We start from the raw sequence: 224724 nt of genomic DNA, 5'->3' as shown, positions 1-224724 counted from the left end.
CTCGAATCCAGCCATGCGCTGGCGCATGCGATCAAGCTCGCGCCGACGATGCGTCCCGACCAGCACCTGCTGGTCAACCTGTCCGGCCGCGGCGACAAGGACATCGGCACCGTCGCCGACCTGTCGGGCGCCGCGTACTTCGACCGGCCTTCGATGGCCGGCCACGCCGTGAAGGGAGGTGCGCAATGAGCCGCATCCAAGCCACCTTCGCCCGACTGGGTGCCGAAGGCCGCAAGGCGCTGATCCCCTACGTCACCGCCGGCGATCCGTACGCGGACGTGACCGTCGAACTGATGCTCGCGATGGCGAAGGCCGGCGCCGACGTGATCGAGCTGGGCGTGCCGTTCTCCGATCCGATGGCCGACGGCCCCGTGATCCAGAAGGCCAGCGAACGCGCGCTGGCCAAGGGCATCACGCTGACCCATGTGCTGGAGATCGTCCGCGAGTTCCGGCGCCAGGACGACGCGACGCCGGTCGTGCTGATGGGCTACGCCAACCCGGTCGAGCGCTTCGGCCTGGAGCGCTTCGTCGCCGAGGCCAAGGCCGCCGGCGTGGACGGGGTGCTGATCGTCGACTACCCGCCCGAGGAGTCCGAGGCCTTCGCCGCCGCGCTGAAGGCGCAGGGGCTGGATCCGATCTTCCTGCTGGCGCCCACCTCGACCGACGAGCGCGTCGCCCGCATCGGGCAGCTCGCCAGCGGTTACGTCTACTACGTCTCCCTCAAGGGCGTGACCGGCGCCGGCCACCTGGACACCGGCGCTGTCGCCGACGCAATGCCCCGGCTGCGCCGACACGTGAGCATCCCGCTGGGGGTCGGTTTCGGCATCCGGGACGGGGCCACGGCCGCCGCCGTGGCGCGCCATGCGGACGCGGTGGTGATCGGTTCGGCCCTCGTCCAGCTGATCGAGTCCCAGACAAGGGATAATGTCGCGATCCAGGCGGCGGCCTTCATCCGAGACATCCGCGCCGCACTGGACGCCTGAACGGGGTCGACCGCGTCGAGTTCCCGTCCGGTCGTCCGGCCTTAGCTATAGGAGCCCGCCATGAGTTGGCTTGAGAAACTGCTTCCCCCGAAGATCCAGCAGACCGACCCCGACCAGCGCCGCACGGTGCCGGAAGGCCTGTGGATCAAGTGCCCGTCCTGCGAAACGGTGCTGTACAAGACCGACCTCGAGCAGAACGTCAACGTCTGCCCGAAGTGCGGTCACCATCACCGCATCGGCGCCCGCGCCCGCCTGGACGCGTTCCTGGACGGCGAAGGCCGTTACGAGGTCGGCCAGGAAGTGCTGCCCGTGGACGCGCTGAAGTTCAAGGACAGCAAGAAGTATCCGGACCGGCTCAAGGAAGCGCTGGAATCCACCGGCGAGACCGACGCGCTGGTCGTCATGGGCGGCGCGGTGATGAGCATCCCGGTCGTGGCGGCGTGCTTCGAGTTCGACTTCATGGGCGGCTCGATGGGCTCCGTGGTCGGCGAGCGCTTCGCGCGCGGCGTCGAGACCGCGCTGGAGCAGAAGACCCCCTTCATCTGCTTCACCGCCACCGGCGGCGCGCGGATGCAGGAAGGCCTGCTCTCGCTGATGCAGATGGCCAAGTCCAACGCCGCGCTCACGCGCCTGGCCAAGGCGAAGCTGCCCTACATCAGCGTGCTGACCGACCCGACCATGGGCGGCGTCTCGGCGAGCTTCGCGTTCGTGGGTGACATCGTCATCGCCGAACCGAAGGCGCTGATCGGCTTCGCCGGCCCGCGTGTGATCGAGAACACCGTGCGCGAGAAGCTGCCCCCGGGCTTCCAGCGCGCCGAGTTCCTGATGGAGAAGGGCGCCATCGACATGATCGTGGACCGCCGCAAGCTGCGCGAGGTCATCGCCCGCAACCTGGCCATCCTGCAGCGGCAGAGCTCCGACGCGGTCGCCTGACGTCGCGACAGCGAACCGCCCCCGGGGCGGTGACGGTACTCAGCACGGCCAGACCTCTCCCGGTCTGGCCGTCTTCATTTGAGCCTTGGAATTCCTGATGTCCTCCTCGTCGTCTTCGTCCTCCTCGTCGGCCCCATCGGCCCCGATCGATCTGTCCGTTCCCGTGCTCGCCCCCGGCGGCGACGCGCAACAGGTGCTCGACGCCTGGCTGGCCCGCTGCGAGCGTCTGCATCCCAAGGAGATCGACATGACGCTGGCGCGCGTCGCCGAGATGCGCCAGCGCCTGAACCTGAACTTCGGCCCGGACACGCCGGTCGTGATGGTCGCCGGCACGAACGGCAAGGGCTCGACCTGCGCCATGCTCGAAAGCGTCGCGCTGCAGGCGGGTTACCGCGTGGGCCTCTACATCAAGCCGCACCTGGTGCACTTCCAGGAGCGCTGCCGCGTGGGCGGACGCCCGGTCGACGCCGCGGCGCTGCTGCCGCACTTCGAAGCGGTGGAGCAGGCGCGCGGCGACCTCGCGCTGACCTATTTCGAATTCACGACGCTGGCGATCCTGCACAAGCTGGCGTCGGAGCCGCTGGACCTGGTGATCCTGGAAGTCGGTCTCGGCGGACGCCTGGACGCGGTGAACGTGATGGACGCCGATTGCAGCGTCATCACCAGCATCGACCTGGATCACACCGAATACCTCGGCCCGGACCGCGAGTCCGTCGGCCGCGAGAAGGCGCACATCATGCGGCCGGGCAAGCCGGCGATCGTGTCCGATCCGATGCCGCCGGCCTCGGTCGCGGCGTATGCCGAGTCCATCGGTGCGGAAGTGCGCCAGCTGGGACGCGATTTCAGCTATTCGGGCGACCGCCAGCAGTGGCAGTGGGCCGGACGCGCGCGGCGCTACAGCGGCATGTCCTACCCGGCGCTGCGCGGCGTCAACCAGCTGCTGAACGCTTCCGGCGTACTGGCGGTGTTCGAGGCGCTGTACGAGCGGCTCCCGATCTCCGCGCAGGCCGTGCGCGCCGGGCTGGCGCTGGTCGAACTGCCGGGACGCTTCCAGGTCATCCCGGGCTCGCCGATGCTGGTGCTGGATGTCGCGCACAACCCGCATGCGGTGGCCGCGCTGGCGCAGAACCTCGACCAGATGGGCTTCTACCCGCGCACCCGGGCCGTGTTCGGCGCGATGGCGGACAAGGACCTCGCCAACATCCTGGCACGCATCTCGCCGCTGATCGACCACTGGCATTTCTGCGACCTGCCGATCGCGCGTGCGGCGACCGCCCAGGCGCTGCAGGCGCGTTTCGACGAGGCGCGCGCCGCCGGCACGCTGCAGACGCCGAAGGAGGTCGCCTCGTCCCTGCATGCGGACCCCGCGTCGGCCCTGGCCGCAGCGGCGGCCGAGGCCGACCCCGCTGATAGAATTTTGGTCTTCGGTTCGTTCTTCACCGTGGGCGGCGTGCTCAGGAACGGCATCCCGAGACTGGGCGGCGGCGTCCAGCCGGAAGCCGAGTCCTGAAGCGGGCGGCATTGAGCGCTTTGCAACGCTGCATTCGAATCGCTCGCAGTTGAAAGTCGGCGGCCTTGTCCGTATGTGCGGAGGGGCCGCTTTCCGCTCCGGGGCCCTGGGTCCCGAGGGCTCTCCCGCGGCGACGGCGCGGCATCAACCAGGTTCTCCGAGTACATGGGTTTTCTGTCCTTCCTGAAGCGCGGCGAAGCGAAAGACTCCGGCGACCGAGGCGGTGATCGCGCCGATCGCAGCGACCGGGGCCGGTCCGGCGACGGCGGCGGGCGAGGGCGTTCCCGCGGCGGCGCCGACGCCGTCGACGACGTCCAGCAACTGCGCCTGCGTGCGCGCCGGCGCCTGATCGGCGCGGCGGTGCTGGTGGGCGTCGCGGTGATCGTGTTCCCGCTGCTGTTCGAGACCCAGCCGCGCCCGATCCCGGTCGACCTGCCGATCGACATTCCGCGCAAGGACGGCGCGACGCCGTTGACCATTCCCGCGCCGACGGCGCAGACCTCGCGCGGACAGACCGCGGGGGGCGACGCCGGCCACGGCATCATCACCGAGTCCGCCGAGCAGGCGGCCGCCGATCGCGCGGTCCCGCCGCCGGAAGCACCCCGTGACCAGCCCCGTGACCCGGTCGCCGACCAGGTGGCCCAGGCCATGCCGCCCACGCGCATGGACACCAAGCCCGACGAGCGCGCCACGATCGCCGAGCCGGCCCGCCCCGCGCGCGTCGAGCCCAAGCCGGAACACAAGCCCGAAACCAGACCCGAGGCCAAGCCGGAGCGCAAGCCCGAGCCCAAGGTCGAAGCGAAGCCGGAACGCAAGCCCGAGTCGAGACCTGAAGCGAAGCCGGAAGCCAAGCCCGACACGCGTTCGGCCGACGCCGCTCGCGCGCAGGCGCTGCTGGACGGTCGTCCGTCGTCCGAGAAGAAGCCCGACGCTGCCGCGTCCGGTGCGCGTTTCATCGTGCAGGTCGGCGCCTATGCCGACGGCAAGGCCGCGCAGGACGTGCGGTCCAAGGTCGAGCGGATGGGCCTCAAGACCTACACCCAGGCGGTCGACACGGCGGACGGCAAGCGCATCCGCGTCCGGGTCGGTCCGTTCAACTCGCGGGACGAGGCGGACAAGGTCGCGGCCAAGGTCCGCGGCGGTGGCCTCTCGTCGGCCGTGCTGACGCTCTGACGGGCCGGCACGGAGTCCGCCACGATGCACGACCATGACCGCTGCCCCGCGCACGCCCCATCGCCGCGATGAACTGGGTCGACCTCGCGCTGCTGGGCTTGTTCGCCGTCTCGGTGCTGCTGGGCGCCTGGCGCGGCCTGGTCTTCGAGCTGATGACCATCGCCGGCTGGCTGGTCGCTTATGCGGCCTCGCCCTTCGTGGCGCCCTTCATCGAGGGCCTGCTGCCGGCGGAGAAGATCGGTCCGTCGCTGATCCATGCCGTCGGGCTGGTGCTGGCCTTCGTCCTGGTGCTGCTGATCTGGGGCCTGGGCGCCAAGCTGATCCGGGCGCTGATCCACGCGACGCCGCTGGGCGTGCTGGACCGGCTGGGCGGCGCGGCCTTCGGCGTGCTGCGCGCGGTGTTGCTGGCGCTGCTGGCGACCGTCATCGTCGACATGACGCCGGCCGTGCGGTCGCGGCCGTGGACCGAATCGCAGCTCGCGCCCTGGCTGCAGGCGACCCTCACGCAGGTGAAGCCGCTGTTGCCCGCGGCCCTGCAGGACTACATTCCGGCCTGAGCGTCATGAACGCCCGGGCCGTCGTTTCTCTCGTCGATTTCTCGTCGTTTTCCTCCCTGTTCCCGAAGCATTAAGGACCTCCCCATGTGCGGCATCGTCGGTGTGATTTCCAAGGCGCCGGTCAACCAGCTGATCTATGACGCGCTGCTGCTGCTGCAGCATCGCGGCCAGGACGCGGCCGGCATCGTCACGATGCAAGGTCAGAAGTGCTTCATGCACAAGGCGCGCGGCATGGTGCGCGACGTCTTCCGCACCCGCAACATGCGTGGGCTGCCCGGCAACGTCGGCCTCGGTCAGGTCCGTTATCCGACGGCCGGCAACGCCTATTCCGAGGAAGAGGCGCAGCCCTTCTACGTCAACGCCCCCTACGGCATCGTGCTGGTCCACAACGGCAACCTGACCAACGCGCATGCGCTGAAGGCCGAGCTGTTCGACGTCGACCGCCGCCACATCAACACCGAGAGCGACACCGAAGTCCTGATCAACGTGCTCGCGCACGAGCTGGAGATGGCCGGCCGCGACCTGCCGCTGACGCCGGCGCAGATCTTCAAGGCCGTGGGCACCGTGCACAAGCGCATCAAGGGCTCGTATGCCGTGATCGCGCTGATCGCCGGACACGGTCTGCTCGCGTTCCGCGATCCCTACGGCATCCGTCCGTTGTGCTTCGGCCAGGCGGCCGACGGCGAGGTGATGGTCGCCAGCGAGAGCGTGGCGCTGGAAGGCACCGCCCACACGCTGACGCGCGACCTGGCGCCGGGCGAGGCGCTGTTCATCGACACGCAAGGCACCATCCACACGCAGCAGTGCGCCGAGAATCCGACGCTGAACCCCTGCATGTTCGAGTTCGTCTACCTGGCGCGCCCGGACTCGGTGATGGACGGCATCTCGGTCTACCAGGCCCGCCTGAACATGGGCGAGACGCTGGCCCAGCGCCTGATCTCGACGATCCCGCCGAGTGAGATCGACGTCGTGATCCCCATCCCCGAATCCAGCCGCCCGTCGGCGATGCAGTTGGCGCACCGCATCGGCAAGCCGTACCGCGAGGGCTTCGTCAAGAACCGCTACGTCGGCCGGACCTTCATCATGCCGGGCCAGTCCACGCGCAAGAAGTCGGTGCGCCAGAAGCTCAACGCGATCGGGCTCGAGTTCAAGGGCCGCAACGTGCTGCTGGTCGACGACTCCATCGTGCGCGGCACGACCTCCAAGGAGATCGTCCAGATGGCCCGCGAGGCCGGTGCGAACAAGGTCTACCTGGCCTCGGCCGCGCCGCCGGTGCGCTTCCCCAACGTGTACGGCATCGACATGCCGACCAAGGAAGAGTTGATCGCCCACGGCCGCTCGATCGAGGAGATCCGCCAGTTCATCGGCGCCGACGCGCTGATCTACCAGGACGTCGATGCGATGAAGCGCGTGGTCGGCCAGTTGCGCCCGGGGCTGAACGGCTTCGAAGCCTCCTGCTTCGACGGCACCTACATCACCGGCGACGTGTCGGTCGAGGACTTCGCGACCATGCAGGCGCAGCGCAAGTCCCAGCCCGAGGAAGAGGACCTGCCGGCGCGCAGCCGCCTGGCGCTGCAAAGCGGCGGAGACCAGTGATGAGCCATGAGAAGAAGGGCGGCATCCCGCGCGTGGATCTGCCGGCCGACGTCCGTCTGGACACGCTCGCCGTCCGCGAAGGCCTGCCGCCGTCGCCCTGGGGCGAGAACTCGGAAGCGCTGTACCTGACCAGCTCCTTCGTGCATCCGGACGCGGCCACCGCGGCGCGCCGCTTCGCCAACGAGGAGGAGGCCTTCGTCTACAGCCGCTTCTCGAATCCGACGGTCATGATGATGGAGCGCCGGCTCGCCGCGCTCGAAGGCACCGAGGCCTGCATCGCGACCTCGTCCGGCATGTCGGCGATCATGCTGCTGGTCATGGGCCTGCTGAAGTCGGGCGACCACGTGGTGTGCTCGCGCTCGGTGTTCGGCTCGACCATCAAGCTGCTGCAGGGCGAGTTCGGCAAGTTCGGCATCCAGACGACCTTCGTGTCGCAGACCGATCTGGCCGAATGGAAGGGCGCGCTGCAGCCCAACACCAAGCTGCTGTTCGCGGAGACGCCGACCAATCCGCTGACCGAGGTCTGCGATGTCGCCGCGCTGGCGGAGATCGCGCACGCGCACGGCGCACTGCTGGCCGTCGACAACTGCTTCGCCTCGCCCGCGCTGCAGCAGCCGACGAAGATGGGCGCGGACTTCATCATCCACTCCGGCACCAAGTACCTCGACGGCCAGGGCCGTGTGATCGCTGGCGCGATCTGCGCTTCCGCGAAACACGTCGAGGAAGTGTTCACGCCGGTGATGCGCACGGTGGGCATGTCGCTGTCGCCCTTCAACGCCTGGGTCGTGCTCAAGGGGATGGAGACGTTGTCGGTGCGCATGAAGGCGCAGACCGCCAGCGCCGCCGTGCTGGCCGAATGGCTGGAGGCGCATCCCGGCATCGAGCGCGTCTACTACCCGGGTCTGAAGTCGCATCCGCAGCATGCGCTCGCGATGCGCCAGCAAGGCGGGCAGGGCGGGGCGGTGGTGTCCTTCATCGTGAAGAGCGAGTCGGACGACAACGGCCGCGCCGCCGCCTTCCACGTCATCGACCACACGAAGATCTGCTCGATCACCGCCAACCTCGGCGACACCAAGACCACCATCACGCATCCGGCCAGCACCTCGCACGGCCGGCTCACCGAGCCGCAGCGCCAGGCGGCCGGCATCACGCAGGGCCTGATCCGCGTCGCGGTCGGCCTGGACGACATCGAAGACATCAAGGCCGACCTGGCCCGCGGTTTGAATTCCCTATGACGACTCCCTCCACCCCGGTCCGCACCCGCATCGCCCCGTCGCCGACGGGCTTCCTGCACCTGGGCACGGCGCGCACGGCGCTGTTCTCGTGGGCCTACGCGCGCCATTTCGGCGGCCAGTTCGTGCTGCGCGTCGAGGACACCGACGTCGCGCGTTCCACGCAGGATTCGGTCGACCAGATCCTCGCCTCGATGAAGTGGCTGGGCCTCGAGTACGACGAAGGTCCGATCTACCAGATGCAGCGCCTGGACCGCTACCAGGCGGTCATCGACCAGATGATCGCCGCGGGCACCGCCTACCGCTGCTACTGCACGCCGGAGGAACTCGACGCGATGAAGGCCGGCCAGGAAGCGCGCGGCGAGAAGCGTCGGTATGACGGCACCTGGCGGCCGGAAGCGGGCAAGACGCTGCCCGCGATTCCCGCTGGCGTCGAGCCGGTGGTGCGCTTCAAGAATCCGCTGGACGGGGACGTCACCTGGAACGACGTCGTGAAGGGCTCGATCACGATCAACAACCGCGAGATCGACGACCTCATCATCCAGCGCACCGACGGCGTGCCGACCTACAACTTCGCGGTGGTCGTCGACGACTGGGACATGGCGATCACCCATGTGTTCCGCGGCGACGAGCACATCAACAACACGCCCTGGCAGATCAACATCTTCCATGCGCTGGGCGCTCCGCTTCCGGCGTATGGACACATCCCCGTTATCCTGGGCGACGACGGTCAGAAGCTGTCCAAGCGCCGCGGCGCGGTCAGCGTCACCGCGTACGAGGAAAACGGCTACCTGCCGGAGGCGATGCTGAACTACCTCTCGCGTCTGGGCTGGAGCCACGGCGATGATGAACTGTTCAGCATCGAACAGATGGTGTCCTGGTTCGACGGCGGCCACATCTCCAAGAGCCCGGCCCAGTGGGATCCGGCCAAGCTGGAATGGGTGAACGCGCATTACATCAAGCTGGCCGACGACACCCGCCTGGCCGCGCTGGTGGCGGCGCAATTCGCCAGACGCGGACTGTCGGCTCCGGCCCGGCTGGTCGAGATGTGCGCGCTGTTCAAGGACCGCTGCAGCACCACGGTGGCGCTGACGGACTGGCTGGCGATGTATGTGTCGCCGGTGACCGTCAGCGACGCGGATCGGGCGCAGCACCTGACCGACGCGGTGAAGCCGGCGGTGCTGGCGCTGGCGGACAAACTCGACGCGCTGGCGGTCTGGGACAAGCCCTCGATCAGCGCAGCGATCAAGGAAACGATCACCGCGCACGGCCTGAAGATGCCGCAACTGGCGATTCCCGTGCGGGTGCTGGCCTGCGGCCGGTCGCAGACGCCGTCGGTGGATGCGGTGCTGGAACTTTTCGACAAAGAAATTTTGTTGAACCGCTTGCGCTCCGTTTAAAACTCGATCTATACTCTCGTTCTCGCTTGAACAGCGCGTTGTTCGAAACGAACTTCGAAGCGGCAGACGATGAATCTAAACGGGGAGCGCGAGCTCCCCGATGAAATTCAGAAGCCGAAAAGAAGCCGGATCGAATTCCCCGAAGGGGGAGCCCGAATGGGGGTATAGCTCAGCTGGGAGAGCGCTTGCATGGCATGCAAGAGGTCAGCGGTTCGATCCCGCTTACCTCCACCAAACTTCGGTTTGCGTGGCGCGCGGTTCAAGGAAGAAGGTTTTGTCCCCTTCGTCTAGAGGCCTAGGACACCACCCTTTCACGGTGGCTACAGGGGTTCGAATCCCCTAGGGGACGCCAAGTTTCGAACTTGGTTGCTGACCAGAGATTGAATGAGAAATCGAAAAATTCTTCGGAAATCGATTTGATCGTTGTCAAAATCAGGTACAGTAACGAAATCGACGCAGCGATGACATCAAGCAATTGATGAAATCAAAGCAGGAAGAGTTTGATGCGACAGATCGAAAGATCTTGAGTATCTGGAGTGGTAGTTCAGTTGGTTAGAATACCGGCCTGTCACGCCGGGGGTCGCGGGTTCGAGCCCCGTCCACTCCGCCAACACAGTTGAGACTCGGGCGGCGTACCGTTTCGATGCGAAAGCATTCGGGGGTATAGCTCAGCTGGGAGAGCGCTTGCATGGCATGCAAGAGGTCAGCGGTTCGATCCCGCTTACCTCCACCAGAACACCTTCGGGTGTGACGGTTGCAAGGTACGCGCAGTCCGAGTCAAGACGGCAAGTCCAGTCCCCTTCGTCTAGAGGCCTAGGACACCACCCTTTCACGGTGGCTACAGGGGTTCGAATCCCCTAGGGGACGCCAAGTTTGACAAGGCTTGGCTGCATCGCGGTTCTGAATGGAATCGGTTGCGTGCAGCGAAACTTGTTCGCAAATGATAGAGATGCACTCAATAGCGTCTTATCTGGAGTGGTAGTTCAGTTGGTTAGAATACCGGCCTGTCACGCCGGGGGTCGCGGGTTCGAGCCCCGTCCACTCCGCCAACATTAAAACCCTGTCGATGCAAATCGGCAGGGTTTTTTCTTTGGTCATTCGATTCCGCGAACCATTTGCCGCGAGTCAACTGCGGCATATCGTTGCTTGCGATTGGTGATGGGTCAAAGATCCGGATACTCGCGTTTGCGCCGCGCCGTATAACTCCACCAATCCCGCGCAGGGCCGCCGTTCATGAAATCGACGGCGGCCATATAGGTATCCAGCACGCACGGGTCGTGCCGCTGACCGGTGAGTTTGCAGATCCGTTGATACAGCGCGAAAGCGTCCGCCCCCACGAGATCGGCCGGTTGACGAATCCCCATCAACTCGAAATCTCGCACCATCGCCGGACCGATGTTGGGAATCTGCCGAAGCGAGGTGCATTCAGCAGCCGAGGTCGCTTTGGTGTGCGCCTTTCGCGCGCTCATGAGGGGATCTCGGCGTTCAGTGGAAGCCGCCGGAGCGGATCAGGCCGACCGCCAGCCCTTCGATCGCAAACTGTTCATCGGGCGTGACCTCGATCGGCTCGAAATCGGGGTTCTCGGGCAGCAGCCGGATGCCGTCGGCATGGCGCTGGAAGCGCTTCACGGTGACCTCTTCCCCGATGCGCGCCACGACCACCTGGCCGTTGCGGGCCTCGCTGATCTTCTGCACGGCGAGCAGGTCGCCGTCCATGATGCCGATGTCCTTCATGCTCATGCCTTTGACGCGCAGCAGGAAGTCGGGCGCCTTTGAGAACATCGAGGGGTCGACGCTATAGTGCTGCTCGACGTGTTCCTCGGCCAGGATGGGCGCGCCGGCGGCGACACGGCCGACCAGCGGCAGGGTCAGCTGGGCGAGGCTCGCCAGCGGCAGCGCAAACTGGCTGTGCTCCCGGGCGCGGTTGACCTGGCGCAGCGCCGTCGACGGCAGCCGGATTCCGCGCGCCGTGCCACCCACCAGTTCGATGACGCCCTTGCGCGCCAGGGCCTGAAGGTGTTCCTCGGCTGCGTTGGCCGACTTGAAGCCGAGCTGCTGCGCGATCTCCGCGCGGGTGGGCGGCGATCCGGTGCTCTCGATGCTGTCGCGGACCAGATCGAAGATCTGCTGTTGCCGGGCAGTGAGTTTGGGCGGAGTGTCCACGAGCGAGCCTTTATTCGATTGAGGGGCGGATGTCGAAGACGCGGCGACCTGAGGTTCAGGAACCGCCTGAGAATTCATCCAGCATCTGGATTTTTATACAGGAGACGAGAAATTGCAAAGTGCGGCCCAGACCCTCGTGATCATCGGCACCGGCGGGACCATCGCCGGCGCCTCCGGCAGCGCGACGGACAACGTCGGCTACAAGGCCGGCTCGCTGTCGGTCGAGTCGCTGGTGGGGGCGGTGCCGGCGCTGGCGTCCAAGTCGCTGGAGGCTGAGCAGCTCGCCCAGCTCGACAGCAAGGACATGGATCACGCGACCTGGGCGCGGCTCGCGCGCCGGGTGCGGCAGCACCTGGGCCGTCCCGAGGTCCGCGGCATCGTGATCACGCACGGCACGGACACGCTGGAAGAGACCGCCTACCTGCTGCAGCGCGTGCTCGCGCCGGAGAAGCCGGTCGTCCTGACGGCGGCCATGCGGCCGGCGACGGCGATTCAAGCAGACGGGCCGCAGAACCTGCTCGATGCGGTGGCCGTGGCGGAGACCGTCGGCGTGCGCGGCGTCGTCGTGGTGGTCGCGGGTCAGGTCTTGTCGGGGCTGGAGCTGCGCAAGACGCACACCTACCGGCTCGACGCCTTCGAGACCGGACCCGACGCCGGTCCGCTGGGCGTGGTGGAGGAGGGCGTCGTGCGCCGCTTCCGCGACTGGCCGCAGGGCGAGGCGTTGGGCGCGAACGTGCTGCCTGAAGACGCGTCGCGGTGGCCGTGGGTCGAGGTGCTGGCCAGCCATGCGGGCGCCGATGCGCGTTCGCTCGACGCATGGCGCGCGGCCGGACTCCAAGGCCTGGTGTTGGCCTGCACGGGGAACGGCACGCTGAACCAGGCGCTGGAAGCGCCGGTGCAGGCGCTGAAGGATGCAGGCGTCCCGGTCTGGCGCACGACGCGCTGCGCGCAGGGGCGCATCGTCGGCGCGATCGACGAGCCTGCCGCGGCGCTGTCGCCCTGGGCCGCTCGCATCGAACTGATGCTCACGCTGCTGCGGTCCCGCTGAGCTCGACGCGCGTCGCGGCGCTTCACAACGACAAAGCGCCGGCAATGCCGGCGCTTTTTTCATCGCGGATCCGGAACGAGCCGGGCCCGGATGATCAGACGATCGTCAGCGTGACGTCGATGTTGCCGCGGGTGGCGTTCGAGTACGGGCAGACCTCGTGCGCCTCGGCGACCAGCTTCTCCAGCGCGGCGCGGTCCATGCCCGGCACCGAGATCTTCATCGAGACGGCGATGCCGAAGGCGCCCGGCTTGTTGGCGTGGGGGCCGATGCCGACTTCGCTGGTGATCGAGACTTCAGCCGGCAGGGCGACCTTGTTGCGGCCGGACACGGCCTTCATCGCGCCGATGAAGCAGGCCGAGTAGCCGGCGGCGAACAGCTGTTCCGGGTTGGTGCCGGCGCCGTCGTCGCCGCCCAGCGCCTTGGGCGTGGACAGCTGGACCTTCAGGCGGTCGTCCGACGATTGCGCGGTGCCTTGACGGCCGCCGGTGGCGGTGGCGGTGGCGGTGTAGAGGGCTTTTTCGATGGCCATGTGAGGCTCCTTGGTGGTGATGGGTGAAGGTGGGTGGGGGTGAACGGACAACTCGGGGTCAGGTCTCGCCCTCTTCGCCGGAAGTGACGGCGAGGGCCGGATCGCGTGCCAGGTGGGTCAGTACGTTGGCTCGCAATTCATGCAGGCGTCGGGTCAGCGATTCCAGTTCGGCGGGGCCGCAGGCGCTGGCGCAGGCCAGTTGTTCGGGGATGGCGATGGCCTGATCGCGCAGGGCGCGGCCGGCGGTCGTCAGATGGATTTCGACGCGACGCTCGTCGGCCAGCGCGCGGCGGCGTTCGATGAGTCCGTTCGCTTCCAGTCGCTTCAGCAGCGGCGTCAGCGTGCCGGAATCCAGGTTCAGGCGTTGCCCCAGGTCGGAGACGCTCGGGCCGTCGGTCTCCCACAGCACCAGCATCGCGAGGTACTGCGGATAGGTCAGGCCCAACGGAGCCAGCAGCGGCTTGTAGAGCTTGGTCATCGCCAGCGAGGTCGAATAGAGCGCGAAGCACAGCTGAACGTCCAGCTTCAACCAGTCCGTGCCAGTGGGCATCGGCAAGTCGCGGACCTCGGCCACGTCAGCGGCGGCGTCCTGCGGGTTGAAGGGTCTTGTCTTCGGCATGGGATGAACTATAGCGAGCAATTCAATTGCGCACAATTGAAATGGTCTTTGAGCGCGGTTGACGGGAACTATCGGCGGCAGTCGCCGGAACTTCCAGAAAGAAAAACGCCTCGGGGACCGTGGTCGCCGAGGCGTTCGTGAAGCGGGGTGGTGAGTCGGGCTCAGCCCGTCGCCTGGATCGCGTCGACCTGCTCGCTGAGTTCCAGCCAGCGCAGTTCCGCGGCTTCGACCTCGTCGCCGATGGCCTTCAGGCGCTTGCCGGCGTCCGCGATCTGGGCGGGCGTCTGGCCGGCCGCCGACAGTTGCGCTTCGAGCGTGGCGCGCTCGACGGTCCACGCCTTCATGCGGGCATCGATCTGCTCCATCTCCTTGCGCAGCGGGCGTGTCTGCTCGGACAGCTTCTGACGGGCCTGGCCGCTGAGCTTGCGATCTTCGCGCTTGGCGGGGGTGGGCGGCGCCACAGGCGCGGCGACCGCAGGCGCTGCGGCCACCACCGGTGCCGGGGTCGGCGTCGGGGCGGATGCCGCGCTGCTGGCGCGCGCGCTGCGCAGCGCCTGCTTGGCCTCTTCCTTGGCGAGCTTCGCCGCTTCCTTGGAGCGATCCAGCAACCAGCGCTGGTAGTCGTCCAGGTCGCCGTCGAAGGGGGCGAGCTTGCCGTCGGCCACCAGCCAGAACTCGTCGCAGACCTCGCGCAGCAGCGCGCGGTCGTGGCTGACCAGCATGACGGTGCCTTCGAACTCGTTGAGCGCCATCGACAGCGCCTCGCGCGTCTGCAGGTCCAGATGGTTGGTCGGCTCGTCCAGCAGCAGCAGGTTGGGGCGCTGCCAGACCAGCATCGCCAGCACCAGGCGGGCCTTCTCGCCGCCGGACAGGCTGCCCACTTCCTGGTTCACCATGTCGCCGACGAAGCGGAACTGGCCCAGGAAGTCGCGCAGCTCCTGCTCGCGGGCGTTCGGGCTGACCTCCTTGGCCAGCCGGATCATGTGCATCAGCGGGCCCTCGTCGGGCCGCAGCACGTCCATCTCCTGCTGCGCGAAGTAGCCGATCGACAGGCCCTTGCCTTCGGTGATCGTGCCGCCCATCGCGCGCTGCATGCGCGCCACCGTCTTCACGAAGGTCGACTTGCCCTGGCCGTTGGCGCCCAGGATGCCGAAGCGCTGGCCGGCCAGCACCGAGCGGTCGATGCCGCGCACGATGACCTTCTCGCCCTCGTCGGTGTCGTAGCCCACCGAGACCGTGTCGAACATCAGCATCGGATTGGGCAGGTTCAGCGGCTCGCGGAATTCGAAGCTGAAGTCCGACGCGGTCAGCACGGGCGCGAGGCGCTCCATGCGTTCCAGCGCCTTCACGCGGCTCTGCGCCTGCTTGGCCTTGCTGGCCTTGGCCTTGAAGCGGTCGATGAACTTCTGCAGATGCGCCATGCGCTCCTGCTGCTTGCTGAAGGCCTGCTGCTGCTGGAGCATGCGCTCGGCGCGCATCGATTCGAAGGCGGTGTAGTTGCCGCCGTAGCGGTGCAGCTTGGCTTCGTCCAGGTGCAGCGTGACCTTGGTGATCGCGTCCAGGAACTCGCGGTCATGGCTGATGATGATCATCGTGCCTTCATAGCGCTGCAGCCACGCTTCCAGCCAGACCAGGGCGTCCAGGTCCAAGTGGTTGGTCGGCTCGTCCAGCAGCATCAGGTCGGACGGGCACATCAGCGCGCGCGCCAGCTGCAGCCGCATGCGCCAGCCGCCGGAGAAGCTGTTGACCGGCGCGTCGACCTGCGCGCCCTTGAAGCCCAGGCCCATCATCAGCGCCTGCGCGCGGGCGGGGGCGTCGAGGCTGCCGGCGTCCATCAACTGGGCGTAGGCGTCGGCGATGGCGTGGCCGTCGTCGGCGGCTTCCGCCTCTTCCAGCGCCTTGCGCGCGGCCATCAGGCGCACGTCGCCTTCCAGCACGAACTCGGTGGCCGGCATGTCGGTCTCGGGCATGTGCTGCGCCACTTCGGCGAGCGCCCAGTGACGCGGGATCTCCACGTCGCCCTTGTCGCTGTGCAGGCGGTCGGTCAGCAGCGAGAACAGGCTGGACTTGCCGGCGCCGTTGCGGCCCACCAGGCCGACCTTCTCGCCGGGTTGCAGCACGACGCTCGCGTCATCGAGAACGACCTTGGTGCCGCGGCGCAGCACGATGTTGCGCAGCGTGATCATGGGGAAACTCCTTGTGTGTCTTCATGGCCGAAGCCCGCGGCGACCAGCGCCTCGCGGGTCAGCAGCAGGACCTGGTCCTCGCCCGCGGAGGTCTCGAGCCAGAAGGCTTCGAGTTGCGGGAAGGCGGCTTCGAAAAACTCGCGCTCGTTGCCGATCTCCAGGACCAGCACCGCCTGCGGCTTCATCTGCGCAGGGGCGTCGGACAGCAGCTCGCGGATGAAGTCCATGCCGTCGGCGCCGCCCGCCAGCGCCAGCTCGGGCTCGGCGCGGTACTCGTGCGGCAGCGCCGCCATCGACGTGCTGTTCACGTACGGCGGATTGCAGAGGATCAGGTCGTACGGACCTTGTGCCGGCGCGAGACCGTCGCCCTGCAGCAGCCGGATGCGGTCGCCGAGCTGGTGACGCTCGACGTTGATCGCTGCGACCGCGAGCGCCTCGGCGCTCAGGTCGATCGCATCGACCGCCACGTCCGGCCAGGCCATCGCGGCCAGCACGGCCAGGCTGCCGTTGCCGGTGCACAGGTCCAGCACGCGGGTGGTCTGGTCCGACAGCCAGGCGTCGATGGTCGCATCGGCCAGCAGTTCCGCGATGAAGCTGCGCGGCACGATGGCGCGCTCGTCGACGTAGAAGGGCACGCCCTGCAGCCACGCCTCGCGCGTCAGGTAGGCGGCGGGCTTGCGCGTGGCGATGCGCTCGGCGACCAGCGCTTCGACCTTGGCGTGTCCGGCGTCGTCGACGACGTCGGCCTCGTGGTCGTCCAGCGCGTCCAGCGGCAGGTCCAACGCCCACAGGCTCAGCCAGGCGGCTTCGTCGAAGGCGTTCGTCGTGCCGTGCCCAAACGAAACGCCCGCCTCACGGAGGCGGGCGGCCTGGGCCTCGATCAGTTCCAACAGCGTCACAGCAGCAGATTCTCCAGGGTGCGCCGGTAGATGCGCGTCAGCGGCGCGATCTGGTCCAGCGGCACGTATTCGTCGATCTTGTGGATGCTCGCATTGAGCGGTCCGAATTCCACCACCTGCGGACAGAGCTTGGCGATGAAGCGGCCGTCCGAGGTCCCCCCGGTCGTGGACAACTCGGCGGCGACGCCGGTCTCGGCCACGATGGCGGCGGTGATGGCCGCCGACAGCTCGCCCACCGGCGTCAGGAAAGGTTCGCCGGACAGCGACCAGTCCAGCGTGTATTCCAGGCCGTGGCGGTCCAGCAGCGCGTGCACCCGTTGACGCAGACCCTCCGGCGTCGACTCGGTCGAGAAACGGAAGTTGAAGTCCACCACCATCTCGCCGGGGATCACGTTGCCGGCGCCGGTGCCGGCGGCGATGTTGGAGATCTGGAAGGTCGTCGGCGGGAAGTACGCGTTGCCATTATCCCATCCGCTCGCGGCCAGTTCCGCCAGGGCCGGCGCGGCCTGGTGGACCGGGTTGCGGGCGAGGTGCGGATAGGCGACGTGGCCCTGCACGCCGATCACGCGCAGCTTGCCGGAGAGCGAGCCGCGGCGGCCGTTCTTCACCGTGTCGCCGAGGCGCTCGACCGAGGTCGGCTCGCCGACGATGCAGTAGTCCAGCCGCTCGCCGCGCTGGCGCAGGCGCTCGACGCAGACGACGGTGCCGTCGCGCGCCGGGCCTTCCTCGTCGCTGGTCAGCAGGAAGGCGACGCTGCCGCGGTGGTCGGGATGCATGGCCGCGAAGTCCTCGGCGGCGACGACCATGGCCGCCAGCGAGGTCTTCATGTCCGCCGCACCGCGTCCGTACAGGCGGTCGCCGCGCACGGTGGGGACGAAGGGATCGCTGGTCCACTTCGAGAGGTCGCCCGTGGGCACGACGTCGGTGTGACCGGCGAAGACCAGCAGCGGACCGTCCGCCGACTGGCCGCGCCGCACGGCCCACAGGTTGCTGACGTGGAAGTCGTCCGGCCCGCTGTCCATGCGCTCCAGCGTGAAGCCGGCCGCGGCCAGCCGTGCGCCGATCAGGTCCAGGCAGCCGGCGTCGGCCGGCGTCACCGAGGGGCGGGCGATCAACTGCTCGAGCAGCGCGAGCGTCGTGTCGTCCATCTCAGCTCGGCTGCACGTCCAGCGTGATGGAGGTGAAGTTGGCGGTGTCCTCGGCCGGCTCTTCCTTCTTCGGCGCGCCCGGGCCGCCGGGCTTGACGCCGGGGCCGTCGTTCTGCAGACGCCAGAGCAGGTTGGTCGGCGAGTCGGCGAAGGCCAGGCCTTCCTCGCGGGTGATCGTGCCGTCGGTGATGAGGCGGGCGAAGTGTTCCTCGAAACTCTGCGAGCCCTCGGCCATCGACTTTTCCATCGCTTCCTTCACGCCGGCGAAGTCGCCTTGCTCGATCAGCTCGGCGACCAGCTTGGTGTTCAGCAGGATCTCGGTGACCGGCACGCGGCCGCCCGCGGCGGCGCGCACCAGGCGCTGCGAGACCACCGCCTTCAGGCCGGCGCCCAGGTCGTTCAGCATCGCCGGACGCGATTCCGGCGTGTAGAAGGACATGATCCGGTTGAGCGCGTGGTAGCTGTTGTTGCCGTGCAGCGTGGCGACGACCAGGTGGCCCGACAGCGCATACGAGATCGCGGCCGTCATCGTCTCGCGATCGCGGATCTCGCCGATCAGGATGCAGTCCGGCGCCTGGCGCAGCGCGTTCTTCAGCGCGACCTGCAGCGAGGCGGTGTCGCGGCCGACCTCGCGCTGGTTGACCAGCGAGCGCTTGTTGGTGAACAGGTATTCCAGCGGATCCTCGATGGTGAGGATGTGGCCGGTCATTGTCTGGTTGCGGTGCTCCAGCATGGACGCGAGCGTGGTGCTCTTGCCGGTGCCGGTCGCGCCGACCATCAGGATCAGGCCGCGCTTCTCGGTGATCAGCTTGCCCAGGATGGGCGGCAGGCCCAGGCTGTCCAGCGTCGGGATGACGTGCGGGATGTGACGGAACACGGCCGCGATCGAACCGCGCTGGCGGAAGCCCGACAGCCGGAAGCTGCCGACCTTGGGGATGGAGACCGCCAGGTTCAGCTCGCCGTTGGCGTCCAGCTCGGCCAGGTGCTGCGGGTCGATGACCTCGGAGATCAGCGCACGCGGTTGCGCGGGCGTCAGCAGCTGGTCCGACAGCTGCAGCATCTGTCCGTTGATCCGGATCAGCACCGGCATGTTGGCCGACAGGTAGGTGTCGGATGCGCCTTTCTCGGCCATCAGGCGCAGGATGCGCTCCATGTTTCCCGTGCTCATGCGGTCTCCTCCGGACGGATGCTTGTCGTCAGCGTGGCGTGGTGAAGCTCGTGGCTTCAGGCCCGCAGCAGCTCGTTGATGGACGTCTTCGCGCGGGTGCCGGCGTCGACCTTCTTGACGATGATGGCGGCGTACAGGCTGTACTTGTCGTTCTTCGGCAGGCTGCCGCTGATGACGACCGAGCCGGCCGGGACGCGACCGTACGAGACGGTGTCGGTCTCGCGGTCGTAGATCGGGGTGCTCTGGCCGATGTAGACGCCCATCGAGATGACCGAGTTCTCCTCGACGATCACGCCCTCGACGATCTCCGAGCGGGCGCCGATGAAGCAGTTGTCCTCGATGATGGTCGGGTTGGCCTGCAGCGGTTCCAGCACGCCGCCGATGCCGACGCCGCCGGACAGGTGGACGTTCTTGCCGATCTGCGCGCAGGAGCCGACGGTGGCCCAGGTGTCGACCATGGTGCCTTCGTCGACGTAGGCGCCGATGTTCACGTAGGACGGCATCAGCACGACGTTCCTGGCCATGAAGCTGCCGCGACGCGCGACGGCCGGAGGCACGACGCGCACGCCGGCGGCGCGCAGCTGTTCATCGGACTGGCCGCCGAACTTGGTCGGGACCTTGTCGAAGAAGGTCATGTCGCCGGCGCCCATCTGGCGGTTGTCGTTCAGGCGGAAGGACAGCAGCACGGCCTTCTTGACCCACTGGTGCACGGTCCATTCCCCGACGGCCTTGCGTTCGGCCACGCGCAGCGTGCCGGCGTCCAGGCCGGCGATGACTTCGTCCACCGCCGCGCGCACTTCGGGGCTGTTGGCGGAGGTGAGGTTGGCGCGGCCTTCCCAGGCGAGGTCGATGATGGATTGCAGGTCTTGCGTCATGGTGCGGAGGGGTTCGGGAAAAGAGGGTGGATGCGAGGCGAATGCGGCGATGCGTGAAGCAGATCGTGGGTCGGACGGTGGGGCGGACCGGCGGGGCCGGATCAGGCGGACGTCTTGAGTTGCTTCACGAAGGAGACGATGCGGTGGGCGGCTTCCAGGCATTCGGCCTGTTCGGCCACCAGTGCCAGGCGGATGCGGCCGGCGCCGGGGTTGATCCCATGGGCGTCGCGGGCCAGCAGGCTGCCGGGCAGGACGCCGACATTGTATTGAGCGAGCAGCCCCTGGGCGAAGCCAATATCGTTACCGTCTGGCACGGCGGCCCATAGGTAGAAACCCGCGTCGGGCAGGGCGACGTCCAGGACCTCGGCCAGCAGCGGCGTGACGGCGGCGAACTTGGCGCGGTACTGCGCGCGGTTGGCGACGACGTGCTCTTCGTCGTTCCAGGCGGCGATGCTGGCGGCCTGGATCATGGGGTTCATCGCCGAGCCGTGGTAGGTCCGGTACAGCAGGAAACGCTTGATCCACGCGGCGTCGCCGGCGACGAAGCCCGAGCGCATGCCCGGCACGTTGGACCGTTTGGACAGGCTGGTGAACGCGATCAGGTTGCGGAAGTCCGGGCGGCCGAGCTGCACGGCGGCCTGCAGGCCCGACAGCGGCGCGGCGTCGGGACCGTCGCGGAAGTAGATCTCGGAATAGCACTCGTCCGAGGCGATCACGAAGCCGTGGCGGTCGCTGAGCTCGAACAGCGTCTGCCACTCGGACAGCGGCATGACCGCGCCGGTCGGATTGCCCGGCGAGCAGACGTACAGCAGCTGCGTGCGCGACCAGGTGGCCTCGTCGATCTGCGACCAGTCGGGGGCGAAGTTGCGCGCCGGATCGGAGTTGGCGAAGGCGGGCGTCGCGCCGGCGAGCAGCGCGGCACCCTCATAGATCTGATAGAACGGATTGGGACAGACGACGGTCGCGCCGGGGCGGGACGGATCGATCACGACCTGCGCGAGGGCGAACAGCGCCTCCCGCGAACCGTTCACCGGCAGGATCTGCGTGGCCGGATCGAGGCTCAGCGCATAACGCCGTTGCAGCCAGCCGGCGATGGACTCGCGCAGCGGCAGTTGACCCGCGGTGGCCGGATAGCCCGACAGCCCCTTGAGGTTGGCCATCAGCGCATCTTCAACCAGCTTGGGCGCCGGGTGCTTCGGCTCGCCGATGCCCAGCGAGATCGGGCGGAATTCGGGGTTGGGAACGATGCCCTTGGTCAGGGCGCTCAGCCGCTCGAACGGGTAGGGGTTCAGCAGCGCCAGTCGGGGATTCACCGGCGGGTTGGCCGGCGGTTGGACCGGCTGCGAAGCAGGGGTGGAGCTCATGCGCGGAATCATAGGGGGACCGGCCGCCGCCCCGGTACTTACGTCGACAACGGAGACTTGTCGCTCAGAGCGAGCCTCGACACCCTGGCGCGCCGCACCGGCAGGCCAGGCGGCCTTCGTGGTGCGTGAGGCCGTAGTCGACGGTGATTTCGTCGCCGGGTTCGAGGTCGCGCAGCGCGAAGAAGCTGATCTCGCCGTCCTCGACCTGGATGCGGGCGTTCGGCGAGCAGCTGTGGTTGGTGAACCGCATGGCATCCTGCGAGCGGCTCGCGTCGATCGCCCGAGCCGGCGACAGTTCCACCAGCATCAGTCGCTGGCTCTCCTGCGCGCGGCGTCGCGCCTCGGCGACGGTGATCGATTCGCCGGTCAGCAGCCCGAGCCGCGTGCCGGAGGGGACGGCCTCGGCCGCGAACACGCCGTAGCCGTCGATGCGGCTGCGCTTGAGCGCGACCGCGACGAACTGCGTGTCCGTGTCGTAGGCCAGGGCCATCCGTGACGCGTGCCGCTCAGCGCAACAGGCCGGTCTCGAAGCCGTGCGCGGGCAGGTCCACCGCGGGCAGCGGCTTCCAGCCCTTCTTGCGGTGCTCGGTCACGACGTTCGTGTAGATGCCGCCGCGCACGTACCACTTCGCGGTGATGCGGATGAAGCGCGGGTTGGTGACCTTCACGATGTCCTCGAGGATGGTGTTGGTCACCTTCTCGTGAAACGCGCCCTCGTCGCGGTAGCTCCAGAAGTACATCTTCAGGCTCTTGAGCTCGACGCAGTACTGGTCCGCGATCATGTCGATCGTGAAGTGCGCGAAGTCCGGCTGGCCGGTCAGCGGGCAGTGGCAGGTGAACTCGGGGATCTGGAACTGGATGACGTAGTCGCGTTCCGGCGCCGGGTTGGGGAAGACGTGGATCTCCTTGCTCGGACGGCTGGGCGGATTGGGCGGCATGTCGCGCATCTTGGGCGGGACGGCCGTGTCGGCCTTGGCCGTCTTGATCGGGGCGACCATCTTCAGCTTCGAAGCCTTGGGTGCCTTGGTGGCGGACGCGGCGGACGAGGTCGAGGCGGGCTTGACGGGGGTGTTCTTGGCCATGGGCGGGGAATGAATGCGGGTGGCGGCCGGGTCGCTGCTTCAGAGGGCGGCGGTGGCCGGAATGCGAAGGGCGCGATGGTATCATCCGCCGCGAATCGAGCGCCCCGTCAAGGGGCGTTTCCACAATCAAATCAAAGGCTTAGATCACGTGAGGGCTGCGACAGCCGGTGATCCCACCCGATGCGACTGAACTCGATCAAGCTCTCGGGCTTCAAGTCCTTTGCCGATCCGACGACCTTCCAGCTGCCCGGGCAGCTGGTCGGCGTGGTCGGCCCCAACGGCTGCGGCAAGTCCAACATCATGGACGCGGTGCGCTGGGTGCTGGGCGAAAGCAAGGCCAGCGAACTGCGCGGCGAGTCCATGCAGGACGTGATCTTCAACGGCTCGGGCAACCGCAAGCCGGCCAGCCGCTCCAGCGTGGAACTGGTGTTCGACAACGCCAGCGCGCGCGCCGGCGGCCAGTGGAACCAGTTCACCGAGATCGCCGTCAAGCGCGTCCTGACCCGCGACGGCACCAGCAGCTACTTCATCAACAACCAGCCGGTGCGCCGCCGCGACGTGCAGGACGTGTTCCTGGGCACCGGGCTGGGTCCGCGCGCCTACGCCATCATCGGCCAGGGCACGATCAGCCGGATCATCGAGTCCAAGCCCGAGGAACTGCGCATGTTCCTCGAGGAGGCTGCCGGCGTCTCCAAGTACAAGGAACGCAGACGCGAGACCGAACTGCGCCTGCGCGACACGCGCGAGAACCTGACCCGCGTCGAGGACATCCTCCGCGAGCTCAACAACAACCTCGAGAAGCTGGAGCGCCAGGCCGAGGTCGCCGCGAACTACCGCAACCTGCAGGAGCAGGGCACGCTCAAGCTGCACCAGCTGTGGTTCCTGAAGCATCGCGACGCGGCCGGCGAGGCCACGCGGGTCAAGACCGAGCACTCGGAGGCGGTCAACGCGCTCGAGGCCCGGATGGCCGAGCTACGCCACCTCGAAGCCGAGCTGGAGACCATCCGTCAGGCCCACTACGGCGCAGGCGACGAGCTGCATGCCGCGCAGGGCCGCATGGCCGAGGCGCAGATGGAAGTCAGCCGGCTGGAGGAGCGCATCCGCTACGTGGTCGAAGGCCGCCAGCGGCTGGAGCAGCGCCTGGTCGAACTGCAGGCGCAGAACCAGCAGTGGCAGGACCGCGCCGAACAGGCGCAGGCGGAGCTGGAGGACGTCGCCACGCAGATCGCCGAAGCCGAGGAGCAGAGCGAGATCCTCGCCGCCCAGGCCGAGGAGCAGGCGATGAAGCTGCCCGAGGTCGAGGATCAGGTGCGCGCCGCGCAGGGCCGCGCCAACGAGCAGCGCACGCAGGTGACGCAGGTCCAGCAGCAGATCCAGGTGCTGGCCGCGGAGAGCCGCAGCGTCGACGAACAGCTCAAGGGCCTGCGCGGCCGCCGCGAGCGCCTCGGCCAGGAACGCCAGGGACTGGCCGCGCCGCAGCACGACAAGCTCGACGAGGTGAAGCGCCTGTCGGTCGCCGCCGACGAGCAGCAGGCCGTCGCCGACGCCCGCCTGGGCGAGTGGGCCGAAGCCGCGCCCGCCGCCGACGAGGCGCGCCAGCACGCGCAGCGCGAATCGCAGCAGCAGGCCGCGAAGCTGACGGACATCGTCGCCCGCCTGACCGCGCTGCGCGCGCTGCAGGAGAAGGTGCAGACCGAAGGCAAGCTCAAGCCCTGGCTGGCCAAGCACGGTCTGCAGGACATCAAGGGCCTGTGGACGCAGCTGCACATCACGCCGGGCTGGGAGAACGCGCTCGAAGCCGCGATGCGCGAGCGCATGGGCGCGCTGTCGGTGGGCCGGCTGGAGACGGTGCAGGCCTTCGCCTCCGACCCGCCGCCGGCGCGGCTCGCGTTCTATTCGCTGCCCAGCGGCGAGATCGTCAACACGCACCGCGCGCTGTCGCCGCTGAGCGACTTGCTGAAGCTCGAGTCCAACGGCCTGAAGGCGCTGCTCAACGATTGGCTGGAAGGCATCTACACGGCGGAGTCCATCGGCGACGCGCTGGCGCAGCGTCCCAAGCTGAGCCACGGCGAACTGATCATGACCCGCGAGGGCCACGCGGTGAGCCAGTTCGCGGTGAGCTTCTACGCGCCGGACAGCGAGACCGCCGGTCTGCTGGCGCGCGCGCAGGAGATCGAGAACCTTGAACGCGAGCAGCGCGCGCAGACCCTGATCGCCGACGAGGCGCGCGCGCAGGCCGTGCGCGCCGAAGCCGCGTACACCGACGCGTCGCAGCGCCTGGCCGTGGTGCGCCGCGAGGCCTCCGAGACCCAGGCCCGCGCGCATCAGCTGCAGGTCGAATTGCTGCGTCTGGCGCAGCAGACCGAAGCCGCCGTGGCGCGCCGCACGCAGCTGGACGACGAGCTCGGCGAGATCGACGCCCAAAGCGAGGCGTTGATGGAACGCCGCATGGAAGGCGAGGCGCGCTTCGAGGAACTGGACCAGCAGCTCGCGACGACGCAGGAGAAGCACGCGGAGTTCGACGAGGCGGTGATCAACGCCGAGCGCAAGCTGACCGAGGCCCGCGAGCATCAGCGCGTGCTGGAGCGCCGCGCGCAGGAGGCGGTCTTCAGCGCCCGGGCGCTGGCGGCCAAGCGCGGCGAGCTGCAGCGCGGCATCGAGACCTCGCGCCAGCAGGTGCAGGTCAACGAGCAGACGGTGCAGAGCATGGCGCAGGAGCGCGCCGAGCTGGACGACGCCGCCGCGCAGGCCGGCCTGCAGGACGCGCTGGCGCTGAAGATGGAGCGCGAGCAGGCGCTGGCCGTCGTGCGCGCCAACTACGACGACCTCAGCCTGCGCCTCAAGCGCAGCGAAGAGCAGCGCATGACGATCGAGCGCGCGCTCGAACCGCTGCGCGAGCGCATCACCAAGCTGCAGCTCGACGAGCAGGCGGCGGCGCTGGGCGGCCAGCAGTTCATGGAACAGCTGGTGGCGCAGAACGTCGACCTGGAGGCGCTCGCGAAGAGCGTCGAGGACGGCGGCGTCAAGCTCTACGGCCTGCAGGGCGAGATCGACCGCATCAACCGCGACATCGCGGCGCTGGGCGCGGTCAACCTCGCGGCGCTGGACGAGCTGGGCGCGGCGCGCGAGCGCAAGACCTTCCTGGACTCGCAGATGGCCGACCTCACCAGCGCGATCACGACGCTGGAGGATGCGATCCACAAGATCGACCTGGAGACGCGCGATCTGCTGGGCTCGACCTTCACCCAGGTCAACGAGCACTTCGGACGCATGTTCCCCAGCCTGTTCGGCGGCGGCCAGGCCAAGCTGGTCATGACCGGCGACGAGATCCTGGACGCGGGCGTGCAGGTGATGGCGCAGCCGCCGGGCAAGAAGAACTCGACCATCCACCTGCTGTCGGGCGGCGAGAAGGCGCTGACGGCGATCGCGCTGGTGTTCGCGATCTTCCAGCTGAACCCGGCGCCGTTCTGTCTGCTGGACGAGGTGGACGCGCCGCTGGACGACGCCAACACCGAGCGCTACGCGCGGCTGGTGTCGGAGATGAGCAAGATCACGCAGTTCCTCTTCATCTCGCACAACAAGATCGCGATGGAGATGGCCAAGCAGCTGATCGGCGTGACGATGCAGGAGCAGGGCGTGTCGCGCATCGTGGCGGTGGACATGGAATCCGCGCTGGCGATGGCCGAGCAATGAGAATGACGACGGTGCGCGCGACGTGTGATCTGCGCGGGACCGCAGGAGCAAAGACGCGATGACGACGGACTGGAACCTGACGACGCTGTTGGCCGCGCTGGGCGGCGTGGTGCTGGTGGGGCTGCTGGCGCAGGGCTGGTGGAGCGCGCGCAAGGCGGGCCCGCGGCGCGCCGAGCCGATCACGCCGGCGGGCGACCGCCAGGAGCCCAGCCTGGGGAGCGCAGGCGGTGGCGGCGCGGGTGGTGCCGCCAAGGGCGAATCGCCGGTCACGCTGGACGGCGGCGCCGACGGCGAGGCGCTGGATTCGCGTGCGATGGACCTGCGCACGCTGGATGAGAGCGTGCCGGCGATGGCGCGCGTGCGCAAGGCGTCGACGCGCATCGACGCGCTGATCGATGCGATCGCGACGATGACGCCGGAGTCGCCGGTCAGCGGCGAGATGGCGCTGTCGCACCTGCCGGGCAGCCGGCGCGCCGGCACCAAGCCGTTCCACATCGAGGGTCTGAACGCGGACAGCGGCGAATGGGAACTGCCGCACCCGGGCCAGCGCTACGGCGAGTTCCAGGCGGGCCTGCAGATGGCCAACCGGAGCGGGGCGCTCAACGAGATCGAGTACTCCGAGTTCGTGCAGAAGATCCAGGGCTTCGCGGACGGCATCGGTGCGATGCCGGAGTTCCCGGACATGCTGGACGTCGTCGGCCGGGCGCGCGAGCTCGACCAGTTCGCGGCCGGTCACGACGCGCAGCTGGCGATCGTGCTGCGCGCGCGCGGCGCGGCCTGGACCCTGGGCTTCGTGCAGCAGGGCGCGTTGCGGCACGGCTTCGTGCCGGGATCGATCCCGGGCCGGCTCGTGATGCCGGCGGGCGAGGACGGCGCGCCGCCGCTGCTGACGCTGAACTTCGACGCGCAGGCGGCGCTGGCGGAGGATCCGCAGGCCTCGTCGCTGCGGGAGCTGACGCTGTCGCTGGACGTGCTGCAGACGCCCGAGGCGCTGGAGCCGTTCGCGACCTGGCAGGAATCGGCGCGCAACCTGGCGCGTGATTTCGAGGCCGACCTCTGCGACGACCGCAACCAGATCCTGAACCTGCATGCGTTCCAGTCGATCGGGCAGGAGCTGTCGGAGCTCTACAAGTCGCTGGCCGCGCGCGATCTGGCGGCGGGCAGCGCGGTGGCGAGGCGGCTGTTCAGCTGAACGCCGATCGCGCTTCGCAAGGACAACGGGCACCCGCAAGGTGCCCGTTGCTCATTGCGGCCTGCGCTTGCGCGGCCATCGACCGGCCCGCGTGAACCCGCGAACACAAGTTCGAGTCATCGCGACTCCGTGTTCATCTAGGTTGCGGATCGGTTCGTAGAGATTTCGGCTATCGCGTGATCGATGACACGTCGGCAAAGTGGGGCTTCTGTGTTGATGGACGTGTCCTCGGTAACGAGGCGCGGCGATGATGTGATGGAACGTCCCGAACCTGCGCAGGGCAGGTCACGCCCGTGGCTGACGACGCCACCCGCCAATGCCGCGCTTGCTCTTCCAACCGAGCCTGCTCCAGAGGTCGATCGGAACGTGTTTCTCCTTGCCACGACCTACGGCTCGAAGGAACAACTGGCCACGCTGCTGAAGGTCGATCCGGAAGTCGTCACTGCGCTTGAAGCTGCGCGGCAAGTCATCAGCTTCGTGGCGGAATCCCAGTCCTACCCGCTTTTCGGTCTGTTCCAGGCATTGCCCGGCGTGGCCGGGGGGCCGCTGAGCGCAATCCTGAACCGGTTCTTCGAGGCAATCGACGCCGGCGATGCATGGTTGGACGCGCGGGATATCGCGACCTTCTTTCGCGTGCCTACGCGCATGCTCGTCTGGGCAACGCCGCTGGAGGTGCTGTTGGGCCATCGCTTGTACGACCTGATGCCGGATCGCGAGGCGAGTTGGCTCTTCATGCAATCGCCTGAGTTTCGGCTGGGGGCGGTGCTGGGGGCCGTCAACGACGAACTGCAGCACCGGAGGGCAGCACGATGACACTCGCCCAGGAGTTGTTCCATGTCCCTCCGTTCAATGGACGGGAGTTGGATCTGGAGCTGGTTGATCCAGGGACGGTGACCCTGATCCGCGCCTACGATCACCCCGACGCCGACTGGCATCCGCCTCCAGCAAAGTACCGGAACAACCATGTCGACCCGCCTGTTGGGCACGACGACGAGTTTGCCGTGCTCTACACGGCATCAAACATCCAGTCCTGCGCGACCGAGGTGCGCGCCATGTTCTGGGACTGCTGGTCCAATCAAGTGCTCTGGAAACCCTCTGTGGCTGCTCGACTTCGCGTCGTCCGATTCAGCATGGGGCAACCCGGACTCTTCATTCCCATCGATGGCACCAATCGCCATGTTCTCGGTCTGGGGGGAAAACTGGAGCCGACTTACGGGTCGTCACGACGGATTGCGCTCGAACTCTTTCGCCGATATGGGCATCTCGTGCATGGTCTGAGCTATGAGTCGTTTCATCGCTTCCAGCCCGGTCGCGTGTATGCGATCTGGCATTCGCGCAAGGAGGACATGGCGCTTCAGGCGTGTCCGAATCGCCCTCGGCTTCAAGATGACGACGAATTCCTGGCTTTCCTGGATGCCCACCCATTCATCCAGCCCTTGGGAGCGGGTGAATCGCCGAGCCATGATCGACGGGCTGAAGCTGTCGAAACCTAGGCCCTTGCCGTCGTCGACAAATCGGGTGCGGCGACCAAGAGGCGCCGCACCTCCTCATCCGTCGTCTGCTCGAACCGCTCGTACCACTGGCCCACCGACCGGAAGCGCTCTGGCGTGCGCGCGCAGATGACCTCGTCCGCATCCTGCGAGATCAGGTGGCAGGTCTCCGGCGCCGACACGGGCACCGCCACGACGATCCGTGCCGGCCGCATCTCGCGCAGCGCCTGCGCGCCCGCGCGCATCGACGCGCCGGTCGCCATGCCGTCGTCCACGAGGATCACCTGCCGGCCCTCGAGCACCGGCATCGGCCTATCGCCGCGATAGAGCTTCTCCCGGCGGTGCAGTTCGCGTGTTTCCGCGCGGGTCACCAGATCGACGGCCGAGTAGCTGATCGCCAGCTGCTGCAGCACCTGCGTGTTGAGCACCCGCACATCGCCTGATGCAATGGCGCCCATCGCGTACTCCGGTTGTCCGGGCAGGCCCAGCTTGCGCACGACCAGGATATCCAGCGGCGCGTCGAGGATCCGCGCGATCTCCGCCCCGACGGGTACACCGCCGCGCGGCAGCGCCAGCACCGTGACGTCGTCGCGATGGGCGTAGGCAGACAGGCGAGCGGCCAGTTGACGCCCCGCATCGCGCCTGTCCGCGAAGCGCCGCTCGGCATTCATCAGCGATCGGGAGTGGGGCGAGGTGTCCATTGCGGCAGCGGAGCAAACCGGATGCCCGGTCGGGGCGGACGTCCGGGCCTCACGGGCGCGGGATTTGCCGATGGAAGGGTTCATCGATCCCGCCGTCGAGGTCTCCATGCCGAGCCGATCCGCCGCCACGTCTTCCCGGACCACCCGCAAGCCGCCCTCGCGCGCCGGCAGCGGCAGACGCGCCTCCAACGCCGATCGGGCCTCGCCCGGGCGGTCCCACGGCAGGGGCTCGGCGAAGGCACACGCCAAGTCCGCTTCCTCACCCTCCGCCCGCGGCGACAGCGACGACGCCCCCGCCGCCCGCCGCGCGATCTGGAAGGGCGCGATCAGCTTCGGCCTGCTGCACGTGCCGGTCGCGCTGTATCCCGCGTCGAGGGACCAGCGCGTCGACTTCGACTGGCTCGACAAGCGCACCATGGACCCGGTCGGCTACAAGCGCATCAACAAGCGCACCGGCAAGGACATCGACAAGACCCACATCGTCAAGGGCGTGAAGCAGGACAACGGCGACTACGTGCTGGTGTCCGACGACGAGATCCGCAAGGCCTATCCCACCACCACCCAGACCATCGAGATCGAGACCTTCGTGCCCGCCACGCAGGTGTCTTTCGTCTACCTGGAGAAGCCGTACTACCTGGAGCCGATCGGCAAGTCCGGCAAGGTCTACGCGCTGCTGCGCGAGGCGATGGCCGACGCCGGCCTGATCGCGATCGCGCGGCTGGTGATCCACAGCAAGGAGCACCTGGCCGCGCTGCTGCCGGCCGGGCCGGCGCTGATGATCGGGATGCTGCGCTGGGCCAACGAGATCCGTCCCTGCGACGACCTGAACCTGCCGGCCGAAGGCAAGTCCGCGCACGGCTTCAAGGCGGCGGAGCTGCAGATGGCCCGCCAGCTGATCGACGAAATGAGCAACGACTGGCATCCCGAGGATTACCACGACGAGTTCACCGCCGCGATCCGCGGCCTGATCGCGCGCAAGGTCGACGAGGGCGAGACCGAAACCGTCACGCCGCTCGAAGCGGCGCCCGAGTCCGCGGGCGAGGGCGGCAACGTCGTCGACCTCACCGAGCTGCTGCGGCGCAGCCTCGGCGGCAAGTCGAAGAAGAAGGCCGCCTGAGCGCGCGGCCCGCGCCGGGAGTTCCCGATGCCGACCGCACCGCGCCACGATCCGCTGACCCGCTATCGCCAGAAACGCGACTTCCGCATCACGCCCGAGCCGGACGACACGCCGAGGAAGTCTTCGGCGAGGACGTCCGACAGAGCTGCCGCGAAGAAGTCTTCCAGAACGTCCGCGAAGAAGTCCGCACAGGCGCTGTCCTTCGTCATCCAGAAGCACTGGGCCAGCCACCTGCACTACGACTTCCGCCTGGAACTCGACGGCGTGCTGCTGAGCTGGGCCGTGCCCAAGGGCCCGTCCTACGACCCGAAGGAGCGCCGCATGGCGATCCATGTCGAGGACCATCCGCTGTCGTACGGCGGCTTCGAGGGCACGATCCCGCCGAAGCAGTACGGCGCTGGCGAGGTGATCGTCTGGGACAACGGCACCTGGACGCCCGAAGGCGACCCGCACGACGGCCTGCGCGACGGCAAGCTCGTGTTCCGGTTGCACGGGCACAAGCTCGCCGGACTCTGGCAACTGATCCGCACCTCGCGGGACACGACCAAGCGCGAGCAGTGGCTGCTGATCAAGAAGCACGACGGGCGCGAGCGTCCCCACGCGGATTACGACGTCACCGTCGAACTGCCGGACAGCGTGATCCAGCATCCTCTGGGACCGGCCGAGACGAGAGACGGCGCCGCGACCGATGGCGTTGCCGACAACAACCTTGCCTCCCGCGGTGCGAAGGCGGCTGACGTCGATGCCGATGTGGCCGGCGATCCCGATCTCAGTCGCGCGAAGAAGGCGCGCCTGCCCGCCGAACTCACGCCGCAGCTGGCGACGCTCGTCAGCGCGACGCCGCCCGGCGACTGGATCGCCGAGGCCAAGTTCGACGGTTACCGGCTGATGGCCCGCGTCGACAAGGGCAAGGTCCGGCTGATGACCCGCGGGGGCAACGACTGGACGTCGCGGCTGCCGTCGCTGGCGGAGGCGCTCGCGGACCTCGACCTCGACAACGGCTGGCTGGACGGCGAGATCGTCGTGCTGCGAGACGACGGCGCGCCCGACTTCAACCTGCTGCAGAACGCCATCGGCCATCCGAAGCGCACGCGGCACGAGGACATCGTCTACTTCCTGTTCGACGTGCCGTTCCTCAACGGGCACGACCTGCGCGAGGTGCCGCTGATCCATCGACGCGCCGTGCTGCGCGCGCTGATGGCGGATCACGAAGGCGAGCGCCTGCGCTTCAGCGAGGACTTCGCGGTGCCGCCCGAGGAGATGCTCGCCGCGGCGTGCCAGATGCGGCTGGAAGGCCTGATCCTGAAACGGCCCGACAGCGGCTACGTGTCCGCGCGCAGCGACGCGTGGGTGAAGCTGAAATGCCAGCAGCGGCAGGAGTTCGTCGTCGTCGGGTTCACGGACCGGTCGGACGGCGCGAAGGCGCTGGGCAGTCTGCTGCTCGGCTACTACGAGGACGGCGAACTGCGCTATGCCGGGCGCGTGGGCACCGGCTGGTCGCTGAAGCAGGCCGGCGAGATGCACAAGCGCCTGTCCGCCCTCGAGATCAAGACACCGCATTTCGACGAGGACACCATCGCCCGCAGCCATTGGGCGCGCATCGCCGGACGCTCCGGCGGCGCCGCGCGCTGGGTGCGCCCCAAGCTCGTCGCGGAGGTCGCCTTCGCGGAATGGACGCCGGAGGGCCACGTGCGCCATGCCTCGTTCCAGGGCGAGCGCGAGGACAAGGCGCCCAAGGACATCGGAAGAGAGTCGGCCAAACCAGCGGACGAAGTCAGGAGCCGGAAGATGCCGACATCCACCCCGAAACCGCCAGTCAAGCGCGCCGGCAAGAAGGCTGACGCGTCGGCGTCGACCGCCTCGGGCCAGTTGCGCATCACCCATCCCGAACGGGTGATCGATCCGTCCACTGGTCACACGAAGATCGAGCTGGTCCGCTACTACGAGAGCGTGATGACGTGGATGCAGCCGCACCTCGGCCGTCGGCCGGTGGCGATCGTGCGCGCGCCCGACGGCATCGAGGGGCAGCTGTTCTTCCAGAAGCACGTGGAGGGCGACGCGCTGATCGTCCTCGCCGATCCGGCCGAGCTCATGCAGCTCACGCAGATGAACGCGATCGAGTTCCACACCTGGAACGCGCAGGACGACAAGCCCGATCGCGCGGACCGCTTCATCATCGACCTGGATCCGGGCGAAGGCGTCGCGTTCCCCGCGGTCGTGGAGGCGGCTCGCATCACGCGCGCGCTGCTCAAGGAACTCGGCCTGCATGCCTGGTTGAAGACCAGCGGCGGCAAGGGACTCCACGTCGTCGTCCCGCTGGCGCGGCGCCACGATCACGCGACGACGAAGGCCTTCAGCCACGCCCTCGTGCAGCATCTGGCCGAGACCTTCCCGAAGAAGTTCTCCGCCAGGAGCGGCCCGAAGAACCGCGTCGGGAAGATCTTCCCGGACTATCTGCGCAACGGCGAAGGGCAGACCACCGCCTGCGCGTTCTCCGTGCGCGCGCGGCCCGGGCTGGGCGTCTCGATGCCGATCGACTGGGACGAACTCGGCGACGTGAAGCGCGCCGACCAGTGGACGCTCGCGAACGCGCGGGATCGCCTCAGCTTCCAGAAGATCGACCCGTGGCGGGACTACTGGAAGAGCCGGCAGACCTTGACGAAGGGCATGAAGCTGCTCGGCCTGTGAGGTCGCTGCTCATGCGGAGGTCGAGACGCACCCCCTCCCGCAAGCCGCATGGACCGAGGGCAGGGGCGGTGGCGGTGGCCGGGCTCGGTCAGGGCGCCAGCGCCATCCCGATGGCCGCCTCGCAATGGATGAGTGCCGTATCGAAGACGGGCACGGAGACGTTGTCGGCGTCGAGCAGCATGCCGACCTCGGTGCAGCCGAGGATCATGCAGTCGGCTCCCTGAGCCACGAGGCGGCGCGCGACGTCTTCGAATCGCGAGCGGCTGTCGACCGTCGTGATGTCCTTGCAGAGCTCGTCGTAGATGATGCGATGCACGTCCGCGCGATCATCGTCGACGGGAACCAGCGGCTGGAGTCCGGCCGCCTTGAGGCGATCGACGTAGAACGTCTGCTCCATCGTGAATGCGGTCGCGATCAGACCCGGCGTCTTCAGCGCCGATGTCGTGATCCGTTCTGCCGTGGCATCCGCGATGTGCAGCAGCGGGATGCCGACGCCACCCATCATCTGATCGGCCAGCTTGTGCATCGTGTTCGTCGCCAGGACGATGAAGTCCGCGCCGCCGCGTTCGAGCGCCTTGGCCTCCGCGTTCAGGATCTCGCCTGCTTCCTCCCAGCGTCCCGCGGCCTGCAGCCGCTCGATCCTCGCGAAGTCGAGGGACCGGATGAGCAGCTCCGGCGAATGCAGCCCGCCGAGCCGGCGGCGCGTGATCTCGCACATCTGGCGGTAGTAGGTCTGCGTCGACGCTGCGGACATGCCGCCGAGGATTCCGATGAGCTTCATGGCGGTTCGGGTCGGTGGGCGCTGAGATTGATCAGCAGGCAGCGTAGCACCTGCCCGTCTGACAAGACGCTTCGGTGAAAGCGGACGCTTTTCTCCGATGCATACTTCGAGCCGTCGTCGCACCCGCCCGTCGGACTTCACGGCGGCGCCATTCTCCAGAGAGAAGCGAGTTCGAGCGTGGTCCGGAAATCCTTCAGCGAAGCTCAATACAAGTTCCTTCAAACGCTGATCGGAATGAGTGGCGGCACTCGTCTGATCGACCGTGAAGATTGGATGGGAACCCCGGCCTGGGAAAGAGAGCGATGCGTCGAGGCCATGGGGCCCATGCGCACCCATTGGCCGTTCGGTGTCGAAGATCTGACCAGACTGGAAGACATGCTCACGCGCTGCCTTCGACACTATGAAGACGGGCAACTCGATGCCGGCGACTATCTTGTCCGCGACATCGAGGAGCTCCTTTATCTCGTTCGGCAGAAACGTTGAGACGCAGGCGTGATGCGTGCCAGCGTCCCCATCCAGATCTCCCGGTTTGTCGACGACCACGAGCCGGGCTTCATCGAGTGCGTGCTCGTCGACGCATTCGGAAAGTCCCACGTCTTCATCGAGAAGGTGCCGGTCGTCACGACCGAAGATCTACGTTCGACGAGCACGTACCCGCGCCCGGGTACCCTCGATGGCGAGATCGTCGCCGGGTGGATTGACCACAGCGGGCGGGCGCTCATGCGTATCGACACCGAACGACCGTGGAACGTCGAGTCCGCCGAAGGACTGACGCAGTTCGTCGTGGCGAACCGCGATGCGCGAGCGAGCGGCTCTCCTGAAATGAGCAAGAAGAAGAGCGAAGGGGCAGAGCGGCGCATGCCGCCGGCGTCGAAAGACTTTGTCGTCTACACCTTGTCCGGGCTTCTGAGCGCCTCGAAGCGCGTCGAATACAGGCAGAAGTGTCGCGAACAGGCCCTGCACCTGCTGCGGTTCATCAGAGACAACGGCCTCAACGACGCTGCGCTGCCATCTGAACCCATCGATGACCTCGTCATCAAGGCATCGGACCTCACCCGCGAAGGCCTGGCGACGATGCGGGAAGGACTGCGACAGTGGGTGAGTGCGCAGGACCGAGGCGGCGCCTCAAATGACATGGCGATCCTGGATGCGGCGCTAGCGAAGGTGCGACACAACGGCGGCGACCACGGGGTCAAGTCTTGACCCCGCCCGGAGGTTGGGGACGGAGAGAAGGCGGTCACGTCTGCGCTTCACGTTCAGTCCCACCCGGACCGCCGACCGCGAGGCGGCGTTCAGAGGCGGACGCCGTGTAGGTTTCCGGGCCTTCGGAAAGTCCCTGAAGCACCTCGCCCGCCGGTGTGAAGTAACGGCTGTGCGATTGCCATCAACCCGGCATGACTCGCTCCTATACTCCGCGTCCATCACGCCGGAGCGGTCCCGTTCAGAGGACCGCGGCGACCGATCTTTCAACGGGGAGGAACCCATGATTTCAGCGAAGCGCACGCATGCCGCCATCCTGGCGGCGATCTCGACCTTCATCGTCGCGGCTTGCGGCGGCGGCGGTGATGCCGGCTCGGACTCGGCCGCCCGGGCCTCGTCGGTGCCGACGACGCTCAGCACCAACCAGCAGATCTTCGAAAGCTTCGTCCTGGCACCCGCCGAGGGCAGCTATTTCCTGCACTGGAACCTGAACTACTCCGGCGCGCAGACCGCCGGGGTGAGCTACGCGTATTCGGACTTCGGCCTGCTGACGGCCTCGCCGTTGACGAACGGCCCGCAGCCCAGCCCGCAGAGCGCTCCCCACAACATCACCAGCACGCTGGCGCTGCCCACGCCGGGCGTCACGCGCGTGCTGAAGAACGGCGCCGTGCTTCTCGCGAGCAGGGCCAGCACGGTGTCGTACGTCGGCGATGACGTGCGTGTGGACTCGCTCGCCGCGGACGGCGTCACCGTGGTGTTCTCCGAGGTTCGCAACAACTACGAAACCGTGGCGCTGACCGGTCTCGTCAAGTCGGCGCCGGCGGACTTCGCGCACTTCCACAACTCGTTCTTCTCGAACGCGAATGTGCTCGACGCGACCGCGACGTATCTGCCCGGCGCGGCCTACCTCAAGTTCGACCAGACCAACAAGGGCGACCGCTACAACGCCTTCGACTGCACGACGGCGACCACCGGTACCAACATCACGCCGTGCCGCACTGCCACGTCGCTGACGGCCGCGCTCACCGCGGGCATCACGTCCAACAGCGACGGCACCACGTATCGCCTGGCCAACGGCACCATCACCACGGTCGACGGCGTGTCGGTCTGGGTGGCGACCAATCCGCGTCCGCAGTCGGCCACGATGACCTCGACGGTGCAGTACCGCGTCTACTTCGAGCTGAACGGCAACGTCTACACCGGCGGACTGATCAAGGACGGCGCGCTGATGGGCGACAGCTACTACGTGTCGAATCCCGCCGGCACCACGGTCGCCCAGCGGATCACCTTCCTGCCCTTCGACATCCGCATGAACAAGGCCGCGCATGACAGCATCGCGGCGGCGATGAAGATCTGATCAGGCGCTGATCAGACGCGCACCGGCGTCGGCCTGGGAAGGCCGGCGCCTGCGCTGCGGAATCGGCAGTGGTTCGTCGACGACGGTCAGCGGACCGGACGGCGCCGACCGTCCTCGTCGACCCAGTAGCGGCCGCCGTTGCCGTCCGAGTAGACCTCGCGCTCGCGACCGTCGACGAGCAGTCGACCGATGACGGCGCCGGCGACCGCGCCGACCACGGCGCCCGTCACGGCGCTGCCGCCGGCCACGGCTCCGACGACCGCGCCGCCGACGGCGCCCACGCCCGCATTGCGCGCGTCACGTGTTGCACAACCGACCGTCATGGCGGCGCAGGCGGCGATGAGCGCCGCGTTCCTGAGAAGAGATGTCCTCATGGCTTTCCTCAACGATGTTGGTGGATGACCCAGCACGGCAAGCGCTGTGCCTTTCCGCTGTCTTTCCTTCCGCCTTTACCTTTGTCTTTGCGGCACTAACGCGGTCTTGACGAGCGCGGACGTCGGAAGAGGTAGCACGGCTTCACATACTCAACACAAAGAGAAATAGTGCGCACCTGCCTCTCAGGATGGGCGATATGCGCCTCCTATACTCGCCGCCGCCAAAACGCCGGAGCGGTCCCGTCGATGGACCGCCAGGCAACGAATTCAACGGGAGGAGGACCTCATGGTCTCAGTGAAGTGCAAGAACGCTGCCGCATTGGCAGCCCTGTCGGTCCTGGTCGCAGCCTGCGGCGGAGGCGGTTCGGACGACAGCCCGGCGCCCGTCATCGCCACGCAGCCGATCAATGCCACCGTGCTCACCGACGGCACGACGATGTTCACGGTCGTGGCCACGGGCTCCGGTCTCGGGTACCAGTGGCAGAAGAACGGCGTGGCCATCGCGGGCGCCACGAGCGCGTCGTACCAGACGCCGGCGGTCACGTCCGCGGACAGCGGCGCGAAGTACACGGTCGTGGTGACGAACTCGTCGGGCAGCGTCACGAGCTCGGCCGCGCAGCTGACGCTGCAACTGAGCGCCAACCAGCAGGCCTTCGAGAACCTGATCCTGTCGCCCGCCGCGGGCAGCTACTACCTGCACTGGAACCTGAACTACGCGGGCGGTCAGACCAGCGGCGTCAACTACGCCTACTCGGACTACGGCCTGATGTCGGCGTCGCCGCTGACGAACGGTCCGCAGACCAACGCGCAGAGCGCGGCCCGCAACCTCACGACCACGCTGGCGCTGCCCGCTCCGTCGTCGCCGACGCGGGTGCTCAAGGGCGGCGCGGTGCTGGTCGTCGGAGCATCGAGCAAGGTGACCTACGTCAGCAGCGACGTGCGCGTCGACTCGCTGGCCGTGGACAACACCACGGTGGCGTACTCCGAGGTCCGCAGCAACTACGAGACCGTGCCGCTGACCGGCCTGGTCACCTCGGCGCCGGCGGACTTCGCGCACTTCCACAACTCGTTCTTCTCGAACGCGAACATCCTGAACGCGACGGCCACGTATGCGGCGGGCTCGAGCTACCTCAAGTTCGCGCAGACGAACAAGGGCGACCGCTACAACGTCTTCGACTGCACGACGGCGACCACCGGCGCCGCGGTCACGCCGTGCCGCACGGGCATGACGCTGACGGCCGCGATGACCGCCGGCATCGTGTCCAACAGCGACGGCACGACCTACCAACTGGCCAACGGCACGGTTCGCACCGTCGACGGCGTGCCGGTCTGGGTGGCGACTGCCCCGCGTCCGCAGTCGGCGACGCTGAGCTCGACGGTCCAGTACCGCATCTACTTCGAGCTGGGCGGCAACGTCTACACCGGCGCGCTGATCAAGGACGGCACGCTGCTGGGCGGCGGCTACTACGTGTCGAATCCGACGGGCACCACGGCTGTCGAGCGGCTCACGTTCCTGCCCTTCGACATCCGCATGAACAAGGCCGCGCATGACAGCCTGCTGGCAGCGATGAAGATCTGACGCTGCCCTCGCCGAGCCGGTTCACCCGGCTCTTCCATCGCCGCCGGCTTTCGCGTTCAACGCGGGGTCCGGCGGCGATGCCGTTTCAGAGTTCATCGATGGCGTGGTCATCGCTGCGCCGCCGTGTAATCTCCGGCTTGTGCCGCTGCACCCGGGCGGGCAACGCGATTGCCCCGCTCGATTCGGACCGCTTCGCGGTCTCACGTCACCAGAAGGGAACACGACGATGATGATCATCATGGGCGCCTTCGGGCATGTGGGATCCGAAGTGGTGAAGGCCTTGCTGCGCGAGGAGCAGGAGGTCATCGTCGTGACGCACGACCCGGGTCACGCGTGGCGATGGGAGGGCACCGGCGCGCAGGTCGCGCTGGCGGACGTGAACGATCCCGACGCCTTGCGCGCCGTGTTCAGGCAGGGACGGCGGGCGTTCCTCCTCAACCCGCCGGCGGCGGTGGACGGCGATACCGACAAGACCGAGCGGCGCACGGTGGCGCGTCTTCTCGAGGCCTTGAAGGACAGCGGCCTCGAGAAGGTGGTGGCCGAGTCGACCAGCGGCGCCCGTCCCGGCGAGCGCCTGGGCGACCTGAATGTGCTCTGGGAGCTTGAGGAGCGGCTGCAGCATCAGCCGATTCCCGCGGCGATCAATCGCGCCGGCTTCTACATGAGCAACTGGGATGCGCAGCTCGACGCGGTGCGCGAGTCCGGGGAGCTCGTCTCGCTGTTCCCCGCCGACCTGCGACTGCCGATGGCTGCCCCGCGCGATCTCGGCGAGATCGCGGCGCGCCGCCTGATGTCGTCGCTCGACGATGTGGGCGTGCAACACCTCGAGGGCCCCGAGCGCTACTGCGCGAACGACGTCGCCGCCGCGTTCGCCGCGGCGCTGCAGCGGGATGTCCGCGTGGTCGTCACGCCGCGGGAGCAGTGGGAGGCGTCGTTCCGCGGATTGGGGTTCTCGCAGGCGGCGGCGGAGTCCTATGCGCGCATGACCGGCGCCACGCTCGACGGCCTCGAACTGCCCGAGGTGTCCATCAAGGGACGCGTCACGATCGACGAGTACGTGAGCGATCTGGTCGAGGCGACGCGTCCGTAGCGTGACCGCAGTCCATCGGACAGGGGTCACGCCGGGTCGGCTTCAGCCCCCGATCACTTGATCGAGAAGCTGTCTCCGTACACCTTCCAGTTCAGCGGCGTCTTCAGGTCCAGGTTGCCGGCCTTGAGCCACACACGCTGCGCGGTCTCGACGCGGGTGACGTCGCTGTGCGCCTCTTCGGTCTTCATCGCCGCCACGCGGGCGTCGAGGAAGGCGTTGAGGTAGGCGGTCTCGTTGCCGCCCTGCGCCGGCGTCTTGGCCTTGGCCATGGCCGCCTTGCGGATGCCGCCGAAGCTCACGCCGCTGTTGCCCGGGCCGTGCATCACGATCGCGTCGTAGTAGATGAACTGGCCCAGCGCCCGCAGCCCGTCGTTCTTGGCCTGCTGCACCGAGGGGTTGAAGTAGACGCGGTCGCGCTCATGGTCCTGCGCCTGCTGGAACAGCGTGTCGCTCGCGGCCGTCTTCCAGTCGCCCTGGAAGTTGGGATCCAGCCCCGCGTGCGAGTCGCTGCCGTTGACCGAGCGCAGCGCGTTCAGGTACTTCGCCAGCACGTTGTTCGGCTTGACCGAGTTGTAGTACTGGACCAGTTCCAGCATGTCGCCGGTGCCCGAGCAGAAGCCGATGATGCCGGCGGTGTAGCCGCGGCCGTCGCGGATGTCCTGGATGTAGCGGTACTGCGCCTTCCAGTCCAGCGACGAGTTCTCCGCGCTGGAGACGATCTGCATCGCGATGTCCTTGACCTTCGGGTCGGACAGGCCGGCCGAAGGTGCCGGCGCGGGAGCCGGGGCGGGCGAGGGCGCCGGTGCGGGGGAAGGTGCGGGAGAGGGTGCGGGAGCGGGCGAAGGCGCCGGGGCCGGCGACGGTGCGGGCGCCGGCGTGCCGACGGCCTTCAGCTTCCAGCGCTGGTTGGCGCCGCCCGTGCAATCCCACTGCTGGATCGCGCCGCCGGCGGCCATCGAGTGATCCTTCACGTCGACGCACTTGTTGCTGTGGCGCGCCTTCAGCGTGTAGCCGTCCGCGGACGGCGTGACGAGGAAGCGCTGGTTGTCCGTCGCCGCCGTCGCCCATTGCTGGATCAGCGCGCCGTTGGCGGTGGAGACGTCGGTCACGTCCAGCGACTTGCCGCTGGCTACGTTGACCAGGCGGTAGCTGCCGCCGGTGTCCGCGCGCAATTCGAAGCGCTGCGAGGTCTGCGTGCCGCAGCGGTTCTGCTGCAGCTTCGTGCCGTTGGCGCCGACGTTGCCGGTGAAGTCCAGGCACAGGCCGGACTCGCCCGATTCGATGGTGTAGATGCCGGCCGCGACGGTGACGGCGCCGGCGGCGAGGGCGCGCGCGTCCGGCGCGTTCTCGACGGCGTCGGAAGCAGCGGAGGCTTCGACATCGGCGGACTGGCCGAAGGCGCTCTTGCCGTCTTCGCCGCCTCCGCCGCCGCAGGCGGTCAGGCAGGCGCTGGCGACCGCCAGCAGCGCCGGCGCGGTCAGGAGACTCGAAGCACGCGGGGGCCGCGGAGGGGCGGGAAAGCGAGGGTTCATGACTCAGACTCCGGTTAAGGGCCGAAAACGGCGGAGAAGGTGAAGAAGGGGGCGAAGAAAGGGCCGGGCAGGACCCGCCCCTGCGCCGCAGGCGCGATGCCTGCGGCGGTGTGGTCAGGGGACAGGTCTTGCCGGCGAGGTGGCGCGCGTCGTCGGCGACGTCGGCGACGAGCGACGCGCGGGAGTCGGGCGTACCGGATGGGCGCGCCCGGGTGCGGATCCGACGCGCCCCGAAGGGCGCGTCATCCCCGCGGGGTTACTTCCATTCGGAAGACTGCAGCAGCGGATCGACCGTCAGGCCGAAGCTCTGGCCGACCTTCTGGCCGACGGTGCCGGGCGTTGCCAGCGGCGCGGAGCCGCAGGTGCCGCCGCCCGTCTTGATGATGGCCCACAGCATCGCGCCGTCCCGCGCATTGCGGTTGGAAGCGGTCCCGTTCAGCACCGCGTTGGTGTAGCGCTGCACCGAGTACGGCTGGTTGAGGTTGGCGCCGTACTGGCTCTTCAGGTTGCGCGAACCGACGCACTGCGCGTCGCCGTCGTTGACCACCAGCAGGCCGCCGGCCCAGCCTTCAGGCGCGGGCTCCAGGCCGATGGACACGATGGTCTTGGCCGGGAACAGCGAACGGTAGTCGTTGTACGCGGTCACGCCGTCGTAGTTCTCGAAGCGCGCGTCGTAGCTCATCACGTTGACCATGTCGAGCATGTTGGCCACGGCCGGGAACTTGCGCACCACCGCGCGCTCGCGACCGGCGTTGCCGCCCCAGAACGACAGGCGGCCCGAGCAGGACGCGTCGGCCGAGGTCGCCGAGGTGCAGTCCGCGCCCGTCGACCAGCCGGCCAGCGTCAGCACGCGGCCGTTGCCGGCGATGTCCACCGCGCGGCGCAGCGCCTTGATGACGTTGGCGTAGCGGTCGACGTCGCCGTCGGTCTCGTAGTCGACGTCCAGGCCGTCGAAGCCGAGTTCCGTCTGGATCTTGGCCAGCGCGTTGATGGTCGGTCCGTTGCCGGCCGCGCCTTCCGCGGCGAGCGTGCCCCAGTTGTTGTAGGTCGCGCCGCCCACGGCCAGGATGACCTTCTGGTTGCGCTGGTGCAGCACGTCGATGGCGGCCTTGATGTCACGCGGCGTCGCGTTGAAGTTGATGCCGGTGCCCGAGAAGGTGTTGGCCGACAGCCCCGCCCACGAGAAGGCCGGATCCGCGAAGGACACCATCACGTGGGTGTAGGTGGCCGGCGTGCGCGCGAACTTGCTGGCCTTGTAGACGTCGTTGGCCGACTTGCCGGTGGCGTCGAACCAGTTGTCGCTCCAGGTCGGGTAGTAGCCGACGTAGACGCGGCGCGTCTGCGTGGCCTTCAGCGCTTCGGGCAGCGTCAGCGCGCCGCCGGGCGAAGGCGCCGGCGCGGGGCTGGGCGACGGGGCAGGCGAGGGCGACGGTGCCGGGGAAGGTGCCGGAGAAGGCGAGGGAGCCGGCGACGGCGACGGGGCCGGCGTCGGCGCGGGCGCCGGTGCCGGGGAGCCGCTGCAGCTGGCCGAGGTCGCCGTCCACAGCGACGGGGTCGCGGCCGGGTTCCAGCCGGTGCCGACCCACGCGGTGTGGGTCACCAGCGCCTTGTAGGTCTTGCCTTGATAGCTGACCACCTGGCCGGCGGTGAAGGTCTTGCCTTCGGCCCAGGCCACGCAGGTGCCGGGGTTGGGCGCCGGAGCGGGCGACGGGCTCGGTGCGGGGCTCGGGCTCGGAGCCGGCGTGGGGGAAGGCGACGGCGCCGGGGCGGGCGGCTGCGGCGCCGGCGGCGGGGTGGTCGAGCCGTTCTTCGCCGCGGCGAAGGCCTGCCAGTATTCGAAGTCGCGGGTGTTGGCGCGGCTGTATTCGCCCAGGGCGCCGTTGCCGACGCGGTCGCGCTGCGCGGCCCAGTAGGACAGCAGGCCCACGCCCTTCTGCTTGGCGAAGTTGGCCACCGTCACGGCGTCGGCCGGGGTGAAGGTCTCGGACGCCACGTCGTTCTGGCCGATCATCGGCGTGATGCCGATCATGGCCCACAGCTGCGCATCGGACTTGGCCGGATACAGCGACTTCAGCTGCGCCACGGTCTGCGTCGCGGCGGAGATGGCCAGGTCGCCCATCTTCTTGCCGCCGCTGTAGTAGCTGCCGTAGTCCATCGTCATCAGGTTGACGATGCTGATCTTCACGCCCGACTGCGACGCGCCGCGCAGCAGCTCGACCGCTTCGCGCTGCAGGCCGCCGGTGTCGTTGGCGTTGACGTAGGGCACCACCGGCAGGGTGAACGAGGTGTACAGGTCCGGATAGATCGATTGCAGCTGCAGGATCGCGGCGTTGCGCACGCCGTTCAGGCGCGTGTCGCCGAGCTGGCCGCCTTCGATGTCCCAGTCGATGGAGCGCGTGCCGTTGGCGTCGATCAGGCGGCGCAGCTGCGCGACCAGGTCGTTCACCGAGCAGGTCGATTCCAGGTAGGTGCCGTTGGCGCCGCCGAAGGACAGGATGACCCGGCCGCCGGACTTGATGTAGGCCTTGATGTCAGCCTGGAAGCTGGGGTTGCTGATGGTCGTTTCCAGACCGCCGCCCACCGTGCAGCCGCCGCCCGACACGCCGAAGGCGAGGGTCACCGCGTCGATGCCGGCCTTGGACTTGGCTTCGCTCAGCGTCTTGATGCCGTACGAGCCGCTGCCGAATCCCCAGGTGAAGAAGTAGGGCGCGACGATCGTGCCCGCCTGGGCCTGCGATCCCGCGGCCAGCAGCGCGGCGGCCAACGCCACCGCCTTGATTTGTCCAGTACGCATGTGAATCACTCCTGCTGTCCTCGCACCGGTGGGCGTGCGGGGTTGTTGTTCGCGATAAAACCACCATGAAACCAGTGGCGGAATGTAGGAACAGCAGGGAAAAGACGCTGTGACAAGCAGTATGCGGACGAAGTATCGGAGTGTGTCGAATACTGCAAAACATCGCAGCGCCGTCAACACTCAATACTTTCCTGTGGCTTGAATATGGGACGACGGCACCCGAACGGTGCATCCCCGCCGACGAGCGGTGAAAGTCGTTGATGTGTAAGGGAGTGAAGGCGATCCGACGAACGGCAGATCGGGCGCTGGCCGCGCGATCGGAGTGTGGCGGATCTTTCTACCTCTTTCGGGCGAAGAATTGACAGGTTTGAAAACAAATGTGCGCGACCATCTGTCCATCGCTGGGGGAATGAGGTATTCCGACCGCTGATCGGAAACAGCCGGACACGGTCGCAGTATTCGATTGGTATTTCTTCTTCCTAGACTCGCGCCACTTTCAGGAGGAAATCGTCATGGCATGGAATCAAGGACGGGCGTGGCCGCTGCACGCGCTGCTGGCGGCGGGCTGGATCGCCGCGATGGGGTTGCCGGCGGACGCCGACGCGGCCACGCTGCGCGCGGTGGCCAACAACAACTTCGTGAGCGCGACGGCCACCGGCACGTCGTACCTCACCGCGACCGCGGGCGCCGCCCAGAGCTGGGAGCAGTTCGACGTCGTCAACAACAGCAACGGCACGGTGTCGTTCCGGGCGCGCATCAGCGGGAACTTCGTCTCCGCCGACCTCAACCTGGCGCAGCCCAACACCGGCCGCCTGATCGCCAACCGGCGTGTCGCCGACGCGTGGGAGCAATTCACCGTCGTGCCGCAGTCCAACGGGACGGTGGCGCTGCGTTCGGCGGCCAACGGCCAGTACGTGTCGGCCGATCTGAACCTGGGCGGCGTGCTCGTGGCCAACCGCAACGTGGTCCAGGCCTGGGAGCAGTTCGTCATCGCGGATCAGCCGACCACGCCGCCCACGAATCCGCCGACCACCGGCACGCCGCCGGACTTCGGGTCCAGCGTGCACATCGTCAGCCCGACCACGCCCAACCTGCAGGGCGTCATCGACGGCATCTACAACGCGCAGCAGCCCAACCACTTCGGGCCGCGCCGCGACGCCATCCTGCTGACGCCGGGCACCTACAACAACCTGCGCATCCCGGTGGGCTTCTACACGCAGGTGCTGGGCCTGGGCAGCCATCCGGACCAGGTCCACGTCAACGGCGACCTGCGCTCCAACGCCTTCCTGGGCGGCGACAACGCGACGCAGAACTTCTGGCGCGGGGCGGAGAACTTCTCGGTCACGCCGAGCCTGGGCATCGGCAACAACACGATGCAATGGGCGGTCTCGCAGGCCATCCCGTTCCGGCGCATGCACGTGCGCGGCAACATCAAGCTCAACCAGAACGGCGGCTGGTCCAGCGGCGGCTGGTTCTCCGACGTGCTGATCGACGGGCAGGTGAACTCCGCCAGCCAGCAGCAATGGATCTCGCGCAACAGCCAGTGGGGCAGCTGGACGGGCTCCAACTGGAACATGGTGTTCGTGGGCGTGCCCAACCCGCCGGCGGGCAACTTCCCGACCGCGGGCCAGCGCTACACCAAGATCGCGCAGACGCCGGTGGTCCGCGAGAAGCCTTTCCTCTTCATCGACACCGACGGCAGCTACGCAGTGCGCGTGCCCGCGCTGCGCCAGAACAGCAGCGGCATCTCCTGGGCCAACGGCGCGGCGACGCCGGGACGCACGATCCCGATCGGGCAGTTCTACATCGCCAAGCCGGGCGATAGCGCGGCGGCGATCAACACGCAGCTGGCGGCCGGCAAGCACCTGCTGTTCACACCTGGCACCTTCGTGCTGACGCAGCCGCTGCGCGTGAACAACCCGGACACGGTGGTGCTGGGCATCGGCTTCCCGACGCTGCGCTCGGACAACGGCCAGCCGCTGATGCAGACGGCGGACGTGGACGGGCTGACGATCTCGGGTCTGTTCTTCGATGCGGGCGCGACGGAATCCGGCGTGCTGCTCGAAGTCGGCCCGAACGGCGCGGCGGCCAACCACGCGGCCAATCCGACGGTGCTGCACGACCTGTTCTTCCGCATCGGCGGCGCGGCGGCGGGCAAGGTCCGCATCGCGCTGAGCGTCAACGCGAACAACACCATCGTGGACCACACCTGGCTCTGGCGCGCCGACCACGGCGCCGGCGTGGGCTGGACGCAGAACCCGTCGGAGAACGGCCTCTGGGTCAACGGCAACGACGTGACCATGTACGGCCTGTTCGTCGAGCACTTCCAGAAGCACCAGGTGGTCTGGAACGGCAACGGCGGCCGGGTGTATTTCTACCAGTCGGAGATCCCGTACGACCCGCAGAGCCAGGCCGGCTGGAACAGCCCGACGGGCCGCGGCTGGGCCTCGTACAAGGTGGCGGACAACGTCACCAGCCATGAGGCGTGGGGACTGGGCGTCTACAGCGTGTTCACCAACGGCGGCATCCTGCTGGATCGCGCGATCGAAGCGCCGGTCAACGGCAACGTGCGCTTCCACAACATGATCTCGGTCTGCCTGGGCGGCAACGGCGGCATCGTGCACGTCATCAACAACACCGGCGCGCAGACCGGCTGCAACGCGTCGTTCACGCCGACGGTGACGAACTTCCCCTGAAGGACCGCCTGGCCTTTCTTACTCCCTCTCCCGCTTGCGGGAGAGGGCAGGGGTGAGGGCCAGCAGCCTCACGCAAGAACCATCAGAGCTTGTAATCCAGCGACACGCCGTAGTTGCGCGGGGCGCCGTAGATGGCGCCGTAGGCCAGGCCGCCGATGTACTTCTTGTCGAACAGGTTGTTGACGTTGGCGCGCAGCGTGGCGGCCTTGGACAGCTCATAGGACGCGAACGCGTTGGCCACGACGTACGCGCCTTGCTTGGCGCTGCCGATCTTGCTGACTTCCGACTGCCAGCGGCCGCCCAGGCCGACGCGCAGCGCCGGCAGCACCGGCACCCGGGTGTCGACGCGGAAGTTCAGCGTGTGACGCGGCACCCATTCGTAAATGTCGTTGCCGTCGGGCCCCGTCAGCATCAGACGCGTGTAGCCGGCCGTCAGCTTCGTGTCCTTGCCGATGCGGCCGGTGGCCTCGACTTCCCAGCCCTTGGACTTGACGTCCTTGGGCACGTACCAGTACTGGCCGCCCGAGGTCATGCCGCCGTAGGTGGCCAGCCCTTCCTGCTTCGAGGTGAAGACCGCGGCGGTGGTCAGCAGCGCCTTGTTCAACCACTCGGCCTTCACGCCGGCTTCGCCGTTCACGCCCTTCATCGGCGCCAGGTACGCGCCGTTGATGTCGTACTGGTCCTGGTTCTGGAAGATGTTGGAGTACGACACGTAGGCCAGCAGGTCGGCCGTGATGTCGTAGGTGAGGCCGAAGTAGGGGCTGGTCTTCTTCGTGTCCGGATAGGTCATGCCCGTGGCCGGATTGCCGTAGACCGTGGAGCCGGCGCGCTCCAGCCGGACCGCGTTGATGCCCACGATGGCTTTGATCGAATCGGTCAGCGCCAGGCGGGACGCCGCATACAGACGCGTCAGCGTCTGCTCGCCGCCTTCGCCGGCGGCGCGGGGGCCCCATTGCGGCTGCGTGTAGCTGTCGCCGTCGTAGGGGAAGGCCGGCAGCGGGTCCAGCATGTGGTCCAGCACCGAATAGGTGTCGGTCTTGGTTTCCTGGTGCGAGCGGCTCAGGCCCACCAGCACCGAGTGTTCGCGGCCGAAGAGGCTGAACTTCCCGTTGAGGTTGGCGTCCAGCACGTTGTTGTCCGAGCTGCCCAGGCTGCGGTAGGGCCAGCCCACCAGGCCGGTGTTGTCCGGGTTCAGCGTGCCGGTCAGGGGCTCGTAGGCGTACAGCAGCCGCGTCGCTTCGTTGCCGTGGCGGAAGTTGTAGGTGACCTTGGCTTCCCAGTTCTTGCCCAGCTGATGGGTGTACTCGGCGAAGGCGTTGTAGGACTTGGTGTTCCAGTAGGTCCACTTCTGCGAGGTCGACGATCCCACCGGGAAGTCGGCCTGCGTGCCGTCGGAGCGCAGCAGCGTCAGCGACCCCCACATCGGCGAGTCCTGCTTGGCGTCCACCGCGGTGATGCCGACGGTCAGCACGCCGTTGGTGCCGATCTGGCCGTCGACCACGCCGTAGACGGAGGTGCGCTTGTCCTTGAGGTCGCGCAGGTAGGAGTCCTTGTCCTCGGTCGCCACGACGAAGCGGCCGGCCCACGCGCCGTCGTCCGTCAGCACCTTGTTGTAGTCCAGCGCCGCGCGCTTCTTGCCGTAGGAGCCGAAGGTGACGCTGAACTCGCCGCTGTCCTCGTTCTTGGGGCGCTTGCGGATGTAGTTGATCGTGCCCGAGGAGTTGCCCACGCCGGTCAGCAGGCCGTTGGCGCCGCGGATCAACTCGATGCGTTCGAACAGGAAGGTGTCCTCGCGGCCGACGACGGTGCCCCAGGAGTTGGTCATCCCCAGGCCGTCGACCTGCGTCAGCTGGATCTCGAAGCCGCGGGCGTTGAAGGTCGCGCGATTGGTCTCGTACTGCTCGACGTTGATGCCGGTGGCCAGCGCCAGCGCCTCGTTGCTGCCGGTGACGCCGAAGTTGGCCATGTCTTCCTGGTCGATCGAGCTGATCGTCTGCGGCGTGTCCTTGACGTCCATCGGCAGGCCGGTCGCACCCTTGGAGACGCGGTTCGCGCGCTTGCCGGTCACGACGATCTTGTCGAGGGTGGCGTCCTGCGCGTAGGCCAGATCGCCGACGGCGAGCGAGGCGGCCAGGGCGCACGCGGTCAACAGGAATTGCTGCTTCATCGAGGTGTCCGAAAGAGGTAAGGGGGATGACTTTCGGCCGGGACTCTAACGCAGGTGAGAGTGATTCGCATTAAGGAAAATGACAAAAACGCGTCAACTCGTTCGTGTCGTGGTAGCGATACCACGCGATACCACGCGAGACGCAGGGCAGCTGCCCGGTCAGCGCGCCGGGGAGCGATCCGTCACCGGCGCAGGTAGGCCAGGATGAGCCGCGTCAGCGACTGCTCCAGTTCTTCGCGGCTGCCGTAGTCCGCGGGCTCGGCCAATACGGCCGCGCGCATCACGCCGTTGACGGCGTGGGTCATCACGAAGGCATCGGCGCGCGACATCGCCTGGATGCCGCCCTGCGGTGCGGCGATGCCGTGCTGGATGAACGACGCCTGCAGATGCCGCAGCATCGGCGCCAGGAATCCGGCCGACCCGCGCGCCATCGAATACTGCATCAGCCGCCGATGGGCGATGCCGCGGCCGCCGTAGGCATCGAGCACCGCGCAGACCACGCCGCTGATGCGCCCGCCGGGCCGCTCGGGCGCGGGGCCGGTCATCACCTCGACGATGCGGTCGGAGAGCTCCTGCAACTCGCGCTCCGCCAGCGCCTGGAAGAGGGAGTCTTTGTCGGGGAAGTACTGGTACAGCGTGCCGATGCTGATCCCCGCCAGCTTGGCGATCGCGTTGGTGCTGACCTCGGCCGGATCGGCTTGCTGGAGCAGCCGCGTGGTGGCCTCCAACATGAGTTCCACCTTCTGCCGCGACCGCTCCTGACGCGGCGAGCGGCGCGTAACTGCTTGATCGGACGGGGATTTCTTGGGTTCGATCATGGGGTCGAAACGCGAGTCGAATAATCTGAGTGGTGCTCATATTATTTCTCCTGCCGGCCCTCGGCAAGCGTCGCGACACGGAACGGAGCGACGTCCCAGCTGTCCCAGATTCCTCCAGGAGCCCCCGAATGAGCACCCGTCTCCAGACCGCCGCGAACGTCGCCGCCGAATCGCATCCCAGCCAGCGCCTGAGCCGCAAATACTGCTTCGACGACCCCGACATGGACCTGTTCTTCATGGCTGCGGCGAGCTGGGGCCCGAGCGGCGGACTGGATCTGGGGCAGGTCTACTACGTCGCCTCGCAGATCGCGGACGGCGACGGCGACAGCTGGATGAAGGCGTTCAGCGAGTACGGCGATGCGATGAACGCGCAGGCCGATGCGTGGCTGGAAAAGGGCTGGCGCCGCGAGGCCGGCGAAGCGCGCATGAAGGCCTTCGCGGCCTATCGCTCGGCCTGGCAGTTCGCCGCACCGGGCGAGGCGTTCGCGCGAATGGTGGCGCGGCACAAGCGCGCCTTCGCGCAGGCGGTCGACGAGCAGCGCCTGCCCGCGACCTTCTTCCAGGTGCCCTATGCGGGCAAGGCGCTGCCGGGAGTCTTCTTCCAGAACGAGGACGCGAACGCGCCGGTGGTGCTGGTGATCGGCGGCGCCGACACCTGCTTCGAGGACCTGTACCTCTCGCTGGGCCGCAACCTGCTGGCGCGCGGTTACTCGGTGGCGATCGCGGATCTGCCGGGGCAGGGCATCACGATGATGGACGACCTCTACTGGGAAGCCGAAGCGGAGAAGCCCATCGCGGCCGTGACGAAGCTGCTCGTGGAGCGCTTCGGCGCGAAGCCTGGTCGGATGGCGCTGATCGGTCTGAGCCTCGGCGGCTACTTCGTGGCGCGCGCCGCCGGCGACGCGGCGCTGTCCGAGCACTTCGCGACGGTGATCGCCAGCACGCCGTTCCCCAACCCCGCGCAGCTATTCGCGCTGTCCGCGAAGGCGGCGGTCGAGGCCGACTCGAAGGCCGCGCCGACACCGGCGGCGATGCGCTCGCGGATGGTGTCGATGTGGAAGGCAGGCGCGAAGACGCGGGAGGAATTCGTCCCGAAGACCGCGGGCATGGTGGCCGATCCGACGCGGGTGACGCTGCCGTTCCTGTCCATCCTCGGCGCCGGCGATTCACAGGTCTTCGCGCGGCAAGCGCAGACGTGGCATGAGCAGATCCGCTCGACGAAGAAGTCGTTCGTGCTGCTCGACGCGGCGTCAGGCGCCGACGGCCACGTGCAGGTCAACAACCGGCTGCGTCTGTGCCAGGAATGCGTCGGCTGGATGGACCAGATCTTCGATCGGAGCCAGGCATGAACGCGCGGTGGCAGGTCTTGCTGAAGAGCAGGTGGGCGAAGTGGGTGGTCGGGGCGGGCGTGCTGGTGAAGGTGGGGCTGTTGATCGTGGCGGCGATGGGGGTGATGGGGTAGGGGTGGCGATGAAACGGAGCCCAGTGCTCAAGTGTCGCCTGACCATCTAGTCCTATAGAGCCTTGGATCGGTGGGGGTTCGAGAGAGCAGACTCCCTACGACATTGGACAGCGCACGCATTGCAAACGCACGAAACCAACGGCCGCTGAGACTGAATATGTCCCCGCTCAGACGCAAGGCCTTCACGTACCCAGCCGACACGGCGGGTTCCAGCGTGCGTTGCAAATCACCGGTGTTGACCGCTGGAAAGTTGCCGCTCAGGATGTTTTCGACAAGCACGATGGAAGCCTCGTGCATACCATGTTCAGACGCTTCACGAAAAAGCGCATCCGAACGTTCCATGTCGACGCGAACACCCAACAGCCCGGAGAAATGAATCCGCGCCAGGGCGAACATGCAGCGAGGATCCCGCTCGCTTTCTCTACCCTGTTGATACCAGAATATTGCGTCGTTCGGCGAGGCCGGAATGAGGTCGCCGGTTTCGTAGAGCTCCGCAACGTCGAACCTACCGCAGTGCACGCCTCGCTCGGAAAGCTTAATCAGCTCCTCCTCGATAACGTCTACATCTTTCGATTCAAGAGCGGACACCATACGCAAACTCTGGAAACCGGACACCCAGTCGATCGTTTGTTTCGTCATTTGGAGTCTGGAGTAATTTTAATGGTGGATGAGTCGCCCGGTTTGGCCCCCCCGTCCCCCGGTGGTCCTTCCTGCTTTTTGTTTGCAACGTCCTTCAAGGATTCTCCGGTCTTCTGTCCCTCCTTGATCTGTTGCTTGAGCCCGCCCGCAGTCATGTTCCTAGGTGGCGAACTTGGTTGTTTCGGCGCAGGCGTGGACACCGAAGGCTTGTTCGTGGGAAGCGCCGGCGGTTCCTCGCCCTTCAGCTTCTGTACGCCTCTTGCGACTACAACCGCCGTTTCGACCGCAACTTTTCGGAAGGCAACTGCACCTACCAACTCGACGCCCACGATAGGTGTGGCAATTACAGCTGCCGCCACCGCCGCCTTCCCCCCCGCGTCGGCTTCAATTGCCTTGTATTCTGCTCGCTCAAATCCTCCGGGAATATACGCCCTTTCAGGTTCGCGTCCGTCGGGGTCGGTTTTGAGGTACGGGTTGTTATCGACATAGCCGTATAGCCCGAATCCCTTGCCAGTGTCTGCATCGGTTACTACGGGGTCTACGCTCAAAAACCTTCCCGCAATTGGATCGTAATACCGCTGCTGCATGTACACCAGATCCGTATCGGCATCGTTCACATGGCCAGTGAAGCCGATGACGCTGGTGGCGGGGCTTGGTTTTGTTCCTTGGGCCGTGAAGCCATAGGGCTCGTAGCGCGTGCGGTTCAGCAAGGCCCCCGCCGCAGTCGTGTGGGCGACCGGGCTGCCCAGCCCATCGGTATGCGCGAACTGGGTGATGCCTGCTGTCGTCTCCGCGATCTGAGCTTTGCCGAGGTAGATGTACGCCGTTGTTGAAGTGGCCGTTCCGCCGACGCAGGTCGTGCCCGACAGCGTGCCGCCGCTGCATCCATACACCGGCGTGGCTGCCGCTTGCGTCGTGTGCGTGCAAGTGGCACCGCTGAGCGCATCGCCGCTGTTGCAGCTGTAGCCAGCAGGCGAAGCCGCGTAAGTCCCGCCGCTGGAATGCGTGCAAGTCTGCCCGCTCAACGAGTCGCCCGCATTGCAGGTGTAGATCGGCGTGGCGCCGTACGTATTCGGCACCGAGTGCGTGCAGGTCGAGCCCGACAGCGAGTCCCCGGCACTGCAGGTGTATCCGATCGTCGCCGCCGGATAGGTGCCGCTGGCCACATGCGTGCAGGTCGTGCCGTTCAGCGAATCGCCAGCCGAGCAGCTGTAGATCGGCGTGGCGCCATAGTTGTTCGATGCGGTGTGCGTGCAGGTCGAGCCGCCCAGTGAGTCACCAGCGTTGCAGCTATAGCCGGACACGCCCGCGCCGTAGGTGCTCGTGCTGAAGCAAGTCGTACCGGAGAGACTGCCCGAGCTGCAGCTGTAGCTGACGCTGGCGGGTTGGCTGGACGACCCCGTGCACTGCGTGCCGTTCAGCGATGTGCCCTGCGGGCAGGAGTACGTCACGACGGCCTGGAACACGCATGACAACAGCTTGTTGGACTTGCGCGCGACATGCATGAACGGCAAGCCATAGCCGCCGTAGGCGTCCAGGCAAGGCACGGATTCGTCTTCGTACTCGCCCAGTTGGGCCGCGACGTCTCCGCTGCATCCGTAGGTGCCCGCCGTGCTGAAGGCCGTACCCAGGCCATTGCAATTCGCGTTCGCGTTCGCCGGTGCCGACGTGGCAGTCGTGCAGGTGGTCCCGCTCAGCGAGTAGTTGGCTGGGCACGAGTACACCGGCGTGGCCGCCGCGCTCGACGTGTGGGTGCAGGTCGTGCCGCTGAGCGAGTCTCCGGCATTGCACGCGTAGATCGGCGTTCCGCCATAGGTGCTCGTGACGGTGTGCGTGCAGGTGCTGCCGCTGGGGACGTCGCCCGCGCTGCACTGGTAGCTGCCGATGGACGCTCCGTACGTCGAGGTGGTCGTGTAGCTGCAGGTCGAGCCGATCAGCGTGTCGCCGGGATTGCAACCGTAGCTTGGCGCGGCGCCATAGGTGCTCGTGGTGATGTGGGTGCAGGTCGAGCCGCTCAGACCGTCCCCGGTGTTGCACGAGTACGAGCCGATGGAGGCGCCGTAGGTCGAGCTCGTCGTGAATGAACAGGTAGTGCCGCTGAGCGAGTCGCCAGGATTGCACTGGTAACCCGTGACCGACGCGTTGTAGACGCTCGTGCTGACGCACAGCGAGCCGGAGACGGTGCCAGCGCTGCACGTATAGCCGGTGACGGTCGCCGGTACGTCGGGTGTGGTCTGCGTCCGGTCGCCCCACAGGATCTGACCGGCCTGGCTGTACATCTGCAGGCGCTTGGTATTGCCGTCCGTCGAGGTGATGAACACACGTCGACCGTGGCCGTCGTAGACATAGGTGCCACCCAGGCTTGCCGCCCACATGCGGTTGCCGATGTCGAACGAATAGGTCTGGCCGCCCTTGGTGCGAATGTTCCCTTGCGCGTCGTACGTGTAGCTCGACAGCGTGCCGTTGGTCATCACGCTTTCGAGCCGGTTGCGCGCGTCGTAGCTCATGGTGCTGGACCGGCTGCCGACAACCGCGGTGCGGATGTTGTCCACCGCGTCGTACGTATAAGTCGCCGTGCCCCACACGTTGGGTGCCGTGGCCGTCCACAGACGATCGAGATCGTCGTAGGTCATCGCTCGGGTGGTGACGTTCTCCTGTTGGTCTGAGATCGCCGAGACGTTGCCGTTCTCGTCGTAGGCGTAAAGGTCGTTGATGACGCCGATGTCCTGGTTGCGCTCAGGAAGGCCTCGCAGGTTTTGCGTCTGCACGTGCGCGATGCCGTTGGCCAGCGTATAGCCCGCCACCGCACCGTTGGGGTGATAGGTGACGCCACTCGCGTAGCCGCTGACCTGCGTCGCTTCGCCCAACGCATTGGGGTTGTACGACACCGTGGGGCCGCCCGTGGGATAGGTGACGCCGGACAGGTGGCCGTTGGCGTTGTAGCTCCAGGTGGCATTCGCCGTCTTGCCGGCGTATGTGAGTGTCTCTGTCGTCGGCAGGCGCAGCGCGTTGTAGTCATAGGACCACGCCGTGCCGTCACTGGTATTGATCGTTTTGAGCTTGCCGTCAGGCCAGTAGGTGCGCGAGATTCCGGGATGGCCGTCGCCGTAGCTCGTGTTCTTCAGACGGTTGAGCTCGTCATAGGTGTGCGAGATCTTCGCGGCGGCCGGAACGTTTGTGCGATCACATTCCAGCGCTGGAAGGTTCTGACCCGATGCGCGCCACGCGAGATTGCCGGCGCCGTCGTAGTCATGCAGCGTCGACCCGATCTCAGGTTCGATCGTCTTGCACAGACGTTGAGCGCTGTCGTAGAAGTAGCTTCGAGTGACTGACACGCCGTTGCCCGAGCGGGTGATGCTCAACGGCTTGCCAAGGAGATCTCGAGTGATGGCCACAGACATACCCGCCGGCAGGCCCGAGCCAGCCGGTACGGAGATGCCGGCCAATTGCGCTCGATCAGGGTTGTCCAGCACCCAGAAGTTCTGCGTGCTTTGCTTTCCACGCGCATTGGTGCTGCGCGTCTGGAAGTTGCCGAGGTACTCGACGTAAGACTTCAGCACCCCGGGAATGTCGCCGACCATGCCGATTTCGCTGTCGACCTCCGTGCGAATCGGGCGGCCGAGCGCGTCGTAGAAGGTCCGCTTCCCAGGCGGCAAGGGCAGGGCGGTGTCGATGAGGCGCTTTGGATAGCTCTCATAGGTCAGGCGATTGCCCGAGTCAAAACGCTTGGCGACGTCTTTGCGCGTGTTGTTCGCGTCGCCCGTGTCGTAGACCCGCGAGAAGACGGGACGCCACAGGCCGTCGAGGTAGCTCGCGGTGATCGAATTGCCGGTCGTCTCGATGACGCGCCAATGCCCTCCAGGCAGTCCGAACTCGACGTCATTCGTCTGCACGTACGAGATCGTCGTCGGCGTCCATCCTGACGGGGGCGTGATGCTCGACAGGCGTCCCATCGCGTCGTAGCCATACGACGTCGTGTTGCTCATCTCGTCAGTGACGCTGGTGATCAGGCCGATGTCGTTGACCACCGCACTGTGGCTGTCACCTGTCGGCAGACTCACGCTCTGCGGAATGCCGCGTTTGAAGACGCCGAACGTCGTCATGTTGTTGCGACCGTCCTTGCGCGTTTCCAGTGTGCCGTCGGAGCGATACGTGTAGCTGTTCTGCAGCTCGCCGAATTTTGAGACGGTGGTCAGTGTCGCCGTCGTCGGGTCGTAAACGTTGCTGACCGAAGTCTTCCCGTCGATCGTGAAGGTCGCGATCTGGCCGAGCACCCACTTGCTCAGTTGATCGAAGTAGGTCGTGATCTCCGTGCGTTCGAAGCCCAATCCGCTGGAACGCTTGACGTTCGTCGGGCGCGCTTTCGGATCGAAGCCGGTCACCTCGTAGGTGAAGGTCGTGCCCTGTTGCGTCGTGACCCGCTTGTCCACGGGGACGTGGCGCGTCGTGATGCCGCCGTCCCCTGCGTCCTGGTCGCTGATACCGACAGGATTGGGGAACGCAGTGCTGTAGCGGGTGTCGACCGTTCTGGCCGCTGTTCCTCCGCTCAATCCGGTCTCGACCTTGAGCGGCTGACCTTCGTTGACCTGGAACGTGTTGCCGAAGGTGTGGCGAGTGATGTCACCTTCCGGATCCGTCACGGTGACCTTCGCTACCGCGCCGGTACAGGCCGAGCAAGTCGACCAGCCCGGATACCACGTGTCGTAGCTGTGGACCCAGTTCATCGTCGGCAGCCCAGGGCCGCTGATCGTCTTCTTCGTCAGCGCAAAGACCGTGCTGTAGCGCGACTTCACCGCCTTGCCCACGGAGTTGGCGATGGCGTCTGAGTAACATCCCTCCGGCACGCCGTTGCGACCATGCTCGGTCGGGGTGAGCGTGAACGTACCCACCGCGCCGGACGGATGCACCATCGAGCCGGTCGCTGCTGGACTGGCCATCCCGTTGATCGCCCCCATGTCGCATTCGGTCGGCGTTATCGTTCCGCCGTTCTGCTCCGGGAACTCCATCTCCATGTCGACCAGACCGTTGTTGGTCGACTGGTAACCGTTGGGCAAATGCATGCCCGCGAAGTCCCATTTCGAGCCGTCCGGATTGATGACCTTCATGAGGCTGGTCCAGTTGGCCAGACCTGACGGGAAGGACACCGCGCCGTACTCGTAGGTCCACGTCCTCGTGCCGTCGGACACCGTCTTGATGCGACGGCTTCCAGGCTCGTAGGTGAAGGAAAGCGAGCGACCATCGCTGCTCTGGATGCTCAGCAGCTTCCACTTGTCGATCGGGTCGAAGGTGTAGCTGACCGTGTTCCCGAAGCGATCGGTGATCAGCGTCGGGAAGATGCGCACATCGACGCGTTCCATCGACACATGCGCGCCGGCGATGCTGGCCTGCTTGCTCAGGCCGCCCGCGGTGCGCGAGACAAGCCAGTCGAAGCGGTATCGCGTGCCATCCGGGGAGATGGCTAGAAAGCCCTCGCCCTGCTCCTTGGTCGGCGTGGACGAGGTCGTGCTCGCCAACGAATTCAGGCAACGGATCGACCACAGGCCGGTAGTCACCAGCGTCGTGTTCTGACCGTCGTCGGGCACATTGGTGTTGCTGGGATCTCGGCGCAGCACTTCTTGCTGACCAGCACCAGGGATGTTCAGGAAGTTGCCCTGCCAGTACTCCCTCGCACGCCAGCCAGGGGCGAGCGGTTGCGACGGCGTGTCAGGCGGCTTATGAAAGTTGGTACACCGCATGGGGGAGTACTTCCCTCCGCGAGCGATCTCAGCCACCCAACCCATCTCAGCATGAAAGATTCCCTGAATATTAGGAATCTCCAGCTCCCATTCGCTGAACAGGCCCTGTCCGTAATTGCCGCGGCTGCCGGTGGAGAGCTTGCGCGTCACCGCAACCTGCAATGCATTGTTGCCTTCCAGATTGACGTCTGTCTGGACGAATTCAAGCGAGCCGCGATAGAGGTTGACACGGTCTCCGAAGAGGTCCGGCCCTAGCATCGCCAGCGCCTTGGGCGCACGGATGAGTTTGCCGTTCTCGAAGTAGTTCGCTGGGTCGAAGCTGGTCGGTCCGCCTTCACCGGGATCGCCCGCCACTGAGGTCGAAGCGGCAGAGCGTGTCGAAAAGCCCGGGGTGGGCTTGACGCGCTTGGCGCGTTCGTTGGCCATGGCCTCTTCAAGCGTGGCGCCGGATTGGGCGTGCGCGCCCAGCGTCACTGCAGTCAGGACGATCAGTCCCAGGCGTGACGCCCATCGCGCGCCGCGCGCGGCCTCGTGGCCAAGGAGTTCCGATCCGGAAACTTGCGTGTCGTTCTTCAAGGCAAACCCTCCCGAGCTTCAAGCGGGAACGGGCACCTTCGACACACACGCTAACGCCCCGGGCCGCGCTTGCGGCTGCCGGTACGGCATGTCCCGAGGATCCTCCCTGCTGGAACTCAACCTTTTGTTTGTTGTCTCGCCAGAAATCGCGTTCTCCGCAGTTCTTGTCTGGCGGCGCGGATGCTAGATCATCGCGTTTCTCGTCATCTCGCGGGGAGACCCTTCCCTCTTGTTGGGGGCGGGTCTTGCCTTGCGAGGTGGCAGGCCTTGTTGAAGAGCAAGTGGGCGACGTGGGTGGTCGGCGCAGGTGTGCTGGTGAAGGTCGGGTTGCTGGTCGTGGCTGTCGACGTCACCAAAGACGCCGACGATGAGACACAAGTCTGCAAAGAGTAGATTGAACTGCAGTGGGAGCGCAGCTGTTCATACGTCAACGATGACCAAGTCGTAGGGCGTCAACACACGTCGCAGTTCTTCCAACGTCGTCGGAATGTCGGAGTCTTCGGGCAAGTGGATCCATGCCACACAGGCGCCATTGATGTAGGCAAGGTACGTCGAAGCGGAGCGCTCATCTGACGTGTCGACAGGAAGTCCGTGAAGTAGGCAGAATTCACCGAAACTTCGCAGGTCGGCATTGCCGGACGAAAGCAACTTCCTGAGGGCGACGACATCGCCTGCGGCCGGTATGTTGCTGACGCCCAAGAAGACGGCTCTCGGAATCCCGGAGCTCCAGATTTCCTCCTGAATTTCCTTCCCAAAGTCTTGGGATACGACTCTCCCGGGTTTGGTCCAAGCCTCAAATTCAACGACACGCTTCATGAAGTCCTTTCAAGCGGTGCCGGGGCGAACGTGCTCTGGAACGTCGGGTTGCAAGTCTTGCCCAGCGGTGGGAGCAGTCGAGACTGCAAGCGTCATCTCAGGACTTCATTGCTTCGATCTGTCGCCGAAGCGACCGAATCTCTGCGATCAACATCGGAATGGCTTGCCGCGAGGCTGCGATGAAGTCCAGGTCTTCAACCGTTGCACCGCTCAACTCAAAGTCATCGCCACGTCCGGCACCCGAGCCGGTCATGATGAAGCTGCTGCCGGATTGATGATCGCGTCCTTCAACATGGGATGACCACGGTCCAGGTTGAGCAGCGGCAGCCAATGCCTCAAGAGAAGCCAGATCGGTTTCGGTCATTCACACTCCATGATCGCTGGCGCTGGGATTCTTCACCGTTTCCATCGGCCGAGAGCCTCTTCCAAAGCCTCGATGCAGATCCGGACGCACGACTGATCGACAACAAACGACCACCTAGTCTCCATCGTTGTTCCGTCGCGATAGCAGATCATGAAAGCAGGCTTCTCCGAGTTGAATATCAGGCTCGGATCCTCGCCTACGGAGACCGACAAGCTCTGAGCTCCGCGAGCCTGGCTCCCCAACTGAACGGCGAAGTGGGCGCGCTCGTGTTCCCACCTGAGCAACTGCGCATGGAACGCCTTCAACGCGTGGACATCGACGAGGATCTGCTTGAAGCAGATCAAGAGATCGTCGACAACGTCAGCATCCGTCGCAGATCGATCGCGTTGCCAGAATGCGCCCTCCATCGTCAGACTGCAGAGCAGCGTCGACTCCACGGGCTCAGCGTCGACCGTCGTCTGGAATGACACACGATGTCGCCCGCTATTCGAGGTCATGGTCCAGACAAGTTGATTCAGATCATCGGAGACGGCACGCGATTCGGTCATGTCTGACTCTCGCCGTCCGGATGCATCGGACAGCGCGCATGGCCATCCTTGCCGACGCTCCAGCCCGCTTCGAGCGCCCGACTTGCCATTCGATCCGCCCATGGTTCAACCGGATCGGAGGCGGGCTCTTCGAGCGTCGGTGCGAAGACCTGGCCGCACGATTCTGCCCCGCACTGGAGAAGCAATTCGCCGCGGACGATCTCCTGCAAGCGGGCCTGTCTCGTTGTCAACCGGACGGTCGGGTCGAAGTGCGCAAGCGTTTCGTAATCCGCCCAGCCGTTCGCCCCCTCCGCGACAACGATCCAACGTCGACGCAGCGCTGCGAATGCGGTCGTGTCCTGCGAGAGAAGTGATCGGAGCGCAGACCATGTGCGTTCCGGATCGTCGGTGGCTACGCTGACATTCCGCCAGCCTTCCCCGACCTCGGACTCCGTTTGCGCGGCCACGCCCATCTTCTCGATGGCGTGATGCACGACTTCGTGAATACCGTCGTCGCGCCCATTCGATTCGGGTTGAATCTGGATGATCAGGGTCCGCTGTTGCACCATGAGTTCGGCGATCGGGCTTCGTCGGCAGCGATGCTAGGCGACGGCTCCGAGCGAGTCCCTCGGGGGAACCCTGTCTTCCTGTTCCTTCACGGCCACCGATCCCGACGGCCACCGGCTGCGCGTGTTTTCGCCGGCCGCAAGCGGATGAACGGTCCGTTCAACCGTCCCGACCGAGGCTCAGCGCCTTGTCCCCCATCCGGTCGGCCTCCGCCTCCAGCCCGACGTCGTCATTGATGTCGACGCCCTGCATCTGCATCGTCGGCTGCACGCGGCCCTCGCGCTGCTGCACGACGTGCCAGGCCTCGTGCGGGAGGTGCGCCTCCTGACCCGGCCCGAGGTGGATGTCGTTCCCCTGCGCGTAGGCGAGTGCATTCAGTTGCGCCGGCTGCGACGAGTTGCGGTGCACCCGCACGTCCGACAGGTCCGTCCCGGACAGCGATTCGATGCCGGACTTCAGGCCGTCCGGCATGCCGGTGCGGTTCTCCTGGCGCTGCACCGGCGCGGCCTTGGCCTGCGCAGTGCCGAGCTCCTCCTCGTCGAGCTCGCCGCTCGCGCGCTGCGCGACCTTCGCCTGCGCGGTGCCCAGCTCGTCGTCATCGAGCGCGGCCTCGCGCTGCGCGACCGGCCCGAAGGCCGCATCGATGCGGCGCCGCTGCGCGAGCTGCCGCGGCGATCCATCCAGCACCGCGGAGAGATCTCCGCCTTCCTGTTCACGCCGCTGCAGCGGCGCGGCCGCGGGCGCGTGCTCGAACGCGCCGCCGTCGTGGGTCGAGTCCTTCATGGGTCGCTCCTCTCGTGATCGATCCGGGTTTGTCTTTCAAGGCCTCTTGCAGGCCCGCCGCCGCGCGCTCACGGCGCTTCCACCCGGGGCTTGAACGTGACGATCAGGCCGCCCACGATCAGCACCCCGATGATCACCACCAGCAAGGTGTTCCCCGTCCTCAACTGGTTGAGCGTCGGATCGCAGGAGAAGATCGCGCTGGCCACCGCCAGCGTCACCAGCGCCCCCGCCCACAGCACCAGCAGGATGACCTTGCCCATGCGCCGCACGCGGCAGTTCCAGCCGTAGAGCAGCAGCGTCGTGCCCACGATCACCAGCAGCGCCTCCAGCCCGAGCCGCAACGGCACCCGCATCGGACACAGCAGCTTGCAGAAGGCCGTGTCCTGGTCGAGGAAGGACCAGAAGCGGTCGTGCAGCTTCTCCAGCACGAGTTCGCCCGAACCCACCAAGGGGACCGGCACCGGCCAGAACGCCACGCCGCCGAAGGACCAGCCGATGTAGACCAGGTCCCTGTCCAGCGCCTCGCCCGCGGAAGGCGTCGGCTTGGCGACCTCGCCGCCCGTGTACACCAGCACCGGCATCACGCTGCCCAGCACCGCCATGCGGTCCGCGCCGTTCAGCTCGTCGGTGAAGTCCGTGCGGTTGCGCAGCTGCATCTTGTTGAGGTCAGAGCCCATGCCCAGCGGCGTCAGGAAACGCACCGTGATCGGCGAGTCGCCGCCGTACTCGTCCGTCGACTTGTAGGTGGCCGCCGCGGCCCCGCGCTCCTTGTAGTCGAGCTGCGAATCCTTGCCCCGCTTCTGTTCCGCCGACTGCATGATCGCCAGCAGGTTGCGGAAGCGGAACGCCGTCGCCGGCTCGCCCATCAGATGCTGGGGAATCACCAGGTTCAGGTGGAAGGCGCGCGGCTTGCGGGCCTGCATCAGCTTCACGACCGACTGCACGTAGTCGATGAAGAACGCCTCGAAGGCGGGATCGGCGGCCTCCGCATCCGTCGGCTCGAAGAACACCGTCACGCCGTCGTAGACGTGGGATTCGGCGCGCCAGCCCGGCGGCAGCAAGGCTTCGAGATCGCCCTGCCAGTCGGAGTGGCGCAGGTCCAACATCGCGCCGACCTGCGCCGCGCTGACCGCCAGCGTGTCCTTGCGCACCTGCTCGTCCTGATGCATCAGGGTCCGGAAGTCGCGCCGGTACAGCACCATGTCCAGTCCGACGCCGTACTGGTTGACGCGCCGGGCGAATCCGCCGCCCCGGCTGTCCCATCCGTCGGGACGCACGTAGGCGCCGTTGTTGCGCAGGATCGCGCCCATGTACTGCATCCGCGTGAACTTCTCGAAGCGCACCGGGATCGCCGCGTCGCTGCTGCCCTGCATCCAGTAGGGCAGGAAGCCGTACACGTCGGTGTCGATCTCGGGCAGGCTGCAGCCGCAGCCCTTGTCCGGCACGAGGTTCAAGGACCTGGCCTGCGCCATCGGGTGCGTCTCGCCGGCCGCGTCGGTGATCTCCTCCAGCAGGCCGGGAGGCATCAGCATGTCGAGGAAGGCAGTCACCGCCACGCTGCCCTGCGGCAGCATCACGTCTTTCGCGGCCTGCTTCAGCGCCTTGTGCTCCTTCTCCCGGGCCGTCTCGATCTGCCGCCTGATGGCCTCCGCCTGCCGTCGAGGTACGCCGGCCAGCAGCGACGGCGCCGACCGCGGCGGCGGGTCGCGGTCGCGCGCCGCCAGGTCGGTCTTGCGCGGGCAGCGCTGCAGCTGATCTTTGCCGAGCTCCAGCGAGATCTCCGCGACGTGGCGCAGGAAGTAGTCGCACTGCGTCGCCCGCACCGAGTCCTGGAAGACGCTGCGCGTCGGATGCTGCACGTCCTTCAAGGGCATCAGCATCTCGCGCAACTGGTCCAGCGTCGGCCCGACCACCGGCGGCGTCACGGCCATGGGCGCGGGGGGCGAGGCCCTCGCTTCCGAGGCGGCGTCGCCGCTGGCGGTCGCCACGGTCAGCGATTCGGCGGCCGAGGCCTCCGCGTTCTTGAAGATCTCGTCGAGCTTGGCCTGCGTGAGCACGTAGGTCATCGGCATCGGCGGATCGGCCGGCACGATGCGGCCGGTCTGGTCCTCGCTGATGGACGTCAACGGGTGGGGCGTCTTGCGTGTAAGGTCGGACGGGGCCGAGGCGGCCGAGGCGGCCGCGGAGGCCGGCCGGGCGGCCGGCGCAGGCTGCGGATCGACGACGCGGATCTCGTACAGCGCCTGCTCCAGGTTCCTCGTGCGCGAGGCGTCGGTGGCGGTGAGCAGGAAGCGGAAACTGCCGGTCTTCGTCGGCGTGCCGGCGAGCGCGCCGTCTTCCTCCACGAACATGCCCGGCGGCAGCTCGCCGTCGATGGCGATGCGATACGGGGGCTTGCCGCCGCGCACCAGATCGCGCGCCTTGTAGGCGCGATTCAGTCGCGCCGAGGGCAGGGGGACCGTCTGGTAGACCAGCCACATCGGGTCGCGACCGGGTGAGGACGCGGCAGACGACGCCGCGGGTGCAGGCAGGGCGGCCGACGCGATCGGCTGTTCCGGTCGGGGCGGCAGCGCGAGCGGCGTCGCGATGTAGACCGTCGCGTCGGACGCGGATGCCGACGCGGGCGCAGCGGCAGCGGCCGCCTTGCCGATCGCCTTCGCAGCGGAGGACGATGTCGGCGTGGCGGCCGACGCTGAGGGTCTCGCGGGAGACTGCGCGCTAGCGTGCAGGATCAGCAGCGCTCCTGCCAGCAGCACACCGCCGACGAACCAGCGCAGCCGCGCGCAGTTCCGGCAGGGCGACGACGCGCGCCGTCCTCGGGTCGCCGCCGTCGGTCGCACGTCCTCGGCGACTGCGGCGTCTTCGACGTCATCGGCCCATTCGTCGACGGACCCGCGTCGGCCCAGCAACTGGAAGAAGGAGCGTGTTCCCATGGCGGCTACACCGTGCGTCCTTCCTTGCGCAGTTCCTTGGCGATGCCGCGCCGCAGGTCCGCGGCCAGGATGCGATCCCGCCCCGCCTGCATCGCGTTGATCGCGCCGAAGCGCACCACGTTGGCGATCGCGCCGCCGGCCAGCTCGTGCCGCTCGGCGAAGTCGGCCAGATCGACGTCCGCGTCCAGCCGCCCGGTGTGCCGCACCATGCCTTCCCACAGGCGCAGGCGCTGCTCCGCATCGGGCATCGGGAAATACACCGCCGACTGGAAGCGCCGCGCGAAGGCGTCGTCGATGTTGCCCTTGAGGTTGCTCGCCAGGATGACCGTGCCGGGGAAGTCCTCGACCCGCTGCAGCAGGTAGGACACCTCCTGGTTGGCGTGGCGGTCGTTGCTGCTGGAGGTCGCGGTGCGCTTGCCGAAGAGCGCGTCCGCCTCGTCGAAGAACAGGATCCAGCGCCGGTGCTGCGCCTGGTCGAAGACCTGCGCGAGGTTCTTCTCCGTCTCGCCGATGTATTTGGAGACGACCATCGACAGGTCGATGCGGTAGACGTCCGCGCCGACCTTGTCGCCGATCAGCGTGGCGGTCAGGGTCTTGCCGGTCCCCGGCGGTCCGAAGAACAGGCAGCGGTAGCCGGGCTTGAGCGCCTTCTCCAGCTGCCAGTCGCGCATCAGCGTGTCGCCGTGGCGGGCCCAGGTGATGATGGCCTCGACTTCTTCCATCACGTCGGGGTCCAGCACCAGGTCGTTCCAGCCGAGCCTGGTCTCGATGAGCTTGGCGGGGAACTGCGTGCTGTAGTCGGGCTTGCGCGATTCGCCGGTGCACAGCAGGTCCAGCGTGTCGGCGCCCGCGAGCAGCGCGGAGCCGTACCAGGGCTCGCCCGGCGCCTCATGCGCGAGCCGCACCAGCCCCAGCCGGCGCAGCGGCGCCGTCTCGTCGAGCATCTGCCGCAGCGCGAAGCGGCGCGACAGGTCCTCGCCCGCGAGCAGGAAGGCCGCCGTCTCCACCGTCGGCAGGAAGCCGCCGTGGTGCCGGCCCTTCCAGCCGCCGAATTCGCAGAAGCCGCGGTCCAGGTTGCGGTTGCTGACGAAGAGGAGATCCATCAGCTGCGGCCGCAGGTGAGGCGCCAGCGCCAGCGCGAGCACCAGCCGCTCGGCGGGACCGAGCCCGCCTTCGCGGATCAGGCGCGCCAGGTCGTCGTCGGGAGTGGCCGACAGCGGCGGCGGTGAGGGGAGGTCGCCGCGATCCGTCGCGGTCCGCGGCGACGCCACCGCGGCGTCCTGCCCGAAGTGTCCGGCCAGGCGCTGCTGCAGCACGCGGTCCAGCCACTGCAGCTCGGCTTCCAAGGCCCGCGCGTTGGTCGTCGCGCGCGGCGACGGGTCAGCGCCAGTCCACATGAATCACCCTTTCCATCCACGGGTGCCGCAGCGTCGCGTAGCCCCACGGCAGTTGATCGATCAGCATGTCGAAGGGGCCCGGCTCGACCGAGAGCTGCCACGCCTCGTCGCGCAGTTCCAGCTGGCCGGCGCGGCGCAGGAAGGTCCCGCGCAGTCCGTCGATCGAGGTCGTGCCCAGGATCCGCCAGTGCTGGATCACCGCCCCGATGAGGCCCTCGATCGCCTCGCGCTCGGCGTCGGAAAGATCGATCAGGCGCGGCAGCGGCGCGTCCAGCGGCAGGCCGCAGAGCAGCTTGTTGAGCGCGAGCTCCGACTCCGGCGCGGCCGCATGGCCGCTCGCGAGCGCCTGCAGCAGCAGCGCGCCGCGCGATGCGGCCTCCGGGCCGACAAAGGCGCGGTCGTCGGCGAGACCGAGCATCGAGAACAGCCGCGGCAGGTACGGCGAGACCAGCACCAGGCCCGCGTTGCCGACCGGGATCTGATCGGTCGGAGGCTCCATGTCGGCGGCTGCGGCGGCTGCGGCGGCCGCTGCGGCGCTCGCCTCCTCCGGGGCACGCGGCGCGGCGGGCCCCTTGCGCCAGGGCAGACGCAGGACGTTCAACGCGGCCGACAGCACGGCCGTCGCCGCGCGCACGGCCCGGTCGAACCATCGCGCGGGCGGCTCGGAACCGGGCGACGCGTGGCGCTCCAGGTCCTCGCGGACCTCCGCTTCGTAGCGCGCAGGATCGAAGCTCGACGTCGGATGACGCACCGCGTGGCCGAGCGTCGCCTGCCAGAGCCGGCGGCGTCGCGCTTCGACGGTCGCGCTGTCGGCGGCCGACGGAGAAGGGCGCGTCGACGAATCGAAGCGCTTCGAAGCCTCTGATCCGAGTGCGCCAGCCAAGACGTCGTCGGGGACCTTGCCTTCCGCGACTGCGGCGATCCACGCGGCGACGGCCTGCGCCGCGGGTTCCGCCATCCACAGGCTGAGCAGGCGAGGCAGCAGCGGCTCGGGCAGCGCCTGCACCAGCCGCTCGCGCATCGTCGCGGTCTCGCCGACGCGCTGCAGCGTGGCGCGCAGCCAGTCGCGGTCCTCACGCAGCAGCGGCGCCCACGCATGCGAGAGGCCGCGCAGCGGATCGCTGCCGCTGGAGAACGCCGCGCCCGCATCCAGCGCCGCGAGCACCTGCGCGCGCAGCAGCATCAGCGCGGCGGGTCGTGGCGCGACCGCGTGGTCCATCGCCTGGCCCAGCACCGATTCCCACAGCGCCGCGCGCGTGCGCGGCGAGCGGCCGTCGCGCCGCGCCTGCGCGACGATGTCCAGCAGTCGCGCCGCCGCCGCCGGCTCGCCCGGCATGAAGGCGTGAACGAGCATGCTGAGCAGCTCCTCGTCGAATTGCGCAGCCAGCCGCTGAAGCAATGCCGCGCGGTCCGGCGCGGCGCGCCAGGCGGCGACCAGCGCGCCGGCGTCCTCGCGCAAGGCGTCCCGCGCGAGGATGACGGGATCGTCCCCGCGTCCCTGCCACGGCAGCCGTCCGTGTCGCAGGAAGTGCAGCAGCGCGTCGCGTCGCGCCTGCGGCCGGGTGCGCACGCGCAGCCCCGTCGCGCGGCCGGAGGCGCTGGTCGCGCCGGCACCGCGCAGGTCCTCCAGCACGCGGCGCAGGCGTTCGCGCAGCACGCGCGGCGCCTCGGTCTCCCACTCGGCGGCGGGCAGCTCGCCGAGATCGATCTCCAGCTCGTCCAGTCGCCAGTGCTCCTCGGGCGGGCAGCAGGCGTCGAAGACCTCGTCGATCACGCGCAGCAACGGCCCCTGCACGCAGGCGACCAGGCGCGCCTCGATGTCGCCCGGCATCATGCCGACGACGGGACTCGGCCCCGGGCCGTTGCCGTTGCCGTTGCCGTTGCCGTTGCCGCTGGCGAGCATCAGGCCAGCGCCGAAGTCCGCATCGAACGTCATGCGCTCGACGAGGTGCGAGGAGGCACGCTCGGCTTCACGCATGGCCTTGCACGACCGGCCCGTGGCCGTCGTCCTCTCCGCGGGATCCGTAGCCGCGACCGCTGCCGTTGCCGCCGCCAGGTGTCGAGTCGTCCTCGATACCCAGCCGTTCGATCACGCGGCAGGCGGTCTCGTCCGCCGTCGTCATCGCGCGCGCATCGTCCGGCGATCCGGCCCACGCGAGGCGAGCCTCCAGCCACGCCGAGTACGTGTCCTCGAAGCGCTGCATCGGCTCCGCGTCCAGCCACACGCAGCGCAGCGTCAGATGCGACGGACAGCTGATGCGCAGCGTCTCTTCCGCGAAGTTCCGGAAGGCCGGCTGCGACGTGCGCTGCGTCCACCCCGGCAGCACGACCGTCACCCGCAACTGGTGGAAGTTCTTCGACAACCCCAGCCGCGCATGCGACAGCGCGTCCTGCCGCAGCGGGCGCAGCAGCACGTGCTCGACGACGTGCATGCCTTCGCTCTCCTGGTCCAGGTGGCGCAGGTAGAGGCGCAGACTGGCGGCACCGCGGCGCGCGGCGGCGGCATCGGGGAACTCGCCCAGCAGCCACCAACGCTGGTCCTCGTCGGGCCCGAGGATGAGGCGACGTGCTTCGCCGCCACCGCCAATCCCCGCGTTCGAACCCGATCCCGAGCCCGGCATCAACCGGTAGCGCGAGCTGCGCTGCCCCGCGCGCAGCAGCCCGGCGGGGATCGGCAGCCGCAGCCAGGGCATGCGCTGCAGGTCCTCGCGCACCTGCGCGCGGTCGGTGGGCTGCACCGCGTGGCCGGCGGACGGCGCCAGCCGCACCGCGTCGTCCTGGCCGTCGAGCAGCCAGGGCTGATGCCCGGGGCCGGGCTTCGCCACGATCGTGAAACGCTGCTCCCGCAGCGCGCGCGTGAGCGGCCGGTCGTGCCATTGCTTGAAGCCCAGCAGCAGGCTGGCGCGCCGCTGCAGCCCGCCGCAGTTGTCCGCCGCGTCCCACGACGGCCGGCTCGGATCGAAGCCGCCGGCGCGGTCGCGCGTCAGCGGCACGATGTCGCGCAGCCAGGTGGCCTTGTTCTCCAGCAGCAGCGTCTCCGCCTCCTCGGGGCTGAGGTGCCCGAGGAACTGCCGCATCGAGTTCTGCGTGTAGGTCTCGCCGTGCAGCGCCAGCAGGTGGTCGAGCGCGCGGTTCTTGCGCCGCGTCGAGCGGTCGAAGGGCCGGTACACCGCGTCGGCCACGACCTGCGGCGACTGCGTGTAGAGCCGGTCAAGACCCGGCACCGCGTCGGCGCCTATCATCTGCGTCCACAGGCCCTGGCGCGCACCGGGCGTGACCGCGAAGAGGTCGCGCAGATGCTGCAGCTGCGCCAGGCCTTGCGCGATGGCCTGCTCCTGCATGACCAGGTAGGCCTTGAGCTGCTTGGCCCGCGCCTGCCGCTGCGGCGGCGCGGAGGAGGGCACGCCGTAGCGCCCCACGCCGTAGATCGCGGGCAGGTGGTCCTGCACCGACACATAGCCGTCCAGCCGCCGGTGCACGCCGCGCGGCAGCAGCTCGGCGGCCCGCGCGGCCTGCTCGGTGCTCCCGCGCGCCCGGTGCGAGCGGCCGGTGGCGCGCAGGTCCTCCAGCCGCCGGCGCAGATCGTTCCAGGCCACCGGCACCACGTTGCCGCGGCGCCGCACGCTGATCGTCGACGGCACGTCGCGGTCGGGCAGCCGCAGCGACAGCGCCCAGTCCGCGCCGCGCCATTCGACCGAGCCCGCCGTCGCCTCGCGGCCCTCGGCGCGCAGTGCGACCACGCGCGCGTCGACGACGCCGGGCACCGACAGCACCACCGTCGTCAGGTCGGAGAGGAACAGCCGCTCGGCGGCGTAGCCCGCCTCGGGTGCGGGCGCGTCCTCGATGAAGCCGTTGCGCAGCGCGGGACCGGTGTAGATGCGCTCCAGCGGATGGCCTTCGCGCAGCAGCTCGTCCAGCGTGCGCGAGACCGCCGCCCGCGCGATGTGGCGCGCGCAGCGGTCGTAGACCTCGGCCAGGATGTCGACGCCGTCGCGCGGTCCGGCGATGTCGATGTCGGCGTGCAGGTCGCAGGGCACGTCGCGCATGCGGACGATGTCGGGATGCAGGTCCTCGCCGAGGTTGCGGCGCTCGAAGTAGGCCGCGCGTGCCGCGGCGACGCGCTCGTCCGCGCTGTCGCCGGAGGATGCCGCGCCGCCGGACGCACTCCCGGTCGAGCTTCCCGCCGACCCCGCCGACCCCGACGATCCCGACGATCCTGCCGGATCGCGCGACAGCTGCAGCTGCAGCCGGTACAGACCCGTCCCCGGTTCCGGCACCAGCGTCGCGTCATCCAGACCGGGCGTCGCGTCGAGCAGGTGGCGCCGGTAGTCCGCCGGCGTCGTCGGCCGGCAGGGGAAGACCTCGGCGGGCGGATGCAGGGACAGGGCCTCGTAGTCGATGGCGCCGTCCGGACCGGTCAGATGGTCCGCGACCGGGAAGCCCGCGCGGTAGACGACGTCGGTGAGCCCGAAGCACAGCTGCTCCAGCATCGTGATGCCGGGGTCGTGCAGGTTATGGTCGGTCCAGATGCCGCCGCTGAGTTTCTGCAGCAGATCGATGCCGCGCGCGCGCAGGCCGTCGAAGCCGACGTCGCGCTCCTCGTCGGTGGTGGGCGACAGCTTGACCGTCACAGCGTGCCTCCCGTCATTTCCGGGTCGAACCACAGCTGCGACACGGAGGCCTGGATCACCTTGCCCTCGCCGTAGTCGCATTGCGTGCGGATCTGCAACCGGTAGCTGGCGCGCCGCCCGTGGCCGCCGGTCCAGCGCAGCTGGATGCGGTCGCAGCGACGGCCGTACCACGCATGCTGGCTGCGGATGCGCTTGCGCGGCGAGAGGAACTCCAGCCAGCCCGGCAGCGGGTTGTAGGTGTTCATCGCGATCGCATGCAGCATCGCGAAGCGGCCGCCTTCCTTCTGGCCGACGCCGGCCATCACCTCGAAGGCCTGGCAGCCGCCGAGCGGGCCGGTGAGGTCGTGCCACTCACCGTCGGCCTTGAGCGGCTGGCCGGTGTCGTCCTCGCGGCGCAGGTCGCCGAGCCGTCCCGACGACGCGACCACGCCCGCCACCTCCAGCGCCTGGCGCGGCCTGGCCGTGCCGATGCCGACGCGGCCTTCGGTGTCCAGCGCCAGCACCGGATCGCGCGTGCCGGCGGCGCGCGCGTCGCCGTGATGGAACAGCAGCTGGTCGCGGTCGCCGCCGTAGGCCATGGACCAGATCGCCTCGCGGCCGCTCTGCTCGCGGTAGAAGCTGACCAGCGCGTCGTGGCTGACCGGCGTGGAGACTTCCAGCCCGTTCTCCGGCGTCTTGCGGAAGCCCTCGTCGCTCATGTTGAGCATCGAGTCGATCAGGTCGCCGAAGTGGTCGCTGGTGGGCAGCCGCCCCTCCTGGAAGAACTGCTTGAGCGTGTCGCGGTTGCGGGTCGTCATGGCGCGCCCCTGCCGATCACGAAGGCGGGGCCGGCGGCCTGCCGGTCCGGACCTCCGCGGTCCGGGCCTCCAATCACGAAGGTGCTGCCGACCGCCAGCCGGTCGACGCCGGTCGCGCGGGGCGACACCGTCTCCGGAAAGCGGTCGACCGCGGTGAGGATGTGCTGCGGCATCGGCAGCGCGATGCTCCACGGCAGCCGCGCACGGGCATGCGCCGCGCCGGTGGCTGGGCGGTCGCCGTCCTGGCCGGGAGGCTCCGCACCGATCGGCATGCGGGCCGTGTCGGACAGCGTGTAGACGTCGCGGTCGTCGCAGGCGACGGTGATCAGCGACAGCTGCGTCACGAAGCTCACGCCCTCCAGCGCGCGCAGCCGGGCTTCGAGGTCCTCGCTGCGCACCAGCCAGTCGAAGCGCGCGCCGTAGCCGTCGTCGAACCACGGCGAGAGGTAGTGGACGATGGCCTCGTTGACGCGGCGCAGCGTCGCGCCCTCGTGCGCGCCGCGCGTCAGGCCGAGCGTGGCGCGCAGCTGCAGCCTGTCGTAAGCGGCGTTGCGGACCTGGAAGCGCGCGAAGGGCGAGCCGATCTCGCCCAGCGCCGCGGTCATGCGGGCGAGCTCCACCGCGTTGAAGCGCGGCGCGGCGCAGGCCAACGCGGGCAGGTTGCGCGGCAGCGTCGGGATCACGACCGCGGTCACGACGCCGCTGCCGTCGTCCGCCGGGATGCAGCGGGCCTTGAGCACGTCGGGGAAGCGCGAGAGCAGCAGCCGCTCGACGTCCCAGCCTACCGAAGCCCGACCCTTGTGCTGCAGCCGCTCGCCGGCGCGGGTGATCATGGCGCGCTCATCTTCCTCGCGCTGCAGGCTGAAGGAACGCCCCACCTGTGTCACCGAGGCCAGTCCCGGCAGCGTCGCCGACGAGCGCACGATGACGCCGTCGACCAGCGGCACCGGCGGCGCGGGCGGTGCGCTGCTGTTGCGGGGCGGCGGCGCGCCCGCGTCGCCCGGCATCTGCCGCCGCAGACGCAGGCCCTGCGTGCGCACGGACACGAGGCCGGCGAAGGTGTCGAAGGCCGAGCGCGCCGACAGCCGCAGCCAGTACAGGCCGGCCGGCATCACGGTGTGGTCGGTGCTCATGTCGCGCGGCAGGTCCAGCGTCACGATGCCGGAGGTGAGGCAGCCGTGCGTTGTGTCGCCCAGGACCCGCGACGGCGCCAGCGTGCGCCAGTCGTCGTTGGCCAGCGTGGCCCACTGCACGCTGCGCGGGCGGTCGCCGTTGAGCAGGCTGCGCGCCGACGATTCGCGCAGCTGGAACAGCAGCGTCAGCACGCCACCCGGGTCGCTGGACGCCAGGCCGATGTAGAGATTGCCGTCCGCGCCCAGGCGCGGCAGCAGGTCGTGCCCGCCGCCCGACATCGCCGAGTACAGCGTCTGCAGGCCGAAGGGGTGCAGGTGGAACAGCCGCTCGCCGTCGACACCCTCGGGTGGATCGTCGTCGCGGTCCAGCGCGATGATGCTGGCGGCCTCGTAGTTGAGCGAGATGCGCTCGATCACCGGCGTGTAGGGCGGATTGGGCAGCGGGCTCGGCCGCTTGGTGCGGGCGTTGGCGGCGACGGTGGCCGCCAGCTCGATCGGATAGGCCGCATGGCCGAAGGCCGCGCGCGGGCCGCTGAGCTGCAGCCGGCACAGGCCGTTGCGCGGGATGGGCATGGTCGACCAGTCTTCGTCGGTGGCGCGGCTGAGCTTGCGCACCGAGCCGGGATCGATCTCGATGTGCTGGGCGGCGACCAGCTCACCGGCCGGATTGGGCTCGGCGAACAGCGGCTGGCAGGCGGACCGGTTGGCGCAGGGCTGCCACTGGCTGTCGCGCAGCCAGGCGATCTCCGTGGTGAAGCGGCCCTGGCGCAGCTCCTTGCCCGCGGCGCCGCCGTAGCCGGCGTAGTGCGTGTCGAAGCCGCCGGGCTCCAGCGGCAGGCCGCCCCATTCGATGTCCAGCGACAGCCGATCCAGCGTCTTGCGCGCCGCCTCGGGCGAGCCGACGACCAGATAGGACGACAGGCCCGGCAGCGGACCGAAGGGCGAGAAGGCCTTGGACGCGTCGAGCCGGCCCAGGCCGTTGGCCAGGCGCACGTCGCGCACGCCGCGCACGCACACGCGCAGGTCGACCTCCGCCAGCGGCAGCCGCGCGAGCAGCGAGTACGGATAGAGCCGGCCCTGCGTCGCGACTTCCAGGCGCAGCACCGGCAGGCGCGTCGGCCATTCGACGCCGTGCACGGCGGGATCGCAGCCGGTGATGGCGGGCGTGTCGGCGCGCAGCCGGATCAGCAGCGACAGCCCCGCGCCGGCGGCGCGGTCGAGGCGGCTCTCCACGGTCCACCAGCCGGTCGCCGTGCTCAAGCTGAGGCGGAAGGCGCCCTGCAGCAGCCGATCGAAGATCAGCGCGCGGTTGGGCGACCCCGAGCCGTCGAACATCGTCGGCAGACCGGTGCCGAGCAGGCGATGCGCGGCGTTGCGCATCGAGACCCAGTCGGTGTCGCGCAGGTCCCGGTTGCCCGGGTCCTCGCTGTCCGGATCCTGCTTCGCGTCCCCGCCAGCCAGCAGCCACTGCGGCACCAGATCCCCGAAGGCATCGCGGAAGGCGTCGGCGGTCTTGGCGCGCAGCACCGCGTCGCGCAGCCCGCGCAGGTCGGGTGCGGCGCCGGACGAGGTCTGGCGCAGGATCACGCGGATCTCGCGCTCGCCCTCGCGCAGCAGGAGCAGCGGGGAGGCGATCGCCAGTCCGATGCGCGCGTCCTCGGCCCCCGCGCCGCCGGCCGCGCCGAAGAGCGGCCAGACGGTGCGACCGTCCGCCACCGGCTGAGCGACCTTGGCGCGGGTGACGTAGTTGAGGTCGCGCTCGGGCGCGATGAGGCGGTCCCGTTCCAGGCGCAGCGTGCGCAACGTCTCCACCCGCGCGTCGGTGACGGTCAACGGCCCGTCGCTGACGAAGCGCACCGGCCGGCCCGCCGCGTCCTTGCCCGCGTCGAAGGCGGTGCCCGGGGGCAGGAACACGTCGCCGGGCGCGCGCACGTCGCGCTGGCAGGCGAGATGGACGGTGTCCGCGCGCGACGGCGCGAGGTCGAAGCCCAGGCAGTCGCGGTAGTAGAACGCCGTGTGCCGGGCGGGGAAGCGGTTGACCTCGCGCTGCGCCGTCTCGCAGACCTTCAGGAAGGCGATCAGCAGCGCCGCCGCGGGCTCGTGGTTGGCCGTGGCGATGCTGTCGGGCAGCAGCTCGCGCGCCAGACCGCGCACGTCCTCCACCGCGCTGAGGAAAGCGAAGAAGCGCTCGCGCAGCCGTTCGCGGTCCTCGCGCTCGGCATCCGGATCGGCGGCCGGCTCCTGCGCGATCGTGCGGTGCCACATGCGCGAGAGCTCGCGCTCCACCGGACTCGGCGGGCGCGGCGCGGGCGCGCCCTTCGATCCGTCCGATCCATTCGATCCATTCGATCCATTCGATCCATTCGGCCCGTTGCCGGCGTCGGATCCCGCAGCCGCTTCGGGCCCCAGCAGGAACCGGCGTTCGACCCAGCGCAGGTCGGCCGCGAGCTGCTGGTCGACCAGCCGGTGGATGCGCTCGCGCAGCACGCGCGGTGCGGTGTCGTTGATGCCGGCCAGCGCGCGCCACCACAGGTCCAGCCAACCCGCCAGCGTGAGCACCTGGCGCGCCAGGTGCGGCAGCGGCGCGCTGTCCACCTCGCGCCCGAAATGCTGCTGCATCGGCCAGGGATCGACCGCCGCGATGCGCGCCATCACCAGCGTCGGATCGGTGGCGAACAGTGTGCTCCAGTCGCCGGCGTCGTGGTCGTCGAGGTCGATGAAGCGCAGATGCCGCGCCAGCTGCGCCGTCATCTCGACGCGCTGCTCGAAGTCCAGGTCGTCCGGACGGAAGTAGCCGGGGGCCAGGGCTTGCGGGAAGCGCTCGCGCTGTTCGGTGCCGGTGCTCATGCGGCCTGCCTCCCCGGTACGGCGCCGGCAGCGACCGCGCCGGCGGCGGTCGACGCGTCGCCCGCCGGTCGATCCGCCGGCCTGTCGAGCAGCACCTCACCCTCCCGCACGTAGAGCGGGAACACGAAGTTGTAGCGGCTGTTGCTGCTGCGCAGCGTGTAGTCGAGCCGGAGGCGCAGCACGCCGTCGTACAGCCCGGTGGTGTCGATGTCGATCGCGTTGAGCGCGATGCGCGCCTCGAAGAACAGGATGGCCTGCTGGATCAGGCTGCGGATCTCCGTCAGCGTGCTGTCGTTGATGGTCTCGAAGACCATGCGCCGCAACCCGCAGCCGTAGGTCGGATGCATGATGCGTTCGCCGGGCGCGGTGGTGAGCAGGATGCGCAGGCTCTCCTCGACGTCGGTGACGCCGGACACCATCACGCCGCCGCGGGTGCGGCGGTCGAAGGCGGGCGGGAAGGCCCAGCCGGCGCCGAGGAAGTCGTGTTCGGCGTCCATGTCAGCCTCCGATCATCACGGTCGGCAGCCCGATCGCGATGTTGCCGCCGTGGGCGGTGGTATCGCCGACGCGCGCCGCCGGCCGGCTGCCGATCATCACCGTCGCCGAGCCCTTGACGATCGCGTCCGGCGGGCCGACGCAGGTCGCGTTGTCGCCCACCACGGCCGCGGGCAGCGAGCCGATCAGCACCGTCGGCACGCCCGGGCCGATGACCGGCCCGCCGACGTGCGGGACGGGCGGCAGACCGGGCGTGACCATGGGGCAGACATGCAGGTCGGTGAGGCGGGCGGCGGGCGGCACGGCGTGTCCTTTCTCAATTGATCATGACCATCGCGCCCTTGACCACGGTCTGACCCGAGGCCGAGAGTTCCGCGGCGGCGTTGCCCTTGGCGGAGAAGGCCATCTGCGCCTCGCTGCTGACGTTCAGGCCTGTCGTCTTCACGTCGGCCTTGGACGTGATGGTCACGGCGCCGACCGCGTCCAGCTTGATCTGCCCCTTGGCGGTGACGGTGATGTCCTTGGGGCTGTCGAGCGCGATGCCCGAGGGACTGAGCTCGACCTTGTTGCCGTTCTGGTCCTGGAGCAGGATGGACTTGTCCTTGTCGCTCAGCACGATGCGGTTGTTGCCCGGCGTGGTGACGGTGATGACCTTGTCCTTCTCGTCGAACTCCAGCTTGTGCTTGCAGCGCGTGACGAAGGCCTTGGTGTCGTTGGGCGCGGCCAGCGCGTAGGGCGGCGTGCGGCTGCTGCTGTAGAGGCTGCCCAGGATGACCGGGTGCGAGGGGTCGCCGGCGAAGTAACCCAGCACGACCTCGTCGCCGACCTCGGGCAGGAAGAAGGCACCGAAGCCGCTGCTGGCGTGCGACTGCAGCAGCCGCGCCCAGACGCCTTCGGTCTCGGCCTGCAGCACCGGCACCTTGACCTGGATGCGCTGCTCGCCGGCGGGATCGGCGTCGAGCTTCATCACCACGCCGACCTGCAGTCCCGATACCGGCGGCAGCAGGCCGGCGGCGGGTTGCGCGGGCACGTCGGGCCGCGCGCTGAACCAGTCGGGATCGAGCCCGAAGTCCGCTTCCGTCGTCCAGGCGCCGTCCTCGATGTGGTGGCGCAGCCCGGTGATGTAGACCGAGCCGCTGAAGCGCTTGCCCACGCCCTGCAGGTCGATCAGCCCGCCGACCTTGGCCTTGGCGCTCCCCTGGAAGCTCAGCCGACCGCGCAACCGCGCCAGGCCGGACTTGAGCTGCTGCGCCTTGGCCCACTGCGTCAGCATGTCGCGCGACTGCGGCGCGCCGGCCTGCATCCGGTAGCTGGCCAGACCGATGACCTCGGACAAGGTGCTGGTGTCGAGGTCGCCCTGCACCGGCAGCGTAGCCGGATCGGCGGCGGTGCCTTCGAGCGCGGCCTGCGCCTTCGGATCCCAGGACACCGCCATCGCGCTGCCGTACTGGTGGCGCGCGTCGACGTCGCCCTCGAAGGAGATCAGGTCGATGCCGTAGGTCACCGACAGCGCGGCCTCGCCGGCGGCCTTGGGGGCGGCCACGGCCAGCGCGCCGTCGTTGACCAGCACCAGCATGCCGTTGGCGTCCGCCCGCGTCAGCAGGAAGTCCCAGTCGCTGCAGAAGTGCTGCACCAGCTCGGGATGCGTGATGGTGGTCGCCTCGACGTCGGCGGACAGTCCGTGCGCGCCGGCCAGCGTGCTCATGATGTCGCTGTCGAGCTGGTCGATGTAGTTCACGTTGCGACGGCCGACCGTCATCTTCACGGCCTTGTCGCGGCACTCGACGATCAGGCGCGCGTCGTTGTCGCCCTCGACGCGCAGGCCGTGGCGCACGACCAGGCCTTCGAAGATGGTCTCCTCCTGCAGCCCGTAGCCGGCCTGCACGGTCAGCGCGGCGCCGGGCTTGAAATGGGCCGCGTCGCTGAGCGGGAACTCGCGGTCCGGCATGTCGCCGTCGTTGAAGACCAGGCGGGCGCTGGGCACGGTGTTGGCGGCGCGGCGCACCGTCACCGACATGAGGTCGGCGCTTTCGGGCAGGCGCTCGCCGTCGACGAGCACGCTGAGCGACACGACGCCGACGCTGTCCTGGAGCGGGGAGACGCCCGGCATGTCACTGCCCCACCGGCGGGAACTTCAGCACCGTCCCGGGCGGGATGTTGCGGAAGTCCGTCAGGCCGTTGTAGCGCGCCACCTTCATGAAGGAGGAGGAGTCGCCGTAGATCTGCTCGCAGAGCGCGCCCAGCGAGTCGTTCTTCTTCATCGTCACGGTGCGCGTCAGGTCGGAGGTGCTGGCGCGGCTGGTGACGCGGCGTTCCTCCTCCTTGCTCATCGCGCCGACGAAGCTCATGTCGACCTTGGCGCGCAGCGGATCGCCGCCCGGCTTGAACAGCGTGTACTGCGTCTTGAGCGACTCCAGCCGGCCGAAGAAGATCAGCGTGCCCCAGAGCACGCGCACGTAGGGCGGCTCGGTGCGCAGGTCGATGTATTCGTAGACGACCTTGTTGAGCTGGGCGAGCTGGCCCTTCACGTCGGTCGGCTGGCCCGGCACGGGCGGGACCACGCCGGTGCTGTCCAGCACGATGGAGAAGTTGACGCGCTCGTCGTCGATGCTGGCGAACTTGGGCTCTACGCCGGGCGAGCCCTGCGACTTGGTCTTGTCGAAGCGGATGCCGAAGCTGTGGCTAAACTCGGACGGGTTGATCTGCGCCTGGAAGGTCACGTCCTTGTCGAGCTCGACCGTGCCGGTCTTGCTGAGGTTGTAGCGCGTGAGCAGCAGCCGGGTCAGCTGCGGCGAGGCGCCGTCGTCGGAGGCAGCGGTCGCCATCTCAGCGCTCCCGCTGCGCGCGCAGGCGCTCGGTCAGCCAGGTGCGGCACTCGGCGAGCAACTGTTCGCGCAGGCGCTGCAGGTCCCGCTGGGACATGGTCGGCGCGGGCGGCGCCGGGGCGGGCGTCACCTGCGAGCGGATCAGCAGTTGGCGGACTTCGATGGCCATGGTCGTGCTCGTGGTCGTGCTCGTGCGTTGGAATCGGACGCGTCACACGCGTCACATCAGGCGGTTCGATCCGGCGTAGGCCAGCTCGATGCGTTCGATGGCGACCTCGTTGCGGGTGGCCTGGAAGGCCTCGGTGGACCATTTCACCGGGTAGGCGTTCTGCACCGACCAGGCCCGCAGCGGGCCGCCGTCCTCGTCGAGCAGGAAGACGTGCAGCTGCTTGGGGAAGATCGGCCGCGCCAGGCCGCCTTCCAGCACCGACTGGCACCACAGCAGCAGCCGCGACTCCATCGTCGCGATGCCGCGGGAGAGCACCAGCTTCGGATGCTTCACCGCCTTGGGCAGCTGGTGGACGAAGGCGTTCTGTCCGCCTTCGACCACCGTCTCCGTCTCGATCTCCGGGCCCAGTCCGGTGACTTCCCGGAAGGCGCCGTCGGCGTCCTTCGCGTTGGCGCCGAAGGTCACCGCGAAGTGGAAGGCCGGCGGTGGGTAGAGCGGGGCGGAGGGCGGCGCGCCGATCTTCGGGAGCGCCATCAGGCGTTGGCGATGACGAGGCCCTCGTGCGCGATCACGATGGTCTCGATCGCCACCTCGTTGCCGGTGGACTTCAGATCGGTGCTGGTGATCTTGGTCGGCCACGCGTTGGTGAGGGTCCAGACCATGGTCGGCTTGCCGGCCTCGTCCAGGAGACTGATGGTCACCGGCTTGCGCTTGATGGTGTTCATCTTGATCTCGTTGAACCAGTCCCAGAACTTGTTGTCGCCCTTGAAGACGCCTTTCTTCATCGTGACGTCGCTGTACTTCTTCATGCCCGGCATCTTGAGCACCGAGAACGCGGGGCTGTCCCCGTGCCGGTACTCGATGGGTTGGGCTTCCACGTCCAGGCCGGAGACCTCCTGGAAGGACATCACCGCCGAGTCCCACTTCACTTCGAAGCGGAACTTGGGAAGGGGCCATACCGTGGTCGATTGCGCTGATCCGTCGTCTGCCATTGCCTGCCTCCGCGAGGGTTATGTGTACGAATTGGGGAGCCTGATGCCTCGCGGCATCACGACTTCTGCATCTGCTGCTGGAAGGTGATCTCGATGAACTCGGCCGGGCGGCTGATGGCGACCAGGACGGTCACGCGCAGGATGCCTTCGAGGATGTCCTCGGGGGTCATCGTCTCGCCCAGGCCGACGTGGACGCTGAAGGCGTCGTCGGGTACCGCGCCGGCCAGGCCGCCGCGCTTCCAGATCCCGGTGAGGAAGCTGGAGATCATGCTCTTGATGGTCACCCAGGTATTGGCCACGTTGGGCTCGAACACCATCGCCTTGGAGGCCAGCCGGCAGGACTCCTCCAGCATGATCATCGTGCGGCGCACGTTGACGTAGCGCCAGTCCAGGCTGTTGCCGTCCAGCGTGCGGGCGCCCCAGACGAGCACGCCTTCGCCGATGAAGGACCGGATCGCGTTGATGGACTTGCCCTGCGTGGTGACGTTGAGGTCTTCCTGGTCCTCGTGGGAGATGGTGACCTCGGGCGAGACCACGCCGTTGAGGCTGACGTTGGCGGGCGCCTTCCAGACGCCGCGCGTGTTGTCGACCATGGTGTACACGCCGGCCATGGCGGGCGAGGGCGGCAGCAGGTTGAGCCGGTTGCGCGCCTCGGTCATGACGGTGTTGTAGAGCGGGCTCATCGAGACCAGGCTCTTGTGCAGCAGCGACTTGTGGGTCTCCACCGCGACGGCGAGCGCGGCCGGCGTCAACGCCTTCTGCTTCTCGAGGTCGGACTTGGTGGAGCCGTTCACCAGGTCCGTCACGTACTTGGTCCAGTCGTCGTCGGTCTTGACGATGTCGGCCACGGCCTGCGTCTGCTGCGCGGTGCGCGGCGGCATGGCGGGGTCGACGGCGTCGGGCAGCGACAGCTCCTTGCGCAGCAGCTGGGCCAGCAGCGCGGGGTTGGCGATGCGGGTGTAGTCCAGGTCCTTGTCCTGCACGACGGTGGTGTTGACCCACGGGTAGTAGGCCGTCGCGAAGTCCAGGAAGTTGACGCCCAGGTCGTTGCGGAAGCCCTCGATCGGATCGCCGCCCGGGTCCTTGCGGTCCAGGTAGCCGTTCCAGACGTCCAGGATGGCGATGCGGTTGCGCATGCGGCCGCCGCAGTGCTGCAGCATGGCCTGCTGGACCGCGACGCAGTCGGCGCGCTTGAGCAGCACCGCGTCGGGGATGACCAGCATGGTCGGCTCCTGCTCCTTGATCAGGGTGTCGATGCCGTCGGTGAGCTTCTGGGACTCGACCAGGCCGTCGTAGTTGCCCACGGACACGATGTAGCAGGGGCCGCCGCCGTTCTGGAAGAAGTGCACCATGCCGTGGTACAGCAGGAAGCGGCCGCCGTCGCCGCCGTCGGCCTGCGTCAGCGCGTAGTCCTTGTCGTCGGCGCGGAAGTCCGAGCGCGTGTTGGCCGGCGCCTCCGCGATGGTCAGGTGGGGGTCGGGGCCGTGGCCGAAGTAGGTGTGGTACTCCGCCATCGAGCTGATGCGCCAGGGCTTGTTCAGCAGCGACTTGCCGCCGTTCTCCGCCCGGCGGGTGTAGCCGACGAAGGCGGGCACCGCGGTGGCCACCTCGACGACCGAGTTGGGAAACGCATTCTTCTCGACGATATAGACACCGGGTGTCTTCATAGCCATGGCGGCCTCCTCTGCGGGTTATCGATGCACATGGATCTCGGAGACGATCGCCGGTCGGCCGGCAATCGTCTCGCGGGCGAGCAGTCGCGCCGCCGCCGTGGGCAGACGGCGGATCAGCACCTTGTCGTTGGCGCCGGCGCTGCGCAGCTGGAAGCGGCGCGGCGAGCGCTGCGCCAGCGGCACCAGGCCGCGCGAGCGGATCGCCAGCATCGGCGTGCCGTCGTCCAGCCGCTCGGGCACGGGCGCGCTGAAGCCGGTCTCGCCGGACAGGTCGACGACGGCGAGCGCGGGCTCGGTCCAGTCGCCCAGCAGGCAGTACTTCCAGACCGTGGCGCGCGGCGCCAGCGGCCAGCGGTAGCGCGCCGGCCAGGCCGCGGGATCGCGCGCGGGGCCGTGCGCCGGCAGGCGCGACAGCGGCAGGCTCAGCAGCGCGAAGGGGACCACGCGACGGTCGTGCGGCGTCAGCAGGGGCTGGAAATCAGGCGCTTCGAGGGCCCTGGGCCGTGCGTCCAGCGCGACGTGGATCGCGTCGCCTTGCGCTGGCGTCGAGTCCGCGTCCGCCCGGGCATCCGCAGCAGGTTTCGACGTTCCTTGAGGCTCGACCCACAGCAACTCTCGCGGGCGATCCGCCGCATCCTCCGTGCCGCAGGCGAAGTCGTCGTCGGTGGCGAAGACGCACCAGCTCAGCGCGGCGCTGTCGTCGAAGGCGCCGGAGCGGTCCTCGGCGTCGTCGCGCAGGCGCTCGATCGCTTCGGCGGGGCCGTGGACGCGCAGCGAGCCGCCGTCGGCGCGCACCAGCGCGTCGGCGCGGCGCAGCCGCTCGGCGGTGGTGCCGGCGGGGACGAAGCGCAGGCCGCGGCAGCGGCCGTCGGCGTAGTAGCCGTGGGCGACGTCCACCTGCAGCAACGGGAAGTAGGGACCCATGGTCGGCTCCGCGGTTCAGCCGTTCAGCCGTGGACGCCGACCGACGGCGTGCGCACCGACGGCAGTTGCGCGTCGGGCTTGCGAGCATCGATGGAGAGCAGGCGCACCCGGTAGAGCACCGAGGGCACGTAACGGCCGCCGAGCACGCCCCACAGCGTGGCCAGGTCGTGCAGGCCCAGCGGCTCGATGTTCATCGTGAGCTTGTCGATGCGCGGATCCAGGCCGGGGGTGTTCTGCGGGTCGAGCACGGGAGTGGCCTGGAAGCAGGCGATGGTGCTGCCGATCAGCTTGAGCGCTTCCGGATAGGTGCTGCCGCCGTAATTGGCCGCGATCATCACCAGCAGGTTGAGCTGGACCGGCGGGGCGAAGCGCGCCGAGCGCTCGCCGCTGCCCAGCGCATGCGCCGGCATGCCGGGGACGGCGTCGCGCTCCAGGTTGACCAGGAAGGCGCAGAGCCGGTGGGAGGCGCCGGCGGCCGGGGCGCCGTCGGCCTCGTGCAGCGCGGTCACGGCGACCAGGTCCTCCGCCGACTGGTGCGAGCGGCGCAGCACGGCGTTCAGGTGGCCGGCGATGTGGAGGAGGGCGGCGTCGATCATGGGTTGAACGATAGGAGCCCCGTCCCCCGGCACCCATCCGACGGATGCCGATGTTGGACGGCGGGTTTGCGGAGATTCGCCTCGGCGCGACCGGGCCGGCGCGCGACGGGGCGTCTGGGGGCCGCGCGCGGGCGCGCGTGGTCTCCTGTCAAGCTGTCAGACCTTGCGGGGTGGAGATGCACACGCGCGATGCGATGACTCCTAGACTGCGCGCCATCACGGTCCGAAGAGGCCGGGACCTGGGAGTGCAGAGATGGAGCCGAGCATCGAGGAGGGGCCCTTGCCCGCCGCGGCCGCCGCCACGGCGGCGCGGGGGATGAAGGCGGGCGAGCCGCTGAGCTTCCTGCTGGGCGACTGGGTCGTGGACGTGCCCGCGCGCCGCCTGAAACGACTTCAGCGGGATGACGAGACGGTGACGCTGGAGCCCCGCCCGATGGCGGTGCTGGTGGCGCTGTGCCGTCATCCCGGCGAGGTCGTGTCGGCGGAGGCGCTGCTGCAGGACTGCTGGCCGGAGGCCACGACGCTGGGGGACAACCCGGTGCACAAGGTGGTGGCCGGGCTGCGGCGCGCGCTGGGCGACAGCGCCACCACGCCGCGATACATCGAGACCATCCGCAAGCAGGGCTACCGGCTGGTGGCGACGCTGGGCGTGCTGTCGGCGGAAGGGCCGCGCAGCCACGCGGGCGGCTGGCGGGGGCTGTCCCCGTTCCGCGGGCTGGAGCCCTTCGACGCGGCGCACGCGAGCGTGTTCTTCGGCCGCGACGACGCCGTCGCCGCCCTGCATGCGCGGCTGACGCGGCAATGGCGGCTGGGGCACCCGCTGATGGTGCTGCTGGGCCCCAGCGGGTCCGGCAAGACCTCGCTGGTGCAGGCCGGGCTGGTGCCGGCGTTGATGCGATCGACGCCGGACAACGACCCCGGCGCGGAACTGCTACGCGTCGGCGCCGCGGCGCTGGTCGACCTCGGCGCGCTGGGCGGGCTGGATGCCTGGGCCGGCGTGGCGGGCGCGATGCTGGACTGGGAGTGCCAGGGCGTGCCCCTGCTGTCCGGTTACAGCATCGAGACGCTGGCCGCGGACCTGCGTGAGACGCCGGGCGAGGTGCTGCGGCAGCTCACGATCGGGCTGGACGCGACACGGGCGCTGCGCAGCGGCGGGCAGACCCCGCCGCTGCTGGTGCTGGACCGCCTCGAGGCGGTCTTCCAGGGCGACGACGGGCAGCTCGGCGCCTGGTTCGCGATGCTGGAGCGCCTGGTGAGCAGCGCCCGGCTGGTGGTGCTGGCGATCTGCCGCAACGACTTCTATGCGGCACTGGCCCGCTGGCCGTCGCTGATGCGCGGCAAGGAGGACGGCGCCCACCTCGACCTGGCCCCGCCCGACGCGCGCGCGATCGCGCAGATGATCCGGCTGCCCGCGCGGGCCGCGGGCCTGAGCTACGGCGCCGACGAGAGCGGCCTCAACCGCCTGGACGACCGCCTGTGCATCGACGCGATGCAGGCGTCGGATGCGCTGCCGCTGCTGCAGTACACGCTGCAGCAGCTCTACCTGCACCGCGCGCCGGGCGACGTGCTGGCGTGGTCGGCGTACGAGGAACTCGGCGGACTGGAAGGCGCGATCGGACGCCGCGCGGAAGCGCTGCTCGGCGAGCTGCCGCAGGCGCAGCAGGAGGCGCTGCCCAGACTGCTGCCGCGGCTCGTCACGCTGGGCGGCGAAGAGGCGTCGCCGACCAGCCGGTGGATCGCGGCGTCAGAGCTGTCCGACCCGCAGGAACAGGCGCTGGTGCGCGCCTTCGTCGACGCGCGGCTGCTGGTGGCGGACCTGGCCGGCGGCGTCAACGGCTACCGCGTCGCGCACGAAGCGCTGCTGCGGCGCTGGCCGCGCGTGACGACCTGGGTGGCGCAGCACCGCGCGTCGCTGGCGGCGCGCGACGAACTGCGGCCCTGGGTCGCGCGCTGGATCGAGGCGGACCGGGCGGCGCCCTTGCTGATGCCGCGCGGCTCGACGCTGTGGACCGCGGCGCGCGCGCTGGCGGAGGCGCCGCAGCTCTTCGGCGACCGGGAGCGCGATTTCATCGAGTGCTCGCAGCGGCGCCTGCGCCGCCAGCGCTGGGGCCTGGGCGCGGCCAGCGCGGGGGCGTTCCTGCTGGCCGGCATCGCGGGCATCGCGGCCCTGGGCTACGCGCGGCAGGCCGAAGTCGCGGCGGAACGCCAGCGGCAGAGCCGGCAGCTGGCGTCCTTCATGCTGGGCGAACTGGCCGACAAGTTGCGGCCGATGGGGCAGCTCGACGTGCTCAGCCGCATCGGCGAGCAGGGCGTCAAGCTGCTCGCGCCGGCCGAAGGCGGCAAGGAGACGCCGACCGACGCGCTGCAACGCGCCCGGGCGCTGGTGGTCATCGGCGAGGTCAACAGCAGCCGCGGTCAGGGCCGCACCGACATCGCCGCGGACGCGCTGCATGCGGCGCTGCAGTTGCTGCTGCCGCTGGACCGCGCGGCGCAGCAGGATCCGGCCGCCTATTACAAGACCGTGGGCGCGGCGTCGTTCTGGCTCGGCCAGATGGCGTTCGACGCCGGCGACCTGGAGACGGCGACGCGCGAGATGACGCGTTACCGCGACGCCTCCGAGACCTGGCGCCAGGTCTTGCCTGAAGACATCGATGCCCAGGCGGAACTGGGCTTCGCGGTGAACAGCCTGGGCTCCATCGCGTTCCGGCGCGCGTCCTGGGACGAGGCGCAGGGCTGGTTCGAGCAGGCCCTCGCGCTCAAGCTGGCGGCCCTGGCCCGCAGGCCGCGCGATGCCGATGCCCAGGAGGCGGTCGCCAGTTCGCGCATGTGGCTGGGACGCGTGGCGCATATCCGCGGCAATCCGGTGCAGGCGCTGGCGCTGTTCGACGTCGCCCGCCAGCCGCTGGTCGAGCTGGCCGCGCGCACGCCCGACGCGCTGGTGCGCCAGCGCGACCTGGCGGCGGTGGAACAGCGCCGCGCCGATGCCATGCGGGCCTCGGGGCGGTTGAAGGAGGCGGTGGAGGCGCTGAGCGCGAGCGTGGCGCTGCTCCATGAAGCGGAGCGCCGCGACCCGAGCAACCGGTTCTGGTCGACCGACCGCCAGCACGCGCAGGCCAGCCTGCTGCTGCTGCGCAGCGATGCCGGCATGGAGGTGCGCGAGGCCTTGGACGCGCTGCGGGCGGACGTGCCGCCGCGGCCGCTGTCCGAGCCGGGACGCGAATTCCTGCGGCGCACGGTGCTGGCCCGCCTGGCGGTGGCCGAGGCGACGATCGCCGCGCGCGCCGGCCATTCCGCGGACTTCTCGCGTTGGCGGGCGACGGCGGATGCCGAGATCCAGACGCTGTTCGCGACCTCGCCGCGGGATTGGCAAAGCCTGGAACTGGCCGCGCGGCTGGGACTGCTGTCGCTGGCGATGTCCCCAGCGACGACCCCGGCGCCGACCTCGGCAAGTTCGCCGGCGACTTCGCCGGCCCCCCAGGCGATGTGCGAGTCCCTGCGCGACACCCTCGGGCCCGCGGTGGCAGCCGGGCAGGCCGGCCTGGTGCTGGAAGCCTGGCTGGCCGCGCGGCGCTGCCTGCGCCAGGACGGCGACGATGCCGCGGCCCTCGCACGACTGCGGACGGGCGGCTACGCGCCTGGTCTGCTCGATTTTTCCTCAACCCTCTCAACGACAAGGAAGATTCCCTCATGAGTCCGCTGACCTCTACCGACGCCGATTCCCGTGCCGACCATGCCGCCGCTGAAGGGCTTGAAGCGAATGTTCTAGGTCCTGGCATCGCGCAGTTCTTCGTCGTGCCCTGGGAGATCATCCGGAACACCGCGGGCGAGCCGATCTCGGTGACCTGCAAATACTTCGACTACAAGGGCGAGCCCGTCGGCGCGCAGCCGATGACATGTCCCCACGCCTTCTTCCTCCTGACGCAGGGGGGGCCGCCTAGCCTGCCCCGACCGACCGAACCCGTGGATGTCGCGTTGTTCTCCGCGACGGCCAGGACGCTGTCGTCCTCGTGCCTGCTCAACAGCAGCTTCAACGCGGCGCCGCTGCCCGACGGTTCGCTCGCGGTCACGGTGCCGGTGGCGCCCGAAACGACGCGCGGCGTGATCCTGGTGTTCCGCTATCCGGCCATCGGCCCCGTCCAGGGTCTGGTGGCCAGCTCCGATCCGGAGATCAAGAACACCAGCGGGACGTCGGAGCAGCCGGCCTGAGAGGAGCCCCTTGCCATGACTGATTTCGCAACGAGGGGGAAGATCGCGCTGGCGACGCACGACGCGCGCGCGCTTCGCGCGACGGCGGGCGCGCAGGCCGCTTTCCTGGCCCCGGGCCTGGCGCAGTTCTACGTGGTGCCGTGGGCGCTGCGGACGGTGCGCGACGGCGACGTGGAGACGACGCTGGTGGAGTGCCGCTACTTCGATGCGCAATGGCATCGCGTGGACGGCCCGCCGCTGCGCGGCGACTACGGCTTCTGCCGGCTGACGCAATGCGCGACGACCTGGCTGGGCGAGAGTCCCCCGGAGGCCCTGGACCTGACGCTGATGTCGGCGGTGGCCAGGACGACGAAACCGGCGAAGGCGCTGTCCGCGCTGGGCAGCCTGGGCAACAGCTTCATCGCGTCGGGGGCGCCGCGCGCCACCTCGCTGATCGTGCCGGTGCTGCCGGACACGACGCGCGGGATGGTGCTGGTGTTCCGCTCGCCGGCGGCCGGGGACAAGGTGACTGCGTTGATCGCGACTGAGGAGCCGCAGATCAGCCGCGGGAAGTTCTAGCGGGAACGATCTGTTTCTATCCCGCGCGTCCAGAGCCGCTCGCCTCTTCAAGGGGCGAATTCCGTCTCAAGGCAGGAAGCTGGTGCTCCTGGGCGCGCGTGCAGGAACAGTCAAGCGGGACTTTCAGAACTCGGCCCGGTACCGGTTGTCGTTGACGCCTGGGAGTCCGAAGACGAGGCTGAAATCAGGGTTCTCGCCGAGGTCCTCGATCTGCATGGCTGGACGCTGCTGCACCCAGTGGTAGCGAGCGATATAGACATGCCGGGGCTTCATTTCCGGAATGGTGATTTCGCGTCGACCTTCGTTCCAGGTGATCAAGGGGCCTGAGAACTGGTAGTTGGCCTTGGAAACGATGGCGAAACGGTGCGTTCCAGGTTTGACACGGACCCAGAACGGATGGCCGTTCTTCCAGGACGGCGTCGTCACCGAGTCCACCGCCGAGATGCGCGCGTCGGCGACTTGCGCCGTCGACTGGTCCAGCGCGACGAACACGGCCGTATCCGCTCGAGGATGTTGATCCTCATAGGCCATGTAGGGTTGACTCTGGTGGAAAGCGCATCCGGTGAGCGCAGCGACGGCGAATAAGACAACGCTCGATCTGATCATCTGGTCCTCGTTTCAATGACCGGACGACACCCCGGTCCGGGGCATTATGAAACGGGTCGTCAGTTGCGGAGACCGCGTACCAGGCTGCGGCCGCCGTTCGCCAGCAGCGCCTTGTGATACGGCATGCTGCGCATCGGCGGGCAGGCGAGCACGGCATCGATGAACACCTGGGGCGGCAGGTACCGGTGGGCCGCGATGTAGTGGACGATGCCCACCGGTGCCGCGTAGATGCGGCCATTGAACGGCACGAAAAGGTTGGTCGAAAACCAGGGGCCGTCGTACTGGCACAGCTCGCACTGGTGGGAGCCGGCGGCGGCGAACGGCGCCCAAGGGTCCGCGCAGAGGGCTTTCAGCTTCTCGAAGAAAACCGGGGACACGTCACCGCGCGGGAAGCCGTCGTCCTCGCCGAGCCAACCCACCGCGAGGATCGCCTCGCAGTCGCCGGCCAGATAGGTGCAGCGATCCAGATCCTTGAGTGAGGTCACCGGACTCAGCCCTTGCCGTCGTAGCGGATGACGCGTCCCGGTTGCAGCAGCCGCTTCTCGACCGGCCGCCCGGCCAGCGCGGGGTTCTTCTTGATCGCCAGCTCGGTGTCCCGCTCGAACTCGTCGCGGATGGAGAACAGCGTGTTCATCGTGCAGGCCTGCGGCATGAAGACCTCGCCGCCGTAGATCAGCTCGCCCGCGGCGATCTCGACGACGTAGTTCGGAATGATGATCTGCGAGACATACGGATTCGCCACGACAGGGCGGATCTCATACTTGCCCGGCGGCAACGCCACGGCATTGATCGTGCCGTGGTGGTCGGAGTAATCGCTCTTGTAGACGTAGACGTCCACGTCGATCAGCTTGACCGAGTCCGGCGAACTGCCGGTCTTGGCATCGACGACCTTCAGGAAGGTTCCCAGGACAACGCATTGCGTGGGTGCGCCGGCGGACAGAAGCAGCACGCCCTGGTCCTTGCCGTTCAAGGCGGCAGCGGGCAGCCGATCCACGCCGGTCCGGTTGTCCATGCTCCCGCATCCGGTCAGCAGTCCCATCGCGCCAAGCATCGCCGCGCCCGCCCATTGCCGCAGAGTATTCGCCATCGGTCCCTCCCGATTTCTGTGGCGCGGACGTTATCACTTTGTATGCGCGAGTCCTTGCGGGACGCGTCGGGCCATCCCTCAACACGCGACCGGGGTCAGGGCGTGCCAGGCCCCAGCGCCTGAGCCTCGGTCGTCATCTGGATGAGCCGCTCCTCCACCGCGCTCGCGGCGCCCTTGAGCATGCGAATCTGACCGTCGTCGAAATCGGCGCGCGGCCGGTGATCGATGACGCACAGCGAGCCCAGGCACACGCCGCGCAGGTAGACCGGCGCGCCGGCGTAGAAGCGGATGTGGGGCGCGTCCACCACCAGCGGGTTGTCGACGAAGCGCTCGTCCGCGCGGGCGTCCAGGACCACCATGGGTTCCGGCCACCACAGCACGTGGGCGCAGAAGGAGCAGCTGCGCGCGGTCTCGCGGACGTCGAGACCGGTGATGGCCTTGAAGAACTGGCGCTCCCGGTCGATGAAGGAGACGGCGCTGATGGGCGCGTGGAACGCCCTGGCCACGGTGACCGTGAGCGCGTCCAGGAAGGGATCGTGCGACTCCGACAGCAGGCCGAAGCGTTCGAGCGTGGCCAGCCGCCAGGCCTCGTCTTCGGGGTAGGGCGCGCAGATCACGGCGCGTCGTCCGCGGGGATGTGCACGCGCAGGTCGCCGCACAGGATGGCCGTGCGGCCTTCGAGCTCGAAGGCGATGGAGCCGGTCAGGCACATCCAGCCGCCCTGGAGCGTCAGATACGGCCGGGTCAACTGGACAGACCCCGGGAAGGTCACCGCGCGGCGGAAGTACTGGCGGCGCGACCAGCGCGCGCCGGCGCAGTTGTGCAGCGGCTCGAACTGCTCGACGCGCTGCAGCTTCTCCCGCGCGGCGTCGTCGCGGAAGGCGATGTCGGCGAGCTGCCGTCCCTGGTCGTCGAGCAGGTAGCACATCGACGCGTTGGGCGCGGACAGGAAGTCCGCGCAGGCCTCGTTCATCGGCACGCCCGCCGCCAGGGCGATGCTGGCCAGGCGGAGCCGGTCGCAGTGCAGCGCCATGGACTCGCGCCAGCGGTCGTCCTTGCGCGACTGCGCCTCGTCGAAGCTGCTCCACGCGGCGTCCAGCGCCTCGCTGCCGTCCTCGATCGCGAGCGTCGCCGTCTGCGGACGGCCGAAGTAGTAGCCCTGGACGAAGTCGGCGTCGCAGGTGAGGGCGATGTGGGCGCCCTGCAGCGTCTCGATGCCTTCCACGAGCACGAGCGCGCCGCACTCCTGCAGCAGCGAGACCATGCGCTGGAGGATGCGCAGCGCCTTCGGATCCTGCTTGGCCCGCATCAGCACGCGGCGGTCCAGCTTGACCAGATGCGGGGCGAGGTCGAAGACGCGCTCGAAGTTCGAATGCCCGGCGCCGAAGTCGTCGAGCGCGATCAGGCAGCCCTTGGCGCGCAGGCGCTGCAGCGCGGGGTAGACGCGTTCGTCCTCGAAGAGCGGCGATTCCAGCACCTCGATCACGACGCGCGACGGCCGGATGCCGCTGGCGTCCAGCGCGCGTTCGATCTCGTCGAGGGCGCCGGTCGATTCGAGCAGCGCGGCGGGATGGAGGTTCAGCAGCAACCACTCGGGCGCGTCCTGCTTGCCCATGGCGACATAGGCAGTCAAGTGCTGCCGCACGGCGCGGACGTCCAGGTCCGCGCGCGCCCGGTGGTCGGGCAGGGCGTCGAAGAGCAGGTTGGGCGCGATGGGCCGACCCTCCGCATCGGTGGCGCGGAGCAGCGCCTCATGACCGACCAGGCGGCCATGAGTGAGGCTGAAGACCGGTTGAAACGCCGTGGCGAGATCGCAGGTCGCCGACCCTTCGAGGATGGGATTCATCGCGGCGATGCAGAGGCAGGTTTCATGCCTGGATCATCGGGGGGATGCGGGTTTCCCTGTAGAGGAGGGCGACGCAAGCGCGTGTGGGTCGTTGCCCTACAGCGCTCCGCTCCTCCTGGCGCGTCCTGGCGGGTACTCGCGCGTCCTCTTGGGCACTCGTGGGTTGACGAGCGCCAGGCGGATCTACGCCGTCGGTAGCCGATAGTTGAATTCGTAGAAGTGCTTGCCGTCCCGAATGTCGATGCCGAGCGTGCCGCTCAACCCGACCAGCTCGCCGGTGCCGGAGTCCGGTACCACCTGGACGAGGAGCTTGGGCGTGCCGCGCGCCATTTCGCCGAAGTGCATGAGAACGAACGAGCCGCTGCGACCCGCAAGCCGCCCTTCGACGCGCTCCATGGCGACGTAGCCGGCCGAGCTCGGCTCCGCGCTGCGGAAGGACATCATGTGGCCCAGGCCGCTCGCTTCGAGTTCGCCGTGGAACTGCTTGCGGAGCAGCAGGTGGCCGAGGTTCGCCTCGGCTTCCTCGGGCGCTGCGGTCAGGGGCGTCAGTTGCACGTCGAAGGTGCCGTGGATGGTGTGGCTCTGGGTCATGGTGGCCTCGTGTTAGCAAGAAGCATTCTCCTCCTCGGGCGGGGAGAACCGCTTGGCCACTTCCGAATCTCAGACCCGTGTCACACGCCCGGTGGCTCCGCAATCTTGAGGATGCGTTCAGGTCTTCCACGGAGCGATGCTTCTGAAGTGATGTCTTATCGCCGGAGGCCTAAATCTAGCCGACGTCAGGAGAAGCCATGAGCCAGTCAGCAGATGAAATCGCAGCAACCAAAAGACGCTTGGTGAAGGCGGAGGCAGAAGCGCTCGGCGCATCGGTTGGCCTACCGGGGGCGGCTCTGGAAAGGCTGATCGACTACAGCGGTGCAATCAGCATTGAGGGCGACATGTCGGGAGTCGCCGCTGCACCCGAGCGGCTGCGGAGCGATTCGAGGGTTCTCAGGATCATCGTCAGAGACGATCTCCTTAAGCCAACCGAGTTTTTCTTGTCGCTCTTGAAGGATTGCATCTCCCTGTCCAGCGCCATCGGCGCCTTGTTTGCAGGCGGTCCGAACGCGATCACCGTCGGCGCCATCGCCAGTTCAGTCGCAGACCTTCACGACCTTTTTCGCAAGACATCGGCCTATGTCCATCGTTTGACGCCATTGCAGTGGTCTGTCATCTGGGAGCTGCGACTCGCCAAGCGTGCATCCATCGACGAACTGGCCCAGAGGCTTCCCCAGATTGCGTCGAAGGACATTGAAGCCACCCTTCGCCAGTTCATGATCAGCGAACAGATGCCAAAGAACTTCACGAGGGAACGCGAGGGACAGTGGGAGCTGGTGGGAGTTTGACATGAGCGGCTATTTCGATCCGATCACTGGCGTGGTAGGCCTAGAGGACCGGCAGATCATGGATCTCCTCGGCGGAAGGAGTCTCGAAGACCTGGAGCACAGTGATGCGCTGCTTCGAACTTTTCTGCACGAGGCCACGCATCATGCAAGCGTTATCGGTGATATCGGGGCAGCCTACGCGGCGTTGCTTGCGAGCACCGATATCAGCAGCGAGACGTCATTGATCCGTCCTAGGCAGTCGACGCCAATGGCCCTGGATATGCACACGCGCGACTGGCTCCTCTTCCAGCTCTGCCAGGCGTATTACGTGCCGATGCTCGAGGGTCTGGCTGTCTACGCGGAGTACGACCTTTTCAGCTGTGCCGTGGATGTCGATAGCGGACCTCTTTTGCATGCCAAGTCGATCTATCTGGGTAAGAAATTCAAGGCAGCCGTATCCGCAGCGTTGAAGCGGATGCGACACGTAGCTGACCCTAGCGAATCAGAAACGCTGCTCGCAGAGATGACGAAGGTTCGAGAGGATCATTTCAATCAATACCTCCGCGAGCAGCGGCTGACAGGAACGGCGGTCATGTTCAAGCGACAACTGCTTGCGACGCCGCTGGATCGTACGAATCCGCTGAGCTGCTACCTGCTCGGCTACCTGGCGATCAAGGGACTCTACGCGAGGAGGCTCCCCCCATCGCCGCTTCGGATGTCCACTCTGTTCCACTTGGGGGTGCAGGCGACCATATTTCGAGATCTGGACGTTGCGATCAGACTCGTCTCCACTCACGACATGGATATCAACGATGTCCAGGTGACGTGTGGCGAAGTAATCTCGCGCATCCAGGACAGGTTGGACCTCTTCATGACCAATGGTCGAGAGGTGCTCCTGAGGATTCAGGCGACGACGACCGGGGAAAGCAAGGAGATTGATGAGCAACTTCTATCTAGTTGTCTGTTTCGAATGGGTCGGGAGGTCCATCCCTTAGCATCGAACCACTTCGGTTATCGACACATCTTCAGGCACGCCGCTACACCGGTCCTTCTTGAGCACTCCGGAAGCGACGTTTGCGTTCGGGCTATCGATGGAAACCTCTTAGGACACTGCCCCACGGTGCCGAACTCGGATCACGCACCGCAAGGCACCGTCGAGATCGCGTCTACGCCCAGTGGATCCGAACTGGCGCTCCTGATCTTGACGGCAGATGGGCTGGTCGCAGCTAGGTGCATGAGAACCGGTGCGTGGAATGTGCCTGAGCAGGTCGCACTGTTCGACGAAATGCCGTCTTCAGTTCTTGCTCACCAGCGTTTGCAGCATCGCGTCCCAGGAGCCCTTCCGGTCAACGCGCCGAAAGGGGAGGTCGCCGAGGTGCTGGCTGACACCGCGGAACAGTTGCGAACGCTAGGCGAGCAGGTGTTGCTCAACCTAGCGTTCCCCGTTCCCATAGAGATTCGAGCCCGCGCAAAGGAGATCCTCAGAGAGGCTGGCTTTGGAGGGATTTTTCCGGGTGGTGAGATCGAGGAGCTCGCAAAGTACTCGCTCATCTTCTCAGGTGAGGGACTATCTATCGAAGAGGGAGCCAGACTGGAGGGGCGCAGTCCGGAGGCCTGTGTCGCGCGCATCGACGAGTTCAATGCGAGGGCCATGGAGGCAATCGGCGTCCCGCTCTTTCAGATGACCGACCCGCAGTTCGCGACGTCTCTCATCTGATCCGGAGCCCACGTTCCCACGCTATTGCTCATTCGCTGCGGCCTTCAGTCCTACGCACAGGTACGACCCAGACTGACGCAAGCGGAGGGCTGGCCGACCTAGGCTAGCCCCATGGGATTCCACCGACTGCTCGGGCGTCTGGCGATGACGCCGTTCTCCAAGGCCTTGCCCGCGATGGGCGACACCGAACGCGCCGCGCTCGAAGCCGGCACCGTCGGTTTCGAAGGGCAGCTCTTCGCCGGCAGTCCGGACTTCGACGCGTTGATCGCGCAAGGCCCGAACCGCCTCACCGACGAGGAGCGCCGTTTCCTCGACAACGAGGTGACCACGCTCATCGGCATGCTCGACGACCACGCCATCGACGAGGCCGGCGATCTGCCGCGCGACGTCTGGGCCTACCTGCGGCAGCATCGCTTCTTCGGGATGATCATTCCCAAGGAATACGGCGGACTGGGCTTCGGCCACTACGCGCATGCCGAGGTCGTGACCCGCATCGCCACCGTCAACACCGCCTGCGCGGTGACGGTGATGGTGCCCAACTCGCTCGGTCCGGCGGAGCTGCTGCTGCGCTACGGCACGCCGGCGCAGCAACAGCATTACCTGCCGCGTCTGGCCGACGGTCGCGAGCTGCCGTGTTTCGGGCTCACCTCGCCTTACGCCGGCTCGGACGCCGCCTCCATCCCCGATCGCGGCGTGCTCACCGAACGCGTCATCGACGGCAAGACCGTGCGCGGCTTCAGCGTGCGCTTCGACAAGCGCTACATCACGCTCGCGCCCGTGGCGAGCGTGGTGGGCCTGGCCTTCCAGGCGATCGACCCGACGCGGCCGGAGGGCGAGCAGGCGCTCGGCATCACCTGCGCGTTGCTGCCGGTGCCCACGCCCGGGATGGAGATCGGCCATCGCCACCATCCGATGAACTCGGCCTTCATGAACGGCCCCATCCGCGGCGAGGACGTCTTCGTGCCGATGGATTGGGTGATCGGCGGCGAGGAACGGGTCGGGCAGGGCTGGCGGATGCTGATGGAGTGCCTCGCCGCAGGCCGTGCGATCTCGCTGCCGGCGCTGGGCGCGGCGATGCAGCAGACCGCGCTGTTCGTGGTCAACGGCTACGGTCAGGTGCGGGAGCAGTTCGGCCTGCCCATCGGGCGTTTCCACGCCATCGCGGGTATCACCGCGCAGATGGCGGCGCGGCTCTACGCGACGGACGCGGCGCGCCGCTACACCGCCGCGGCGCTCGACGCCGGCGAGCAGCCCAGCGTCGCCAGCGCGATCCTCAAGGTGCAGCTCACCGAAGCGGGACGCCGCGCGGTCAACGACGGCATGGACGTGCTCGGCGGCAAGGGGATCATCTCCGGCCCGCGCAACCTGCTCGGCGTGGCCTACCGCCACGCGCCCATCGCCATCACGGTGGAAGGCGCCAACCTGCTGTCGCGCGCGCTGATCATCTTCGGCCAGGGCGCGACGCGCTGCCATCCCTTCGTGCTGGAGGAGATGTCGGCCGTGCAGGCGCAGGATCCGGAACGCCTCGGTCGCGCGCTCTCGGGCCACGTCGGCCATGTGATGCGAAATCTCTGGCGCAGCCTGGCGCACGCGCCGCTGCGCGGCCAGGTGCCGGACGACCTGCGCGCCGAGGCGAAACTCATCGCGTCGCTGTCCGCCCGCTATGCGCTGACCGCCGACCTCGCCATGGGGCTGCTCGGCGGCAAGCTCAAGCGCATGGAGCTGTTGTCGGCGCGCCTGGGCGACATCCTCGCCGCGCTCTATCTGGCCGCCGCCTGTGTGTGGCGCTACCAGATGGAGAACGATCCGGCGATGAAGCCGGTGGCACGCGCGGCGATCCGTCTGCAGCTGCACGAGGCCGCGACCTTGCTGCACGATCTCTACGCCAATCTGCCGTCGCGCTTCCTGCGCGTGATCGCGCCGATGCTGTTGCACGGCACCGGCCATCTGGCGCCGCTGCGCGATCGCGAAGCTATCGCACTGGCCGACGCGCTGCGTACGCAGCCGGAGCTGGTGCGTCGACTGTGTCCCGACGTCTCGCGTCCGAAGCTCGGCGGTCTGCTCGACCTGATGGGTGCGCTCGACGCAGCCCGCGCGCTGGGCGGCGAGGTCGCCGAACTCAACAAGGCGCTGCGTCGCTCCGGATCGCTGGAAGAGGTGGCACGCGGATCGCGCAACCCCGAGGCCGCGCTGGCCTATCTGCGTGCCGCCGAGCAGGTCATTGCTGTCGACGAGGACTGACCGTCAGCGACGATTGCCGTTCATTCGCGTTAATTGCGGTTCACTGCCGTCCATCGGCGGATGGCGATGCGATCCGCGATGAGGGCTATCATCGATCCACATCCCGCTGGCTCCCCTTCGTGCCCTGAGCCATTCCTTCCGGGTCTGCAGACGCACTTCTCCAGGAGTGCGCCATGAGCGGAATCGCCGTCGTTCCCCCTCCCACGATCCTCGTCCTGGACGATTTCCCGGACTCCGCCGACGCCCTGTGCGAGTGGCTGACCCTGGAGGGTTGGAAGGCGCAATGTGCCGTCTCGGCTGACGAGGCACTCCAGAAGCTCCGGGTCGACCTGCCTGCCGTGGTCGTGATGGAGCCCTGGTTGCGCACCGGCAGCGCGATGGGCGTCGCCGCGGCGGTGCGGCAGGCCGGCGGCGACACCCTGCTGGTGGGACTGACCGCGTGGGGGAGGGCCGAGGACGACCTCGTCTGCGGCCCGACGCTCTTCGACGTGATGCTGAGGAAGCCGGTCGATGGCCTGGCGCTCCGCGAAGCGCTGGACCATCATCCTCGGGCTAGTCGCCTTGCCCGCTACCGGGCTCCGCCGTCTTCCGGTGCTGCTCCGCCAGCATCTCTGCCGGCGTGACGTTGGCCAGCACGGCCTGGATCTTGTTCTTCCAGCCCGCGACCACGACGCTTTCGCCGTCTTCCATGGCCTCGTAGCCGGCCTTCGCCACTTCGTCCGGCGGTTGCTTCTTCCCCGTGCCGACCTTGGTGTCGGTCATGTCGGCGCGACGGAAGAATTCGGTGTCGGTCGCCCCGGGCATCAGGACGGTGACGGTGATTGCGGTGTCCTTCAATTCATTGCGCAGTGCGTACGCGAATGAATCGATGAAGGCCTTCGACCCGTTGTAGACCGCCTGGAAGCTGCCCGGCATCAGGCCTGCGATGGAGCCGGTGATCAGAATCCTGCCCGCGTTGCGCGCCTGCATCGAGCGGCCCACCCGCTGGATGAGGTCCAGGGTGCCGGTGATGTTGGTGTCGATGACGTGGCGCACCGCCTTGAAGTCCTGGTCGAGGAACGCGTGTCCCAGGCCGTGACCGGCGTTGGCGAGCAGGGCGTCCACCGGCCGGCCGCCGAGCTCCGCCATCAACGCGTCCACGCCGGTGACGACGGACAGGTCGGCCAGCAGCGTCCGGACCTGCGCGCCTTCGGCGCGGCATGCCGCCGCGGTGTCGTCCTGGGAACGGTCCGCAGCAATCAGCAGGTCGTAGCCGTGGCGCGCGCATTCGAGCGCGAGTTCACGGCCGATGCCGCTCGACGCGCCGGTGACGACGGCCAACGGCCGCTCGGCGAATTCATTGGCATCGAGTCCTGGACGCGCATCCGCATTCGGATCTGGATTGTGATTCGGATTCATGACAGCTCCTGGAGCGTTCAATGGACGTTGATCAGTTGTCGAAGGGCGTGAGCACCACCTTGCGGCAGTCCTCTTCCTTCTTGTTGAAGATCTCGTAGCCCCGCGCGGCGTCCGTGAGCGGCAGGCGGTGGCTGACGATCACCTCGGGGCGCAGCGCGCCGCTCTCGATGTGGGCCAGCAGTTCCGGCATGAAGCGCTGTGCGTGGGTCTGGCCGCTGGCGAAGCTCAAGCCCTTCTCGAAGGCGTCGCCGAACAGGAAGCCATGGATGAAGCCCGCGTACACGCCGGGCACGCTGACGATGCCGCCGCGTCGCGTGGCCGCGATGGCCCATCGCAGGGAGGTGCCGCTCGATCCCTCGAGCTTCAGCGTGGACAGCACCGTCTCCATCGTGCTGCCCTTGGCCTCGAAGCCGACCGCGTCGATCGACGCGTCGACGCCGCGGTGGTCGGTCTGCTCGATGATCAGCTGCGCCGGATCGTCGACCTGGTCGAAGTCGATCGGCAGGACCCCGTAGGTCTCCTTGGCGAAGGCGAGCCGGTACGGATGGTGGTCGATCATGAAGATCCGTTCGGCTCCGAGCAGTCGCGCGCTGGCCGCCGCCATCATCCCGACCGGTCCGGCGCCGAAGATGGCGACGCTCGATCCCTTGGTTACCTGCGCATTGAGCGCCGCCTGGTAGCCGGTGGGCAGGATGTCCGAGAGGAAGAGGACCTGCTCGTCGCTCAGGCGCGTGTCGGGGATCACCAGCGGCCCGACGTTGGCCTTGGGCACGCGCACGTACTGCGCCTGACCGCCCGCGTAGCCGCCGTAGAGGTGGCTGTAGCCGAACAGGCCGGCGCCGGCGCGGATGTCCTTCTTGTTCAGGATGGCGCCGCGGCCCGGGTTGGTCGTCTCGCAGGCGGCGAACAGTTGCCGGCCGCAGAAAAAGCAGTCCCCGCAGGAGATCGTGAACGGCACGACGACGCGATCGCCGCGCTTGATGTGGGTGACGCCGCGGCCGACGTCCTCCACGACGCCCATGAACTCATGGCCGAGGATGTCTCCCGACTTCATGTCGGGGATCTTGCCGCGGTAGATGTGGAGATCGGATCCGCAGATCGCGGTGGCGGTGACGCGCAGCAGCACATCGTCGTCGGCGGCGAGCACCGGATCCGGCACGGTTTCGACACGGACGTCTTTGGCGCCGTGGTAGGTGAGGGCGAGCATGGGTGGCCTTCCGTGGGTCCGCGCAGGAGGACGCGGGTCACCGTGCAAGGCAAGGTCGCCGCCCGCCGTCTTGCGTCACCAGCCGGTCCCCGATTGACCGATATCGGCATTCGGTGCCGATTCACCGCATCGCCACGAGCGAGTGACCGGCCAAGGCTTCATGGATCGCCGCGTCCGCCCGAGGCGCCGTAGACCTGACCGGTCGCGTAGCTCGATTCCGACGACGCCAGCAGCACGTACACCGCCGCGAGCTCCGCGGGCTGCCCGGCGCGTCCCATCGGCGTGTCGACGCCGAACTTCTGCAGCTTCTCCTGCGTCTGGCCGCCGCAGACCTGAAGCGGCGTCCAGAACGGCCCCGGCGCGACGGCGTTGACGCGGATGCCCTGCTTGGCGAGCTGCTTCGCCAGGCCCTTGGTGAAGATCAGGATCGCGCCCTTGGTGGTGGCGTAGTCGAGCAGGTTCTCGCCGGGGTCGTATGAGTTGACCGACGCCGTGTTGATGATGGAACTGCCGTCCTTCAGATGCGGGATCGCCGCCTTGGACAGCCAGAACGGCGCGTAGATGTTGGTCTTGAAGGTCCAGTCGAACTGCTCGGTGCTGATGTCGAGGATCGACTCGTGGCTTTGCTGGCGGGCGGCGTTGTTCACGAGGATGTCCAGCCCGCCGAGCTCGCGCACCGCGTCCGCCACCAGCTTCTGGCAGAACGCTTCCTCGCGCAGGTCGCCCGGCAACGCGATGCCCTGGCGACCGGTCTCGCGGATCAGCGCGATCACCTCGCGGGCGTCGGGCTCCTCGTCGGGCAGGTAGTTGATCGCGACGTCCGCGCCTTCGCGCGCGAAGGCGATGGCCGCGGCGCGGCCGATGCCACTGTCGCCGCCGGTGATCAGCGCGCGACGGCCAGCCAGGCGGCCATGTCCCACGTAGGTCTTCTCGCCGTGATCGGGCGGAGGAATCATGTCGCGCGCCAGGCCCGGCCAGGGCTGCGACTGCTTCGGGAAGGCGATCGTGTCGGAGGACTTGTCGGAAGACTGGTCGGATGAGCTCATCGGAAGACTCCTAGGCGCGCAGGCGCCCCATGTGGGCGGCGAATCCGTCCGGTGCCCGACCGTCCTGGCGGGCGCTCGTGACGACGCGCACGGTGTTGGTCCAGGCAATGCACATGCCGAGCGCGTGGAGCCGCTCCACGAAGTCCACATCCTCGTGGCTGCACAGCTGCGCGAAGCCGCCGGCCTGCTGATAGGCGCTCACGCTGACGCCGAGGTTGGCGCCGTGGATGTGGCGATGGTCCTCGGCATCGGTGTAGCCGACTTCGTAGGCGGTCCGTTCCTCGGCGGTGAATCGGGTCCAGTCGTCGACCTCGACCACGCCGCAGACGGCCTCGGTGCGGAACGCCAGCTGTCGCGAGAACCAGTTCGGCGCGACGACCGAGTCCGCGTCGGTGAAAGCCAGCCAGCGGGCGCCTTGCTCGATGAGCGCCTGCGCGCCGGCCGCGCGCGCGAAGCCGACATTGCGCGCCTCGATGGCCAGGCCTTGCACGCCGAGCGAGCGGACGACGTCGGCGGTGCGGTCGCGACACGCGTCCAGGACGACCAGGATTCGGACTTCCTCGCCTTGCAGGTCCGGATGCGCGGCGGCGTCGATGAGCGCTCGAAGGGCGCGACCGATCAGCGCTTCCTCGTCGTGCGCGGGCACCACCGCGCCGATCATGGCCGCAGGCCCTCGCGACGCGCCACCGAGCGACCGTCCGGACTCCAGACTTCGACGAGGAAGTCGTCCTCCTCGTGCCGCAGCAGGCTTGTCCAGCCCAATTGCTCGAACGCCACGGCCATGTGCCGATGCACGTCGTCGCCGCTACGGAAGTAGTCGCCTTCTGGATGGCGCCAGTGGCTGGCGATCAAGGTGCCGCCGTCGGCCAAGCTTTCCACCGCGCGATCAATGGTCGCGTGGAAGGCGTCGTCATCGAGGTAGTAGCCGATCTCGCTCAGCACGATCAGGTTGAATCGGCCCTTGGGCCACTGCGCCGGAATCTGCGCGTGCGTCACGTCGACATGGGGCATTGCGGCCAGTCGCTGACGGGCGTGCGCCACCGCCGCGGCGCTGGCGTCGCTGCAGACCAGGCGATCGCAGCGCGTCGCGAGTGCCGCGCTCAATTCGCCGTTCGCGCACGCGGGCTCGAAGGCGCGCGCGTAGCGCTCGTCGGGCAGGCTCGCGAGGAGCTGCGCGCGCTTGCGCCGTTCGTACCAGCGCGTGCGGTATCCCCAAGGGTCGTCGTCTTCGGAGAACAGCGTCTCGAAGTGGTCGGCCAGCGCGCCCGGTTCCGGGGGAAGGGTCACAGCGTCCATGTCGTGGTTGCCTGCTTCAGGAGTTCGTTGCCCAGCGCGGCCAGATCGCGGTCGCCGTGGCATTGCCGGATGAACACAGGCAAATCCGCTGCCATACGGGCGAAGGTCTCGTCGTGGCAGAGCGGTCCGGCGCCCATCGCGCGCGTGGCGGCGCGCAGCACCTGCTGCGCGCATTCGTCGCTCGCGGCGCGCGTGCGCAGCGCCCAGGCGCGCGCGTCGCGATCGGGATGTCGATCGACCCAGGCGGCCGCTTCGCGCAGCAGTGCGGCGTTGGCGCTCAGCAGGCGATCGATCTCGCCGAGCGCCAATGCCCGATGCCATCCTGGATCGACGCTGGCGGCGACGTCGACCGCCTGAGCTCGAAGGACCTCTGCGACCGCACAGGCCGCGCCATGCCAACACGCGGCGATGCCGATGCCGCCGTGCCAGAACCCGTGTCGCGAAAGATAGAAGCCTGCGCCGCCGACCAGGCGAGCGGGCGTCGCTTCGAACGCGACCGACGCGCTCGCGGAGTCCGCCATGCCGACGGCTTTCCAGCGCGAGGCATCGACCGTGACACCGGGTTGCAGGAGGTCGACATCCGCGAGCCACGGGCCCGTGCTCGATCCCCCGGATTCGCTGTCATCGGGCCAGACCGTCAGCAGCGCGCGATCCAGCGACGCGGCGCCGGAGCACCATGCCTTCGTGCCGGAAAGCGCCACCGAGCCATCAGGCTTGCGGCGGAACGTCACGCGCGCGCCGGGCGGTTCGGCCGCCCACATGCCGTAAGCGGCTGCGGCGGACTGCGGCGCCAAGCCCGCTTCGGCCAGGATGGCCGTCGCGTCCGTATGACCTTCGAAGAGCTTCACGAGCGACAGATCCTGCGCGGCGACGGCCGCCAGCGCGGACCAGCGGTCGAGCGTGCGTCCGCTGCCTGGCAGCGGGAGGTCCGACCGTCCGGTGTCGATCAAGGCGCGCAAACGCCGACCCGTGTCGGCGTCGGCGTGGCCGTGGCCGTGGGCTTGACGTCCGCTAGCGGTCGTGGAGGGCGTCCCCATCAGTGCTTGGCCTGCTCCTGCGCCATCAACTCCGCCTTGCGCTGCTGGATCCGTTCGCCTAGCTCGACCATGTCCACGCCGGCCTTCTTCGCCTTGGGGAACATCTCGTTCTGCTCCTCCTTGACGTGATGCTTGACCCACTCGCTCATGACCTTGACCTTCGCGTCGTAATCCTCGCCGCCGGGCTCGACGCCTTCGACGGCGGCGATCAGGTCCTTGATGCTCTGGTGCTCGACGCGCGCCTCGGGGACGAGCTCCTTGTCCTTCAGTGCGAGCTGGACCTCGGGGTAGAAGATCTCCTCTTCGACCTGGGCGTGGACCGTCAGCTCCAGGCAGATCTGCGCGACCAGCTGCTTCTTCTTCGCGACGGAGCGCGACTTCTCGAACTGGTCGAACAACCCGCTGACCAGCTTGTGATCGGCGCGCAGCAGGCTCACGGCATCGGGCGTCCTGGCGCGGGCGGTCGTGGTGCGGCGAGTCGTCGATTTGCGGGCGGCGGTCGAGCTGGTCGTCGAGGAAGGCATGGAAGTTCTCCTGGCGGTGATGGCTGGGACGGCGTGCCACGTCGGCACATCGCAGAAAACTCAATAGCAAGCGCGGTGCCCGCAAGCGAGGACGGTCAGCGGACCTCGTCCGCACGGGATTGCCGATGCCTGCTGGACTTCGCGTCCGCATGCTCTTCCTCTTCGTTCTTTCGCACGCCGCGCAGATTCATCACGAACAGCCCGACCTGCAGCACGATCAACGCGTAGGACTGGGTGGCGGCGCCCCAGATGCACCAGAGGACGTTGCTGAGCACGAAGACCCAGAAGCCCCACGTCCTGCGGCGCGCGCTGCTTCCGCCGACCAGCCAGGCGGCGGCGAGCGTGACCACCATCGCGGGCCATTGCAGCGCGTTGAGCAGTTCGTCCATGCCCGACGAAGGCAAGCGGCTCGCCAACGGGATTGATCAGTCGGAGTCGGGACGGAAAAAAAGCCCCGGGAAACCGGGGCTGTCGAGGCGAAGCGACCTCATCGGCGCTTCACCGGCGTTTCAGCTGCATCTCAGCTGCATTTCAGCGATGTCTTCAACGATCGTCACGCGACGAATCGCTGTCCTGGTCCTGATCGTTGCGCGAGGCCTGGGTGGACTGATCGCGCGAGGTCTGCGGGTTCTGGCGCTGGGACCCTTGGCCCTGCTGGCCTTGCCGATCGCCGCCTTGCTGACCCTGCTGCGGCGACTGCCGCTGGCCTTGCGATCCGGAGCCCTGCTGCTGGCCGCCGGGCTGGTTCTGTCCTTGCTGGCCCTGTTGATGCTGCTGCTGTTGCTGCTGCTTCTGCTGGCCTTGTCCGCTCTGGGATTGATTCGGGTTCTGCGCGTTGGGTTGCTGAGCCATGGTGGTCTCCACGTTGTGCGCGTCGGCAAAGACACCGACGAGAACATCGTGGCAATGGGCATGCCGCTTCGACGCCTGTCGACACGACCCTCGAACACTGCCGGAAGAAGCCTCGCGTCTGCCGGAGTTGTCGGTTCGCAGCGTGACCGGCCGTGGGCCTCAGAGCCCGCCGAGCTTCTCTCTCGCCGCCGCGATCCGCTCGTCGTAGGAGCGCTTCTCCAGCGCCTCGATCGCCTGTTCGAGCACGGCGCCCAGCGGCACCTTCATGTCCTTCTCCAGGCTCTTCGCCGCCAGCGCGGTGGCTGCCCAGCATTGCTCCAGCTTGGGGGCGAGGCGCTTGCCCTGTTTCGTCAGCGTCACGATGCGCTGCCGGGCGTCCGTCTCCGACGCGACGACCTCGACCAGTCCGGCCTCCGTCATCCGGGCCACCGTCTGCGTCACCGCCGGCTGGCTGATGCCGGCCGCGACGGCGATCGCGCTGATCGTGGACTCGCTCTCCCGCATGAGCACGCGCATCACCGGCGTGTAGCGCGGCCGGTAGCTCGGGTCCACGTTCTCGTAGGAGCGCTCGACCGCGCCGTCCAGCAGCTCGATGAGGTGGCGCAGTTGCGTGCCCAGGGTTCTTGTCATGCCTGTTTCCATCCGGCGATTCTCAGGGCTGGCGCGACCGGCCGCCCACTGCGCCAGACCAGCAGGCCCACCGTGGCCGCAGCGGTCACCGCCAGCGTCACCGTCGACGCTTCCACGCCGAACGGACCGCCCGTGAGCCACGCCGGCCCGCTGAGCACCGTGTGCAGGACGCCCAAGGTCTTGTTGCCGGAGGACGAAAGGCCGAAGAGCGCGGTGGTGGCGAAGTTCCAGCCGAAGTGCAGCCCGATGGGCAGCCACAGCCGGCCGTGGACGAGGTAGGCGGCGGAGAGCAGCGCGCCCGCGACCATGATCGCGAGGAAGGCGACCGCCGAGAACCCTTCGGTGGGCAGATGGCCGAGGCCGAACAGCAGCGACGAGATCGCCATGGCCGGCCCGACGCCCAGCCGTCCGAGCAGGACGCGCAGCAGCACGCCGCGGAAGAGCAGTTCTTCCAGCACCGCGGCGAGCGTCATCTCCGCCATCGGGCCGAGCAGGCTCTGCCACGTCGCGCCGGTGATCCGCAGGACGCCGGCCGACCACAGGACGCCGACGATGCCGGTGATCAGGATCAGCCCGAGGAGGGCGCCCGTGAGGAGCTCGCGGGCTGCGGGGGCGGGCGCCAGTTCGGTCGGTGCCTGGCGCTTCTCGACCAGACGCGTGAAAGCGCGATAGGCGAGCAGACAGAGGACTGCCGCCAGCAGTTGCGGCCACAGCTGGCGATACGGCTTGGGGAGGACCGCGTGGATCGCCGCCATCGAGAGCGCCACGGGCGCCACGGTGGCGACGGCGCCGAGGACGATGCGCACCAGCGGCGACCGCAGCGATGGGCGGTACCAGCGTTCCTGGACTGCGGGCGAGACGGCGTCGACTGTCATGGGGACCTCCCGGAAGTGGCGACGCCCTCTGCGTCGCGGTGTTTGTATAAGTGCTTATGCTAATGAGGCGACGGCACTTGTGCAACCACTCCGGAAGGGGCGGGGCGCAGTACTTACTCCTTGGCGATCGCCTCCACCTGGATGCGCAGGTTCACGTCCATCTTGAAGCCGTAGTCCTTGCCCGCGCCCAGGCCGAATTCCTCGCGGTTGAAGCTGCCTGACGCGTCGGCGCCGCAGAGCTCGCGCTTGAGCATCGGGTGGGGGACGCACTTGAGCTGGTGGACGGTCAGCGTCAAGGGTCGGGTCTTGCCGTTCAGGGTGAGTTCGCCCACGACCTGTGTCGGCACGCCGGCCTTGGCGCCGTCGAAGCGGCCCTTGAACGTCGCGTTCGGGTTCTTCTCGACGTTGAAGAACTTGTCGCCGGTGGCCCAGGCGTTCATCGCGTCCAGGCCGAAGTCGATGCTGGCCAGATCCATCTTGACGTCGACGCTGCCGGCGCCGGTGGCCTTGTCGTAGACGATGGTGCCGGCGCTCTTGTTGAGCTTGCCGCGCCAGTGCGACAGGCCCATGTGATCGGCCTCGAAGCTGGGATAGCTGTGCGTGGGGTCGATGTCGTAGGTCGCGGGGGCGGCGTGCGCGGCGACGGAGAGGGCCAGCAGGGCGGGGGCGAGCAGCATGTTCATCGGGAGTCCTTGAGGAAGCCTGGCAGGGGTGCCTCCCTGACGACGAGTCAGGCGGGCGGTTTTCGACAAGCGCGCATCATCGCCCGGCGCGAGGGATGGAACGGTCCGGAAGAACACCGCCCCACGAGACGTTGAGATCGCGTTAGGACGTCGTCCGGGATTCGGCGGCGTCATCAACTCGTCGTCCGGTGTGATCCCTCATGGCCTACGATCCGGCATCCTTCGAGAGAGATCATGAACAAAAGATTCGGACGGATCCTGTGCGGCGCGGCGCTGCTGATGGGCGGCATCCTTTCCGCCCAGGCCCAGCAGCTCAAGATCGGGTACGTGGACACGCAGAAGGTCATCAACGAGAGCGTTCCGGGGAAGGCCGCCCAGAGCCGCCTGCAGGAGGAGTTCAGCAAGCGGCAGAAGAACCTGCTGGATCTGGAAGGCGCACTGAGCGCCGCGGCCGCGTCGCTGGACAAGGACGCGCCGCAACTCTCCGAGTTGGAGCGGGCGCGACGGGGTCGCGAGCTCGCGGATCAGGGCCGGGCGCTGGACCGGGCCAAGCGCGAGTTCCAAGGCGATCTCGAATACCGGCGCAGCCAGGAGCACGATGCGCTGAAGGAGCGCGTGGAACGTGCGATCAAGGCCGTCGCGCAGGAGCGCAAGATCGACATGGTCTTCGTCGAGCACGTGGCCTTCGCCAGGGACAGCATCGACATCTCCAGCATCGTCATCGAGGCGGTGAACGCGCAGCGCTGAGGACGGCGCACTGAGGACTGTGCATTGAAGCCGGCGCGCCGATTCAGCGCCCGCGCGAATCAGGTGCTGATGGCGTTGGTGAACGTCAACCGATTCCCGAACGGATCGGTCACCGAGACGTCCTTGGACCCCCACGGCGTGTCTTCGAGCCCGGGACGGGCGTTCCCGTAGCGACGGGCGATCAGCTCGGCGTGGAAGGCTTCGATATCGTCCGTCTCGATGCGCATCGCCGCGCCGGGACAGGCGTCGCCGTGATGCTCCGAGAGGTGGAGCACGCAGCCGTCCCGGGAGACCTGCATGTACAGCGGCAATCCCGGTTCGAAGCGGTGTTCCCAGTCGACCGTGAAGCCGAGGAACTGGACGTAGAACTCCAGCGCCTTGGCTTCGTCGAACATGCGCAGGATGGGGGTGGTGCGGGCGAATTTCATGGGGGTGATGATGGTTGCGGGCTCCGGCCTTGGCTATCGCGCGAAAGAGGGAGGGACGATCCGCTCTTCTTGCTTCCTCAGGAAGCTCGCCAGCAGCGCAAGCCGTCCCTCTGAGTCCTGATAGAACTCCGTTTCGAGCACCGAGAACCTGGCCGTGTCCTGGATGCTGTCCAGGACCTGCTGGCGCAGTTCCGGGTCCGCCGGCGGGACGCCGCCCGGAAACTCCGCATTGGCCGCGGCCAGCAGTGACGCTGTCTGAGGCGCACCGATCTGTTTGAGCGCATCGACGGTCTGCAGCGCAAGGTCTCCGGCCGAACTGCAGTAGTACAGGTCGAAGCCGCCGTTGTTGACCATGCCCTCGAGCATCCAAGTGCCGACGGCGATCATCTGCAACGGAGTCAGATCGTTCGCGCCCGTCTCGATGAACTTGCTGATCCACGGATCGACGCGATTCAGCACATAGTCCAAGTCATCCATGTTGTTCATTCTCCGGGGCGCCTTGCCCGGCCTTTCATGGTTCTTCCGCTCGTGACGTGAGCGGAGTCAGTCCTTCGACCGTGTGACGACACGCAGCGTAGCCGATGAGCAAGGCGAGTCAGACGTTCGATCAGTAGGGGTCGAGGAGGTCCGCGAAGTCTGCGGCGACCTGTTCCAGCTCGCCTGTCTCATGGCGCCAGGCAAACACGGTCGGATCAAAGGCACCGCCTTCCAGCATGAACACGAGGTGATCACCCGATCCATTCCCGGCGACGGCCACGGCGTTCGCCGGGAAGCGCGGCCAAGCGCGGCATCGCTCGGTCTCCTTCAGGACGTGATTGGCCGTCCGTGACAGCCGCTTGCGGTCGGACGTGTCCTCGATCGGATACTGCTCCCATTCGTCCTCGTCGGTCTCCAGTTCACCGCCGTTCGACTGAAGGATGGCGAGGCGGAATGACTCCGGCAGACGGCCCCCGAGCGCTCGCTCCGCGGCCAGGAGGAAGGACTCGTCAAGATCGAATGGCATGGGCTTTCTTTCTGTCCAACGAAGCTGCCCGGAAGGGGCGGGCATCCGGCTTGCTCGCAGGACTGTCATCCCGATCGACCGATCGCGGCAAGCTTTGTGGAAGGTGCGGACGAACATGATGAAGATCAGTGCATTGGCAATCGTCGCCCTCGCGGCGGCCCTCGGAGGCTGCGATCGTACGGAGCGCCCGGCGTCCGAGCCAGCGCCGGTGTCGCCGACTCCAGTGGCCTCTTCGCCTGCGGCGTCAACGCCTGACCCCGCGCAGGCGTGGCTCGGCCGCTGGAACGGGCCGGAGGGCACTTATCTGCAACTGGACGCCGCCGGCGAGGGACGCTACGAGGTCCGCATCAAGGACCTCGATGCTGAACGCAAGTTCGAAGGCGTCGGCAAGGACGGCACCGTGCAGTTCGAGCGGGACGGGAAGCAGGAGTCGATCAAGGCCACCAACGGCGACGCCACCGGGATGAAGTGGCTGGCGGGCAAGAGTACCTGCCTGACCGTTCACGTTGGGGAAGGCTACTGTCGGGATTGAGGGGCCGCGCCGGCATCGGCATCGGCGCCGCGTCGGCGGGGTGGCCGGGCCGGCCACGCTGTCCCGTCCTCACGCCTGCACGATCACCTCGAACCCGCCGAAGATCATCCGCTGCCCGTCGAAGGGCATGTCCTTCGGATCGTGGTTCATGCGCGGGTCTTCCATCGACTTCTTCATCCCTTCGTCGCGCGCCTGACGCGACGGCCAGACGATCCACGAGAACACCACCGTCTCGTCCGGCTTGCGCTGCACGGCCATGGGGAACGAGGTCACCTTGCCTTCGGGCACGTCGTCGCCCCAGCACTCGACGACGTGGAGCGCGCCGTGGTCCTTGAACACCGCGGAGGCGTCCTGCGCCAGCTGTCGATAGGCCTCGCGCTTGGCGGTGGGCACGGCGATCACGAATCCGTCTACGTAGTCCATGAAGGTTCTCCGGTTGTCGGCGCGGCCCGGTGCCGCCCCCTGACACGACGGATGACGATACGGGAAATCGACACGCCCCCGCCGGCCTATCTCCCTACCGCCGCCATGCTCCTCGCATCCCACCGCTGCATGTTCGCCAGCGCGCTCTCGATCGGCTCCGGGGTGACCCGTTCCGCGCCGAGGAACGGCCGGTCCATCGCGGCGACGAAGTGGAAGACCAGCCCCAGCGCCAGCGCGAGCACCACGATCGCGCTGCGGCTGCAGGCCGTCACCGGCAGCACCGCCACCGGCGCGAGCGTGAGCAGCGAGCTCACCAGCACCACCACCCACAGCGTCGTCGGCACCTTGCCGTCGCTGGCCTCCAACCGGGCGCGACGCTGCGTCAGCAGGTCGTTCGCCTGGGCCCACATCTGCTGCACCAGCGCGGCCTCCGCCGCGCTCGCCGGCCGCAGATCCCCCAGCGTCCGGTACACGTCGTCGAAGGCGTCCAGCGTCGGCTGGCTGGGCTGCTCGTGCTGCATCGCCGCCCACTCCTTGCCGATCACGCTGCGGCCGTAGCCGCGCAGCCGCTCCCGCGCCAGCCGCGTCTCCGGCGTCCCGTACACCGCCAGCGTCCGCGCCAACTGCGCCATCGCCGTGCCCTCCCGGCTCACCGCCTGTTCCGCGGCGCTGAACGAGTCCCACACCGACACCGCCGAGAACGCCAGCAGCAGCGAGTTGATCGTCGCGATCACCCCCAGCGACGCCAGCGCCACGTTCCTGTCCGACTCCGTCGCACGCTCGCGCCATCGTCGCGGGAACGCGGCCTGCGCCGCCAGCCCGATCGCCACCCACCCCAGCACCAGCGCCAGTCCCAGCACCCAGTTCGGCAGGTCGTAGACGATCAGCGGCATGGCCCGCTCCCCTCGCTGAGACCCTCGTGCAGCGCGTAGCGCGTCATGCCCGCCACGCCCCGCACGCCGAGCTTGCGCGTCACGTTCTCCCGATGCGTCGCCACCGTCTTGGCGCTCAGCTTGAGCCGGTCCGCGATCTCCTGCGTGCTCAGGTCCTCGGCGAAGAGCTGCACGATCTCGCGCTCCCGCGCGGTCAGCGCCGGCCCCGCCGGGATCGCCGTGCCGGCCTCCGGCAGCCGGTGCCGCGTGCGGATCTCGTCGACCAGCCCGCCCATCAGCCCCGGGCTCAGGTAGATGCGACCGCCGGCCACGTCCCGCACGGCACGCAGCAGCTCCTCGCTGGAGGCGTCCTTGAGCACGTAGCCCGACGCCCCGGCTTGAAGCGCCGTCACCACGCTGCGCTGATCGCCGTGCATCGACAGGCAGATCGCCTGCACCGACGGGTGGTGCGCGCGCACGCGGCGCGTGGCCTCGATGCCGTTCAGGCCGGGCATGGCGATGTCGGTGATGAGCAGGTCGGGCTGCAGGTGGCGCACGAGCTTGACGGCGGCGGCGCCGTCCTCGGCCAGGCCGACGACGTCCAGTCCCGCGTCGCGGGTCAGGAGCGCGCGCAGGCCTTCGCGCACGAGTTGGTGGTCGTCCGCCAGGACGATGCGGAGGGTCATGGGAATCTCCCTGGATTCGAATGGGGGCGAGGGCTGGGGCGAAAGCGAACGCGCAGGCGAATTCGGCGGCGAAGGCGCCGGATCACGCGCACTCTCGGGGGATGGCGTCGGGATCGAGCGGGATCAGCAAGGTTGCGCAGGTCCCACGACCCGGCTCGGAGCGCAGCACCAGCGCGCCGCCCAGCGCCTGCAGCTGCGCGCGGGCACCGCCCAGGCCCAGACCGCGGGCGTCGACCTCCAGCGGGCCGGCGGGGAAGCCGCGGCCGTCGTCGCGTACGCGCACGCTGAGCCAGCCGGCCTCGACCTTGGGCACGATCTCGACGCGGGTGGCGCAGGCGTGCTTCTGCACGTTGAGGCAGAGCTCCCGCACCACGCGGCAGGCCACCGTCCGTTGCACGGCGGGGATCTCGGCGATTCCCGGCTGGGCCATCGCGCTGCCGTCGACCTCCACGGCCAGCGGGCCGGTGAGCGCCAGTTCGGCCGCCAGGGCTTCCAGCGCCGCCTGCAGGTCGCCGTGCCAGTCCGGCGGCGCGAGCGCGAAGGTCAGGGTGCGCACCGACCGCGACAGCTCGCCCAGCAGCGCGGTGACCTGCGCCAGGCCCGGGTCGGCGGCGACGGGCTCGGGCAGGCCGTGACGCCATTCCCCGAAGGCCAGCCGCAGCCGGACGATCAGACCGCCGACCTGGTCGTGCAGCAGCTGGGCGACGCGTTCGCGCTCGCGCTGCTCGGCGTCGGCGTGGGCTTCGGCCAGCGTCATCTGGAGGCGGGTCAGCCGCTCGATCCGGTGCTCGCGGGTGAGCCGCGAGGTCGGACCGGAGACGCGCGGCCGGGCTGCCGGCGGCGAAGATGGGGAAGAAGGGCGGTGCGGGGTGAGGTTCATGCGAGCTCCCTGTGCGCCTGGACGGCGTCGTCGTGTGGTGCCCGATCCCGGTGGGGGATCGGTGCCTCAGACGGTAGGCGGGAGCGCGTTCCTGAACCTTCCGGAAACCTTCCGGAGGTGCCGCAGGGGCCGGGAGGGCCCGGAAACAGGGGCTTGGAGGAGTTTGCGCCTTCGGCGGTGGAAGGGAACTCCCTCTCCCGCTTGCGGGAGAGGGCGGGGGGTGAGGGCCAGCGGCGGTGGCAGTGCTGAACCCCTTTGTTGATTCTTCTCCCGCTTGCGGGAGACTGGCGTGAGGGCCAGCAGCCTCACGCACGACCAGACAGCCATTGCAGGATGAGCGTCAGGACATCCTCGAGATGCAGCAGCGCCTCGCGGTTCGTGAATCGCAGGACATGGAATCCTTGGTCATGCAGGGCGGCTGTGCGTCGAGCGTCGTAGATCGCGTCTTGTGGACTGCCATGCTGCCCGCCATCGAGCTCGACCACGAGTCCCGCCTCAACGCATGCGAAATCTGCGAAGTACGCACCGACGGGATGTTGTCGCCTGAACTTGTGGCCCAGGAGTCGTCGATCGCGCAAGCGTTGCCATAGCGCGCGCTCGGCCTTGGTGCCGGTTCGCCTGAACGAGCGGGCAGCATCCTTCCGGCCTGGATGTGGATGCTCGACGTCGTCCATGGCGGACGAGTGTGCGTGTGCTGGGCTTGGGCGAACCATCGCCAGGATGGGGGATCTGGTTGACTGCCTAGGCCGCTGGCCCTCACCCCCGCCCTCTCCCGCAAGCGGGAGAGGGAGTCCGACCGGCTCCACTCGAAGGGCCTGCTCCTCTTTCGCCCTCTCCCTCTTGCGGGAGCGCTCGTCAGCGCCTTCGGCGATGGAAGGGAACTCCCTCTCCCGCTTGCGGGAGAGGGCGGGGGGTGAGGGCCAGCGGCGGTGGCAGTGCTGAACCCCTTTGTTGGTTCTTCTCCCGCTTGCGGGAGACTGGCAGCCGCATAAGCAACTGCGGATCGCCGCGGCACCCTTTAGCTTTCCTCAAGCACCCCGGCGGAATTAATCGTTTGTCTCGGGCAAGGTCGCTCCATAGAGTCCGGGTCTTCGACCTGCCTTCTCTCTCCCGTCTTCTCCTCCTGGCCTTCTGGATACCGTCATGCCCGCACTGTCTTCCCACTCTCCGGCCCACCCTTCGATCGGCTTCGGCATCCTCAGCACCGGCGCGATTGCCAATCACTTCGCCGACCAGGTGAAGGGCTCGTCGACGCTGCACGTCGCCGCCGTGGCGAGCCGGACCCAGGCCAGCGCCGACGCCTTCGCCGGGAAGCATGGCATCGCCCGCGCCTACGGCTCCTACGCGGCGCTGCTCGACGACCCGACCGTCCGGATCGTCTACATCGGCCTGCCCAACAGCCTGCACACCGAGTGGTGCCTGCGCGCGCTGGAAGCCGGCAAGCACGTGCTCTGCGAGAAGCCGCTGACCGGCTCGCCGCAGGAGGCGCGGCAGATCTTCCAGACGGCGCAGCGGCTCGGCCTGCACGTGGCCGAGGCCTATCCCTACCGGGCGCAGCCGCAGACCGTCGAGATGCTGCGCCTGCTCGAATCCGGCGAGCTGGGCCGGCCGCTCGCCATCCAGGCCAGCTTCGGATTCAAGCTGGAGAACCCCGACGACATCCGGCTCGATCCCGCGCTCGCCGGCGGAGCGCTGATGGATGCGGGCGCCTATCCGCTCAGCCTGGTCCGCGCGATCGCGGGCGGGTATCCGGAGCAGGTCCAGGCCTTCAAGCGGCAGGGGCCGCGCGGCACGGACACGGCTGTCGTCGCCAACCTGGCGTTCCGGGGCGGGCTGATGGCGCAGATCTCGTGCAGCTTCCACGCGGCCGCGCACCGGTACGCGGTGATCGCCTGCGAGGGCGGCGTGATCGAGACCAGCTATTCGAACAGCACGGCCGGCAACCAGCCCGCGACCTTGCGCATCAAGCGCGGCAGCGGCTTCGGCGCGAGCGTCGAGACGGTGTCCCTGCCGGCGGTGGACGCCTTCCGCGTCGAGGCCGAGTCCTTCGTCGAGCAGGTCCTGAGCGGCAGGCCGTGGATCGGCGTGAGCTCGCACGAGTCGGTGGACGTGGCGGCGCTGCTTGAGCATATTGCGAAGGTGGCCGTCGACGTCGACGGCAGGAGCTTCGGATGATCCTGGACCTGGTGGCGCTGAGGACGCTGCTCGCCGCGGTGGACCTCAAGGGGTTCGGGCGGGCGGCCGAGCGCGTGAACCGTTCCCCCGGCGCGGTGAGCCTGCAGATCAAGGCGCTGGAGGAGCGGCTCGACCTGAAGCTGTTCCGCAAGGTCGGGCGGCAGCAGGTCCTGACGGACGAGGGCGAGGTGCTGGTGGGCTACGCGCGGCGGCTGCTGGCCTTGAACGACGAGGCGATGGTGGCGCTGCACCAGCTCAATCCCTGCTGCGAGATCCTCTTCGGCATGCCGCAGGACGTGGCCGACAGCCTGCTGCCGACGACGCTGGCGCGTTTCCGGGAGTCGCATCCGAGCACCAAGGTGCGGGTGAACGTGGACCTGAACGATCGGGTGCTCGACGAGCTCGAAGCGGGGCAGCTGGACCTGGGGCTGGTGTTCCGGCCGGCCGACGAGCGGGATCCCGCCGCGATCGCGACCTTGCCGATGCGCTGGTACGCGGCGCCGGGGTTCAGTCCTGACCCCTCGGCGCCGTTGCCGCTGCTGGTGTCGGATGCGCCGTGCCTGTTCCGGCAGACGGCGATGGAGGCGCTGGACGCGGCGGGCCGGGCGTGGCGGCCGGCGATGTCCACGACCAGCCTGTCCGCGCTCTGGGCGGCGGCGCGGGCGGGACTGGGCGTGCTGCCGCGCGTGTCGCTGCAGGGACAGTCGGGGCTGCAGGCCGCCGATGAGGCGTTGGGACTGCCGCCCTTGCCCGAGATTTCCCTCTGTCTGGTCAAGGATGCGTACCGGGTGCGCCCGACCGTTGCGCGCTTGGCATCGATCTCGAAAGAGGTAGCCGCCGAGTCCTGTTTGACCTAAATCAATGAAAACCGCCTGACTTGGGCGCTTCCCGCCCACGCGGTGCGAAAGACCCTCAGGGAACCCCAGGTTGGTGCCGATCCCAATGGCAACCACAACAAGGGAGTTTCCATGTCTTCGGTTTTCAATCTCAGGATAGGCGCGCGTCTGGCCGTGGCGTTCGGTCTGATGGTCCTGCTCATGCTGCTGATGGCGGGCGCGTCGCAAGGCGGGCTGACGTCGGTGGACGGTCGGCTGGGGCAGGTGATCGGCGACCGGTATGTGAAGGTGCGCTCGGTCGGCAAGGTCTTCGACGAGCTGAACCTGCAGTCCCGCAACGCGCGCAACGTGCTGCTGCTGGACACGGCGCAGGAGCGCGAGGTCGAGCTGGCCTCGATCCGCGAATCGCGGGAGCGTGCGGCGAAGGTCTATGAGGATCTGGTGCCGACGATCCACGACGCGAAGGCGAAGGCCTTCCTGGAGGAGTCGATGGCGGTGCGCAAGGCCTACGGCGAGGCGCTGGACGCGTACTTCGCGCAGGTGAAGACGGAGGACATGGACGGCGCGAAGCTGGTGCTGATGCAGAAGCTGCGTCCGGCGCAGCTGGCGTATGTGGCCGCGCTGGAGAAGCTGGTCGGGCGGCAGGAGGAGTTGATGGCGGAGTCCGGCACGCTGGCCAAGGAGGCGGTGCAGGAGACGACGCTGGTGCTGTGGATTGCGGTGATCGTGGGCGTGGTGGCAGGTCTTGCCTTCGGCGTGATGGCGACGCGGTCGGTGACGCGGCCGCTGGCGGAGGTGCGTCGCGCGATGGAGGCGGTGGCCGGGGGCGATCTGACGACGGACGTGCGGGTGACGCGCAAGGATGAGCTGGGGGATCTGCAGCAGAGTCTGGCGCGCATGGTGGACGGCCTGCGCGGGCTGGTGCGCGAGGTGCGCAGCGGGGTGGACTCGGTGACGACGGCGTCGAGCCAGATCGCGGCGGGGAACCTGGACCTGTCGAGCCGGACGGAGGAACAGGCGAGCAGCCTGCAGCAGACGGCGAGCTCGATGGAGGAGATCACCGGGACCGTGCACCAGGCGGCGGACAGCGCGCGTCAGGCGACGGCGCTGGCGCAGGAGGCGTCGGGGACGGCGAAGCGGGGCGGGGAGGTGATCGGGCGCGTTGTTGCGACGATGGATGCGATCACGGACAGCAGCCGCAGGATTGAAGACATCATCGGCGTGATCGATGGGATCGCGTTCCAGACGAATATCCTTGCGCTGAACGCCGCGGTGGAGGCGGCGAGGGCGGGGGAGCATGGGAGAGGGTTTGCGGTTGTCGCCGGGGAAGTGCGGGCGTTGGCTCAACGCAGCGCGAGCGCAGCACGCGAAATCAAGACGCTGATCGGCACGTCAGGCGTGTCGGTGGCGTCAGGCGGCCGGGAGGTCGCCGCGGCAGGCGAAACGATGCGGGAGATCGTCGAGCAGATCAGACGCGTGAGCGAGCTGGTTAATGAGATCTCCGGCGCCGCCGGGGAACAGAGCCGAGGGATCGAGCAGATCAATCAAGCGATCACGCAGATGGATCAGGTGACGCAGCAGAACGCTGCACTGGTCGAGGAAAGCGCCGCTGCCGCAAACAGCCTCGAAGCGCAGGCGCAGCGATTGGCGGAGTCGGTGGCGTCGTTCAGGGTGGCTTAAGGGGGAGGTGGCTTACGTCACTAGCCGTCGCCGCGACGGGACGGTCCACTGGCCTCTCAACAGGAGAGGCCAATGTTCCCCAAATCGTTCTATCTCTGCCCGGAGGACGTCTTCCGGCTCGGTAACGCCAGCACCCCCAAGCTCAGCAACATCCGACCGCACGATGTTGACCTGACGAAGGTCAACGACATCGTCGTGGTCGTTGCGAACAATGCAGGTGTCAGCGTGTTCAACGAACAGGGGCTGGCAGAAAGAGACATGAGCGGCTGGGTCTGGCAGTTCAACGCGACGACGCCGATGCCGCAAGGTCTGAAGCTGGTTCACGACCGTCCCGGCCACTACACCATCGCGCCCACGGTTAACATGCCGCTGGACAAGTACAAGGGACTGCTGGAGGAGCTGGGAATGAAGGCGTTCCGTGTGTTCTTCAGGCAAGGCAAGCAAGCATGAAATCGCTGACGTTGGATCTGACGCGCTGGGAAGCGCACTGCATTCTCGAGGCGCTGACGGAGTTGGATGCCAAGTGGGCGAGCATCTGTCAGACCTCGGAGGATGAGGATGAGGTCGCCGACTATGGCAATGACCTGATTGAACTTCGACTGACGCTGAAGTCGGTGAAGGAACAGGCGATTGCCGCATTCGGGCCTGGTGTTGCGAACTTCGATCGGAGACCGCTCTGAGCCACTGAGCGCGCGTTGACTCGCGCGCTCCGCTTATGGCCCGTAGGCGAGTGAATCCAGGAGAGTCGTCCGGCACATTACTCGACCTGCCTTGTGGTCGTGCGGATTCACGAATCAGAGAATGACCTCTCGTCGCAACCCACCCCATGGATCGCGCAGATGAAGAACCTGATCCGAAGCATAGCGCTGCTCCTTGTCGCAGGATCTGCCGCTTCCGCCTTCGCGCAGTCGGAGACTCGACATGCGACTCAGCCGGCGCCGGCCGGCGAGATTGTCGACTGCCCGAAGATGTACAAGGAAGTCGGTCCAGTCGCGATCAAGCTCCCATATTGGGAGTTTGACCAGACCGAGAAGGGCTGGCGCGCGTTGGGAAATTGCTACCTTGAGCAAGCGCAGCTGATCAAGCGCTACGTCAGACGCCAGGAGTACGAGCAGCGCGGAGTGCGCTGGCACCTTGCGCAGACATTGGCGATGTTGGGCGACGATGGTGCGGCTGCGGAGCAGGCCTCGCTGTCGATCAATCCTGACGAAGCCACCGACACGCCGGGATTCAGCTGGAACACCTACGTGCTGGCGACGGTGGCTTTCCTTCGTAAGAACCGGGCCGCGTTCGACGTGCAGTACGAGGCTCATCGACGCGCGACGGAGGCCGATGCCGCGAACGTGACGAATCTGAAGGTGTTGACAGGATTGGCCGAGTGCTTCGACAAGCCGTACCGGGAGGCCTACGGCAAGTGCCGACTTAACGATTGATGTGAGGTGCGCATTTCGGCGTTCATTGGCAGGACCTTCGGCTAGCGCTGATCATGCATTTCGACAGCAGAATTAGCCGCATGTGCGCCGGCGGCTTTCGGTTGATCTCAGTCTCTTGCGTATCGATGCTGAGTGGCTGCAACCATGGAAACCGGTCTTTGAGCGCCGCAGGCTGCGAATGGTCTGAACCTAGCCTCTGCTGGCGGAAATGACTCGTCCCCCAGCGTAAACGCCAATCCCAATGGCCGACGCTCTTTGGACAATGTCACCCATACAAGGAGGCAAGAATGGACGAGATAACCGTGCTGCGTGCGCTCCACGCGCGAGACCCGGCCAAAGCAAAGAGTGCCTTCGAGCGTACGCTGAGTCACCTAGAGAGTGATCGAGTGCGTCGCTTTTCGTTCGTTCGCGACGCTGCCGTCATTGGTATCTATGACGCCATCCACCAGGTAGTGACGGCCTATCGAGAAGGCGACGGAGTAGAGCCCGATCGGAGTAAGGCGTTTCAATGGATAGATAAGGCAGTCCGAGATGGCCTCGATAGCTTTTACTTTGACCTTGCCAGCTGCTACCGAGATGGTGATGGTACCGGCCGCGACATCCTCAAATTTCGGAAGTACATGACCCTCGCTGCAGAAGCTGGCGAGACCGAGGCAATGTTCAAGCTTGCCATCACCTATCGTGATCCGGAGTTCGGTGAACCCTCTGTTGAGCAAGCGATCTACTGGACCAACAAGATGGCTGCGCGAGGCGCGCCGGGCGCGCTGATTCAACTCGCAAAGCGATATCGGGACGGGGACGGTGTAGAGAAAAGCGACGACCAATTTCTTATCTACGCGCAAAAGGCCGCAGCAGAGTCCCGAAAGCGCTGGCCAGGAAAGGGTGCGTCTAAGGTCGCTTCCGGTGCCGATTGGGCCTATGAGGACCTGCCGGAGTCACTCGCAGTATTGGCTGACGCCCAGCGCCGCAAAGGCCAAACCGCCGCTGCGAGGACCCTTGATAGGCAGGCAGTGCAAGCGGCCACCGATGCCCTTGATGTTGCGAAGATAAATGGCGCGAATGTCGGTCAGTTGTTGCCCGAGATCTTGCTTCGCATCTTGCCGTTGTTCAAGAACAAGGCTGGCTTGGTTCGACCGAAGGGAGCCACGTCTTATCGCGCATGGCTTGAGAGGATCTACGACGCTATCAAGCAGGTAGGCGCTCATGACCCGACAGCTATCCCTAGCGATCTGGTCGAAGCAATCTACGAGCTAGGCATTGCTTACCTAGAGGGAATAGGCGGTGTGCCGGATCAGCGCAAAGCGAACAAGTATTTGTCCGAGGCGGCCAAAGCAGGTCATGGGCGAGCGGCCTACCTCTTCGCCCTAAGCCGTCTGAAAGCTCGCGACAAGGCCGAGTTTGATAGGTTCATTGACATGGCATCGAAGGCCAATGACGTGGACGCGATGATCGCGCAGCAGGTAGCCGCCATTGGCCTGACCGGCAGGAGGTTTGATGCCGCCAAAGATGCATTGCAGGAGCTTCGCCGGAATGTCTTGAAAATTCGGAACTCGAAGCATCGCGTCGGCTTGGCGGATGTCTCGCATGGCATAGCCCACTACACGGATGGAGGTGCGCTATCAAGCATGCTTTCCGGTACACCCTCTGATGGGCGAAATGCGGTGCGACTCTCAAGCACCGTGTATGTGAACGACCCGACAGAAGGTCAGCGCTTACGAGAGTTTTCGGAAGATGGCTCGACCAATCCGCTCGCATTCCTCTATAAAGACGTCGACGACCCGGACGCACTCTCTTGGCAGGGCAAGGACTTCCACGTCTTCATTGCTTGCTTCTCACTCCAATGCGACAGTCTGAACCTCTGGCGATTCTATGGGCGCAACGGCACGGGTTTCAGCATCATTAGTCCCATGGCCGTCTTCGACGCGGAATCGGGCGACGGGATGCTGAGAGGGCCATGGGCGAAGACTAGACGTACAGCAGCAAAGTTGGCGCTGCATATGGTTCTTTACGATGATGAGCACGTTCGTCAAACGCTTGCCGAACTCTCAAAAGCGATCAAACCGCTGGAGAAAATACTTGAAGGTGTCCCTTCAGAAGACGCGAGGCGATTGCGCGAGGTCGCGATAGCCGTCCTTGGCGACTTGATGTATCTCTACAAGGATGCCCAGTACGCTGACGAACGAGAAGTCCGCGCGATTGAGGCCAGAACACTGGGTGATCCAGAGATCAAGACCTTCCAGCCCGGAGGAAAGTCCTACGCCAGGCTCTATCTAGAGACAGGTGCTTTGCTATTTCGGGAGTCGGGCTCGAAGGTCATCATCGGTCCGAAGGTTGATGAGGCTGATTCCGTAGAGCTCGACCTTCGGCACCGACTGGCTCAGAACGGCTGGAGTGCATCATGCTCAGTCGAAAGATCCGAGGCCAAATACCGCTAGGACAACAGGCGACTTAGTAGTCGCTGTCCATCAGCTGTCAGGTTGTCGACAAAAAATGCAGGGGCCAGTTGCTCGATCTCTTCGCCGATTTCCTTGTGTCGCTTCTCCGCGTAGTCGAGGGTCTCTTGGGAGGTCTTTGGAAGCTGGGCGAGCCATTCGTCAATGACGCGAAACACGTACAAGGCATGCATCAGGCCCGAGACAGGACGCTTGGAGCGCTTCCATGGCGAGTAGTGAAGGCCTTGGTCGACCTTCGCGATTGGAACGAGCTGCTCAATCAGCGACAGCTGAAGATGCATAGCTTCGTGCACTAGAGCTTCGGCTGTCCGTAGGTTGGCAAACCGACCTTCTGAGATGTTGAGGAACACCGAGAACGGGATGGATGGGTCGCTGTAGCTAACGTCAAACCCCGGTTCCGATGCTTCTAATATATGGACGCGCTTGGCAACAGTGCCGACTGTCTCGGCCAACGAAGGCACTTGCCGAAGCAGGCTAAATGCGCTCTCTAGGCCAGCAAGCCCGGAATTGGTGATCGAGGTATCGTCTGCGAAGGACGCGCCCTTCGATGACAGCTTCTGGGCGGCGAGTGCTGGGAGTAGCTCGATGGATGTAATGAGGTCAGCCGTGCACTGAGAGGCCACTTGCCAGACCTTTGAAGGTGGCACGGAGGCAATCCACTCAGAGGTTGAGTACCCCTCGCAGCTCGCCTCTGATTCCTTCACGAGCCGCTTTGCGAGACCCGGCCACCACAACGGAGTAGCGGTGTTACTCAGGCAGAGCTGGACATGTTCGCGGGCTGTGAGCACTTCGCACGAGGAAAAAATGAGAGGACTAGCGTGTACCTGTCCCCTGATTGGATGGGCGTCACCGCGTGTAGGGATGCCTTTGAGATCTCGAATACAACTCCGGTGTTGTGTACCGGGCGAAGGATCCGATGCACATCAGACGGGTCGTTGCTGTTGAAGAAGCACAGCAACCCTCCGTTCGCGTCCTCCCAGCCACGATTAAGCTGAATCAGGAGCCGATGCGACTCTTCCCCAGGGATGAAGTCGTTGTGAATCTTGATGCGCTGCCCATGCGTCAATCGGTGCGCGGTGACGTCAATCCGCGTTGAAAGCTCGACGCCAAACCGGTCTTCCATGTGCTGCCTCAGCTCATCCAGTGCTTTGGACGAGAACGCCTTTGCCAGCATGTCCGGAAGCACCACGTCGTCGAAGCTGAATTCGTGCTGCTCGTAGAAATCCGCGACTCGAAGCTTCCAAGGCGCGTCTTCCTCAAGCCATTCCAGCATTGAACTCGCCAGGGTAGGCTCCAGGCACCCCGCAATCAGGCCGTAGCGAAAAGGTGTGAGCTCAAGAGCTTTGGATTGCGATGCGAGGATCAATCTTCAACCCCTCGTGCTGGAGCCGTGAGGCCACTTTGGATATCAGTGTCTTCTGGTCGTTGCAGTAGACCGACGGGTTGTCGTACTCGGTTCCACTCTTCCAGCGGTGCAGCGGCATGCCACCGCCGCAGACTCGCAGGTAGGGGCAGGTCTTGCAGATTGCAGCGGACGGCCGCTGGAGGTCGTGGTACATCTTGAACTCAGCAGACCCAAAAACATCAGCCAATTTGCTTGCCTTGACCGACCAAGCCTCGCTGAACTTGTCTGCACCATTGAAAGAGCTCTTCAATGTGTCGTTCTTGCTAATCGTGCCGTCGGTCTCGACGATGGCGATACCGTATTCAGCATCGCCCAGACCTTCCTTCATACCGTGGCCGCCGAGAGACAGCTTGATGATGTCATCCAGGAAGCGAACGCGCGGAGGCTTGGGGTCGGCTAGGTAGACGTCCAGTAGGCGCCCCAGCCAGTCTCCGTATTCGACGGTCTCGAACGACTCCTTGCCGTAAGGCATATTGCTGTGATTGCCGTCACGGTAAAGAAAGTCAATGGAAGGCGCGCCTAGCTCTTTGAAATACTCGTAAACCGCCTTCGGGTCGCACGCGGGGTCTATGACCGACAGCAGTCCGGCATAGAGGAATTCTGAGTCGGGATGACGTCGGAGCACTTCGATGCCAGCAAGAACGCTGTCGTGGGTGCTTTCACCCTTCTTGCCCAGGCGAAACCGGTCGTTCACAGGTTTCGGCCCGTCGAGGCTTACAGAGACCGATACCTTGAAACGAGAGCACAGGTCCGCAATCTCCGGCGTCAGCAACATGCCGTTGGTCTGCATGCTGATGGGGTAGCGCATGGGCAAGCTATTGCGCAAGGCGGTCAGCAAGAACTCTAGGCGCCTGGCTCCCATCATCAAAGGCTCGCCACCATGGAGAACTGTGGCGAAAGGCTGGGCCTGCTGGCCAGCAAATTCTTTGATCGCATCAGCGAGCGCAGTGATGGTCTCCCGAGAAATCAGGGCTGGCATGTCTTGCCACCCGTCATCGCCCATGTTGTAAACGTAGCAGTAGGTGCAATTGATGTTGCACCTACTGGCCACCTTCACTAACACGGTGTCGATTCGCATGACCGATCAGCGGTTGTGGCGGTTGTGCGTGCGGTCGTACGCCCTGGTCACCAACGGGTCGTCGTGGCGAACCTCTTCGACCAAGCGAGCGAGCGCGGCGCTGGACAGCGTCTTCACATCCACGTCGAACAACCCGTTGAATTCGGGTTGCGGCGCAATCTCTGCCAGTGCTTCAAACGATGCTTCGGACACGTCGTGTCTCCCGGAGTGGAACGTAGCTCTATCTTAGATGATCAATGTTAGATTGCAACATTGAATTTTATCCTTTTATATCAATAACTTACGATCCATGTCATGCTGGTTTGATAGGTTGTAAATTCTTGAAAGTACAATTAAATCAATGAGTTAGATGGTCTTATTTTTCTGTTTGCGTTCGCCGAGACCTGCTGCCCCGCCGCGATGCGCTGGTGCGCGGCGCTACCAGCGCCCACGGGGCTGGGCGTGACGCCGTGATTGGTTGGTCTGGCTGTGGTGGCATCACGATGTGCATGGCGGTCCACCTACGTCGCGTGGGTAGGCAGACCGACGCCGATAGGTCATAGCCGCTCTAACCACAGAACGTCATGCAGGGGACGAGTGCAGCCAAGTCGCATCTGGCGGAGCGCCCCAATGACCGAGATGCGGCCACACAGTGAAGTCGACGACCGAGACCGACGGATCGCAGGCGCCGCAAAGCGCTCGTTCGCAGAGCCTCGCTCATGCTGAGGAACCTGGTGTCCAAACCTCCGAATGCGCAGGAGGGCGTCATCTCGGCCAAATGCATGGCTCATAGCTGCAGAGGTTGCCGCCGACCATGGCAGCCAAGTGGACGAGCAAACGCTGCGCTTCCGTCACCTGCACGCAATTTTGTGCGCTCTGCGTCGTGCGGCGCCCTCTATTCGGGTGTCGTCGCGGACCCAACCCCATCGTCGTGCGTCCTTCGGAATCTTGCGCCAAGGTGTTGGCTCATGATCGGGCACGGTCCATCCAGGGCGGCTTAGCCGTTGCTCCGCGGGCCCACCTCATCCCACCCTCAGAGCACCAGTCCTCGATGTCCCCCGCCGATCAGCAACGAGAAAAACAAGGCCTTGACCCTCGCGGACGCAGCGCGCTGCTGGCGGTCCTGTTGGGCGTCATGCTCTCCACGCTGGACACGGCCATCGCCAACGTCGCGCTGCCGACCATCGCCGCCGACCTGCAATCGCATGCCGCCGACGCCATCTGGGTCATCAATGCCTACCAGCTCGCGGTCGTCGCCACGATGCTGCCCTTCGCCGCGCTCGGCGATGGCATCGGCCCGCGGCGAGTCTTTCTCGGCGGGCTGGTGCTGTTCACCGTCGCGTCGGGGCTGTGCATGGCCGCGACCAGCGTCGAGCTGCTCGCCGCCGCGCGCGCCTTCCAGGGCATAGGCGCGGGCGCGATGATGAGCGTGAACATCGCGCTGATCCGCCAGATCTACCCACCGACCCGGCTGGGCCGCGGCGTGGGCATCAATGCGCTGGTGGGGAGCATCGGCTTCGTGGTCGGGCCGACGGTGGCCTCGCTGCTGCTGTCCGCGGCCAGTTGGCCCTGGCTGTTCGGCATCAACGTCCCCCTGGGCCTGCTGGCGATCGCCTGTGCCTGGCCGACCTTGCCGAGCAGCCCACCCCGCCCGCACGGCTTCGACGTGGGCACCGCCGTCCTGACCGCCACCAGCTTTGCGGCGCTGATCTTTGGACTGGGCTCCATGGCGCAGTTGGCCGCCTGGACGCAGGTGCTCCCCGCTGTCGTGCTGGCGATCGCCGCCGGCGCGCTCCTGCTGCATCGCCAGCGCGGCCACGCCACGCCCATGCTGCCGGTGGACCTGCTGCGCAGACCCATGTTTGCGCTGTCGGCGGTGACCGCGGTCTGCGCCTTCGCCACCCAGGGCCTGGCCTTTGTCTCGCTGCCGTTCTACTTCGAGCAGGTCCTGCACCGCGACGCCGCCAACGCCGGTTACCTCATGACGTCGTGGCCGGTGGTCGTCGCGATCACTGCGCCGCTGGCCGGCCGGATGTCGGACCGGCATGCGCCGGGGCTTCTGGGCGGCATCGGCTTGGCGGTGCTGGCGGTCGGCATGTGCGGGTTGGCGCTGCAGTCCCACGATCCCTCGCTGCCGATGCTGGTGCTGTGGATGGCACTGTGCGGCGCGGGCTTCGGCTTCTTCCAGGCACCCAACCTGACGGCGCTGATGTCCAGCGCGCCTCCGCATCGCAGCGGCGGCGCCAGCGGCGTCATCGGCGTGGTGCGGCTGCTCGGACAGGCGAGCGGCGCGGCACTGGTTGCGTTGTGCTTCCACTTGGCCGGCCTGCGGGACGGACCGACCGTCGCGCTGGCGCTGGGCGGGGTGACCGCGGGGTTGGCGGCGGTGGCGAGTTTTGCGAGGCTGAAGGTTCGCGGCTGAGCGGCAGTTCGTGATGGTCCAACTGGACAGCTATCCGTTCGACAAGTTGAGGTTGCCATCCGACGAGACGGCACAGTGGAAAGCGCACAACCCGACTTTTCATAGGACCTCCGACTATGGAATCGTCCTTACTGAGCAAGCGCTCTATCTGCGTTCGCCGTTCTGGCTTGCGCTCGCGCGCTGGAGGCGTATCCCATTGAATGAGATTCGGAGAATCACCTTCAAGGACTCGTACTTCACCCCGAGCCTGCGTGTTGAGACCTGCACGGGGACAGAGGTTCTTCGGACGCCGTGGGACTACAGGGACGATATGGACTACGACCGCGAGAACCTTAGGGAGACCGAGGCCCGCGTGCAGAACCTGGTCAAAGGCATGGCTGTCGTAGGTGCATGAAGTCCGCAACCAGCGGTCGCGATGCTCTCTTACCCGCACAGCAAACCCTGACCCTCTTGGGGGATGTCATCCCCCTCACTCCCTCTAAGGGAGGAATGGCCGGAAGTCTTTGATATGAATCAAAGAATGAAGTCCCGATTGGCCGCAGCATGGACCCCGGTGATTCAACCCGCCACAAACTGCAGCGCCGGTCCTAGGACTGGTGTCTGGCTCCTGATCATCTGGTCATGGGCGAGATGGGCCTATCCGCGAGGACGGCCTCACGTTGGGTTTGTCGTGAGTTGAACATCTCGCCCACCTCTCCGGTCGATCCGAAGGCATGTCGCCTTCAACGTCGGAGCCGGTGGCTGCCAACCTGGAGTGAGGTACGACATGGCTAGCTTCCAACAAGCACGCATCGACGAGTCCGACAAGCCGCTGCGCGCGCGGCATCCTCTGGCGGGCTGCGATCAGCAGACGCTGATCAGCCTGCAGCACGGCTGGGGCATGACCGAGCCGCAGATCTTCGGGCCGCGGCTGGGCTCCGATGCGATCTGCCTGCGCGCGGATCTGACGACCGGCTCCGCGCTGGCCAATCTGCGCGCTCTGCTGGTGAGCGGCGCGTCGATGCTGTCCATGCTCGCCGACAACACGGCCGAGTGCGATCCGGCCAAGCACGTGGCCACCGCCGTCAAGGAGTCCCTGCGCGAAGCGCTCGGGATGCTCGGCGTGGTGGAGCGCGCCGTCGACGACGATCGGAGCAAGGTGGTCTCTTGAGCGCGAGAACCAAGGCGCGAGGCGATCGCCGATCGGCTCGCGCCTGACCCTTCCGCGCCACATGACAAGTCCTGACCCCATGACCCTTCGGGATGCTCTCCAAACGAATGGGTGGATAGTGGCAACTCTTCACGCGGACGGGCATCGAGGTCCGCTCTGATGAGTTGGGAGCTCACGCAGAATTTCAGCGGGCTTCTAACAACACCATTCAGGAGGAATGAACATGCCTTTCCCGAAAACCCTCGAAGAACTTGAACGCACTCGCGACGAATGCAAGTCCATGGTCACGACGCGGGCCACCATCTCGGCCACGGCCGCCGTGGTCCCCGTGCCCGGTTTGGATATCGGGGCGGATGTGTCGCTGTTGCTCGAAATGATTCCGGCCATCAATCGCAAGTTCGGACTGGATGCCGAACAGATCGACGAGCTGGATCCCCAGACGAAGAAGATGCTGTTGGTCGTCATCAGCAGCATCGGTAGCGAGCTCATCGGCAAGCTGATCACCAAGGAACTCGTCATCCAGGTCCTCAAGCGGATCGGAATCCGAGTCGCTACCAAGCAGGTTGCGAAGTACGTCCCCATGGTCGGGCAAGCGGTCGCGGCCACCATCAGTTTTGGCGCCATGAAGTTGCTCGGCAACTCGCACGTCGACGACTGCTTTGAAGTCGCCAAGCGCGCGCTGCAGGATCTGGCGACGACGGAGCCTCAGGCGAAACCTCCAGTCGAAGGCGAAGCAGCGACAGCTTGATCGACGGGGTTGAGGCGGTGCGGTGCCAGCTGTCGCGCAGCACCCCTCAACCTGGCTAAAGCAACGCCGCAACGAGCACAGCCAGGAACAGCACCACGTTCAGGACGATGTAGCGCCGATACGTGAAGAACCAGCATCGCTTCAAGGTCCGGCTGACGTAGGTCTGGCTGCATTGGGGGCAGCGAACGGTGAAGGCTCGGTCGAGCTTCTCCGACGGACTCTCGAAGGCAAAGAAGTTGCTGGAAAGCTCGTCCAACGTCAGTCGATACCGACTCTTCTGAGGATCGATGACTGAGCCGCAGATCGGGCAAGATTCCATCGCGTGAGTGGCGTGCTGTTGAAGAGGTTGAAACGAGACTACGCCTTCGCCTCAGGCCACAGGACGTACATGTCGCCATCGCAGAACCCGATGCCCACGCCTTGTGAGTCGCGCAAGCGCGCCGCGTTCTTCCCATCGCACAGGTACGAGCGCACCATGTCCTTCGACGTTTCCAGCCACTCGGGCCAAGCCGCTCCAGCCACGCCGAACGGGATCTCGAAGCGGTACTCGTCGGTGTAGAAGGTCGCGTCACCCGGCCAATAATCCGTCTCAGGATTGGCACCCGCCGAGAAGGACGATGTCCCCATCAACTCCACCAGGACTGACTCTTCGGTCTCGTAGAGATTGACGTGGAAGGCCACCGTCGAGGCGGGCATCGGCTGGCTCAAGACTTCATCGAGCCAGTGAGCGAGATCTTGCTGAACGAGGGTGCGGGCATGCGACATGGAGGCGGATTCTGCCGTGAAGGTTGGAGGACGGTCGCCTCACTCCCATCGACCGAACACATGCGCGCCGGTAGCGGCCGAGGTTGCTCTCGTCGAGAATTCGATCGGAAAGACATCGTGCCGGACCATTCCCAGACGCTTCAACGCGCGGCGCGTCTCAGTCGCAGAGTCGCTGGCATGGAAGAGCACCCGGCCTTCCGTCGTCAGCAGCGCAAGTCCGCTGACCGCCAAACCGTCGACAGCGTCTCCAAATAGAACGGCCGGATAGATGGCACCCGAAGCCAGTCTCGCAGCGGCAGCGATGCAGAGTGCATAGCCAATCGTGGGGATGTTCTGGGCAAGGACCGGTTTCACCCAGGTCTCGTCTTCATCCTCATTCCCCCCGTCGTCGGAAACGAACTCCCAGATCGGGAAGGTTTCGAGATCCACAGCACTGAGCTGGTCGACCGGCTTGCGGGTCGTTGCAGACGTGGTCATCGGATGTTCAGGCGTTTGATGAGTCGTAGGCCATCCTAACCACATCAAACATCTGTACTGTCGACTTCCTTTGCAAACCAGATCACCTGCGATGTGGCGGACACCGGACAACGCCTGACCCTCCCAGGGCGAGTCCGCTGGAAGACCATCGGCCGCATCGTTTCGGTCGACTTCACTGGCGATGGCTCGCGCGCCGGCGCGGCCCGCGCTGAGCGCCTTGCCTCTCAGGCTGGAGGCGAGGGATGCGTATCGAGGGGGAGAGGGAAGTCACGAGTCTTGTGGGGGAGTCAAGCCCCGAGCACTCCCACCAAGGAATGAATCGCTGCCTGTCTTTGATATAGATCAGGAAACGAAGACGCGATCCGACGGAGCATGCACTCCCGTGTTTCAGAAGCGCCCAACGGCGGCGTCCCCTGGAGACCTCACATGCGCCTCAAGCCCAAGTCGAACGCCTACGTCTCACCAGACCTCGCGGCAGAAAAGGGTGGGCACCTCGGCCGGATGAAGCTGACAAAGCTCGTGATGGAAAGGCTTCGGGCCTTCTTCGGCAAGGCCTGGACTCCCGAGGCCCAAATAAGCGCCATGCTGCTTTTTGCCGTTGCGTGCGCGTTCGCCTACACGGTCGGCCAGGATCCCACGCACTTCAACGATCTGCAGAAGGCTCTACTCGCGCTCTTGTCGTCGGGACTCGCGTTCTTCTGGGGACGGATGGGGAAATGAACTCGCCCTCAGCCTCAGCGCGCGCCGTGCTTCCGCAACAACGCGACCATCTGGTCGTCCTGGTTGTAGCGCGCTCGCGCCATCGCCGAGGAACCGTCCTTGGCGACGACCTTCGCGTCGGCGCCATGCGCGATGAGCAGCTCGGCCATCTCCACCTTGCCGACGCCGGCCGCCAACCACAGCGGCGTCGCGCCGTCCGTGTCACGCGGATCGACCGCCGCGCCCTTGTCGAGCAGCACGCGAGCGACTTCCAGCTCCCCTGAATCGGTCGCGCGATGCAGCACCGTCATTTGCCTGACTTCGGGATCGACCGCCTGCGCGTCAGCGCCGGCTGCGAGCAGGAAGGTCGCTGTCGCGGCGCGCGCCTCCGGCTTCGAGTGGCTCCAGCGTGCGCCGCTCGCGAGCGCCCACAGGGCCTCCGTCGCGACCTGCGGCTGCGCGGCGCTCAGACGCGGGGCCAGGTCTTGCAGCATCGCCACCTGTCCCGCGGCAGCCGCGGACACATAGGCGCGCTTGACGACCTCCAGGGCCGGATTCGCGTTCAGCAGCAGGCTCGTCAGCTCCTTGTCCCCGGCGAAGGTCGCCACCGACAGTGCCGGGCCTTGCCTCGGTCCCCATTTGGACTGGTCCGCCTTCGCCGCCAGCAGCTGCTTCACGACCGCCACTCGACGAGCTTTGGTGGCCGCATCCAGCGCGGTCAGTTCCTCGCTCGACAGCTCATTCAAAGGAATCGCCGCCTTGAGATACAGCGCCACCGCCGCCTCATCGCCGCGCGCGGCCGCCGCCACGAAGCCGTCCTGCGTGAACGGCTGCCCGAGCTTCACCAGCTGCTGCCGGGGATCTTCCGCATGCTCCGGCTGGAACAGCGCGACCAGCTTCTTCGCCGAGTCGGTGAAGCCCGCCACGCCCGTGACGATCGCGGCGATCACCAGCAGCACCGCGACCCCGCGCCGCTGCTTCAGCCGCGCGAGGTAGCGCTCGTGGAGAGGTGTCGAAGACGTCGAAGGCGCGGCATCAGGCATCGCAGATCCGTGTGAGAAGACGACGAGCGCCTTTCTACTCCACTTTCCGCGCCCGAATGCCGCGCCTTGTCAGCGCGTCCCTTCAGTCTGTCGGTCCGCACTCAAGACAGCGTTCAGCTGCGCTCAAGGCAAGGCGTTGAGCGACGAGCGGACGCCGCGCGAGAAGCTCTGCCCGTCGTGGCGATCCCAGTTGATCGACCACGTCATCACGCCCCGGAACGTCGGATACGCCTGCACCGGCTTGATCGCGCCGCATTGCGACAGCTTCGTCAGGCAGTTCAGCGCCGCCGTGATCGTCGCGACGCTCGCCTGGCCGCTGTTGGCCGACGACGGCCCCGACGGCAGCCCGAACGCGACCTGGTCCGGCCGCAGCCCGCGGAACACGAACGAGCCCGTGCCGTTGTTGGTCGTGAAGCCCTCGATCAGCATCCGACTGGTGGCGACCAGCATGTCGGCGCTGCCCTCGGCCAGGCCTTGCGTCGCGTACGGCGTGTAGACGGCGCCGTTGTTGTAGTACTGGACGTGGAGCACGTTCAGCTCGTCGCGCAGGCCGTCGATGATCGGCAGGTACGCGCCCCAGATGCCGCTGTACGCGACGAAGCCGCCCTGCACGTACGGATGCTCCGGCGCCATCGACAGGTAGAAGCTGCTGCCGATGCGCTGCTTGAGCTGCTTCACCGCGGTGACCAGGTTGGTCTGCACCGGCGCGCCCGAAGTGACGCCGGCGCCGCTCTCCAGGTCGATGTCGATGCCGTCGAAGCCGTAGCGCTTCATGATGGCCTCGACGCTGTTGACGAAGTTGGTCACCTGCGTCGCGTTGTTGAGCGTCACGGTGCCGTTCTGGCCGCCGAAGGACAGCACGACCTTCTTGCCCTTGGACCGCGCGGCCGCGACGTCCGCGATGAAGCGGGACTCGCCGCCGGCGCTCGGGTCGAGGTTGAAGGCGATGCTGCCGTTGCCCGCGTCATCCGCGAAGGCGACGACGATCACGTCGTAATCGGCGGAGACCTCGCTGATGGGGAAGGTCGGGCCGGCCGGGTTGGTGAAGTTGTGCCAGTAGCCGATCAACTGGTGCTTGCCGGGGGCAGGGGCCGGGCCGGGCGACGGCGCCGGCGTGGGCGCGGGGCCAGGCGCGGGAGCCGGTCCCGGCGAGGGAGCAGGCGTGGGGGTGGGTGCCGGCGACGGGGCGGGCGGCGTCGAGCCGCCGTAGACCGTCCACGGCTTGCCGGAGCCGATGGGGCCGCTTTGCGAGGCGGGGTTGTCGCCTTGCGTCCACCAGTTGGCGCGGTAGATCACGCCCTGGTAGCTGACGATCGCGCCGCCCGAGTAGGCCGCGGCCGCATTCCAAGCGCCTTGCGGGGCGGGGGCGGGGGACGGTGCCGGGGTGGGCGCAGGTGCGGGGCTGGGCGACGGGCTCGGCGTGGGTGCCGGCGACGGAGCGGGCGAGGGCGCCGGGCCGCTCGCGGGACCGATGGGGGTCCACAGCGAGGCGTTGGTCGGGTTCCAGCCGGTGCTGGCGTAGTCGGTCTGGTTGACGGTGGCGCGGTAGAGCTGGCCGTTGTAGCTCACGACGGTGCCGGCGGTGTAATAGACGTCGGGCTTCCAGGCGGCGGCGGTCTGTGCGACCGCGTGCAGCGTGAACGCGGCAGCGCCGAGGGCGACGATGAGCCGCAGCGGCGCGGACGTGGAGCGGGAAGGGCGTCGGACGGAGACGGACATGGCTGTGCTTCCAAGGTGGGGGACCGAAGCGGGCCATGAGCCCGCGCCAAAGTCGCCGGAGCCAGGACTCGTCCAGGCTGATCGGCGAACCGCGACGTCAGTGGATCTCGATTGGTATTGGTTCGGTCGAGATTTATTGCCACCGCTTGGATACCACTTTCCGAAATCGCGATGATTCGGCGCAGCGGGTAAACCCGGGGTCGTGGTGACAAGGCGTGAGGGGGCACGCCTGAGCGCGAGGCCTGGGACGGGCCTCGTCACAAATTGGAGTCCGGGGAGGCTGACTCGGTCTTCAAAAGCACGAAGCCCTAACGCAGCTCGTTCTCCAACTGCGCCCGGTTGAGCGCCTGGACCCGCTTGATGCCGCCGACGCACCAGTAGCGCAGCCCGGCCGGATTCGTGAAGCTCACGGTGCCTCCGCCGCCCGCGACGGGCTCCTGGATCTGGAACATCAGGACGGAGAAGAACGTCCCCGTGGCCGTGACGAGCCCGAGGATCACCGCCGTGCCGGCAGTGCCGCCCAGGCGCTCCTGAAGGTACTGGACCTCTCCAGGTGGCCAGTGGCGGTTGGGGAAGAAGCCCGTCGCGTCCGCCGGCAGCGCGGCGTGGAAGACCTCCTTCACCGTCCGGTTCACCTCGGGACGGCTGTCGATCGTGCCGAGGTGGAAGGCGCTCGTCGCGCCACCCAGTGTGCCGCGGGCGATCAGGCAGCCGCTCATGTAGCCCGTGAGGACGTCGCCCGCGGCCATGGGCTTCTGCGCCGTGCGGCCCGGGGCGTAGTCGAGCCAGGCGTACGGCACGGTCGCGCCCACCGCGATGCCGAGCACGTGCTCGACGTTCGGGTTGCGCGGGATCTGCGGGTCCAGCATGTCCGGGTGACCGTCCAGCCCGTCGTAGATCAACGGCGTCGCCGCACCGGTACTGGCGACGATGGCGCCGCCCACGTTGCCCATGTTGTCGGGCGGCTTGTTCCAGAGGAAACGAACGCCCGCGCGCAAGTACCGTTCGATCATGGTGTCCCTCGCTGTGTCCCCGTCGATCGTCGATTAGGCGCTCGATCCCCGAGCGGGCTCATCCCTAATCTGGAGGACGCAGTCGCCGCTGCTCAGCGGCGAAGGTCCGTCACCGCGAGGCGCCCGATCAGGGCAACACCTTCACCTTGATGTTGCGGAAGTGCGCCTCGCTCTCCGGGTCGTGGCCCTGCAGCGCGAAGGTGCCGCTGGCCAGGTAGCGCTTCTCCAGGCCCTTCTTGCGGACGATGGGCGACTCCTCGGTGTAGTCGGCCGTCTTCTCGCTGTTGACGAAGGTGGTGACGTGCTTGCCTTCGACGCGCACCGTCAGCGTGAACCACTGGTTGTCGGGCGAAACGACCTTCATGTAGTCCTGCACGCCCCACAGCCCGCCGGTGCGGCTCGGGTCGCTGTGGGAGTTGTTGACCTGCACTTCGTAGCCGAGTTCCGGCCAGCCCACTTCCTGCCACTTCGTGTGGAAGTAGACCCCGGAGTTGGCCTTCGGGAAGGTCATCACGTCGACCTTGAGCTCGAAGTTCTTGAAGTCGTGCTGCTGCACCGGGCCCGTGTAGAACAGGTGCGAGCGCGGGCCGCGGACCACGATGGCGCCGTCCTTCACGCTGAAGGAGCCGGGCTGGTCGCTGGCGCGCCAGTTCTCCAGGCTCTTGCCGTCGAACAGCAGTTGCCAGCCGGCGGCGGATTCTTCGGCGGTGAGCGTGTTGGGCATGTCGGCGGCGTGGACGGTGGCGGACAGGACGAGGGCGGCGGCAGCAGCCGCAACTGCGTGAGAAGCGATGCGCATCAGGCGACTCCTACGATCTGCAAGACCTTGAGGGGCGGGCCGTCGAAGGTGACGGAGGGGACGTTGCCGACGTAGCCGACATCCTTCATGCCGGCGGGCGTCGTGTAGAAGCCGCCGGCGGTGAGGTCGCGGAAGCGCTTGAAGAAGCGCGCGGCGGCGGCGAATTCGGGCCGGGCGGATTCGGTCCAGCAGATGTCGTCGGCGATCTGCGACTGCTGCGCGACGTCGAGCTGGTCGAAACGCTTGCCGCCGAAGCGCTTCGCGCTTTCGGCCTCCAGCCAGGCGAGACCGTCGATGACGACGGGCTTGTCCTTGGTCTGGTTCGGGTAAGGCGCGCTGATCCATTCGTCGATGAAGCGGTGCACCTGCAGCTGCGCGGCGCTGGGCGACTGGTCGTCGGCGGGAATGATGAGGCCGCACAGCGCCTGCGCGGTGCGGTTCTGCGCGGCGTCGAAGGTCAGCGGCCACAGTTCGCCGCTGGCGTAGCTCTTCGTCAGCGTCGGGTCGGTGCCGTAGCCTTTCGGCTTGCCGCCTTTGCCCTTGCCGCCCTTGCCGGCAGCCGGCGTGGCACCGGCCGATACCTCGACGCTCAGCGCCGCGGCGGCGGCCAGCATCCATTGCAGCGTGGTTCTGCGGTCCATGCTCAGAGCTCCTTCTTGCGGAAGCGGTCGACGATGTGGTCGGCCTGGCGCCAGGCCAGCGCCATGATGGTCAGCGTGGGGTTCTTGTCGGCGTTGGAGGCGAAGGGCGCCCCATCCGACAGGAACAGGTTGGGCACGTCCCAGGTCTGGCCCCAGCGGTTGGTGACGGAGGTCCGGGCGTCCGCGCCCATGATGGCGCCGCCGACCTCGTGGATGATCGATCCGCCGGGCGCGATGGCCTTGCGGCCGTCGAGTTCGGGCCCGCCGTCGAGCACCTTGCCGCCCATGGCGCCGACGATCTCGGCGAAGGTCTTCTGCATGTGGGCGGCCTGACGGGTCTCGTGTTCAGACCATTGCCAGTGGAAGCGCAGCACGGGGATGCCGAAGCGGTCCTTGGTCGTCGCATCGATCTCGCAGAACGAGTCGTCGTTGGGGATCATCTCGCCGCGGCCGGCGAAGTACACGAACGAGCCGAAGGTGCGACGCACGTCCTGCTTGAACTTCGCGCCGTAGCTGCCCTTGGTGAGCCACTCCAGGCCGGCGCCGGTGCCGGCGCCGGGCATGCGGCGGCCGGTGCCCAGCTCGATGTGATAACCGCGGGCGAAGCCCAGGCCCTGGGTGGCCCAGTCCTTGCCCTGTTTGCCGTACAGCCACCACGGCGCGTACATGTGCGAGCCGCCGGCGCCGTCCTCGTTGTGCGGCGGCAGGTTCTCCAGCATCGGCACCTGACCGGACAGGTCGCTGCCGACGGTGTCCATCACGTACTTGCCGACCTTGCCGCTGCTGTTGGCCAGGCCTTGCGGATTCGCGCCGCTCTTGCTGTTGAGCAGGATGCGCACCGACTCGCACGCGCTGGCGGAGAGCACGATGGCGCGGGCCTTGGCCTCGATGTGCTTGCCGGTCTTGCGATCGACGAAGCGCACGCCGCTGGCCTTGCCGTTCCTGGTCGTGACCTCGTAGACCATGGCGTCGCAGAGCACGTCGAGGTTGCCGCTGGCGAGGGCAGGCGGCAGGTGCACGGCGGGGCTCTGGTAGGTCGCGCCGATGGAGCAGCCGCGCGAGCACGGCGTAGCCCAGAAGCAGGCGGCGCGTTCGCGCATGGACTGCGCGACCAGCGCCTGCGCGCGCGGGTTGCCGGGATGCAGCAGCGCGGGGATGCGGGCGTCGTCGAGCTTGGCGGTGAGCACCGCGCGGTGGATGGGCACCACCGGGATGCCCAGCGTGCCGGCGCGCTGCGCGACCAGGCGTTCGCCGACGCGCGCGGCCGGGGCGGGCAGCAGGCAGCCCTCGGGCGAATCGGGCGTGTTCTCCAGGCCTTCATTGCTGCCGTAGATGCCCACGAGCATCTCGACCTTGTCGTAGTAGGGCGCGAGGTCCTCGTAGGCGATGGGCCAGTCGAAGCCCAGGCCGTCTCGGCTGCGCGGCTTGAAGTCGTAGGGGCCGTTGCGCAGCGAGATGCGACCCCAGTGGTTGGTGCGGCCGCCCAGCATGCGGGCGCGCCACCAGTCGAAGCGCTGTTCCTCGTTGTCGGAGGCCTGCGTGTAGGGCTCGCCGGGCACCTGCCAGCCGCCGTCCACGGTCGCGTCGTAGAAACCGAAGGGCTTGTCCGGCGTGCTCGCGCCGCGCAGCGGGGCGTCGTGCGAGGCCTGGAACATCGGCGTCTCGGAGCGGAAGTCGTAGTACCGGCCGGCTTCCAGCATCAGCACCTTCACGCCTTCGAGCGCCAGCGTGTAGGCCGTCTGGCCGCCACCGGCGCCCGAGCCGACGACGATGACGTCGTAGTCGCGCGCCATGTTGCGCGTCGTCACAAAACCCATGCGGCCTCCTGAAGAAGTCGGCGGAGTTTGCCACCGCGGGAGAGGGCGTTTCGGGAAGTCATGGAGCGGCCGCGCGACGGCGTGCGATTACGATTCCGCGCGGCGGCGGAGGGCTCGGAAGCCCTAATTGCCAAGAGCGGCCGCGATGGTCGGCGGCAAGGATTGACTGCAACCACTGACCGCAAACACTGACGCTTTCTTCACACCCATGGCACACGTTCACCAGCTCCCGCCCGGCGGGTGGCCCTTCGACGATCCCGAGAACGTCGCGTCCTTCACCTGCCGGCATGTGCTCGAAGGTGAGCCGGTCCGCGAGGTGTCGCACGACGATGACGACGGGGCCTGGCAGATCCTCTGCGGCGAGGCGCATGAGGACGACGACATCCGGCTCGTCTGTCTGGGTTGCCTGGTGGAACGGGATCCGGGGCTGGTCGTGCTCGCGGATCTGCCGTATGGCTGGGGCGCGTATCGGGAGAGTGCGGATTCGCCGTGGGTGAGGGCGATCAACGAGGAAGAGGATGAGAAGCCCGAGGACGGCGCCTGAACGGCACTTTGTATCGGACCCGGGACGCTGCCGGGCAACGTCGTGCGCGGAACGTCTCAGTTCTTCGGCTCGCCCAGTCGCGTGAGCAGGTCGAAGCCGTTCGCTTGCCACAGGGGGAAGGTCTTTTGATCCTCGCGCCAGAGCTCCCGCAGCTCGGACTGCTTGCCCGAGACGACGGCGTTCACCGCGCGTCCCGCGAGCTTCTTCAGCTTCTGGTAGGGCGCGCGATCCGCGCGCTGAAGGCACGCGGTCAATTCCTTCGGGAGGTTCTGGGCCGGCTTTCCCAGGGCGGCCGCGACGACCTCCGCCGCCGCCATCGCGGACTCGCCTTCCGGCGACTCCAACGGTCCGGTTCTCAGTGCTGCATTGAGCGCAGCTTCCACGGACGCGGAGGAAGGCCTCGCGACGAAAGCGCCAAGCCAATCGAGTGCGCCATCGTTGTCGAAGATGCCATGGCCCCAGGCGCCTGCGTGTGCCGTGTGGTGGGCCAGCATGGCGGCTAGGTTGATGAGGAGGGCTCGGCGATGCATGTTCTCGTGGGCGTCCGGATGATTGGCGCGGCAGGATAACAACCTGGCCTGCATTGTGAGAGCAATCGCGGTCGTCTACTCAGACCGGACTGGATGAGGACATCGACGCCGCGTCCACAAGGCTGCTGATGCGGTCCCCCGTGTTCCTCCCGAAGAATGCGCTCCCGCCCCACCGCAGGAGATCAGCATGAAAGCCAGCACCCATGGTGACGTCGACGCGTTGCCGCTAGCGACACGTCTCACTTACGCCGCCGTCGGCGGCTGTCCTTTTGCCCGGAGGGCGGCGCTTGCTGCGCCTCCGTCCGCTGCGCCGACGGGCGAGCAGATCTTCCGTTTCGGACGAATGTTCGATGGTCTGCCAGGTTTGGCGGACACCAACGCGCTCGCCGGTCAATTGGCGGCGTTGGGCCTCTCGATGACCGAGTCGGCAGCACAGGCGCGCGGAGAGCGCAACGCGGGCATCGCTGCGATCTACACCTATCTCGGACAATTCATCGATCACGACATCACGAAGACCGAGACCGCCGACGCGGCCCTGGCGTCGAACATGGAGGCCGCCTTCAATGCGGCCAGTGCCCATCGTCATGTGGCGCCGCTCGACGGGGGCGAACTCGCCAAGCTGGTCAATCGGCGCAGTCCGATGCTGAATCTGGACAGTGTGTTCGACGGGACACCTCGCGAGTCCGATGGCAGCCTGCGCATCGGCCCTGTCAGCCCCGGCCCGGCACGTCCGACCCTGCCGTTCAAGGAGGACCCGGATCTTGTCGAACTGCATGACCTGCCCCGCCTTCCGCCTTCCCAGAACGAAGACACCGACAGACGGGCAAGGATCGGCGACCCGCGAAACGACGAGAATCTGGTCGTTGCCCAGTTGCATGTCGCCTTCCTCCGCGCCCACCGACTGCTGGTGCGAAAGATCGGGCTAAAGCCGGATGCCGCCGACCTTGAACTCAAGCGGCTGTACCAGCGCATCGTGCTCGATGACTTCCTGCCGACGATCTGCGACCCGGCCATCGTGCGGTCGGTGCTTGCGCAGCCGCAAGGACTGTTTTATCGACCTGATCCTGCCAGTCCGTACATGCCGCTGGAGTTCGCAGGCGCGGCATTCCGCTTCGGCCACTCCATGGTGCGCAATGCCTACAACTACAACTCGGAGCTCTCGGGCCTCAGCGCCAGTACGCCCATCGGTACGCTCAAGCAGCTGTTCACGTTCACCGCGTTCTCGGGCGACAACTTTGGGGTGGAATCCCTGCCGCAGAACTGGATCATCGACTGGTCGCGGTGGGTCGACCATCCGGACGGAACGCCAGCCGACAACGTGACCAAGCAGATGGACACGCTGCTGGCCGACGAACTGTCGAAGCTGCCGCGCGCGAATGGTGTGATCGGCGGCAACGATGTGAACAACCTGGCCTTGCGCAATCTGCTGCGCGGACTCCTGCTGGGACTGCCCAGCGGGCAGAGCGTGGCTCGGGCGGTGCAGATGAAGCTCGGCCCCGTGTTCGATCCGCTGACGCCGCAGCAGTTGCGCGATGTCGCCAATGAGGCGAGTCCAGCTCAAGGCGCGGCGTTGATTGCCGGCGGTTTCGACTGGCAGACCCCGCTCTGGTACTACGTGCTGGCCGAGGCTTCGCGTGTGCCGGTCGATAAGGGGCACCTGGGTCCGGTGGGAAGTGCGATCGTGGCAGATGTCCTGCATCAACTGGTACGGCTGGCACCGGACAACGTGCTGGATGCGCCGAAGTGGAAGTCAGCAATCCCGTTGCGCGATCCGTCGCGAGTGGAGATCGAAGATCTCCTGCGCTTCGCGCAGTTGCTGCCGTTTTGAAAGTCCTCGGGGAAGGGGTCGGACACGCCCGTCCGATCGCCATGCCCCAACGGCGCGCCGATTTGGCGGCGACCGCATTGAACGGATCCCAACCATGAAACCAGAGATCGTTCCAATACCTTGGAAGGACGTGGAAGCTTGGCTTCGCGAGTTGGCGCAACGCATGGGCGGCGTAGATTGCATCCTGGGCATCGCACGCAGTGGCGCTCCATTGGCCACGGCGCTGTCGTACCTGACGCCCAATGCGACGCTCGGCTACGTCACCCGGACAGTCCCGGTGGGGCCGGAAGCCGCCTCTTACGACTTTGAAGGCAGTCGCAAGGATCGAGCAGCCGACCTTGCCAGGACGTTGCGATTACCTACCCTGCCAGAGGGCCTGCGGTCGTTCTTGATCGTCGACGACGTGGCGACCTTTGGCGACACCATGGACCGGGTTCGCCGGCTGGTGGCGAGCCGCTATCCCGAAGCGTCGATACGCATGGCCTGCTTCGCTGCGGACGTGGAACGCGTCCGTGACGCCCACCCGGATCTGGTCGCGCTGATCGAGCATTCGCGGGGCATCGATAACCAGGCCACCTACCTCACCTTCCCCTGGAATCTCGAGTCCATCTAGCAGGCTCGTGTCGAGGCGGCTCTCTGTTCCAGTGTCACGGGGGAAACAATGATCAGCGTCTTTGTCACAGGCTCTCTTCCCGAAACCGATGGCGATCCTCTTGAATATCAGCGGGTGTGCGAAGCCGTTGGAAAACTGCTCCATCCTGGTTGCCGTCTCATCGTGGCCGGAAGCGAACCCAACAGTGGCGATCACCACGTCTTCATGGGTGCGCTGCAGTCGCGCGAAGCAACTGGTCATTCGTTGAGCAAGCCGTTCAACGTAGAACTGATCAAGGCGTTTGGGGATGACAACAGCATCGAACGCCCCTTGGTTCGCACGCTTGAAACCATGGAGGCCTGCGGTGTCCCCGGGGCGCACATCGATACTGAAAAAAGCAAGGAATCCGCTTGGAGAAAGGCGTTGAGAAAGGCGGACATCGTTCTGGTACTCGGTGGCAACGACACGCCGAGAGTGATATGCGAAATGGCCTTCGAGGAGCACACGCCCGTCGTTGCCATGATCGGTCTGGGCGGGCTGTCGCGATCGCTGTTCAGAGAGACGGAGCAGGTGTATCGATTGGCCGGAATCGATCTCAACGAATTGTCGGTCCTGCGAGGCGGGCTCGATTCGCAAGAGGAGTGCAAGAAGTTCCTGGCGCTGCTGTTAAAGATTCATTCGAAGAAGCCGTGGGCCAAGCGGCATCCCAAATCAACCGCAGCCGCCGTCGGCGTAGTGGTCGGTCTGATGCTTTGCTGGACGGCGGTAATCAGCGCTGCGCGCGTGCTCGTTCCAGGGAACTGGGTTGCATGGATTGCCTTGATCTCCGCTGTTGCGGGCGCGCTCGGGGGAACGCTCAGGCTACTGATTCATTCTCCACATGGACTCGCCAACGTCGCGGATTGCGTGGTAAACAGTCTGAAGAGTGGCCTGTCGAGCGGATTTCTTGTCGGCGCACTGGTTGCCGGAATAGCCAATGTTGTCAAGATGAGTCTTGATTCCAAGGATCAAAGCATGATGGCTGTCTATCTTCTCGCGACATGCATTGCGATCTCCTTGGGCTATTTCGGTCTGAGGGGCATTCCGAAGCTCGTCGAATTCATCGAGAAGGTGGCGCACCACTGAATATCGTCGAGCTCAGCCCGCGCGTCGCCCGAACATGATGATCCCCATTCCGACCAGGCTGACGGCCACGCCCAGCCAGTCCGTCCCGGTGGGCTTGATCTTGTCGACCACCATCAGCCAGATCACGGCCACGCCGATGTACACGCCGCCGTAGGCCGCGTACACGCGGCCGGCGGCCGTGGGGTGCAGAGTGAGCAGCCACGCGAACAGCGCGAGGCTGCCCGCCGCCGGGATGAGCAGCCAGATCGGCTTGCCCTGTTTCAGCCAGAGGTAGGGGAGGTAGCAGCCCACGATCTCGGCGAGGGCGGTCAGCACGAACAGGGCGAGGGTGCGAAGCATGTCCATGGGCGGATTGTGCGGTGGGGACGGGTCTTGCTCCGGCGCTTGCTGCAAGTCGCTGCGATCCGCCGGCCTCTGCTAACGTGCGGTCGACATGCGCGACAGGTTCTGAGAATGCCCACCCGACCCGCCTGCCGGAACTGCCGGACGCCCATCCTCGCGCTGACCGCCGCGGTCACCGGCGGCGTCTGCGTGCGCTGTGCCGCGAGGTGGCGGCACTCCGCCAAGCATTCGGCGGTGCTCGCCGATCAATCGGCATGGTCTGACTCGAGCAAGCGCTCCCGATCCTACGAGCCCGACGCGACCATCCATTACTTCGACGAGTTCTACTGGTGCGAGCGCTGTGACGCGCCGTCCGTGTTCACCGCGGTCCAGCAGAAGCATGCGTACGAAGTCGAGAAGCGCTATCTCTTCCAGACCCGGAAGCTTTGCGATGGCTGCCATGCGTTGTCCAAGGCGTCGCAGCGCGCCTCCGACACCTCGGGCTGACCTTCGGCGCCGAGCGGTGACGCCCCCATTCCTCGGTGCAAGACCTGGCACTTGAAGCAGTTCGTTCTGCCTGCCTGCGAATTATTCTCAATTGCGATCAATTCTCATCTATAGTGCCGATCCGTCCGCGGGTCCGGTGTCGGAGCCGCTCAACGACTCAACCGGCTTCCACCGACATGTCCCTCAACAGGTTCCAAAAGATCGGCTTGCTGCTGACCCCGCTGCTGCTGTGCGCGGGCGCCGCCCAGGCCCATTCGCCCTACCTCAAGCCCAACACCTTCACCGCGGAGGAGCAGCGCAAGCACGTCACCGTCGAGGCGTCCTTCGCCGAAGGCGACCTGCGTCCCGACGTGGCGATGAAGTCCGAGACCTTCCAGGTGATCGGGCCGGACGGCAAGACGCTGCCTCTCACGCCGGCCGCCGTGCTGAAGGACGCGAGCTACCTGGAGGTGCTGCTCGGCCCCGGCAACGGCACGTACCTCGTGTCGTCGGGCGTGCGCAAGGGACGACTGGCCAAGGGCGTGCTGCGCGACGGCAAGGTGGTCTTCTCCGAGCGCGCGGAAGACGCCAAGCCCGGCGACAAGCCGATCGACGTGCAGAGCATCACCCGCGCCGACGTCTACGTGACACGCGGCCGCCCGACCACCGCGGACTTCGACATGGAGGGCGTCGGCATCTACCCGGTGACCCAACCCTACGACCTCTACGCGGGGAGCCCGGTCAAGGTGCTCGTGCGCGAGCCCCGCAAGGCCCTGGCCGGCGAGACGGTGACCGTCATCGCCGATGGTCAGAACTATGTGAGCCACAAGCAGCCGGAGCAGGACTTCACCACCAACGCCGCCGGCGAGGTGAGCTTCACGCCGAAGACCGCCGGCCTCTACCTGCTGCAGGTGCGCGTGCGTCGCGCCTCTCCCGACAACCCCGCGCTGTGGATCAGCACCACGGCCACCCTGACCATCGAAGTGCAGCCCCAGCCATGAAGTCCACCTTCCACCGCTCCCTGATCGTGAGCCTGCTGGGCCTGGCCGCGCTGCCGGTGCTGGCCGCCTCGCATTCCTCCACCACCTTCATCGCCGAGCAGGACCTCAACGGCGACGGCAAGGTGCTGCTCGCCGAGTTCAAGCTCGGCCGCGAGGTCGAGTTCGTGCGCATCGACTTCAACGCCGACGGCCAGTTGAGCGAAGCCGAATACCTCGGTGAATTCGAAGGTCGGCTGATGCAGCGCATCGGCAAGATCGCCGATCCGGAGAAGCGTCGCGAGGAACTGCAGCGCCAGATGCGTCAGGCGAAGGTCCGATTCGGCGTGCTCGACAAGGACAAGAGCGGCGGCATCAGCCTGGAAGAGTTCATGGCCGCCGGGATGAGCATGTTCAACCTGCACGACCGCAACAAGGACGGCGTCGTCGACGAGACCGACGTGAAGATCGCCGAGGACGACAGGAAGGCGGGCAAGGAGAGCTTCGTTTCGCCTTAAGCTGGAGCGATGCAACGCATCGTTCAAGTCAGACGACGGCCGCCGCTCGACAGCGTCATCGGCGTTCTCCTCGTCGACGCGCCGGGTCTGGTCGTCGTTTCGGAGATCTCAGGGTCGCTGGATCCGGATGGGTTCTGCTTCCTGCCCAGGTCGGACATCGTGGCGATCGAGGAGGACTTCGAGCACCTCGATTTCCACGAAGCGGCGGCCTCCGTCTGGGGGCGCGTCGAGTCGGACATCCCGGGGCTCGATCTCCAAGGCGGCTACTTCGAGCTGATGCAGTCGATCTCACGGGAGCAGACGCTCATCGCCGTCCACCCGGAAGCGACCGATCCGGACATCTGCTTCGTGGGCACCGTGCGCCGCGTGCTCTCGGACAGGATCGGATTCACCACGCTGTCCTCGAAGGGCATCTGGGTGCCGGAAACCCAGACGATCAAGATCGACGAGATCACGAAGATCGAGCTGGCAACGCGCTATCTGAGGTCGTTGCAGGGGGTGATCGCGGCGCGTAGCGCTCTTGGCGTTTCAGAGGCGGGGTAGGGACGTTGTGGCGTCTCGAAGCAGGCTCCCGTACTTCCGCCGCCGCTGGCCCTCACCCCCGCCCTCTCCCGCAGTGCGGGAGAGGGGGCCACCCCAGTGCTCCTGCTCCGAATGGCCCGCTCTTTCCCCCGCTTCGAATGGCTCGGTGCATTCTCACTCCCTCTCCCGCTTGCGGGAGAGGGCGGGGGTGAGGGCCAGCGGCCGTGGCAGTCATCAACTGCCATCCAGCCGGAACGTCCCCCGTGTCTCAACGGCCGGCGCCGCATCAGCACTCTCATCCTTCAACGCAACACCTGTCACCTGCCGCGCTCGCGCCTCGTTGAGCAACCACGCGAGCCGCGCCGCCGCGGCTTCCGGCGCGAGCCCCTCCGGCCGCACGTTGGAGATGCAGTTGCGTTCCGCGTCCGTGCGGCCGGGTCGGGGCGCCCAGGTGACGTACACGCCCATGCTGTCGGGCGAGCTCAGACCCGGGCGTTCGCCGATGAGCACGACGACGAGCTTCGCTCCCAACGCGTGACCGATGGGATCGCCGATCGCGACGCGCGCCTGACGGACGATGGACACGGGCGACCAGCGCCAGTCGCCGGCGAGCAGCGGACGGAGCGCTTCGATGAACGCGAGCGCATGCCGCTCGATCGCCAACGCGGACAGTCCGTCCGCGACGATCAGCGCCAGATCGGGTTGATCCTCCGCATCGAGCGCGGACAGCACGACCGCCGACTTGTCGTCGAGCCGTCGTCCGAGATCCGGCCGCTGGAGGTACTCCGCCCGATCGGCGGCAGCGCTGTGCAGATCGAGCGTCTCCAACCCCGCCTCGTTCAACGATGCCGCGAGGGCTTCGTGATCCAGCTCTCGATGCACCGCGTCCCGCGCCTGCGCATGCGCGAGCTGGAACGCCAGGTGCGCCGCCGTCGGTTGGCTGACGCCCGCGCGACCCAATCCGATGCGCGCCGGCGTGTGGCGGCGCAGCGTGTGCCAGGGGTTGCGGGTGAGGGCGTCGCTCATGACGACGGCAGCAACGCTGCGAAGGCAGGCGACATGCCGTCCACCAGATGCCCCGGCGCGCCGGGCTGCGCGATGCGCATGCGTTCGAGCCAGCGCTCGAACTCCGGCGCGGCGCGCAGACCCAGCACCCGCCGCGCATACAGCGCGTCGTGGAACGAGGTCGTCTGGTAATTGAGCATCACGTCGTCCGATCCCGGAATGCCCATGATGAAGTTGCAGCCCGCCACGCCCAGCAGCGTGAGCAGCACGTCCATGTCGTTCTGATCCGCGGCGGCGTGGTTGGTGTAGCAGATGTCGCAGCCCATCGGCAGGCCCAGCAGCTTCGCGCAGAAGTGGTCTTCCAATCCCGCGCGGATGATCTGCTTGCCGTCGTACAGGTACTCCGGCCCGATGAACCCGACCACCGTGTTCACCAGCAGCGGCTCGAAGTGCCGCGCCACCGCGTAGGTCCGCGCCTCGACGGTCTGCTGGTCGCAGCCATGGTGGGCGCCGGCGGAGAGTGCGCTGCCCTGGCCGGTCTCGAAGTACATGACGTGCCGCCCGCGCTGGCCGTCGTCGAAGACGGCGCCTCGCGCCAGCGACAGCGCCGCCGCGCGCGCCTCGGCCAGCAGCTTCAGGTCGACGCCGAAGCTGCGGTTGGTCGCCTCCGTGCCGCCGATGGACTGGAACACCAGATCGACCGGCGCGCCGCGTTCGATGCACTGCATCGTGTTGGTCACGTGCGTGAGCACGCAGCTCTGCGTGGGGATCTCGAAACGCTCGATGACCTCCGCGAGCAGGCGCAGCAGATGGCCGACCTGGGTCACGTTGTCGGTGGCGGGATTGATGCCGATGACCGCGTCGCCGCTGCCGTACATCAGGCCGTCCAGCACGCTGGCGGCGATGCCGCTGACGTCGTCGGTCGGATGATTCGGCTGCAGCCGCGTCGACAGCCGGCCCGACAGCCCCAGCGTGTTGCGAAATCGCGTGACGACCTCGCACTTGCGCGCCACCAGGATCAGGTCCTGGTTGCGCATGATCTTGCTCGCCGCGGCGACCATCTCGGGCGTGAGCCCCGGCGCGAGGCGCGTCAGCGCGACGGTGTCCGCCGCGTCCGAGAGCAGCCACTCGCGCAGCCCGCCGATCGTCAGGTGGCTGATCGGCTCGAACGCCGCGGCGTCGTGGCCGTCGACGATGAGGCGCGTGACCTCGTCGTCCTCGTACGGGATCAGGGCTTCGTTGAGGAAGGTCTTCAGCGGCAGATCGGCCAGGGCCATCTGCGCGGCGACGCGTTCCTGCTCGGACTCGGCGCTCACGCCCGCGAGCCGGTCGCCCGAGCGCTCCGGCGTGGCCTTGGCCATCAACTCGCGCAGGCTGTCGAAACGGTAGCTGACGGCGCCGACGCGCTCGCCGTAGGCCGAGGCCCTGGAAACGTTCATCGCTCGCTCCTTGGGCCTCAGCTTAACCTCCCGGATGTGACAGTCCGGGTGGCGACCCACGGTGAGGCGCGGTGGCGCGAGGCGGCTTGAACTGGCGGCCCGGCGAGTTCATCACCGGGCCGCCCCACAACCCCTCAGAACGACCTCAGAACGTGGCGACGGCGCCCAGCGTGAACGAGCTGTCCGTCCGGTTCTCCCGCGTCAGGCCGCTGACGCCGGCGTACACGTAGCCGCCGGGCATCACCAGCCAGGTGCCCGTCAGTTCGGCGCGCAGGTACTGGCGGCTGACGCGCGGCGCCTGGATCTGGATGGCCGCGCCGACCAGGCTCGCATCGACCAGCACGCGCCGCAGCGCGCCCGACTCGCGGCCCACGGCCAGGCGTCCGCCGAAGGTGAAGCGCGAGGTGCCCGGATCCTTGTCCGGCGAGCCCACGCCCACGCCGAGCTCCATGCGGCCGCCGCCGGCCGTCAGCTTGCCGAGATTCAACGCGGCCAGCGATCCCGAGTCCTCGACCACGGCGTCGCGCTTGACGCGCTGCGTCTCGACGCGGGCGTACGGCACCAGACGCACGTTCTCGTAGTTCATCGCCGTGCGCACGCCGATGCCCGCGAAGGCCTGGCGCGTGGAGGCGTCGGTCTTCAGCTGGCCCTGGCTCAGGCCGAACGCCGCCAGAGGATCCTCACGGCTGCTGAGCGCCTTGCCGCCACCGCCGCCGACCTGTCCGTCGAGGATCAGCCCGGCGCCCAGGCCCAACTGGCCGTACGCCATGCCGAGCGTGTCCTTGACCTCGCCGGTGCCGCCGCTGTCGGAGCGCAGCTTCTGGTTGGACTGCGACAGCGCCACGCCGAAGCCGTTGGTGCCGTCGTTCATCACGTCGAAGCCGATCGTGATCTGGTGGCGGTCGCGCGTGCGCGCCGACGACGAGGCGCCGTCCGCCGCCCAGCGGCTGCTGCCGCCGCTGTAGTCGACCCAGAGTCCGCGCTGGCGCGTTTCCAGGGCGGACACGTGCCGGGACACCGCGTCCTGCAGACGCTGACCGGCCGACGGCAGGGCCGCCGCGACGGCCCCGTGGATCTCGCCGCTGAGCGAGCGCATCGTGCCGAGCAGCGCCGCGTCGCCGAGTCCGCCGACCGTGTTGAGCAGCGTGTTCTGCGCCGCGTTGGCGGTGCCGGCGTCCTGCGCCGCCGCCATCACGTCCAGCGCCGAGGCGACCGACTGCGTGTTCAGGTTGGCGCCCTGGGCCTGGGCGAGGGCCAGGTAGGCCGTCGGCACGACCAGCAGGTCGACGCCGTTGGCGGAATACAGCGCGCGCAGCCGCGTGCCCGGCTTCAGCCCGGTGGGCTGCGAGAGGGTGCCGAAGGTGGTCGCATCCAGCCCGCCCTGCGCGCTGACGATCTGGAAGCGCTGCCCCAGCGACGGTGAATACGGCGTGTAGGTGCCAAGGCCGGAGATGCCGACCAGGTTGACCGTGAGCTGCGCGCCGTTCGCGCTGAACTTGCTGCCGGCGCCGGTCAGCACCAGCTGATCGTGATGTCCCGCGCCGTTGCCCGGCGTCGCGCCGTTGATGTCGACTTCGAAGGTCGATCCCGGCGCCAGGCTGACGCTGGCGCCCACCGTCATCACGCCGGGCGAGTTCCCCGGCGACAGCTTGCCGCCCGACGCGACCGTCACCGGTCCCGCGATCGCGCCGCTGCCTTGCAGCACGGCGCCGCTGCCGACATTCACGCCGCCGGCCAGGCTGCCGTTCACATGCAGGGTCGACGCGGCCAGGATCGTCAGTCCCGTGTAGGCCTGCGCGTTGCCGACGGTCCACTGGCCGCCGTTGAGCCGCACGCCGCCGCTGCCGCTGATCGCGCCGGTGAAGGACGCGGCCGTCGTGTCGATGGTCAGGGTCTTGCTGCCGAGCGCCACGTTGCCGCTGCCCGCGAGGGAGCGGACGCTGGCGCCGGTGCTCGTGCCGGAGATGTCGAAGCTGCCGTTGTTCGTCAACCCGCTGGACGCGGCGACGCTGCCGGCGCCCGACAGCGCCAGGGTGGCGCCGCTGCCGACCGTGGTGGCGCCCGTGAAGGTGTTGACGCCGGACAGCGACTGCGTGCCGCCGGTCACCGCCAGACCGCCGCTGCCCGCGATGGTGCCCGCGTAGCCGCCGCCGGCGTTGTACACCGTGAGGGTCCGTGCGCCGAGGGCGACGCTGCCGCCGCCGGTCAGGCCCGCCAGCGTCGCGCCGGACGTCGTCGCGGAGATGTCGAAATTGCCGTTGTTGGCGAGGCCGCTGGACGCGGCGATGCTGCCTCCGCCCGTCAGCACCAGGGTCGCGCCGCTGGCGACCGACGTGGCGCCAAGGAAGCCGTTGGCGCTCGACAGCGTCTGCGTGCCGCCGGCAACGGCCAGTCCGCCGTTGCCGGCGATGCTGCCTGAGTAGCTGCCGCTGGCGTCGGACAGGGTCAAGGTCTGAGCGCCCAGAACGACGATGCCGCTGCCGGTCAAGGTCTTCAGCGTGGCGCCCGCGGTCGTCCCGGAGATGTCGAAGCGGCCGCTGTTGGCCAGACCGCTGGAGGCTGCGATGCTCCCCGCGCCCGTCAACGCCAGGATGGCGTTGCCGCCGACCGAGGTCGCGCCGGTGAAGCCGCTGACGCCCGAGAGCGCCTGCGTGCCGCCGACCACGACCAGACCGCCGCTGCCGTTGATCGTGCCCGCATAGGCGCCGGTGGCGTTGGCCAGCGTCAGGGTCTGAGCACCCAACGCCACCGTACCGCCGCCGGTCAGGGTATTCAACGTCGCGCCCGCAGTCGTTGCGGAGATGTCGAAGCTGCCGTTGTTGATCAAGCCGCTGGAGGTGGCGATGCCGCCCGCGCCGGACAACGCCAGCGTCGCGCCGCTGGCGACCGAGGTCGCGCCGGTGAAACCGTTGACGCCCGAGAGCGTCTGCGTGCCGCCGGTGACGGCCAGGCCGCCGCTGCCGCCGATGCTGCCGCCATAGGCGCCGCCGGCGTTGGTCAGCGTCAAGGTCTGAGCACCCAACGCGACCGTGCCGCCGCCGGTCAGGCTCTTGAGCGTCGCGCCCGCGGTCGTCGCGGAGATGTCGAAGCTACCGTCGTTCGCGAGCCCGCTGGACGCGGCGATGCTGCCCGCGCCCGTCAGCGCCAGGGTGGCGCCGCTGGCGACCGAGGTGGCGCCGGTGAAGGTGTTGACGCCGGACAGCGATTGCGTGCCGCCGGCCACGGCCAGACCGCCGCTGCCGCCGACCGTGCCCGCATAGCCGCCGCTGGCGTCGGCCAGCGTCAGGGTCTGGGCGCCCAAGGCGACTGCGCCGCCGCCGGTCAGGCTCTTCAGCGATGCGCCGGCCGTCGTTCCGGAAATATCGAAGGTGCCGTCGTTGGCGAGGCCGCTGGATGCCGCGATGCTGCCCGCGCCCGTCAACGCCAGGGTCGCGCCGCTGGCGACCGACGTGGCGCCGGTGAAGGTGTTGACGCCGGACAGCGTCTGCGTGCCGCCGGCGACGGCGACTCCGCCGCTGCCGTCGATCGCGCCTGCAAAGCCGCCGCTGGCGTTGGTCAGTGTCAGGTTTTGAGCGCCCAAGGCGACGGTGCCGCCGCCCGTCAGGCTCTGGAGCGTCGCGCCTGCCGTCGTGGCGGAGATGTCGAAGCTGCCGTCGTTCGCGAGTCCGCTGGACGCGGCGATGCTGCCCGCACCCGTCAGCACCAGGGTCGCGCCGCTGGCGACCGATGCGGCGCCGGTGAAGGTGTTGACGCCGGACAGCGATTGCGTGCCGCCGGCGACGGTCAGACCGCCGCTGCCGACGATCGTGCCCGCATAGCCGCCGCTGGCGTTGGTCAGCGTCAGGCTTTGAGCGCCCAGCGCGACGGTGCCGCCGCCGGTCAGGCTCTTCAGCGATGCGCCGGCCGTCGTTCCGGAAATGTCGAAGGTGCCGTCGTTGGCGAGCCCGCTGGATGCCGCGATGCTGCCTGTGCCCGACAGCGCCAGGGTCGCGCCGCCGGCGACCGACGTGGCGCCGGTGAAGGTGTTGACGCCGGACAGCGTCTGCGTGCCGCCGGCGAGGGTGACGCCGCCGCTGCCGGCGATGACGCCGCCGAAGGTGTCCGCGGCGTTGGTGAGGGTCAGGACTTGCCCGCCGAGCGCCACGGAGCCCGTGCCCGCGAGGCTGGTCAACGAGGCGCCGGCGGTGGTGCCGGCGATGTCGAACACGCCGTCGTTCACCAGCCGGCTCGACGTGGCGATGCTGCCGGCGCCGGCCAGCGCCAGCGTGGCGCCGCTGCCGATCGTCGTCTGGCCGGTGTAGGTGTTGACGCCGGTCAGCGTGATCGACCCGCCGCTCGCGCCGGCGTTGACGAAGCTCATCGCGCCGGGCGTGCCGGCGGCCTGGTCGGACAGTACGCCGCTGAAGGTCGAATTCAGTCCGTTCTGGTCGATCGTTCCGCCGGCGCCCTTGATCGCCAGGTTGGCGCTGTAGACGGCGTTGTTGACGTCGGCCCGCAGGGTGCCGCCGTCGAACACCGGATTGACGGTGCCGTTCACCAGATCCGAGCCGGTCACCGTGCCCGACGTGATGTCCGGCGTGGCGGGCGGTGCGTTGGTGCCCGCCAGCGGATTGCCCGTGTAGGTCCCGATGGTGTTGGCCAGGAAGAAGTTCGGCGGGACGGCGAGGTCGTTCCAGTTGTAGTCCGCGAAGCTGACCAGGTAGGTGCCCGTCGTCGCGATGTTGAACGTCGTGGTGAGCCAGGGCGTGACGCCGTCGGCCGTGTCGAAGAGGTAGGCCACATAGGTGTTGGGCGACGGACCGGCCGTGTCCCCGGGACCGCCCGCCCGCGCCAGCGACTCGAGGTAATTCAAGCCGTTGCCCGACAACGAGAAGAGCGCGCCGTCATTGAAGCCGTGGTCGGTGACGTTGAGCGCCCAGGAGAATGAATATGTCCCCGCGTTGAGCGTCAGCGACTGCGACAACACCGAGAAGTTGGTGACGCTGCCGCCGAAATTGGGGTTGTGATTGAGCAGTGCGTCGACGGTTCCGGCGGTCAGTCCCAGCGCGGTGTCCGCGGCGGCGGCCCCGTTGATGCTTGCGCTGACCGGCGTCAGCCGCCACATGCCCTGACCGGTCGGCGGCGTCAACGTGAACGGCGTGCCCTTGCTGGTCGTCGTGAACGGCGTCGTCTGGTAGGTGACGTTGTTGCCGACGCCGGCCCAGCCGGTGGAGAAGTCCAGGGTGGTCTGCGCGTGGGCCGCGCCGGGTAACACACCGAAGGCACCGAAGGCGCCGAGGGCACCGAGCGCGGCGAGGTACAGCAGGTTCAAGCGCGGCAGCTGTCGCTGCCGGCGCACGGTGCGCTGCGCAACGGCAGCGGAAGACGGCCGCGCGCGGCTCAGGCAAAGACTGTCACCCATGAGTCATCCCCTATGTTCAATGGTTTGAGTCGGCCGACCCGGATCGCCTGAGGCGCATCGCCTCATCCGCGCTGGCGGATGACGTACTGCGTATGCATGACCTCGGCAATCTCTTGGGGCCGTGACGGCGATCAGTCTTGCATGAACCTTTGATTCGGCTCCCCGGAAAAGACCGATGAACAAGGTGGTATGCGCTGAATTGCCGAAATTCAAATGAACGGCTCATTCGCCATGCACAACGCGCAACGCGGTCGCAGGGGCGACTCCCCCATTGGGGGGTCAGGATTTGTCTCGGCGCATTGACCGGGAGGATTCAGTCCCCCGATCGAATCACTCCTCCGAAGGCGGGCGCTCCGTCCGTCCGTTCGCATGCCGCGCGAAGCGATCTTCCTCATTGCCGTGTACCGGCGCGGCATCCGGCCACGGCCAGCCGCCGAACTCGGTGCGGCGGTAATCCTCGAAGGCCTGGCGCAGCTCCTGCTCGGTGTTCATGACGAAGGGACCGTACTGGGCCACCGGCTCGCCGATGGGTCGGCCCTGCAGCATCAGCAGCTCGGCGGGGGCGTCGCCGTTGACCAGGGCGACGGCGGCGCCCGCCCGCACTTCGACCGAGGAGCTCAGCGGCACGACCTGTCCTTCGATCGTGATCCGGTCTCCGGCGAAGAAATAGAGCTTGCGTCGCGTGCCGTCGCCCAGCGCCGCAGGCAAGGTCCATCGCGCGCTGGGCTCCAGGCGCAGTGTCCACATCGCCAGGTCCGAATGCAGTCGCGCCCCCCACGAGTCCGGCGGCGGCGTCAGCGGCTTCGCCCCGTGGCTGGTCCCAGGCCTGGTCCCGTCAGCGCCGCCCAGGGCGGAGGCGGGCAGCTCGCCCGCGATCACCGCCACCTCGGTGCCGCGTCCGGCCTCGTCGACGAACCGGTGCCGCGGAATGTCCTGCGACCAGAACATCGTGAAGTGCGGCTCCACCATCTTGCTGTCCGCGGGCAGGTTGAGCCAGATCTGGAACAGCTCCAGCGGGTTGGGACGGTCGTCGTGCAGCAGCGGGAACATCTCCGCGTGGACGATGCCCTTGCCGGCCGTCAGCCACTGGACGTCGCCGCCGCCGAAGCGCGCCGCGGCACCGAGCGAATCGGAATGGTCGATGCGGCCCCGGCGCACGATGGTCACGGTCTCGAAGCCGCGGTGCGGGTGGGCGGGGAAGCCGGGCACCTGCTGGCCGTGATACATGCTCCAGCCGTCCTTGCGCGAGAAGTCCGAGCCCATCTGCCGGCCCGCCAGCAGCGCCGCGTCCGGGCCGTGGCGGCCGTTGCCCGGCGGATAGGCGTCGTCGTGGTGGACGCAGAACAGGAAGGGGTCGATCGTGTCCCAGGGCATGCCCAGGGGCTGGACCGACAGGAGGGGGGAGGCGGCGGTGTCGATGGGAGGGGCGGTGGCAGTCATGGGGATTTCCGGAAGATCCGGCACGCTAACGCGATATCGGGATCCGTGCTTTCCCGTCGGGATTGGATCGAGTCCCGCGGGAACGGAATTTGCCAGGGCCCCTCATGCCCCAACAACGCTGCTCCACCGGCATCTCCGGCCTGGATGACATCCTCCAGGGCGGCCTGCCGCAAGGTCACCTCTACCTCTTCGAAGGCGAGCCGGGTACCGGCAAGACCACCCTCGGGATCCACTTCCTGCTGGCCGGCCTGGCGGTGGGGGAGTCCGGCCTCTACGTCACCCTGTCCGAGACCGCGACCGAACTGAAGGAGGTCGCCCGCTCGCACGGCTGGGACCTGGACGCGGCCGGCCTGGAGGTCTTCGAGCTGGTCAGCGCGGAGCAGCTCGGCCCCGAGGCGGAGCAGTCCATCATCCACCCCGCCGAGCTGGAGCTGAACCAGACGGTCCAGGGCGTGATGGCGCGCATCGAGGCGAACCGGCCCAAGCGCGTCGTCTTCGACAGCCTGTCGGAGATGCGGCTGCTGGCGCAGGACCCGCTGCGCTACCGGCGCCAGGTGCTGGCGCTCAAGCACTTCTTCGCGCACCATGACTGCACGGTGCTGATGCTGGACGACCTGAGCGCGTCCACCGGCGACATGCAGCTGCGCAGCATCGCCCATGGGGTCGTGTGGCTGCAGCAGATCGTGGGCGAGTACGGGGCCGACAAGCGCTTCCTGCGCGTGGCGAAGATGCGGGGCATCGGCTTCCGCAGCGGGGAGCACGATTTCACCCTCAAGACCGGCGGGCTGGAGGTGTTCCCGCGCCTGGTCGCGGCCGAGCACCACAAGGCCTTCCGGCCCGAGAACGTGAGCACCGGCAACGACGCCTTCGATGCCGCGCTGGGCGGCGGGCTGGCCCGCGGCAGCAACACGCTGTTCGTCGGACCGTCGGGCGTCGGCAAGACCACCACCGCGATCGCGTGCGTGCATGCGGCGCTGCGGCGCGGCGAGAAGGCGGCGTACTACCTCTTCGACGAAGGACTGGGCACGCTGCTGCCCCGCGCGAAGGCCCTGGGCTACCACCTGCAGGACTACATCGACGACGAGCAGTTCCTGCTCAGCGCGCTGGATCCGGCGGAGGTCACCGCCGGCGAATTCGCCGCGCGCGTGCGGCGCTCGGTGGAGCAGGACGGCGCCCGCACCGTGGTGATCGACAGCCTCAACGCCTACCTGCAGGCGATGCCCGGCGGCAAGTTCCTGATGCTGCAGATGCATGAGCTGCTGACCTACCTCAACCAGCGCGGCGTGATGACCATCCTGGTGCTCGGCCAGCACGGCATCCTCGGGCAGGGACGCATCGACATCGACCTCAGCTACCTGAGCGACGCGGTGGTGCTGTTCCGCTACTTCGAGGCCCGCGGCAAACTGCTCAAGGCGATCTCGGTGGCCAAGAGCCGCACCAACAAGCATGCCAGCACGATCCACGAGTTCCGGCTCGGCGACCAGGGCGTGGAGATCGGCGTGGCGCTGGCGGATTTCGAGGGCGTGGTGTCCGGCATCTCCCGCTATGCCGGGGAGATGGCGCTGCTGAGCGACGGCGACGACGAGCCACGCAGCGCTGAATGACGACGGCCTTCGAATCCCGCGTGATCGTCCTGGCGCCGTTCGGCCGGGATGCGCAGGTGATCGCCGAGGTCGTGTCGGGCCTGGCGCCGGCGCAGCCGGTCCACACGCCCGACCAGCTGCTGGCGGCCCTGAACGAGGGCGCCGCGGCGGCCGTCGTGACCGAGGAGACCCTGTCCATCGCGTCCGGCAGCCCGGTGCACCTCTGGCTGAGCCGGCAGCCGCCGTGGTCGGACTTCCCCTTCGTGGTCCTGACCAGCAAGCGCACCGGCCGGCGCGCGCCCAACGCGGCGGCGTCGCTGCACCTGATGGGCAACGTCATCCTGCTGGAGCGGCCGCTGAGCCCCGACACGCTGCACACCGCCGTGGAAGCCGCGGTGCGTGCGCGGGCGCGGCAGTACGCGAACCGGGCGATGCTCGCCGAGCTGGCGGTGGCGCACGACGCGGTGGAGCGCCTGAACCGCGAGCTGGAGGACCGCATCGAGAGCCGCACGCGGGAGCTCTCGACGGCCAACAACCGGCTCATGAATGAGATCGCCGAGCGCGAGCGGGCGCAGGCGGCGCTGCTGCAGGTGCAGAAGATGGAGGCCATGGGGCATCTGACGGGCGGCATCGCCCACGACTTCAACAACCTGCTGCACGTGATCGGTACCAACCTGGACCTGCTGGCGCGGCTGGACTGCCCGCCGCCGGCCGGCCGGATCGTGGAAGGCGCTCGGCGCACGGTGAAGCGCGGCGCGCGCCTGACGGAGCAACTGCTGTCCTTCGCCCGCAACCAGTCGCTGGTGCCGCAGGCGACCGACCTGCACGCGTCGATCAACGGCATGCAGGAGCTGCTGATGACGTCGGTGGGGTCGCGCGTGCGGATCGAGCTGGATCTCGCGCATCCGCGGCCGGTCGTGCTGCTGGATCCCAACCAGCTGGAGATGGCCGTCCTCAACCTCGCGCTGAACGCGCGCGATGCGATGAAGGAGAACGGGGCCATCGCCATCTCCACGCGGGAGGTCGGCTGTGAGCGCGAGGGTCAGGTCGTGCCCGGACTGAGGCTCACGGTGGCGGACAACGGCGCGGGCATTCCGCCGTCGATCATCGAGCGCGTCTTCGAGCCCTTCTTCACCACGAAGGCGATGGGCAGCGGCACGGGTCTGGGCCTGGCGCAGGTGTACGGCTTCGCGAAGCAGTCGAGCGGCCAGGTGGGCATCGAGAGCGCGCCGGGGCAGGGGACGCAGGTGCATCTCACCTTCCCGCTGGCCACGGAGGCGCTGGCCGAAGAAGCCGAGGTCGATCGATCGGGATTGATCACGCCGAGCCAGGACATCCTGGTGGTGGAGGACGACGACGAGGTGCGCCATTCCATCGTCCAGAGCCTGGAGCTGCTGGGCCATCGGGTGACGGCGGTGGCGAACGGCCCGGAGGCGCTGCTCAAGCTCGACCAGCGCCAGCCCAGCCTGCTGATCGTGGACTACGTGATGCCGGGCATGAACGGCGGGGAACTGATCCGCCGCGTGCAGGACACCTGGCCGACGATCCCCATCATCCTGGCGACGGGGTATGCCGACATGGACAAGGTCGGTCAGGTGCTGGGCGCGCGGTCCATCCTGAAGAAGCCGTTCCGCGTGGATGCGCTGGCGGAGGCGGTGCATCTGGCGGTGGCTTGAAAGCAGGGATCTGGCGTCGAGCCGGCACCCGTCTTGCTCCCTCTCCCGCTTGCGGGAGAGGGCAGGGGTGAGGGCCAGCGGCGGTGGAAGTACGAAAGCCTTCTTGCTGACTGCAAAGGCCGCGCGCGCTGCGCGCGCCCCTCACCCCCGCCCTCTCCCGCAAGCGGGAGAGGGAGTCCGACCAAGCGATCGGAGGACGCGCGTCAGGACGCCGGGTCGAAGAAGAACACGCGCAGCTCCTGCCGGCAGCGACAGGCCTTGGCGATCCGCGCGGCCCAGTCGACGGCCGCTTCTCGCGACGGCAGTTCGAGCACGGTGAATCCGCCGTTGAGCGTCGGCGCCCACGGATAGCCCCCTTCAGCGACCGAGCCGTCCGCCGAGACCAGCACCGGCGGAACGCTCTCGTCGATGCCGCCGCCGAAGACATAGACGCCGGCCGCTTTCGCCTCCTCGATCACGGCATGCGAGTCCCGGACCACCGCGTCCCAGTCGCCGTCGGGCACGACCATCGCGGCGCTGGGGAAGGAGATCAGGTACTTGGCCATGGGGGTGTCCTCGCTTCCGGCGGAGGATATCCTCTGTGCGTCCCGAATCCCTGTTGAGTCCCCGCTAAACGCATGACCACTGCGATCTCCGTTCACCGCGCCTTCGAGCGGATGGCGCGTCACCGCCACGGCGAGGGCTATGTCGCGCTGGTGCTCGCCGGCGGGTACGTGGAGGCCGGCGATCGCGGCCGGTTGCGTGTCGAGGCCGGCCAAGCCGTCTTCCACGGCGAGCATGAGTCCCATCAGAACGAGTTCTTCCGCACCGGTGCCCGCGTGCTGAATCTGCCGGCGATCGGGCGCGACATCGGCGAGGCATTCGGACAGGTCGACGATCCCGATGCGATCGTCCGGCTCGCCGAGCGGGATCCGGACGAGGCCGCCGGATTGCTGCGCCAGACCTTCCGCCCTTCGACCCTCCGGCTGAACGATTGGCCGGATCTGCTCGCCGCCGCGCTCGCGGACGATCCGAATCTCGGCCTCGCCGAATGGGCCGATACCGTGGGCATCGCGCCGCAGTCGCTCAGCCGCGGCTTCCACCGCGCCTATGGCCTCAGTCCGAAGCGCTACCGCCTGGAACTGCGCACGCTCCAGGCGTTGCGCCAGTTGCCCGGATGGCAGGGATCGATGGCGACGCTCGCCGCCGAGACCGGCTTCGCCGATCAGGCGCACCTGACGCGCGCCATCGTCGCCCTGACCGGCCGGACGCCGACGCGCTGGCTGGGTTAAGTCCGTTCAAGAACGCTCGGCCTCGCGCGCCTAGCATCGTGGCATGCAACGACGAACCTTCCTCAACATGCCGCTGATCGCGTCGGTGGCGTCCCTGCTTGCCGTCGAGCCCGTCGGCGCCCAGCCCCGACCCAACCGCACGCGATGGCGGGTGCGGTCCTCCGAAGGCTTCGACGCGATCGCCTTCCTCGGGCCGCTGTCGGGCACGCAGCTCTACCTGGACTTCTACGGCGCCGACGCCGCCGCTTTCGCGCCGCGCCTGCCCGAGGCCGTGCGCAGCGATCTGGCGACGTTGTGGAACGAGGCGAACAAGGACGGCTTCGGCCTGCTCGGTCCCAACCTGCAGGTGCTGTTCTCGGCCCACGGGCATGACGCGACGATCGCCACGCTGCTGACCGCGCTCCGGTCGCGTCAGACGGCCATCCTGCCGAGCTACAAGGCCAGCAGCTACTGGAGCGAAGAGGACTGGGCCTGGTTCGACCGCGCGGCACCTCGCATCGACGCGATCTTCAGCGCGATGCAGCGCGCCGGATTCGCGGCCTTCCGCAAGGAGCGGATCGGCGACGACCTGGACCGGCGCATCGCCGAAGTGGGGCGGGCGCTGGCCGGTTTCGACGTGATCTCCTGGCAGGAGAAGCTGACCGGCCGCCGCTTCGAGCCGGAGATCCAGATCGTGCTGCTGCAGTTCTCCAAGCCGCACGGCATCAAGGTGCAGGGGCAGACCTTCCTGCAGGCGGCCGACTACGACACCGCGGCCACGGTGCGCATCGCCGCGCACGAGATGCTCCATCCGCCGATGCCGATGGACGGCCCGGCGGCGACCGCGGCGCGGGCCGCTTTCGAGCGGGATCCGCTGATCGCGAAGATCGTGCGTGACCACGATCCTCGCTGGGGTTACACGACGCTGAAAGGGCTGATGGACGAGGACCTGTGCCAGGCCCTGGACCAGATGATCAGCGAGGCGCTGGGCGTGGCCCGCAATCCGGCGGACCGCTGGCGCAAGTCGGACGACGGCATCCATGTGATCGCCGCCGGGCTGTACGGCCTGCTGCGCCAGGATCGCTGGGCGGAGCAGGGCGGGTCGATCGAGCGCTGGCTCGCCGACGCGGCTGCGCGTGGGCGGCTGGATCCGGCGGTGTTCCATGCAGCGGCGGCTCGGGTGCTGGAGCGGCCGGTCGATGCGCTGTGGCCGGTGCCGCCAGACACGCCAGCGAAGGGGACGTCGGCGCCGGGCTGATCGGCGTCAGCCGAGCTGCTCGGCCAATCCGACGATGAGGCCCTCGGGCCCGCGGATGTAGGCGAGCTTGTACGACTGGCCGTACTGCATCCGTCCGATCAGTGCCGCGCCGTGGGCCTGCATCCGCGCCACGACGGCTTCGATGTCCTCGACGGAAAACATGATGCGCCTGAGCCCCAGGGTGTTCACCGGGGCGTCCACAGGGCCGGACCTGACGGCCGGTGGCGTGTGGAACTTGTCCAGCTCGATGCCCTGTCCATCGGGCGTCCGCAGCATCGCGAGGGTCGCCCGCACGTCGCCCAGTCCGATGAGGCGGCCGACCTCGGGCCCTTCCACGTCGGTCTGTCCCTCCAGCGTCAGGCCCAGCTCGATGAAGAACGACTTCACGGCCTCGAGATCGTCGACAACGATGAGGACGTTGTCCATGCGCTTGATGGTCATGCCTTCATTCTCCTCCGTCCGATCGCCGCGCGGGACCGTTCGACCGCTCAATCCGCAGCTCGCGACATGCCCATCCGTCGAAACCGGGCCGCCGCATACAACGCCTCCTGGAGCAATTGGAGGATTGAACATGCAGGCAGTTTCTGCGGCGGGTGCGGGTGAAGACCGCGTGACCGCCACCGTCCCTCGGAAGAGGAGTTACTTCATGGCCAGCGCGGCCACGGTCCTGGCCATCGGGATCGCCGCGGCGGCAACCTGGCTCACCGCGATGAGCTTCGTCGAGGCCTACGGCATCGGCGCGACGCACTTCGGTCAAGCGACCGACCCGGCCAAGCGGGTGCCCCCGGGAATGGAGATGCTCGTGCTCGACGCTGCCGCGCTGCTCTTCGTGGCCGTGCTGGCGCGGACGGCGTGGCGAGGGTTCCGCTCCATGTCGACAATGAATCGGTGAGCGCCGGGGGGCCGGGTGAGACAGGCGTTCGCCCGGCCTGGAGCGTCCTCACATATAGGGATGACCGAGTCTTGTGCTCGGGAGAACATGCGCCGCTACATCCATTGAAGCCGTCGACAAGGCGGCCACAACAAGGCGGGGCGGAATGTCGACACTGGACCGTTGGGCGACGCGCGCGTGCGCGTCTGCATTGTTGGGACTGCTGCTGGCGCTTGCTCCAGCTCACGGGCAAAGCACGACGGCCGCAGCCGTCCAGGATGATCAGAGAAGGGCCCAGGCAATTTACCTGCTGAAGAACGATGCGGAGTTCTTCGATGAAGTTGTCCGACGACTGGAAGATTCGGAGCACCAGGCAATATTCAAGACGGCGAAAGTGACGTCTCCAGATGTGCCGACGGAGGCCAGCCTGAAGGCCGGCAACGAGGCGTTGCGACTGAAGCAACGCAAGCTCAAGGAAATGCCGAGCGGAGAGTTCGACATGCTCCTCGCGCCCGCTCTTGTCCTGCTGGACGCACGTCGCGCTGAGTGTGCAAGGAAGAGGCCCGTCATCCACTCGATCGGTTGGAGTCCCACCTTCACGTTCGAATCCGCGCAGACGGCGCGAGCGCCGGATACGGGTCCTCGCGCCGTGCGCATCCCGGTGGAGGGATATGACCTCGATCCACCCTGCATCGCCATCGATGTCACCATTGAAGGGACGATTCCCGTATCGCGATATGGCGCGAGCACCAACGGTCCTGCCAAGCCGGACTTCTATCTCACGTTGCCGTCGGAGGAACAGAAGGACGGCCTGAACATCATCCTCCTCGAGCCATTCATCGACCGCCTGCAGACGGGGGACAAGGTGGCCATCAAGGTCATCGCGGTCAACAAGTACGCCCCGCTGGTCGCAGAGGGAAGTCGCGAGGAGCCGCGCCGCAAATCGATCGCGCGACGGGTGTTCGTCGCCTACGAGTCGCAAGCCTTCCGGAATCAGGTGCTGCGCTCCCGCATCCAGCCCGACGACATCAATGCGTTTCCGCTGCCGGAGAACGACGCCTCCGCATTGTTTGGTCCGCTGATAGCCAGGAACTACTTTGTGGTGAGGGTCTCGGTCCGGAACACGGAAGCGGAGGCCAAGATCATCAGCACAGGGATGATCCGAGCCTCGGGAACCGCGATGATCGATCCGAAGGTTGGCGGGGAACCCTCGTTCTCGGTTCCTGTTTCCGTGGTCCCGCATAGCCTGCAGCAGATCTACTCCGTACTGACCGATGAGGAAGTGGAGCAGCCGCGCCATATCACCTTCCGGACGCTCGAATTCATCGGCGCATTGGCAGCCGGCGCACAGGGCGCGTTCAACTTCGGTGCGCAGGCGGCCAAGAATATCGCCCTGTTCACCGGCATCATCGTCCCGGAGGGTAAGCGCTTGTGGCCGGATCGCTGGCCCGGTTATCAGCGAAATGTCGTCAACTACGCGATGCAGGATCTGGTGAAGGTCCCCGCCAATTCAGTGCTCGATCACAAGTTCCTGTTCTTCTCCAAGAAGGAACTGGACGGGTTGGTGTCCGATCCGAATCTTTTCAAGCCGATGACCACGTCGGACCAGATCGTGGGCACTCTGTTGTCGGGCGATCGGCGCAGCCGTTCCAAGCCGGACGCCTTTGTCATTGCGCTGGCCTTCGATACGCTGGACATCCGATTCGAAACGATGCCCGTCCCGTCAGAGCAGAGTTCGCGCGAGATCCTGCGCGATCTGGTGAGCCAGGTCCCGGAACAGATTCAACAGCTGGAAGCTTCGGCTTCATGGGTTGGTTCGACGCCCGCCAAGTTCGGCGGATACACGCCGAGTGAAAGCGGTACGCTCATCGCCGATCTGACGGCGATCGCGGCACGGGTTCCGGCCGAGTCCGACACCGACCTGGCAAAAACCGTGAAGAACGCGAAGACGCTGCTGACCATCGCCCGGGGCGTGGAGCCCAAGAGTTCGAGCTCGGCGCTGTCGACAGACCTGTACGCCGTTTCCGCGAAGTCTGGGCTGACCGGCTTGCGCAAGGCCAAGGTCCGGATCAACGAACTGCTGCAACGAGTCAACGGCGGCATCGACGCCGAACTCATGAAGGACGATATCAACGGTCTGCGCAGCGTCATCGTCTCAAGCAAGGATCTGCTTTCCTTCTACCTGGCGGTTGGCAGCGCGCTGCATGAGCTGGCGAGCACGATTGGCAAGGTGAAGACGGCGGCCCTGGTGACAACGACCAGGACTGCCGATCAGACGCGCCTTCTGCAGGACTTCAACACCAGCGTCGAAGCAACGATTGCGGAACTGGACGCCAAGCGGCCCGCGCAAGCGACACTTCAGGTGTCGCCCAAGTAGCGAGCCCCGCGCTCATGCGGGATCCAGCTCCCGTAGCGCCGCTTCGTAGACCGCCAGGTCGGCCGCGGAGAAGCAGCAGTACACGACAGACTCGATCGCGGGATGCTGCGCGATGGCACGTCGAACGCTCGCGATGGCGACGCGGCTGGCCTGCTCGATGGGATAGCCGAAGATGCCGGTGCTGATGCTCGGAAAGGCGATCGAACGGACGCCCGCCGCGGCCGCGATCTCGATCGACCGCGCGTAGCACGAGGCCAGCGCCTCCGGCTCGCCGGCAGAGCCTCCGCGCCACACCGGACCTACCGTGTGGACGATGTGCCGCGCCGGCAACCGGTAGCCGCGGGTCAGCTTCGCGTCACCGGTCTTGCAGCCGCCGAGCAGACGGCATTCGTGGACAAGGTCCGGACCCGCCGCGCGATGGATCGCGCCGTCGACCCCGCCGCCGCCCAGCAGGGACGAGTTGGCGGCGTTGACGATGGCGTCCACTTGCAAACGGGTGATGTCGCCTTGGAGGGCCGTGAGTGACATGGCGTGATCGCGTCTGGAATAGGAACGCGCCCGTCATCGACGGTCACGTCACGACGGGCAGGAGAGCGTCACTGTAGCTGCGCTCAGAACACCCATTTCGCCCTCGCGTAGTAATACGCCCCGTTGAACCCCACGGGCGACAGCACGTCGTAGGGGAAGTTGCCGAAGTACGCGATGTCGGAGGTCGAGCGGCTCGGATATCGATCCGTCGCGTTGACCGCGCCGATGCTGACGCTCAGCGCGCGGGTGGCCTGCCACTGCGCTTCCAGATCCAGTTGCCAGACCGGCGCGTAGGTCTGCGTCGGCACGAAGCCGTCGCCGAAGTCGAACACCCGCGTCGTGCCACCGTGGCGCGTCAGGCGGCTCAGCAGGGACCACGCACCGCCGCGCCACTGCGCCGTCAGGATGTGGCGCTGACGCGGCGAGGCGTCGGTGAGCGTGTTCAGCTCCTCCAGCCCCACGTTGGCGTCCGCATGCGGGCGCACCGTCGTCTTGCTGAACGAGGCCGCCCATGACAGCCGCAACTCGCCATCCAGCGCGGGACCGTTCCACTCCGTCACCAGGTCCGCGCCGCGCGTGCGCGTGTCCAGCGCGTTGGTGAAGAAGTTGACCCCGTCGATGCCGGCGACGCCGAAGCGCGCTTCCAGGTCCTCCGACAGCCCGTCACCGCTGATGCGTTGCGACAGGGTGACTCGGTCCTTCACGCGGATCGCGTAGGCATCGAGCGTGACCGACCAATGCCGGTCGGGCTGCCACGTCAGTCCGAGGCTCGCGTTGCGCGAGCGCTCCGCCTTCAGATCCTGCGCGCCGTGGTAGCGCGCGATCGGGCTGTCCACCGGCAGCGTGCGGATCTGGCTGAGCTCGCCGCCGTCGCCGCGGTCGGTCACTGTGAAGCTGAAGCCGCGTTGCGCCAGCGACGGCGCGCGGAAGTTGCTCGACACCGCGCCGCGCAGCGCGAAGCCCTCGCCGAGCGCCAGGCGCGACGACAGCTTGGCCGTCGTGGCGTTGCCGAAGTCGTCGTAGTGGTCGTGCCGCAACGCGGCTTCGGCCTGCCAGTCGCGGCTGAAAGTGGCGCTCAGGTCGACGTAGGCACCGATCACGCGACGCGACAGGCGCGCGGCGTCGCCTGCCTGGAGACCCGGGCCGGCCTGCGCCCCGGCGGGGCCGTCGAACGGACCGACCGCATACGACGCCGCGTCGCCCGCACGGGTGATGAAGCGCTCATGGCGCCCGTCGAGGCCGGCGGCCAGGGTGGCGGGTCGGCTCAGGCCAGGGAGGGCGACGGACCGCGTCAGATCGAGGTTGACCGTGGTGAGCCGCGAGCCGAAGTCGCCGAGGTGGAACTCCGTCGGACTGATCGCGCCGAGCGAGGTGTTCAGCGAGTGCCGCACGCCGTAGTCGAAGTCGTTGCGGCCGTGGTCGAGCGAGAGGTCGTAGTCCCAGCCCGCCCAGTCGCCGCGCAGCCCGGCGACGAGCTGCAGATCGCGGTTGTCGCCGGTGGTCTGCGGCCGGTAGCCATTCGGATGGACGCTCTTGATGTTGGCGAAGCTGTCCGGGTACCGGTAGTACGCCGCGCCCGTCGAGCGTCGCTGCTGCCAGGTGCCGAAGGCATAGGCCTGCTGGTCCTTCGCGAGGTCGACGGCGCCGTTGAAGAAGGCCTGCCACTGTCGTGTCGCGGGTTCCCCGGCGGCGTAGTTGCGTCGGCCGACGGTGGCCAGGTTGTCGGGCGTCGCGTCCTCCCACGGCGGCAATTGATCGAGACCGCTGCGGTTGGTCGCGTTGCGGTGCAGACCTTCGAGACCGGCGCGCAGGAAACCGCGATCGCCGATGGCCCAGCCTTGCGACAGGCTGGCCGACTGCGTCTGTCCGTCGTTGATCGTGCGATCGGTGGGCTCGAACTTCGTGTGGAAGAGGCCGGCCTCGGTGCTGAGTTCGCCGCCGCTGCGGCGCTCGTCGAGGATCACGTTGACCACGCCCGCGATCGCGTCGGAGCCGTACTGCGCGCCGGCGCCGTCGCGCACGACCTCGATGCGCTGCACGGCGGCCAGCGGGATGGTGTTGAAGTCGACGGGGTTGGTGCCCTTGCCGGTCTTGGACTCGAGGTTCACCAGGGCCGAGGTGTGACGGCGCTTGCCGTTGACGAGCACCAGCACCTGGTCCGGCGACAGGCCTCGCAGTTGCGCCGCGCGCACGTGGTCGGCGCCGCCGGAGCTGGACTGGCGCGGGAAGTTGAACGACGGCAGCAGCGCCTGCAGCGCGGCGGCGAGCGTGCCGTCGGGACCGGCGGCGCGCAGGATCTCGTCGCGCGAGAGCACGTCCACGGGGACCTGGCTGTCCGCGAGTGTCCGGTCGCGGGCACGCGTGCCGGTGACGAGGACGGGGCTCAACGTGGAATCGGACTGGGCAATCGCCACGTCGCCGATGGTCAGCAGGGTCAACGAGGCGAGGGCGATGGCGTGGAGCTTGAGCATGGGAGCGACGCAAGGGGCGGGCAAACGGGTCGTCAGCCTATCGGCGCGCAGGCCGCAACCCCGCATTCCGCTTCAGACGACTCCCTCATAAGCTCATGCCGTCGCGTGGCCACGACGAAGTCCGCCGCGCGGCCCGGACCGTCGGTAGCATCGCGCGTCCCCGCCCGAGTCTCCGTCTCCCCCTCCATGTCTTCGTCCGTTCCTGCCGGCATTCCTTCCGGCGCCTTGCCCCAGCGCATCCTCGACGTCCGCCACGCGATGGCGCTGTGCATCGGCATGGTCGTCGGCGCGGGCATCTTCAAGACCTCGCCGATGGTGGCGCAGTTCCTGGCCACGCCGGAGCAGCTCTACCTCGCCTGGGCCTTGGGCGGGGTGCTGTCCTTCATCGGCGGTCTGTGTTTCGCGGAACTCGCCGCGGCCTTCCCCGACGCCGGCGGCGACTACCACTTCCTGCGCCGCGCCTTCGGCGCGCGGCTCGGCTTCCTGTTTGCGTGGTCGCGCTTCGCGGTGATCCACACGGGCTCGATGGCCTTGCTCGGTTTCGTGTTCGGGGACTACCTCGCGCAGGTCACCGACCTCTCGCCCTGGCTCGGCGAGCACGTCAGCGCCTGGCTCGCGGGCGGCCTGATCGTCGCGCTCACGGGGCTCAACCTGCTCGGCGTGCGCGTGGGGCTGGGCACGCAGCTCGGCCTGACGACGCTGGTCGTCGTCGGACTGTTGCTGCTCGGCATCGGCGCGGGTTGGCAGCAGTGGCAAGGCCTGGCCCCGGCCGCAGCCGCCGGACTCGGCCTTGCTGGCACGACGGCCGGAGCGACCGGTCCGGAAGTGCTGGTCGCAGGGAGCGCTGCCACGGTCTCCTGGGGCACCGCGATGGTGTTCGTGTTCCTCGCCTACGGCGGCTGGAGCGACGCGGCCACCTTGTCCGCCGAGATGAAGGACCCGCGCCGCGGCATCGTGCGCGCGCTGCTGCTCGGCCTGGGCACGGTGACCGCGCTCTACCTGCTCGCCAACTGGGCTTACGTGCGGGTACTCGGTCTGGGCGGGCTGGCCGCGAGCGGCGCACCGGCCGCGGAGGCCATGCGCGTGGTGTTCGGCCGCGGCGCGGAGCTCCTCATGGTCGGCGTGGTGACGCTCACGGCGTTGTCGGTGATGAACGCGATCCTGATCGCCGGCCCGCGCACGACCTACGCCGCTGCGCGCGATCTCGCGGCGGAGTTGCAACTCGCGCGCTGGGACGCCGACCGCGGCACGCCGACGGTCGCGGTGATCGCCACCAGCGGCATGGCGCTGGCGCTGGTCGCCTTCGGCGCGGCGACGCGCGGCGGCTTCTCGACGATGGTGGACTACCTGTCGCCGGTGTACTGGTTCTTCATGACGCTCAGCGGGCTGGCCGTGCTGGTGCTGCGCCGCAAGGCGCCGGCGCATCCGCGGCCGTTCCGCGTGCCGCTGTACCCGGTGCTGCCGCTGCTGTTCGTCGGCTGCAGCGCCTACGTGCTGTGGTCCAGCGTCGTCTATGTCAGCTCCGGCGCGATCGTCGGCGTTGCGGTGCTGGCTGCGGGCGCGCTGCTGCTGTGGGGATACGGGCGCTTGAAGCGCGCCGGATGAATTCGATTCAGAACGCCACCACGAGCGAATCCGCGAAGCGTTCCGCGACGAACTGGCGCACTTCGGGCGACTGGAAGGCGCGGACCAGCTTGGGCACCCAGGGGCGGTCCTTGTCCTGCGTCCTCACGGCGATGAGGTTGGCGTAGGGGCTCCTGGCGTCCTCGATCGCGATGGCATCGCGCCTCGGGATCAGGCCGGCCTGCACTGCGTAGTTCGTGTTGATCGCGCTGGCGTCGACGTCGTCCAGCGTGGGCGGCAGCTGCGCCGCGTCGACCTGGACGATCTGCAGCTTGCGCGGGTTCGCGGCGATGTCGAGCGTCGTGGCCGAGATGCCCGCGCCGGGCTTGAGTTGGAGGACCCCGGCCTTGTGCAGCAGCTGCAGCGCTCGGCCGCTGTTGGTCGGGTCGTTGGGGATGGCGACGCGCGCACCGGTGGCCAGTTGATCCAGCCGCTTGATGCGCTTCGAATAGAACCCCAGCGGCGCGGTGACCGTCACGCCGACGGCGCTCAGCTTGTATCCACGCGCCTGGATCTGCGACTCCAGGAAGGGCAGATGCTGGTAGCTGTTGGCCTGCACGTCGCCGGCGTCGAGCGCGGCGTTGGGCTGCACGTAGTCGGAGAACTCGACGATCTGCAGCGTCAGCCCCTCGCGCGCGGCGACCTTCTTCGCGACCTCGGCGATCTGTGCATGCGGGCCGTTGGTGACGGCGATCTTGATGACCTCCTCGGCGCGGCTCGCACCGGCGAAGAGCAAGGCGGCAATGCCGGTCAGGGTGAGAAGGGCTGAGCGTCGGACGGCCATGTCGATGAACGAAGGAGCGGTGGAAGGGCAACTGCCGCGCGCACGAGAAAGAGCCCGGGAGGCGGGACTCCCGGGCTTGAAATGCTCGGAAGAGCACACGGCAAAGGTCGACGTCAGGATCGCCCAGGCGATACGCCTTGGCTACGACGCGATGTGCAGGTGCTTATGCGGCGTGTGTGCGAGACGGTACGCGACACGTCACATCGTGCCGCGCTCGCGCCAGTGCCCGACCCCTATTGCTCTGCGGCTACCAGTTCGCGCAGACCCTGCGCACGAGCCGCGGCCAGGTTCCGGGCGGATAGTTGGGGTTGTCGCTCTTCACCAGGGCCAAGTCGGCCTTGCCGCCCGGGGCCACGGACTCGCCTTGAATCAGGAAAGTCGTGCGGATGGCCACCGCGGAGGGGCCTTCAAACGCCGCGCGCATGGCCAGGGGGCATTCCCGGTTTTCGCGGAAGCGGATGCGGACGTAGCGCCGCTTGTCTTCCGTCAGAACGATGGGAAAGCCCAGCGGATCCGCTTCGTTCAGGAGCGTGGCCTTCAATTCAAGGACGCTCGGCGACCAGTTGCCATGACTGTCCGAGACCTCGAAGCGAACTCTCAGGATCGATTCGAGTTCCAGTTCCGGCGCATTGGAGAGATTCAGGGCGATCGTGCAGATGCGGTCGTCCTCGACACAGTCCGAAAGACTTCTCACGTGAATCGTGGGCCAGGTGTTGAGCGCCGCGCGGGGAGGAATCCACCACGTCGAGGTGACGAGCGCGGAAACAGGCGCGACGGTGAGGAGCACCAGCGCGACGGACTCCCAGGCCGGCGTTCCTGACCAGCCGTGCCGGGCCCTTCGACGCCGGAGGAGGACGTAGGGTGCGAGCATGCCGATGAAGCAACACCCCAGCGTGAAGTAGACGGCGAAGCCGGTAGAGAACGGCCGCTCGAACGCTTCCATCAGCAATCGGAGGTTCACCAGGATGAAGCCGCCGATCGCGGCGCTCGCCAGGGTCAGGGTGACGGGCTGGATCATCCAGTAGCAAAGGCTGCGCACGCTGAGTGATCTCACGCCAAGGACTCGGCCAAGCAGCATGACGAGGGCGATGAGGATCGCCTGCAACGCGGAGGCCGCCGCGGTCGTGCCAAGCACCGAAACCGCCCACGGAGTGACGCGGAAAGTCTGCACGGCGGCGATCACCGCATTCAGCGTCGATGCGCCGAATTGAAGCGCCGAGTCCGCAGCGGTGACCTTGTCCCATCCCGAGCCGGGGATGATGCGGAATCCCGTGACATGAATGGCGAAGGTCAGCGTCAGGACGGCGATGAAGTTGCAGACCACGAGCAGGATGAACCCGGACGGACGTCCCGCGGTCTGGAACCGGGCCAGGGGAGTGAGAGGGAAATCTCTCTGGATCGTGGCCCAGACAATGGCGTCCCAGGCGTTTTCGATCTTTGACGGAATGGATTCAGACATGCCCGCAGAAGGCGACATCCGACGACGCGGACTTAAATCGCGTCATCGGTGCGACGGGCATCTGACTGCAGGTACATTCCCGCGACTTGGAGGAAGCGGCTCGTGCCGCAGGATTCAGACCCCGGGCGTGCCGCCTCGGAGACCCACGCGATGAATGATCCGATGACGCCGGCCAATGCTCCCGAACTCGTGGTCACTCGAGTTGACTCGCCCGATGAGGAGGCGGCCTTCGTCACGTTGTCCAGCGGGGCTGCCGAGGTGGTGGCGTTCTGCCATCCGTGCGAGCTCGTCGTCGGATCGCGTATCCCGAATCGGCTGTGGCCGCTGGATGTCGATGTCCTCCAGGCCGCCTACCTCGACGACTGGCCGGAGGAGGAGCGCGCCGCGCCCAGCGTCGAGCGGCTGGAACACCATGGTCATGCCCGATACAGCGGTGTGGGGCAGGTCATCGATGCCGCGCACGGTCGGGTGCTCGTCCGAGGCTTCGTCATCGAGTTCGGCGAGGCCCTGGCCGATGTCCGGCATGTCGAATTCGACGTGACGCGGCTGGACTGTGCCGTCTGAATCACGGCGCCGGCTGAATCACCTCAGCGGCATTCCACCTGTCACCAGGCGTCGTCCTTGTCCCGCTGATCGAGTTCCTCTGTGCTCACCTTGGCGTCCAGGCGGACGGCGCGCCTGACGCTGCCGAAGATGGATCCACCCTGATGTGCGGGGTGCGAACAGCGCATCTGATCTACTCGGAATCCCGAAAGGAGCTACCCAGAATGGGACATCGCGAACACCGCTACACGGTCACCGTGCGCTGGACCGGCAACCGAGGCACCGGTACCTCGGCCTACAAGGCCTACGGCCGCGACCATGAGATCGAGTCGGCCGGCAAGCCGAGCATCCCGGGTTCGTCCGACCCGGCCTTCCTGGGCGACAGGACGCGCTGGAACCCGGAGGACCTGCTCGTGGCCTCGACCAGCGCCTGTCACAAGCTCTGGTATCTCCACCTGTGCGCCGAAGCCGGCATCGCCGTGCTCGACTATGTGGACGAGGCCGAAGGCACCATGGTCGAAGGCGAGAAGGGCCGCTTCACGCAGATCGTCCTGCGGCCCGTCGTCACCGTGCGCGCCGGTGACGACGTCGAGCGCGCCCGGCGCCTGCACCACGACGCGCACGAGCAGTGCTTCGTTGCGAACTCGCTGAACTTCCCGGTGCTCTGCGAGCCGGTGATCCGGACGGCGTGATCCGGACGAGGTGATCCGGGGCGGCTCGTCAAGTCCCAGACGGACGCTTCCCCGTCCGGGCTGTGGCCGCGACGGCCCGCCGCGGGCAGGATGTGGTCCTCCGAGTCTCCGGATCCGATCGCATGCGTTTGCCCGTCTTTCGAGCCGCGTTCGCGGCCCGTGCCGCCTTCGGCGCCAGAACCACCATGACCGCCAGTGCTGCCGCGCTGATCGTTCTCTCAGCCCACGCCGCACCCGACGCGAAGAGCCTGGTCACCGATTCCGCCGCCATGAGCCAGCTCGTCGAGGCCGTGAGCTACGACGTGATGTCGGAAGCCGCGATCGACGCCTGCGATGACATCGGCGCGGACGCCGTCCCGGCGATGCGCGAAGCCTGGATCGCCTGGCGGGCGCGCTATCAGATCGCGCCGATGCGCGTGGTGCTCACCCGCATGATGCAGCGGCGCAGCGCCGATGCGCCCTGGGACAAGCTCGTCGAGCCGATGCGCCAGCGCGTGCTGAGCGATCCGCAGGCCTGCGCCACGCTCGCGCGCGAGTGGCAGGCCGGCGGCAAGGACGTCGCCGCGCGTTATCCGCAGGCGGGCGCCGTGGCGCGCGCGATCGTGCAGGCCAACCTCGTCATGCCGATCACGCCGCTGCCCGTCGCCGTCGAGCCCGCGCGGGGCCAGGTCTTGCTGCCCAGCCAAGTCATCGCCCTGACCGAGCAGCGCGGCAACTGGCTCGTGATCTCCGAGGAGGCGGCCCGCCGCAAGCTCGGCGTGGTCTATGTGAAAGGCCGCGTGGCCCGCGACATGCGCCGTCCGGAGAACTTTCACCTCCAGCAGGAGCAGGGCGACCGGATCGGCGGACAGCTCATCCACCTGAAGTTCAACGCCGAACCCTGGGTCGGACGGGAGATCGTGCTGCGCGGCGTGGTCACCTCGCTGAACCGGCTGTCGATGGACCTGGCCGACGCGGCGCTGGTCAACGATGCGTCGGGCCTGACGCCGTCGCCGCTGGCGCAGACCCCGCTGGCCCGCAAGGAAGTGGCGCTGCGGCGCGTGTCGACGGCGCCGGGCAAGGGACTGGCCGACAAGGACCTGGCCGCCGTCGTGATCCACGGCCAGGCCAACAACCTCAACGGCACGCGCTGGGAGGAGGACGTGCGCTTCCTGCTGCGCGATGGCAGCTTCTATCGACGCACGGAGATGCCGCCGGACCAGCTCGACATCGCCGCGTCGCGCCGGCTGGAGCCGCAGCGCTGGGGCCGCTGGCGCAGCGCCGGCAAGGGCTACGCGATGCAGGCACAGGATGGCGACGGCCGCACGTCGGGCGACTGGAAGCCCGAGCAGCACGAGGCGGTGCGCCCGTGGCCGGCGGATGCGCGGCTGGAGGGCAGCTTCAGCCGGCGCAGCTTCACCGGCAGCATGATCACCGGGGGCACCTCGGCCACGCGCGGCATCCGTTTCACGAAGGACGGCCGCTTCGAGCGCAGCTTCAGCGCCGTCTCCAGCACCGGCAGCCTGCAGGCGATCACGGGCACGGTGATCGCGGGCTCGTCGCACGGCGACGGCAAGGGCAGCAGCAGCACGAGCAGCAGCACCGTCGGCACGGGGCTGGGGGACGTCGGCGTCAGCAGCGGCACGCGCACCAAGGATGACGGCGCCAGCCGCCGCGGCCGTTATCAGCTGAGCGGTTATGCGATCACGCTCGAGTACGACGACGGCCACACCGAGCGGCTGCTCAGCTTCCCGGTCGACGGCGACAACCGCTCGGTCTACCTCGGCACGGGGAGCTACGACCGCGACAAGTGAGGCGGTCGTCGACCTGCGCTGGCCGCCCTGACGCCCAGTGCTTGCCGCGCTTCGATCCCCGGCGCGGGGCTCACTGCATCCGCAGACGCCGCGCGGCTTCCTCGTCGACGGCGTCGTCGATCTCGCGGATGACTTCGCCGAGGTCGACCGGGCCGGTCGCGTGCTTGAAGCGGCCCGTGAGCGGCGTGTCCGGCGTGAGGTTGCCGCTTTCGTACAGGGCCCAGATCTCGTGCCCGTAGTCGGTGCCCAGCAGGTCGGGCGCGAAACCGCCGAAGAAATCGCGCAGGTTGTTGACGTCGCGCAGCAGCATGCGCTTGGCGTGGTTGTTGCCCGCGGCGTCGACCGCCTGCGGCAGGTCGATGATCACGGGGCCGTCGGCGGCCAGCAGGATGTTGAACTCGGACAGGTCGCCGTGGACCACGCCCGCGCCCAGCATGCGCACCACTTCGCCCAGCAGGCTCTGGTGGTGGGTGCGGGCCTCCTCGGCCGTGAACATCGAGTCGTTCAGGCGCGGCGCCGCGTCGCCGTGTTCGTCGACGACCAGCTCCATCAGCAGCACGCCGTCCATGAAGTTGTAGGGCCGCGGCACGCGCACGCCGGCGCCGGCCAGGCGGTACAGCGCGTCGACCTCGGCGTTCTGCCACGCAGCCTCCTGCGCCTGCCGGCCGAACTTGGTGCCCTTGGCCATGGCGCGGGCCTGCCGGCTGTTCTTGGTCTTGCGGTTCTCGGTGTAGTCGACCGCCTGCCGGAAGCTGCGCTGCGTGGCCTCCTTGTAGACCTTGGCGCAGCGGGTCTCGTCGCCGCAGCGCACCACGTAAACCAGCGCTTCCTTGCCGCTCATCAGCTGGCGCACGACGGTGTCGATCAGGCCTTCCTCGATCAGGGACTGGAGACGCGGGGGTGCTTTCATCGGCGCGATCGTACCTCCGAGCCTCAGCCCCGCCGCGCGGGGCCGCCGCCGTTCAGCAGCGCGGCAGCGGCGCGCACGTGCTCGATCACCCGCAGCCGCCCGGCCTTGTCACCGTCCGTCGACTGGTCGCAGACGGCCCGCATCAGCCGCAACCGGACGGTCAGGCTGTCCTTCTCGGCCGGGGAGGGCCAGCGCACCAGCGCGATCTCCAGCTGCCGCCGCGCGACGCCGAGTTCCTCGTCCAGCCACGCGCCGGCCGCGTCGGCCACCGTGCCGGCCGGGCCGGTCGCGCCCTTGGGCACCTGTCCGAGCGCGACCAGCAGCAGCGCCCGCGCGGTGCGCAGTTCGAAGGCGCCCGTGTAGTGCCAGAACTGGGCCGACAGCTCGCAGGCCTTGAGCTCTTCCAGCAGCGCCTGGGTATCGAGGCTCCAACTGCCGGGCGGCTTCGCCAGCTTCGCCAACGAGGTCTGCGTGGCGTCGCCGCCCAGCGCGGCCAGCCCCGCGCACAGCAGCGCGTTGGCGAGCGCGAAACAGCGCCGGTCGGCGGGACCCTTCGCCTCGCGCTGCGGCAGGTAGCTGTCGGCGTAGCCCTCGGCGGCGCGGGCGAGGTCGGCGACCGTCTTCGCCAGGTCCTCCTCGGGGATGTACTCGTTGGCGTCGACGGCTGAACCGGTGTCGCTCTTCAGCCGGGCGGCCGCGCTGCGCAGCTGGATGCTGCCGCGCAGGCTGCTGCGTTCGGCCTGACCCAAGCTGACGGCGGGCGCGGTGTCTGCGGCGGCGGCATTCGCCTTGCGTCTTCCCTTTCCGGAACCCGCCTTGACCAGTTGCGTCTCCAGCAGGTCCAGGGTCTTCAGCAACTCGTCGGCCTGCCTGACCGAGGCCGTCGACCCGGTGCGCACCAGCGAGTTGGCCGCCGCCTCGATGTCGCGCATCGACAGCAGCGAATCCACCTGCCGGGAACCGAGCTGGGCCGCATCCAGCGACAGCTGGTATTCGCCGAGTTCGCGCCAGGCCATGCTCAAGGCGGACGCCACCTGGCTGTCGGACAGCCAGCCCTTGCGCACGGGGTCCCGCGCCAGGGTGTCGAGCACCTCGCGGAGTTGCCGGCGCAGCGCGTCGCGCGGCTTGTCGCCGGAAACGGCCGAGACCTTCTGCAACTGGTTCGCCAGTTCGCCGGCGCTCTTGGCGAATTCGCTGCCGCGCAGGTGCGAGCTGCCGCCGGGCGCCTGGTGGTCGCCGGCGCCGCTGGCGACGAAGCGCCAGTTCGGATCGCCGTAGCACTGGTAGGCGCCCCAGGTGTTGCCGCCGTGGGCGTCGCGCACGCTGCGGCGCGCCTCCAGCACGGCCGTGCCGAAGTCCAGACCGTCGGTGAGCAGGCCGTCGTAGAGGCAGCGCGCGAACAGCGCGCCGGCGTCGTCCTGCACCTGCCAGCCGGCCGCGATCACCGCCTTGGCGCCCATCTGGATGAACTTGAGCGCCAGGCCGGCGGCCATCTCCGGATCGTTGCGCTGGATCGGCGCGAGCGAGGCGCGGTCCGGGTCGCGACCCAGGTAGCAGCAGTTGATGAAGACGAACTCCGGCACGTTCCCCATCTGCTCCACGTCGGCGGCGCTCAGCACCTCCTGGTCGCTCAGCAGCACGCCGGTCTTGCGCAGTTTCTGGGTCGCGCCGTAGACCTCGACGTCGGACACCCAAAGGTCGTAGGCGCCGTGCGCGCTCAGGTGCAGCAGCCGGTAGGGCCGCGCCAGCAGGGCCATGCGGACCTGGCGGGCCGTGACCTCGGCCCCCAGCAGCGCGGTGACGCGCCAGGGGCGCGTGTCCTGGCGCAGCCGCGCCTCCACGTCGCGCGCCTCGGCCAGCGCGCCCGGCAGCTCGGCGAAGCGCAGCGGCGCGCCGTCCCGGTCCTTCCAGCGCGCCGTCGACGGCGCGCCGATGACCAGCGCCTCGAAGGTGTTGAGCGTCTGCGGCAGCGCGCGGAACTCGGCCGTGACGCGCTGGCGCACCAGGCCGGCCTGCACCGCCAGCGGCCGCACGTCGCCGGCGCCCGCATCGTCCTCCGGCGGCGTCATCAGCTCCCAGGGATAGCCGGCGGTGCGGTCGTCCACCACCAGCACCGTGGGCTCGAAATTCGTCATCCTTCCCTTGAGCGCCTGCGGCAGCAGCAACTGGAAGAAGACCTGACCGAGCGCGCGTTCCTCGTCCCGCCCGGAGCCGGCCGCGACCACGCCGTCGTCGCTGAGCTGCTGGATGAAGGAGGAGAGGCTGGCGACGTCGCTGCGGACCTGCGTCGCCTCGACGCGGGCGCGTTCCGCGATCAGCTCGAATCGCAGTCCGCCGAGCGGCGACTGCGTCACGATCAGCCGCTGCCAGACGTTGTCCCCGTCGCGACGGCGATAGCCGAACAGCCCGCCCGCACGCGTCTGCAGCGTGCCGCCGGGCCAGTTGACGCGCCGCGCCCAGTCCGGATTGCGCAGCAGGCGCTCCAGCTCGTAGGCGGCGTCCAGCGCGCTGTGCTCGAAGATCTCGATGATCTCCAGCTCCACCACCCGCGCGATGCGGCCGCCCGTGTCGCGCGCGAGATGCTGGTTGGCGTTCCACACGCCCATGAGCACGCCGGCCAGGCTGTCGCGGAACGAGACCGCCTGCATGTGCGTGCCGATCAGCAGCGTGCTCAGGCGCAGCGGCAGCGGGCCTTCGCCCTCGACCCAGCAGTCGCGGGTGAGATGCTCGAACGCATAGCGAAGGACGCCGCGCGTGACCGTGGCGGTCAGGGAAGACGGCGTGAGTTCGCCGATCGCGCCCAGGCCCAGCACCAGCGCGCCGGGGTAGGCGGGCGGCCGGTGGTCGCGTGCCGGCGGGCGCAGGTAGGCCGAGGTCCGGTCGGCGCCGACGAAGAGCTTCAGATCGAGCATCCGCTGCAGCTGGCCGTCCAGCTTCTCGTCGACGCGGCGGGTGCCGCCGGCCAGGCATTCCTCAAGGTTGTGGCCGACGATCAGCGGGAAGCGGGCGTAGTCGAGGCTGCCGTGCACCAGATTGACCTCGATCGGCGGCTCCGGCAGGCGCGCGCGCGAACGGTCGCCGCGGTCGCCGGTCAGGCCCAGGGCGTAGGCGGCGGGGTCCTCCGGCAGGCTGGGCGGCGTGCCCGGGATCGCGCTGCCCCGCAGCGTGGCCGCCGGCACCGCGCCGGCGCCGGCGGCGCGCGAGGCGACCTCCTGCCAGCCCAGCGGCGGCAGTTGCGGCAGGTTGCGGGTGCGGCCCTGGCGCAGCAGCTCGAAGTAGGCGGGGAAGGCGTCCGGATGGTCGCCGAGGTCGCCGTGGCCGCAGTCGGCGTACCAGGTCTGCGCGGGCGCGAGCCGGGACGACCAGGGCACCGTGCCGTCGCCCTCCAGGGACTGCACGAAGTCGAGCGCGCCGCCGGGCTCGGCCGGCAGCGCCAGTTCCACCGGCGTCAGGCCGCTGCCGGCGACGTACAGGACCTGCGGGTCCGCGGCGTCGCGCAGCTGCCGGAAGGACCGGTCGCGCCAGTCGCGCCATTCGCGGGCGCGCTTCAGGGTGCGGGGATCGGGCCGCCGCACGCTCGGCACGCGACGCTGCAGGGTCTGCCAGGACGCGTCCTGGAACAGGTCGCCGACGGCCGCGGGCGCGTCCGCGGGCAGCATCTGCAGCAGGCCGTCGAAGCCGGTGCCGTAGCGGGCCAGGTCCTCGCCGGAGACCTCGCGCGCCATCAGCGCCAGCAGCTGGCTCATGCGGTGCTGCTGCGCCAGCAGCTGGACCGGGGCATAGCTGCCGAGGTTGGGCGTGCCCAGCATCAGCAGACGGCCGCCGCGTCGCTTCAAGGCCAGCCAGGTCGGCGTGTCGAAGTGGCCGTCGTCGCGCGACGGCTCCGCGGCCGGGTCGTTGAAGCGGACCGGATCGCGATGGAACAACGCGGCCCGCGCCACCAGGCCGCCCATGGAATGGGCGAGCAGGTGCAGGGTCGGCTCGCCGCCGCCGTCGAGCGCACCCTGGCGTGTCGTGTCCAGCAGCGTGTCGAGCTGCCGGCGCAGGTCGGCGCCCAGGTCGACCAGCGAGCGACGCCAGTCGAAGGGCCAGGCCATGACGCGGAACTGCCTGCTCGCGGCTTCCAGCAGGCGCTCGTAGGCCACGCTCATCACGCCGGTGGCCTTCAGCGAAGTGACGTCGGGCTTGGCCGGGTCCAGCTCCAGCGCGGTCAGTCGACCGGACAGCATGGCGCCGAGGCCGATCCAGACGGACCGGCCGTCCTGCGCCAGTTCGCTGCCCATGATGCCGGGCAGCACGACCAGCACCGGCTTGCCGTTGAGCTCGGGCCGCTCGCTCCAGCTCTTGACCCACGCCTGCGGGCTGCGGGCGGACAGGGGATCGAGCTTGAGCAGCTTCGTCATGCCGCGGGTGATGCGCTCGTCCTCGCGCAGCGGGCGGAAGTCGCGGTGCTCGCCGGCGAGCGCGTTGAACAGCGGCGCGCGCGACGGCGCGTCGGACTTGAAGTAGTTCAGGTGATGGAGGCCCTTGCGCTCCAGGCGCAGGCTCTTGGCATCTGCGCGCTGGAAGCCGCCGAACATCGAATGGGTGTGGACCACGAAGTCGTGATCGTGCAGGCCGTAGAAGGCGTCGCCGATCAGCGTGAACAGGCCGCCGATGCCGGACGCCTCCGCGTCGCCCGCGATCACGCGCAGCGCGCCCGGCAGCCGGGGCGGTTCGGGCAGCGTCGTGCCGCCGTCGGGGTCGTCGAGCCCGGCCACCGCGTTGAGCGCCAGCGTCAACGCGCTGCCGGGGATCATCGCCTCCAGGCCAGGCACCAGCCGCGCGTCGGAACGCGCGGCGACGAAGCTGCGCACGAAGCCGTTGAAGGTCTCGTACCACGGGGTCGCGTTGCCGCCGGCCATGCCCACGCAGCGCAGCAGCAGGCTGAGGAACAGATCGGTGCGGCGGTCCGCCAGCAGCGTGCCGCGCGACGGGCTGGCGACGCGCACGAAGGTGCCGGGCTTCAGGTCGAGCGCGTGCAGCCGCTCGAGCGCCTCGAACAGCGGGTCGAGCAGGGCCTGATCGGGGTGGGGGCGCTTCGTGTCCTCGAAGAAGGACCAGAACACCCGGCGGTAGGTCTTGCGCTCCGCGGCGGGCAGGAACGCGAGGCTCAGCAGGTCGCCGACCATGCCGCCGCGCGAGTGCGATACCAGGTGCAGCGTCGCCCCCCTGGGCAGCATCGCCGCCAGCGCCGTCGCCGCGTCGAGCGCGTTCTTCACCGGGCTGGCGGACAGGCTGCGGTGGTCCCAGCCGAGCAGGCCGCAGCGCTCGCGCAAGCCGGCGAAGTCGTCGGGCAGTCGGCGCTTCCCGCTGGCCTCGTCCGCGACGCTGAGCGACCCGAAGCTGCCCAGCGTGCTGGACGCCGTACCGTGGAGGAACAGCACGAACTCGTTGCCGTCGGGCCAGCCGACAGGCGCGTCGCCGCCCGAGGGCCAGGGCGACCAGGTCGGCAGCGAGGCGCCGCTCCCGGAGGTGCCGGAGGTCCCGGAGTTCCCGTAACTCCCGGGCCTGGGCGGGAAGTACAACAGCGCGCCGCTCTGTGCGCCGACGGCCGCGTTGAGCTGCGACGTCTCGAACGCGAAGCAGAGCTTGGCGCCGACCATGCCGCCCGTTGCGGCTGCCACGCCGGTGAGCTTGGCGCCCGACACGTGATCGAGCAGATCGTCCACCCGGTCCGCGGCCCAGGCGCCCATGTTGTAGACGCGGTCCAGCGTGGAGGGTTCGGTCAGGCGGGCGAGCGTGTAGCGCTCGATCAGCGCCGCGCCGTCGCTGGCGCTGCCGCCGGCCGCGCGCGTGAGCGGCGCCAGCCGGGGGCGCAGCTCGAAGGGCAGCTCCACGGTCGTCGTCTGGCCGTCCTTGCCCAGACCCCGCGTGGGCGCGGTCGGGTCGGCGGCGGACACGCGGTCCAGCCATTCCTGCGGCGTGGTGTGGAACACCGAACCGTCGGCGAAGTGGACGGTCAGCACCGCATCGGGTTGCTGGAAGTCCTCGGTGCGGAAGCTGGCGCGACCGTTGGCGGCGCCCGCAGCACTTCCTGCGTCACCCCCTGAGCCGCCCCCTGAGCCGCCGATCCCGCGCGTGGCCCGCGGCACGCTCCTGCTCTCCTGCAGATGGTCGCTGAACCAGCGGTTCAGGGCCTCGGCGTCCGGTCTTGTCGTTGTCATGTGCACCCTCCTGAAGAGGGGCATCATCGGTGCGGCACACGACCTGGCACATCCCCAGATCTACGGACGCAGGCAAACCCTGCGGGGGCGCCCGCGCGGTTGGGCAAGCTGCTTGCCAAGGAGGCCCGATGGAGATGCCAGCCATGCATATCGCCGCCCACCCCTCGACGCGATTCGAGCTGCCCCCGGCATGTCGCGCCTGATCGCGAGCTGGCGCTGGGCCCGCCGCTCGGCCGTCCGTCTGCCCGTCCTCGGCGTCCTGCTGCTCGCCATCCGCAACTACGTGCTGCACCAGAGCGCCAACCAGGCGGGGAGCATGGCGTTCTCGATGGTGCTGTCGATGTTCCCGCTGTTGCTGCTCTTGTCGGCGGGCGCCGCCTACATCGGCTCGCCCGGGGACGCGGCGGCGCTGGCGGGGCGGGTCGTCGAGTACGCGCCGCCGCTGGTGCGCAGCGCGCTGCAGCCGGTGGTCAACCAGGTGCTGGCGCAGCGCAGCCAGGCGCTGCTGGCCATCGGCCTGTTCGTCACCCTGTGGACGGCGTCGTCCGGCATGCAGGCCGTGCGCACCGCGCTGAACCGCGCCTACGCCGTCGAGCGCGGCCTGCCGTTCTGGCGGGCGCGCCTCAAGGTCACGCTGTTCACGCTGATCGTCGGCGGCGCCATCCTGGCGATCTTCAGCTCCGTCATCGTCATGCCCTACGTGTGGGAGGCGCTGGAAAGCGGCGTCGGCAAGGGCCGCGAGACGCTGTGGCTGCGCAACAGCGTGCGCTACGGCGTCGCCTTCCCGGTGCTGGTGGTGCTGTACGCGCTGCTATATGGCTGGCTGCCCGATGTCCGCCTGCGGTTGCGAACAGTGCTGCCCGGCGCGATCGTGGGCGCGCTGCTCTGGGTCGCGGCGGCGGCCACGCTGTCGTACACGCTGCGCAGCGCGGGCAAGCTCGCGCTGCTCTACGGCAGCTTCGCCGGCGTGGTCGCCACGCTGGTGTTCCTCTACATCAGCGCGACGACGCTGATCTACGGGGCGGAGGTGAATGCGGTGATACGGGAGCGGATGAGGGAGCGGCAGGGGCCGGAGCCCTAGTGATTGCGAAGCGGCGTGCCGGTCGTTGGAGCATGCCGACTCAGAACCTGGCCTTGAAGGTCTTGATCGTCCAGGCGTTGCTACCCTCGTTGAGGGTGGCGCACAGGATGGTGCGGCCGTCCGTCCGGACGTTGACCAGACCGTAGACCATGCCGGCGACCACGAAGCTGCCTCCCAGGCGCCGCCGTCCGAGCGCCGGGCGGAGCGATCCTGGCTTGTGTACCTTGTAGCGCACCGTCGCGCCCAGCAGGTCTGCGCTGTCGAGGATTTCGCCGTTGGCGAGGTCGACCTGCGTCACGCGACCCAGTTCCAGCGAGCGAGCGATCTCCGTTGAATAGACCAGCGGCGTGATGAGCCTGTCGTTCGCGACCTCGCGGTGGCCCGTCACCCCGCTGGCCGCAACGATCCGCGGGCGAGGATGGTCATGGCCCTCCGCATCCCCGGAACTGATCACGGTGGCCCCGGCCTCCATCGTTTCCAGGAATCGGAACGAGACGTCCTCGCTGCCATGGTGGCAGCACTTCGCGACGTCGCAGGCAAAGACGCCGGGATCATCGGCGTAGTAGAGCAGCAACTGGTCATGTGCGGCCTTGTTCAGATCGCCGGTCAGCAGCAGCCGCGCGTTGCCGTAGCTGATCGACAGCGTGACGCTGTGGCCGTTTGTCGAGATGGAGTCCGCTCCCAGCTGTTTGAGGGCCGGCTCCCCGTCGACGACGTCGGCGATCGGGCCTAGCACGCGGATGTCGACATCGTCGCGGGAGCCGCCGCTGAATCCGGGCAGGGCGGCGACATCGGCACTGAGGCGCGTGATCGGCGTGGGCTGCCCGGTCCGGTCGCGCGCGGCCACCACCTTGCGGATGAAAGCGCCCCACGCGCCTTGCAGTTGGGGGCTGTTGCCGCCGTCGGTCGCGGCCTCGGCGGAGGTGCGGTCATGAAGGAGTTGGGTGAAGAACTTCGGTCCGCCATGAGCGGAGACGAGTTTCCCCAGCGTCCTCTTGCCCTTCGAGTCCTTCCACCAGGACAGGCCGGCGTGATAGAAGTTCTCGACGGAGATCGACTCGCATCTCAGTTCGTTGATCTGCTCGACGTCGAGCAGATCGTCGAGGCCGCCGTAGTGATCATGATCGTTGTGCGAGGCGATCATGGCGTCGAGTTCGATGTTGGTCGATCCATAGTCGACGGCAAATTTCCAATCGACGAAGTCGGCGGCGGACTTCATGCTGGGCTGGCTGGTCCTTGGGAAACCGCCGTCGATGAGCAAATGCCTGAAGTCGGGCGTCCGCATGATCACGCTGTCGCCTTGTCCCACGTCGATGAAGTAGAGCTCCAGAAGCGGCTCGCCGCCTTCGACATCCGCGGGATTGATCCAGCCGTCCGTGCCACGGGCGCGGACCTTCCGACGTCCATTGACGACCTCGTCATCCAGGAATCGGACCCCGTCTCCCCACAACAGGTCCTTCAAGCTGGTGCTGTCCTTGCCGGAGTCCTGAAAAAGCGGCACTCGTCCGGTGCTGCTGACGAAAGCGTCGAATGGATTCTTCATTCCGATCTCCCCGGAAGTTGGCCGCCGCGCAGGTTGCCATGGTCGGGGTCAGGTCCGCACGTCGTTCTTCATCAAGGGGTGGGATGAGTGGCGATCGCCAGCGGTCTCAGACCGGACCGACGGCATGAACCGGCTCTTCAATCGCTCGACCCATGACCGCCATCGGCCAGCACGCTGGCGCAATGAAGATCGTGGTCGCCGTCTGCCGACGAACCGCTTGAGTCGTCCGGCGATTTCCACGGACGGATGAAGCGGCTCGCCCACATCGTGGCGCCTGCGATCAGGACCATGGCGACCGGTCCCATCGCTGCTTCCGCGGAGAAGCCGGACTCGCCGGCCAGGATGACCGCTGCGACCAGCAGGGCGACGCTGAACGCCTGGAGCGCTCTTCTGAACAGGATCACCATCTGCAGCCTCACCTTCCCCACATCGCCACGACCTGCACCAGCACGATCTTCACGATCGTCATCGACGGGAAGATCATCGCGTAGCCGATGTCGGGCTGGTCGGTCGGCGCGATGCGGTTGGAGAAGGCAAGAATCGCCGGATTGCCGGTGGCGCCGGCGACGATGCCCGCCGCGGCATCGAAGGGGAGTTGGAACACCGCCGTCGCCATCAGCAGGGTCACCACGACCAGCGTCGAGACGATCGCGCTGCCGAGCGCCAGGTAGAGCCAGCCGCTCTCCGCGATCGTCGCGGCGAAGGTCGATCCCGACGAGATCCCCACCACCGCCAGGAACACCGTCAGCCCGAAGTTGCGCAGCACCAGGTTGGCCGAGATCGGCATCACCCAGGTCAGCGGCCCGGTGCGGCGTCGCCAGCCGAGCAGCAGCGCGACGAGCAGCAGCCCCGCGAAGCCCAGCGAGAGGTGGCCCAGCAGCGGCAGCGGCAGGCTGATCGCGCCGACGGCCAGACCCAGGGTCACACCGACACCCATGCCGATGTAGCTCACCTCGCCGGTGGCGCGGACGGAGTCGCCGAAGTAGCGGCTCAGCGTCGGGAAGCTCTCGCGCGGCGCCAGCACGCCGACGCGGTCGCCGAATTCGAGCACCCGGTCCGCGTGCGGCGCCAGGTCCACGTCGCTGCGCCGCAGGTGCAGGATGCGCGCGCGGCACTCAGGCGGGAGCTGGAGCTCCGACAGCCGCTTGCCGGCCAGCTGCGGGCTGGAGACGAAGAAACGCTCGTAGTCGAACTCGCTGCGGTCGCGCAGGATCCGTCCCGGCTCCGCGGGACCGAAACGCAGCGCGGCGTGTTTCAACGCGGCGGGATCGGTGCCGCTGAGCAGCAGCACGTCGCCGCGCTGGAGCTCGACTTCCGGCGCCGCGCCCATGTTGTGGTGACCGCGCCGGATTGCGGCGATCGCCACCCCATGCGGTAGCGTCTGCGACACCGCGGCCACCGTCCGGCCGAGCACGGCGACGTCGTCGACGCCGACCTCCTCGACGTGGAGCGACGGCGGGGCAGGGCGGTCGAGCTGCGGCTTGCGCCACGCGTTGTACAGGCCGAGCAGCAGGATCGGGATCGCCACGCCGACCGGATACGCGACCGAGTAGCCCGTCGCCGGCGATGGTCCGAACACCGCCAGCGCCGCCTGCAGCGCCGCCGTGCTGGTGCCAGCGCCCGAGAAGGCGCCCAGTGCCTTGGGCAGCTCGACGCCGGGCCACAGCCGCGTCGCCGCGATCATCAGGCCGAGCGAGGCCAGCACGCCGAGCAGCGCCGCCGCGTTGGCCTTGGCGCCGCGCGCGCTGGTCAGGCCGCGCAGGAACTGCGCGCCGTAGGCGATGCCCACGCCGTAGAGGAACAGCATCAGCCCCAGGTTGCCGATGAGCGCGGGCAGCTTGAGCTGCGGCGCGGCGGCGCCGATCGCCAGCCCGACGAAGAGCACCGCGCCCGATCCCAGTGCGAATCCCTTGATGCTGCGCGCGCCCAGCCAGTAGCCCACCGCGATCGTGAGGAACAGCGCCAGCAGCGGCTGCGACGCCAGGAAGAGCCCGAACCGGTCTGCGAGATCCATGGAGCGCCCTCCCGGGAAATGACCGTGCCGAGTGTAGGGGCCAGTCATTGCCTCGTGCACGAAGCTTGACGCAACACCCCTGTTGATCGACCCTGCGGCCGTTCCTTCGTGATTCAATCAACCGGACATTCCAGGGAGGACGCCGCGCATGACAACCCGGTTGATCGCGCTCTATCGCTACTTCAAGCAGGCGGTGCCGTTCCGCCTGGTCCCGGCGTTCATCACGACGCTGGTGCTCGCCGGCCTGCTTCTGGTGCCGGTTCCGCAGGGGCTCACGCCCGAAGCCTGGCACCTGGTGGCCATCTTCCTGACCACCATCGTGGCCATCATCCTGAAGGTGATGCCGATCGGCGTGATGGCGATGATGGCCATCGTCATCCTGTCGCTGGCTCAGGTGACGTCGCCGACCTCCAAGGGCGCGATCGCCGATGCGCTCAGCAGCTTCTCCAACCCGCTGATCTGGCTGATCGTCGTGGCCGTGCTGATCTCGCGCGGGCTCAAGAAGACCGGGCTGGGCAACCGCATCGGGCTGATGTTCATCGCGCTGATGGGAAAACGCACCGTGGGCATCGGCTACGGTCTGGCGATCTGCGAGCTCGTGCTCGCGCCGTTCACGCCGAGCAACACCGCCCGCGGCGGCGGCATCGTGCATCCGATCATGAAGTCGATCGCCAGCGCCTTCGACTCCGATCCCGCCAAGGGCACGCAGGGCAAGGTCGGCACCTACCTTGCGCTGGTCAACTACCACGCCAATCCGATCACCTCGGCGATGTTCCTCACTGCCACCGCGCCCAACCCGCTGGTGGTCGACTACGTCGCCAAGGCCACCGGGCAGTCGCTGCATCTCACCTGGACGACCTGGGCGCTGTGCATGCTGCTGCCGGGGCTGGTCGCGCTGCTGACGATGCCGCTGGTGGTGTTCCTGCTCGCGCCGCCCGAGCTCAAGGCCACGCCCAACGCCGTCGAGTACGCGCGCGGCGAGCTCACCCGCATGGGGCCGCTGTCCGGCAAGGAGCGCGTGATGCTGGGCGTCTTCGGCCTGATGCTGCTGCTGTGGGCGAACGTGCCGGCGATGATCTTCGGACCGCACTGGACGCTGGATCCGACGGTGGTCGCCTTCCTGGGCCTGTTCGCGCTGATCATCACCGGCACCATCGATTGGGACGACGTCCTGTCCGAGAAGAGCGCCTGGGACACGCTGATCTGGTTCGGCGCGCTGGTGATGCTGGCGGAGCAGTTGAACAAGCTCGGCGTGATCGGCTGGTTCTCGATCGGCATGCGCGACGCGATCGTGGCGAGCGGCATGAGCTGGTTCTGGGTCGCCGCGGTGCTGGTGGCGGCCTTCGTGTTCTCGCACTACCTGTTCGCGAGCACCACCGCCCACATCAGCGCGATGATGCTCGCCTTCCTGACCGTCGGCGCGCAGCTGGTGCCGGGGGACTACCTGGTGCCGTTCATGCTGATGATGACGGCGGGCTCGGCGATCATGATGACGCTGACGCACTATGCGACGGGAACGTCGCCCATCATCTTCGGCAGCGGCTACGTGACGATGGGGCAGTGGTGGCGCGTCGGCGCGGTGATGGGCGTGCTGGAGCTGCTGATCTTCGCGATCGTGGGCACCGCGTGGTGGCGCGTGCTGGGCATGTGGTGAGAGACAAGGAGCAGAAACCATGAAAACCGCCGTCTTCAGTACCCGCCGATACGACCAGACCCTGCTGCAGCAGGCCAACCGGGAGATCGGCCACGAGCTGGTGTTCATCCAGGATCAGCTGACCGTCGATACCGTCGCGCTCGCGGCGGGATGCAAGGCGGTGTGCGTCTTCGTCAACGACGCCGTGGACGCCGAGGTGCTCACGCGGCTCGCGGCGCAAGGCACGCTGCTGGTGGCCACGCGCTCGACCGGCTTCAACCACATCGACGCGGCGGCCGCGCGCCGGCTGGGCATCGAGGTCGTGCGCGTCACCGACTACTCGCCGTACTCGGTCGCCGAATTCGCCGTGGGACTGCTGCTCGCGGTCAACCGCAAGATCGTCCGCGCCAGCGTGCGCACGCGCGACGGCAACTTCGAGCTCGACGGCCTGATGGGTGTCGACCTGCACGGCAAGACCGTGGGCGTGATCGGCACCGGCAAGATCGGCACCATCTTCGCGCGCATCATGGCCGGCTTCGGTTGCACGGTGCTCGGCCACGACGCGTTCCCCAAGGCCGAGTTCGAGGAACTCGGCGGCCGCTACGTGCCGCTGACCGAGCTGATGGCGCAGTCGGACGTGATCTCGCTGCATTGCCCGCTGACCGAGCAGACGCGGCACATCGTCGATGCGACCTCGCTGGCGCAGCTCAAGCGCGGCGCGATCCTGGTGAACACCAGCCGCGGCGGCCTCGTCGACACCGAGGCGGCGACGCAGGCGCTCAAGACGGGGCAGCTCGGCGGCCTGGCCATCGACGTGTACGAGCAGGAGGCCAGCCTGTTCTTCCAGGACCTGTCCTCCACGGTCATCCACGACGACGTGATCCAGCGGCTGGTGTCCTTCCCGAACGTGATCGTCACCGGGCACCAGGCCTTCTTCACCGTCGAGGCCATCGGTCAGATCATGGCCACGACGCTGGAAAGCCTCAGCGCCTTCGAACGCGGCGAGCCCTTGCTGAACCGGATTCCGGACTGAGCGTCATCGAACGCCGCCGGGCCCGACTTGCCGGGCTCGACTGACAAGCCCTACCAACCGGCGTTGCCCGTCCCGCGGATGAAGAAGCTGTTCGGAGCGTTGTCCTGCTTCAGGCCGCCGAGCGCCGGATTCGTCACCACGACGCCGTCGAAGTTCACGGCGCCGCGACCGCCGTTGTCGAGCACCTCGATGCCGTAGCGGCCGGGGTTGGTGATGCGGATGTTCTTCAGCCTGATGTTGCGGAACTTCGCGTTGTCCGCGTCGCGCAGCAGGTCCGGATGGAACTTCTCGCCCGGCGGCACGAAGGCCGAGCCGAAGCCGCGGAACTCGATGCCGGAGTAGGTCGGGTCGATGATGTCGACGTTCTCCACCAGCACGTCGTTGACGTCGCCTTCGCGCAGGTAGAACTTCAGCGCGCCGTGTTGCCACGGATTGCCGGTGTTCTCGTTGAACATCGGCCCGCCCGCGCGGATCAGCGCGATGTTGCTGAAGGTCGTGGTTCCCGGTCCGAAGGGATAGGGGCTGAACTCGTTGTCGATCAGGATGCCGGGGTAGGTCAGCACGTCCTCGCAGACGCTGTCCTTGAACACGTTGCCCGCGCCGCCGTAGGCCGCGAAGCAGTTGGCGCGCCAAGGCATCTGCACCGTGTTGTTGCGGAACACGTTGTTCACCCCCTGGCCCTGATCCGGCGCGTTCTTCCCCGCGGGGGAGATGAAGCCGTCGCCCAGTTGCCAGGTCTTGTCCTTCACCCAGTCGGTCCACTTGATGGACCACACCACCAGCGCGTCGTCGCCGGTGTTGCGCAGGTGGCAGTTCTCCACCACCGAGTTGGACGTGCCGTTGTCGAAGTTGATGCCGTCCGCATAGGTGTTGCGGATGCGGCAGTTGCGGATCGTCAGGTTCTGCGTGGGCTGGGTCTGGTACGGCGGATCGTTGCCGACCCAGATCGCGCCGACCACGTGTTCGATCCAGACGTTCTCGATCAGGCTGTTGGCGCCCATCGGGCCGGCGAAGGCCTTCTGCACGCCCTCGGTCTCCTCGGCGCGGGCCTTGGACTCGCCCAGGATGGAGAAGTCGCCGAACACGCAGCGGGCGCTGGCGCCGTAGCAGAAGAACATCGACTTCGGGCCGCGCAGGTTGGTGTGCCACATGCCGGCGCCGCGCACCTCGATGCCGGGATTGTCCAGGCCGACGTTGCCGCCGTCGATCTTCTGCAGCAGGTAGTCGCCGGGCGGGAACCAGAGCTTGCTGGTCGAGCGCAGGGCGCGCAGCACGTCGTTGGCGTGGTCCTTGCCGTCGTTGGGCTGGATGCCGAAGGCGGTGACCGAGGTGAAGCCCGCCGGCATCGTCAGCGGCTGCGGCACCGGCTCGATGTCGACGAGATCGATCACGTAGAAGCCGGCGGTGTCCTGCGCGTCGCGGCGCAGCATGACGGTGGCGCCGGCGGGAATGTTGTCGGGCAGCAGCACGCGGGTTTCATCGAAGAAGGTGTGCGGCTGGCCGGCCGGCTTGTCGACGATGGGATCGCCGATCAGGCCGCCCTGGTAGGACCAGCTGTAGCGCGAGGTCAAGGGCAGCGACTTCACGCGCACGCCGTTCACGTACAGGCCGAGCGTGGCGTCGATGCCGCCGCCGTTGGGGGCATCGGGGATCGAGTAGCGCACGACCACGCCGTTGCCGGCCGCGGTGGTCTTGAAAGACACATAGTCGCCGGTCCGGTTCAGGCGCACGGCCTTGCGGCCGATGGCCTCCGCCTCGATGTGGTTCGCGTCCCACTTCTGGCGGCTCGGACCGAGGACCTGGGCATTGGTCTGGCCGTCCTCGGCCTGGTACTCGACCCAGGGCACGGCGGCGCCGCGGCGGGGCAGGGGCGATGGTGCCGGCGCGGGGGAGGGGGCGGGCGATGGAGCGGGAGAAGGCGCTGGCGTCGGGGCCGGAGCGGGTGCCGGTGAAGGCGCTGGGGCTGGAGAAGGCGCAGGCGACGGGGCCGGTGCCGGCGAAGGCGCCGGAGAGGGTGCTGGCGACGGCGCGGGAGCCGGCCCCGGTGCCGGAGCGGGCGAGGGGGCGGGCGATGGCGCCGGCGCCTGCGTGCCAGCGGGCACGAAACGCCAGCGCTGGTTGTCGTTGTTGCCGCAGTCCCATTGCTGGATGCGGCCGCCGGCCACAAGGCTGAAGTCCTTCACGTCGACGCATTTGCCGGTGTGCTTGGCGATGATGTGGAACGCATCGCCCTTGGCCGTGACGGCGAAGCGCTGGTTTGCGCCGCCGCCGTAGCTCCATTGCTGGATGAGCGCGCCGTTGGCGGTGGAGATGTCGCTGACGTCGAGGTTCCGGCCGCTGCGGACGTTGCGGAAGGCGTAGCTCCCGTCGGCGGCGGCGCTGATGTCAAAGCGCTGGCTGGCGGCGCCGTTGCAGGGGGCCTGCAGGGTCTTGGCGCCGTCGCCCAGGGCCGCGCCTTCGATGTCGATGCACATCCCCGATTGCACGCCGCGCAGGCTGTACTGGCCCACCGGGAAGGCGTTCGCAGCGGCCGTCTGCGCCTGCGCGCTCGCGTGATCCGAGGCGGCCGGGCTCGCCGACGGGTCCGGTCCGTTGCCGCCGCCGCAGGCGCTCAGCAGCACGCTGACGGCGAGTGCGATCGTCGTCGGCGCGGCTTGCCGGAACTTTCCGGAACTCGGACGGGTGGAGTGGCGCATGCTCGTCTCGCGGATGTTGGAATGAATGAAGTCCATTCTTTCCGCGCGATGAAAGCGGTTCCAGACGGCAGAAGAAAGCGCTGCAATCAACGGTAAGCGGCGAAAGGGCGTCTACCTCTTTTGAGGGGATGGCCAGGTGACAGTGAGGACCTTTGCGGCTCACGACATCGTACGAACGGGGGGCAGGTCTTGCGGGGACACGTTTTGCGACTCCCTCTGAGGGGCGATCAATGCGTCGAGACGGACGCGGTGCGACTATTCTTGAAGTCGCAACTCCAGGGAAACGTGTCGAAATGTCGAAGAAGTCGGCGCCACGACGATTCGTGGTTCTTCCTCCGGCGGTGAAGGTACCAGCCGTCCACGCGTCAGCAACGGCGGCCGGGGCGGCAGCGTTGCGCACCGTCTTTCCACCTGCCGATTGGCAGCCCAACGTGCTGGCGGCGCTGCGCGAGGCGCCTCGCCAGCTCGCCGACATGGCGTCGCGCGCCCGCGTCCCGGCGGGGCTGATCGAATCGGCGGTGCGACGTCCCGCCCTCAAGCTCGCGCCTCGCGAGTTTCCCGTGCTGCTGGTGCGCGCCTTCACACGCAACAGCACGCGCGAGACGGTCGCCGGTCTGGGGTCGCAACGGGCACGAGCGGTCGGCGGCCCCAAGATCAAGGCGGGGGCGGGTTTGACGGTGGTGAAAACTTCGCCGCCCGACGGCGCTCTGCTCGTCCAGGGTGAGGGCATGTCGCTCGCGGACGTGAAGGCCAAGGTCGACCGCGGCGCCAAGGTGTTCGAGGAACAGTGGTATCGCCTCGACGCTTCATCGCCGAAGTGGCGCTTGCGGGCCGGCCGATACACCAAGCCGCGCGTGAAGGCCGGCCATGCCATGACATGGACCGTGACCGTGCATCTGGACGATCCGGATCGGACGCCGTTGCCGGATGTGCTGGTCACCGTGCTGGTGAACGCCGCCAAGGGCATCGGCCTGGAGGCGGTCACCGACGCACAGGGTCAGGCGCGCTTCACGTTGAGCAAGCACCTCCAGGGATTGGATTCCGTCATGGCCGATCCGCTGCACAGCGCCTGGCCGGTGGCGACGGCACCGCTCGACCTGCAGGTGCTGGGCCTGGGGCTGGGTCTGGGTCTGGGTCTGGCGGTGCCGGCCATCGATCCCGGTGCCCCCGATGCACGCAACCACGTGTACGGAAAGGCGCCGGCGAGTGCCGGGAAGGGCGTGGTGGTGGGCATCGTCGACACCGGGGTGGGCCCGCACGACGACCTCAAGGTGGTCGGCGGCATGAACACCACCGGCGAGGACATCGCGGCGCACTGGGATGAGCAGGGACACGGTTCGCACGTGGCGGGCGTCATCGCGGCGAGCGCCGCCGGTTGGCGTCGCGGCGAGGCGTACAAGGTGCAGTTGAGGTCCTATCGCGTGTTCAAGTCGGGGTCGGAAGAGGCCTCGACCTTCGACATCGCCACGGCGATCAAGCAGGCGGCCGCGGATGGCTGCGACCTGATCAACCTGAGCGTCGGTGGCCCGCCGGGGGTGGTAGGCAAGGCCACGGCTTGGCGCGATAATGAGCCCATGAGCCGCTACGCGATGTCCCTCCCCACGCTGCGCCCGCTCCCGTCGGATGTCGACGCGGCGGACGCGACGGCCGTGGGCATGGGCGCGAAAGTGGTGCGCAAAGTGGCCGGCACGATGCTCATCGAGGCCACGCCCACCGTGGTGGCCAAGCTGGTCCGGGCGCTGCCCCGCTGGCGGGTGCATCCCGAAGGGGGCAGCTACCGCGTCCCCGAACGCCGTCCGCTGGAACGGGCCAAGCTGGCCGCCAACGCCAAGTAGGCGCCAAGTAGGCGCCGATTACGCGTTTTCCGCAGGCCGTGATTCAGGCCTTGCTCTCCACCGTGAACTCGAACACCACGTTCGGCGCCTCGTACCGGTAGCCCAGCGTGCCGCCGTGCTCCTCGACGATACGACGCGTGATGTAGAGCCCCAGGCCCAGCCCGCTGCGGTTGTGCGTGCCGCGCTCCATCCCGCGCTTGAACGGCTCGAACAGTTCCGCGGCGACGGCTGACGGAATCTCCTCGGCCTCGTTGGCCACGCTGAAACGCTGTCCGCCGTCGCCGGTCGGTGCCAGTTCAACCGTCACCGGGCGTCCCGGCGCGCCGTAGTTGCGTGCGTTCGCGATGAGGTTGGACATCGCCTGCGCCAGCCGCACCGGATCGCCGGTGACCGTGGCCGGGCCCGCCGTGCGGGCGACGATCTCGAAGCCGGGATGACCCATCCGGACTTCCTCGATCAGGTCCAGCAGCAGCGCCTCCAGATCCAGCGCGCGCAGCTCCGCATGCAGCTGCATGCCGACCTCGGCGCGGCTGAAGTCGAGCACCTGCGTGATGAGCCGGTGCATCCGACCGCTCGACGCGTCCAGCCGCGCGCCCAGCCGCCCGGTCTGCGCCGGATCGGGTTCGCGCTTGAGCACGCCCGCCACCATCTGGATCGCCTGCAGCGGGTCGCGCAGGTCGTGGCCCAGCATCGCCAGCAGGTTGCGCCGCGCCGCCTCGACCTCGGCATGCCGCGCCGCCGCGGTGCGCTGCAGCTCCAGCATCAGCTGCTTGCCGAAACGCACGTCCGTCTCCGTCCACGGTTCGGCGCAGTCCTTGACCTGCTCGCGCCATTCCGCGAAGGAGCCGCGCGGCGTCAGTCGCGGACCGTTGGGACCGCGCGCCACCACCTTGTCGGGCTGGCCGGCCCAGCGGACCGTCTCGCGCTGCTCCTTGCGCAGCGCGATCAGGCGGCCGCCGTTGCTGGCGTCGAAGGGCAGGCACATGGCCCCCACCCATTGGCCGAGTTGCGGCCGCAGCGACTCGGGCCAGTCGTCGCTGCACGAGCGCAGGGCCGGCATGTCGCCGGTCCACGGCACCGTCGCGATGGCCACGGCCAGGTCCTGCGGCAGGTCGCCGTCGGGGACCACCTTGCTCTGCTGCGCCAGCACCAGCGCGTCGGCGCGCAGCACGTCGCGCAGGCGCGCCGACTGGCCGAGCAGCGCGGTGACGGCGTCGTCGGCGATGGCGAGGTCCGCGGCCAGTTCCCCCACCAGCGAGGCGGTGTCGGCCTGGCGCCGGGCGAACTCGCGCGCCTCGATCGTCGCGATCGCCGAGGACAGGATGTTGGCCAGCACGTCGCAGTCCGAGCGCACCGGATAGGGCACCTGCAGCGAGCTCATGTGATGGCAGGCGATCAGGCCCCAGAGCTTGTCGTTGACGACGATGGAGACGCTCATCGACGCGCCCACGCCCATGTTGTGCAGGTACTCGACGTGGATGGGCGAGACGCTGCGCAGCACCGAATGGGTCAGGTCCAGCGGCGGCGCCTCCGGATGGCCGACCAGCGCCACTGCGCGGTAGCTGACGTGCGGGATCAGCCGCAGCGTGTTGAGGAGGTAGAGCCGGCGCGCCTGCGCCGGGATGTCGCTGGCCGGGTAGCGCAGGCCGAGGTAGGAGGAGAGGGTGTCGGCCTTGGCCTCGGCCTCGACCTCGCCGCTGTCGTCGTGGCGGAAGCGGTAGGCCATGACCCGGTCGAAGCCGGTCCAGGCGCGGATGGCGTCGACGGCCACCTGGAGCACCGCCTCCATCGACCCGGCGCGGCGGACGCGGTCGTAGACCCGCGCCTGGGAGCTCAGCGGCGCGAGCGGCTGGGTGCGGGGTTCGATCTCGATCAGCGTGTGGTGGTCGTGGACGTGGACGACGGCGTCGTGCGCCCGGCCGGCGATGTCGATCTCGCAGAAGGCCGGCATGCCGGGCGTCAACGCGGCCTCGTCGGCGAGCGCGCTCAGCTCACCGTGCACCGTGCCGGGCAGGGGCAGGTCCTGCCAGGGCTGGCCCAGCGCCAGTCGCAGGCCGAGCAGGGCGGGCACGTTGTCGCTCCAGGCCGCGACACGACCCTCGCGCAACGCGATCAGCAGGCCGTGCGGCTGGATCGAGCCGGGAATGTGGATGGGCTCGTCGGCGCAGGACTGCAGCGTCGGAAACGAAGGCTCGAAACGTTCCATGGTGACTGTGCGATGGGGGCCCCGGACTGTACCTTCCGAGGTAGGTCCTCCATCCTCGCGCGGACCCTGGGATGGGGGCGTCGGAGGGGGAGGTCAGGTCGGGAAGGCCTTCGGGAACGCCGATTGCCGAGAGGTCTCTCCGGCGCCAGATCTCCGCGCCCACCCTGGAACTTCGTTCCGCTGGAGGACAGGCGATGAAGCAATTCAGCATCTTCCTGAGCGCGTTCTGCGTGACCTTGCTCGCGGCGGCCGCCATCGCGCAGACGACCGAGCCGCCGGTCACGACCAACGCCAGCCGGCGCCAGTCCGGGACTGTCGGGCCGCCGCTGGACGCGGCCTCGATGAACCAGCCGGCCGCTTCGACGGCCCGGGCGGCGCCGTCGACCGGGGGCACGGCGACGCCAGCACCCGTCCCGACGCCAACGCCGGTTCCGGAGACCGAACCCGCCGACACCACTCCGCCGGCGAGCACTGCGCCAGCGGAATCCGCCAAGCCCGCCGCGGGCAGCCGCGCGAGCCGGCGAGCGAGCGGGCGGGTGACCGAGGCGGATGGCTCCTCAGGCGGACTGCCGGTCAGGCCGGATCGGAACTGAAGCCTCCGTTCGTTACGACGACCAGAATCACAATCTGGGACTCATTGTAACGAGCCCCCTGCGCAAGACCCGGCCCCCGCGTGACAACCCCATGACGGCAATCCCCCCAGAGGGTGTGGCGGATCATGTCCAGGTCGGTGATGCCCCCATCGACCACCTCCGGAAGCACTGACACAATCCCCTCCAAAATTCTGAGAGGGAGGGAAAGATGTCAGTTTCTGCGGAAGACCGCTTCGCGCCGCCCGTGGCGCACGTGGCCGACGTGGCCGGGCCGGACACCGGCGAGGTCCTGGCCGGGCGCGGGATGCGCCTGCTGGCGGTCCTGATCGACGGCGCGATCCAGGCGACCGCGCTCAAGGTGCTGTCCCTGATCCCGGCCATCGCCGCCATCCAGGGCAACGCCAACGACGCCAGCTTCCTGGCCTGGACGCCCGGCGCCATGCTGCTGGGACTGGCCCTCTTCTTCGCCATCCAGACCTGGCCGCTGCTCAGCCGCGGCCAGACCCTCGGCAAGATGATCTGCCGGCTGCGCATCGTCCGTTCCGACGGCGGCAAGCCCGACGCGCTGCGCCTGCTCGGCCTGCGCTACGCCCTGGGCAGCCTCACGGCCGTCAACCTCGGCCTGGCGTTCCTGTTCGGCCTCGTCGACTCCCTGCTGATCTTCCGCGACTCGCGCAAGTGCCTGCACGACACGATCGCCGACACGAAGGTGATCAAGCTCTGAGCTCGCATCCCGCCGCGTCCGCGCCGCGCATCGACACGCTGGCGCTGGCCGAGACCCCCGAAGGCATCGTCCTGTCCCTGCGCCCCGCCGGGCTGGTGGCGCGCACCATGGCCTTCCTGATCGACCTGTTCATCCGGGTGATCCTGGACATCGTGCTGGCCCTGATCCTGGGCGCCACCGGCGCGCTGGGCGGCCTGGGCATCGGGCTGATGCTGATCGGCCTGTTCCTGGTCGAGTGGCTGTACCCGATCGCCTTCGAACTGGGCCGCTCGGGCGCCACGCCCGGCAAGCAGGCGATGGGGCTGCGCGTGGTGATGGACACCGGGCTGCCGGTGACGCCGGCCGCCTCGGTCACCCGCAACCTGCTGCGCGTGGCGGACTTCCTGCCGCTGGCTTACGCCTTCGGCATCGTGACGATGCTGCTGAATCGCGACTGCAAGCGCCTGGGCGACCTGGCCGCCGGCACGCTCGTGGTCTACGCCCAGCCCGTGATCCTGCACGACGCGCCGCCCGAGGCGCCCGCGCTGGCGCCGGCCCGGCCGCTGAACCAGCGCGAACAGGCCGCCATCCGCGCCTGGGCCGGTCGCGCGAAACGCCTGACCCCGGAACGCTTCGAGGAGCTGGCGACGCTCGCCGCCCCCGTGCTGCCGGCGGAAGCGCCCGGTGAGGCAAAGCGGACCACGGCCGTTCGCCTGCTCGGCGTCGCGCAGTGGCTGATGGGAAGACGCTGATGGGGAAGCGCCGATGAGCCCGATGCACTTCGAGGCGACCTACGGCCCGCTGTGGGACGCCTTCGCCGCCGAACTCGCGCTCTCCAGGCAAGGCAAGCGTGCGGACGGCGCGCTGCTCGCGTCGCAGTACCGGCGCGTCTGCGAACACCTGGCGCTGGCGCAGTCCCGCGCCTATCCGATCCACCTCATCGCGCGGCTGGAGACGCTGACGCAGGAAGCGCATCAGCTGATCTACCGCCGGCAGGACTACGGCCTGCGTCAGCTGTCGCGGCTGCTGCGCGTCGATCTGCCCCGCGCCGTGCGCGCGCAGCGGCGCTACGTGCTGGCGGCGCTGCTGCTGTTCGCGGTGCCGCTGGTGGCGTCCTTCCTGCTCGCCTGGTCCGGTCCCGATTTCGCGCTGCGACTGATGGAGGCGTCCCAGCTGCGCGATTTCGAGACCATGTACGGCGACGGCAGGCGGGTGCTGGGCCGCCTGCGCGAGGCCGGCGACGACTGGCAGATGTTCGGCATCTACATCTTCAACAACATCGGGATCGGCTTCCGCTGCTTCGGCGCCGGCATCCTCGCGGGCGTGGGCAGCGCGTTCGTGCTGCTCTACAACGGTCTGGTCATCGGGGCGGCCGCCGGTCATCTGACGCGCGTCGGTCTGGGACACAACTTCTGGCCCTTTGTGGCCACGCATTCGGCCTTCGAGCTGACCGGCATCGTGCTGTGCGGCGCGGCCGGACTGCGCATGGGGCTGGGCTGGCTGGCGCCCGGTCGGCTGGGCCGCATGGAGGCGCTGGCCGCCTCGGCCCGCGCCGCCGTCCCGGTCGTGTACGCGGCCTTCTTCCTGCTGCTCGTGGCCGCGGCCTTCGAGGCCTTCTGGTCCTCCGCCGCCTGGGTCGCGCCGGGCGTCAAGTACGGCGTCGCGGCGACGTGCTGGCTGCTGGTGATCCTGTGGCTGGGACTCATGGGTCGCGAGACCGGCAGCGGGGCAGGCAGAAGAACGGACAGGGAGCGCGCGCATGCGGGTTGACGGCCTGGCGATCGTGCTGCGTCCGCGCAGCCAGAGCGAAGCCTGCGACCTGGGGCTGGCGCTGGTGCGCGCCCATGCGGGCTCGATCTGGCGCTGCTACACGCCGGTGCTGCTGGCGGCCGCGGTGCTCGCGATGTGCACCGTGGACCTGGGCGGCGGCTGGCCGGTGCTGGTGCTGTTCTGGCTCAAGCCGTGGCTGGACCGCAGCCTGCTGTTCGTGATGTCGCGCGCCGCCTTCGGCGAGGCGACGCGCTGGTCCGACCTGTGGCGCGCGCGCCGGCAGGTCTTCGGCGGGCAGTTCCTGCGCACGCTGCTGCTGCGGCGCTTCTCGCCGTGGCGCGCGTACACGCAGCCGATCGAGCAGCTCGAAGGCCAGCGCGGCGCCGCGCGGCGCAAGCGCGCCAGCCTGATGCTCAACGACAACCGCGGCGCGGCCATGGCCCTGCAGGCCGCCTTCGTCCATGCGGAGGCGGTGCTGGGCTACGCGCTGATCGCGCTGGTGTGGTGGTTCGCGCCGGAGAACCGCAGCGCCGGCGTGTGGGACTGGTTCTTCCACCCGGACGCGCACGAGGCGGGGCGGCTCGGATTGGACATCGCGACCGCGTCGGCCTACATGCTGGTGGTGCTGTTCCTGGAGCCGTTCTTCGTGGCGGCGGGCTTCGCCATGTACCTGAACCGGCGCGTGGTCCTCGAGGCCTGGGACATCGAGCAGGAGTTCCGCCGTGCGTTCACGTGAGCTGCTGCTGGCCGGCTTGATCCTGGCGGGCGGGGGTGTCCGCGCGCAGCCGGTGCCTGCACAACCTGCCGCTTCCGCGATCGACGCCGCAGCCGTGTGGGCCGCGGAGAAGGCGGTCCAGGCCGACCCGCTCTGGGCCGGCAAGGAAAAGAAGCAGGTCCTGCGCTTCAAGAAGTCCAAGGACGAGGACAAGGCCGTGAAGAAGGAGGCGTCCTCGGATTTCGGTTGGTGGGTGGATCTGATCAAGAACCTCTCGGCGGGGCTGCGCCTGGCCTTTTGGCTGGTCGGCGCGGCGCTGCTGATCTGGGTGCTGCTGCGCCTGCGGGACTGGCTCCAGGGCCATGAGGGCGGGCGCGCGCTGAAGGCGACGCCGCCCACGCACGTGGGCTCGCTCGACATCCGGCCCGAGAGCCTGCCCGACGACATCGGCGCCGCTGCGCGTGCGCTCTGGCAGCGCGGCGAGCAACGCGCGGCGCTGTCGCTGCTCTACCGCGGCGCCTTGTCGCGGCTGGTGCACACCCACGGCGTGCCGATCCGCGCGGCCAGCACGGAACGCGAATCGCTGGTCCTCGCGGCGCCCCGGATGTCGCCGGGCGCGCTGGACTACCTCTCGCGCCTGGTGTCGGGCTGGCAGGCGGTGGCCTATGCGCAGCGCCTGTTGCCGGCGGACCGCTTCGAGGCGCTGTGCGCCGATTTCGATGCGCGGATGGCGGCCGGTGCGAGCGCCGCGGACGGCGCCAGCGTCGCCGGCGTCGTCGCTGCGGATGGGAGCGCGGCATGACCCGCGAGCGTCTGTTCCTGCTGCTCGCCGCCGTGGCGCTGGTTCTCGGCGGCTGGTGGCTGTCGGCCAACACCGAGTGGGTGGACGAGAACGTCACCCGCCCGGCCACCGGCGAGGCCAGGAGCAATCCGGTCTATGCCTTCGAGCAGATCATGCGCCGGCTCGGCGTCAAGGCGGAGCACTTCGAGCAACTGGACCGCATGCCGCCGGAAGGCGCGCGGCTGGTGCTGATGTCGTCCAACTGGGACCTCGTGCCGGAGCGCGCCGGGCAGATCAAGGCGTGGGTCGAGCGCGGCGGCCATCTGGTGCTGCTGCAAGGTGCGGACTGGGACGAGACGCGGCTTGAGTCCTGGGTGCCGATCTTCGCCGTCGACGTTTCCGAGAAGCTCAAGCGGGAAGCGCTCGCGGCCCGGGCGGCGGCGGCCGCAGCGTCCGCCGCCGAGCCCAAGCCTGTGGCGCCGGCGCGCGCTGCTTCGACGGGAAGCGACGATGACGACGAGGACGACGACAGCGACCGGGACGAGGCCGATTCCGAACCGCCGGTCTTCGGCGACATCGACTCGCTCGACCTCTGCTACCGCTTCACCAACGGCAAGCGGCTGAAGCTCAAGCCCGGCCACCAGGCCCTCTGGACGCTCACGCAGGATCTTCACGGGCATCAACTGATCCGCGCGGCGCACGGCAAGGGCTCGGTGACCGTGCTCGACGCCAACCCGGCGGTCTTCCAGAATCTTGCACCGTTCAGCTGCGACACCTCGCTGCTGCTGGCCGCCACCGTGCAGGCCGAGCCCGGCGCGACGGTCTGGATCTTCCTGAACGAGAAGCGCGAGGCCCTGACGCCGTGGCTGTGGCATTCCGGCTGGATCGCCATCGTGCTGGGCATGCTGGCGCTGGCCGCCTGGCTGTGGCGCGCCGCGGTGCGTTTCGGCCCACGCCTGGCGCCGCCGCCGCGGCTGCGCCGCTCGATCTCCGAGCAGGTGCGCGGCATGGGCGCCTACCTGCATCGCCACGGCCACGACGCCTTGCTCGCCGCGCAGCAGCGTGCGCTCGAGGAGGCGGCGACGCGCCGCCTGCGCGGCTATGCGCGCCTGCCCATGGCCGACCGCGTGCACGCCGTCGCGACCGCGACCGGCGTCGCGCGCGACGACCTGCACGCGGCCATGTCCTCCAAGTTCTGTACCCGCGCGGAACTCCCGCAGCGCCTGCACGTGCTCGAAACGGCGCGGCGCCTTCTGCTGACGCGCGCCTGAACCGCCTCCACGACGAAAGACCTTCGCAATGATCAAGCCCGAGGAACTCAAGCTCGCCACGCACTGGCTGCAGGTGCTGCGCAACGAAGTCGGCAAGGCCGTGGTCGGCCAGCCGGAGGCGGTCGAGCAGATGCTCCTGGCCGTCGTGGCGTCGGGGCACGTGCTGGTCGAGGGCGTCCCCGGGCTGGGCAAGACGCTGCTGGCGCGCGCGCTGTCGCAGGCGCTGCAGCTGAAGTACGCGCGGGTGCAGTTCACGCCGGACCTGATGCCGGCGGACGTCATCGGCCACAGCGTGCTGGACGACACCGGCGCGGGCCTGGGTCAACTGCGCGTGCGCAAGGGCCCGGTGTTCACCAACCTGCTGCTGGCCGACGAAATCAACCGCGCGCCGGCCAAGACGCAGAGCGCGCTGCTGGAGGTGATGCAGGAATACCAGGCCACGCTGGAAGGCGAGAGCCTGGGCCTGCCGCGGCCCTTCATCGTGATGGCCACGCAGAACCCGGTCGACACCGAAGGCACCTACCCGCTGCCCGAGGCGCAGCTCGACCGTTTCCTGCTGCAGATCCGCATCGGGTACCCGACGCACGACGAGGAAACGGCCATCGTGCAGCTGGTGACGGCGCAGCGCGCCGGCCACGAGCTGCCGCTGGAGGCGGTGCAGCCGGTGCTGGACGACGTGCAGGTGCTGGAGCTGCAGCGCCTGGCGAGCCAGGTGCACGTGGATGCGAAGGTCGTCGACTACGCGGTGCGCGTGGTGCGGGTGACGCGCAACTGGCCGGGTCTGGAGTTCGGCGCCGGGCCGCGCGCGAGCGTGGCGCTGATCCGCGCGGCGCGCGCCGTCGCGCTGCTGGAGGGACGCGACTTCGTGACGCCCGACGACGTCGCCAGGCAGGCGCTGGCGGTGCTGCGCCATCGCGTGACGATGGCGCCGGACGCCCAGATCGAAGGTCGCGACCTGGACGAGATCCTCGCCGCCGCGCTGGAGAGCGTGGAGGCGCCGCGGCTCTGATGAACACCGTCCGTCGCGTCGTCCTGCCGACCCGGGCCAGCATCGCGATGCTGGCCGGCCTGGCCCTGGCCGCCGCCGCCGCGCTGGCGGCGGGGGCGCCGCTGGCGGTCGTGGCGCCGGCGGGCGCGGCGCTGTTCGGCGTGGGGCTGGTCGTGGCCGGTGTCGACCTGTGGCGCAGCCTGCGCCTGTGGCGGCAGAGCGGCGTGCGCATCGAGCGCCGCCTGCCCGCGGCCTTCGCCATCGGCGCGTCGACCGAGCTGAAGCTCGACCTGGTCAACGCCAGCGAGCTGGCCTGGCGGGTGAAGGTGTTCGACGAGCTCGATCCGCTCTTCGATTTCGAAGGCCTGCCGCGCACGCTGACGCTGGGGGCGCAGAACCGTCAGCGCGTGAGTTTCCGCGTCACCGCGCGTCAGCGCGGCGTGGCGCGCCTGGGGGCCACGCAGCTGCTGTGGCGGACCCGCGCCGGCTGCTTCGAGGTCCGCGACCGCGTCGGCGAGGAAAGCGATCTGCGCGTCTATCCCAACTTCGCGGCGCTGTCGCGCTACGCCTGGTTGTCCGGCGATCGCCGCCTGGCGCAGATCGGCATCAAGACCTTCATCCAGCGGGGGCAGGGCACGGACTTCCGCCAGCTCGCCGAGTACAAGCGCGGCGATCCGCTGCGGCACCTGGACGTCAAGGCCTCGCTGCGGCACCGCAAACCGGTGGTGCGCGAGTTCCAGGACGAACGCGACCAGTGCGTGATGTTCCTGCTTGACTGCGGGCGGCGCATGCGCGCGGACGAGCAGTCGGCCGGCGTGGGCGAGACCAGCCACTTCGACGACGCGCTGGATGCGCTGATGCTGCTGGCCTACGTGGCGCTGTCGGAGGGTGACGAGGTCGGCGCGATGACCTTCGGCAACGAGGAAGGTCAGAGCCGCGACTGCGCGCCGCGCAAGTGCATGGGCACGCTCAACGCGCTGATGAACAAGATGCACGACCTGCAGCCGGGCGGGCACCACTCGGACTACCTGACCGCGGCGCAGGCGCTCTCGCAGCGGCTGCGCCGGCGCTCGCTGGTCATCGTGCTGACCAACTTCCGCGACGAGGATTCGCCCGAGCTGCAGCCGGCGCTGCGCCTGCTGCGCCGCCGCCACCTGGTGCTGCTGGCGAGCCTGCGCGAGACCGCGCTGGGCCGCATCGCGGCGCAGCCGATCGCGGGGGCGGAGGACGCCGTCGCGGTGGCCAGCGCGCACCTGCTGTCCCAGGCGCGTCACGACGCCTTCGCGCGCGTGGTCGATCACGACCGCTTGTCCATCGACGTCGAGCCGCGTCAGCTCGCGTCCACGCTGGTCAACCGGTACCACGAGGTCAAGCGGGCGGGGCTGCTGTGAGCGGCGCGCCCGTCGCAGGCGATGACGCTTTCAGTTCAAGCATTCAATTCAACGAAGGAGGGAAACCATGACTGATCGAACCTTGAATCAATACGCTGCGCCCCAGGCGCATGTGGCCGACGTGGACGCGTTCGAGGGCGGCATTGGGGAACTCAAGCCCTTCTCGTCCGAGGGGCGGATCGGTCGGCTGCGCTACCTGGCGTGGTCGATGGCGGCCGGTCTCGTCAACGCCCTGGTGTCGGTGGTGATGACCTTTGCGCTGTCGGGCTCCTCCGCGCTGTTCATGCTCTTCAACATCGTGGCGTTCGTGGCGGCGCTCTGGTTCAGCGTGATCATCGGCATCAAGCGCTGTCATGACATGAACATCAGCGGATGGTGGACCTTGACGATCATCTTCCCGCTGATCGTCTTCCTGTGGATCCTCGTGCCCGGCAGCAAGACCGCGAACCGTTTCGGCCCGCCGCCGCCGCCCAACAACTGGGGCGTGCGCATCCTGGGCCTGCTGTTCCCGGTGATCGCCGGCATCGGCCTCATCGCCGCGGTCGCGCTGCCGGCCTACCAGGGCTACGTCAACAAGGCGCGCGCGGCCCAGGCGCAGCAGGCCCAGCCGGCCCAGCAGCAGCCTTGAGGTGAGGGCGGCCGGCATCCGCCGGCCCGCTGCACGCCGGTGAGAGGCCGGCGTGCGCTCCGCAGCGGCGGACTTCCCGGAGACGGTCAACGCAGGAGAGGGCGCGCCCGTTGCCCCTCCAGGTCGACCTGTCCCGTGATCGGGATCTCTGCGGGAGCTGGACATGATGAATGCCGATGGAGGCCGCTGGATTTTCCGGTGTCTGGCGCTGGGCGCGCTGCTGACGGCCGGGAGCGCGGTGCAGGCGCAATCGCTGCGCTGCAACGACGTCGGCGTGCGCGAGGGCGATTCCAAGGTCTGGCTGCTGCGCACCTGCGGTCAGCCGGCCATCGCCGATTCCTACTGCGCGCGCGTGCTCACGAACGTGCCGCAGCCGGTGCCGTACCCGGGCTATCCGGGAGTGCCGCAAGTGCAGCAGGTCCCGCAGGTCGCCTGCGTGATGACGGACGAATGGCTCTACGAGCGCGGCGACGGCTACCTGCCCGCGGTGATCCGCATGCGCGAGGGGCGGATCATCTCCATCCGTTTCGGGGAGCAGGGGCGGTCCGAGCCGAGGTGATGCCTCCTGCAGCGGCCCATCCCGGATGGGGCATGCAGGCGGGGTCCGTTGCCGGTAGGCTTGGGGTCTCTTTGTCTGTCCCCCCCATTTCTGCCATGACCACCGACGCCTGCCACCAGCTCCGACGTAGTCTCCTCGACCTCCACCGTTCGCTGGTGGAGCTCGAACGCGGCGACTACCAGAAGACCCACGGTCCGCAGAGTTCGGGGGAGTTCCTCCAGGTCATGGCCTTCGGTGAAGAGATGAAGTGGCTGGAGCCGCTCAGTCGGCTGATCACGATGCTCGACGAAGCGATCGACGGCGCGGCGGACGCGAAGGAAACGCCGCTCCCGGTGGCGCAGCGCCTGCGCGGGTTGCTCAGCCTGGACCGGGACAGCGCCGACCCCTTCATGCGGCGCTATGCGGAACGCTTCGACCAGTCGCCGGAACTCGTGAACGCGCACGCGGGCGTGATCGCGGCGTTGAAGGCGGTGGGGACGGTGTCGCCGCAGGCGTGAATCCACCGTCGACACAGCGGTAACACGTCGCGTGGTTTCTCAGACCGACGATGACGACTGTCCTGGCTTGATCCGATGAATCATTGCGCCGGCCACGGCGGCAATCGCAGCGGGGAGGGCCAGCAGCAGGAGCATGTAGCCGGTCGCGCCGGCGTACTTTCCTTCTTCGGCGGGGAAACAGCCATACAGCGCCACGCCGGGCAGCAGAATCGCGAGCCCGCAGGCAGTGGCAACTGACCAGGTCGATTGCAACTTCAGCCGGCGCAGCAGCCAGATGGCCGGCAGCAGGCAGAAAACGAGCATCGCGTAGCTGACTGGCACCAGGAGGGCGAACAGGGTCAAGGCGTCCCCGCCGACCAGCGGCAGCGCTGCCCCTGCCAACACCGCGGACGCGAGCAGCGGCGCCAAACCCGTCGCCACGAGCTGCTTGCGCTCTTGCGCGGACCAATCGGGATCGTGCAGCTGTCGGAGGGTTCCAGTCATCTTCTGCAATGAGGCGTCGGGGGGCGACCTTCGTAGCATCGCATCAATCGCGCCCTATGATTCCGCGGATCATCGCCCGGCACGACTCGATCGTGTCCCCAAGCCCATGCGCATCGTCCTCCGAGTTCTCCTGGGGTTGCTCTGCACGGCGGTCCTGCTCGTCGTGACGTCGCCCTTGTGGCTGTATGCCTGGGGACTGTCCTACATCGAAGGGCGCCCTGAGCGGCCGACCGTGATGGCGAGCGCCGAAGATCAGGCGCGGGTCTGGCAATTCGCGGGCGGTGTGGGCGCGCCAGTCATCGAATCAACGAATCCCTATCGGCTCGTGCTGGATCTCTGGCAGGGGACGGACACGCGACCCGATGAGCGCGTCACCATCTGGGTGTCCAGGGACTACGTCTTCGATCACCGAAGGGGACGAGGCATGAGCGCGTGGCACCTCTCGAGTGCGGCGCTCTCGATCTGGCTGACCCGGAACTGGTCGACCGAAGAGCTGCTGACCGCCGCGTCACGATCTCCCCGGGTCCTGAAGGGGTTGGAAGTCAAGGCGCGTCGAACCCGGGAGCGGGCGAGCAAGGACTGACCCCTTGAGGAGGGGAACCCAGCCATGCGAATCTTTCTGGATGACGAGCGCGCCACCCCTGAGGGCTGGACGCGCGCCTACTGGCCGGACGAGGTCATCGAGCTGTTGAAAGCTGGCGGCGTCGAAGAGCTCAGCCTGGATCACGACCTGGGCGACGACGAACGCGGCACGGGTTACGACGTGGTGCTGTGGGTCGAGGAAGCCGTGGCGCTCCACGGCTTCATCCCGCCTCGCATGCGCGTGCACTCGGCCAATTCGTCGGCGCGCGAGAAGATGGAGGCGGGGATCCGAGCCATCGAACGATTGAGCGAGCAGAGGCAGCCATCCAGGTGAAGGCGTCGATGCGATTCGACGAGCTCCGCCTGTACGAGTCTTTCAAGGAACGCCGTCTGCCGTGACCCGGCATGACTGCTGCCCGTCCCCCTCTCATCAAGAAGCGCGATTTCCCCGTCGAGCAGGTTCGCCGCTACCTGGAGCCGGGGCCGATCGTCCTGGTGAGTTCGCGCTGGCGCGGCCGGGACAACGTGATGACGATGGGGTGGCACCTGGTCATGGAGTTCTCGCCGTCCCTGATCGGCTGCGTGATCTCGTCGGCGAATCACAGCCACGAGATGATCCGTCGAAGCCGCGAATGCGTGATCAACCTGCCGACCACCGCGCTGACCGACACGGTCGTGCGCGTGGGCAACTGCAGCGGCGCGGAGGTCGACAAGTTCGAGGCATTCGGATTGACTCGGCAACCCGCCGAGCAGGTCGAGGCGCCGTTGGTCGGCGAATGCCACGCGAGCTTCGAATGCCGTCTGCACGACACCGCGCTGATCAAGCGCTACGACTTCTTCATCTTCGAAGTCGTGAAGGCGCATGTGGCGTCGCGACCGAAGCATCCCGAGACGCTGCATTACACGGGCGATGGGATCTTCGTTGTGGCGGGCGAGGTGATCAGCCGGAAGTCGCTGTTCCGACCGGGGATGCTGTGAGGCGACCTTGGTGGGACCAGCCCGGATGCATCGGGTAAGTCTCCAGAAAGACCATCCGGCCGACCATGCTCGCGCCTCCATTTCCGGAGCGGGAGCAATTCATGTCGTCCATTCCCGTCCTTCCCTTCGCTTCCATCGGCGTTCATCGCCGCGTGCCGGCGCTTCTCGTCGTTTCAGGCGTGCTCCTGTCGGGCTGCGCCACGCCGCAGAACCCGGATCCGATCGAGTCCGTGAACCGCAAGACCTTCGCGCTCAACGAGGGGCTCGACAAGGTCGTGCTCAAGCCGGTGGCCACGGTCTACAAGACCGTCGTGCCCACGCCGGTGCGCAGCGGCGTCACCAACTTCTTCTCCAACCTGGGCGACCCCTGGTCCGGCGCCAACCTGCTGCTGCAAGGGCGCTTCAAGGACGGGCTGTCGGACTTCGCGCGCTTCGGCACCAACTCGACCGTCGGGCTGCTGGGGTTCATGGACGTCGCCACCGGCTGGGGCATGCCGCGCCACGGCGACGGCTTCAGCGACACGCTGGGCGTGTGGGGCGTCGGCGGCGGTGCGTACGTCGTGCTGCCGCTGTTCGGTCCCTCCGACCTGCGCAGCACCGCGTCCATTCCAGTCAACAGCTACGGCAACCTGACCGGGCAGCTGGACGACGTCGGCGCGCGCAACGCGTTCACCATCGTCGGCATGGTCGACAAGCGCGCCAACCTGCTCGACGTGACGAAGATGGTCGACGAGGTGGCGCTCGACAAATACCTGTTCGTGCGCGACGCCTACCTGCAGCGTCGGGCGCAGCGGGAGGCGGATCGGTCGGGGGCACCGCGTGTTGAGAGCGACGCGCCCAAGCCGGAAGCAGCCAGGCTCAATGCGGCGGAGCGCGAAACTCCCAATCCCTGAGAGACGAAGCTCTGGCTGCTAGAGGATGAGTGCACGCAGGGCAAGGGCGCATGCTTGTTGTCTGCCGGTGCCGCTGGCCCTCACCCCCGGCCCTCTCCCGCAAGCGGGAGAGGGCGTGAGAATGAACCGAGCTGACTGGATGGCACCATCGCTCGCAAGCGGGAGACAGGGCAAGAAGTTCCGCCGCAGCGAGCTGAGCAGGTCGGACTCCCTCGCCCGCTTGCGGGAGAGGGCAGGGGTGAGGGTCAGCAGCCTCACGCACGAACTGAAACCCATCGCAGAATGAGCGCCATAACATCGTCCAGCTGCAGAAGCACGTCTCGGTTCGTGAAGCGCAGGACGTGAAATCCACGGGCATGCAAGATGGATGTACGTCGTGCGTCGTAGACCGCGTTGCCAGGACTTCCGTGTTGCCCGCCGTCGAGCTCGATGACGAGTCTCTCTTCAACGCAAGCGAAGTCTGCAAAGTACGCGCCGATGGGATGCTGACGCCTGAACTTCAGACCCGCGAGCCGCCGGTCTCGCAGGCGCTGCCACAGCGCGCGCTCGGCTTCGGTGCCGTCTCGCCGGAGCGAGCGGGCAGCCTCTTTCTGGCCTGGGTGTGGGGAATCGTTGTCGTCCATGGGGAACGACTTTGCATGTCGGAGACTTTGTTGAACCTCGCCAGCATGGGGGATTCCGTTGACTGCCCAGGCCGCTGGCCCTCACCCCCGCCCTCTCCCGCAAGCGGGAGAGGGAGTGAGAATGCACCGAGCTGACCGGAATGCCCCATCGCCCGCAAGCGGGAGACGGTGCAAGAAGTTCCGCCGCTGCAACCAGCGCGGTCGAACTCCCTCTCCCGCGTGCGGGAGAGGGCAGGGGTGAGGGCTAGCGGCGGTGGAAGTCCTGATGCTTTCCCGCTCTTTCGCTTGCCTGCGTAAGAGCGTTTGAAGTCACAGTCTGAGACCTCGATAGAATCCGCGCCGAAAACTTGCGCACATCAGACGACGGCACAGACTGGTCATTCGACCCTAAGGAGATGCAGTCTGCGATAGGTGGCTTCATACAGATCGCGAAGGCTCGTCGCTTTATCCGTTACGCAGACTCCACAGGTGCGGTCTTGGGCATGACTGTCAGTGGGTCCAAGGCGAGTAGCGAGAACGCATGGGGCAACGTCCTGTCGACGTCCCAACCCAGCATCTTGCAGATCATGAGTGGATCATTGTCAACGTCGGCATTCCTGGCCCTATGAAGATGTATAGGAAAGTGGAATGCAGAGTGAGTTCCGTAAAGTGCCCATTCGACGTCGAAGAGGCATATCCCGGCGAACACGGCGTGACCGATGCTAATCCCAAACTTGAGGCGATCGCTCTGCGGTTTCCCCGCCAGCACTTCCCTGTACACCGGCGTGTCCATCCACACATCAAGAGTTGCAACGCCAAGTGCTTGAACTGGGAACAGGCATGCCTGCAAGGCATAGCTTCCGGGTGGATCTCGATTCTCAAGGACGCTTCTGCGGACCTCCAGAGGGATGTGGCGTCGATCTTTGGAGTCGGTTCCCTCCATCGCGCAAGCTGTTTTTAGCGCCCAGCGGCCAAGAAGGGGCCGCATCTCCACTGGGACATCTGAAGGCTGAAGGCGCCCTCGTGCCATTTCCAGCACGCATTCCTGAACAGCCTGATCAAGATCCCTCATCCAATGGCTGTTGCAATCACCGCAAACGTCGCCAGCCATAAAGCTGTGTGCCGGATGGCGACGAAGTTGGCGCACCGAGCCGCCCGTGGAGGTCTGCCCGTCGAGCATCCACTCGTGATACTTCAGTTCCTTTAGCCATGATCTGGCGATCACGTGTTCGCGCGCGCGCTTACCAGTTAGATCAATGCTGCAGAAAAGGCAGTCTTTCATCTGGCGCCTTGTCGTGGATCTCGGCATCGATTATCGGATGGTGACTGTGCACGGAAGCCGATGTTTCCACTTCCTTCAATTTGCGGTGGGAACTTTGATTGATCAAGAGCGCCAGCTTCCAATGCTCACGCCGTGATCGCCTCCAACACATGCAGCACCGCGAAGATCATCGCCATCAGCCCGGTCATGAGGGTTGAATTCAGGACGAACTTCAAGGTCCTGTAGGCGCGACGGCGTTCCGTCTTCCAGCGCAGCGACCGCTCGCGCAGCGGCGCGAGCTTCGCGAACAGCCTGCTGAACAGGCCGCGCTCGTCCTCCGCCGTGTTGGCCACGAGCGTGCCGCGCGCGATCACGCGGTAGCCCGCGTGGATCATCCGCCCCAGCGCATTCATCGGTCGATCCACGTCGCACATCAGGATCAGTCGCGGCCGGTCCGTCGCGTTGTGGGCGCTGTGGGGATAGGTCTCGTCGAAGACGAAATCCTGCCCGTCCAGCCACACGCAATCGACGTCGTCCACCTGGATGCGGCACGCCGCATCGTTCGGCGTCTGCAGCCCCAGGTGGTACCGGAAGGAACACGCCATCGGATCCGCATGCACGGACAACTCCGCGCCCGCCGGCAGGATGGAGAACATCGCCCCGCGGATCTGCGGCAGCTGCGCCAGCACCGCCACCGTGCGCGGGCACAGGCGCTGTGCCGAGCGATGCGTCGTCCCGTACCAGCTCAGGTAGAACTTGCTCCAGCCGCGCTTGTAGAAGGTGCGGAACCCGACGTCGTAGTAGCCGGCCGATCCCGCCGCCTTCACCGCTTCGAACGCGCCTGCGGCCTCCAACGCCAGCGCCTCGTCGCGCATCACGCGCCAGTTCGCGCGCAGCAGGCCGATGTTGTCGAGGTAGCCCGCATCCAGCACCGGCTTGCGCGCGTGGGGTCGCGTCGTCATGTACATCAGGCAGTTCAGCGGCGCGAAGATCGGCCAGCTCTTGCGCAGGTACTGGGTGAAACTGTCGTAGCGGCGCTGGCCGCGCCAGCGGTAGACGTAGGCGATGCAGGCGACGGAGTACGTCGTCACGGCCAGCAGGCCGAGGGTGCTGAAGCTCATGGGGCAGGGGCGCCTTGTTGTCCGCCTTGTTGGCCGGCTTGTTGGCCGGCCTGTTGTCCAGCCTGTTGTCCAGCCTGATGGGCAGCCTGTCGATCGGCGGGATCGCGACGGCTGCGCCCGATCCGCTTCAGGCGAAGGAGCACGTCGTCCACCAGGCTGTACACCACCGGGATGACGAGCAGGCTCAGGAAGGTGGAGGTGACCAGCCCGCCGATGACGACGATGGCCATCGGGGATCGGAAGCTCGGATCGCCCACGTACCCCAGCGCGACCGGCAGCATGCCCGCGCCCATCGCGATCGTCGTCATGACGATGGGCCGCGCCCGCTTGCGGCAAGCGTCGACGATGGCCTCCATGCGGCCCAGGCCGTGGTCGCGGCGCGCGATGACGATGTAGTCGATCAGCAGGATGGAGTTCTTCGTCGCCACGCCCATCAGCATGATCAACCCGATCATCGACGGCATCGACAGGGTCGAGCCGGCCAGGAACAGCGCCAGCATCGCCCCCGGCACCGACAGCACCAGCGCGATCAGGATGGTCAGCGGCTGCACGAAGTTGTTGAGCAGCAGCGCCAGCACCATGTAGATGCAGAGCACCCCCGTCAGCATCGCCATGCCGAAACCGGCCGCCATGTCGCCCATCTCCTCGGCCTCGCCGAGCGCGCCCAGCGCCACGCCGCGCGGCAGTTGCTTCAGCGCCGGCAGTGCCAGCACCTCGCGCTCGATGTCGCCGAGCGGCCGGCCGTTGGCCTCGACGTCGATGGTGATCGTGCGCTGGCGGTCCTGGCGCTGGATCTCCGACGGTCCGCTGCCGAAGTCCAGCGCGGCGACGTGCTCCAGCGGCACCGGCCCGCGCGCGCCGGGCACCGGCAGGCGTCGGATGGTGTCGAGATCCTCGCGCGCGGCGTCGCTCAGCCGCACCATCACCGGCACCTGGCGCTCGCTCAGGTTGAGCTTGGCGAGCGATTGCGCGTAGTCGCCCATGGTCGCGACGCGCAGCGTCTCCGCGATGGCGGCGGAAGTCACGCCGAGGTCGCCCGCGCGGGCGAAGTCCGGCCGCACGCGCAGCTCCGGGCGTGCCACGCTGGCGGTGGAGCTCACCGCGCCCAGGCCGGGCAGGGTGCGCAGCTCACGCTCGACCTGCGCGGCGTGACGCTCCAGGGTCTCGGCGTCGTCGCCGGCCAGCGTGAGCTGGTAGCTCGCGCCGGACCCGCCCTGGCCGACCTTCACCCGCACGCCCGGAAGCATCGACAGGCGCTCGCGCAGCTGCGCCTCGATCTGCTGCTGGTTGAGGCCGTCCGCGCGGTCCCCGCGCGGCGTCAGCTGCAGCGTCAGCACCGCGGTGCGCACGTTGGCCGCGCCGCCGTCGTCGTCGCCCGGCCCGCTGCCGCCGGAGCCCGCGACGCCAATCACGGTGAACACCGAATGCACATGGCGATGCTTGACCAGCAGCATGCGGGCGCGTTCCGCCATCGCCGCCGTCGCCGGCAGCTTGCTGCCCGGCGGCAGCGTGATCGTGACCTGCGTCTGGATGCCGTCGTCGGGCGGGATGAAAGTGGTCGGCAGCAGGAAGGCCAACCCGATGCCGCCGGCGAAGAACGCCGTCGCCGCCAGCACCGTGACCGCGCGATGCCGCAGGCACCAGCTCGCCCAGCCGAGGTACGCGCGGATCCAGCCGGGCTCCGGCTTGTGCGTGCGCTGGAAGGCGCGCAGCAGGTAGGCCGCCATCATCGGCGTCAGCAGCCGCGCGACGAGCAGCGAGAACAGCACCGCGCCCGCCGCCGTCCAGCCGAACTGGACGAAGAACTTGCCCACCGTGCCGCTCATGAAGGCCGTCGGCAGGAACACCGCCACCAGCGTGAAGGTCGTGGCGATGACCGCCAGGCCGATCTCGTCGGCGGCCTCCATCGCCGCCTCGTAGGGCGTCTTGCCCATCAGCAGGTGGCGCTCGATGTTCTCGATCTCGACGATCGCATCGTCGACCAGCACGCCCACCACCAGCGACAGCGACAGCAAGGTCACCGTGTTCAGCGTGAAGCCCATCCAGTGCATCAGCGCGAAGGTCGGGATCACCGACAGCGGCAGCGCCACCGCCGCGACGAAGGTCGCGCGCCAGTCCCGCAGGAACAGGAACACCACCAGGACCGCCAGCGCCGCGCCTTCGACCAGCAGCCGCATCGAACCGTCGTAGTTCTCGATGATCTCGCCGGTGAAGTCGACCGCCTCGACGAAGCGCAGATCGGGGCGGCGCGTCTGCAGGCCGGCGACGGCGCGGCGCACGCCGGCGGCCACCTCCAGTTCGCCGAAGCCGCGCGCGCGGACGATCTCGAAGCCGACGACCGGCCGGCCGTCCAGCAGCGCGGCGGCGCGGGCCTCCGCGGCGGTGTCGGTCACCGTCGCGACCTGGCCGATGCGGATGCGCCGACCGTCGGTCAGCGAGAGTTCGATGGCGGCGATGTCCTCGGCCGTGCGCACCGTCGCGATCGTGCGCACCGACTGCTCGATGCCGCCCAGGTCGACGCGACCGCCCGAGGCCTCCTGCTGCACCTCGCGCAGCTGGCGCGAGATCTCGGCCGCGGTCGTGTTCAGCGCCAGCAGGCGCTGCGGGTCGAGTTCCACGCGCACCTCGCGCTCGATGCCGCCGACGCGGTTCACCGCGCCGACACCGGGCACGGCGAGCAGCGTGCGGCTCACCTCGTTGTCGATGATCCAGGACAGCGCCTCGGTGTCGAGCTGCCGGTCGGAACCGGACGCCACCGTGAAGGTCAGGATCGCCGAACCGACGATCTCCACCTTCTTGATGACGGGATCGCGCAGGTCGGCCGGCAGGTCGGCGCGCACGCGGGCGACCGCGTCGCGGACGTCGTCGACGGCCTGATCGGTCGGCTTCTCCAGCCGGAACTCGATGGCGATCTCGGCCGAGCCGTCGGTCAGCGTCGTGTTGATGTGCTTGACGCCCTGGACGGTGGCCAGCGAGTTCTCGATCTTGCGCGCGACCTCCGTCTCCATCTGCGACGGCGATGCGCCGGGCAGCGACGCGGAGACGGAGACGCGCGGCACGTCGATGTCGGGGAAGTTCTGGACCGACAGCGCGGAGAAGGCCATCAGCCCCAGCACCGTGAGCAGCACGAACAGCAGGATGGCGGGCGACGGATTGCGAATGGACCAGGAGGAGACGTTGAGGCTCATTGAGCGCCTCCGACGATGCGCACCAGGTCGTTGTCGCCGAGGAAGGCCCCGCCGGACGCGACGACGCGGTCGGCGCGCGCGAGGCCCTCCAGGATCTCCACCATGTCGCCGGTCTGGCGGCCGACGCGCACGCGGGCCTGCGCGACGCGGTCCTTGTCGTCGATCCGCATCACCTGATGCAGTCCGTCGTGCATCTGCACGGCGCTGCGCGGCAGCACCATCGCGGCGCTGCTGCCCAGGTCGAAATCGCCGTGCGCGTAGGTGCCGGCGCGGGCCGCGTGATGGCGCGGCAGATCCACGTACACCAGTCCGTTGCGCGTCAGCATGTCGACCGAGGGCGCGACCATGCGCACGCGGCCGTCGACCGCCTCGCCGTTGACCAGCGTGACGCGCACGCGCTGCCCCGGCTTGAGCCGGACGAGGTCGGGCGCGGCGATCTCCGCGCGCCATTCGACGCGACCGCCGCGGATCATGCGGAACAGCTCCTGGCCGGCAGGCACCACCGAGCCCACCGTGGCGGCGCGCGCGGAGATGACGCCGTCGTCCGGCGCGAGCACCCGCGTGTGCGTCAGCCGCAGCGACTGGCTCTGCTCGACGGCGCGGGCCGCGTCCAGCCGCGCCTGCGCGGAGCGCGCGGCGGCCTCGTACTGCTGGATCTGCTGCGTCGACAGCGCGCCGCTTTCCTGCAGCGCCTGCGCCCGCTGCGCGTTGGCCGCAGCCTCCGCGAGCGCCACGGCCGCCTGCGCGACCTCGGCGCGACGCTGCGCGAGTTCGGCGCTCACCGTGTCGGCGGAGAAGGTCGCCAGCACCTGGCCGCGGCGGACCTCGTCGCCGACGTTGACCTTCACGTCGGTGAGGCGCAGGCCGTTGGCCTCGGAGCCGATCAGCGCCTCCTGCCACGCGGTCACGTTGCCGTTGGCAGACAGGCGGATGGGCAGGGTCGCCGGTCGCAGCCGCGCGGCGGCCACGGCGAGTGCGGGCGTTTCATGAGGTCCTGTCGCCGGCTCGCTGGCCGCCGCGGAGGGGCCGACGAACTTGACGGCGAGGGCGGCGCAGAGCAGCGCCGCAGCCGCGACGGAGAGTGTGAGTTTGAGGGAGGGCGTCATCATGGTCGGAGGAAGTCGGAGGTGATGTCGTCGACGGAGATCGCGGCGGCGTGCGATGCGCCGATCGATGTGGAGGTCGATGCGGAAGGCGACGCGGAGGCGGTTGTCTCTCTCGCTGGCAGACGGGACGGAGCGGCGTCGTCAGCCGGTGCGGGCGTCGCCCAGCCGCCGCCGACGGCCCGATACAGCGAGATCCAGGCGACGAGCCGCTCATGGCGCAAGTCGTTGAGCGTGCTTTGCGCGCCTAGCAGCGAGCGGCGCGCGTCCTCGACCTCGAAGAGGCTGGCGGCGCCGGCCTCGTAGCTCGCCGCGGTGGCGCGGTAGGAGCGCTCGTAGCCGAGCGTCGCCGCGGCCGCGTCTTCCTGCCGCAGGGCGGTGCTCTGCAGCGTGACGAGGGCGCTTTCGACCTCCTGGATCGCGGTGCGCAGCCGCGCCGCGTAGACCCGCATCGCGGCGCCGTGGCGCTCGCGCGCGGCCTCGGCGCTGGCGCGCCGCGTGCCGCCGTCGAAGAGCGGGAACGTCACGGCGACCGGTCCCATCGTCCAGACCGAGCCGTCGGTCGTGACGCCCGCGCTGCTGGAGCGCGCCGCGCCCAGGTTGCCCGCAAGCGTGATGCGCGGCCAGCGCAGCGCGGCGGCCCGCGTCGCATCGGCGGCGGCGGCGGCGACCTCGCGTTCCGCGGCCTGGATGTCGGGGCGCTGCGCGAGCACTTCCGCGGGCAGCGACGTGACGCTGAATTCGCGCGGCTGCGGCAGGCGGTTGGCGCGCGTGGCGAGCTCGACGCGCAGGGCGCTTTCCTCGCGGGCGGTCAGCGCGACCAGCGACTTCACCAGCAGGTCGCAGCCCGTGACCTGTCGCAGCAGTGCGACCCGGCCTTCCGCCGCGCTGGCCTGGGCGAGGGCGGCGGCCGCCGGCGAGCGTGCGCCGGCCTGGGTGGCGCGAGCGGTCAGTTGTGCGATGCGGTTGCGGGACGCGGCGTCCTGGTCGAGTTGCAGCACCTGCGCCTCGCAGGCGCGCAGGTCGGCGTAGGCGGTGGCCACTTCGGCGGCGACGGTGACCCGCGCGCCGTGCCAGGCGGCTTCGGACGACGCCAGTCGAGCTTGCGCCGCCTGCGCGCCGGCGCGGCCCGCGCCGAAGACGTCGAGCTCCCATTGCAGCTGGACGCTGGCGGAAGCCGACTTGACGAGCGGCGCGCCGGGCTCCGGCCGCGAGCGGGACGCGCTGGCACCGAGGTCCACGGTCGGCAGCAGCGCGGCCTGGCCCGCCTGCCGCGCGGCGCGGGCGTCGGCGATGTTGGCGGCGGCGGTGGCGATGGTCGGGCTCGCGGCCTGCGAGTCGGCGACCAGCGTCGCGAGCAGCGGATCGTCGAACTGCGACCACCAGCGGCGCAGGTCCGTGGTCTGGCCGCCGTGCGGCATCGGCGCATGCCACTGGGCGGCGACCGGGACGGCGCCGGGCGGCGTGGCCGGCGGGGACAACGAGCCGCAGGCGCTCAGGAGCGGCAGGCTCAGGACGGTGAAGAAGGGGGAGCGACGGTGCATGGGCCGCGACTGTCCTGTCGCCCGTCTTTCCGGCTCCTTACCGCCGATCGAGCGCGGGGCCAGTCCTTGCCGACCTGCTTCAGAGGGAAACAGGCGCCGTACGGTAAGGAGTCAGTAAGACACCGGCGCAGAGGATGCGGGCTCCAATCACCGCCCCACTCGGGAACTTCTCATGGCACCGCAGACACGATTCCTTCCGCATGCATCCCGGGCGCTCACCCGCGCCGTCTTCTCTTCCGCAGCCGTGCTCTGCGTGTCGGCCCCGCTGTCCGCGCTGGCGGCCGGACCGGGCGGTCCCGGCGGCCCGGGCGGCCCAGGCAAGGACGGCGAGTCCTCGTGGGGCCTGGGCATAGGCGCCGTGAGCTCGCAGAAGGCCTACACCGGCTACGACCGCGAGACCAAGGTGCTGCCCATGCTCAGCTACGAGAACCGCTGGGTGAAGCTGTCCGGCCTGGGGCTCACGGGCAAGCTGCCGAGCTGGAACATCAACCCGTCGCAGCGTGTCGATTTCGGCCTGGTGGCCAAGCTGGACCTGGGCGGCTACGAGCAGGACGATGCCCCCATCCTCAACGGCATGGCCGAACGCAAGGGCGGCGTGTGGCTGGGCGCCAAGGCCGAGTGGAAGACGGACCTGTTCGACCTGGGCGGCCAATGGACGGCGGACGCCTCCGGCCACAGCAAGGGCCAGAAGTTCGAGCTGACGCTGGAGAAGACCTGGCGCCTGGGCCACCAGGTGATGCTGACGCCGCGCCTGGGCGCCAACTGGGTCGACAAGAAGTACGTCGACTACTACTACGGCGTGCGCGCCGACGAGGTCCGCGCGGGCCGCGCGTTCTACCAGGGCAAGTCGACGACCAACGCCGAGGTGGGCCTGCGCACCATGTACCTGTTCGACCGCCACCACGCCGTGCTGCTGGACCTCAGCGTCACGGGCCTGGGCAGCGGCATCAAGGACAGCACGCTGGTCGACCGTTCGACGGAGAATCGCGTCTTCGTGGGCTACCAGTACCGCTTCTGATGCTTGAAGGACGTCGAGCACCGGCCGGGAGCGCGCCGTCCGGCGCATCTCCGGAATCAGCCGGATCGCCCGGATCGCCCGCGCCATCGGGATCCTCCGGCTCATCCGGCTCATCCGGCTCGACGGGCTGGATGAACAGCCTCACCGCGAAGGTGCTGGTGGCCTACCTCGTCGGGGTCGTGCTGACCGTGGCGACGCTGGTGCTCGTCTTCGACGGCGTGACGCGCTGGCGCGGCACGCTGTACTTCGACGAGGACATCTCCGAATTCGCCGAGGAGCTCTCGGAGAAGCTGGTGTTCGACGCGACCGGCATGCCGGTCGGCTTCAACTCGGACGCGCGGCAGTACGACTGGATGTACGTCAAGCTGAAGGACGACCTGGCGTACCGGCTGCTGGACGCGTCGGGCCGGGTCGTGCTCGCGTCGCCGGCGTCGGAGGACTTCTGGGCCGCGAGCGGCCCGGGCGCGCAGCGCCTGAAGCAGGGCAACTTCTCGTTCGAGTACGCCGGCCAGCCGATGCGCGGCGCCACCGAGGTGGTCCGCCACGGCGGCCGCGCGTGGTACTTCCAGCAGGCCGGCAGCGCGCGGCTCTTCGAGCTCTTCCACGTCGAGTTCGCGATGCCCTTCATGAGCAAGGGCATGGGGCTGTTCGCGACCACGCTGCTGCTGGTGTTCGGCGTGTGCGCCTACCTGACGCTGCGGCGCGTGCTCAAGCCGCTGCACGAGGTGTCGGCCTCGGCGGCGGCGATCTCGCCGCGCTCGGTGCACGGGCGGCTGCAGGTGGACCGCGTGCCCACGGAGATCGTCCCCTTGGTCGAGAGCTTCAATCGTGCGCTGGATCGGCTGGAGCGCGGCTATCGCGTGCAGCAGGAGTTCCTCGCCACCGCGGCGCATGAGCTGAAGACACCGCTGGCGTTGATCCGCGCGCAGGTCGAGCTGATGGCCGAAGGCAAGGGGCCGGATCTGCTGCTGCAGGACGTCGAGCACATGACACGGCAGGTGCAGCAGCTGCTGTTGCTGGCCGAGGCGAGCGAGACGCAGAACTACGTCTTCGCGCCGACGGATCTGGAAGCGGCGGCGGGCGAGGCGGTCGAGTACCTCACCCGGATGGCGACGGCGCGGGAGGTGGCGCTCGATGTCGTGATGGTCGGGAAGAATGGATCAACCGGATCGGATGGCTCCGATGCGACGGATGGCTCGCTTGGGCCGTCGCCATCGGTGACCTGGGACGCCGATCGCGGCGCGCTGTTCACGCTCTTGAAGAACCTGCTGGAGAACGCGATCCAGCACGCGCCGGCAGGGAGCCTGGTGAGCGTGGAAATCGACGCTGACCGGTTCTCGGTCCGTGACCGCGGACCTGGCGTGACGCCGCATCAGCTGTCACGGATCTTCGGACGCTTCTGGCGCGGCGCGCATCGCCGCGATCATGGTGCGGGACTGGGCCTGGCGATCTGCCAGGAGATCGCCGAGGCGCACGGGTGGACGCTGTCGGCGCAGCCGGAGGATCCGGGACTGCGGATGGTGGTCAAGAAGGCCTGAGTTCAGGCCGCGACTGCGTCCACGCTGTCCTCGCCGCGCAGCTCCCCGGCGGCCACTTCGTCGAACGACGGCCGGTACTCGGGGACAGGTCTTGCGCGGCCCTCGTCCGCTTGCGAGCGGGCCAGCAGCGCGCGACGTGCTGGATCCGCCTTGATCAGCCGTCGGGCGCGTCCGATCTCCGCCGCATGTTCCGGCCGACGGCGCTCCCAGTCCGCCAGCAGCGGCCCGTGGCGCTCAGGGAAGATGCACCACCATTCCACGATCGAGGCCGCGTTGTTGAGGTCGAGCAGCATGCCGGTACTCCGGGAGTTGGATGGCTCAATGATACTGTATTTGCATACAGTAGTGACTTAAATGTGCTGGGAATGCACCGTCACCCCCGCCCGCTTCGGACCTTGCGCGGCCCAGCGCCACAGCGAGTCCGCCATCGCCTGCGCCGCGGCCGACAACGCCCGGTCGCGGCGTCGGATCAGGTAGATGTGGCGCTGGAGCCCCTCATCGGCGATCGGGCGGGCGATCAGATCCGCGTGGTCGAAGTGGAACAGCGTCAACGCCGGCACCAGCGTCACGCCCAGGCCCGCGACCACCATGCCCGCCACGGAGCTGAGCTGCTCCAGCTCCAGCACCGGTCGTAGCGGCTGGGACGCCAGCGCGGCGTCCAGCGCCTGCCGCACGCTGCTGTGGCGCGCCAGGCCGATCAGCGGCTGCTGCGCGAGCTCCGCCAGCGTCGGCTTGCGGCGCTTCGCCAGCGGGTGATCCCGCCGGCAGACCAGATAGAAGACATCGGACAGGAAAGGCTCGACCGAGAGCTCCGGCGCGGTCGCGCGCACCGCGGCCAGCGCCAGGTCGGCGCGGCCGGAGCGGACGCGCTCCACGCAGCTTTCCGACAGGACGTCCGCCAGGTCGAGCTCGATGCCCGGGTAGTCGCGCCGGAAGGCCGCGAGATGCGGCGGCAGCCAGCCCGCCGCCAGCGCCGGCAGCGCGGCGAGCGCCACGCGACCACGACGACGCGCGACGTGATCGCGCAGGTCGTCCGTCGCGAGTCGCATGTCCTGCAGCAGACGCCGCGCGGGCTCCAGGAACAGCGCGCCTTCGACGGTGGGCTCCACCGCGCGGGTCGTCCGGTCGAACAGGCGCGCGCCCAGGCCGTCCTCCAGCGTGCGGATCAGCGCGCTGAAGGCCGGCTGCGACAGGTGGCACTGCGCCGCCGCGCGCGTGAAGCTGCGCAGCTCCGCCAGCGCGACGAAGGCCGCGAGCTGCCTGGCCGAGAGGTTGGTCAGCGCGCCGTCGGTCGGGGGTTCATCCAGCTGATTCATTTGATTCACCGATCGTCTGATCCGAACAATCGAATTCTCCGATAGACGGGGCGGGCCTACAGTCGGCGACATGACATCCGTTCCAGGGTCTGCTTCCTTGCTCGTCGGCTGCGCGGCCGGCTTCTCCGGCGATCGCACCGACGCCGCGCGACCGGTCGTGGACACGCTGATCCGCCTCGGCGGCCCGGCGGTGCTGATCTTCGAGACGCTGGCCGAGCGCACGCTCGCGTTGGCGCAGCTCGCGCGGCAGCGGGATCCCGAGGGCGGCTTCGAGCCGCTGCTCTACGAGATGCTGCGGCCGGTGCTCGCGGACTGCCTCGCGCATCGCATCCCCATCGTGGGCAACTTCGGCGCGGCGAATCCGCCCGCCGCGGCGCGCCGCGTGAAGGCGCTGGCGGCGGAACTCGGCCTGCGGGTGCCCGTCGTTGCCGTCGTCGGCGGCGATGCGCTGGTCTCGGCCGATCAGCGGGCGCTGCTCGCGCGGACGCTGGCGAGCGAAGGCCAGGCCATCGCCGACGACACCATCGCCTGCGCCAACGTCTACCTGGGCGCAGAAGGCATCGCGGACGCGCTGCGGCAAGGTGCGGACGTCGTCGTCACCGGACGGGTCGCGGACCCGTCGCTCACGGTCGGACCGGCGCTGGCGCACTTCGACTGGGCGCTCGACGACTGGGATCGACTGGCCGGCGCGACGATGGCCGGTCACCTGCTGGAATGCGGGGCGCAGGTCTGCGGCGGCTACTACGCGGACCCTGGATTCAAGGAGGTGCCGGATCTGGTGAACGTCGGTTTCCCGATCGCCCGGATAGAGGCCGACGGCAGCTGCACCGTCTTCAAGGCCGATCGCACCGGCGGTTGCGTCGACGAGCACACCGTCAAGGAACAGCTGCTGTACGAGCTGCATGACCCGTCGGCTTACCTGACGCCGGATGTCGTCGCGGATATCGGCGCGGCCGAGGTGAGGCAGGTCGGACCGGACGAGGTGCGCCTGTCAGGCGTGCGCGGTCATCGCCGCCCCGAGTCGCTGAAGGCCAATGTGTTCTTCGCCAACGGCTGGTTGGCGGAAGGTGAGATCTCCTACGCGGGTCCCGGCGCGGAGGCGCGTGCGCGGCTGGCTGCTGAGGTGCTGCGCGCGCGGCTGGGCGAACGGGACCGGCAAGGGCCGTTGCGGGTCGATCTGATCGGCGTGACGAGCGTGCTGGGCGACGATACGGGCGACGCGTTCGCGCGCCTGCCGGCGGGCGATGCGCGCGACGTGCGCCTGCGCGTCGCCGCGAATCATGCCGACCGCGCGGGCGCCGATCGCCTGACGCGCGAGGTCACCGCGCTGTACACCTGCGGTCCTGCCGGCGGCGGCGGCGTGAGGACGAACGTACGACCGCGACTGGGGTTGCGCTCCTGCCTGTTTCCGCGAGCACTCGCGACTGCCACGGTGACGCTGACATGACCCGGACCGTCGAACTCCGCCTGGCCGCCCACGGCCGTACCGGCGACAAGGGCAACCGTTCCAACATCAGCGTGATCGCCTGGGACCCGGCGCTGTATCCGCTGCTGGTCGAGCAGATCACCGAGGAGGCGGTGGCCCGCCACTTCGCCGCCCGCCGGCCGACGCGCGTGACGCGCCACCTGCTGCCGACGTTGCACGCGATGAACTTCGTGCTGGACGACGTGCTCGACGGCGGCGTCAACGATGCCTTGAATCTCGACAGTCACGGCAAGGCACTGTCCTTCGTCGTGCTGGCGATGCCCCTGGAAGTGCCGGAGCACCTGCTGCCGCTGCTCCGGCGCCCGATCACCGACCACAACAACACGATGGAGACGACCTGATGACCTTCCCGAAGCCGATCCGCCGACTACAGGCCTTGTTGTCCACTGCAAGCGCCCTGGGTGCCATGAGCGCCGTCGCTTTCGCCCTGGCCGCGCCGGCGCAAGTCCAGGCACAGACGCAGGGGGCGGGCGCCTATCCGAACAGGCCGATCACCTTCCTCGTCCCGTTCGCCGCGGCGAGCGCGACGGACCAGCTGGCACGGGCGCTGGGCCAAGCGATCACGGAGCAGACGAAGCTGCCGGTCGTCGTCGACAACAAGGCGGGGGCGAGCGGCATGCTCGCGGCGCAGCAGGGCGCGCGCGCCGCGCCGGACGGCTACACGGTGCTCATCACGACCAACACGACGCAGGCCGCCAATCCGCATCTGTACCGCAGGCTGCCCTACGACCCGGTGAAGGACTTCGCGCCGGTGACGGGCCTGGGCAAGGGTGGGCAGGTGATGGTGGTGAAGGCCGACGGGCCGTACAAGTCCGTGGCCGACGTGATCGCGCGGGCGAAGCGCGAGCCGGGGAAGGTGAGCTTCGGCAGCGGCAGCGCATCGAGCCGCGTCGCGGGTGAGCAGTTCCAGCAGCTCTCGCACACGCAGCTGCTGCACGTGCCGTACAAGAGCAACCCGCCCGCGTTGACCGATCTCATCGGGGGGCAGGTCGATTTCATGATCACCGACACGGCGACCGGACTGCCGCAGATCAAGGCGGGGAAGGTGAGGGCGCTGGGGTTCTCGATGACGAAGCGCTCGCCGTTGCTGCCGGACGTACCGACGATCGCTGAGGCGGGCGTCCAGGGCTACGACATGAGCTACTGGTTCGCGGCCTACGTGCCGGCGGGGACGCCGGCGCCGGTGGTGAACCGGCTGCGGGAACTGCTGACCGCGGCGCTGCGCAGCGTGCCGGCGAAGACCTTCTTCGACGGCGCCGGCGTGGACGCGTGGGCGAGCACGCCGGACGAACTGCGCGCGTTCCAGGAGGCGGAGACGCGCAAGTGGGGGCAGATCATCAAGGCGGCGGGGATCGAGCCGGAGTAAGGGCCGAGTGGGGCTGACTGCTTAGGCCGCTGGCCCTCACCCCCGCCCTCTCCCGCGGTGCGGGAGAGGGGGCCACCCCAGTGCTCCTGCTCCGACTGGCTCGGTGCATTCTCACTCCCTCTCCCGCTTGCGGGAGAAGGGGCCACCCCAGTGCTCCTGCTCCGACTGGCTCGGTGCATTCTCACTCCCTCTCCCGCTTGCGGGAGAGGGCGGGGGTGAGGGCCAGCGGCGGTGGCAGTACCGCAGCCCTCAGCGATCACTTCCCTTTCTCACTCCACAGCACGCCGCCGGTCGCCCAGTCCTGGCGCTTGATGTCGAAGAACACGACGTCGACGCCGTCGGCGCTGCCGCCGAGCACGCGCACGCAGGCGTCGGTGAGTTCCTTGGCCAGATCGGCCTTCTGTTGCGGGGTGCGACCTTCGAAGAGTTCGACGCGGAGGGTGGGCATGGAGTTGCTCCTGGGAGTGGTTGAAATCAGTCTCGGAAACCGGGCGACAGCCGGTCCACGCGCCGCAGCAGCGCGGGCCATTCGGCGTCACCGTCGCGTTCGGTGCCGTCGCCTATCCATTGGCGGTGGGTGAGGGCGGCAAGGTCGTCTCCGACCTGCAGCACCTGACCGCCGGTTGCGGCGGTGGCGGCCATCGCGCGCAACTGCGCCTGCGCGGCGCGCTCGAGGATGTGCATCAGCAGATAGGCCTCGGCCACCGAGCGCCCAACGGTGAGCGTGCCGTGATTCTCGAGGATCAGTCCGTCGAGCGCGCCCAGGTTGGCGACCAGTCGCGCCTGCTCGTCCGCGCCCAGCGCGAGGCCTTCGTAGGCATGGCGGCCGAGCCGGCCATGCAGGCGCATCGCCCATTGCGAGGTCGGCTGCAGGCCACCAGGCAGCATCGCCAGCGCGACGCCCCAGGGCGCATGCAGGTGGATCACGCATTCGACGTCGGGGCGGCCTGCGTGCACGGCGCCGTGGATCGCGAAGCCGCTCGGATTGACGCGCCGGCCGGTGCCGTCGACGACGCGCCCGCGCACGTCGACCTTCACCAGGCTGGAGGCGCAGACCTCGTCGAAGCCGAGGCCGAATTCATTGAGCAGGTAGACGCCGGGCTCGCCCGGCACGGCGGCGGAGAGATGCGTGTAGATCGTGTCGTCCCAGCCGGCCAGCGCCGCCAGGCGGTAGGCGGCAGCGAGGTCGATGCGCACATCGGCTTCGGTGCGCGGGTGGGACAGGGGGGAAGCGCTCATGGCTGGCTGGGGGAACTGCTGACGGCGACGGATGGTAGCGCCGCATAGACTTCGCGCGGAGCCGACAACACAAGAAGAGGGAGCGGGTTCATGGGAGGACGGGTGCTGATCAGCACGCGAGGGATTGTCGCGTGCGTGTCGATCGCGCTGGCGCTGTCGGGCTGCGCGATGAATCCGGCGAAGTTCGAGCAGAAGCGCTTGCGGTTCAGCGATCGCCAGGTCTGCGAGGCCCTGGCGGATGCGCAGAAGAGCGGCGACGAGGACTTCATCGGATCGGTGGTCGGGGAACTCGATCGACGCCAGCTCAGCGACGCACGCTGCGAGACCTTGGCGGCCGAAAAGCGCAAGAAGATCGCACTGGGCGTGCTGGCTGCGTTGACGGTCGTGGCGGTGGCCGCGGCGGCGTCGTCGCGAGGCGGCGGTGGCGGCGGAACGTACATCCAGCCCGACTACGGCCGGTCCTACGCGCAGCCCTACACGACGACGGACTACTCCTGGCAGTGGGATCAGTTCCTCAACGACAAGGGACTGCTCGTGTGGGCATGCCGCGGCGAGCAGACCGGGCAGTTCGCGGATTCCTCGCGTTGCGCGGGGAAGGCGCAGATCGATTGGAAATGGCCGGGGAATTGATCCGACCCGCCAGACCGAGCCACCGCCCATAATCCCCGCATGAAACTCGTAGTCGCTATTCATGTCGACGGCGCGCAGGCGACTGCCGCCGCCGTGGCGTTCGAAGACTGGGCCGCCGCGGAGGCGACGAAGACCTATGTGTCGCGCATCGCCCATGTGGAGAAGGCCGTGCGCGGAGAGCTCGATCTTCGCGAGCTCCCCTGCATCCTGCAGCTGCTGCGCGAGCACAACCTGACCCCCGAGCTCATCCTGATCGACGGCTTCGTCCATCTGGACGCCGACGACACGCCCGGCCTCGGCCAGCATCTGCATCACGCGCTGGGCGGCAGCGTGCCCATCGTCGGCGTGTCGAAGAAGCGCCAGCCTGGCCTCTCCGCGCAGTTCGAGATCATGCGCGAGGAGGAAACCCAGCCGCTGCTGATCACCAGCGCAGGTATCGACATCGGCGCGGCGAAGGTGCGCGTGCGATCGATGCACGGAAGGAAGCGCGTGCCGACGCTCATGAAGCTCGCGGCGCGGCTGGCGAAGAGCGACGATTGATCCGTTCATCGCAGGACGCCATCCGTGTTCGGATTCTTCAAGAAGAAAGTTCAGGCTGGACCGCTGACTGAGCGCCAGATCGTCGCTGTCGAACCCCCTCAGCCTTCCTTCCTCAAGAAGGTCTGGCAACGGGTGGACAGCGCGTCACCGCTGAGCGACGACCTGTTGCGGGCACGTCTGGCCGAAGCCGTGGCCTGGTGCGATGCGCTCCAGTCTCTTGACGACCTGCGAGCAGGGACCTTGCGCCCCAGCCGGTTCCATGACGGCCCGGAGGACGTCGACGTCTGCGAGCTTGGCCACAATCGGCAGCGCCAGCTGCACGACCGGAAGCTGCCGGTCGACTATCAGTCTCCCGTCGTCACGACGGGCAGATTCATGCTGTATTTCCCGGACGAGAATCTTTCGGACGGCTACGCGGAAATCGTCTCGCGCGGTTTCTTCGATGTAGACAACCTACCGGCGTACGACACCTGGGTGTCGCTTGTCCCGGAGGATGGCTCGCCTCGAATGTCAGGCCGGCGCTGTTTGCTCTGCTACGTCCCTGCATCGATGATCGAACTTGCCGACGCCGGGATCGAAGGAAACCCGGAGTCGTGCATTGAATGGCTGGATCGATTGAATTTGCCGGTGCGACCGCGTGTGCAAGCGTTGACGTGTCCGACGTCTCGCCGGTGGATCCTTCGATAGCCCGCGGCTCAGATCCCCGGCACGTCCACGCTCAGCACGTACGCGACGAAACCCGCGGCGCCGACGGTGCCGGAGAGCGACGATTGATCTGCGGGGCGGCTCTGCGCGAGCGTCAGGCGGGTGTCGTCTGCTCCGCGATGTCCCCGCGCCCCCGCGACCGTCGCCGTGCCAATCCCGCCAGCAACGCCACGCCGCCCAGCATCAGCGCATAGGTCGACGGCTCCGGCACGAGCACCGCCAGAGTCCAGACACCGGAAGAATTCATGAGCCCGCCTTGGCTCAGGTACGCGCCTTGATAGAAAGCCTCCATCGAATCGACTTGCTCGAAGGAGGACATGGCCGTCCGGTAGAACGTCGAATCGATCCGACTCGTCGGCGCGGTGATCACGGAACTGATCTGGAGGTCCCAGGCGCCGGGCTGGTTCAGATCGTTGAAGTTGGACATGCGGAGGTAGCCCCCGACGAAGGGGCCGAAGTCCGGGCAGACGGGACAGACTTCGCGCGGCGGGGCCGGGTAGGTGAGCGAGGTCGTGGAGCGCGGGTCGTTGACGTACCGCAAGGTGAGCTTCATCGATCGGATGTCTTCCTCCGTCGTCGGCCCGGTCAGCAGCCTGTCGGAGATGACCACCGCATCGATTGCCACCAGCGAGAACTGCCGGCCTGCCCAGGGATCCATGGGATCCGGGGAGTAGACCTGGTAGGTCATCGTGAAGGGATTGCCGGTGTACGTGTACTGGTAGTAGTCGGCAGACGCCGGCATGGGCGCCAGCGT

202 protein-coding genes and 6 tRNA genes (2 of these 208 cut by a window edge) are annotated in these 224724 nt (G+C 68.0%); 96 read left to right on the top strand and 112 right to left on the bottom strand.

Features of this window, described 5'->3' with window-relative positions:
• From trpB to ACQZ13_RS17295, 15 genes are all read left to right on the top strand, one after another.
• Positions 1-189, top strand: the final stretch of a protein-coding gene (gene trpB / locus ACQZ13_RS17365) for a tryptophan synthase subunit beta (RefSeq protein WP_431046578.1). The gene continues 1131 nt to the left of window position 1, outside the view; the window shows 189 of its 1320 coding nt (coding positions 1132-1320); its start codon lies beyond the left edge, outside the window; its stop codon occupies positions 187-189.
• Positions 186-983 carry a tryptophan synthase subunit alpha gene (trpA, locus tag ACQZ13_RS17360; RefSeq protein ID WP_431046576.1) on the top strand — a complete coding sequence of 266 codons (798 nt, stop codon included), beginning with the start codon at positions 186-188 and terminating at the stop codon, positions 981-983. The genes trpB and trpA overlap by 4 nt, the downstream gene beginning before the upstream one ends.
• Before the next feature lie 60 nt (positions 984-1043).
• Positions 1044-1916, top strand: a complete 873-nt coding sequence (accD, locus tag ACQZ13_RS17355) for an acetyl-CoA carboxylase, carboxyltransferase subunit beta (RefSeq protein ID WP_088407350.1) — start codon at positions 1044-1046, stop codon at positions 1914-1916.
• Between the two features lie 97 nt (positions 1917-2013).
• A complete protein-coding gene (gene folC, locus ACQZ13_RS17350; protein WP_431046574.1) occupies positions 2014-3426 on the top strand; it encodes a bifunctional tetrahydrofolate synthase/dihydrofolate synthase in 1413 nt (470 codons plus the stop codon).
• Positions 3427-3591: 165 nt separating this feature from the next.
• Positions 3592-4599 (top strand): SPOR domain-containing protein, encoded by a 1008-nt coding sequence (locus ACQZ13_RS17345; protein ID WP_431046572.1) that lies wholly within the window; start codon positions 3592-3594, stop codon positions 4597-4599.
• Positions 4600-4667: 68 nt separating this feature from the next.
• Complete coding sequence (locus ACQZ13_RS17340; RefSeq protein ID WP_088407346.1) at positions 4668-5156, top strand: CvpA family protein; 489 nt, start codon at positions 4668-4670, stop codon at positions 5154-5156.
• Positions 5157-5240: 84 nt separating this feature from the next.
• Positions 5241-6752, top strand: coding sequence for an amidophosphoribosyltransferase (purF, locus tag ACQZ13_RS17335; RefSeq protein WP_431046570.1), 1512 nt, complete (start codon positions 5241-5243; stop codon positions 6750-6752).
• A complete protein-coding gene (locus tag ACQZ13_RS17330; protein WP_431046568.1) occupies positions 6752-7987 on the top strand; it encodes an O-succinylhomoserine sulfhydrylase in 1236 nt (411 codons plus the stop codon). Before purF ends, ACQZ13_RS17330 begins: the two co-directional genes overlap by 1 nt.
• The gene (gltX, locus tag ACQZ13_RS17325) at positions 7984-9384 is read left to right on the top strand and encodes a glutamate--tRNA ligase (RefSeq protein ID WP_431046566.1); all 1401 of its coding nucleotides are present in this window, start codon (positions 7984-7986) and stop codon (positions 9382-9384) included. The genes ACQZ13_RS17330 and gltX overlap by 4 nt, the downstream gene beginning before the upstream one ends.
• A gap of 158 nt (positions 9385-9542) precedes the next feature.
• A tRNA-Ala gene (locus tag ACQZ13_RS17320) sits at positions 9543-9618 on the top strand.
• A gap of 42 nt (positions 9619-9660) precedes the next feature.
• Positions 9661-9736, top strand: a tRNA-Glu gene (locus ACQZ13_RS17315).
• A 181-nt stretch (positions 9737-9917) separates the two neighbouring features.
• Positions 9918-9994: transfer RNA gene (locus ACQZ13_RS17310), tRNA-Asp, on the top strand.
• A gap of 47 nt (positions 9995-10041) precedes the next feature.
• Positions 10042-10117 (top strand) — tRNA-Ala (locus tag ACQZ13_RS17305).
• A gap of 61 nt (positions 10118-10178) precedes the next feature.
• Positions 10179-10254: transfer RNA gene (locus ACQZ13_RS17300), tRNA-Glu, on the top strand.
• Between the two features lie 102 nt (positions 10255-10356).
• A tRNA-Asp gene (locus ACQZ13_RS17295) sits at positions 10357-10433 on the top strand.
• 114 nt (positions 10434-10547) lie between these two features.
• On the opposite strand, the gene ACQZ13_RS17290 is transcribed toward ACQZ13_RS17295, so the two are convergent.
• Together ACQZ13_RS17290 and lexA are read right to left on the bottom strand one after the other, a co-directional pair.
• Positions 10548-10853 carry a helix-hairpin-helix domain-containing protein gene (locus tag ACQZ13_RS17290; protein WP_431046564.1) on the bottom strand — a complete coding sequence of 102 codons (306 nt, stop codon included), beginning with the start codon at positions 10851-10853 and terminating at the stop codon, positions 10548-10550.
• Between the two features lie 16 nt (positions 10854-10869).
• The gene (gene lexA, locus ACQZ13_RS17285) at positions 10870-11547 is read right to left on the bottom strand and encodes a transcriptional repressor LexA (protein WP_431046562.1); all 678 of its coding nucleotides are present in this window, start codon (positions 11545-11547) and stop codon (positions 10870-10872) included.
• A gap of 112 nt (positions 11548-11659) precedes the next feature.
• Here lexA and ACQZ13_RS17280 point away from each other — a divergent pair, with 112 nt between their 5' ends.
• Complete coding sequence (locus ACQZ13_RS17280) at positions 11660-12595, top strand: asparaginase (protein WP_431046560.1); 936 nt, start codon at positions 11660-11662, stop codon at positions 12593-12595.
• Positions 12596-12689: 94 nt separating this feature from the next.
• On the opposite strand, the gene ACQZ13_RS17275 is transcribed toward ACQZ13_RS17280, so the two are convergent.
• The 10 genes from ACQZ13_RS17275 to queF form a co-directional block, all read right to left on the bottom strand.
• On the bottom strand, positions 12690-13124 hold the full coding sequence (locus ACQZ13_RS17275; protein ID WP_431046559.1) for an organic hydroperoxide resistance protein: 435 nt from the start codon (positions 13122-13124) through the stop codon (positions 12690-12692).
• Positions 13125-13182: 58 nt separating this feature from the next.
• Entirely contained in the window at positions 13183-13674 is a 492-nt protein-coding gene (locus tag ACQZ13_RS17270; RefSeq protein WP_431053263.1) for a MarR family winged helix-turn-helix transcriptional regulator, read from the bottom strand.
• 230 nt (positions 13675-13904) lie between these two features.
• Complete coding sequence (locus tag ACQZ13_RS17265) at positions 13905-15929, bottom strand: ATP-binding cassette domain-containing protein (RefSeq protein ID WP_431046557.1); 2025 nt, start codon at positions 15927-15929, stop codon at positions 13905-13907.
• Complete coding sequence (gene prmB / locus ACQZ13_RS17260) at positions 15926-16828, bottom strand: 50S ribosomal protein L3 N(5)-glutamine methyltransferase (protein WP_431046555.1); 903 nt, start codon at positions 16826-16828, stop codon at positions 15926-15928. Before prmB ends, ACQZ13_RS17265 begins: the two co-directional genes overlap by 4 nt.
• Entirely contained in the window at positions 16825-17976 is a 1152-nt protein-coding gene (gene dapE / locus ACQZ13_RS17255) for a succinyl-diaminopimelate desuccinylase (protein ID WP_431046553.1), read from the bottom strand. The genes prmB and dapE overlap by 4 nt, the downstream gene beginning before the upstream one ends.
• 1 nt (position 17977) lies before the next feature.
• The gene (locus ACQZ13_RS17250; RefSeq protein ID WP_431046551.1) at positions 17978-19144 is read right to left on the bottom strand and encodes a PilT/PilU family type 4a pilus ATPase; all 1167 of its coding nucleotides are present in this window, start codon (positions 19142-19144) and stop codon (positions 17978-17980) included.
• 56 nt (positions 19145-19200) lie between these two features.
• Entirely contained in the window at positions 19201-20019 is an 819-nt protein-coding gene (dapD, locus tag ACQZ13_RS17245) for a 2,3,4,5-tetrahydropyridine-2,6-dicarboxylate N-succinyltransferase (RefSeq protein ID WP_431046549.1), read from the bottom strand.
• Between the two features lie 101 nt (positions 20020-20120).
• Entirely contained in the window at positions 20121-21332 is a 1212-nt protein-coding gene (dapC, locus tag ACQZ13_RS17240) for a succinyldiaminopimelate transaminase (protein WP_431053261.1), read from the bottom strand.
• A 115-nt stretch (positions 21333-21447) separates the two neighbouring features.
• Positions 21448-21873: an SET domain-containing protein gene (locus tag ACQZ13_RS17235; protein WP_431046547.1), complete on the bottom strand. Its 426-nt coding sequence runs from the start codon at positions 21871-21873 to the stop codon at positions 21448-21450.
• A gap of 16 nt (positions 21874-21889) precedes the next feature.
• Positions 21890-22321, bottom strand: coding sequence for a preQ(1) synthase (gene queF / locus ACQZ13_RS17230; protein ID WP_067281975.1), 432 nt, complete (start codon positions 22319-22321; stop codon positions 21890-21892).
• A 324-nt stretch (positions 22322-22645) separates the two neighbouring features.
• On the opposite strand from queF, the gene smc reads away from it, so the two are divergent.
• The 4 genes from smc (at position 22646) to ACQZ13_RS17210 (ending at position 28843) form a co-directional block, all read left to right on the top strand.
• Positions 22646-26158 carry a chromosome segregation protein SMC gene (gene smc, locus ACQZ13_RS17225; RefSeq protein ID WP_431046545.1) on the top strand — a complete coding sequence of 1171 codons (3513 nt, stop codon included), beginning with the start codon at positions 22646-22648 and terminating at the stop codon, positions 26156-26158.
• 58 nt (positions 26159-26216) lie between these two features.
• On the top strand, positions 26217-27350 hold the full coding sequence (locus tag ACQZ13_RS17220) for a cell division protein FtsZ (protein WP_431046543.1): 1134 nt from the start codon (positions 26217-26219) through the stop codon (positions 27348-27350).
• Between the two features lie 255 nt (positions 27351-27605).
• Positions 27606-28163, top strand: a complete 558-nt coding sequence (locus ACQZ13_RS17215) for a hypothetical protein (RefSeq protein WP_431046541.1) — start codon at positions 27606-27608, stop codon at positions 28161-28163.
• The gene (locus ACQZ13_RS17210; protein WP_431046539.1) at positions 28160-28843 is read left to right on the top strand and encodes an RES domain-containing protein; all 684 of its coding nucleotides are present in this window, start codon (positions 28160-28162) and stop codon (positions 28841-28843) included. The genes ACQZ13_RS17215 and ACQZ13_RS17210 overlap by 4 nt, the downstream gene beginning before the upstream one ends.
• Here ACQZ13_RS17210 and ACQZ13_RS17205 read toward each other — a convergent pair.
• Entirely contained in the window at positions 28840-29649 is an 810-nt protein-coding gene (locus ACQZ13_RS17205) for a phosphoribosyltransferase (protein WP_431046537.1), read from the bottom strand. The genes ACQZ13_RS17210 and ACQZ13_RS17205 overlap by 4 nt on opposite strands.
• Between ACQZ13_RS17205 and ACQZ13_RS17200 the strand changes: the two genes are divergently transcribed.
• Together ACQZ13_RS17200 and ligD are read left to right on the top strand one after the other, a co-directional pair.
• A complete protein-coding gene (locus ACQZ13_RS17200; RefSeq protein WP_431046535.1) occupies positions 29648-30658 on the top strand; it encodes a Ku protein in 1011 nt (336 codons plus the stop codon). The two genes, ACQZ13_RS17205 and ACQZ13_RS17200, sit on opposite strands and share 2 nt — an antisense overlap.
• Positions 30659-30685: 27 nt before the next feature.
• On the top strand, positions 30686-33346 hold the full coding sequence (ligD, locus tag ACQZ13_RS17195) for a DNA ligase D (RefSeq protein ID WP_431046533.1): 2661 nt from the start codon (positions 30686-30688) through the stop codon (positions 33344-33346).
• Positions 33347-33434: 88 nt separating this feature from the next.
• Here the strand turns inward: ligD and ACQZ13_RS17190 are convergent, their stop codons facing one another.
• On the bottom strand, positions 33435-34268 hold the full coding sequence (locus tag ACQZ13_RS17190) for an aspartate/glutamate racemase family protein (protein ID WP_431046531.1): 834 nt from the start codon (positions 34266-34268) through the stop codon (positions 33435-33437).
• Positions 34269-34304: 36 nt separating this feature from the next.
• On the opposite strand from ACQZ13_RS17190, the gene ACQZ13_RS17185 reads away from it, so the two are divergent.
• From ACQZ13_RS17185 to ACQZ13_RS17175, 3 genes are all read left to right on the top strand, one after another.
• A complete protein-coding gene (locus ACQZ13_RS17185; protein ID WP_431046529.1) occupies positions 34305-34610 on the top strand; it encodes a hypothetical protein in 306 nt (101 codons plus the stop codon).
• 12 nt (positions 34611-34622) lie between these two features.
• Complete coding sequence (locus ACQZ13_RS17180) at positions 34623-35330, top strand: hypothetical protein (RefSeq protein ID WP_431046527.1); 708 nt, start codon at positions 34623-34625, stop codon at positions 35328-35330.
• Between the two features lie 280 nt (positions 35331-35610).
• Positions 35611-36684, top strand: coding sequence for a hypothetical protein (locus ACQZ13_RS17175; protein WP_431046526.1), 1074 nt, complete (start codon positions 35611-35613; stop codon positions 36682-36684).
• 86 nt (positions 36685-36770) lie between these two features.
• Here ACQZ13_RS17175 and ACQZ13_RS17170 read toward each other — a convergent pair whose 3' ends face one another.
• Positions 36771-37058, bottom strand: coding sequence for a hypothetical protein (locus ACQZ13_RS17170; protein ID WP_421034114.1), 288 nt, complete (start codon positions 37056-37058; stop codon positions 36771-36773).
• Between the two features lie 286 nt (positions 37059-37344).
• On the opposite strand from ACQZ13_RS17170, the gene ACQZ13_RS17165 reads away from it, so the two are divergent.
• Entirely contained in the window at positions 37345-38637 is a 1293-nt protein-coding gene (locus tag ACQZ13_RS17165) for a hypothetical protein (RefSeq protein WP_431046524.1), read from the top strand.
• A gap of 226 nt (positions 38638-38863) precedes the next feature.
• Positions 38864-39727 (top strand): NmrA family NAD(P)-binding protein, encoded by an 864-nt coding sequence (locus ACQZ13_RS17160; RefSeq protein ID WP_431046522.1) that lies wholly within the window; start codon positions 38864-38866, stop codon positions 39725-39727.
• 53 nt (positions 39728-39780) lie between these two features.
• Here the strand turns inward: ACQZ13_RS17160 and ACQZ13_RS17155 are convergent, their stop codons facing one another.
• A complete protein-coding gene (locus ACQZ13_RS17155) occupies positions 39781-41259 on the bottom strand; it encodes a chitosanase (RefSeq protein WP_431046520.1) in 1479 nt (492 codons plus the stop codon).
• Positions 41260-41515: 256 nt separating this feature from the next.
• Complete coding sequence (locus ACQZ13_RS17150) at positions 41516-44053, bottom strand: glycosyl hydrolase family 18 protein (protein ID WP_431046518.1); 2538 nt, start codon at positions 44051-44053, stop codon at positions 41516-41518.
• Between the two features lie 512 nt (positions 44054-44565).
• On the opposite strand from ACQZ13_RS17150, the gene ACQZ13_RS17145 reads away from it, so the two are divergent.
• The gene (locus ACQZ13_RS17145) at positions 44566-46749 is read left to right on the top strand and encodes a hypothetical protein (RefSeq protein WP_431046516.1); all 2184 of its coding nucleotides are present in this window, start codon (positions 44566-44568) and stop codon (positions 46747-46749) included.
• An 82-nt stretch (positions 46750-46831) separates the two neighbouring features.
• Here ACQZ13_RS17145 and ACQZ13_RS17140 read toward each other — a convergent pair whose 3' ends face one another.
• Positions 46832-48916 carry a TonB-dependent siderophore receptor gene (locus ACQZ13_RS17140; protein ID WP_431046514.1) on the bottom strand — a complete coding sequence of 695 codons (2085 nt, stop codon included), beginning with the start codon at positions 48914-48916 and terminating at the stop codon, positions 46832-46834.
• 182 nt (positions 48917-49098) lie between these two features.
• Positions 49099-49647, bottom strand: coding sequence for a TetR family transcriptional regulator (locus ACQZ13_RS17135; RefSeq protein WP_431053258.1), 549 nt, complete (start codon positions 49645-49647; stop codon positions 49099-49101).
• 215 nt (positions 49648-49862) lie between these two features.
• Here ACQZ13_RS17135 and ACQZ13_RS17130 point away from each other — a divergent pair, with 215 nt between their 5' ends.
• Positions 49863-51083: an alpha/beta hydrolase family protein gene (locus ACQZ13_RS17130; protein WP_431046512.1), complete on the top strand. Its 1221-nt coding sequence runs from the start codon at positions 49863-49865 to the stop codon at positions 51081-51083.
• A gap of 140 nt (positions 51084-51223) precedes the next feature.
• On the opposite strand, the gene ACQZ13_RS17125 is transcribed toward ACQZ13_RS17130, so the two are convergent.
• From ACQZ13_RS17125 to ACQZ13_RS17015, 23 genes are all read right to left on the bottom strand, one after another.
• A complete protein-coding gene (locus ACQZ13_RS17125) occupies positions 51224-51835 on the bottom strand; it encodes a tetratricopeptide repeat protein (protein ID WP_431046510.1) in 612 nt (203 codons plus the stop codon).
• Positions 51832-58146 carry an RHS repeat-associated core domain-containing protein gene (locus ACQZ13_RS17120; RefSeq protein WP_431046508.1) on the bottom strand — a complete coding sequence of 2105 codons (6315 nt, stop codon included), beginning with the start codon at positions 58144-58146 and terminating at the stop codon, positions 51832-51834. Before ACQZ13_RS17120 ends, ACQZ13_RS17125 begins: the two co-directional genes overlap by 4 nt.
• Positions 58147-58566: 420 nt before the next feature.
• Positions 58567-58962 carry a hypothetical protein gene (locus ACQZ13_RS17115; protein ID WP_431046506.1) on the bottom strand — a complete coding sequence of 132 codons (396 nt, stop codon included), beginning with the start codon at positions 58960-58962 and terminating at the stop codon, positions 58567-58569.
• Between the two features lie 97 nt (positions 58963-59059).
• Positions 59060-59326, bottom strand: coding sequence for a hypothetical protein (locus tag ACQZ13_RS17110; RefSeq protein WP_431046504.1), 267 nt, complete (start codon positions 59324-59326; stop codon positions 59060-59062).
• Positions 59327-59358: 32 nt separating this feature from the next.
• Positions 59359-59874 (bottom strand): hypothetical protein, encoded by a 516-nt coding sequence (locus tag ACQZ13_RS17105; RefSeq protein WP_431046502.1) that lies wholly within the window; start codon positions 59872-59874, stop codon positions 59359-59361.
• Positions 59871-60422 carry a hypothetical protein gene (locus ACQZ13_RS17100; protein WP_431046500.1) on the bottom strand — a complete coding sequence of 184 codons (552 nt, stop codon included), beginning with the start codon at positions 60420-60422 and terminating at the stop codon, positions 59871-59873. Before ACQZ13_RS17100 ends, ACQZ13_RS17105 begins: the two co-directional genes overlap by 4 nt.
• Before the next feature lie 157 nt (positions 60423-60579).
• Positions 60580-61203 carry a DUF4157 domain-containing protein gene (locus ACQZ13_RS17095; protein ID WP_431046498.1) on the bottom strand — a complete coding sequence of 208 codons (624 nt, stop codon included), beginning with the start codon at positions 61201-61203 and terminating at the stop codon, positions 60580-60582.
• Positions 61204-61271: 68 nt separating this feature from the next.
• On the bottom strand, positions 61272-64136 hold the full coding sequence (locus ACQZ13_RS17090; protein WP_431046496.1) for a putative Ig domain-containing protein: 2865 nt from the start codon (positions 64134-64136) through the stop codon (positions 61272-61274).
• A 5-nt stretch (positions 64137-64141) separates the two neighbouring features.
• A complete protein-coding gene (locus ACQZ13_RS17085; protein WP_431046494.1) occupies positions 64142-65533 on the bottom strand; it encodes an ATP-binding protein in 1392 nt (463 codons plus the stop codon).
• The gene (locus ACQZ13_RS17080; protein ID WP_431046492.1) at positions 65517-67511 is read right to left on the bottom strand and encodes a contractile injection system tape measure protein; all 1995 of its coding nucleotides are present in this window, start codon (positions 67509-67511) and stop codon (positions 65517-65519) included. Before ACQZ13_RS17080 ends, ACQZ13_RS17085 begins: the two co-directional genes overlap by 17 nt.
• Positions 67504-70164, bottom strand: a complete 2661-nt coding sequence (locus tag ACQZ13_RS17075) for a hypothetical protein (protein ID WP_431046490.1) — start codon at positions 70162-70164, stop codon at positions 67504-67506. The genes ACQZ13_RS17080 and ACQZ13_RS17075 overlap by 8 nt, the downstream gene beginning before the upstream one ends.
• Positions 70161-70961 (bottom strand): hypothetical protein, encoded by an 801-nt coding sequence (locus ACQZ13_RS17070; RefSeq protein WP_431046488.1) that lies wholly within the window; start codon positions 70959-70961, stop codon positions 70161-70163. Before ACQZ13_RS17070 ends, ACQZ13_RS17075 begins: the two co-directional genes overlap by 4 nt.
• Positions 70958-74941, bottom strand: a complete 3984-nt coding sequence (locus ACQZ13_RS17065) for a hypothetical protein (protein WP_431046486.1) — start codon at positions 74939-74941, stop codon at positions 70958-70960. Before ACQZ13_RS17065 ends, ACQZ13_RS17070 begins: the two co-directional genes overlap by 4 nt.
• Positions 74938-75438 carry a GPW/gp25 family protein gene (locus tag ACQZ13_RS17060; protein ID WP_431046484.1) on the bottom strand — a complete coding sequence of 167 codons (501 nt, stop codon included), beginning with the start codon at positions 75436-75438 and terminating at the stop codon, positions 74938-74940. Before ACQZ13_RS17060 ends, ACQZ13_RS17065 begins: the two co-directional genes overlap by 4 nt.
• 1 nt (position 75439) lies before the next feature.
• Positions 75440-75739 (bottom strand): PAAR domain-containing protein, encoded by a 300-nt coding sequence (locus ACQZ13_RS17055; RefSeq protein ID WP_431046482.1) that lies wholly within the window; start codon positions 75737-75739, stop codon positions 75440-75442.
• A 13-nt stretch (positions 75740-75752) separates the two neighbouring features.
• Positions 75753-77546: a type VI secretion system tip protein VgrG gene (gene vgrG / locus ACQZ13_RS17050; protein WP_431046480.1), complete on the bottom strand. Its 1794-nt coding sequence runs from the start codon at positions 77544-77546 to the stop codon at positions 75753-75755.
• A gap of 1 nt (position 77547) precedes the next feature.
• Complete coding sequence (locus ACQZ13_RS17045) at positions 77548-78261, bottom strand: CIS tube protein (RefSeq protein WP_431046478.1); 714 nt, start codon at positions 78259-78261, stop codon at positions 77548-77550.
• A gap of 1 nt (position 78262) precedes the next feature.
• A complete protein-coding gene (locus tag ACQZ13_RS17040; protein ID WP_431046476.1) occupies positions 78263-78430 on the bottom strand; it encodes a DUF5908 family protein in 168 nt (55 codons plus the stop codon).
• A 51-nt stretch (positions 78431-78481) separates the two neighbouring features.
• Positions 78482-78964, bottom strand: coding sequence for a phage tail protein (locus ACQZ13_RS17035; RefSeq protein WP_431046474.1), 483 nt, complete (start codon positions 78962-78964; stop codon positions 78482-78484).
• Positions 78964-79422, bottom strand: coding sequence for a phage tail protein (locus ACQZ13_RS17030; protein ID WP_088407181.1), 459 nt, complete (start codon positions 79420-79422; stop codon positions 78964-78966). Before ACQZ13_RS17030 ends, ACQZ13_RS17035 begins: the two co-directional genes overlap by 1 nt.
• Before the next feature lie 56 nt (positions 79423-79478).
• The gene (locus ACQZ13_RS17025; protein WP_431046472.1) at positions 79479-81095 is read right to left on the bottom strand and encodes a phage tail sheath family protein; all 1617 of its coding nucleotides are present in this window, start codon (positions 81093-81095) and stop codon (positions 79479-79481) included.
• 18 nt (positions 81096-81113) lie between these two features.
• On the bottom strand, positions 81114-82019 hold the full coding sequence (locus tag ACQZ13_RS17020) for a hypothetical protein (RefSeq protein WP_431046470.1): 906 nt from the start codon (positions 82017-82019) through the stop codon (positions 81114-81116).
• A gap of 23 nt (positions 82020-82042) precedes the next feature.
• Positions 82043-82615 carry a DUF4255 domain-containing protein gene (locus ACQZ13_RS17015; RefSeq protein WP_431046468.1) on the bottom strand — a complete coding sequence of 191 codons (573 nt, stop codon included), beginning with the start codon at positions 82613-82615 and terminating at the stop codon, positions 82043-82045.
• A 253-nt stretch (positions 82616-82868) separates the two neighbouring features.
• Here ACQZ13_RS17015 and ACQZ13_RS17010 point away from each other — a divergent pair, with 253 nt between their 5' ends.
• From ACQZ13_RS17010 to ACQZ13_RS17000, 3 genes are read left to right on the top strand one after another with little or no spacing between them, the layout of a single operon-like run.
• A complete protein-coding gene (locus ACQZ13_RS17010; protein WP_431046466.1) occupies positions 82869-86306 on the top strand; it encodes a winged helix-turn-helix domain-containing protein in 3438 nt (1145 codons plus the stop codon).
• On the top strand, positions 86303-86821 hold the full coding sequence (locus ACQZ13_RS17005) for a hypothetical protein (RefSeq protein WP_431046464.1): 519 nt from the start codon (positions 86303-86305) through the stop codon (positions 86819-86821). The genes ACQZ13_RS17010 and ACQZ13_RS17005 overlap by 4 nt, the downstream gene beginning before the upstream one ends.
• A 15-nt stretch (positions 86822-86836) precedes the next feature.
• Positions 86837-87379 (top strand): hypothetical protein, encoded by a 543-nt coding sequence (locus ACQZ13_RS17000; protein WP_431046462.1) that lies wholly within the window; start codon positions 86837-86839, stop codon positions 87377-87379.
• A 123-nt stretch (positions 87380-87502) separates the two neighbouring features.
• On the opposite strand, the gene ACQZ13_RS16995 is transcribed toward ACQZ13_RS17000, so the two are convergent.
• From ACQZ13_RS16995 to ACQZ13_RS16970, 6 genes are all read right to left on the bottom strand, one after another.
• Positions 87503-87871 (bottom strand): hypothetical protein, encoded by a 369-nt coding sequence (locus ACQZ13_RS16995; protein ID WP_431046460.1) that lies wholly within the window; start codon positions 87869-87871, stop codon positions 87503-87505.
• A gap of 173 nt (positions 87872-88044) precedes the next feature.
• Positions 88045-88470: a hypothetical protein gene (locus ACQZ13_RS16990; protein WP_431046458.1), complete on the bottom strand. Its 426-nt coding sequence runs from the start codon at positions 88468-88470 to the stop codon at positions 88045-88047.
• Positions 88471-88475: 5 nt separating this feature from the next.
• Complete coding sequence (locus ACQZ13_RS16985; RefSeq protein ID WP_431046456.1) at positions 88476-89072, bottom strand: hypothetical protein; 597 nt, start codon at positions 89070-89072, stop codon at positions 88476-88478.
• 95 nt (positions 89073-89167) lie between these two features.
• A complete protein-coding gene (locus ACQZ13_RS16980; RefSeq protein ID WP_431046454.1) occupies positions 89168-89689 on the bottom strand; it encodes a GAF domain-containing protein in 522 nt (173 codons plus the stop codon).
• Positions 89686-90918, bottom strand: coding sequence for an EAL domain-containing protein (locus ACQZ13_RS16975; protein ID WP_431046452.1), 1233 nt, complete (start codon positions 90916-90918; stop codon positions 89686-89688). Before ACQZ13_RS16975 ends, ACQZ13_RS16980 begins: the two co-directional genes overlap by 4 nt.
• A gap of 183 nt (positions 90919-91101) precedes the next feature.
• Positions 91102-91509, bottom strand: a complete 408-nt coding sequence (locus ACQZ13_RS16970) for a DUF3224 domain-containing protein (RefSeq protein ID WP_431046450.1) — start codon at positions 91507-91509, stop codon at positions 91102-91104.
• 197 nt (positions 91510-91706) lie between these two features.
• On the opposite strand from ACQZ13_RS16970, the gene ACQZ13_RS16965 reads away from it, so the two are divergent.
• The 4 genes from ACQZ13_RS16965 (at position 91707) to ACQZ13_RS16950 (ending at position 96860) form a co-directional block, all read left to right on the top strand.
• Positions 91707-92300 carry a hypothetical protein gene (locus tag ACQZ13_RS16965; protein WP_431046449.1) on the top strand — a complete coding sequence of 198 codons (594 nt, stop codon included), beginning with the start codon at positions 91707-91709 and terminating at the stop codon, positions 92298-92300.
• 1 nt (position 92301) lies between these two features.
• Complete coding sequence (locus ACQZ13_RS16960; protein ID WP_431046447.1) at positions 92302-93996, top strand: hypothetical protein; 1695 nt, start codon at positions 92302-92304, stop codon at positions 93994-93996.
• Positions 93997-94107: 111 nt separating this feature from the next.
• On the top strand, positions 94108-96237 hold the full coding sequence (locus ACQZ13_RS16955) for an acyl-CoA dehydrogenase (protein ID WP_431046445.1): 2130 nt from the start codon (positions 94108-94110) through the stop codon (positions 96235-96237).
• A gap of 173 nt (positions 96238-96410) precedes the next feature.
• Entirely contained in the window at positions 96411-96860 is a 450-nt protein-coding gene (locus ACQZ13_RS16950; protein WP_431046443.1) for a hypothetical protein, read from the top strand.
• Here the strand turns inward: ACQZ13_RS16950 and ACQZ13_RS16945 are convergent.
• The 12 genes from ACQZ13_RS16945 to ACQZ13_RS16890 all read right to left on the bottom strand — a co-directional run bounded on the left by ACQZ13_RS16945 (position 96790) and on the right by ACQZ13_RS16890 (position 105785).
• Complete coding sequence (locus tag ACQZ13_RS16945; protein ID WP_431046441.1) at positions 96790-97635, bottom strand: SDR family NAD(P)-dependent oxidoreductase; 846 nt, start codon at positions 97633-97635, stop codon at positions 96790-96792. The genes ACQZ13_RS16950 and ACQZ13_RS16945 overlap by 71 nt on opposite strands.
• A gap of 31 nt (positions 97636-97666) precedes the next feature.
• Entirely contained in the window at positions 97667-98842 is a 1176-nt protein-coding gene (locus ACQZ13_RS16940; RefSeq protein ID WP_431046439.1) for a zinc-dependent alcohol dehydrogenase, read from the bottom strand.
• A gap of 158 nt (positions 98843-99000) precedes the next feature.
• Complete coding sequence (locus ACQZ13_RS16935; protein WP_431046437.1) at positions 99001-99888, bottom strand: SDR family oxidoreductase; 888 nt, start codon at positions 99886-99888, stop codon at positions 99001-99003.
• Positions 99889-99898: 10 nt separating this feature from the next.
• Entirely contained in the window at positions 99899-100549 is a 651-nt protein-coding gene (locus ACQZ13_RS16930; RefSeq protein ID WP_431046435.1) for a glycosyltransferase, read from the bottom strand.
• Positions 100546-101184 carry an SAM-dependent methyltransferase gene (locus ACQZ13_RS16925; protein WP_431046433.1) on the bottom strand — a complete coding sequence of 213 codons (639 nt, stop codon included), beginning with the start codon at positions 101182-101184 and terminating at the stop codon, positions 100546-100548. Before ACQZ13_RS16925 ends, ACQZ13_RS16930 begins: the two co-directional genes overlap by 4 nt.
• Positions 101172-102134 (bottom strand): acyl-CoA dehydrogenase, encoded by a 963-nt coding sequence (locus tag ACQZ13_RS16920; RefSeq protein ID WP_431046431.1) that lies wholly within the window; start codon positions 102132-102134, stop codon positions 101172-101174. Before ACQZ13_RS16920 ends, ACQZ13_RS16925 begins: the two co-directional genes overlap by 13 nt.
• Positions 102135-102220: 86 nt before the next feature.
• Positions 102221-102745: a hemerythrin domain-containing protein gene (locus ACQZ13_RS16915; RefSeq protein WP_431046429.1), complete on the bottom strand. Its 525-nt coding sequence runs from the start codon at positions 102743-102745 to the stop codon at positions 102221-102223.
• 95 nt (positions 102746-102840) lie between these two features.
• A complete protein-coding gene (locus ACQZ13_RS16910) occupies positions 102841-103134 on the bottom strand; it encodes a hypothetical protein (protein ID WP_431046427.1) in 294 nt (97 codons plus the stop codon).
• Between the two features lie 154 nt (positions 103135-103288).
• Positions 103289-103597 (bottom strand): hypothetical protein, encoded by a 309-nt coding sequence (locus tag ACQZ13_RS16905; RefSeq protein ID WP_431046425.1) that lies wholly within the window; start codon positions 103595-103597, stop codon positions 103289-103291.
• Positions 103598-103756: 159 nt separating this feature from the next.
• The gene (locus ACQZ13_RS16900) at positions 103757-104227 is read right to left on the bottom strand and encodes a MarR family winged helix-turn-helix transcriptional regulator (protein ID WP_431046423.1); all 471 of its coding nucleotides are present in this window, start codon (positions 104225-104227) and stop codon (positions 103757-103759) included.
• Entirely contained in the window at positions 104224-105102 is an 879-nt protein-coding gene (locus tag ACQZ13_RS16895) for a lysostaphin resistance A-like protein (RefSeq protein WP_431046421.1), read from the bottom strand. The genes ACQZ13_RS16900 and ACQZ13_RS16895 overlap by 4 nt, the downstream gene beginning before the upstream one ends.
• A 113-nt stretch (positions 105103-105215) precedes the next feature.
• The gene (locus ACQZ13_RS16890) at positions 105216-105785 is read right to left on the bottom strand and encodes a YceI family protein (protein ID WP_431046419.1); all 570 of its coding nucleotides are present in this window, start codon (positions 105783-105785) and stop codon (positions 105216-105218) included.
• Positions 105786-106019: 234 nt separating this feature from the next.
• On the opposite strand from ACQZ13_RS16890, the gene ACQZ13_RS16885 reads away from it, so the two are divergent.
• Positions 106020-106532: an OmpH family outer membrane protein gene (locus ACQZ13_RS16885; protein WP_431046417.1), complete on the top strand. Its 513-nt coding sequence runs from the start codon at positions 106020-106022 to the stop codon at positions 106530-106532.
• 59 nt (positions 106533-106591) lie between these two features.
• Here ACQZ13_RS16885 and ACQZ13_RS16880 read toward each other — a convergent pair whose 3' ends face one another.
• The 3 genes from ACQZ13_RS16880 to ACQZ13_RS16870 form a co-directional block, all read right to left on the bottom strand.
• Positions 106592-106960, bottom strand: coding sequence for a glyoxalase superfamily protein (locus ACQZ13_RS16880; RefSeq protein WP_431046415.1), 369 nt, complete (start codon positions 106958-106960; stop codon positions 106592-106594).
• Between the two features lie 33 nt (positions 106961-106993).
• Entirely contained in the window at positions 106994-107437 is a 444-nt protein-coding gene (locus ACQZ13_RS16875) for a DMP19 family protein (RefSeq protein WP_431046413.1), read from the bottom strand.
• A gap of 130 nt (positions 107438-107567) precedes the next feature.
• Positions 107568-107963 carry an SMI1/KNR4 family protein gene (locus tag ACQZ13_RS16870; RefSeq protein WP_431046411.1) on the bottom strand — a complete coding sequence of 132 codons (396 nt, stop codon included), beginning with the start codon at positions 107961-107963 and terminating at the stop codon, positions 107568-107570.
• Positions 107964-108078: 115 nt separating this feature from the next.
• On the opposite strand from ACQZ13_RS16870, the gene ACQZ13_RS16865 reads away from it, so the two are divergent.
• Entirely contained in the window at positions 108079-108495 is a 417-nt protein-coding gene (locus tag ACQZ13_RS16865) for a hypothetical protein (protein ID WP_431046409.1), read from the top strand.
• Between the two features lie 69 nt (positions 108496-108564).
• Here ACQZ13_RS16865 and ACQZ13_RS16860 read toward each other — a convergent pair whose 3' ends face one another.
• From ACQZ13_RS16860 to ACQZ13_RS16840, 5 genes are all read right to left on the bottom strand, one after another.
• A complete protein-coding gene (locus tag ACQZ13_RS16860) occupies positions 108565-108918 on the bottom strand; it encodes a DUF1428 domain-containing protein (RefSeq protein WP_431046407.1) in 354 nt (117 codons plus the stop codon).
• 86 nt (positions 108919-109004) lie between these two features.
• Positions 109005-109811: a hypothetical protein gene (locus ACQZ13_RS16855; protein WP_431046405.1), complete on the bottom strand. Its 807-nt coding sequence runs from the start codon at positions 109809-109811 to the stop codon at positions 109005-109007.
• Positions 109802-110476, bottom strand: coding sequence for a response regulator (locus ACQZ13_RS16850; protein WP_431046403.1), 675 nt, complete (start codon positions 110474-110476; stop codon positions 109802-109804). Before ACQZ13_RS16850 ends, ACQZ13_RS16855 begins: the two co-directional genes overlap by 10 nt.
• 82 nt (positions 110477-110558) lie before the next feature.
• Positions 110559-111356 (bottom strand): sensor histidine kinase, encoded by a 798-nt coding sequence (locus ACQZ13_RS16845; RefSeq protein ID WP_431046401.1) that lies wholly within the window; start codon positions 111354-111356, stop codon positions 110559-110561.
• A 305-nt stretch (positions 111357-111661) separates the two neighbouring features.
• Positions 111662-112030: an endonuclease domain-containing protein gene (locus ACQZ13_RS16840; protein ID WP_431046399.1), complete on the bottom strand. Its 369-nt coding sequence runs from the start codon at positions 112028-112030 to the stop codon at positions 111662-111664.
• Positions 112031-112499: 469 nt separating this feature from the next.
• On the opposite strand from ACQZ13_RS16840, the gene ACQZ13_RS16835 reads away from it, so the two are divergent.
• The 7 genes from ACQZ13_RS16835 (at position 112500) to ACQZ13_RS16805 (ending at position 119915) form a co-directional block, all read left to right on the top strand.
• On the top strand, positions 112500-113531 hold the full coding sequence (locus ACQZ13_RS16835) for a Gfo/Idh/MocA family protein (RefSeq protein WP_431046397.1): 1032 nt from the start codon (positions 112500-112502) through the stop codon (positions 113529-113531).
• A complete protein-coding gene (locus ACQZ13_RS16830; RefSeq protein WP_431046395.1) occupies positions 113528-114388 on the top strand; it encodes a LysR substrate-binding domain-containing protein in 861 nt (286 codons plus the stop codon). The genes ACQZ13_RS16835 and ACQZ13_RS16830 overlap by 4 nt, the downstream gene beginning before the upstream one ends.
• A 111-nt stretch (positions 114389-114499) precedes the next feature.
• Positions 114500-116047: a methyl-accepting chemotaxis protein gene (locus ACQZ13_RS16825; RefSeq protein WP_431046393.1), complete on the top strand. Its 1548-nt coding sequence runs from the start codon at positions 114500-114502 to the stop codon at positions 116045-116047.
• A gap of 72 nt (positions 116048-116119) precedes the next feature.
• Complete coding sequence (locus ACQZ13_RS16820) at positions 116120-116497, top strand: hypothetical protein (protein WP_088404002.1); 378 nt, start codon at positions 116120-116122, stop codon at positions 116495-116497.
• On the top strand, positions 116494-116727 hold the full coding sequence (locus ACQZ13_RS16815; RefSeq protein ID WP_431046391.1) for a hypothetical protein: 234 nt from the start codon (positions 116494-116496) through the stop codon (positions 116725-116727). Before ACQZ13_RS16820 ends, ACQZ13_RS16815 begins: the two co-directional genes overlap by 4 nt.
• Positions 116728-116886: 159 nt before the next feature.
• Entirely contained in the window at positions 116887-117480 is a 594-nt protein-coding gene (locus ACQZ13_RS16810; RefSeq protein WP_431046389.1) for a hypothetical protein, read from the top strand.
• 287 nt (positions 117481-117767) lie between these two features.
• Entirely contained in the window at positions 117768-119915 is a 2148-nt protein-coding gene (locus ACQZ13_RS16805) for a hypothetical protein (protein WP_431046387.1), read from the top strand.
• On the opposite strand, the gene ACQZ13_RS16800 is transcribed toward ACQZ13_RS16805, so the two are convergent.
• From ACQZ13_RS16800 to yhhA, 4 genes are all read right to left on the bottom strand, one after another.
• Positions 119912-120580, bottom strand: a complete 669-nt coding sequence (locus tag ACQZ13_RS16800; RefSeq protein WP_431046385.1) for an aKG-HExxH-type peptide beta-hydroxylase — start codon at positions 120578-120580, stop codon at positions 119912-119914. The genes ACQZ13_RS16805 and ACQZ13_RS16800 overlap by 4 nt on opposite strands.
• Before the next feature lie 104 nt (positions 120581-120684).
• A complete protein-coding gene (gene yhhC / locus ACQZ13_RS16795; protein WP_431046383.1) occupies positions 120685-121299 on the bottom strand; it encodes a cyclophane-containing peptide 2OG-Fe(II) oxygenase YhhC in 615 nt (204 codons plus the stop codon).
• The gene (gene yhhB / locus ACQZ13_RS16790; protein WP_431046381.1) at positions 121268-122416 is read right to left on the bottom strand and encodes a cyclophane-forming radical SAM/SPASM peptide maturase YhhB; all 1149 of its coding nucleotides are present in this window, start codon (positions 122414-122416) and stop codon (positions 121268-121270) included. Before yhhB ends, yhhC begins: the two co-directional genes overlap by 32 nt.
• Before the next feature lie 6 nt (positions 122417-122422).
• Positions 122423-122608 carry a YhhA family cyclophane-containing RiPP gene (gene yhhA, locus ACQZ13_RS16785; protein ID WP_431046379.1) on the bottom strand — a complete coding sequence of 62 codons (186 nt, stop codon included), beginning with the start codon at positions 122606-122608 and terminating at the stop codon, positions 122423-122425.
• 838 nt (positions 122609-123446) lie between these two features.
• Here yhhA and ACQZ13_RS16780 point away from each other — a divergent pair.
• The 4 genes from ACQZ13_RS16780 to ACQZ13_RS16765 all read left to right on the top strand — a co-directional run bounded on the left by ACQZ13_RS16780 (position 123447) and on the right by ACQZ13_RS16765 (position 126715).
• The gene (locus ACQZ13_RS16780) at positions 123447-124817 is read left to right on the top strand and encodes an MFS transporter (protein ID WP_431046377.1); all 1371 of its coding nucleotides are present in this window, start codon (positions 123447-123449) and stop codon (positions 124815-124817) included.
• A gap of 13 nt (positions 124818-124830) precedes the next feature.
• Positions 124831-125211, top strand: coding sequence for a hypothetical protein (locus ACQZ13_RS16775; RefSeq protein WP_431046375.1), 381 nt, complete (start codon positions 124831-124833; stop codon positions 125209-125211).
• Between the two features lie 372 nt (positions 125212-125583).
• Positions 125584-125967, top strand: a complete 384-nt coding sequence (locus ACQZ13_RS16770; RefSeq protein ID WP_421038088.1) for a hypothetical protein — start codon at positions 125584-125586, stop codon at positions 125965-125967.
• Between the two features lie 223 nt (positions 125968-126190).
• On the top strand, positions 126191-126715 hold the full coding sequence (locus ACQZ13_RS16765; RefSeq protein WP_088404557.1) for a hypothetical protein: 525 nt from the start codon (positions 126191-126193) through the stop codon (positions 126713-126715).
• Positions 126716-126770: 55 nt separating this feature from the next.
• Here ACQZ13_RS16765 and ACQZ13_RS16760 read toward each other — a convergent pair whose 3' ends face one another.
• The 3 genes from ACQZ13_RS16760 to ACQZ13_RS16750 form a co-directional block, all read right to left on the bottom strand.
• Positions 126771-126971, bottom strand: coding sequence for a hypothetical protein (locus ACQZ13_RS16760; RefSeq protein WP_431046373.1), 201 nt, complete (start codon positions 126969-126971; stop codon positions 126771-126773).
• A gap of 101 nt (positions 126972-127072) precedes the next feature.
• Complete coding sequence (locus ACQZ13_RS16755; protein WP_431046371.1) at positions 127073-127480, bottom strand: hypothetical protein; 408 nt, start codon at positions 127478-127480, stop codon at positions 127073-127075.
• A 39-nt stretch (positions 127481-127519) separates the two neighbouring features.
• Positions 127520-127957, bottom strand: coding sequence for a hypothetical protein (locus ACQZ13_RS16750; protein ID WP_431046369.1), 438 nt, complete (start codon positions 127955-127957; stop codon positions 127520-127522).
• 426 nt (positions 127958-128383) lie between these two features.
• Between ACQZ13_RS16750 and ACQZ13_RS16745 the strand changes: the two genes are divergently transcribed.
• Complete coding sequence (locus ACQZ13_RS16745) at positions 128384-128677, top strand: hypothetical protein (protein WP_431046367.1); 294 nt, start codon at positions 128384-128386, stop codon at positions 128675-128677.
• Positions 128678-128691: 14 nt separating this feature from the next.
• On the opposite strand, the gene ACQZ13_RS16740 is transcribed toward ACQZ13_RS16745, so the two are convergent.
• The 6 genes from ACQZ13_RS16740 to ACQZ13_RS16715 form a co-directional block, all read right to left on the bottom strand.
• Entirely contained in the window at positions 128692-129699 is a 1008-nt protein-coding gene (locus tag ACQZ13_RS16740) for an ankyrin repeat domain-containing protein (RefSeq protein WP_431046365.1), read from the bottom strand.
• Between the two features lie 123 nt (positions 129700-129822).
• The gene (locus tag ACQZ13_RS16735; protein ID WP_431046363.1) at positions 129823-131418 is read right to left on the bottom strand and encodes a chitinase; all 1596 of its coding nucleotides are present in this window, start codon (positions 131416-131418) and stop codon (positions 129823-129825) included.
• A 308-nt stretch (positions 131419-131726) separates the two neighbouring features.
• Entirely contained in the window at positions 131727-132431 is a 705-nt protein-coding gene (locus ACQZ13_RS16730; RefSeq protein ID WP_431046361.1) for a hypothetical protein, read from the bottom strand.
• Between the two features lie 127 nt (positions 132432-132558).
• Entirely contained in the window at positions 132559-133230 is a 672-nt protein-coding gene (locus ACQZ13_RS16725; protein ID WP_431046359.1) for a 3-keto-disaccharide hydrolase, read from the bottom strand.
• Positions 133230-133871: a gluconate 2-dehydrogenase subunit 3 family protein gene (locus ACQZ13_RS16720; protein WP_431046357.1), complete on the bottom strand. Its 642-nt coding sequence runs from the start codon at positions 133869-133871 to the stop codon at positions 133230-133232. Before ACQZ13_RS16720 ends, ACQZ13_RS16725 begins: the two co-directional genes overlap by 1 nt.
• Positions 133872-133873: 2 nt before the next feature.
• Positions 133874-135688: a GMC family oxidoreductase gene (locus ACQZ13_RS16715; RefSeq protein ID WP_431046355.1), complete on the bottom strand. Its 1815-nt coding sequence runs from the start codon at positions 135686-135688 to the stop codon at positions 133874-133876.
• 208 nt (positions 135689-135896) lie between these two features.
• On the opposite strand from ACQZ13_RS16715, the gene ACQZ13_RS16710 reads away from it, so the two are divergent.
• A complete protein-coding gene (locus tag ACQZ13_RS16710; protein ID WP_431046353.1) occupies positions 135897-136232 on the top strand; it encodes a hypothetical protein in 336 nt (111 codons plus the stop codon).
• Positions 136233-136288: 56 nt separating this feature from the next.
• Here the strand turns inward: ACQZ13_RS16710 and ACQZ13_RS16705 are convergent, their stop codons facing one another.
• On the bottom strand, positions 136289-136762 hold the full coding sequence (locus ACQZ13_RS16705; protein ID WP_431046351.1) for a DUF4259 domain-containing protein: 474 nt from the start codon (positions 136760-136762) through the stop codon (positions 136289-136291).
• Between the two features lie 187 nt (positions 136763-136949).
• On the opposite strand from ACQZ13_RS16705, the gene ACQZ13_RS16700 reads away from it, so the two are divergent.
• From ACQZ13_RS16700 to ACQZ13_RS16690, 3 genes are all read left to right on the top strand, one after another.
• Complete coding sequence (locus ACQZ13_RS16700; RefSeq protein ID WP_431046349.1) at positions 136950-138590, top strand: peroxidase family protein; 1641 nt, start codon at positions 136950-136952, stop codon at positions 138588-138590.
• A 94-nt stretch (positions 138591-138684) separates the two neighbouring features.
• Positions 138685-139203, top strand: coding sequence for a phosphoribosyltransferase family protein (locus ACQZ13_RS16695; protein ID WP_431046347.1), 519 nt, complete (start codon positions 138685-138687; stop codon positions 139201-139203).
• Between the two features lie 48 nt (positions 139204-139251).
• Positions 139252-140307 (top strand): hypothetical protein, encoded by a 1056-nt coding sequence (locus tag ACQZ13_RS16690; RefSeq protein ID WP_431046345.1) that lies wholly within the window; start codon positions 139252-139254, stop codon positions 140305-140307.
• 12 nt (positions 140308-140319) lie between these two features.
• Here ACQZ13_RS16690 and ACQZ13_RS16685 read toward each other — a convergent pair whose 3' ends face one another.
• Positions 140320-140652 carry a YnfA family protein gene (locus ACQZ13_RS16685; protein WP_431046343.1) on the bottom strand — a complete coding sequence of 111 codons (333 nt, stop codon included), beginning with the start codon at positions 140650-140652 and terminating at the stop codon, positions 140320-140322.
• A 108-nt stretch (positions 140653-140760) separates the two neighbouring features.
• On the opposite strand from ACQZ13_RS16685, the gene ACQZ13_RS16680 reads away from it, so the two are divergent.
• From ACQZ13_RS16680 to ACQZ13_RS16665, 4 genes are all read left to right on the top strand, one after another.
• Complete coding sequence (locus ACQZ13_RS16680) at positions 140761-141135, top strand: zinc-ribbon domain containing protein (protein WP_431046341.1); 375 nt, start codon at positions 140761-140763, stop codon at positions 141133-141135.
• 206 nt (positions 141136-141341) lie between these two features.
• Positions 141342-142115 (top strand): DUF4198 domain-containing protein, encoded by a 774-nt coding sequence (locus ACQZ13_RS16675; RefSeq protein ID WP_431046339.1) that lies wholly within the window; start codon positions 141342-141344, stop codon positions 142113-142115.
• Positions 142112-142609 carry a hypothetical protein gene (locus tag ACQZ13_RS16670; protein WP_431046337.1) on the top strand — a complete coding sequence of 166 codons (498 nt, stop codon included), beginning with the start codon at positions 142112-142114 and terminating at the stop codon, positions 142607-142609. Before ACQZ13_RS16675 ends, ACQZ13_RS16670 begins: the two co-directional genes overlap by 4 nt.
• A gap of 9 nt (positions 142610-142618) precedes the next feature.
• Positions 142619-143152: a hypothetical protein gene (locus tag ACQZ13_RS16665; RefSeq protein WP_431046336.1), complete on the top strand. Its 534-nt coding sequence runs from the start codon at positions 142619-142621 to the stop codon at positions 143150-143152.
• A gap of 213 nt (positions 143153-143365) precedes the next feature.
• On the opposite strand, the gene eutC is transcribed toward ACQZ13_RS16665, so the two are convergent.
• From eutC to ACQZ13_RS16645, 4 genes are all read right to left on the bottom strand, one after another.
• Positions 143366-144157, bottom strand: coding sequence for an ethanolamine ammonia-lyase subunit EutC (gene eutC / locus ACQZ13_RS16660; protein ID WP_431046334.1), 792 nt, complete (start codon positions 144155-144157; stop codon positions 143366-143368).
• Positions 144154-145575: an ethanolamine ammonia-lyase subunit EutB gene (locus tag ACQZ13_RS16655; protein WP_431046332.1), complete on the bottom strand. Its 1422-nt coding sequence runs from the start codon at positions 145573-145575 to the stop codon at positions 144154-144156. Before ACQZ13_RS16655 ends, eutC begins: the two co-directional genes overlap by 4 nt.
• Positions 145576-145720: 145 nt before the next feature.
• Positions 145721-150976, bottom strand: a complete 5256-nt coding sequence (locus ACQZ13_RS16650; RefSeq protein WP_431046330.1) for an autotransporter domain-containing protein — start codon at positions 150974-150976, stop codon at positions 145721-145723.
• Positions 150977-151306: 330 nt separating this feature from the next.
• Complete coding sequence (locus ACQZ13_RS16645; protein WP_431046328.1) at positions 151307-152416, bottom strand: pirin family protein; 1110 nt, start codon at positions 152414-152416, stop codon at positions 151307-151309.
• Positions 152417-152520: 104 nt separating this feature from the next.
• Here ACQZ13_RS16645 and ACQZ13_RS16640 point away from each other — a divergent pair, with 104 nt between their 5' ends.
• Together ACQZ13_RS16640 and ACQZ13_RS16635 are read left to right on the top strand one after the other, a co-directional pair.
• Positions 152521-154020 (top strand): ATPase domain-containing protein, encoded by a 1500-nt coding sequence (locus ACQZ13_RS16640; RefSeq protein ID WP_431046326.1) that lies wholly within the window; start codon positions 152521-152523, stop codon positions 154018-154020.
• Positions 154017-155675: a response regulator gene (locus ACQZ13_RS16635; protein WP_431046324.1), complete on the top strand. Its 1659-nt coding sequence runs from the start codon at positions 154017-154019 to the stop codon at positions 155673-155675. The genes ACQZ13_RS16640 and ACQZ13_RS16635 overlap by 4 nt, the downstream gene beginning before the upstream one ends.
• A gap of 203 nt (positions 155676-155878) precedes the next feature.
• Here ACQZ13_RS16635 and ACQZ13_RS16630 read toward each other — a convergent pair whose 3' ends face one another.
• Positions 155879-156220 (bottom strand): YciI family protein, encoded by a 342-nt coding sequence (locus tag ACQZ13_RS16630; protein WP_431046322.1) that lies wholly within the window; start codon positions 156218-156220, stop codon positions 155879-155881.
• Between the two features lie 72 nt (positions 156221-156292).
• On the opposite strand from ACQZ13_RS16630, the gene ACQZ13_RS16625 reads away from it, so the two are divergent.
• The gene (locus ACQZ13_RS16625; protein ID WP_431046320.1) at positions 156293-156946 is read left to right on the top strand and encodes a helix-turn-helix domain-containing protein; all 654 of its coding nucleotides are present in this window, start codon (positions 156293-156295) and stop codon (positions 156944-156946) included.
• A gap of 43 nt (positions 156947-156989) precedes the next feature.
• The gene (locus tag ACQZ13_RS16620) at positions 156990-158183 is read left to right on the top strand and encodes a hypothetical protein (RefSeq protein ID WP_431046318.1); all 1194 of its coding nucleotides are present in this window, start codon (positions 156990-156992) and stop codon (positions 158181-158183) included.
• A 6-nt stretch (positions 158184-158189) separates the two neighbouring features.
• Here the strand turns inward: ACQZ13_RS16620 and ACQZ13_RS16615 are convergent, their stop codons facing one another.
• On the bottom strand, positions 158190-158624 hold the full coding sequence (locus tag ACQZ13_RS16615; protein ID WP_431046316.1) for a VOC family protein: 435 nt from the start codon (positions 158622-158624) through the stop codon (positions 158190-158192).
• 205 nt (positions 158625-158829) lie between these two features.
• Here ACQZ13_RS16615 and ACQZ13_RS16610 point away from each other — a divergent pair, with 205 nt between their 5' ends.
• Positions 158830-159075 (top strand): hypothetical protein, encoded by a 246-nt coding sequence (locus ACQZ13_RS16610; RefSeq protein ID WP_431046314.1) that lies wholly within the window; start codon positions 158830-158832, stop codon positions 159073-159075.
• Between the two features lie 145 nt (positions 159076-159220).
• On the top strand, positions 159221-161431 hold the full coding sequence (locus ACQZ13_RS16605) for a hypothetical protein (protein ID WP_431046312.1): 2211 nt from the start codon (positions 159221-159223) through the stop codon (positions 161429-161431).
• Positions 161432-161443: 12 nt separating this feature from the next.
• Here ACQZ13_RS16605 and ACQZ13_RS16600 read toward each other — a convergent pair whose 3' ends face one another.
• Both ACQZ13_RS16600 and ACQZ13_RS16595 read right to left on the bottom strand, forming a co-directional pair.
• Positions 161444-161959: an O-acetyl-ADP-ribose deacetylase gene (locus ACQZ13_RS16600; RefSeq protein ID WP_431046310.1), complete on the bottom strand. Its 516-nt coding sequence runs from the start codon at positions 161957-161959 to the stop codon at positions 161444-161446.
• Positions 161960-162042: 83 nt separating this feature from the next.
• Positions 162043-164430: a TonB-dependent receptor plug domain-containing protein gene (locus tag ACQZ13_RS16595; protein ID WP_431046308.1), complete on the bottom strand. Its 2388-nt coding sequence runs from the start codon at positions 164428-164430 to the stop codon at positions 162043-162045.
• Positions 164431-164616: 186 nt separating this feature from the next.
• On the opposite strand from ACQZ13_RS16595, the gene ACQZ13_RS16590 reads away from it, so the two are divergent.
• Positions 164617-166035, top strand: coding sequence for an APC family permease (locus ACQZ13_RS16590; RefSeq protein ID WP_431046305.1), 1419 nt, complete (start codon positions 164617-164619; stop codon positions 166033-166035).
• A 7-nt stretch (positions 166036-166042) separates the two neighbouring features.
• Here the strand turns inward: ACQZ13_RS16590 and ACQZ13_RS16585 are convergent, their stop codons facing one another.
• A complete protein-coding gene (locus tag ACQZ13_RS16585) occupies positions 166043-166837 on the bottom strand; it encodes a MetQ/NlpA family ABC transporter substrate-binding protein (RefSeq protein ID WP_431046303.1) in 795 nt (264 codons plus the stop codon).
• Between the two features lie 247 nt (positions 166838-167084).
• Positions 167085-168296: a hypothetical protein gene (locus ACQZ13_RS16580; protein ID WP_431046301.1), complete on the bottom strand. Its 1212-nt coding sequence runs from the start codon at positions 168294-168296 to the stop codon at positions 167085-167087.
• Positions 168297-168446: 150 nt separating this feature from the next.
• On the opposite strand from ACQZ13_RS16580, the gene ACQZ13_RS16575 reads away from it, so the two are divergent.
• The 3 genes from ACQZ13_RS16575 (at position 168447) to ACQZ13_RS16565 (ending at position 171324) form a co-directional block, all read left to right on the top strand.
• A complete protein-coding gene (locus tag ACQZ13_RS16575; RefSeq protein ID WP_431046299.1) occupies positions 168447-168860 on the top strand; it encodes a hypothetical protein in 414 nt (137 codons plus the stop codon).
• Between the two features lie 203 nt (positions 168861-169063).
• Positions 169064-169531, top strand: a complete 468-nt coding sequence (locus ACQZ13_RS16570; protein WP_431046297.1) for an OsmC family protein — start codon at positions 169064-169066, stop codon at positions 169529-169531.
• A gap of 185 nt (positions 169532-169716) precedes the next feature.
• Complete coding sequence (locus ACQZ13_RS16565) at positions 169717-171324, top strand: hypothetical protein (protein ID WP_431046295.1); 1608 nt, start codon at positions 169717-169719, stop codon at positions 171322-171324.
• 70 nt (positions 171325-171394) lie between these two features.
• On the opposite strand, the gene ACQZ13_RS16560 is transcribed toward ACQZ13_RS16565, so the two are convergent.
• Positions 171395-172234, bottom strand: a complete 840-nt coding sequence (locus ACQZ13_RS16560; protein WP_431046293.1) for a PA4780 family RIO1-like protein kinase — start codon at positions 172232-172234, stop codon at positions 171395-171397.
• 23 nt (positions 172235-172257) lie between these two features.
• Complete coding sequence (locus ACQZ13_RS16555; protein WP_431046291.1) at positions 172258-178440, bottom strand: CHAT domain-containing protein; 6183 nt, start codon at positions 178438-178440, stop codon at positions 172258-172260.
• Between the two features lie 190 nt (positions 178441-178630).
• Between ACQZ13_RS16555 and ACQZ13_RS16550 the strand changes: the two genes are divergently transcribed.
• Positions 178631-179521 (top strand): YihY/virulence factor BrkB family protein, encoded by an 891-nt coding sequence (locus tag ACQZ13_RS16550; RefSeq protein ID WP_431046289.1) that lies wholly within the window; start codon positions 178631-178633, stop codon positions 179519-179521.
• A 40-nt stretch (positions 179522-179561) separates the two neighbouring features.
• Here ACQZ13_RS16550 and ACQZ13_RS16545 read toward each other — a convergent pair whose 3' ends face one another.
• From ACQZ13_RS16545 to ACQZ13_RS16535, 3 genes are all read right to left on the bottom strand, one after another.
• On the bottom strand, positions 179562-181064 hold the full coding sequence (locus ACQZ13_RS16545) for a ComEC/Rec2 family competence protein (protein WP_431046287.1): 1503 nt from the start codon (positions 181062-181064) through the stop codon (positions 179562-179564).
• Between the two features lie 137 nt (positions 181065-181201).
• On the bottom strand, positions 181202-181471 hold the full coding sequence (locus ACQZ13_RS16540) for a hypothetical protein (RefSeq protein WP_431046285.1): 270 nt from the start codon (positions 181469-181471) through the stop codon (positions 181202-181204).
• 8 nt (positions 181472-181479) lie between these two features.
• A complete protein-coding gene (locus ACQZ13_RS16535) occupies positions 181480-183078 on the bottom strand; it encodes an aspartate:alanine exchanger family transporter (protein WP_431046283.1) in 1599 nt (532 codons plus the stop codon).
• A 148-nt stretch (positions 183079-183226) separates the two neighbouring features.
• On the opposite strand from ACQZ13_RS16535, the gene ACQZ13_RS16530 reads away from it, so the two are divergent.
• Positions 183227-184732, top strand: a complete 1506-nt coding sequence (locus ACQZ13_RS16530) for a DASS family sodium-coupled anion symporter (protein ID WP_431046281.1) — start codon at positions 183227-183229, stop codon at positions 184730-184732.
• A 19-nt stretch (positions 184733-184751) separates the two neighbouring features.
• Positions 184752-185744, top strand: coding sequence for a 2-hydroxyacid dehydrogenase (locus tag ACQZ13_RS16525; RefSeq protein ID WP_431046279.1), 993 nt, complete (start codon positions 184752-184754; stop codon positions 185742-185744).
• A gap of 50 nt (positions 185745-185794) precedes the next feature.
• Here ACQZ13_RS16525 and ACQZ13_RS16520 read toward each other — a convergent pair whose 3' ends face one another.
• Complete coding sequence (locus tag ACQZ13_RS16520; protein WP_431046277.1) at positions 185795-188440, bottom strand: RICIN domain-containing protein; 2646 nt, start codon at positions 188438-188440, stop codon at positions 185795-185797.
• Between the two features lie 323 nt (positions 188441-188763).
• On the opposite strand from ACQZ13_RS16520, the gene ACQZ13_RS16515 reads away from it, so the two are divergent.
• Positions 188764-190275, top strand: coding sequence for a S8 family peptidase (locus ACQZ13_RS16515; protein WP_431046275.1), 1512 nt, complete (start codon positions 188764-188766; stop codon positions 190273-190275).
• A gap of 43 nt (positions 190276-190318) precedes the next feature.
• Here the strand turns inward: ACQZ13_RS16515 and ACQZ13_RS16510 are convergent, their stop codons facing one another.
• The gene (locus ACQZ13_RS16510; RefSeq protein ID WP_431046273.1) at positions 190319-192481 is read right to left on the bottom strand and encodes an ATP-binding protein; all 2163 of its coding nucleotides are present in this window, start codon (positions 192479-192481) and stop codon (positions 190319-190321) included.
• Between the two features lie 194 nt (positions 192482-192675).
• On the opposite strand from ACQZ13_RS16510, the gene ACQZ13_RS16505 reads away from it, so the two are divergent.
• The 12 genes from ACQZ13_RS16505 to ACQZ13_RS16450 all read left to right on the top strand — a co-directional run bounded on the left by ACQZ13_RS16505 (position 192676) and on the right by ACQZ13_RS16450 (position 202377).
• Entirely contained in the window at positions 192676-193074 is a 399-nt protein-coding gene (locus ACQZ13_RS16505) for a hypothetical protein (RefSeq protein WP_431046271.1), read from the top strand.
• A 208-nt stretch (positions 193075-193282) separates the two neighbouring features.
• Positions 193283-193798, top strand: a complete 516-nt coding sequence (locus ACQZ13_RS16500) for an RDD family protein (protein ID WP_431046269.1) — start codon at positions 193283-193285, stop codon at positions 193796-193798.
• Positions 193753-194529, top strand: a complete 777-nt coding sequence (locus ACQZ13_RS16495; protein WP_431046267.1) for an RDD family protein — start codon at positions 193753-193755, stop codon at positions 194527-194529. The genes ACQZ13_RS16500 and ACQZ13_RS16495 overlap by 46 nt, the downstream gene beginning before the upstream one ends.
• Positions 194530-194542: 13 nt before the next feature.
• The gene (locus ACQZ13_RS16490; protein WP_431046265.1) at positions 194543-195547 is read left to right on the top strand and encodes a stage II sporulation protein M; all 1005 of its coding nucleotides are present in this window, start codon (positions 194543-194545) and stop codon (positions 195545-195547) included.
• Positions 195537-196283, top strand: coding sequence for a hypothetical protein (locus ACQZ13_RS16485; protein ID WP_431046263.1), 747 nt, complete (start codon positions 195537-195539; stop codon positions 196281-196283). The genes ACQZ13_RS16490 and ACQZ13_RS16485 overlap by 11 nt, the downstream gene beginning before the upstream one ends.
• Positions 196270-197064, top strand: a complete 795-nt coding sequence (locus ACQZ13_RS16480) for a DUF4129 domain-containing protein (RefSeq protein ID WP_431046261.1) — start codon at positions 196270-196272, stop codon at positions 197062-197064. The genes ACQZ13_RS16485 and ACQZ13_RS16480 overlap by 14 nt, the downstream gene beginning before the upstream one ends.
• Positions 197061-198314 carry a DUF4350 domain-containing protein gene (locus ACQZ13_RS16475; protein WP_431046259.1) on the top strand — a complete coding sequence of 418 codons (1254 nt, stop codon included), beginning with the start codon at positions 197061-197063 and terminating at the stop codon, positions 198312-198314. Before ACQZ13_RS16480 ends, ACQZ13_RS16475 begins: the two co-directional genes overlap by 4 nt.
• Before the next feature lie 28 nt (positions 198315-198342).
• Positions 198343-199323 (top strand): AAA family ATPase, encoded by a 981-nt coding sequence (locus ACQZ13_RS16470; protein WP_431046257.1) that lies wholly within the window; start codon positions 198343-198345, stop codon positions 199321-199323.
• Complete coding sequence (locus tag ACQZ13_RS16465) at positions 199323-200693, top strand: DUF58 domain-containing protein (RefSeq protein ID WP_431046255.1); 1371 nt, start codon at positions 199323-199325, stop codon at positions 200691-200693. Before ACQZ13_RS16470 ends, ACQZ13_RS16465 begins: the two co-directional genes overlap by 1 nt.
• 67 nt (positions 200694-200760) lie before the next feature.
• A complete protein-coding gene (locus ACQZ13_RS16460; RefSeq protein ID WP_431046253.1) occupies positions 200761-201321 on the top strand; it encodes a DUF805 domain-containing protein in 561 nt (186 codons plus the stop codon).
• Positions 201322-201487: 166 nt separating this feature from the next.
• Positions 201488-201880, top strand: a complete 393-nt coding sequence (locus ACQZ13_RS16455) for a DUF2845 domain-containing protein (RefSeq protein WP_431046251.1) — start codon at positions 201488-201490, stop codon at positions 201878-201880.
• 95 nt (positions 201881-201975) lie between these two features.
• Positions 201976-202377, top strand: a complete 402-nt coding sequence (locus ACQZ13_RS16450) for a hypothetical protein (protein WP_431046249.1) — start codon at positions 201976-201978, stop codon at positions 202375-202377.
• A 39-nt stretch (positions 202378-202416) separates the two neighbouring features.
• Here ACQZ13_RS16450 and ACQZ13_RS16445 read toward each other — a convergent pair whose 3' ends face one another.
• Positions 202417-202869, bottom strand: a complete 453-nt coding sequence (locus ACQZ13_RS16445) for a hypothetical protein (RefSeq protein ID WP_431046247.1) — start codon at positions 202867-202869, stop codon at positions 202417-202419.
• A gap of 97 nt (positions 202870-202966) precedes the next feature.
• Between ACQZ13_RS16445 and ACQZ13_RS16440 the strand changes: the two genes are divergently transcribed.
• The 4 genes from ACQZ13_RS16440 to ACQZ13_RS16425 all read left to right on the top strand — a co-directional run bounded on the left by ACQZ13_RS16440 (position 202967) and on the right by ACQZ13_RS16425 (position 205313).
• The gene (locus ACQZ13_RS16440; RefSeq protein WP_431046245.1) at positions 202967-203443 is read left to right on the top strand and encodes a hypothetical protein; all 477 of its coding nucleotides are present in this window, start codon (positions 202967-202969) and stop codon (positions 203441-203443) included.
• Positions 203444-203467: 24 nt separating this feature from the next.
• A complete protein-coding gene (locus tag ACQZ13_RS16435) occupies positions 203468-203776 on the top strand; it encodes a cyclic-phosphate processing receiver domain-containing protein (protein ID WP_431046243.1) in 309 nt (102 codons plus the stop codon).
• A 71-nt stretch (positions 203777-203847) separates the two neighbouring features.
• Positions 203848-204420: a flavin reductase family protein gene (locus ACQZ13_RS16430; protein ID WP_431046241.1), complete on the top strand. Its 573-nt coding sequence runs from the start codon at positions 203848-203850 to the stop codon at positions 204418-204420.
• A gap of 101 nt (positions 204421-204521) precedes the next feature.
• Entirely contained in the window at positions 204522-205313 is a 792-nt protein-coding gene (locus ACQZ13_RS16425) for an MlaA family lipoprotein (RefSeq protein ID WP_431046239.1), read from the top strand.
• Positions 205314-205567: 254 nt separating this feature from the next.
• On the opposite strand, the gene ACQZ13_RS16420 is transcribed toward ACQZ13_RS16425, so the two are convergent.
• The 6 genes from ACQZ13_RS16420 to ACQZ13_RS16395 form a co-directional block, all read right to left on the bottom strand.
• A complete protein-coding gene (locus tag ACQZ13_RS16420; protein ID WP_431046237.1) occupies positions 205568-205936 on the bottom strand; it encodes an endonuclease domain-containing protein in 369 nt (122 codons plus the stop codon).
• A gap of 451 nt (positions 205937-206387) precedes the next feature.
• Positions 206388-207197 (bottom strand): hypothetical protein, encoded by an 810-nt coding sequence (locus ACQZ13_RS16415; RefSeq protein ID WP_431046235.1) that lies wholly within the window; start codon positions 207195-207197, stop codon positions 206388-206390.
• A gap of 125 nt (positions 207198-207322) precedes the next feature.
• On the bottom strand, positions 207323-208297 hold the full coding sequence (locus ACQZ13_RS16410) for an aspartyl/asparaginyl beta-hydroxylase domain-containing protein (protein ID WP_431046233.1): 975 nt from the start codon (positions 208295-208297) through the stop codon (positions 207323-207325).
• Positions 208294-211485, bottom strand: a complete 3192-nt coding sequence (locus tag ACQZ13_RS16405) for an efflux RND transporter permease subunit (protein WP_431046231.1) — start codon at positions 211483-211485, stop codon at positions 208294-208296. The genes ACQZ13_RS16410 and ACQZ13_RS16405 overlap by 4 nt, the downstream gene beginning before the upstream one ends.
• Positions 211482-212594, bottom strand: a complete 1113-nt coding sequence (locus tag ACQZ13_RS16400; RefSeq protein WP_431046229.1) for an efflux RND transporter periplasmic adaptor subunit — start codon at positions 212592-212594, stop codon at positions 211482-211484. Before ACQZ13_RS16400 ends, ACQZ13_RS16405 begins: the two co-directional genes overlap by 4 nt.
• The gene (locus ACQZ13_RS16395; protein WP_431046227.1) at positions 212591-214132 is read right to left on the bottom strand and encodes an efflux transporter outer membrane subunit; all 1542 of its coding nucleotides are present in this window, start codon (positions 214130-214132) and stop codon (positions 212591-212593) included. The genes ACQZ13_RS16400 and ACQZ13_RS16395 overlap by 4 nt, the downstream gene beginning before the upstream one ends.
• A 172-nt stretch (positions 214133-214304) precedes the next feature.
• On the opposite strand from ACQZ13_RS16395, the gene ACQZ13_RS16390 reads away from it, so the two are divergent.
• Positions 214305-215150 (top strand): MipA/OmpV family protein, encoded by an 846-nt coding sequence (locus tag ACQZ13_RS16390; protein WP_431046225.1) that lies wholly within the window; start codon positions 214305-214307, stop codon positions 215148-215150.
• A gap of 131 nt (positions 215151-215281) precedes the next feature.
• Positions 215282-216688: a HAMP domain-containing sensor histidine kinase gene (locus ACQZ13_RS16385; protein ID WP_431046223.1), complete on the top strand. Its 1407-nt coding sequence runs from the start codon at positions 215282-215284 to the stop codon at positions 216686-216688.
• 2 nt (positions 216689-216690) lie between these two features.
• Here ACQZ13_RS16385 and ACQZ13_RS16380 read toward each other — a convergent pair whose 3' ends face one another.
• Together ACQZ13_RS16380 and ACQZ13_RS16375 are read right to left on the bottom strand one after the other, a co-directional pair.
• Positions 216691-216981, bottom strand: a complete 291-nt coding sequence (locus ACQZ13_RS16380; RefSeq protein WP_431046221.1) for a hypothetical protein — start codon at positions 216979-216981, stop codon at positions 216691-216693.
• 57 nt (positions 216982-217038) lie between these two features.
• A complete protein-coding gene (locus ACQZ13_RS16375; RefSeq protein WP_431046219.1) occupies positions 217039-218004 on the bottom strand; it encodes a LysR family transcriptional regulator in 966 nt (321 codons plus the stop codon).
• A 70-nt stretch (positions 218005-218074) separates the two neighbouring features.
• On the opposite strand from ACQZ13_RS16375, the gene ACQZ13_RS16370 reads away from it, so the two are divergent.
• The 3 genes from ACQZ13_RS16370 to ACQZ13_RS16360 all read left to right on the top strand — a co-directional run bounded on the left by ACQZ13_RS16370 (position 218075) and on the right by ACQZ13_RS16360 (position 220856).
• Positions 218075-219451: an acyclic terpene utilization AtuA family protein gene (locus tag ACQZ13_RS16370; protein ID WP_431046217.1), complete on the top strand. Its 1377-nt coding sequence runs from the start codon at positions 218075-218077 to the stop codon at positions 219449-219451.
• Complete coding sequence (locus ACQZ13_RS16365; protein ID WP_431046215.1) at positions 219448-219831, top strand: AtuA-related protein; 384 nt, start codon at positions 219448-219450, stop codon at positions 219829-219831. The genes ACQZ13_RS16370 and ACQZ13_RS16365 overlap by 4 nt, the downstream gene beginning before the upstream one ends.
• Before the next feature lie 65 nt (positions 219832-219896).
• Positions 219897-220856, top strand: coding sequence for a Bug family tripartite tricarboxylate transporter substrate binding protein (locus ACQZ13_RS16360; RefSeq protein WP_431046213.1), 960 nt, complete (start codon positions 219897-219899; stop codon positions 220854-220856).
• A gap of 256 nt (positions 220857-221112) precedes the next feature.
• Here ACQZ13_RS16360 and ACQZ13_RS16355 read toward each other — a convergent pair whose 3' ends face one another.
• Entirely contained in the window at positions 221113-221385 is a 273-nt protein-coding gene (locus tag ACQZ13_RS16355; RefSeq protein WP_431046211.1) for a 4-oxalocrotonate tautomerase, read from the bottom strand.
• Positions 221331-222095 (bottom strand): class II aldolase/adducin family protein, encoded by a 765-nt coding sequence (locus tag ACQZ13_RS16350; protein WP_431046209.1) that lies wholly within the window; start codon positions 222093-222095, stop codon positions 221331-221333. Before ACQZ13_RS16350 ends, ACQZ13_RS16355 begins: the two co-directional genes overlap by 55 nt.
• A 135-nt stretch (positions 222096-222230) precedes the next feature.
• Here ACQZ13_RS16350 and ACQZ13_RS16345 point away from each other — a divergent pair, with 135 nt between their 5' ends.
• Genes ACQZ13_RS16345 through ACQZ13_RS16335 form a run of 3 tightly spaced genes read left to right on the top strand, consistent with a single transcriptional unit; the run spans position 222231 to position 223952 of the window.
• Positions 222231-222725: a hypothetical protein gene (locus ACQZ13_RS16345; protein WP_431046207.1), complete on the top strand. Its 495-nt coding sequence runs from the start codon at positions 222231-222233 to the stop codon at positions 222723-222725.
• 39 nt (positions 222726-222764) lie between these two features.
• Positions 222765-223265 carry an endonuclease V gene (locus ACQZ13_RS16340; protein ID WP_431046205.1) on the top strand — a complete coding sequence of 167 codons (501 nt, stop codon included), beginning with the start codon at positions 222765-222767 and terminating at the stop codon, positions 223263-223265.
• 24 nt (positions 223266-223289) lie between these two features.
• Entirely contained in the window at positions 223290-223952 is a 663-nt protein-coding gene (locus ACQZ13_RS16335; protein ID WP_431046203.1) for a hypothetical protein, read from the top strand.
• 112 nt (positions 223953-224064) lie between these two features.
• Here the strand turns inward: ACQZ13_RS16335 and ACQZ13_RS16330 are convergent, their stop codons facing one another.
• On the bottom strand, positions 224065-224724 hold the 3' portion of the coding sequence (locus tag ACQZ13_RS16330; RefSeq protein WP_431046201.1) for a PEP-CTERM sorting domain-containing protein. The gene runs 63 nt beyond the window's last position; only the last 660 of its 723 coding nucleotides appear in the window; its start codon lies beyond the right edge, outside the window; its stop codon occupies positions 224065-224067.

The organism is Roseateles sp. L2-2 (assembly GCF_050613215.1).
GTDB lineage: Bacteria > Pseudomonadota > Gammaproteobacteria > Burkholderiales > Burkholderiaceae_C > Roseateles > Roseateles noduli.
This window is presented reverse-complemented; position numbering and strand designations above follow the sequence as displayed.

Excerpts from the sequence above, each read along its gene's own strand:
- trpA (WP_431046576.1), top strand. The coding sequence starts at position 186 with ATGAGCCGCATCCAAGCCACCTTCGCCCGACTGGGTGCCGAAGGCCGC.
- accD (WP_088407350.1), top strand. The coding sequence starts at position 1,044 with ATGAGTTGGCTTGAGAAACTGCTTCCCCCGAAGATCCAGCAGACCGAC.
- folC (WP_431046574.1), top strand. The coding sequence starts at position 2,014 with ATGTCCTCCTCGTCGTCTTCGTCCTCCTCGTCGGCCCCATCGGCCCCG.
- ACQZ13_RS17345 (WP_431046572.1), top strand. The coding sequence starts at position 3,592 with ATGGGTTTTCTGTCCTTCCTGAAGCGCGGCGAAGCGAAAGACTCCGGC.
- ACQZ13_RS17340 (WP_088407346.1), top strand. The coding sequence starts at position 4,668 with ATGAACTGGGTCGACCTCGCGCTGCTGGGCTTGTTCGCCGTCTCGGTG.
- purF (WP_431046570.1), top strand. The coding sequence starts at position 5,241 with ATGTGCGGCATCGTCGGTGTGATTTCCAAGGCGCCGGTCAACCAGCTG.
- ACQZ13_RS17330 (WP_431046568.1), top strand. The coding sequence starts at position 6,752 with ATGAGCCATGAGAAGAAGGGCGGCATCCCGCGCGTGGATCTGCCGGCC.
- gltX (WP_431046566.1), top strand. The coding sequence starts at position 7,984 with ATGACGACTCCCTCCACCCCGGTCCGCACCCGCATCGCCCCGTCGCCG.
- ACQZ13_RS17290 (WP_431046564.1), bottom strand. The coding sequence starts at position 10,853 with ATGAGCGCGCGAAAGGCGCACACCAAAGCGACCTCGGCTGCTGAATGC.
- ACQZ13_RS17275 (WP_431046559.1), bottom strand. The coding sequence starts at position 13,124 with ATGGCCATCGAAAAAGCCCTCTACACCGCCACCGCCACCGCCACCGGC.
- ACQZ13_RS17270 (WP_431053263.1), bottom strand. The coding sequence starts at position 13,674 with ATGCCCACTGGCACGGACTGGTTGAAGCTGGACGTTCAGCTGTGCTTC.
- ACQZ13_RS17265 (WP_431046557.1), bottom strand. The coding sequence starts at position 15,929 with ATGATCACGCTGCGCAACATCGTGCTGCGCCGCGGCACCAAGGTCGTT.
- dapE (WP_431046553.1), bottom strand. The coding sequence starts at position 17,976 with ATGGACGACACGACGCTCGCGCTGCTCGAGCAGTTGATCGCCCGCCCC.
- ACQZ13_RS17250 (WP_431046551.1), bottom strand. The coding sequence starts at position 19,144 with ATGAGCACGGGAAACATGGAGCGCATCCTGCGCCTGATGGCCGAGAAA.
- dapD (WP_431046549.1), bottom strand. The coding sequence starts at position 20,019 with ATGACGCAAGACCTGCAATCCATCATCGACCTCGCCTGGGAAGGCCGC.
- ACQZ13_RS17235 (WP_431046547.1), bottom strand. The coding sequence starts at position 21,873 with ATGGCCCTGGCCTACGACACGGACACGCAGTTCGTCGCGGTCGCGCTC.
- queF (WP_067281975.1), bottom strand. The coding sequence starts at position 22,321 with ATGCCGCCCAATCCGCCCAGCCGTCCGAGCAAGGAGATCCACGTCTTC.
- smc (WP_431046545.1), top strand. The coding sequence starts at position 22,646 with ATGCGACTGAACTCGATCAAGCTCTCGGGCTTCAAGTCCTTTGCCGAT.
- ACQZ13_RS17220 (WP_431046543.1), top strand. The coding sequence starts at position 26,217 with ATGACGACGGACTGGAACCTGACGACGCTGTTGGCCGCGCTGGGCGGC.
- ACQZ13_RS17215 (WP_431046541.1), top strand. The coding sequence starts at position 27,606 with ATGGAACGTCCCGAACCTGCGCAGGGCAGGTCACGCCCGTGGCTGACG.
- ACQZ13_RS17210 (WP_431046539.1), top strand. The coding sequence starts at position 28,160 with ATGACACTCGCCCAGGAGTTGTTCCATGTCCCTCCGTTCAATGGACGG.
- ACQZ13_RS17200 (WP_431046535.1), top strand. The coding sequence starts at position 29,648 with ATGCCGAGCCGATCCGCCGCCACGTCTTCCCGGACCACCCGCAAGCCG.
- ACQZ13_RS17205 (WP_431046537.1), bottom strand. The coding sequence starts at position 29,649 with ATGGAGACCTCGACGGCGGGATCGATGAACCCTTCCATCGGCAAATCC.
- ligD (WP_431046533.1), top strand. The coding sequence starts at position 30,686 with ATGCCGACCGCACCGCGCCACGATCCGCTGACCCGCTATCGCCAGAAA.
- ACQZ13_RS17180 (WP_431046527.1), top strand. The coding sequence starts at position 34,623 with ATGCGTGCCAGCGTCCCCATCCAGATCTCCCGGTTTGTCGACGACCAC.
- ACQZ13_RS17175 (WP_431046526.1), top strand. The coding sequence starts at position 35,611 with ATGATTTCAGCGAAGCGCACGCATGCCGCCATCCTGGCGGCGATCTCG.
- ACQZ13_RS17170 (WP_421034114.1), bottom strand. The coding sequence starts at position 37,058 with ATGAGGACATCTCTTCTCAGGAACGCGGCGCTCATCGCCGCCTGCGCC.
- ACQZ13_RS17165 (WP_431046524.1), top strand. The coding sequence starts at position 37,345 with ATGGTCTCAGTGAAGTGCAAGAACGCTGCCGCATTGGCAGCCCTGTCG.
- ACQZ13_RS17160 (WP_431046522.1), top strand. The coding sequence starts at position 38,864 with ATGATGATCATCATGGGCGCCTTCGGGCATGTGGGATCCGAAGTGGTG.
- ACQZ13_RS17155 (WP_431046520.1), bottom strand. The coding sequence starts at position 41,259 with ATGAACCCTCGCTTTCCCGCCCCTCCGCGGCCCCCGCGTGCTTCGAGT.
- ACQZ13_RS17150 (WP_431046518.1), bottom strand. The coding sequence starts at position 44,053 with ATGCGTACTGGACAAATCAAGGCGGTGGCGTTGGCCGCCGCGCTGCTG.
- ACQZ13_RS17145 (WP_431046516.1), top strand. The coding sequence starts at position 44,566 with ATGGCATGGAATCAAGGACGGGCGTGGCCGCTGCACGCGCTGCTGGCG.
- ACQZ13_RS17140 (WP_431046514.1), bottom strand. The coding sequence starts at position 48,916 with ATGAAGCAGCAATTCCTGTTGACCGCGTGCGCCCTGGCCGCCTCGCTC.
- ACQZ13_RS17135 (WP_431053258.1), bottom strand. The coding sequence starts at position 49,647 with ATGTTGGAGGCCACCACGCGGCTGCTCCAGCAAGCCGATCCGGCCGAG.
- ACQZ13_RS17130 (WP_431046512.1), top strand. The coding sequence starts at position 49,863 with ATGAGCACCCGTCTCCAGACCGCCGCGAACGTCGCCGCCGAATCGCAT.
- ACQZ13_RS17125 (WP_431046510.1), bottom strand. The coding sequence starts at position 51,835 with ATGACGAAACAAACGATCGACTGGGTGTCCGGTTTCCAGAGTTTGCGT.
- ACQZ13_RS17115 (WP_431046506.1), bottom strand. The coding sequence starts at position 58,962 with ATGAAGCGTGTCGTTGAATTTGAGGCTTGGACCAAACCCGGGAGAGTC.
- ACQZ13_RS17110 (WP_431046504.1), bottom strand. The coding sequence starts at position 59,326 with ATGACCGAAACCGATCTGGCTTCTCTTGAGGCATTGGCTGCCGCTGCT.
- ACQZ13_RS17105 (WP_431046502.1), bottom strand. The coding sequence starts at position 59,874 with ATGACCGAATCGCGTGCCGTCTCCGATGATCTGAATCAACTTGTCTGG.
- ACQZ13_RS17100 (WP_431046500.1), bottom strand. The coding sequence starts at position 60,422 with ATGGTGCAACAGCGGACCCTGATCATCCAGATTCAACCCGAATCGAAT.
- ACQZ13_RS17095 (WP_431046498.1), bottom strand. The coding sequence starts at position 61,203 with ATGAAGGACTCGACCCACGACGGCGGCGCGTTCGAGCACGCGCCCGCG.
- ACQZ13_RS17090 (WP_431046496.1), bottom strand. The coding sequence starts at position 64,136 with ATGGGAACACGCTCCTTCTTCCAGTTGCTGGGCCGACGCGGGTCCGTC.
- ACQZ13_RS17085 (WP_431046494.1), bottom strand. The coding sequence starts at position 65,533 with ATGTGGACTGGCGCTGACCCGTCGCCGCGCGCGACGACCAACGCGCGG.
- ACQZ13_RS17080 (WP_431046492.1), bottom strand. The coding sequence starts at position 67,511 with ATGCGTGAAGCCGAGCGTGCCTCCTCGCACCTCGTCGAGCGCATGACG.
- ACQZ13_RS17070 (WP_431046488.1), bottom strand. The coding sequence starts at position 70,961 with ATGACGACCCGCAACCGCGACACGCTCAAGCAGTTCTTCCAGGAGGGG.
- ACQZ13_RS17065 (WP_431046486.1), bottom strand. The coding sequence starts at position 74,941 with ATGAGCACCGGCACCGAACAGCGCGAGCGCTTCCCGCAAGCCCTGGCC.
- ACQZ13_RS17060 (WP_431046484.1), bottom strand. The coding sequence starts at position 75,438 with ATGGACGCCGAACACGACTTCCTCGGCGCCGGCTGGGCCTTCCCGCCC.
- vgrG (WP_431046480.1), bottom strand. The coding sequence starts at position 77,546 with ATGCCGGGCGTCTCCCCGCTCCAGGACAGCGTCGGCGTCGTGTCGCTC.
- ACQZ13_RS17045 (WP_431046478.1), bottom strand. The coding sequence starts at position 78,261 with ATGGCGACCGCTGCCTCCGACGACGGCGCCTCGCCGCAGCTGACCCGG.
- ACQZ13_RS17040 (WP_431046476.1), bottom strand. The coding sequence starts at position 78,430 with ATGGCCATCGAAGTCCGCCAACTGCTGATCCGCTCGCAGGTGACGCCC.
- ACQZ13_RS17035 (WP_431046474.1), bottom strand. The coding sequence starts at position 78,964 with ATGGCGCTCCCGAAGATCGGCGCGCCGCCCTCCGCCCCGCTCTACCCA.
- ACQZ13_RS17030 (WP_088407181.1), bottom strand. The coding sequence starts at position 79,422 with ATGGCAGACGACGGATCAGCGCAATCGACCACGGTATGGCCCCTTCCC.
- ACQZ13_RS17025 (WP_431046472.1), bottom strand. The coding sequence starts at position 81,095 with ATGGCTATGAAGACACCCGGTGTCTATATCGTCGAGAAGAATGCGTTT.
- ACQZ13_RS17020 (WP_431046470.1), bottom strand. The coding sequence starts at position 82,019 with ATGGGTCCCTACTTCCCGTTGCTGCAGGTGGACGTCGCCCACGGCTAC.
- ACQZ13_RS17015 (WP_431046468.1), bottom strand. The coding sequence starts at position 82,615 with ATGATCGACGCCGCCCTCCTCCACATCGCCGGCCACCTGAACGCCGTG.
- ACQZ13_RS17010 (WP_431046466.1), top strand. The coding sequence starts at position 82,869 with ATGGAGCCGAGCATCGAGGAGGGGCCCTTGCCCGCCGCGGCCGCCGCC.
- ACQZ13_RS17005 (WP_431046464.1), top strand. The coding sequence starts at position 86,303 with ATGAGTCCGCTGACCTCTACCGACGCCGATTCCCGTGCCGACCATGCC.
- ACQZ13_RS17000 (WP_431046462.1), top strand. The coding sequence starts at position 86,837 with ATGACTGATTTCGCAACGAGGGGGAAGATCGCGCTGGCGACGCACGAC.
- ACQZ13_RS16985 (WP_431046456.1), bottom strand. The coding sequence starts at position 89,072 with ATGGCGAATACTCTGCGGCAATGGGCGGGCGCGGCGATGCTTGGCGCG.
- ACQZ13_RS16975 (WP_431046452.1), bottom strand. The coding sequence starts at position 90,918 with ATGAATCCCATCCTCGAAGGGTCGGCGACCTGCGATCTCGCCACGGCG.
- ACQZ13_RS16970 (WP_431046450.1), bottom strand. The coding sequence starts at position 91,509 with ATGACCCAGAGCCACACCATCCACGGCACCTTCGACGTGCAACTGACG.
- ACQZ13_RS16965 (WP_431046449.1), top strand. The coding sequence starts at position 91,707 with ATGAGCCAGTCAGCAGATGAAATCGCAGCAACCAAAAGACGCTTGGTG.
- ACQZ13_RS16960 (WP_431046447.1), top strand. The coding sequence starts at position 92,302 with ATGAGCGGCTATTTCGATCCGATCACTGGCGTGGTAGGCCTAGAGGAC.
- ACQZ13_RS16955 (WP_431046445.1), top strand. The coding sequence starts at position 94,108 with ATGGGATTCCACCGACTGCTCGGGCGTCTGGCGATGACGCCGTTCTCC.
- ACQZ13_RS16950 (WP_431046443.1), top strand. The coding sequence starts at position 96,411 with ATGAGCGGAATCGCCGTCGTTCCCCCTCCCACGATCCTCGTCCTGGAC.
- ACQZ13_RS16945 (WP_431046441.1), bottom strand. The coding sequence starts at position 97,635 with ATGAATCCGAATCACAATCCAGATCCGAATGCGGATGCGCGTCCAGGA.
- ACQZ13_RS16940 (WP_431046439.1), bottom strand. The coding sequence starts at position 98,842 with ATGCTCGCCCTCACCTACCACGGCGCCAAAGACGTCCGTGTCGAAACC.
- ACQZ13_RS16935 (WP_431046437.1), bottom strand. The coding sequence starts at position 99,888 with ATGAGCTCATCCGACCAGTCTTCCGACAAGTCCTCCGACACGATCGCC.
- ACQZ13_RS16930 (WP_431046435.1), bottom strand. The coding sequence starts at position 100,549 with ATGATCGGCGCGGTGGTGCCCGCGCACGACGAGGAAGCGCTGATCGGT.
- ACQZ13_RS16925 (WP_431046433.1), bottom strand. The coding sequence starts at position 101,184 with ATGGACGCTGTGACCCTTCCCCCGGAACCGGGCGCGCTGGCCGACCAC.
- ACQZ13_RS16915 (WP_431046429.1), bottom strand. The coding sequence starts at position 102,745 with ATGCCTTCCTCGACGACCAGCTCGACCGCCGCCCGCAAATCGACGACT.
- ACQZ13_RS16910 (WP_431046427.1), bottom strand. The coding sequence starts at position 103,134 with ATGGACGAACTGCTCAACGCGCTGCAATGGCCCGCGATGGTGGTCACG.
- ACQZ13_RS16905 (WP_431046425.1), bottom strand. The coding sequence starts at position 103,597 with ATGGCTCAGCAACCCAACGCGCAGAACCCGAATCAATCCCAGAGCGGA.
- ACQZ13_RS16900 (WP_431046423.1), bottom strand. The coding sequence starts at position 104,227 with ATGACAAGAACCCTGGGCACGCAACTGCGCCACCTCATCGAGCTGCTG.
- ACQZ13_RS16895 (WP_431046421.1), bottom strand. The coding sequence starts at position 105,102 with ATGACAGTCGACGCCGTCTCGCCCGCAGTCCAGGAACGCTGGTACCGC.
- ACQZ13_RS16890 (WP_431046419.1), bottom strand. The coding sequence starts at position 105,785 with ATGAACATGCTGCTCGCCCCCGCCCTGCTGGCCCTCTCCGTCGCCGCG.
- ACQZ13_RS16885 (WP_431046417.1), top strand. The coding sequence starts at position 106,020 with ATGAACAAAAGATTCGGACGGATCCTGTGCGGCGCGGCGCTGCTGATG.
- ACQZ13_RS16880 (WP_431046415.1), bottom strand. The coding sequence starts at position 106,960 with ATGAAATTCGCCCGCACCACCCCCATCCTGCGCATGTTCGACGAAGCC.
- ACQZ13_RS16875 (WP_431046413.1), bottom strand. The coding sequence starts at position 107,437 with ATGGATGACTTGGACTATGTGCTGAATCGCGTCGATCCGTGGATCAGC.
- ACQZ13_RS16870 (WP_431046411.1), bottom strand. The coding sequence starts at position 107,963 with ATGCCATTCGATCTTGACGAGTCCTTCCTCCTGGCCGCGGAGCGAGCG.
- ACQZ13_RS16865 (WP_431046409.1), top strand. The coding sequence starts at position 108,079 with ATGATGAAGATCAGTGCATTGGCAATCGTCGCCCTCGCGGCGGCCCTC.
- ACQZ13_RS16860 (WP_431046407.1), bottom strand. The coding sequence starts at position 108,918 with ATGGACTACGTAGACGGATTCGTGATCGCCGTGCCCACCGCCAAGCGC.
- ACQZ13_RS16855 (WP_431046405.1), bottom strand. The coding sequence starts at position 109,811 with ATGCCGCTGATCGTCTACGACCTGCCGAACTGGGTGCTGGGACTGGCG.
- ACQZ13_RS16850 (WP_431046403.1), bottom strand. The coding sequence starts at position 110,476 with ATGACCCTCCGCATCGTCCTGGCGGACGACCACCAACTCGTGCGCGAA.
- ACQZ13_RS16845 (WP_431046401.1), bottom strand. The coding sequence starts at position 111,356 with ATGAACCTCACCCCGCACCGCCCTTCTTCCCCATCTTCGCCGCCGGCA.
- ACQZ13_RS16840 (WP_431046399.1), bottom strand. The coding sequence starts at position 112,030 with ATGGACGACGTCGAGCATCCACATCCAGGCCGGAAGGATGCTGCCCGC.
- ACQZ13_RS16835 (WP_431046397.1), top strand. The coding sequence starts at position 112,500 with ATGCCCGCACTGTCTTCCCACTCTCCGGCCCACCCTTCGATCGGCTTC.
- ACQZ13_RS16830 (WP_431046395.1), top strand. The coding sequence starts at position 113,528 with ATGATCCTGGACCTGGTGGCGCTGAGGACGCTGCTCGCCGCGGTGGAC.
- ACQZ13_RS16825 (WP_431046393.1), top strand. The coding sequence starts at position 114,500 with ATGTCTTCGGTTTTCAATCTCAGGATAGGCGCGCGTCTGGCCGTGGCG.
- ACQZ13_RS16820 (WP_088404002.1), top strand. The coding sequence starts at position 116,120 with ATGTTCCCCAAATCGTTCTATCTCTGCCCGGAGGACGTCTTCCGGCTC.
- ACQZ13_RS16815 (WP_431046391.1), top strand. The coding sequence starts at position 116,494 with ATGAAATCGCTGACGTTGGATCTGACGCGCTGGGAAGCGCACTGCATT.
- ACQZ13_RS16810 (WP_431046389.1), top strand. The coding sequence starts at position 116,887 with ATGAAGAACCTGATCCGAAGCATAGCGCTGCTCCTTGTCGCAGGATCT.
- ACQZ13_RS16805 (WP_431046387.1), top strand. The coding sequence starts at position 117,768 with ATGGACGAGATAACCGTGCTGCGTGCGCTCCACGCGCGAGACCCGGCC.
- yhhB (WP_431046381.1), bottom strand. The coding sequence starts at position 122,416 with ATGCGAATCGACACCGTGTTAGTGAAGGTGGCCAGTAGGTGCAACATC.
- ACQZ13_RS16780 (WP_431046377.1), top strand. The coding sequence starts at position 123,447 with ATGTCCCCCGCCGATCAGCAACGAGAAAAACAAGGCCTTGACCCTCGC.
- ACQZ13_RS16775 (WP_431046375.1), top strand. The coding sequence starts at position 124,831 with ATGGTCCAACTGGACAGCTATCCGTTCGACAAGTTGAGGTTGCCATCC.
- ACQZ13_RS16770 (WP_421038088.1), top strand. The coding sequence starts at position 125,584 with ATGGCTAGCTTCCAACAAGCACGCATCGACGAGTCCGACAAGCCGCTG.
- ACQZ13_RS16765 (WP_088404557.1), top strand. The coding sequence starts at position 126,191 with ATGCCTTTCCCGAAAACCCTCGAAGAACTTGAACGCACTCGCGACGAA.
- ACQZ13_RS16755 (WP_431046371.1), bottom strand. The coding sequence starts at position 127,480 with ATGTCGCATGCCCGCACCCTCGTTCAGCAAGATCTCGCTCACTGGCTC.
- ACQZ13_RS16750 (WP_431046369.1), bottom strand. The coding sequence starts at position 127,957 with ATGACCACGTCTGCAACGACCCGCAAGCCGGTCGACCAGCTCAGTGCT.
- ACQZ13_RS16745 (WP_431046367.1), top strand. The coding sequence starts at position 128,384 with ATGCGCCTCAAGCCCAAGTCGAACGCCTACGTCTCACCAGACCTCGCG.
- ACQZ13_RS16740 (WP_431046365.1), bottom strand. The coding sequence starts at position 129,699 with ATGCCTGATGCCGCGCCTTCGACGTCTTCGACACCTCTCCACGAGCGC.
- ACQZ13_RS16735 (WP_431046363.1), bottom strand. The coding sequence starts at position 131,418 with ATGTCCGTCTCCGTCCGACGCCCTTCCCGCTCCACGTCCGCGCCGCTG.
- ACQZ13_RS16730 (WP_431046361.1), bottom strand. The coding sequence starts at position 132,431 with ATGATCGAACGGTACTTGCGCGCGGGCGTTCGTTTCCTCTGGAACAAG.
- ACQZ13_RS16725 (WP_431046359.1), bottom strand. The coding sequence starts at position 133,230 with ATGCGCATCGCTTCTCACGCAGTTGCGGCTGCTGCCGCCGCCCTCGTC.
- ACQZ13_RS16720 (WP_431046357.1), bottom strand. The coding sequence starts at position 133,871 with ATGGACCGCAGAACCACGCTGCAATGGATGCTGGCCGCCGCCGCGGCG.
- ACQZ13_RS16715 (WP_431046355.1), bottom strand. The coding sequence starts at position 135,688 with ATGGGTTTTGTGACGACGCGCAACATGGCGCGCGACTACGACGTCATC.
- ACQZ13_RS16710 (WP_431046353.1), top strand. The coding sequence starts at position 135,897 with ATGGCACACGTTCACCAGCTCCCGCCCGGCGGGTGGCCCTTCGACGAT.
- ACQZ13_RS16705 (WP_431046351.1), bottom strand. The coding sequence starts at position 136,762 with ATGCATCGCCGAGCCCTCCTCATCAACCTAGCCGCCATGCTGGCCCAC.
- ACQZ13_RS16700 (WP_431046349.1), top strand. The coding sequence starts at position 136,950 with ATGAAAGCCAGCACCCATGGTGACGTCGACGCGTTGCCGCTAGCGACA.
- ACQZ13_RS16695 (WP_431046347.1), top strand. The coding sequence starts at position 138,685 with ATGAAACCAGAGATCGTTCCAATACCTTGGAAGGACGTGGAAGCTTGG.
- ACQZ13_RS16690 (WP_431046345.1), top strand. The coding sequence starts at position 139,252 with ATGATCAGCGTCTTTGTCACAGGCTCTCTTCCCGAAACCGATGGCGAT.
- ACQZ13_RS16685 (WP_431046343.1), bottom strand. The coding sequence starts at position 140,652 with ATGGACATGCTTCGCACCCTCGCCCTGTTCGTGCTGACCGCCCTCGCC.
- ACQZ13_RS16680 (WP_431046341.1), top strand. The coding sequence starts at position 140,761 with ATGCCCACCCGACCCGCCTGCCGGAACTGCCGGACGCCCATCCTCGCG.
- ACQZ13_RS16670 (WP_431046337.1), top strand. The coding sequence starts at position 142,112 with ATGAAGTCCACCTTCCACCGCTCCCTGATCGTGAGCCTGCTGGGCCTG.
- ACQZ13_RS16665 (WP_431046336.1), top strand. The coding sequence starts at position 142,619 with ATGCAACGCATCGTTCAAGTCAGACGACGGCCGCCGCTCGACAGCGTC.
- eutC (WP_431046334.1), bottom strand. The coding sequence starts at position 144,157 with ATGAGCGACGCCCTCACCCGCAACCCCTGGCACACGCTGCGCCGCCAC.
- ACQZ13_RS16655 (WP_431046332.1), bottom strand. The coding sequence starts at position 145,575 with ATGAACGTTTCCAGGGCCTCGGCCTACGGCGAGCGCGTCGGCGCCGTC.
- ACQZ13_RS16650 (WP_431046330.1), bottom strand. The coding sequence starts at position 150,976 with ATGGGTGACAGTCTTTGCCTGAGCCGCGCGCGGCCGTCTTCCGCTGCC.
- ACQZ13_RS16645 (WP_431046328.1), bottom strand. The coding sequence starts at position 152,416 with ATGACTGCCACCGCCCCTCCCATCGACACCGCCGCCTCCCCCCTCCTG.
- ACQZ13_RS16640 (WP_431046326.1), top strand. The coding sequence starts at position 152,521 with ATGCCCCAACAACGCTGCTCCACCGGCATCTCCGGCCTGGATGACATC.
- ACQZ13_RS16635 (WP_431046324.1), top strand. The coding sequence starts at position 154,017 with ATGACGACGGCCTTCGAATCCCGCGTGATCGTCCTGGCGCCGTTCGGC.
- ACQZ13_RS16630 (WP_431046322.1), bottom strand. The coding sequence starts at position 156,220 with ATGGCCAAGTACCTGATCTCCTTCCCCAGCGCCGCGATGGTCGTGCCC.
- ACQZ13_RS16625 (WP_431046320.1), top strand. The coding sequence starts at position 156,293 with ATGACCACTGCGATCTCCGTTCACCGCGCCTTCGAGCGGATGGCGCGT.
- ACQZ13_RS16620 (WP_431046318.1), top strand. The coding sequence starts at position 156,990 with ATGCAACGACGAACCTTCCTCAACATGCCGCTGATCGCGTCGGTGGCG.
- ACQZ13_RS16615 (WP_431046316.1), bottom strand. The coding sequence starts at position 158,624 with ATGACCATCAAGCGCATGGACAACGTCCTCATCGTTGTCGACGATCTC.
- ACQZ13_RS16610 (WP_431046314.1), top strand. The coding sequence starts at position 158,830 with ATGGCCAGCGCGGCCACGGTCCTGGCCATCGGGATCGCCGCGGCGGCA.
- ACQZ13_RS16605 (WP_431046312.1), top strand. The coding sequence starts at position 159,221 with ATGTCGACACTGGACCGTTGGGCGACGCGCGCGTGCGCGTCTGCATTG.
- ACQZ13_RS16600 (WP_431046310.1), bottom strand. The coding sequence starts at position 161,959 with ATGTCACTCACGGCCCTCCAAGGCGACATCACCCGTTTGCAAGTGGAC.
- ACQZ13_RS16595 (WP_431046308.1), bottom strand. The coding sequence starts at position 164,430 with ATGCTCAAGCTCCACGCCATCGCCCTCGCCTCGTTGACCCTGCTGACC.
- ACQZ13_RS16590 (WP_431046305.1), top strand. The coding sequence starts at position 164,617 with ATGTCTTCGTCCGTTCCTGCCGGCATTCCTTCCGGCGCCTTGCCCCAG.
- ACQZ13_RS16585 (WP_431046303.1), bottom strand. The coding sequence starts at position 166,837 with ATGGCCGTCCGACGCTCAGCCCTTCTCACCCTGACCGGCATTGCCGCC.
- ACQZ13_RS16580 (WP_431046301.1), bottom strand. The coding sequence starts at position 168,296 with ATGTCTGAATCCATTCCGTCAAAGATCGAAAACGCCTGGGACGCCATT.
- ACQZ13_RS16575 (WP_431046299.1), top strand. The coding sequence starts at position 168,447 with ATGAATGATCCGATGACGCCGGCCAATGCTCCCGAACTCGTGGTCACT.
- ACQZ13_RS16570 (WP_431046297.1), top strand. The coding sequence starts at position 169,064 with ATGGGACATCGCGAACACCGCTACACGGTCACCGTGCGCTGGACCGGC.
- ACQZ13_RS16565 (WP_431046295.1), top strand. The coding sequence starts at position 169,717 with ATGACCGCCAGTGCTGCCGCGCTGATCGTTCTCTCAGCCCACGCCGCA.
- ACQZ13_RS16560 (WP_431046293.1), bottom strand. The coding sequence starts at position 172,234 with ATGAAAGCACCCCCGCGTCTCCAGTCCCTGATCGAGGAAGGCCTGATC.
- ACQZ13_RS16555 (WP_431046291.1), bottom strand. The coding sequence starts at position 178,440 with ATGACAACGACAAGACCGGACGCCGAGGCCCTGAACCGCTGGTTCAGC.
- ACQZ13_RS16550 (WP_431046289.1), top strand. The coding sequence starts at position 178,631 with ATGTCGCGCCTGATCGCGAGCTGGCGCTGGGCCCGCCGCTCGGCCGTC.
- ACQZ13_RS16545 (WP_431046287.1), bottom strand. The coding sequence starts at position 181,064 with ATGAAGAATCCATTCGACGCTTTCGTCAGCAGCACCGGACGAGTGCCG.
- ACQZ13_RS16540 (WP_431046285.1), bottom strand. The coding sequence starts at position 181,471 with ATGGTGATCCTGTTCAGAAGAGCGCTCCAGGCGTTCAGCGTCGCCCTG.
- ACQZ13_RS16535 (WP_431046283.1), bottom strand. The coding sequence starts at position 183,078 with ATGGATCTCGCAGACCGGTTCGGGCTCTTCCTGGCGTCGCAGCCGCTG.
- ACQZ13_RS16530 (WP_431046281.1), top strand. The coding sequence starts at position 183,227 with ATGACAACCCGGTTGATCGCGCTCTATCGCTACTTCAAGCAGGCGGTG.
- ACQZ13_RS16525 (WP_431046279.1), top strand. The coding sequence starts at position 184,752 with ATGAAAACCGCCGTCTTCAGTACCCGCCGATACGACCAGACCCTGCTG.
- ACQZ13_RS16520 (WP_431046277.1), bottom strand. The coding sequence starts at position 188,440 with ATGCGCCACTCCACCCGTCCGAGTTCCGGAAAGTTCCGGCAAGCCGCG.
- ACQZ13_RS16510 (WP_431046273.1), bottom strand. The coding sequence starts at position 192,481 with ATGGAACGTTTCGAGCCTTCGTTTCCGACGCTGCAGTCCTGCGCCGAC.
- ACQZ13_RS16505 (WP_431046271.1), top strand. The coding sequence starts at position 192,676 with ATGAAGCAATTCAGCATCTTCCTGAGCGCGTTCTGCGTGACCTTGCTC.
- ACQZ13_RS16500 (WP_431046269.1), top strand. The coding sequence starts at position 193,283 with ATGTCAGTTTCTGCGGAAGACCGCTTCGCGCCGCCCGTGGCGCACGTG.
- ACQZ13_RS16490 (WP_431046265.1), top strand. The coding sequence starts at position 194,543 with ATGAGCCCGATGCACTTCGAGGCGACCTACGGCCCGCTGTGGGACGCC.
- ACQZ13_RS16485 (WP_431046263.1), top strand. The coding sequence starts at position 195,537 with ATGCGGGTTGACGGCCTGGCGATCGTGCTGCGTCCGCGCAGCCAGAGC.
- ACQZ13_RS16475 (WP_431046259.1), top strand. The coding sequence starts at position 197,061 with ATGACCCGCGAGCGTCTGTTCCTGCTGCTCGCCGCCGTGGCGCTGGTT.
- ACQZ13_RS16470 (WP_431046257.1), top strand. The coding sequence starts at position 198,343 with ATGATCAAGCCCGAGGAACTCAAGCTCGCCACGCACTGGCTGCAGGTG.
- ACQZ13_RS16465 (WP_431046255.1), top strand. The coding sequence starts at position 199,323 with ATGAACACCGTCCGTCGCGTCGTCCTGCCGACCCGGGCCAGCATCGCG.
- ACQZ13_RS16460 (WP_431046253.1), top strand. The coding sequence starts at position 200,761 with ATGACTGATCGAACCTTGAATCAATACGCTGCGCCCCAGGCGCATGTG.
- ACQZ13_RS16455 (WP_431046251.1), top strand. The coding sequence starts at position 201,488 with ATGAATGCCGATGGAGGCCGCTGGATTTTCCGGTGTCTGGCGCTGGGC.
- ACQZ13_RS16450 (WP_431046249.1), top strand. The coding sequence starts at position 201,976 with ATGACCACCGACGCCTGCCACCAGCTCCGACGTAGTCTCCTCGACCTC.
- ACQZ13_RS16440 (WP_431046245.1), top strand. The coding sequence starts at position 202,967 with ATGCGCATCGTCCTCCGAGTTCTCCTGGGGTTGCTCTGCACGGCGGTC.
- ACQZ13_RS16435 (WP_431046243.1), top strand. The coding sequence starts at position 203,468 with ATGCGAATCTTTCTGGATGACGAGCGCGCCACCCCTGAGGGCTGGACG.
- ACQZ13_RS16430 (WP_431046241.1), top strand. The coding sequence starts at position 203,848 with ATGACTGCTGCCCGTCCCCCTCTCATCAAGAAGCGCGATTTCCCCGTC.
- ACQZ13_RS16425 (WP_431046239.1), top strand. The coding sequence starts at position 204,522 with ATGTCGTCCATTCCCGTCCTTCCCTTCGCTTCCATCGGCGTTCATCGC.
- ACQZ13_RS16420 (WP_431046237.1), bottom strand. The coding sequence starts at position 205,936 with ATGGACGACAACGATTCCCCACACCCAGGCCAGAAAGAGGCTGCCCGC.
- ACQZ13_RS16415 (WP_431046235.1), bottom strand. The coding sequence starts at position 207,197 with ATGAAAGACTGCCTTTTCTGCAGCATTGATCTAACTGGTAAGCGCGCG.
- ACQZ13_RS16410 (WP_431046233.1), bottom strand. The coding sequence starts at position 208,297 with ATGAGCTTCAGCACCCTCGGCCTGCTGGCCGTGACGACGTACTCCGTC.
- ACQZ13_RS16405 (WP_431046231.1), bottom strand. The coding sequence starts at position 211,485 with ATGAGCCTCAACGTCTCCTCCTGGTCCATTCGCAATCCGTCGCCCGCC.
- ACQZ13_RS16400 (WP_431046229.1), bottom strand. The coding sequence starts at position 212,594 with ATGATGACGCCCTCCCTCAAACTCACACTCTCCGTCGCGGCTGCGGCG.
- ACQZ13_RS16395 (WP_431046227.1), bottom strand. The coding sequence starts at position 214,132 with ATGCACCGTCGCTCCCCCTTCTTCACCGTCCTGAGCCTGCCGCTCCTG.
- ACQZ13_RS16390 (WP_431046225.1), top strand. The coding sequence starts at position 214,305 with ATGGCACCGCAGACACGATTCCTTCCGCATGCATCCCGGGCGCTCACC.
- ACQZ13_RS16385 (WP_431046223.1), top strand. The coding sequence starts at position 215,282 with ATGAACAGCCTCACCGCGAAGGTGCTGGTGGCCTACCTCGTCGGGGTC.
- ACQZ13_RS16380 (WP_431046221.1), bottom strand. The coding sequence starts at position 216,981 with ATGCTGCTCGACCTCAACAACGCGGCCTCGATCGTGGAATGGTGGTGC.
- ACQZ13_RS16375 (WP_431046219.1), bottom strand. The coding sequence starts at position 218,004 with ATGAATCAGCTGGATGAACCCCCGACCGACGGCGCGCTGACCAACCTC.
- ACQZ13_RS16370 (WP_431046217.1), top strand. The coding sequence starts at position 218,075 with ATGACATCCGTTCCAGGGTCTGCTTCCTTGCTCGTCGGCTGCGCGGCC.
- ACQZ13_RS16365 (WP_431046215.1), top strand. The coding sequence starts at position 219,448 with ATGACCCGGACCGTCGAACTCCGCCTGGCCGCCCACGGCCGTACCGGC.
- ACQZ13_RS16360 (WP_431046213.1), top strand. The coding sequence starts at position 219,897 with ATGAGCGCCGTCGCTTTCGCCCTGGCCGCGCCGGCGCAAGTCCAGGCA.
- ACQZ13_RS16355 (WP_431046211.1), bottom strand. The coding sequence starts at position 221,385 with ATGGCCCGCGCTGCTGCGGCGCGTGGACCGGCTGTCGCCCGGTTTCCG.
- ACQZ13_RS16350 (WP_431046209.1), bottom strand. The coding sequence starts at position 222,095 with ATGAGCGCTTCCCCCCTGTCCCACCCGCGCACCGAAGCCGATGTGCGC.
- ACQZ13_RS16340 (WP_431046205.1), top strand. The coding sequence starts at position 222,765 with ATGAAACTCGTAGTCGCTATTCATGTCGACGGCGCGCAGGCGACTGCC.